The sequence below is a fragment of the Pantoea sp. Lu_F5_004 genome (assembly GCF_051136245.1).
GTDB classification, from domain to species: domain Bacteria; phylum Pseudomonadota; class Gammaproteobacteria; order Enterobacterales; family Enterobacteriaceae; genus Pantoea; species Pantoea agglomerans.
The window spans coordinates 855,764-1,086,449 of the sequence record NZ_CP194946.1 but is presented as its reverse complement, the minus strand read 5'-3'; the positions used below and the strand labels follow the sequence as shown (position 1 = coordinate 1,086,449).

General features: G+C 55.7%; 196 protein-coding genes, 9 tRNA genes, 3 rRNA genes, 1 other RNA gene, 4 pseudogenes and 1 other annotated feature (2 of these 214 cut by a window edge). Of the genes and pseudogenes, 79 read left to right on the top strand and 134 right to left on the bottom strand.

What is annotated here, in order from left to right; translation table 11 throughout:
* Both pbpC and ACR8BN_RS05145 read right to left on the bottom strand, forming a co-directional pair.
* Positions 1 to 1,738: pseudogene (gene pbpC / locus ACR8BN_RS05150) on the bottom strand (peptidoglycan glycosyltransferase PbpC); it reaches 601 nt to the left of the window's first position.
* Positions 1,739 to 6,634: an alpha-2-macroglobulin family protein gene (locus ACR8BN_RS05145; RefSeq protein WP_434747379.1), complete on the bottom strand. Its 4,896-nt coding sequence runs from the start codon at positions 6,632 to 6,634 to the stop codon at positions 1,739 to 1,741.
* A 146-nt stretch (positions 6,635 to 6,780) separates the two neighbouring features.
* Between ACR8BN_RS05145 and sseA the strand changes: the two genes are divergently transcribed.
* Entirely contained in the window at positions 6,781 to 7,623 is an 843-nt protein-coding gene (sseA, locus tag ACR8BN_RS05140) for a 3-mercaptopyruvate sulfurtransferase (protein WP_191939239.1), read from the top strand.
* Positions 7,624 to 7,663: 40 nt separating this feature from the next.
* Here sseA and sseB read toward each other — a convergent pair whose 3' ends face one another.
* The 5 genes from sseB to trmJ all read right to left on the bottom strand — a co-directional run bounded on the left by sseB (position 7,664) and on the right by trmJ (position 12,552).
* Entirely contained in the window at positions 7,664 to 8,428 is a 765-nt protein-coding gene (gene sseB / locus ACR8BN_RS05135; RefSeq protein WP_031592487.1) for an enhanced serine sensitivity protein SseB, read from the bottom strand.
* A gap of 46 nt (positions 8,429 to 8,474) precedes the next feature.
* Complete coding sequence (gene pepB / locus ACR8BN_RS05130; RefSeq protein WP_064703315.1) at positions 8,475 to 9,761, bottom strand: aminopeptidase PepB; 1,287 nt, start codon at positions 9,759 to 9,761, stop codon at positions 8,475 to 8,477.
* A 161-nt stretch (positions 9,762 to 9,922) separates the two neighbouring features.
* Entirely contained in the window at positions 9,923 to 11,083 is a 1,161-nt protein-coding gene (locus ACR8BN_RS05125) for an IscS subfamily cysteine desulfurase (RefSeq protein WP_031592489.1), read from the bottom strand.
* 88 nt (positions 11,084 to 11,171) lie between these two features.
* Positions 11,172 to 11,669 carry a Fe-S cluster assembly transcriptional regulator IscR gene (gene iscR / locus ACR8BN_RS05120; protein WP_010257591.1) on the bottom strand — a complete coding sequence of 166 codons (498 nt, stop codon included), beginning with the start codon at positions 11,667 to 11,669 and terminating at the stop codon, positions 11,172 to 11,174.
* 130 nt (positions 11,670 to 11,799) lie between these two features.
* Positions 11,800 to 12,552, bottom strand: a complete 753-nt coding sequence (trmJ, locus tag ACR8BN_RS05115; protein ID WP_069025284.1) for a tRNA (cytosine(32)/uridine(32)-2'-O)-methyltransferase TrmJ — start codon at positions 12,550 to 12,552, stop codon at positions 11,800 to 11,802.
* Positions 12,553 to 12,684: 132 nt separating this feature from the next.
* On the opposite strand from trmJ, the gene suhB reads away from it, so the two are divergent.
* On the top strand, positions 12,685 to 13,488 hold the full coding sequence (gene suhB, locus ACR8BN_RS05110; RefSeq protein WP_008926709.1) for an inositol-1-monophosphatase: 804 nt from the start codon (positions 12,685 to 12,687) through the stop codon (positions 13,486 to 13,488).
* A gap of 63 nt (positions 13,489 to 13,551) precedes the next feature.
* On the opposite strand, the gene ACR8BN_RS05105 is transcribed toward suhB, so the two are convergent.
* The 3 genes from ACR8BN_RS05105 to ACR8BN_RS05095 form a co-directional block, all read right to left on the bottom strand.
* Positions 13,552 to 14,565: a TIGR04086 family membrane protein gene (locus ACR8BN_RS05105; RefSeq protein ID WP_115757905.1), complete on the bottom strand. Its 1,014-nt coding sequence runs from the start codon at positions 14,563 to 14,565 to the stop codon at positions 13,552 to 13,554.
* Between the two features lie 204 nt (positions 14,566 to 14,769).
* Positions 14,770 to 15,750, bottom strand: a complete 981-nt coding sequence (locus tag ACR8BN_RS05100; protein ID WP_434747378.1) for a nickel/cobalt transporter — start codon at positions 15,748 to 15,750, stop codon at positions 14,770 to 14,772.
* Positions 15,741 to 16,367: a DUF1007 family protein gene (locus tag ACR8BN_RS05095; RefSeq protein WP_045139748.1), complete on the bottom strand. Its 627-nt coding sequence runs from the start codon at positions 16,365 to 16,367 to the stop codon at positions 15,741 to 15,743. The genes ACR8BN_RS05100 and ACR8BN_RS05095 overlap by 10 nt, the downstream gene beginning before the upstream one ends.
* Positions 16,368 to 16,522: 155 nt before the next feature.
* On the opposite strand from ACR8BN_RS05095, the gene csiE reads away from it, so the two are divergent.
* Entirely contained in the window at positions 16,523 to 17,791 is a 1,269-nt protein-coding gene (gene csiE / locus ACR8BN_RS05090) for a stationary phase inducible protein CsiE (protein WP_031592496.1), read from the top strand.
* On the opposite strand, the gene ACR8BN_RS05085 is transcribed toward csiE, so the two are convergent.
* Both ACR8BN_RS05085 and glyA read right to left on the bottom strand, forming a co-directional pair.
* Positions 17,773 to 18,921 carry a 3-phenylpropionate MFS transporter gene (locus tag ACR8BN_RS05085; protein WP_031592498.1) on the bottom strand — a complete coding sequence of 383 codons (1,149 nt, stop codon included), beginning with the start codon at positions 18,919 to 18,921 and terminating at the stop codon, positions 17,773 to 17,775. The genes csiE and ACR8BN_RS05085 overlap by 19 nt on opposite strands.
* Positions 18,922 to 19,363: 442 nt before the next feature.
* Complete coding sequence (glyA, locus tag ACR8BN_RS05080) at positions 19,364 to 20,617, bottom strand: serine hydroxymethyltransferase (protein ID WP_010257616.1); 1,254 nt, start codon at positions 20,615 to 20,617, stop codon at positions 19,364 to 19,366.
* A gap of 327 nt (positions 20,618 to 20,944) precedes the next feature.
* Between glyA and hmpA the strand changes: the two genes are divergently transcribed.
* The gene (gene hmpA, locus ACR8BN_RS05075) at positions 20,945 to 22,129 is read left to right on the top strand and encodes an NO-inducible flavohemoprotein (protein WP_115757902.1); all 1,185 of its coding nucleotides are present in this window, start codon (positions 20,945 to 20,947) and stop codon (positions 22,127 to 22,129) included.
* A gap of 55 nt (positions 22,130 to 22,184) precedes the next feature.
* On the opposite strand, the gene glnB is transcribed toward hmpA, so the two are convergent.
* The 5 genes from glnB to purL form a co-directional block, all read right to left on the bottom strand.
* A complete protein-coding gene (gene glnB, locus ACR8BN_RS05070) occupies positions 22,185 to 22,523 on the bottom strand; it encodes a nitrogen regulatory protein P-II (RefSeq protein ID WP_003848647.1) in 339 nt (112 codons plus the stop codon).
* Between the two features lie 184 nt (positions 22,524 to 22,707).
* Positions 22,708 to 24,042, bottom strand: a complete 1,335-nt coding sequence (gene glrR, locus ACR8BN_RS05065) for a two-component system response regulator GlrR (RefSeq protein ID WP_010257627.1) — start codon at positions 24,040 to 24,042, stop codon at positions 22,708 to 22,710.
* Positions 24,042 to 24,710 (bottom strand): two-component system QseEF-associated lipoprotein QseG, encoded by a 669-nt coding sequence (gene qseG / locus ACR8BN_RS05060; RefSeq protein WP_069025289.1) that lies wholly within the window; start codon positions 24,708 to 24,710, stop codon positions 24,042 to 24,044. The genes glrR and qseG overlap by 1 nt, the downstream gene beginning before the upstream one ends.
* Positions 24,711 to 24,713: 3 nt before the next feature.
* Positions 24,714 to 26,141, bottom strand: a complete 1,428-nt coding sequence (locus ACR8BN_RS05055; protein ID WP_039389644.1) for a sensor histidine kinase — start codon at positions 26,139 to 26,141, stop codon at positions 24,714 to 24,716.
* 578 nt (positions 26,142 to 26,719) lie between these two features.
* Positions 26,720 to 30,607, bottom strand: a complete 3,888-nt coding sequence (purL, locus tag ACR8BN_RS05050; protein ID WP_115757900.1) for a phosphoribosylformylglycinamidine synthase — start codon at positions 30,605 to 30,607, stop codon at positions 26,720 to 26,722.
* A 267-nt stretch (positions 30,608 to 30,874) separates the two neighbouring features.
* Between purL and mltF the strand changes: the two genes are divergently transcribed.
* Entirely contained in the window at positions 30,875 to 32,341 is a 1,467-nt protein-coding gene (gene mltF / locus ACR8BN_RS05045) for a membrane-bound lytic murein transglycosylase MltF (RefSeq protein ID WP_033758659.1), read from the top strand.
* Here mltF and tadA read toward each other — a convergent pair.
* Positions 32,338 to 32,829, bottom strand: coding sequence for a tRNA adenosine(34) deaminase TadA (gene tadA / locus ACR8BN_RS05040; RefSeq protein ID WP_434747377.1), 492 nt, complete (start codon positions 32,827 to 32,829; stop codon positions 32,338 to 32,340). The genes mltF and tadA overlap by 4 nt on opposite strands.
* Before the next feature lie 63 nt (positions 32,830 to 32,892).
* Entirely contained in the window at positions 32,893 to 33,531 is a 639-nt protein-coding gene (yfhb, locus tag ACR8BN_RS05035) for a phosphatidylglycerophosphatase C (protein ID WP_010257641.1), read from the bottom strand.
* Positions 33,532 to 33,685: 154 nt separating this feature from the next.
* On the opposite strand from yfhb, the gene ACR8BN_RS05030 reads away from it, so the two are divergent.
* Together ACR8BN_RS05030 and ACR8BN_RS05025 are read left to right on the top strand one after the other, a co-directional pair.
* The gene (locus ACR8BN_RS05030) at positions 33,686 to 34,525 is read left to right on the top strand and encodes a MurR/RpiR family transcriptional regulator (protein ID WP_010257643.1); all 840 of its coding nucleotides are present in this window, start codon (positions 33,686 to 33,688) and stop codon (positions 34,523 to 34,525) included.
* Between the two features lie 55 nt (positions 34,526 to 34,580).
* Complete coding sequence (locus tag ACR8BN_RS05025) at positions 34,581 to 34,829, top strand: YfhL family 4Fe-4S dicluster ferredoxin (RefSeq protein WP_187500644.1); 249 nt, start codon at positions 34,581 to 34,583, stop codon at positions 34,827 to 34,829.
* On the opposite strand, the gene acpS is transcribed toward ACR8BN_RS05025, so the two are convergent.
* From acpS to rpoE, 11 genes are all read right to left on the bottom strand, one after another.
* Positions 34,826 to 35,206: a holo-ACP synthase gene (gene acpS / locus ACR8BN_RS05020; protein WP_010257645.1), complete on the bottom strand. Its 381-nt coding sequence runs from the start codon at positions 35,204 to 35,206 to the stop codon at positions 34,826 to 34,828. The genes ACR8BN_RS05025 and acpS overlap by 4 nt on opposite strands.
* A complete protein-coding gene (pdxJ, locus tag ACR8BN_RS05015; RefSeq protein ID WP_010257647.1) occupies positions 35,206 to 35,937 on the bottom strand; it encodes a pyridoxine 5'-phosphate synthase in 732 nt (243 codons plus the stop codon). The genes acpS and pdxJ overlap by 1 nt, the downstream gene beginning before the upstream one ends.
* Positions 35,938 to 36,009: 72 nt before the next feature.
* Positions 36,010 to 36,738, bottom strand: a complete 729-nt coding sequence (recO, locus tag ACR8BN_RS05010; protein ID WP_010257651.1) for a DNA repair protein RecO — start codon at positions 36,736 to 36,738, stop codon at positions 36,010 to 36,012.
* Positions 36,739 to 36,742: 4 nt separating this feature from the next.
* Complete coding sequence (gene era, locus ACR8BN_RS05005; protein ID WP_434747376.1) at positions 36,743 to 37,648, bottom strand: GTPase Era; 906 nt, start codon at positions 37,646 to 37,648, stop codon at positions 36,743 to 36,745.
* A gap of 142 nt (positions 37,649 to 37,790) precedes the next feature.
* On the bottom strand, positions 37,791 to 38,471 hold the full coding sequence (gene rnc / locus ACR8BN_RS05000; RefSeq protein ID WP_010257656.1) for a ribonuclease III: 681 nt from the start codon (positions 38,469 to 38,471) through the stop codon (positions 37,791 to 37,793).
* A gap of 131 nt (positions 38,472 to 38,602) precedes the next feature.
* The gene (gene lepB / locus ACR8BN_RS04995; RefSeq protein WP_010257658.1) at positions 38,603 to 39,577 is read right to left on the bottom strand and encodes a signal peptidase I; all 975 of its coding nucleotides are present in this window, start codon (positions 39,575 to 39,577) and stop codon (positions 38,603 to 38,605) included.
* Between the two features lie 9 nt (positions 39,578 to 39,586).
* The gene (lepA, locus tag ACR8BN_RS04990; RefSeq protein ID WP_010257661.1) at positions 39,587 to 41,386 is read right to left on the bottom strand and encodes a translation elongation factor 4; all 1,800 of its coding nucleotides are present in this window, start codon (positions 41,384 to 41,386) and stop codon (positions 39,587 to 39,589) included.
* Between the two features lie 218 nt (positions 41,387 to 41,604).
* Positions 41,605 to 42,069: a SoxR-reducing system protein RseC gene (gene rseC, locus ACR8BN_RS04985; protein WP_010257664.1), complete on the bottom strand. Its 465-nt coding sequence runs from the start codon at positions 42,067 to 42,069 to the stop codon at positions 41,605 to 41,607.
* Entirely contained in the window at positions 42,066 to 43,022 is a 957-nt protein-coding gene (gene rseB, locus ACR8BN_RS04980) for a sigma-E factor regulatory protein RseB (protein WP_010257666.1), read from the bottom strand. Before rseB ends, rseC begins: the two co-directional genes overlap by 4 nt.
* On the bottom strand, positions 43,022 to 43,675 hold the full coding sequence (gene rseA / locus ACR8BN_RS04975; protein WP_010257667.1) for an anti-sigma-E factor RseA: 654 nt from the start codon (positions 43,673 to 43,675) through the stop codon (positions 43,022 to 43,024). The genes rseB and rseA overlap by 1 nt, the downstream gene beginning before the upstream one ends.
* 27 nt (positions 43,676 to 43,702) lie before the next feature.
* Positions 43,703 to 44,281 carry an RNA polymerase sigma factor RpoE gene (rpoE, locus tag ACR8BN_RS04970; protein WP_010257669.1) on the bottom strand — a complete coding sequence of 193 codons (579 nt, stop codon included), beginning with the start codon at positions 44,279 to 44,281 and terminating at the stop codon, positions 43,703 to 43,705.
* 415 nt (positions 44,282 to 44,696) lie between these two features.
* Here rpoE and nadB point away from each other — a divergent pair, with 415 nt between their 5' ends.
* A complete protein-coding gene (gene nadB, locus ACR8BN_RS04965) occupies positions 44,697 to 46,316 on the top strand; it encodes an L-aspartate oxidase (RefSeq protein WP_010671303.1) in 1,620 nt (539 codons plus the stop codon).
* Here the strand turns inward: nadB and trmN are convergent.
* Positions 46,301 to 47,050: a tRNA(1)(Val) (adenine(37)-N(6))-methyltransferase TrmN gene (gene trmN / locus ACR8BN_RS04960; RefSeq protein WP_083069256.1), complete on the bottom strand. Its 750-nt coding sequence runs from the start codon at positions 47,048 to 47,050 to the stop codon at positions 46,301 to 46,303. The two genes, nadB and trmN, sit on opposite strands and share 16 nt — an antisense overlap.
* 165 nt (positions 47,051 to 47,215) lie before the next feature.
* Between trmN and srmB the strand changes: the two genes are divergently transcribed.
* A complete protein-coding gene (srmB, locus tag ACR8BN_RS04955) occupies positions 47,216 to 48,544 on the top strand; it encodes an ATP-dependent RNA helicase SrmB (protein WP_010257676.1) in 1,329 nt (442 codons plus the stop codon).
* Positions 48,545 to 48,761: 217 nt separating this feature from the next.
* Here the strand turns inward: srmB and grcA are convergent, their stop codons facing one another.
* Positions 48,762 to 49,145 carry an autonomous glycyl radical cofactor GrcA gene (grcA, locus tag ACR8BN_RS04950; protein WP_010672180.1) on the bottom strand — a complete coding sequence of 128 codons (384 nt, stop codon included), beginning with the start codon at positions 49,143 to 49,145 and terminating at the stop codon, positions 48,762 to 48,764.
* Between the two features lie 242 nt (positions 49,146 to 49,387).
* Here grcA and ung point away from each other — a divergent pair, with 242 nt between their 5' ends.
* The gene (gene ung, locus ACR8BN_RS04945; RefSeq protein WP_039389654.1) at positions 49,388 to 50,068 is read left to right on the top strand and encodes a uracil-DNA glycosylase; all 681 of its coding nucleotides are present in this window, start codon (positions 49,388 to 49,390) and stop codon (positions 50,066 to 50,068) included.
* 59 nt (positions 50,069 to 50,127) lie between these two features.
* Here ung and grpE read toward each other — a convergent pair whose 3' ends face one another.
* Positions 50,128 to 50,709 (bottom strand): nucleotide exchange factor GrpE, encoded by a 582-nt coding sequence (gene grpE / locus ACR8BN_RS04940; protein WP_010257683.1) that lies wholly within the window; start codon positions 50,707 to 50,709, stop codon positions 50,128 to 50,130.
* 122 nt (positions 50,710 to 50,831) lie between these two features.
* Here grpE and nadK point away from each other — a divergent pair, with 122 nt between their 5' ends.
* The 3 genes from nadK to bamE all read left to right on the top strand — a co-directional run bounded on the left by nadK (position 50,832) and on the right by bamE (position 53,990).
* Positions 50,832 to 51,710 (top strand): NAD(+) kinase, encoded by an 879-nt coding sequence (gene nadK, locus ACR8BN_RS04935; protein ID WP_010257685.1) that lies wholly within the window; start codon positions 50,832 to 50,834, stop codon positions 51,708 to 51,710.
* Between the two features lie 84 nt (positions 51,711 to 51,794).
* Entirely contained in the window at positions 51,795 to 53,456 is a 1,662-nt protein-coding gene (gene recN, locus ACR8BN_RS04930; RefSeq protein WP_061901195.1) for a DNA repair protein RecN, read from the top strand.
* A 186-nt stretch (positions 53,457 to 53,642) separates the two neighbouring features.
* Positions 53,643 to 53,990, top strand: a complete 348-nt coding sequence (gene bamE / locus ACR8BN_RS04925) for an outer membrane protein assembly factor BamE (RefSeq protein WP_031594148.1) — start codon at positions 53,643 to 53,645, stop codon at positions 53,988 to 53,990.
* Between the two features lie 94 nt (positions 53,991 to 54,084).
* Here bamE and ACR8BN_RS04920 read toward each other — a convergent pair whose 3' ends face one another.
* Both ACR8BN_RS04920 and ACR8BN_RS04915 read right to left on the bottom strand, forming a co-directional pair.
* A complete protein-coding gene (locus tag ACR8BN_RS04920; RefSeq protein ID WP_039389659.1) occupies positions 54,085 to 54,378 on the bottom strand; it encodes an RnfH family protein in 294 nt (97 codons plus the stop codon).
* Positions 54,371 to 54,805: a type II toxin-antitoxin system RatA family toxin gene (locus tag ACR8BN_RS04915; RefSeq protein ID WP_010257692.1), complete on the bottom strand. Its 435-nt coding sequence runs from the start codon at positions 54,803 to 54,805 to the stop codon at positions 54,371 to 54,373. The genes ACR8BN_RS04920 and ACR8BN_RS04915 overlap by 8 nt, the downstream gene beginning before the upstream one ends.
* A 158-nt stretch (positions 54,806 to 54,963) precedes the next feature.
* Between ACR8BN_RS04915 and smpB the strand changes: the two genes are divergently transcribed.
* From smpB to oxlT, 6 genes and pseudogenes are all read left to right on the top strand, one after another.
* Positions 54,964 to 55,446: an SsrA-binding protein SmpB gene (gene smpB / locus ACR8BN_RS04910; protein ID WP_010257694.1), complete on the top strand. Its 483-nt coding sequence runs from the start codon at positions 54,964 to 54,966 to the stop codon at positions 55,444 to 55,446.
* Positions 55,447 to 55,489: 43 nt separating this feature from the next.
* Positions 55,490 to 55,851, top strand: a transfer-messenger RNA (tmRNA) gene (gene ssrA, locus ACR8BN_RS04905).
* A 141-nt stretch (positions 55,852 to 55,992) separates the two neighbouring features.
* Positions 55,993 to 56,634 (top strand): annotated as a pseudogene (locus tag ACR8BN_RS04900) (primase-like DNA-binding domain-containing protein); the annotation flags it as partial.
* A 232-nt stretch (positions 56,635 to 56,866) separates the two neighbouring features.
* Positions 56,867 to 57,589, top strand: a complete 723-nt coding sequence (locus tag ACR8BN_RS04895; protein WP_039389663.1) for a hypothetical protein — start codon at positions 56,867 to 56,869, stop codon at positions 57,587 to 57,589.
* Between the two features lie 2 nt (positions 57,590 to 57,591).
* Entirely contained in the window at positions 57,592 to 58,053 is a 462-nt protein-coding gene (locus ACR8BN_RS04890) for a hypothetical protein (RefSeq protein WP_434747375.1), read from the top strand.
* Between the two features lie 382 nt (positions 58,054 to 58,435).
* Positions 58,436 to 59,710 carry an oxalate/formate MFS antiporter gene (gene oxlT / locus ACR8BN_RS04885; protein WP_031594138.1) on the top strand — a complete coding sequence of 425 codons (1,275 nt, stop codon included), beginning with the start codon at positions 58,436 to 58,438 and terminating at the stop codon, positions 59,708 to 59,710.
* A gap of 134 nt (positions 59,711 to 59,844) precedes the next feature.
* Here oxlT and ACR8BN_RS04880 read toward each other — a convergent pair.
* Positions 59,845 to 60,006, bottom strand: a pseudogene (locus ACR8BN_RS04880) (hypothetical protein); the annotation flags it as partial.
* A gap of 285 nt (positions 60,007 to 60,291) precedes the next feature.
* On the opposite strand from ACR8BN_RS04880, the gene ACR8BN_RS04875 reads away from it, so the two are divergent.
* From ACR8BN_RS04875 to ACR8BN_RS04845, 7 genes are all read left to right on the top strand, one after another.
* The gene (locus ACR8BN_RS04875) at positions 60,292 to 61,728 is read left to right on the top strand and encodes a circularly permuted type 2 ATP-grasp protein (RefSeq protein ID WP_045139728.1); all 1,437 of its coding nucleotides are present in this window, start codon (positions 60,292 to 60,294) and stop codon (positions 61,726 to 61,728) included.
* Positions 61,722 to 62,648, top strand: coding sequence for an alpha-E domain-containing protein (locus ACR8BN_RS04870; RefSeq protein ID WP_031594064.1), 927 nt, complete (start codon positions 61,722 to 61,724; stop codon positions 62,646 to 62,648). The genes ACR8BN_RS04875 and ACR8BN_RS04870 overlap by 7 nt, the downstream gene beginning before the upstream one ends.
* Complete coding sequence (locus ACR8BN_RS04865; RefSeq protein WP_031594063.1) at positions 62,645 to 63,427, top strand: transglutaminase family protein; 783 nt, start codon at positions 62,645 to 62,647, stop codon at positions 63,425 to 63,427. Before ACR8BN_RS04870 ends, ACR8BN_RS04865 begins: the two co-directional genes overlap by 4 nt.
* Before the next feature lie 79 nt (positions 63,428 to 63,506).
* Positions 63,507 to 64,235, top strand: coding sequence for a peptidase (locus tag ACR8BN_RS04860; protein ID WP_434747374.1), 729 nt, complete (start codon positions 63,507 to 63,509; stop codon positions 64,233 to 64,235).
* 121 nt (positions 64,236 to 64,356) lie between these two features.
* Positions 64,357 to 64,602 (top strand): YmjA family protein, encoded by a 246-nt coding sequence (locus ACR8BN_RS04855; protein WP_010672163.1) that lies wholly within the window; start codon positions 64,357 to 64,359, stop codon positions 64,600 to 64,602.
* A 336-nt stretch (positions 64,603 to 64,938) separates the two neighbouring features.
* Positions 64,939 to 65,427, top strand: coding sequence for a cold-shock protein (locus ACR8BN_RS04850; protein WP_010257735.1), 489 nt, complete (start codon positions 64,939 to 64,941; stop codon positions 65,425 to 65,427).
* A 326-nt stretch (positions 65,428 to 65,753) separates the two neighbouring features.
* A complete protein-coding gene (locus ACR8BN_RS04845) occupies positions 65,754 to 66,608 on the top strand; it encodes a PA4780 family RIO1-like protein kinase (protein WP_010257738.1) in 855 nt (284 codons plus the stop codon).
* Between the two features lie 66 nt (positions 66,609 to 66,674).
* Here the strand turns inward: ACR8BN_RS04845 and mgtU are convergent, their stop codons facing one another.
* Together mgtU and mgtA are read right to left on the bottom strand one after the other, a co-directional pair.
* Positions 66,675 to 66,761, bottom strand: coding sequence for a magnesium transporter protection protein MgtU (gene mgtU, locus ACR8BN_RS04840; RefSeq protein ID WP_369334668.1), 87 nt, complete (start codon positions 66,759 to 66,761; stop codon positions 66,675 to 66,677).
* Between the two features lie 10 nt (positions 66,762 to 66,771).
* Entirely contained in the window at positions 66,772 to 69,474 is a 2,703-nt protein-coding gene (mgtA, locus tag ACR8BN_RS04835) for a magnesium-translocating P-type ATPase (protein ID WP_434747373.1), read from the bottom strand.
* A gap of 658 nt (positions 69,475 to 70,132) precedes the next feature.
* Here mgtA and ACR8BN_RS04830 point away from each other — a divergent pair.
* From ACR8BN_RS04830 to speG, 6 genes are all read left to right on the top strand, one after another.
* Positions 70,133 to 71,701: an ABC transporter substrate-binding protein gene (locus ACR8BN_RS04830; RefSeq protein WP_434747372.1), complete on the top strand. Its 1,569-nt coding sequence runs from the start codon at positions 70,133 to 70,135 to the stop codon at positions 71,699 to 71,701.
* A complete protein-coding gene (locus tag ACR8BN_RS04825; RefSeq protein ID WP_434747371.1) occupies positions 71,701 to 72,753 on the top strand; it encodes an ABC transporter permease in 1,053 nt (350 codons plus the stop codon). The genes ACR8BN_RS04830 and ACR8BN_RS04825 overlap by 1 nt, the downstream gene beginning before the upstream one ends.
* Positions 72,750 to 73,607 (top strand): ABC transporter permease, encoded by an 858-nt coding sequence (locus tag ACR8BN_RS04820; protein ID WP_010257750.1) that lies wholly within the window; start codon positions 72,750 to 72,752, stop codon positions 73,605 to 73,607. The genes ACR8BN_RS04825 and ACR8BN_RS04820 overlap by 4 nt, the downstream gene beginning before the upstream one ends.
* Positions 73,597 to 74,427 carry an ABC transporter ATP-binding protein gene (locus ACR8BN_RS04815; RefSeq protein WP_031594057.1) on the top strand — a complete coding sequence of 277 codons (831 nt, stop codon included), beginning with the start codon at positions 73,597 to 73,599 and terminating at the stop codon, positions 74,425 to 74,427. The genes ACR8BN_RS04820 and ACR8BN_RS04815 overlap by 11 nt, the downstream gene beginning before the upstream one ends.
* Positions 74,420 to 75,097, top strand: coding sequence for an ABC transporter ATP-binding protein (locus ACR8BN_RS04810; protein ID WP_010257754.1), 678 nt, complete (start codon positions 74,420 to 74,422; stop codon positions 75,095 to 75,097). Before ACR8BN_RS04815 ends, ACR8BN_RS04810 begins: the two co-directional genes overlap by 8 nt.
* Before the next feature lie 261 nt (positions 75,098 to 75,358).
* Complete coding sequence (speG, locus tag ACR8BN_RS04805) at positions 75,359 to 75,904, top strand: spermidine N1-acetyltransferase (protein ID WP_434747370.1); 546 nt, start codon at positions 75,359 to 75,361, stop codon at positions 75,902 to 75,904.
* On the opposite strand, the gene ACR8BN_RS04800 is transcribed toward speG, so the two are convergent.
* The 4 genes from ACR8BN_RS04800 to ACR8BN_RS04785 form a co-directional block, all read right to left on the bottom strand.
* Positions 75,905 to 76,324, bottom strand: coding sequence for a hypothetical protein (locus ACR8BN_RS04800; protein ID WP_010257757.1), 420 nt, complete (start codon positions 76,322 to 76,324; stop codon positions 75,905 to 75,907).
* Positions 76,325 to 76,409: 85 nt separating this feature from the next.
* Positions 76,410 to 77,345: a homocysteine S-methyltransferase gene (gene mmuM / locus ACR8BN_RS04795; RefSeq protein ID WP_434747572.1), complete on the bottom strand. Its 936-nt coding sequence runs from the start codon at positions 77,343 to 77,345 to the stop codon at positions 76,410 to 76,412.
* A complete protein-coding gene (mmuP, locus tag ACR8BN_RS04790) occupies positions 77,335 to 78,744 on the bottom strand; it encodes an S-methylmethionine permease (RefSeq protein ID WP_052271638.1) in 1,410 nt (469 codons plus the stop codon). Before mmuP ends, mmuM begins: the two co-directional genes overlap by 11 nt.
* A 135-nt stretch (positions 78,745 to 78,879) precedes the next feature.
* On the bottom strand, positions 78,880 to 79,215 hold the full coding sequence (locus ACR8BN_RS04785; protein WP_003850360.1) for a DUF2002 family protein: 336 nt from the start codon (positions 79,213 to 79,215) through the stop codon (positions 78,880 to 78,882).
* 153 nt (positions 79,216 to 79,368) lie between these two features.
* Here ACR8BN_RS04785 and ACR8BN_RS04780 point away from each other — a divergent pair, with 153 nt between their 5' ends.
* The 12 genes from ACR8BN_RS04780 to emrB all read left to right on the top strand — a co-directional run bounded on the left by ACR8BN_RS04780 (position 79,369) and on the right by emrB (position 92,680).
* Positions 79,369 to 79,686, top strand: a complete 318-nt coding sequence (locus ACR8BN_RS04780) for a DUF883 family protein (RefSeq protein WP_010257764.1) — start codon at positions 79,369 to 79,371, stop codon at positions 79,684 to 79,686.
* Positions 79,687 to 79,989: 303 nt separating this feature from the next.
* Positions 79,990 to 80,232 carry a glutaredoxin-like protein NrdH gene (nrdH, locus tag ACR8BN_RS04775; RefSeq protein WP_010257769.1) on the top strand — a complete coding sequence of 81 codons (243 nt, stop codon included), beginning with the start codon at positions 79,990 to 79,992 and terminating at the stop codon, positions 80,230 to 80,232.
* A 4-nt stretch (positions 80,233 to 80,236) separates the two neighbouring features.
* Positions 80,237 to 80,650 (top strand): class Ib ribonucleoside-diphosphate reductase assembly flavoprotein NrdI, encoded by a 414-nt coding sequence (nrdI, locus tag ACR8BN_RS04770; protein WP_010257771.1) that lies wholly within the window; start codon positions 80,237 to 80,239, stop codon positions 80,648 to 80,650.
* Positions 80,620 to 82,758: a class 1b ribonucleoside-diphosphate reductase subunit alpha gene (gene nrdE, locus ACR8BN_RS04765; RefSeq protein ID WP_074399952.1), complete on the top strand. Its 2,139-nt coding sequence runs from the start codon at positions 80,620 to 80,622 to the stop codon at positions 82,756 to 82,758. The genes nrdI and nrdE overlap by 31 nt, the downstream gene beginning before the upstream one ends.
* An 8-nt stretch (positions 82,759 to 82,766) precedes the next feature.
* Complete coding sequence (nrdF, locus tag ACR8BN_RS04760) at positions 82,767 to 83,726, top strand: class 1b ribonucleoside-diphosphate reductase subunit beta (RefSeq protein WP_010257777.1); 960 nt, start codon at positions 82,767 to 82,769, stop codon at positions 83,724 to 83,726.
* Between the two features lie 501 nt (positions 83,727 to 84,227).
* The gene (gene proV / locus ACR8BN_RS04755) at positions 84,228 to 85,424 is read left to right on the top strand and encodes a glycine betaine/L-proline ABC transporter ATP-binding protein ProV (RefSeq protein WP_109651063.1); all 1,197 of its coding nucleotides are present in this window, start codon (positions 84,228 to 84,230) and stop codon (positions 85,422 to 85,424) included.
* Positions 85,421 to 86,512 (top strand): glycine betaine/L-proline ABC transporter permease ProW, encoded by a 1,092-nt coding sequence (proW, locus tag ACR8BN_RS04750; protein WP_022624068.1) that lies wholly within the window; start codon positions 85,421 to 85,423, stop codon positions 86,510 to 86,512. Before proV ends, proW begins: the two co-directional genes overlap by 4 nt.
* A 61-nt stretch (positions 86,513 to 86,573) precedes the next feature.
* Positions 86,574 to 87,572 carry a glycine betaine/L-proline ABC transporter substrate-binding protein ProX gene (proX, locus tag ACR8BN_RS04745; protein ID WP_010257785.1) on the top strand — a complete coding sequence of 333 codons (999 nt, stop codon included), beginning with the start codon at positions 86,574 to 86,576 and terminating at the stop codon, positions 87,570 to 87,572.
* A 212-nt stretch (positions 87,573 to 87,784) separates the two neighbouring features.
* On the top strand, positions 87,785 to 88,972 hold the full coding sequence (locus tag ACR8BN_RS04740; protein ID WP_434747369.1) for an MFS transporter: 1,188 nt from the start codon (positions 87,785 to 87,787) through the stop codon (positions 88,970 to 88,972).
* A 302-nt stretch (positions 88,973 to 89,274) separates the two neighbouring features.
* Complete coding sequence (mprA, locus tag ACR8BN_RS04735; RefSeq protein ID WP_003850381.1) at positions 89,275 to 89,805, top strand: transcriptional repressor MprA; 531 nt, start codon at positions 89,275 to 89,277, stop codon at positions 89,803 to 89,805.
* A gap of 150 nt (positions 89,806 to 89,955) precedes the next feature.
* Complete coding sequence (emrA, locus tag ACR8BN_RS04730; protein ID WP_010257791.1) at positions 89,956 to 91,128, top strand: multidrug efflux MFS transporter periplasmic adaptor subunit EmrA; 1,173 nt, start codon at positions 89,956 to 89,958, stop codon at positions 91,126 to 91,128.
* Between the two features lie 16 nt (positions 91,129 to 91,144).
* A complete protein-coding gene (gene emrB / locus ACR8BN_RS04725; protein ID WP_010257793.1) occupies positions 91,145 to 92,680 on the top strand; it encodes a multidrug efflux MFS transporter permease subunit EmrB in 1,536 nt (511 codons plus the stop codon).
* 36 nt (positions 92,681 to 92,716) lie between these two features.
* Here the strand turns inward: emrB and ACR8BN_RS04720 are convergent, their stop codons facing one another.
* Positions 92,717 to 93,898, bottom strand: a complete 1,182-nt coding sequence (locus tag ACR8BN_RS04720; RefSeq protein ID WP_109651065.1) for a tRNA/rRNA methyltransferase — start codon at positions 93,896 to 93,898, stop codon at positions 92,717 to 92,719.
* 159 nt (positions 93,899 to 94,057) lie between these two features.
* On the opposite strand from ACR8BN_RS04720, the gene trxC reads away from it, so the two are divergent.
* The 5 genes and pseudogenes from trxC to ACR8BN_RS04695 all read left to right on the top strand — a co-directional run bounded on the left by trxC (position 94,058) and on the right by ACR8BN_RS04695 (position 99,838).
* Entirely contained in the window at positions 94,058 to 94,477 is a 420-nt protein-coding gene (trxC, locus tag ACR8BN_RS04715) for a thioredoxin TrxC (RefSeq protein ID WP_010257800.1), read from the top strand.
* Positions 94,478 to 94,558: 81 nt separating this feature from the next.
* Complete coding sequence (locus tag ACR8BN_RS04710; protein ID WP_031594478.1) at positions 94,559 to 95,236, top strand: tRNA-uridine aminocarboxypropyltransferase; 678 nt, start codon at positions 94,559 to 94,561, stop codon at positions 95,234 to 95,236.
* A gap of 138 nt (positions 95,237 to 95,374) precedes the next feature.
* A complete protein-coding gene (locus ACR8BN_RS04705) occupies positions 95,375 to 98,032 on the top strand; it encodes a bifunctional acetate--CoA ligase family protein/GNAT family N-acetyltransferase (protein ID WP_109651067.1) in 2,658 nt (885 codons plus the stop codon).
* Between the two features lie 117 nt (positions 98,033 to 98,149).
* On the top strand, positions 98,150 to 99,505 hold the full coding sequence (gene pssA, locus ACR8BN_RS04700; RefSeq protein WP_031594660.1) for a CDP-diacylglycerol--serine O-phosphatidyltransferase: 1,356 nt from the start codon (positions 98,150 to 98,152) through the stop codon (positions 99,503 to 99,505).
* Positions 99,506 to 99,579: 74 nt separating this feature from the next.
* A pseudogene (locus tag ACR8BN_RS04695) lies at positions 99,580 to 99,838 on the top strand (YfiM family protein).
* A gap of 9 nt (positions 99,839 to 99,847) precedes the next feature.
* On the opposite strand, the gene ACR8BN_RS04690 reads toward ACR8BN_RS04695, so the two are convergent.
* From ACR8BN_RS04690 to rluD, 9 genes are all read right to left on the bottom strand, one after another.
* On the bottom strand, positions 99,848 to 101,137 hold the full coding sequence (locus tag ACR8BN_RS04690; RefSeq protein WP_031594658.1) for an MFS family transporter: 1,290 nt from the start codon (positions 101,135 to 101,137) through the stop codon (positions 99,848 to 99,850).
* A gap of 277 nt (positions 101,138 to 101,414) precedes the next feature.
* Positions 101,415 to 101,530, bottom strand: a 5S ribosomal RNA gene (rrf, locus tag ACR8BN_RS04685).
* Positions 101,531 to 101,621: 91 nt separating this feature from the next.
* Positions 101,622 to 104,530: ribosomal RNA gene (locus ACR8BN_RS04680) — 23S ribosomal RNA — on the bottom strand.
* Positions 104,531 to 104,739: 209 nt separating this feature from the next.
* A tRNA-Ala gene (locus tag ACR8BN_RS04675) sits at positions 104,740 to 104,815 on the bottom strand.
* 146 nt (positions 104,816 to 104,961) lie between these two features.
* A tRNA-Ile gene (locus ACR8BN_RS04670) sits at positions 104,962 to 105,038 on the bottom strand.
* 73 nt (positions 105,039 to 105,111) lie between these two features.
* Positions 105,112 to 106,653: ribosomal RNA gene (locus tag ACR8BN_RS04665) — 16S ribosomal RNA — on the bottom strand.
* Together the 16S, 23S and 5S rRNA genes with 2 tRNA genes alongside form the textbook arrangement of a ribosomal RNA operon.
* 471 nt (positions 106,654 to 107,124) lie before the next feature.
* Positions 107,125 to 109,710, bottom strand: a complete 2,586-nt coding sequence (clpB, locus tag ACR8BN_RS04660) for an ATP-dependent chaperone ClpB (protein WP_186289770.1) — start codon at positions 109,708 to 109,710, stop codon at positions 107,125 to 107,127.
* A 113-nt stretch (positions 109,711 to 109,823) separates the two neighbouring features.
* Positions 109,824 to 110,552 (bottom strand): purine nucleoside phosphorylase YfiH, encoded by a 729-nt coding sequence (yfiH, locus tag ACR8BN_RS04655; RefSeq protein WP_434747368.1) that lies wholly within the window; start codon positions 110,550 to 110,552, stop codon positions 109,824 to 109,826.
* Positions 110,552 to 111,529 carry a 23S rRNA pseudouridine(1911/1915/1917) synthase RluD gene (gene rluD, locus ACR8BN_RS04650; protein WP_010248442.1) on the bottom strand — a complete coding sequence of 326 codons (978 nt, stop codon included), beginning with the start codon at positions 111,527 to 111,529 and terminating at the stop codon, positions 110,552 to 110,554. Before rluD ends, yfiH begins: the two co-directional genes overlap by 1 nt.
* Positions 111,530 to 111,658: 129 nt before the next feature.
* Between rluD and bamD the strand changes: the two genes are divergently transcribed.
* The 4 genes from bamD to pheA all read left to right on the top strand — a co-directional run bounded on the left by bamD (position 111,659) and on the right by pheA (position 114,418).
* Positions 111,659 to 112,390: an outer membrane protein assembly factor BamD gene (gene bamD, locus ACR8BN_RS04645; protein ID WP_010248444.1), complete on the top strand. Its 732-nt coding sequence runs from the start codon at positions 111,659 to 111,661 to the stop codon at positions 112,388 to 112,390.
* A gap of 280 nt (positions 112,391 to 112,670) precedes the next feature.
* Positions 112,671 to 113,006 (top strand): ribosome-associated translation inhibitor RaiA, encoded by a 336-nt coding sequence (raiA, locus tag ACR8BN_RS04640; protein ID WP_003849030.1) that lies wholly within the window; start codon positions 112,671 to 112,673, stop codon positions 113,004 to 113,006.
* A 101-nt stretch (positions 113,007 to 113,107) separates the two neighbouring features.
* Positions 113,108 to 113,232 (top strand) — a sequence feature (Phe leader region).
* Positions 113,109 to 113,156 (top strand): pheA operon leader peptide PheL, encoded by a 48-nt coding sequence (gene pheL, locus ACR8BN_RS04635; RefSeq protein ID WP_193555295.1) that lies wholly within the window; start codon positions 113,109 to 113,111, stop codon positions 113,154 to 113,156. Its footprint overlaps the feature before it by 48 nt.
* A 22-nt stretch (positions 113,233 to 113,254) precedes the next feature.
* Positions 113,255 to 114,418: a bifunctional chorismate mutase/prephenate dehydratase gene (gene pheA / locus ACR8BN_RS04630; RefSeq protein WP_434747367.1), complete on the top strand. Its 1,164-nt coding sequence runs from the start codon at positions 113,255 to 113,257 to the stop codon at positions 114,416 to 114,418.
* Positions 114,419 to 114,473: 55 nt separating this feature from the next.
* Here pheA and tyrA read toward each other — a convergent pair whose 3' ends face one another.
* Together tyrA and ACR8BN_RS04620 are read right to left on the bottom strand one after the other, a co-directional pair.
* A complete protein-coding gene (gene tyrA, locus ACR8BN_RS04625) occupies positions 114,474 to 115,595 on the bottom strand; it encodes a bifunctional chorismate mutase/prephenate dehydrogenase (RefSeq protein ID WP_010248465.1) in 1,122 nt (373 codons plus the stop codon).
* Between the two features lie 5 nt (positions 115,596 to 115,600).
* Complete coding sequence (locus tag ACR8BN_RS04620; protein ID WP_010672116.1) at positions 115,601 to 116,680, bottom strand: 3-deoxy-7-phosphoheptulonate synthase; 1,080 nt, start codon at positions 116,678 to 116,680, stop codon at positions 115,601 to 115,603.
* A gap of 289 nt (positions 116,681 to 116,969) precedes the next feature.
* Between ACR8BN_RS04620 and ACR8BN_RS04615 the strand changes: the two genes are divergently transcribed.
* A complete protein-coding gene (locus ACR8BN_RS04615; RefSeq protein WP_207092110.1) occupies positions 116,970 to 117,506 on the top strand; it encodes a GNAT family N-acetyltransferase in 537 nt (178 codons plus the stop codon).
* A gap of 97 nt (positions 117,507 to 117,603) precedes the next feature.
* Here ACR8BN_RS04615 and rplS read toward each other — a convergent pair whose 3' ends face one another.
* The 5 genes from rplS to ffh form a co-directional block, all read right to left on the bottom strand.
* Positions 117,604 to 117,951, bottom strand: a complete 348-nt coding sequence (gene rplS / locus ACR8BN_RS04610) for a 50S ribosomal protein L19 (RefSeq protein WP_003849035.1) — start codon at positions 117,949 to 117,951, stop codon at positions 117,604 to 117,606.
* A gap of 44 nt (positions 117,952 to 117,995) precedes the next feature.
* Positions 117,996 to 118,760 carry a tRNA (guanosine(37)-N1)-methyltransferase TrmD gene (trmD, locus tag ACR8BN_RS04605; RefSeq protein ID WP_109652270.1) on the bottom strand — a complete coding sequence of 255 codons (765 nt, stop codon included), beginning with the start codon at positions 118,758 to 118,760 and terminating at the stop codon, positions 117,996 to 117,998.
* A gap of 35 nt (positions 118,761 to 118,795) precedes the next feature.
* On the bottom strand, positions 118,796 to 119,344 hold the full coding sequence (rimM, locus tag ACR8BN_RS04600) for a ribosome maturation factor RimM (RefSeq protein ID WP_010248480.1): 549 nt from the start codon (positions 119,342 to 119,344) through the stop codon (positions 118,796 to 118,798).
* Between the two features lie 18 nt (positions 119,345 to 119,362).
* Entirely contained in the window at positions 119,363 to 119,611 is a 249-nt protein-coding gene (rpsP, locus tag ACR8BN_RS04595) for a 30S ribosomal protein S16 (RefSeq protein ID WP_003849041.1), read from the bottom strand.
* Between the two features lie 142 nt (positions 119,612 to 119,753).
* A complete protein-coding gene (gene ffh / locus ACR8BN_RS04590) occupies positions 119,754 to 121,115 on the bottom strand; it encodes a signal recognition particle protein (protein WP_010248486.1) in 1,362 nt (453 codons plus the stop codon).
* 165 nt (positions 121,116 to 121,280) lie between these two features.
* Here ffh and ACR8BN_RS04585 point away from each other — a divergent pair, with 165 nt between their 5' ends.
* Both ACR8BN_RS04585 and ACR8BN_RS04580 read left to right on the top strand, forming a co-directional pair.
* Positions 121,281 to 122,081 carry a cytochrome C assembly family protein gene (locus ACR8BN_RS04585; RefSeq protein WP_031594172.1) on the top strand — a complete coding sequence of 267 codons (801 nt, stop codon included), beginning with the start codon at positions 121,281 to 121,283 and terminating at the stop codon, positions 122,079 to 122,081.
* A 15-nt stretch (positions 122,082 to 122,096) separates the two neighbouring features.
* Positions 122,097 to 123,383, top strand: coding sequence for an HlyC/CorC family transporter (locus ACR8BN_RS04580; protein WP_031594173.1), 1,287 nt, complete (start codon positions 122,097 to 122,099; stop codon positions 123,381 to 123,383).
* Between the two features lie 61 nt (positions 123,384 to 123,444).
* On the opposite strand, the gene luxS is transcribed toward ACR8BN_RS04580, so the two are convergent.
* The 14 genes from luxS to tam form a co-directional block, all read right to left on the bottom strand.
* Entirely contained in the window at positions 123,445 to 123,960 is a 516-nt protein-coding gene (gene luxS, locus ACR8BN_RS04575) for an S-ribosylhomocysteine lyase (protein ID WP_434747366.1), read from the bottom strand.
* Positions 123,961 to 124,110: 150 nt separating this feature from the next.
* Complete coding sequence (gshA, locus tag ACR8BN_RS04570; RefSeq protein WP_031594175.1) at positions 124,111 to 125,718, bottom strand: glutamate--cysteine ligase; 1,608 nt, start codon at positions 125,716 to 125,718, stop codon at positions 124,111 to 124,113.
* Positions 125,719 to 125,749: 31 nt separating this feature from the next.
* Positions 125,750 to 126,178, bottom strand: coding sequence for a YqaA family protein (locus ACR8BN_RS04565; protein ID WP_010248498.1), 429 nt, complete (start codon positions 126,176 to 126,178; stop codon positions 125,750 to 125,752).
* Complete coding sequence (gene yqaB, locus ACR8BN_RS04560) at positions 126,175 to 126,741, bottom strand: fructose-1-phosphate/6-phosphogluconate phosphatase (RefSeq protein ID WP_031594176.1); 567 nt, start codon at positions 126,739 to 126,741, stop codon at positions 126,175 to 126,177. Before yqaB ends, ACR8BN_RS04565 begins: the two co-directional genes overlap by 4 nt.
* A gap of 597 nt (positions 126,742 to 127,338) precedes the next feature.
* A tRNA-Arg gene (locus ACR8BN_RS04555) sits at positions 127,339 to 127,415 on the bottom strand.
* Positions 127,416 to 127,625: 210 nt separating this feature from the next.
* Positions 127,626 to 127,702, bottom strand: a tRNA-Arg gene (locus tag ACR8BN_RS04550).
* Between the two features lie 217 nt (positions 127,703 to 127,919).
* A tRNA-Arg gene (locus tag ACR8BN_RS04545) sits at positions 127,920 to 127,996 on the bottom strand.
* Positions 127,997 to 128,004: 8 nt separating this feature from the next.
* Positions 128,005 to 128,097: transfer RNA gene (locus ACR8BN_RS04540), tRNA-Ser, on the bottom strand.
* A gap of 283 nt (positions 128,098 to 128,380) precedes the next feature.
* Positions 128,381 to 128,566 (bottom strand): carbon storage regulator CsrA, encoded by a 186-nt coding sequence (gene csrA, locus ACR8BN_RS04535; RefSeq protein WP_008927091.1) that lies wholly within the window; start codon positions 128,564 to 128,566, stop codon positions 128,381 to 128,383.
* Positions 128,567 to 128,816: 250 nt separating this feature from the next.
* Positions 128,817 to 131,444, bottom strand: a complete 2,628-nt coding sequence (alaS, locus tag ACR8BN_RS04530) for an alanine--tRNA ligase (RefSeq protein WP_115387249.1) — start codon at positions 131,442 to 131,444, stop codon at positions 128,817 to 128,819.
* A gap of 133 nt (positions 131,445 to 131,577) precedes the next feature.
* Positions 131,578 to 132,096, bottom strand: coding sequence for a regulatory protein RecX (locus ACR8BN_RS04525; RefSeq protein WP_081325911.1), 519 nt, complete (start codon positions 132,094 to 132,096; stop codon positions 131,578 to 131,580).
* Positions 132,097 to 132,219: 123 nt separating this feature from the next.
* A complete protein-coding gene (recA, locus tag ACR8BN_RS04520) occupies positions 132,220 to 133,287 on the bottom strand; it encodes a recombinase RecA (RefSeq protein ID WP_010248510.1) in 1,068 nt (355 codons plus the stop codon).
* 95 nt (positions 133,288 to 133,382) lie between these two features.
* Positions 133,383 to 133,877: a nicotinamide-nucleotide amidase gene (gene pncC, locus ACR8BN_RS04515; RefSeq protein ID WP_010672121.1), complete on the bottom strand. Its 495-nt coding sequence runs from the start codon at positions 133,875 to 133,877 to the stop codon at positions 133,383 to 133,385.
* Between the two features lie 105 nt (positions 133,878 to 133,982).
* Entirely contained in the window at positions 133,983 to 134,759 is a 777-nt protein-coding gene (tam, locus tag ACR8BN_RS04510; protein WP_434747571.1) for a trans-aconitate 2-methyltransferase, read from the bottom strand.
* A 167-nt stretch (positions 134,760 to 134,926) separates the two neighbouring features.
* Here tam and ACR8BN_RS04505 point away from each other — a divergent pair, with 167 nt between their 5' ends.
* Positions 134,927 to 135,814, top strand: a complete 888-nt coding sequence (locus tag ACR8BN_RS04505) for a dihydrodipicolinate synthase family protein (RefSeq protein WP_069025317.1) — start codon at positions 134,927 to 134,929, stop codon at positions 135,812 to 135,814.
* 34 nt (positions 135,815 to 135,848) lie between these two features.
* On the opposite strand, the gene ACR8BN_RS04500 is transcribed toward ACR8BN_RS04505, so the two are convergent.
* The 7 genes from ACR8BN_RS04500 to ACR8BN_RS04470 all read right to left on the bottom strand — a co-directional run bounded on the left by ACR8BN_RS04500 (position 135,849) and on the right by ACR8BN_RS04470 (position 145,692).
* Positions 135,849 to 136,184, bottom strand: a complete 336-nt coding sequence (locus ACR8BN_RS04500; RefSeq protein ID WP_010248517.1) for a zinc ribbon domain-containing protein YjdM — start codon at positions 136,182 to 136,184, stop codon at positions 135,849 to 135,851.
* Positions 136,185 to 136,264: 80 nt separating this feature from the next.
* The gene (gene mltB, locus ACR8BN_RS04495) at positions 136,265 to 137,347 is read right to left on the bottom strand and encodes a lytic murein transglycosylase B (RefSeq protein WP_434747365.1); all 1,083 of its coding nucleotides are present in this window, start codon (positions 137,345 to 137,347) and stop codon (positions 136,265 to 136,267) included.
* 150 nt (positions 137,348 to 137,497) lie between these two features.
* Positions 137,498 to 138,175 carry a respiratory nitrate reductase subunit gamma gene (gene narI, locus ACR8BN_RS04490; protein ID WP_010248521.1) on the bottom strand — a complete coding sequence of 226 codons (678 nt, stop codon included), beginning with the start codon at positions 138,173 to 138,175 and terminating at the stop codon, positions 137,498 to 137,500.
* Positions 138,172 to 138,900, bottom strand: coding sequence for a nitrate reductase molybdenum cofactor assembly chaperone (gene narJ / locus ACR8BN_RS04485; RefSeq protein ID WP_010672124.1), 729 nt, complete (start codon positions 138,898 to 138,900; stop codon positions 138,172 to 138,174). Before narJ ends, narI begins: the two co-directional genes overlap by 4 nt.
* Positions 138,897 to 140,441: a nitrate reductase subunit beta gene (gene narH, locus ACR8BN_RS04480; protein ID WP_109652253.1), complete on the bottom strand. Its 1,545-nt coding sequence runs from the start codon at positions 140,439 to 140,441 to the stop codon at positions 138,897 to 138,899. Before narH ends, narJ begins: the two co-directional genes overlap by 4 nt.
* Positions 140,438 to 144,199 (bottom strand): nitrate reductase subunit alpha, encoded by a 3,762-nt coding sequence (locus tag ACR8BN_RS04475; protein ID WP_434747364.1) that lies wholly within the window; start codon positions 144,197 to 144,199, stop codon positions 140,438 to 140,440. The genes narH and ACR8BN_RS04475 overlap by 4 nt, the downstream gene beginning before the upstream one ends.
* 101 nt (positions 144,200 to 144,300) lie before the next feature.
* On the bottom strand, positions 144,301 to 145,692 hold the full coding sequence (locus tag ACR8BN_RS04470) for a NarK family nitrate/nitrite MFS transporter (RefSeq protein WP_434747363.1): 1,392 nt from the start codon (positions 145,690 to 145,692) through the stop codon (positions 144,301 to 144,303).
* A 361-nt stretch (positions 145,693 to 146,053) separates the two neighbouring features.
* Here ACR8BN_RS04470 and narL point away from each other — a divergent pair, with 361 nt between their 5' ends.
* Complete coding sequence (gene narL, locus ACR8BN_RS04465) at positions 146,054 to 146,656, top strand: two-component system response regulator NarL (protein WP_434747570.1); 603 nt, start codon at positions 146,054 to 146,056, stop codon at positions 146,654 to 146,656.
* Positions 146,657 to 146,963: 307 nt separating this feature from the next.
* On the top strand, positions 146,964 to 149,525 hold the full coding sequence (mutS, locus tag ACR8BN_RS04460) for a DNA mismatch repair protein MutS (protein ID WP_064703507.1): 2,562 nt from the start codon (positions 146,964 to 146,966) through the stop codon (positions 149,523 to 149,525).
* Positions 149,526 to 149,655: 130 nt separating this feature from the next.
* On the opposite strand, the gene rpoS is transcribed toward mutS, so the two are convergent.
* The 13 genes from rpoS to cysG all read right to left on the bottom strand — a co-directional run bounded on the left by rpoS (position 149,656) and on the right by cysG (position 161,028).
* Entirely contained in the window at positions 149,656 to 150,648 is a 993-nt protein-coding gene (gene rpoS / locus ACR8BN_RS04455) for an RNA polymerase sigma factor RpoS (protein ID WP_003849090.1), read from the bottom strand.
* A gap of 57 nt (positions 150,649 to 150,705) precedes the next feature.
* Positions 150,706 to 151,806 (bottom strand): murein hydrolase activator NlpD, encoded by a 1,101-nt coding sequence (gene nlpD, locus ACR8BN_RS04450; protein WP_031593985.1) that lies wholly within the window; start codon positions 151,804 to 151,806, stop codon positions 150,706 to 150,708.
* Between the two features lie 162 nt (positions 151,807 to 151,968).
* Complete coding sequence (locus tag ACR8BN_RS04445) at positions 151,969 to 152,595, bottom strand: protein-L-isoaspartate(D-aspartate) O-methyltransferase (RefSeq protein WP_010248537.1); 627 nt, start codon at positions 152,593 to 152,595, stop codon at positions 151,969 to 151,971.
* Positions 152,589 to 153,350 carry a 5'/3'-nucleotidase SurE gene (gene surE / locus ACR8BN_RS04440; protein ID WP_003849099.1) on the bottom strand — a complete coding sequence of 254 codons (762 nt, stop codon included), beginning with the start codon at positions 153,348 to 153,350 and terminating at the stop codon, positions 152,589 to 152,591. Before surE ends, ACR8BN_RS04445 begins: the two co-directional genes overlap by 7 nt.
* Positions 153,351 to 153,541: 191 nt before the next feature.
* Positions 153,542 to 154,582 carry a tRNA pseudouridine(13) synthase TruD gene (gene truD, locus ACR8BN_RS04435; RefSeq protein WP_424998215.1) on the bottom strand — a complete coding sequence of 347 codons (1,041 nt, stop codon included), beginning with the start codon at positions 154,580 to 154,582 and terminating at the stop codon, positions 153,542 to 153,544.
* The gene (gene ispF, locus ACR8BN_RS04430) at positions 154,579 to 155,061 is read right to left on the bottom strand and encodes a 2-C-methyl-D-erythritol 2,4-cyclodiphosphate synthase (RefSeq protein ID WP_083070217.1); all 483 of its coding nucleotides are present in this window, start codon (positions 155,059 to 155,061) and stop codon (positions 154,579 to 154,581) included. Before ispF ends, truD begins: the two co-directional genes overlap by 4 nt.
* The gene (gene ispD / locus ACR8BN_RS04425) at positions 155,061 to 155,777 is read right to left on the bottom strand and encodes a 2-C-methyl-D-erythritol 4-phosphate cytidylyltransferase (RefSeq protein ID WP_010248543.1); all 717 of its coding nucleotides are present in this window, start codon (positions 155,775 to 155,777) and stop codon (positions 155,061 to 155,063) included. The genes ispF and ispD overlap by 1 nt, the downstream gene beginning before the upstream one ends.
* Before the next feature lie 3 nt (positions 155,778 to 155,780).
* Positions 155,781 to 156,098 (bottom strand): cell division protein FtsB, encoded by a 318-nt coding sequence (gene ftsB, locus ACR8BN_RS04420; RefSeq protein WP_013358867.1) that lies wholly within the window; start codon positions 156,096 to 156,098, stop codon positions 155,781 to 155,783.
* A gap of 177 nt (positions 156,099 to 156,275) precedes the next feature.
* On the bottom strand, positions 156,276 to 156,596 hold the full coding sequence (locus tag ACR8BN_RS04415; protein WP_434747362.1) for a DUF3561 family protein: 321 nt from the start codon (positions 156,594 to 156,596) through the stop codon (positions 156,276 to 156,278).
* Positions 156,597 to 156,650: 54 nt separating this feature from the next.
* Positions 156,651 to 157,256: an adenylyl-sulfate kinase gene (gene cysC, locus ACR8BN_RS04410; protein ID WP_083069949.1), complete on the bottom strand. Its 606-nt coding sequence runs from the start codon at positions 157,254 to 157,256 to the stop codon at positions 156,651 to 156,653.
* Positions 157,256 to 158,683 (bottom strand): sulfate adenylyltransferase subunit CysN, encoded by a 1,428-nt coding sequence (gene cysN, locus ACR8BN_RS04405; protein ID WP_031593990.1) that lies wholly within the window; start codon positions 158,681 to 158,683, stop codon positions 157,256 to 157,258. The genes cysC and cysN overlap by 1 nt, the downstream gene beginning before the upstream one ends.
* A gap of 11 nt (positions 158,684 to 158,694) precedes the next feature.
* Positions 158,695 to 159,603, bottom strand: coding sequence for a sulfate adenylyltransferase subunit CysD (gene cysD / locus ACR8BN_RS04400; RefSeq protein ID WP_010248554.1), 909 nt, complete (start codon positions 159,601 to 159,603; stop codon positions 158,695 to 158,697).
* A 9-nt stretch (positions 159,604 to 159,612) separates the two neighbouring features.
* Positions 159,613 to 161,028 carry a siroheme synthase CysG gene (gene cysG / locus ACR8BN_RS04395; protein ID WP_069025321.1) on the bottom strand — a complete coding sequence of 472 codons (1,416 nt, stop codon included), beginning with the start codon at positions 161,026 to 161,028 and terminating at the stop codon, positions 159,613 to 159,615.
* A gap of 363 nt (positions 161,029 to 161,391) precedes the next feature.
* Between cysG and ACR8BN_RS04390 the strand changes: the two genes are divergently transcribed.
* Complete coding sequence (locus ACR8BN_RS04390; RefSeq protein WP_031593992.1) at positions 161,392 to 162,405, top strand: aminopeptidase; 1,014 nt, start codon at positions 161,392 to 161,394, stop codon at positions 162,403 to 162,405.
* Positions 162,406 to 162,414: 9 nt separating this feature from the next.
* The gene (locus ACR8BN_RS04385; RefSeq protein WP_010248560.1) at positions 162,415 to 162,699 is read left to right on the top strand and encodes a YciI family protein; all 285 of its coding nucleotides are present in this window, start codon (positions 162,415 to 162,417) and stop codon (positions 162,697 to 162,699) included.
* A gap of 60 nt (positions 162,700 to 162,759) precedes the next feature.
* Here ACR8BN_RS04385 and ACR8BN_RS04380 read toward each other — a convergent pair whose 3' ends face one another.
* From ACR8BN_RS04380 to cysJ, 3 genes are read right to left on the bottom strand one after another with little or no spacing between them, the layout of a single operon-like run.
* Positions 162,760 to 163,494: a phosphoadenylyl-sulfate reductase gene (locus ACR8BN_RS04380; protein WP_083069955.1), complete on the bottom strand. Its 735-nt coding sequence runs from the start codon at positions 163,492 to 163,494 to the stop codon at positions 162,760 to 162,762.
* Positions 163,491 to 165,212 carry an assimilatory sulfite reductase (NADPH) hemoprotein subunit gene (gene cysI / locus ACR8BN_RS04375; protein ID WP_031593993.1) on the bottom strand — a complete coding sequence of 574 codons (1,722 nt, stop codon included), beginning with the start codon at positions 165,210 to 165,212 and terminating at the stop codon, positions 163,491 to 163,493. The genes ACR8BN_RS04380 and cysI overlap by 4 nt, the downstream gene beginning before the upstream one ends.
* Positions 165,212 to 167,023, bottom strand: a complete 1,812-nt coding sequence (gene cysJ, locus ACR8BN_RS04370; protein ID WP_425029135.1) for an NADPH-dependent assimilatory sulfite reductase flavoprotein subunit — start codon at positions 167,021 to 167,023, stop codon at positions 165,212 to 165,214. Before cysJ ends, cysI begins: the two co-directional genes overlap by 1 nt.
* Before the next feature lie 299 nt (positions 167,024 to 167,322).
* Here cysJ and queD point away from each other — a divergent pair, with 299 nt between their 5' ends.
* Complete coding sequence (gene queD / locus ACR8BN_RS04365; RefSeq protein WP_010248568.1) at positions 167,323 to 167,682, top strand: 6-carboxytetrahydropterin synthase QueD; 360 nt, start codon at positions 167,323 to 167,325, stop codon at positions 167,680 to 167,682.
* Between the two features lie 107 nt (positions 167,683 to 167,789).
* On the opposite strand, the gene queE is transcribed toward queD, so the two are convergent.
* Positions 167,790 to 168,461, bottom strand: coding sequence for a 7-carboxy-7-deazaguanine synthase QueE (queE, locus tag ACR8BN_RS04360; RefSeq protein WP_033758767.1), 672 nt, complete (start codon positions 168,459 to 168,461; stop codon positions 167,790 to 167,792).
* A gap of 546 nt (positions 168,462 to 169,007) precedes the next feature.
* Between queE and ACR8BN_RS04355 the strand changes: the two genes are divergently transcribed.
* Complete coding sequence (locus ACR8BN_RS04355; RefSeq protein WP_434747361.1) at positions 169,008 to 170,168, top strand: IS30 family transposase; 1,161 nt, start codon at positions 169,008 to 169,010, stop codon at positions 170,166 to 170,168.
* 119 nt (positions 170,169 to 170,287) lie between these two features.
* On the opposite strand, the gene ACR8BN_RS04350 is transcribed toward ACR8BN_RS04355, so the two are convergent.
* Entirely contained in the window at positions 170,288 to 170,740 is a 453-nt protein-coding gene (locus ACR8BN_RS04350; protein WP_434747360.1) for a hypothetical protein, read from the bottom strand.
* On the bottom strand, positions 170,737 to 171,441 hold the full coding sequence (locus tag ACR8BN_RS04345) for a hypothetical protein (protein ID WP_434747359.1): 705 nt from the start codon (positions 171,439 to 171,441) through the stop codon (positions 170,737 to 170,739). The genes ACR8BN_RS04350 and ACR8BN_RS04345 overlap by 4 nt, the downstream gene beginning before the upstream one ends.
* Before the next feature lie 167 nt (positions 171,442 to 171,608).
* On the opposite strand from ACR8BN_RS04345, the gene ACR8BN_RS04340 reads away from it, so the two are divergent.
* A complete protein-coding gene (locus ACR8BN_RS04340; protein WP_430019142.1) occupies positions 171,609 to 171,809 on the top strand; it encodes a Rop family plasmid primer RNA-binding protein in 201 nt (66 codons plus the stop codon).
* A 116-nt stretch (positions 171,810 to 171,925) separates the two neighbouring features.
* Here ACR8BN_RS04340 and eno read toward each other — a convergent pair whose 3' ends face one another.
* From eno to rlmD, 5 genes are all read right to left on the bottom strand, one after another.
* The gene (gene eno / locus ACR8BN_RS04335; protein ID WP_010248571.1) at positions 171,926 to 173,221 is read right to left on the bottom strand and encodes a phosphopyruvate hydratase; all 1,296 of its coding nucleotides are present in this window, start codon (positions 173,219 to 173,221) and stop codon (positions 171,926 to 171,928) included.
* 76 nt (positions 173,222 to 173,297) lie between these two features.
* The gene (gene pyrG, locus ACR8BN_RS04330; protein WP_010248572.1) at positions 173,298 to 174,935 is read right to left on the bottom strand and encodes a glutamine hydrolyzing CTP synthase; all 1,638 of its coding nucleotides are present in this window, start codon (positions 174,933 to 174,935) and stop codon (positions 173,298 to 173,300) included.
* Between the two features lie 229 nt (positions 174,936 to 175,164).
* Entirely contained in the window at positions 175,165 to 175,953 is a 789-nt protein-coding gene (gene mazG, locus ACR8BN_RS04325; protein WP_064703516.1) for a nucleoside triphosphate pyrophosphohydrolase, read from the bottom strand.
* A gap of 158 nt (positions 175,954 to 176,111) precedes the next feature.
* On the bottom strand, positions 176,112 to 178,343 hold the full coding sequence (gene relA, locus ACR8BN_RS04320; RefSeq protein WP_010248576.1) for a GTP diphosphokinase: 2,232 nt from the start codon (positions 178,341 to 178,343) through the stop codon (positions 176,112 to 176,114).
* A 29-nt stretch (positions 178,344 to 178,372) separates the two neighbouring features.
* Positions 178,373 to 179,689: a 23S rRNA (uracil(1939)-C(5))-methyltransferase RlmD gene (rlmD, locus tag ACR8BN_RS04315; protein WP_039389342.1), complete on the bottom strand. Its 1,317-nt coding sequence runs from the start codon at positions 179,687 to 179,689 to the stop codon at positions 178,373 to 178,375.
* A 93-nt stretch (positions 179,690 to 179,782) separates the two neighbouring features.
* Between rlmD and barA the strand changes: the two genes are divergently transcribed.
* On the top strand, positions 179,783 to 182,512 hold the full coding sequence (gene barA / locus ACR8BN_RS04310) for a two-component sensor histidine kinase BarA (protein WP_031594086.1): 2,730 nt from the start codon (positions 179,783 to 179,785) through the stop codon (positions 182,510 to 182,512).
* 54 nt (positions 182,513 to 182,566) lie between these two features.
* Here the strand turns inward: barA and ACR8BN_RS04305 are convergent, their stop codons facing one another.
* The 6 genes from ACR8BN_RS04305 to ACR8BN_RS04280 form a co-directional block, all read right to left on the bottom strand.
* Positions 182,567 to 183,706, bottom strand: coding sequence for a glycerate kinase (locus ACR8BN_RS04305; RefSeq protein ID WP_031594087.1), 1,140 nt, complete (start codon positions 183,704 to 183,706; stop codon positions 182,567 to 182,569).
* A 75-nt stretch (positions 183,707 to 183,781) separates the two neighbouring features.
* Entirely contained in the window at positions 183,782 to 184,666 is an 885-nt protein-coding gene (gene garR / locus ACR8BN_RS04300) for a 2-hydroxy-3-oxopropionate reductase (RefSeq protein ID WP_010248583.1), read from the bottom strand.
* A gap of 19 nt (positions 184,667 to 184,685) precedes the next feature.
* The gene (gene garL, locus ACR8BN_RS04295) at positions 184,686 to 185,456 is read right to left on the bottom strand and encodes a 2-dehydro-3-deoxyglucarate aldolase (RefSeq protein ID WP_033769945.1); all 771 of its coding nucleotides are present in this window, start codon (positions 185,454 to 185,456) and stop codon (positions 184,686 to 184,688) included.
* A 45-nt stretch (positions 185,457 to 185,501) separates the two neighbouring features.
* The gene (gene gudD / locus ACR8BN_RS04290; RefSeq protein ID WP_010248587.1) at positions 185,502 to 186,833 is read right to left on the bottom strand and encodes a glucarate dehydratase; all 1,332 of its coding nucleotides are present in this window, start codon (positions 186,831 to 186,833) and stop codon (positions 185,502 to 185,504) included.
* 10 nt (positions 186,834 to 186,843) lie between these two features.
* Entirely contained in the window at positions 186,844 to 188,190 is a 1,347-nt protein-coding gene (locus ACR8BN_RS04285; protein ID WP_010248589.1) for an enolase C-terminal domain-like protein, read from the bottom strand.
* Positions 188,187 to 189,548, bottom strand: coding sequence for an MFS transporter (locus ACR8BN_RS04280; protein WP_031594089.1), 1,362 nt, complete (start codon positions 189,546 to 189,548; stop codon positions 188,187 to 188,189). Before ACR8BN_RS04280 ends, ACR8BN_RS04285 begins: the two co-directional genes overlap by 4 nt.
* 574 nt (positions 189,549 to 190,122) lie before the next feature.
* Between ACR8BN_RS04280 and garD the strand changes: the two genes are divergently transcribed.
* A complete protein-coding gene (gene garD, locus ACR8BN_RS04275; RefSeq protein WP_033769943.1) occupies positions 190,123 to 191,682 on the top strand; it encodes a galactarate dehydratase in 1,560 nt (519 codons plus the stop codon).
* A 78-nt stretch (positions 191,683 to 191,760) separates the two neighbouring features.
* Here the strand turns inward: garD and ACR8BN_RS04270 are convergent, their stop codons facing one another.
* From ACR8BN_RS04270 to syd, 4 genes are all read right to left on the bottom strand, one after another.
* On the bottom strand, positions 191,761 to 192,207 hold the full coding sequence (locus ACR8BN_RS04270; RefSeq protein WP_010248594.1) for a flavodoxin: 447 nt from the start codon (positions 192,205 to 192,207) through the stop codon (positions 191,761 to 191,763).
* Between the two features lie 12 nt (positions 192,208 to 192,219).
* The gene (gene truC, locus ACR8BN_RS04265) at positions 192,220 to 192,999 is read right to left on the bottom strand and encodes a tRNA pseudouridine(65) synthase TruC (RefSeq protein ID WP_033772508.1); all 780 of its coding nucleotides are present in this window, start codon (positions 192,997 to 192,999) and stop codon (positions 192,220 to 192,222) included.
* Positions 192,999 to 193,328, bottom strand: coding sequence for a YqcC family protein (locus ACR8BN_RS04260; protein WP_434747358.1), 330 nt, complete (start codon positions 193,326 to 193,328; stop codon positions 192,999 to 193,001). The genes truC and ACR8BN_RS04260 overlap by 1 nt, the downstream gene beginning before the upstream one ends.
* A 587-nt stretch (positions 193,329 to 193,915) precedes the next feature.
* Positions 193,916 to 194,464, bottom strand: coding sequence for a SecY-interacting protein (gene syd, locus ACR8BN_RS04255; protein WP_434747357.1), 549 nt, complete (start codon positions 194,462 to 194,464; stop codon positions 193,916 to 193,918).
* A 62-nt stretch (positions 194,465 to 194,526) separates the two neighbouring features.
* Between syd and queF the strand changes: the two genes are divergently transcribed.
* The 3 genes from queF to xni all read left to right on the top strand — a co-directional run bounded on the left by queF (position 194,527) and on the right by xni (position 197,696).
* Positions 194,527 to 195,372, top strand: coding sequence for an NADPH-dependent 7-cyano-7-deazaguanine reductase QueF (queF, locus tag ACR8BN_RS04250; RefSeq protein ID WP_109652221.1), 846 nt, complete (start codon positions 194,527 to 194,529; stop codon positions 195,370 to 195,372).
* Between the two features lie 169 nt (positions 195,373 to 195,541).
* On the top strand, positions 195,542 to 196,906 hold the full coding sequence (gene ppnN / locus ACR8BN_RS04245; protein WP_010672144.1) for a nucleotide 5'-monophosphate nucleosidase PpnN: 1,365 nt from the start codon (positions 195,542 to 195,544) through the stop codon (positions 196,904 to 196,906).
* A 34-nt stretch (positions 196,907 to 196,940) separates the two neighbouring features.
* Positions 196,941 to 197,696 carry a flap endonuclease Xni gene (gene xni, locus ACR8BN_RS04240; protein ID WP_163637613.1) on the top strand — a complete coding sequence of 252 codons (756 nt, stop codon included), beginning with the start codon at positions 196,941 to 196,943 and terminating at the stop codon, positions 197,694 to 197,696.
* A gap of 24 nt (positions 197,697 to 197,720) precedes the next feature.
* Here xni and rlmM read toward each other — a convergent pair whose 3' ends face one another.
* From rlmM to ACR8BN_RS04220, 4 genes are all read right to left on the bottom strand, one after another.
* The gene (gene rlmM, locus ACR8BN_RS04235; RefSeq protein WP_010248609.1) at positions 197,721 to 198,821 is read right to left on the bottom strand and encodes a 23S rRNA (cytidine(2498)-2'-O)-methyltransferase RlmM; all 1,101 of its coding nucleotides are present in this window, start codon (positions 198,819 to 198,821) and stop codon (positions 197,721 to 197,723) included.
* Positions 198,814 to 199,209: a DUF423 domain-containing protein gene (locus ACR8BN_RS04230; protein ID WP_010248611.1), complete on the bottom strand. Its 396-nt coding sequence runs from the start codon at positions 199,207 to 199,209 to the stop codon at positions 198,814 to 198,816. The genes rlmM and ACR8BN_RS04230 overlap by 8 nt, the downstream gene beginning before the upstream one ends.
* Before the next feature lie 50 nt (positions 199,210 to 199,259).
* Positions 199,260 to 200,177, bottom strand: a complete 918-nt coding sequence (locus ACR8BN_RS04225; protein WP_003854641.1) for a transcriptional regulator GcvA — start codon at positions 200,175 to 200,177, stop codon at positions 199,260 to 199,262.
* Positions 200,178 to 200,510: 333 nt separating this feature from the next.
* The gene (locus ACR8BN_RS04220) at positions 200,511 to 200,735 is read right to left on the bottom strand and encodes a YgdI/YgdR family lipoprotein (RefSeq protein WP_010248613.1); all 225 of its coding nucleotides are present in this window, start codon (positions 200,733 to 200,735) and stop codon (positions 200,511 to 200,513) included.
* Between the two features lie 209 nt (positions 200,736 to 200,944).
* Between ACR8BN_RS04220 and csdA the strand changes: the two genes are divergently transcribed.
* Positions 200,945 to 202,153 (top strand): cysteine desulfurase CsdA, encoded by a 1,209-nt coding sequence (csdA, locus tag ACR8BN_RS04215; protein ID WP_434747356.1) that lies wholly within the window; start codon positions 200,945 to 200,947, stop codon positions 202,151 to 202,153.
* A gap of 2 nt (positions 202,154 to 202,155) precedes the next feature.
* Positions 202,156 to 202,611 (top strand): cysteine desulfurase sulfur acceptor subunit CsdE, encoded by a 456-nt coding sequence (gene csdE, locus ACR8BN_RS04210; RefSeq protein ID WP_064703526.1) that lies wholly within the window; start codon positions 202,156 to 202,158, stop codon positions 202,609 to 202,611.
* Here the strand turns inward: csdE and tcdA are convergent.
* Positions 202,590 to 203,402 carry a tRNA cyclic N6-threonylcarbamoyladenosine(37) synthase TcdA gene (gene tcdA / locus ACR8BN_RS04205; RefSeq protein ID WP_137230502.1) on the bottom strand — a complete coding sequence of 271 codons (813 nt, stop codon included), beginning with the start codon at positions 203,400 to 203,402 and terminating at the stop codon, positions 202,590 to 202,592. The genes csdE and tcdA overlap by 22 nt on opposite strands.
* 48 nt (positions 203,403 to 203,450) lie before the next feature.
* Positions 203,451 to 204,599, bottom strand: coding sequence for a murein transglycosylase A (gene mltA / locus ACR8BN_RS04200; protein ID WP_039389319.1), 1,149 nt, complete (start codon positions 204,597 to 204,599; stop codon positions 203,451 to 203,453).
* A 203-nt stretch (positions 204,600 to 204,802) separates the two neighbouring features.
* On the opposite strand from mltA, the gene ACR8BN_RS04195 reads away from it, so the two are divergent.
* The 3 genes from ACR8BN_RS04195 to ACR8BN_RS04185 all read left to right on the top strand — a co-directional run bounded on the left by ACR8BN_RS04195 (position 204,803) and on the right by ACR8BN_RS04185 (position 205,152).
* A tRNA-Met gene (locus tag ACR8BN_RS04195) sits at positions 204,803 to 204,879 on the top strand.
* Positions 204,880 to 204,944: 65 nt separating this feature from the next.
* Positions 204,945 to 205,021 (top strand) — tRNA-Met (locus ACR8BN_RS04190).
* A 54-nt stretch (positions 205,022 to 205,075) separates the two neighbouring features.
* A tRNA-Met gene (locus tag ACR8BN_RS04185) sits at positions 205,076 to 205,152 on the top strand.
* Between the two features lie 110 nt (positions 205,153 to 205,262).
* Here the strand turns inward: ACR8BN_RS04185 and amiC are convergent.
* Positions 205,263 to 206,507, bottom strand: a complete 1,245-nt coding sequence (amiC, locus tag ACR8BN_RS04180; RefSeq protein WP_010248623.1) for an N-acetylmuramoyl-L-alanine amidase AmiC — start codon at positions 206,505 to 206,507, stop codon at positions 205,263 to 205,265.
* A gap of 232 nt (positions 206,508 to 206,739) precedes the next feature.
* Between amiC and argA the strand changes: the two genes are divergently transcribed.
* Positions 206,740 to 208,068 carry an amino-acid N-acetyltransferase gene (argA, locus tag ACR8BN_RS04175; RefSeq protein ID WP_010248624.1) on the top strand — a complete coding sequence of 443 codons (1,329 nt, stop codon included), beginning with the start codon at positions 206,740 to 206,742 and terminating at the stop codon, positions 208,066 to 208,068.
* A 46-nt stretch (positions 208,069 to 208,114) separates the two neighbouring features.
* On the opposite strand, the gene recD is transcribed toward argA, so the two are convergent.
* The 12 genes from recD to rppH all read right to left on the bottom strand — a co-directional run bounded on the left by recD (position 208,115) and on the right by rppH (position 226,745).
* Positions 208,115 to 209,956, bottom strand: coding sequence for an exodeoxyribonuclease V subunit alpha (recD, locus tag ACR8BN_RS04170; protein WP_434747355.1), 1,842 nt, complete (start codon positions 209,954 to 209,956; stop codon positions 208,115 to 208,117).
* Positions 209,953 to 213,492 (bottom strand): exodeoxyribonuclease V subunit beta, encoded by a 3,540-nt coding sequence (gene recB / locus ACR8BN_RS04165; RefSeq protein ID WP_434747354.1) that lies wholly within the window; start codon positions 213,490 to 213,492, stop codon positions 209,953 to 209,955. Before recB ends, recD begins: the two co-directional genes overlap by 4 nt.
* On the bottom strand, positions 213,489 to 216,380 hold the full coding sequence (gene ptrA, locus ACR8BN_RS04160) for a pitrilysin (protein ID WP_434747353.1): 2,892 nt from the start codon (positions 216,378 to 216,380) through the stop codon (positions 213,489 to 213,491). The genes recB and ptrA overlap by 4 nt, the downstream gene beginning before the upstream one ends.
* Before the next feature lie 108 nt (positions 216,381 to 216,488).
* Entirely contained in the window at positions 216,489 to 219,866 is a 3,378-nt protein-coding gene (gene recC, locus ACR8BN_RS04155; protein ID WP_434747352.1) for an exodeoxyribonuclease V subunit gamma, read from the bottom strand.
* Positions 219,867 to 219,967: 101 nt separating this feature from the next.
* Positions 219,968 to 220,228, bottom strand: coding sequence for a prepilin-type N-terminal cleavage/methylation domain-containing protein (locus ACR8BN_RS04150; protein ID WP_022623816.1), 261 nt, complete (start codon positions 220,226 to 220,228; stop codon positions 219,968 to 219,970).
* Positions 220,229 to 220,253: 25 nt separating this feature from the next.
* A complete protein-coding gene (locus ACR8BN_RS04145) occupies positions 220,254 to 220,658 on the bottom strand; it encodes a DUF2509 family protein (protein ID WP_033758709.1) in 405 nt (134 codons plus the stop codon).
* Positions 220,655 to 221,182 (bottom strand): prepilin peptidase-dependent protein, encoded by a 528-nt coding sequence (locus ACR8BN_RS04140; protein WP_434747351.1) that lies wholly within the window; start codon positions 221,180 to 221,182, stop codon positions 220,655 to 220,657. Before ACR8BN_RS04140 ends, ACR8BN_RS04145 begins: the two co-directional genes overlap by 4 nt.
* The gene (locus tag ACR8BN_RS04135; RefSeq protein WP_143789777.1) at positions 221,179 to 221,649 is read right to left on the bottom strand and encodes a prepilin-type N-terminal cleavage/methylation domain-containing protein; all 471 of its coding nucleotides are present in this window, start codon (positions 221,647 to 221,649) and stop codon (positions 221,179 to 221,181) included. The genes ACR8BN_RS04140 and ACR8BN_RS04135 overlap by 4 nt, the downstream gene beginning before the upstream one ends.
* 186 nt (positions 221,650 to 221,835) lie before the next feature.
* Entirely contained in the window at positions 221,836 to 222,630 is a 795-nt protein-coding gene (gene thyA, locus ACR8BN_RS04130) for a thymidylate synthase (RefSeq protein ID WP_010248642.1), read from the bottom strand.
* Positions 222,627 to 223,508 carry a prolipoprotein diacylglyceryl transferase gene (gene lgt / locus ACR8BN_RS04125; protein ID WP_010671040.1) on the bottom strand — a complete coding sequence of 294 codons (882 nt, stop codon included), beginning with the start codon at positions 223,506 to 223,508 and terminating at the stop codon, positions 222,627 to 222,629. Before lgt ends, thyA begins: the two co-directional genes overlap by 4 nt.
* Positions 223,509 to 223,958: 450 nt before the next feature.
* On the bottom strand, positions 223,959 to 226,205 hold the full coding sequence (gene ptsP / locus ACR8BN_RS04120) for a phosphoenolpyruvate--protein phosphotransferase (RefSeq protein WP_010248647.1): 2,247 nt from the start codon (positions 226,203 to 226,205) through the stop codon (positions 223,959 to 223,961).
* A 12-nt stretch (positions 226,206 to 226,217) separates the two neighbouring features.
* Entirely contained in the window at positions 226,218 to 226,745 is a 528-nt protein-coding gene (gene rppH / locus ACR8BN_RS04115; protein WP_009087042.1) for an RNA pyrophosphohydrolase, read from the bottom strand.
* A 684-nt stretch (positions 226,746 to 227,429) separates the two neighbouring features.
* Here rppH and mutH point away from each other — a divergent pair.
* The 4 genes from mutH to ACR8BN_RS04095 all read left to right on the top strand — a co-directional run bounded on the left by mutH (position 227,430) and on the right by ACR8BN_RS04095 (position 230,435).
* Positions 227,430 to 228,107, top strand: a complete 678-nt coding sequence (gene mutH / locus ACR8BN_RS04110) for a DNA mismatch repair endonuclease MutH (RefSeq protein ID WP_434747350.1) — start codon at positions 227,430 to 227,432, stop codon at positions 228,105 to 228,107.
* A 99-nt stretch (positions 228,108 to 228,206) separates the two neighbouring features.
* Complete coding sequence (locus tag ACR8BN_RS04105) at positions 228,207 to 228,917, top strand: TerC family protein (RefSeq protein WP_010248654.1); 711 nt, start codon at positions 228,207 to 228,209, stop codon at positions 228,915 to 228,917.
* 118 nt (positions 228,918 to 229,035) lie between these two features.
* Positions 229,036 to 229,254: a YgdI/YgdR family lipoprotein gene (locus ACR8BN_RS04100; protein ID WP_003853956.1), complete on the top strand. Its 219-nt coding sequence runs from the start codon at positions 229,036 to 229,038 to the stop codon at positions 229,252 to 229,254.
* Between the two features lie 140 nt (positions 229,255 to 229,394).
* Positions 229,395 to 230,435 (top strand): NADP(H)-dependent aldo-keto reductase, encoded by a 1,041-nt coding sequence (locus tag ACR8BN_RS04095; protein WP_010248659.1) that lies wholly within the window; start codon positions 229,395 to 229,397, stop codon positions 230,433 to 230,435.
* Positions 230,436 to 230,475: 40 nt separating this feature from the next.
* On the opposite strand, the gene ACR8BN_RS04090 is transcribed toward ACR8BN_RS04095, so the two are convergent.
* Positions 230,476 to 230,686 carry the end of a GNAT family N-acetyltransferase gene (locus tag ACR8BN_RS04090; RefSeq protein ID WP_109652195.1) on the bottom strand. Its footprint extends 242 nt past the window's final position, so 211 of the gene's 453 nt are visible here — the last part of the coding sequence; the start codon falls outside the window, past its right edge — the gene reads right to left on this strand; its stop codon occupies positions 230,476 to 230,478.

Here is a 230,686-nt window from a genome sequence, read left to right as displayed (position 1 = left end):
TCGCCCGGAACGTCACGTCTGCCGAGGCGACTCATCAGCAGGCTGTTGATCTGATTCATGACGGGCACGGCAGAGGCAAAACCAAACTGCCCGGCAACCGGCGTGGCATCCGGTCTTCCGACCCAGACGCCAATCAGATAACGGGGATTGATCCCCACCGACCAGGCGTCGCGGTAGCCATAACTGGTGCCGGTTTTCCAGGCCAGTGGCACCACATCGGGTACGCTGCCATTGCCCGCGGGCTGCGCTTCCCCGGCCAGGATACGCCGGATGATCCACGCCGACTCAGGCGAAAGCAGCGGCCGCTGCTGTAAGGGTTGATCGGGCATCCAGCGCAGCTGGCCGGCGTTGCCGTGGCGGGCAAAGGCGCTGTAGGCTGCCACGATCTCATCCATGCGCGCTCCGGTGCCGCCGAGAATCAGGGAAAGATTAGGTTCAGCGCCGGGGGGAAAACGTAAGTTGAGACCGACATTGCGCAGGCGCGCTGCAACGTTTTTCGGTCCCAGCGCCTCCAGAAGCTGCACCGCAGGCAGATTCAGCGACCGCACCAGCGCGTCACTGGCGCTGACCGGCCCGAGAAATCCGGTATCGAAGTTGCCTGGCCGGTAATCACCAAAGCGACGCGGCACATCCTGCAGCAGTGATTCAGCATGAATCAGCCCCTCATCCAGCGCCATCCCGTAAATAAAGGGTTTTAACACCGAGCCTGGCGAACGCACGCTGGCGATCATATCCACATGGCCAAAACGGCTGTCATCGGTAAAGTCAGCCGAGCCGACGTAGCCGCGAACCGCCATGGTGGTGTGATCCACCACCAGCATCGCCAGCGAGGTGCGTGGAGGAAGCTGATTTTTAACATTCAGCGCCAGGCTTTCCAGTTCGCGCTGCAGTGAGGGGTCAAGCGTAGAGACAATCTTATCGCTGTGGCTGATCGACAGCAGCCGCCGGGCCAGTAGCGGCGCCATCTGTGGCATCTGGCGCGGCGGCAGCCACACCGGCTCCTGACGGATTTCCGCCACTTGTTCAGCGGACCAGATGCGGTATTCCGCCAGCCGATCCAGCACTTTGTTGCGTGCGGCTTCTGCCCGCTCCGGCCAGCGATCGGGCCGCAGACGGCTGGGTGCCTGCGGCAAAACGGCCAGCAGCGCCGCCTCGCCCGACGTCAGCTGTGACGGGGCTTTTCCCAGCCAGCTCCAGCTTGCCGCGCCCACCCCTTCCAGCGTGCCGCCAAAGGGCGCACGGTTAAGGTAGAGCGTCAGGATGTCACGTTTGGAAAGATGCCACTCCAGCTGCAGCGCACGCCACGCCTGAATTATCTTGCCGCGTAGCGTCCGGGGTTGCGGGTCGATAAGGCGTGCCACCTGCATGGTCAGCGTGCTGCCTCCGGAAATGACGCTCTGATGGCGCAGATCCTGCCAGGCGGCGCGCAGCAGAGCCAGGGGATTGATGCCGGGGTGATACCAGAACCAGCGATCTTCATAGGTCAGCAGCGCCTGCAGATAGGCCGGAGCCACCTCCTCTGGCGTGACCGGATAGCGCCAGATCCCCTTGCTGTCTGCAAAGCGCCACAATGGTGTACCGTCGCTGGCAACAACCACCCGCGCAGGCTGAACCTGTTTAAGCGGCAGCGGGAAAAGCCGATCCAGCCCCCATATCGCCAGCCACAGCGCCAGAAAAAAAGCGGCAGCGCGAGCCACCACTTTTTGATGCTGCTGACGTTTACCACGCGTCGCGTCACTTACTGAATATGCAGCTGCGACGGCGTGCTGCCGGTGGCGCGCCACTCCGGCACATACATCGACTCGACCTGCGGTGGTGGCATCAGATAGCGACCCGGTGTGACCGCCCGCGCCAGGTAGACCAGCGTCGCGGGACGATAAGTATCTACCGCCAGTGCCGCCACAAAGCGATCGTCACGGAACTCAATGTGTCTGATGTCAGCCTGCTGCATGTCACCCATGCTCTCCTTCAGCGCATCCGCACTGTCGCCGAGGCTGGCGCTGCTGTCAGCCAGGTTCTGGTTTTCCAGCTCCAGACCGGCAGGCAGCAGATCCACCACCAGCGCATCGGTGATGCTGCGCTTCGACGAAACGGTCAGACGCACCACCAGCAACTCGCCGCTGCGCAGATTGCTGAGATCGGCGGCTTTGCCATCCAGCGTAAAGTATTCACGTTTTATCCCGAGCACATTGCTCTCCGGCTGTGGCGCGGCCAGCGGATAACCGGTGACATCCAGACGACCATACAGCGGCGCACTGCCCGGATTACTGACGGCTAAGCCCTGCAACAGTCGTTCAGCCCCCAGCCCTTTATTCAGTGGCGCATCGCCCTGCAGAGGCTGTGCATTGCCCGACAGCTGCGCCTGCCAGCTTCCGCCCTGCGCACGCTGCAGCGTATGCGCCGCTAAATAGAGCGCGTTATTCTCCTGAGTCGAGAACCAGCGCTTGCCGTTGACCTCTTTTGACAGCGACAGCAGCAGACTATTCTGCAAATCAGGCTGCAGCTTATTCTCTGCTAACAGGGCTATCATCATCCCCTGATCGCGCACCGTGCTGCCATAGTCGCCATACCACTCTTTATCTGAACGCGTCAGACTGGCACCCTGCATGATCGCAAGCGATGCGCGCTGCCCGTCACCCATCAGCTTCAGCGCCACGCCAAGCTGCATCAGCGCCAGGCCGGAGCGGGCCTTCTCACGCTTTTCATACAAGGCGCGCAGCGCACCCAGCGGCGCACGCTGCTGGCGCGCCAGCACCAGTCCAGCGTAAGCCTGTACGCTGAACTGCAACGCGGCGTTGTTATCACTGCCGCCGCCGCTGATCTGCGCGGGATCCTGCAGATAGCGCAGCAGCCGTGCGTTAGCGCGCTCAACTACATTATCCGGCAGCGCATAGCCCGCCTCGCTGGCGCGAAGCAGGAAATCGGTCACGTAAGGCGTCAGCCAGAACTCCTCCTCACTCTGTTTGTCCCACAGCCCGAAGCCACCGTTGGCCCGCTGCATGCCCGCCAGACGGGCAATGCCGGTGTCGACGGCGGTCCGGCGCGCCTCATCACTGCTGGTTTTTATCCCCATCGCGGTCAGCTCAGCATGGCTGGTGTAGAGCGACGGCCAGAGGCCGCTGGTGGTCTGTTCCAGACAGCCGTAGGGATAGGCATAAAGCGCACTGATATAGCTGGCGATATTGAGCGGCGGACGATTGCTCAGCGTCAGCTGTCCACTCAGGGTCTGAGCATCCAGCCCGGTAAACGCGGCTGCCGCGACCTGCCAGGGCTGATCGGGATTGATGACGGCATCGAAATTCAGCGTCCGGGCCGGATAAGGTGGCCTGACGCCGATTTTCCACTGCTGTTTGCTGGGCTTAACCTGCTCGCCCGGCAGGTTCAGACCGGAAATCTGCACGGCGACCTCGCCATCACCAAAGCCGGTTTTCGCCGTGACCGGAATCTGAAGTGTGGTACGTGCGCCTTTGGCCAGCGTCACGCTCTGGCTGGCAGCCCCGGCCAGATCCACTAAGCCACTGCTGCTCAGATCCACGTTCAGGGTTTGCGGCAGATCGGTCAGGTTAGTGAGATCCAGCGCCAGTGAGGCTGTATCGCCGCTGGCAAGGAAGCGCGGGGTGGCCAGTTCGCTGATCAGCGGCGCCGCAACCACCAGTTTGCGCTCTGCCGCGCCGAAGCTGTCATCGCTCCAGGCCTGGGTCATCAGCCGCAGCTCACCGTTAAAGACCGGGATCGGCAGCGTAATCGACCCGTTGCCCTCTTTATCCAGTGTTACCGCCTGTAACTGCTGCGCCACGATATTGACGTGCGTCACTGGCTTTTTGCCGCCGCGCGTCATCGATTCATCCTCGCCATCACCACCAAAACGCAGCGCCGCGAGCCGGCCACCGCCTTCGATCAGCTGGCCAAAGACGTCGTACTGATCGACGTTGTAGCGTTTACGGCCAAAGAAAGCCTGCCACGGATCGGGGGTTTTATAATCCGTCACGCTCAGAACGCCGCTGTCCACGGCTGACAGCAGTACATTCACTTTTTCAGGCAGCGGGCCGCCGTCACGACTGGCGTGAACTTTTACCGTCAGGCGTTGCTCAGGACGGATTTTATCGGGCGCATCCAGCGTCAGATTTAAGCGGCGCGCCTCCGTCGCCATCGGCAGATGCAACAGCCCCACCGCGCGTTTTGGCGTTGCGCCACTGACCTTATCGCCGTCACGCACCACGATGGCGCTGAAGTAGAGATCGTGACGCTGCCAGCTCTCAGCAACAGGGACATCCACCGTTGTGCCGCCCTTTGGTACGGTCAGTGGCTGCCACCAGAGCGTGCCGCTGCTCGACTCCACCATCAGGTAACCTTTACCGGCCGCCGGTGACTCAACCTGCAGATGCACGGTATCGCCCGGCTGGTAAGCGGCTTTGTCCAGCTTCAGTCTGACCTGATCCGGGCGCAATGCACCCGTGCCGTTGGTGTTATCCTGCCAGTCATAACCCGCCTGGAACCGCACGCTGCTGACGATCTTCTCGCCCGCCTGCACTTCGAGCCGGTAGTGGCCCCACTCGACCGGGAAGCTGACTTTGGTGCTGCCATCAGCCGGGACAGAGATGGCGCGTTCATCTTCCTGCAGATCCTTGTCGCTATACTGCGACTGCCAGCCTTCGCTGTCAGAGAAGCTCCAGTAGTAATCATGACGTTCACGGATCAGGCGAACATCCAGCTTCTCTGCCGCCAGTTTTTTGCCCTGACTGTTGGCATAGACAATGTCGAATTCGGCCAGGCTCTGTTCCGGCACGGTCGGCTCATCGTGATAGCTGTCACTGCGGTAGTCATAAACCGCCTTGTTACCAAACAGCGGCCGGATACCCGGCAGCGCTTCAGCGGGCCAGATGGCCTGGGTGGCACGACGGGTGACCGGACGTCCGCCGGTCTCCAGCAGGCTGGCCTGCAGGATCAGATTGAGCGGGGAGTGGAGCTGATCCCACTGATTTTCTACCGTGAGTTGTGCTTTGCCGCTGGCGTCGAGCTTGAGATCCACCTCATCCAGCGTGCGCTTTAACCCCTCTTCTGTGATGTCACCAAACTGGTAGCCTGGCAGTGCAGTCACCGCCTCGCGTGCCGGTCGCAGATAGAGTTGACCCTGTAGCGTGTTACCTGCTGCCGGGGCGCCATAGAGATAGCGCCCCTCAATACCGAACTCAACACTGGCATCAGCGGCCTGCGGCTGAGGGTCGTTTTTCAGGGTTAACGCCATACGCTCCGGCAGAAAATCTTCGACGTGAAACTTCCACTCGCGCTTGAGGTTATCGCCGGTATTCAGTCGCAACATCCAGTCGCCGGTCATGGCCGACGCGGGCAGCGCCAGTCGCTGCTGGTAGAATCCTGCTTCAGGCTGCCAGACAAAAGTCCGCATCACCTGGCCATCGGGCTGCACCAGCTCCGCTTTGATCGGCTGCGCGGGCAAGGGGTGTCCGTCGGCATCGCGAAGCAGCGCATTGACGATGACCGTTTCGCCGGGACGATAGATATCGCGCGGACCAAAAACAAACAGCTGTTTGTCATAGCCTTGCGGCCCGGCGACCGGGAATTCAGCGAGATCCAGCGCCGGACGCGCCAGGTCGATCATTGAGGTCTGTTCTCCCTGAATTGCCAGCAGGAGCTTGCCTTTTTCATCCGCCTTGAGGCTCAGATGACCGGTGCTGTCACTGGTTCCGCTTTGCAGCACCTGCCCCTTCTCATCCAGTAACCTGACGCTGACCCCGGAAAGCGGCTGACCGTCTGCCAGACTCTGGGCGAACAGTTCGAACCGGGTCGGGAAGCGATGCAGTGACAGACCAATATCGCTCAGGGTGAAAAGCGTGGCGGGCTGGCTATAGCGATAAGTACCGGCCTGCTTCATTACCGCCAGATAGACGCCCGGCTGCTGAAGTGCGGTAATGTCACGCATCGGCAGTTGCAGTTTTTCACGCGTGTTACGCGCCGGGTTGAGCTCAAAGCGTCCGCTATAGACCAGCTGGCTGCTTTTCAGCAGCTCCTGCGACTGCCAGCTCGAGAGGTTGTTGCCGTAATTCCACTGCGAGAGAAATTCCGCCAGCCCGGCATTCTTTATCCGGAAGAAATCGACATCGACCTGGTCAACATTCAGCGCCAGCACCGGCAGTCCCTGAGTGATACGCAGCGGCAGCAGTGAACCGCGACTGGCAAAGCCCACCATCGGCTGGATATCACGGGTGGTGATTTTCTGACTGTAATCGGCGGCAAGCGTCTCACCGCTGGCCGCGCGCAGTCCCGCATCCACCGTGACGGTGAAGTGACGCGACGGCTCGGGATGGCGGAAGCGCAACGTTTTACGGTTAGCAGAAAGCTCCCAGCCGCCATCCACCCGGCCCTGTTTATCGTCGGTCAGCCTGACTTTTTGCGCGATATCCTGTTTATCATCAAGCGGCTGACTGAAGGTTAAGACCAGCGCAGCGGCATTATCGAACTGCAGTTCCGAGAGATCGATAATCGTCAGCGGTTTGCTGATCTGGACGGTTGCGGGTGCTTCTGCCGCCCGGAGAGGCAAAACAGGTAACAGGGTCGCTGACAGCAGCGAGCCACCGATCAGCATGCTGAGCAGCAGCCGGGTATTGCGTTTCTTCATGGTAGTTCCTTCACCGGGACGCAGGGAGTGTCGTTTGATTACGCCGCGCAATTTCATATCAATGCTCGCATTTAATCAACGCTTCTCTTGAGATGGTGCGCACATTCCCTGACACTGGTATGACAGATTGCTGAGATGAGGTTGTTATGACGACGCCACTGTTTGTGTCCGCCGACTGGTTACAAGAGCACTACAACGATGAGCGGCTTCAGGTGCTGGATGCACGGTTGTTGCCAACCGGTATGGAAGCGGTTCGCGATATCCAGGCCGAATATCTGGCGGGTCACTTACCCGACGCCCCTTACTTCGATATTGAAGCGCTTTCCGATCACACCAGCCCTTACCCCCATATGCTGCCCCGCGCCGAAAGTTTTGCCGTCGCGATGCGTGAACTGGGTGTCAGCAGTGATAAGCACCTGGTGGTGTATGACGAGGGTAATCTCTTTTCTGCGCCACGCGCCTGGTGGATGCTGAAAACCTTTGGTGTGGCTCAGGTGTCGATTCTGGCCGGGGGCTTGCAGGGCTGGAAAGAAGCCGGTTTTGCGCTGGCAACCGGCGAAGTGAATCTGCCGGAAGGTGAGTTTGAGGCCCACGCAGATGAAAGCCGGGTGAAGCGCCTGACGGACGTACTGCTGATCAGCCATGAAGGCGGCGCACAGATTATTGATGCGCGTCCGGCCAATCGCTTTAACGCCGAAGTGGATGAGCCGCGTCCCGGATTGCATCGCGGGCATATTCCCAACAGCCTGAACGTGCCGTGGAACAGCCTGGTTGAACAGGGAAAACTCAAGCCGGAGGCGGAACTTCAGACGCTGTTTGCCGATGCGGGCGTCGATATCACCCAACCGGTGGTCGCCAGCTGTGGCTCAGGCGTGACGGCAGTGGTGGTGATTCTGGCGCTGACGGCGCTGGGCGCACGGGATGTCACGCTGTATGACGGCTCCTGGGGCGAATGGGGCAGTCGCGACGACTTACCTATCGCGAAATAAAAAACAGGCGGCCCATGAGCCGCCTGTTTACTTTTTTGTCTCAGATAATCCGCTCACTGCCCCTGAAGTCGCGCAGGAAACTGCCCCAGCGACGCTCATAGAATGGCGTGATGTGGGCGGTAAAGAAGTGGCTGATGCCGCGATCGTTCAGCGTCACCTCACAGATATCAACCGGCGCGTCGTCCGGCAGCGTATCGGTTGCCACGCTACCTGCCGCCTGAATGATCGTCTCAATGTTGCTGTCCGCTTCAATGCCAATCAGCAGATTGGGCGCTTCGTCAGCCCGCTCACGGATACTGGCGATAAACGCGCGACGCACCTGCTTATGCTTAGTAAAGAGCTGAGTCAGTGAGTCGATCATCTGCGCAGGGGGTTCAGCCACCTCAGACAGCAAGAGTGACTGTCCGCCTTCCAGCACGGTTTGCTGACTTAGCGCACTGCCCTCTTCAGCCAGCAGATGGGTGATCTCGGCCGCAGTAAACTCTTTACCGGAAGGCAGTTTGGGATTGAGAAACAGCGTCTCGCCACGTGTAATCTCAAACAGCGTCCGTACCGGCAGACGCAGCCAGGACTGCTCACCGCTCACCGCTTCACTCATCGCCTCTTCTGACGTGAAAAAAGGAATGATGCTGCTGCCATCCTCTTTTTCCCAGTGCTGCAGATCAACGGGCGTGCTGGCATCAAGCTGTTGCGTGGTGCTTTCACCTGGCACCCACGCATCAGCTTCCAGCAGCAGCTGAAAAAATTCGGGCCGATGGGCAGGCTCAGTGGCCGCCAGCTTCAGCACCTCTTCAAGACGGTTCATAGTTTTCCTTTGAACAGCGGCGGCATCAGCCACCGCTGAGATCGGCTTATTTCAGTAACAGATTGGCGAGGGTACGCACGCCAAGACCTGTTGCACCCGCCGCCCACTGGTCAACTGCGCCTTTGCGATAGGTCGCGGAGCAGTCGATATGCAGCCAGCCCTGCTGATAGTTACTGACGAAGTGTGACAGGAACGCTGCCGCGCTGCTGGCACCCGCCGCATGTGACGGGCTGGCGATGTTATTAAGATCGGCGAAGTTAGACGGCAGATGGCTGCGATGGAATTCGGCCAGCGGCAGACGCCAGAAAGGTTCGTTCTCACTCACCGCGCTGCCCATCAGCGACTGTGCCATCACATCATCAAAGGTAAACAGCGCATGGTAATCGTTGCCCAGCGCCGTCTTAGCCGCACCGGTCAGCGTCGCAGCATCGATGATCATCGTCGGGTTCTGCTCGCTGGCGTCGATTAAACCGTCGGCCAGGACCAGACGCCCTTCCGCATCGGTGTTCATCACTTCCACCGATTTACCGTTGCGATAGCGAATGATGTCGCCCAGTTTAAAGGCGTTGCTGCTGACCATGTTATCGGCACAGCAGAGGTAGAGTTTCACGCGCTTGTTAAGACCGCGCGAAATCGCCATGGCCAGCGCGCCGGTGACGGTCGCCGCGCCGCCCATGTCAGATTTCATTGAGTCCATGAAGCTGCTCTGCTTCAGGCTGTAGCCACCGGTATCAAAGGTGATGCCTTTACCGACCAGACAGGCGTAGACCGGGGCATTGTCGTCGCCGGTCGGGTTGTAATCGAGCGCCAGAAATACCGGCGGACGATTTGAACCGCGTCCAACGGTGTGCAGGCCCATATACCCCTGTACCCGCAGATCGTCGCCTTTGGTGATGCGATAGCTGACGGCGCTGCCGCCCACTTCACTGATCAGATCGACTGCATTGTGCGCCAGCTGTTCCGGCCCCAGATCTTCCGCAGGCAGGTTAATAACGTTGCGCACCCAGTCGATAATTTTCAGACGGCGATCAAACTCCGCCTGCTCATGTTCGCCCAGCGCCGGCCACTCAACCTGACGCTGGCCTTTCGGACCACGGAAGCCCTGCCAGAATGCCCAGCACTGCTCAAGGTGCCAGCCTTCGCCGGTCAGCGCCACATGGCGTATCCCCTGGCTGTCGATTTTGTGAGCCGCACGCTGAATGCTATTCAGCGCATCCGCGCCGGTCAGATGCAGTGTCATGCCGCTGTCGTTGCTGCTGAGAATCGCTTTTTCGCCCCAGCGCGCATCGGCGGGCTGGCTGCTAAGCGTAATATTCATGGGTTGTGTGGTCATCGAAAAGCTCCATAATCGTTATCTGTTTCATCCAGCCTGATTGTTATAACGGCTTTAATAAGATGTTAAATATAATTCGCAGAGAGACCTGATAACAGATTCCGTCAGGTGTTGCCAGCGAAGTGCAAATATAGGCGCAATTTCCGGACTATGACCGGGTGTCAGGATTTCATTAAGGCCCGCAGACGGGTCACTGATTTCTGCACCAGGGCAATGGCGTAGTCGATCTCTTCCTCGGTTGTGAAGCGTCCCAGCGAGAAGCGCAGCGAACTGTGCGCCAGCTCTTCACTCAGGCCCAGCGCCCGCAATACATAGGAAGGCTCCAGGCTGGCGGAGGTGCAGGCCGAGCCGGAAGAGAGCGCCAGATCTTTCAGCGCCATGATCAGTGATTCACCCTCAACGTCAGCAAAACTGAGGTTAAGAATGTTCGGTGCGCTCTGATGCAGATCGCCATTGAGGGTGACGTCGGGCAGTGTGCTGATGCCCTGCCACAGACGATCGCGCAGAGTCTGCAGCCGCGCCATCTCGGTTTCGCGCTCTTCTGCTGCGATACGATACGCCTCGCCCATGCCGACAATCTGATGCACCGGCAATGTCCCGGATCGCATACCGCGCTCATGTCCGCCGCCGTGGATCTGCGCAGCAATCTGCACACGCGGTTTACGCCGGACATAGAGTGCGCCGATGCCTTTCGGGCCATAGAGTTTGTGGGCAGAAAAGGACATCAAATCGACCGGTAACTGGCTGAGATCGATAGGCAGCTTGCCGACGCTCTGGGTCGCATCCACATGAAACAGAATCTCACGTTCGCGGCAGAGTTCGCCAAAGGCGGCGATATCCTGAATCACCCCGGTTTCATTATTAACGTGCATCAGGGTGACTAAAATCGTGTCGTCGCGCAGCGCCGCACGCAGCTGGTCAGGCGAGATAATGCCGTTAGCCGCCGGGGTGAGATAAGTGACAGCAAAGCCTTCACGCTCAAGCTGCTGGCAGCTATCAAGCACCGCTTTGTGTTCTGTCTGGCTGGTGATGATATGTTTGCCGCGCGCCTGATGGGCGTGAGCTGCGCCTTTAATCGCGAGGTTATCGGATTCAGTGGCGCCTGAGGTAAAGATGATTTCACGCGGATCGGCATTGACCAGCTCGGCGATCTGATTACGCGCAACATCAACCGCTTCTTCAGACTGCCAGCCAAAACGGTGCGATCGCGAGGCCGGATTACCGAACGTGCCATCCAGCGTCAGAAACTGCATCATTTTGCTGGCCACACGCGGATCGGCCGGCGTGGTGGCGGCGTAATCCAGGTAAATCGGTAATTTCATTGCGCTACAGCTCCGTATAAAAAATCATACGTCTTTATAGCAGATTCGGCCCTGACCGCGTTAGCAGTAAGGGCCGCAACAGCGGGGATTACGAGGCGCGTTGGTTGACGTTAATTTCCTGCGTGCGCGGGCTCTGGAAGCGACGATTATCAATCGCATTCTGACGATCGGCTACATCCAGGATCTCCTGATTATTCACCAGCTCAGCCAGTGTAATATTGTTCAGGAAGTCACTGATGCGCACGCTCAGATCGCGCCACAGCACATGAGTCAGGCAACGCTCGCCGCCCTGGCAGCCTTCTTTACCCTGGCATTTGGTGGCATCAACAGACTCATCAACGGCGGTGATCACTTCACCGACAGAGATGGTATTAGACGCTTTGCCCAACAGATAACCGCCGCCCGGACCACGTACGCTGGAAACCAGCTCATTTTTACGCAATCGGGAGAATAACTGCTCCAGATAGGAGAGCGAAATGCCCTGACGCTCTGAAATATCAGCCAGCGGGACCGGGCCTTCATGGGAGTGAAGGGCAACGTCCAGCATTGCAGTAACGGCATAACGTCCTTTGGATGTCAGTCTCATAGCGTACGACCTCAATAGCGTCCGGTTATCGGAGGATTAGCAACAGATGCTCTGAAGTCTGCCATTCCCGAGTAAATTGGTCAACTATTTAACCTGGTAAATTAGTCAGGTATTTAACCTGGTAATTTACTCAACTATTATCTGCTTGTTTTTTATCGTTTTTTCGCTTTTCAAACGACGAAAGCATGCCGCGCAGGATGTTCAGCTCATCGCGTTCCGGGCGGGCGCGGGTGTAAAGACGGCGCAGTTTGCTCATCACCTGGCCAGGACTGGCTTCACGGATAAAGCCGCTGTTCAGCATCATCTGTTCCATATGCTGATAGAAACGCTCCAGGTCATCCACCAGTGGATAAGGTGACTCTTCATACTGCGGCGGCGGGCTGGCCTGCTCCTGCGCCTGTAACCATGCCATGCGCACTTCATAGGCGATAATCTGTACGGCCATCGCCAGGTTCAGCGAGCTATATTCCGGGTTTGCCTGAATCGCGACGTGGTAGTGGCACTTCTGCAACTCGTCATTGGTCAGGCCGACACGTTCGCGACCAAATACCAGCGCAACCGGTGCCTGCTGGCCCTCTTCCACGCTTTTCACGCCACATTCGCGCGCATCCAGCATCGGCCAGGGCAGCGAGCGGGAGCGTGCGCTGGTGCCGACCACCAGACTGCATCCGGCAATGGCCTCATCCAGAGAGTCGACAATTTTTGCGTCGCCGATAACGTCGCTGGCACCGGCCGCGAGTGAGATAGCCTGTGAGTCAGGCTTGACCAGTGGGTTAACCAGATAGAGGTTGGTTAAGCCCATGGTTTTCATGGCGCGCGCAACGGAGCCCATGTTACCGGTGTGAGAAGTCTCGACCAGCACGATACGAATATTTTGCAACATGATTAGGGATACTCAGAAACGGGTCAGTAAAATCAGTAGAGAGAATATTAACATAAAGCAGGACATTTACCGAACACGCTGCTATACTCCGCGCCGTTTTCCCCGTTCTTTAACATCCAGCGAGAGATACCGATGCATCCAATGCTCAACATTGCCGTGCGCGCAGCGCGCAAGGCCGGAAATTTAATTGCCAAATATTATGAAACCCCGGACGCCGTCGAAGCCAGCCAGAAAGGCAGCAACGACTTCGTAACTAATGTTGACCGCGAAGCAGAACGCCTGATTATCGAAATTATTCGTAAATCTTACCCGAAACATACCATCATCACCGAAGAAAGCGGTGAACTGGCGGGCGAAGATCAGGATGTTCAATGGGTTATCGATCCGCTGGATGGCACCTCAAACTTCATCAAACGTTTACCCCACTTTGCTGTTTCTATCGCTGTGCGCATTAAAGGCCGCACCGAAGTCGCCGTCGTTTACGATCCAATGCGCAATGAACTCTTCACCTCTTCACGCGGTCAGGGCGCTCAGCTGAATGGCTATCGTCTGCGTGGCAGCACGGCACGCGATCTGGATGGCACCGTTCTGGCGACCGGCTTCCCGTTCAAAATGAAGCAGCACGCGCCGGCTTACATGAATATCATGACCAAACTCTTTACCCAGTGTGCTGACTTCCGCCGCACCGGTTCTGCTGCGCTGGATCTGGCCTATGTGGCTGCCGGTCGCGTAGATGGCTATTTTGAGATTGGCCTGAAGCCGTGGGATTTTGCGGCGGGTGAACTGCTGGTCCGTGAAGCGGGCGGTCTGGTGACTGATTTCACCGGCAACCACGGCTATCTGCTGTCAGGTAACCTGGTCGCGGGTAACCCACGTGTGGTGAAATCGATGCTGTCGAACATGCGTGATGAGCTGAGCGAAGCGTTAAAGCGCTAAGTCTCAGTACAGAAAAAGGCGGCTTCTCAGCCGCCTTTTTTATTGCCTGTTACTCAGTGATGATTAACGACGTTCGTGTGACAGCACCTGATGAGGCTGAGTACGACGACCTACCATACCCATCACGCCTGCCAGCACGGCTTCGATGATCAGCAGAATCAGGGCATACCAGCTCGCTTTCGCGGTCGCAGCAGCGGCTTTTTCACCGGCTTCACGCGCTTTCTGTTCAGCCTGCTGTTTCAGTTCCTGATATTTCTGAACCGCCTGCTGATAGCTCTGTTCAGTTTTGGCCACGATCTGATCCACTTCCTGATCGCTTTTGCCGGTGCGCGCTTTGATAATATTTTTCAGCGCATCACGATCGGCTGCCTGCAGGGTATCGGAATGACGATCCATCACCCCTTTTAACCAGTTAGCCAGATCAGTATCCGCTGTCTGTGGATGGTTTGCGGTGTTGTTAGCCTGATTTTCAGCATTCTGCGCTTCTTTATTTGCATCCTGCTTTAAGTTCTCTGGCTGTAATTCCGGTTTCCCGGTCTGGCGTAAAGTCGTTTCCAGTTCGTTCTGCAGGTTATCTAAATTAATATTACTCTCCTGCAGTTTGTCTTTTGCCATTTGGGTAACGGATGGCGCAGCGGCGGAAATACCACTACCCAGCGCCTGGAAGCCTGAGCCCACAATATTCATCGCGCCGCCTAATACACTGGTCGCCAGCGCAATAGCCAGGTAAATAGTGAAAATTGTGCTAAGGCCAAACATCAGTAAACCGTGCAGTGCGCCTTCGCGCTGAGCCAGTCGGCCTGCAACATAACTACCTGCAGCCATCGCGACCAGCATTTCAATGGCAGTCCAGACCAGCGCACCTGTGCCCAGGCCGTCGAGTGGATTCTGTTCTTTCATCGGATCAATGGTTGTTGCACCAATGGCGGTTCCCAGCAGCGTCAGAATAATGTGAACGATCAACGCACAAATGACACCGGCAAACACGGCGCTCCAGGAAATACGTTTTAACGGCAATCCAGCAGGCCCGGTCGCCAGCGTTTCGGTGTAGCCATTATTAATACGGGTATCAGCCATGAAATATACTCCTCGCAATAAACAGAAAGCGGTCTTGATCTTTTATCATCCCGACGGCGGATTGCCGTTTTGGTATTATCAGCGTAGACAGGGAATAGTCATTTCACCACTAAACCAGCCAGAGAAAAAAATAAAGAGATGAATTCAGAGATAATTAACGAAGAGAAGAGCGCAGCGGCAAATTTATTTCCGCTGCGCTTTTATTCAGAAAGGTCGAATTCCGCCACCCAGCGTCATCTGCGCTGACTGCCATAGCGCGATACCCGCTACGATTAAAATCAGGCTGCCGGTTAAGGCCAGTGCGGGGATCAGCAGTCGCGTTATGCCTGCGGCAACACCAGGCTGAGCCAGCCGTTGCGCCACTGTGCGCGCCTGCTGAACCAGCAGGCCAATCGCCGAAATGGTCAGTGCCGTGCCCAGCGCCATCACCGCAGCAGAGATAACCCCCCAGCCATAGACACCAATCACCTTGGCAAACAGCAGCATCATAATCGCGCCGGAACAGGGACGTAATCCCATCGACACCACCACCAGCAGCTGGGTTTTCACGCTGAGATTGCCGCTCATCTGCTGCGGTGTCGGAAGATGCGCGTGTCCGCATCCGCACTGATCATCATGCTGATGGTGAGGTTTGAAGGCGTGAAATACCGGGGCCGGACGTGGACGCAATGTCCGCCACAGCGAACGCAGCGCCCGATAACCGATCATCACGCCCAGCCCGATCACCAGCAGATAACTGCCCTTCTCCAGCCAGAAACTGCTGAGATGCAGCTGTCGCGATGACGTTTTCAGCAGCACCAGCATCACCGTCACCAGGACAATCGCCACCGAACCCTGCAGCAGTGAGGCGAGCAGCGTCAGCCTGATACTGGTTTTCACTCTGGTGGGATGGGTCGCCAGAAAAGTCGCGATCACCACTTTGCCATGGCCCGGTCCCAGCGCGTGCAGTACGCCATACAGCAGGCTGAATATCACCAGCGAAATGCCTGCCTGGTGGGGCTGCTCCGCTACCTGCTGTAGCAGCTGAGTCATCTGCCGATGCAGATCTTTCTGCCACAGTACGCTCTGCATCAGAATCTGCGACCAGTAGAGCCAGACCAGCAACGCGCTGCTCAACAGCACGCCCGCCATCAGCCACAGCGGCCAGAGGCGGGAAGCCCTTAACGGAGTGGAGATTACTGACATGTCAGTATCACCGTCTGGGCAAACTGGCGGCCTAAATCCATCTCCTCTGCAGGCGCGTCGGCTTTATCCAGCGACAGCGCATACTGCTTCAGCGAATCATTAGGCTTTGGCGTGTTCAGCGCGAACTTGCAGCGCGCCTGCAGCGCCGGCGGCAGCGTTAATGCACCGGGATTGTCATAGAACATATCGACGAAATAGGTGGGATCAAAAGTCAGGATCTCAAAGCGCTGCCCGGTCAGCTTCGGGGGTTCCGCCAGCGGCAGAATAAATTCCAGCACCGCTTTATGGCCGTTACGTGACAGGTTGTATTCGGTTGGCAGATTCAAAAACTTTACCCGCTGTTGGTTGTGCCAGATTTCAGAAAAGTAGTGCTGGCCCAGCACGTTCGCCATCACGCCTGCCGCCAGCTTCTTCCACACCACGCTGCCTGGTTTCGCCTCGCCCGCGTCATAAAGCAGATCGGCGGAGGTAATTTCATCCATGGTCCAGGTCATCTTCAATCCCGTAAAGGTGTCATCCTGCGCCACCAGTTCGGTTTTCATATCGATGAAGCTGTGAGGATGGGCCATTACAGCCGGACTTAAGACCATCAAGAGGGCAAAGAGTGTGCGTTTCATAATGTTATAAAGTAACGTTCCCGATGAAAAGAATCTATAAGTAACAAAATTTTGTGACCCGCCTTAAACCTCCGGCAAATAAACCGCGTAAACCGCGCAGGCACTGACGGGGTTGACTATTCTTAGCTCAAAATAGCCTGCTGGAAATCTGATTGATGAGTTCTGCTACCCCTTTGGCACCACTCTTCACCCGCTCACAGCGTCAGTGCCATCTTTTATTGCTGCTGTTTCTGCCGACACCCGTGCTCACGCTTGAAAAAGTCTGCCAGCTGAATGGTGTCGATCCAGCTGTTGCCCGACAGGATATCGCGGATGTGGGCCTTGAGATACAGCGATATCACCAGCTGGAATTGCATCAGATGGTGGATGGCAGCTTTCGTCTTCATGGCAGAGAGTTGGATCGGCGCCTCTGTCTGCTGCACAACCTGCGACGCAGTTTGCGTTTATCGCAGGATTTCGTCTGCGAGCATTTTGCAGCCCCCCTGCGTCAGCGCCTGAAGGTAATGAAGATTGAGAAAGCGCTCTGGGATGAGACCAATTTACAGGCGCTGATCCAGCACTGTAGCCTGCGTCTGAAGCGCGATTTCAGCGAACGCGACCGGCTTTTTCTGCAGATTTTCATGAAGTATGGATTGTGCCAGCGCCAGCCGGTGCTGTTCAGTGAGGCGCAGTGTCACTGGCTGCAGCAGAAGGCTGAGCGGCAGGCCGCCGAGGATGTAATTCACCACTGGCGAAAACGCTGCCACCTTGCGCCGCCCGTCAGTGAAACCGACTTCTGGACACTGCTGTTCAGCCAGATACATACGCCTGTCGTGGATGCGATTGCCCATCCTGCTGAGCAGCAGTTAATGGCTGCGACCCAGCAGTTGATCAATGACTTTGAACGGTGTGCCGACATCACTTTTGCTGATCGCGACGAGCTGCTTAACCAGCTCTATCCTCATCTGGCACAGGCGCTGGATCGCACCCACTTCACTATCGGCATCGACAACAGCGTGGCGCTGGATGTCAGCCGCCTCTATCCTCGCCTGTTGCGCACCACTCAGCAGGCGCTGCAGGCGTTTGAGCAGCAATATGGGATTGCGTTCAGCCCGGAAGAGGTGAGCTTAATCACCGTTATTTTTGGTGCCTGGCTCATGCAGGAGAATGCGCTGCAGGAGAAGCAGGTGCTGATTCTGACGGGTGACGATACCGATCTGGAGCAGGATGTGGAACAGCAGATCAGGGAGATCACGCTGCTGCCGATCAATATTACCTATCAGGACGTGAAGCAGTTTCAGCGGGATGGCGCACCGCGGGATGTGGACATCATCATTTCGCCCTACCCCACCTCGCTGCCACTCTTCTCTCCGCCGCTGGTGCATGCGGAGCTGCCGCTGACGTTACACCACCAGCAGCGGATTCGTTATTTACTGGAGTCGTAGCCGGGACGCAGAAATAGCGCGGGCAGTGCCACCAGAGCCATCACCCAGAACAGATGCCCCTGCAGATGAGCGAACAGCACGCCGCAGATCATGGTCATTATCGCAATGCCACCCCCCATCGCCAGCGCGGAATAGAGCGACTGCAGGCGGATCACTTCCGCTCCCTGACGCGCCGCGATAAAGCGCATCGCCGCCAGATGACAGACGGTGAAGCTGCCACAGTGAAGGATTTGCGCCACAATCAGCAGCGGCAGCGCGGTAGTGGCCCCCATCAGGCTCCAGCGGATCAACGCACAAATGCCCGAAAGCAGCAGCAGATCGCGCGCGCTCCAGCGGCGGAACAACCGGTTGCTCAGAGCAAACACGACGATCTCGGCCACCACGCCCAGCGACCAGAGATAACCCACCGTGGAGGCCGAATAGCCACTCTCCTGCCACCAGATAGCACTGAAGCCGTAATAGGCGGCGTGCGCACCCTGCAGCAGTGTTACGCAGAGCATAAATCGCCATACCGCATTCTCACGCAGCAATTCACGCCACACCTGCCAGCCGCCGCCCGCCGCGCCCTGCCGTTCATTACCCTGTGGCTGGGTGGCGGGGGTCAGCATCATGCCTGCCAGCATAGAGATGACACCGACGGAGAGCAGCAGCAAAATGGCGTTTGAAGAGTAAGCACTGACCAGCACGCCGGTTAACGCCGAGCTGATCACAAAGGCCAGCGAACCCCACAGCCTGACCGGCCCATACGCCAGCCCAATCTGCTGTGTCCAGGTAGCAGCCAGCGCATCGCTGAGCGGGACCAGCGGCGAGAAAAAGAGGTTAAAGCCGATCATGACCGTCAGCAGCCACATCCACTGCTCACCCACCCAGAAACCGGCGGCGAACAGGCAGGTCATCAGCGCCAGCAGGCGCAGCGCCGTAATCAGTCGGGCGGGATTTTTGACCTGAGAGGCGATAAGCAGACTGCCGACAAAGCGTGCCACCATGCCACAGCCGAGCAGGAGGCCAATCTTTTCAGCATCAAGACCGGTGCCTTTCAGCCACACGCCCCAGAATGGCAGATAGATGCCGTAACAGAAGAAGTAAGTGAAGTAGCCCAATCCGAGCCATCTGGCGGAGCCGATTGCCATATTCCCTCCAGCAAGAGTGCTGCCTGGCAGCATGAGTGGGCGCTACTCTGGCAGAGCGCCGCAGGACAGGCAATAAAAAAGGATGGCTGATGCCATCCTTTCAGAACACTAACCAATCCAAATCAGAGCGCCTCTTGCCGCTACATCTGAATTTCACGCGCAGGAAACACGGTCAGAGGAGGAAAGCGTCCCGCGCCATGGACAAAAACGCCGGGAGCGTTTTTGAACAACGCAACGCGTTGGCCCGGTTACGGGCGCACCTCAGGGATGAGGTGCGTAATCGCGCGGGCCGAGCGGCCAGGGATTGGCTTTAGCGACTTTCCGATCTGACCGCGTTTCCTGAGCAACTCCGGTATCACAGCTAACACGCACTCGTTTTTTAACAATAAAAAAAGGATGGCTGATGCCATCCTTTGTATGCTGTCTCACAACAGGTTAACGATTAAGCGTAGACCGGCAGACGGCTGCAGATTTCCAGCACTTTCTTTTTGGTGCGCTCAATGGTCGCTTCGTCATTGACGTTATCCAGCACATCCGCAATCCAGCCAGCCAGCTCACGCACGTCTGCTTCGTTGAAGCCACGACGGGTAACAGCTGGTGTACCGATACGGATACCGGAAGTCACAAACGGGCTTTTCGGATCGTTAGGCACGCTGTTTTTGTTAACCGTGATGTTGGCACGGCCCAGCGCCGCATCCGCTTCTTTACCGGTCAGGTTTTTGCTCACCAGATCGATCAGGAACAGATGGTTATACGTGCCGCCAGAAACGATGTCATAGCCACGCTCAATCAGCACCTCAACCATCGCTTTGGCATTTTTTGCCACCTGCTGCTGGTAGGTTTTGAATTCCGGCTCCATAGCCTCTTTGAACGCGACCGCTTTACCAGCGATAACGTGCATCAGAGGGCCACCCTGACCGCCAGGGAAGACGGCAGAGTTCAGTTTCTTATAGAAATCTTCGTCGCCGTTTTTCGCCAGAATGATACCACCGCGCGGACCCGCCAGCGTTTTGTGGGTGGTAGAGGTCACGATGTGCGCATGTGGGATCGGACTTGGATAAACGTCTGCAGCAATCAGGCCGGCAACGTGTGCCATGTCCACAAACAGCCATGCACCTACGCTATCCGCGATTTCGCGCATTTTCGCCCAGTCGCAAACGCCGGAGTAAGCTGAGAATCCGCCAACGATCATTTTTGGCTTGTGGGTTTTCGCCAGTTCAGCCAGTTCGTCGTAGTCAATTTTACCGGTCTCATCGATACCGTAAGCCACGACGTTATAGAGTTTGCCCGACAGGTTAACCGGTGAGCCGTGAGTCAGGTGCCCACCGTGCGCCAGGTTCATCCCCAGAATAGTATCGCCCGGCTGCAGCAGCGCGGTGTAAACCGCGAAGTTAGCCTGTGAACCTGAGTGTGGCTGTACGTTAGCGTAATCGGCGCCAAACAGTTCTTTTGCGCGATCGATCGCCAGCTGCTCAACGATATCAACGTACTCACAGCCGCCGTAGTAGCGTTTGCCCGGATACCCTTCAGCGTATTTATTGGTGAGCTGAGAACCCTGTGCCTGCATAACACGCGGGCTGGTGTAGTTTTCAGAAGCAATCAGTTCAATGTGCTCTTCCTGACGCACTGTCTCCTGCTCCATCGCCTGCCACAACTCGGCATCGTAATCGGCAATGTTCATATCACGCTTTAACATCCGGATCTCCTGACTCAGCTAACTTTCTGACGGTATTTACCCCCCTTCAGGGGCGAAGGCCCACAGTGTAAACCGTTTTAACAGGTGAAGGTAGGGTGAACCTCCTCTTTTTACGCAAACGATTGGCTGGCTACTGGCAGGGCTTTTTTACACCTTTTCACCCTGTTCAGACGCCACGATTTTTCTTCAGGATGTGACGGCGGTTTCTCAGGATGCACCTAAAAGTTGCCACTCTGACAACCGGGAAATTTATCGGGTTATTTACACAACAGGCGAGACGGCTATAAGATGCATTTAAAATACAACTTTAAATGAGAGGCCGTTTTTATGCTTGATGCACACACTATCGCCACGGTTAAATCGACCCTGCCTGCCATCGCCGCCTGTGGTCCTGCGCTTACCGCACACTTCTATGACCGCATGCTGTCGCACCATCCGGAACTCAAAAATGTTTTCAATATGAACAACCAGCGCAATGGCGATCAGCGTGAAGCGCTGTTCAATGCCATTTGTGCCTATGGCGCGAATCTGGAGAACCTGGCCGTGCTGCTGCCCGCAGTGGAAAAGATTGCGCAGAAACATACCAGCCTGAACATTCAGCCTGCGCAATACGCCATCGTCGGTGAAAATCTGCTGGCAACCATTAAAGAGCTGCTGAATCCGGGTGAAGAGGCGCTGGCAGCCTGGGGCCGGGCCTATGGCGTACTGGCGGATGTGTTCATTAATCGCGAAGAGGAGATTTATCAGGCGACGGAGCAGCAAACCGGTGGCTGGCGCGGCACCCGTGCGTTTCGCATCAGTGCTATTGAGCAACAGAGCGAGGTGATTAAAAGCTTTACCTTCAGTCCGGCAGATGGCGGCCCGGTGGTGGCCTTTAAACCGGGTCAGTATCTGACGGTGCATCTGCAGCCCGCCAGTTTCGAACATCACCAGATTCGTCAGTACTCGCTTACTCACCTCAGTAATGGCAAAGATTATCGGATTGCGGTGAAACGTGAAGCGCAGGGCACCGTCTCCGGCTGGCTGCATCAGAATGGCAAAGTGGGTGATGAGCTGATGCTGGCCGCACCGCATGGCGACTTCTTCCTTGAGGTCGATGCTGCAACCCCGGTGGCGCTGATTTCCGCGGGGGTGGGTCAGACGCCGATGCTGGCCATGCTGCATGCCCTGGCGGCCCGTCAGCACCGCGCGCCGGTCAGCTGGCTGCACGCAGCAGAGAACGGCAAACAGCATGCATTTGGCCCGGAAGTGATAGCCACGGGCGCGCAGCTCACCGATTTCGTCAGTCAGGTCTGGTATCGCGATCCCGCCGCTGAAGATGCCGGTCGCTATGACGCGCAGGGTCTGATGGATATCACCGCGATCTCCGCACGTCTCGCCTCACCCGACACCCACTTCTACCTCTGCGGTCCACTGCCCTTTATGCAGCATGTGGTGGCACAACTGCGCGATGCCAGCGTGGAAGACACACGCATTCATTACGAACTCTTTGGCCCCCATAAAGGGATGTAATTGAGCAATAAAAAAAGCCCGCAGCGCGGGCTTTTTTATGCGGATAAAAAGACAATCAGATCGCCTCTTCATCCTCTTCGCCAGTACGGATGCGCACCACGCGCGCCACGTCGAAGACAAAGATTTTACCGTCACCGATTTTGCCGGTCTGCGCAGTGCGCATAATGGTCTCGACGCAGGTATCAACGATATCGTCGCCCACCACCATCTCGATTTTCACTTTAGGCAAAAAGTCGACCATATACTCTGCGCCGCGGTAAAGCTCGGTGTGCCCTTTCTGGCGGCCAAAACCTTTTACTTCACTCACGGTCATCCCGGTGATGCCGACTTCCGCTAAGGCTTCACGGACATCATCGAGTTTGAATGGTTTGATAATCGCATCAATCTTTTTCATGTCAGACCCTTTTTCACTCCCTCCATGGTCAGAGGGTTTATCAAGTATAAATGTTGCTGGCGCTGTCGGGCGGTAATATCCGGGATTATTCAGGTTGCCGCAAGCGCTGCCAGATTATGCTGACCGCACCCATTCTGATTCGGGCCTGAGCAGGCAACCTGCCGGTGTCACGCCGCAGCCTCCGCTACTCTTTGAAATCACTGGCATCCAGCTCATGACGAGACAGCAGCTTATAGAACTCCGTGCGGTTGCGTCCAGCCAGACGTGCGGCATTGGTCACATTGCCTTTAGTCATCTGCAACAGCTTACGCAGATAGTTCAGCTCAAACTGATTGCGCGCCTCAGCAAAGGTCGGCAAAGCGCTGTTCTCACCGCTCAGCGCCTGCTCCACCAGCGCATCGCTGATTACCGGCGATGAGCTCAGCGCCACACACTGCTCAATCACGTTAACCAGCTGGCGCACATTGCCCGGCCAGCTGGCCGCCATCAACCGCTTCATCGCATCAACGGAAAAACTGCGGATCTGCGGTTTATGCCGTTCCGCCGCCTGACGCAGCAGATGATTAGCCAGCAGCGGAATATCTTCAGTGCGCTGATGCAGCGCCGGAATCTTCAGGTTCACAACATTAAGACGATAGAAGAGATCCTCACGAAACTCCTTTTTCTCCATCGCCTTGGGCAAATCGCGATGCGTGGCTGAAATAATGCGCACGTCGATCTCAATATCATGATCGCTGCCCAGCGGCCTGACCTTACGCTCCTGCAACACCCGCAGCAACTTAACCTGTAGCGGTTGCGGCATATCGCCAATCTCATCCAGGAACAGCGTGCCACCACCTGCAGTTTTAAACAGGCCGTCACGGGCACTGACTGCGCCGGTAAAGGCCCCTTTGGCATGCCCGAACAGCTCTGACTCCAGTAGCTGCTCCGGCAGTGCGCCACAGTTAATGGCGACAAAGGGCTTACCGTTTCGCGGGCTGGCGGCGTGAATCGCCTGAGCCAGCATCTCTTTACCGGTACCGCTCTGCCCGTTAATCAGCACGCTGACATCCGACTGCGCCACCATGTGCGCCTGCTCCAGCAGCCGCAACATCAGCGGGCTGCGGGTGACGATCGCTTCACGCCAGCGGTCATCGCTGACTGGCGCCTGCTGAGCCAGTGCTTCATCAATCGCTTTGTAGAGCGCATCTTTATCCACCGGCTTGGTCAGGAAGCTGAAGACGCCCTGCTGCGTGGCGGAAACCGCGTCCGGGATTGAGCCGTGCGCCGTCAGGATAATTACTGGCAGACCGGTGTGGCGTTTCTGGATCTCGCCAAACAGCGCCAGACCATCCATCTCATCCATTCGCAGGTCGCTGATCACCAGCTCGATCTTCTCTTTCTGCAACAGACGCAACGCTTCGGGGCCGCTGGCCGCGGTGGTGACCTGATAACCTTCGCTGCGAAGACGCATGCCCAGCAGCTTCAGCAGGCTGGGATCGTCATCCACCAGCAGCAGTTTTGCCGCTTGTCTGACCATTATTGCTCCTCATCCTGCGGCAACGCAGTGCCGTGGCCGCTGTCAGAAACATCCGGGGCTTTCCGCGATGAAAGCTGGCGCTCAATATCAGTAAGCCGCTCCAGCTTATGCTGCGTGTCGCTGAGCTGCTGCTGCTGTTTAACCATCTGCTGACGTATCGCCTCCAGCTGGGTATCGCTGCTCTGTTGCAGATGGACATAACGGGTACGCGCTTCACTCAGGTCGAGCTGCGCGGCCTGATTACTGCGCCACAACTGGAGCAGCGGACGCACAGACTGCGGGAAATCGCTGCTGTAGCGATCCAGGGTTTCAACATAGCGACGACGCTCCACTGGCGTCACGTTGCCGTTCGACATCAGCACGCCCTGCTTGAAAGCGCGCGACCAGCTTTCAACCGGCCAGCGGTGGGCTTCGGCTCGGGCCTCGGCGGGGGAAAGGCGTTCAGCGCAATCGATCGCCCGCATCCAGTAGAGGGGATTACTCAGTGCCGCACTATTCTCTATCGTCCACAGGTCACTGCAGCGGGTCGCCAGGTAATCAGCCACTCTGATCTCGGGTTCCGCCACCTGATGGCCTGACGGCAGGGATGAGGTGGCCGGGGAGGTCGTACATCCGCTGAGCAGCAGCGTGGTCAGTGTGCTCAACAGCAAAGCGGGTAAATATTTCATCAGTCAGACATTCCCGGCGGTGGTGTTCAGTTCAATTCGAAAACAGACGTCAGCCTGCTCGCAGGAGACCAGCGTCAGGTCGCCATGCATACGGCGCAGGCAATCTTTGGCAATACTCAATCCCAGCCCGCTGCCTTTTACCGGCCCTTTGCGCTGCTGGCTACCCTGGAAAAAAGGTTCGAAAATCATTGCCTGTTCTTCCGGCGGGATCGGCGTACCGCTGTTCGCGACATCAATCCAGACCCGATCGCCCTGCTGCTGACTGCGCAGCCAGATGGTACCGGATTCGCTGCCGTAGTTCACGGCGTTCGAATAGAGATTATCGATGACCCGCATCAGTAACATCGGTTCGGCAAGGCAGTGACTGACCGCCAGATCGACAACCGTCTGCATGAGTTTGGCGCGCGCCGAGAGTGCGTGTGCATTCACCACCCCCGCCACAATTTCCGCCACGCTGACCGGTTCCAGCTGGATCGGGCCATCTGCCAGTTTACGGTTGTAATCAAGCAGCTGTTCAATCAGCCGCTGCAGATGACGGCTGCTGCCGTCGAGGATAGTGACCACCTCTTTTTGATCGGCGTTCAGCGACCCGGCTACCTCGTCCGCCAGCAGTTCGGTGCCTTCACGCAGGCTGGCCAGCGGCGTTTTCAGTTCGTGAGAAAGATGGCGCAGGAATTCATGGCGCTGCGATTCCAGCCACTGAAGCCGTTCGCTGAGCCAGACGATGCGCTGTCCCAGCGAGCGTAACTCGCGCGGGCCGCGAAATGTCACACTGTTACCCAGTTCCCGGCCTTCGCCAAGCCGGTTGATCATCCGCTCAATACGCTTGACCGGCCCGATAATCATGCCGGTAAACAGCGTCATCAACGCCAGACTGATGATAAACAGAATCAGCGCCTGCCAGCCAAAAAACTGGCCGCGATCGGCAATTTCGCGCTGCAGCTGAAGGCCGCGCGAAAACACCACTTCGCGCGTGTCCTGCACCATCTGCGCATTGGTGGCAGAAAAACGATCCAGCGCCTCTGCGGCAGGCGTAACCGGATTACCGTTATCGCACTTTAACGGTGTCAGCAGCGGCAACGTCGCCTGTAAAGTCTGGAATGCGGGCAGCTCGGGCAGGCTGGCGCTGTGCGAACTCAGCATCTGGCTGTAGCGGGTGTGCTGGGTCTGATAAAGGCGCGCCAGAGAGGCATCATCCAGCACGCAGTACTGGCGATAGCTGCGCTCCAGCTCCACCGCCGTTCGCGCCATCGCCTCACTTCTGCGAACGTCGGTGAAGGTATTGCGGTTGGTATCCGCTGCCTGTTCGCTTAATGCAGAGAGACTTTCCCACGCCTGCCAGGCCAGCACCAGCAACGGCAGCAGCACCAGTACAAACGCCATCAGCACCAGCTGACGCAGAGAACGGGGAAATAAACGCCATTTTTTCACGCAGCCGCTTCCTTAAGATTTGCTGTCTGGATGCTAACGGACTCTGTCAGCGGAAGAAAGGTGTCAGCGGAAGAAAGGGGAACAAAAGAAAACGGCAGGCTCAATGGCCTGCCGCTGGCACGACGCGTGATGCATCGCGTAAAAATGGGTGGAGCCTTACTCAACGTTACGTCCGGTGTTTGATAACGCAAGCGATTATCGGTCAGTTGGACGGCAGGCTCCGTTTGGTGCGTCATTCGGGCTTTATGAGCTCTTCTCCGCTAAGCGGGGCAATCATAAACAGGTGAATGAGCAGCTGCATGAGTATAGCAAGTTCCATGCCAGAAAATAAATCATTATATTTTTCAGCAGATTGAATAAGCTTACCGGACAACTGTTGCGCAAAATCTGATTACAGTAAGTGAAAACTGTCTCCGCAGAGCGACATGAAATCGCGCCTGATGGGTGCTCATTAAAAATCAACGAGATAGATGTCGCCATAAAGAGACAGTGCGAGATGCTCATTGTCGCCATTTGCCAACAGAGCCACAAAAAAAACAGGAGGCACACTGGCCTCCTGCTCTTTTCAGCGGATTAAATTAACCCAGCTGTTTACGCGCATTGCGGAATATACGCATCCACGGGCTATCTTCGCCCCACTCTGCCGGATGCCAGGAGTTGCTGACGGTGCGGAACACCCGCTCCGGATGCGGCATCATGATAGTGACGCGACCACTTTCATTGGTCACGGCAGTGATGCCGTTTGGTGAGCCATTCGGGTTAGCCGGATAGGTTTCTGTTACCTTGCCGAAGTTATCGACAAAGCGCAGTGCAACCAGCCCTTTCGACTCCAGCGCCGCCAGATGTGAAGCATCACGCACTTCAACAAAGCCTTCACCGTGCGAAACGGCGATAGGCATATGCGAACCGGCCATGCCGTCCAGCAACAGCGAGGGACTGGCGGCCACTTCTACCAGACTGAAGCGCGCTTCAAAGCGCTCAGACTGGTTACGCACAAAGCGTGGCCAGAGATCGCTGCCTGGGATCAGTTCACGCAGATTAGACATCATCTGGCAACCGTTGCAGACGCCCAGCGCCAGGGTTTGCGGACGGTGGAAGAAGGTTTCGAACTCGTCACGCACGCGCGGGTTGAACAGAATCGATTTCGCCCAGCCTTCACCGGCACCCAGCACATCGCCGTAAGAGAAGCCGCCACAGGCGACCAGCGCCTGGAACTCTTCCAGACCGCGACGTCCGGCCAGCAGATCGCTCATGTGAACGTCAATGGCGGTGAAGCCTGCCCGATCAAAGGCGGCTGCCATCTCTACATGGGAGTTCACGCCCTGCTCACGCAGCACCGCGACCCTTGGACGTGCGCCAGTGGCGATCATCGGGGCAGCAACATCTTCCTGCGGATTAAAGGTCAGATTAACGTTTAGGCCAGGATCGCTGTCGTTTTTCTTCGCTTCATGTTCCTGATCGGCACATGCCGGGTTGTCGCGCAGACGCTGCATCTGCCAGGTGGTTTCCGCCCACCAGGTTCGCAACGTGTTGCGGCTTTCACTGTAGACCGCGCTGTCACCAGAACGGATCACAAAGCGATCGCCCGGCTGCGCGCTGCCCAGCAGATGTGTCGAGCCGGCAAGACCTTGATCCGCCAGGATCTGCTCAACCACGGCGCGATCGGCGGCGTTGATCTGAATCACCGCACCCAGCTCTTCGGTAAACAGGGCGGCCAGCGCATCGTTACCCAGCGAGGCGATGTCAACGTCAACACCGCAGTGACCGGCAAAGGCCATCTCGGCCAGCGTCACCAGCAGACCACCGTCGGAGCGATCGTGATAAGCCAGCAGTTTCTGCTCAGCCACCAGCGCCTGGATGGCATTGAAGAAGCCCGCCAGCTGAGCGGCATCGCGCACGTCGGCAGGTTTGTCGCCAAGCTGACGATAAACCTGTGACAGCGCCGTTGCGCCCAGCGTATTCGCGCCGTTGCCCAGATCGATCAGCAGCAGCAGGTTATCCTGATCGGCCTGCAGTTGTGGCGTGACGGTGCGACGGACATCTTCGACGCGGGCAAAAGCGGTAATCACCAGCGACAGCGGTGAGGTCATTTCGCGCTGTTCGCTGCCTTCCTGCCAGCGTGTTTTCATCGACATCGAATCTTTACCGACCGGGATGGTGATCCCCAGCGCCGGACAAAGCTCCTCGCCGACCGCTTTCACCGCCGCATATAAACCGGCATCTTCACCCGGATGACCGGCTGCGGACATCCAGTTTGCGGAAAGCTTCACACGCTTCAGCGAACCAATATGGGTAGCCGCCAGGTTGGTCAGGGCTTCACCGACCGCCAGACGACCCGACGCTGCGAAATCCAGCAGCGCAACCGGTGAACGTTCGCCCAGTGCAAACGCTTCGCCGTGGTAGCTGTCGAGGCTGGCGGTAGTCACCGCACAGTTGGCAACCGGGATCTGCCACGGTCCCACCATCTGGTCGCGCGCCACCATGCCGGTCACGCTGCGGTCACCGATGGTGATCAGGAAGGTTTTTTCCGCCACGGCAGGCAGATGCAGCACGCGGTTCACCGCATCGACCAGCGTAATGCCGTCACGCTGCAGGGCAGTGCCCTGCGTCTGCTGCGTCACCACATCCCGCGTCATCTTCGGCGTTTTGCCCAGCAGGACATCAAGTGGCATATCGATCGGTTTATTACCGAAATGACTATCTTCCAGGCTCAGGTGCAGCTCTTCGGTGGCTTCACCAATGACCGCGAACGGTGCGCGTTCGCGCTGACAAATCGCCTCAAACTGCGCCAGCTGATCGGGTGCCACTGCCATCACATAACGTTCCTGTGATTCGTTACACCAGACCTCCAGCGGACTCATGCCTGGCTCATCACTCAGGATGTCACGCAGGTTAAACCGGCCGCCACGACCGCCATCGCTGACCAGCTCCGGCATCGCATTGGAGAGGCCGCCAGCGCCCACGTCGTGGATAAACAGAATCGGGTTCTCTTCGCCCAGCTGCCAGCAGCGGTCAATCACTTCCTGACAACGGCGTTCCATTTCCGGGTTATCACGCTGTACCGAGGCAAAGTCGAGATCGGCGTCAGACTGGCCCGAGGCCATCGATGACGCCGCGCCGCCGCCCAGGCCGATGTTCATTGCCGGACCGCCCAGCACCACCAGCTTCGCGCCTACGGTGATTTCACCTTTCTGCACGTGATCGGCACGGATATTCCCGATGCCGCCCGCCAGCATAATCGGCTTATGGTAGCCACGCAGCTCAGTGCCGTTGTGGCTGGTGACCTGCTCTTCATAGGTACGGAAGTAACCATTCAGAGCCGGACGACCAAATTCATTGTTAAATGCAGCGCCGCCCAGCGGGCCATCGGTCATAATTTCCAGCGCACTGACGATGCGGTCCGGTTTGCCGAAGTCCTCTTCCCACGGCTGTTCAAAGCCTGGGATACGCAGGTTCGATACGGAGAAACCGACAAGGCCCGCTTTTGGCTTAGAACCCCTTCCGGTTGCGCCTTCATCACGGATTTCACCACCGGAACCGGTCGCAGCACCAGGCCACGGCGAGATGGCCGTTGGGTGGTTATGGGTTTCCACCTTCATCAGGATGTGTGCGGCTTCCTGATGCCAGCGGTATTCGCTCTCTCCGGCGTCAGCAAAGAAGCGGCCAACCTCTGAGCCTTCCATCACGGCGGCGTTATCTTTGTAAGCAGAGAGCACGTAGTCCGGCGTCTGCTCCATGGTGTTTTTGATCATCTTAAACAGCGACTTTGGCTGTTTCTCGCCGTCGATAATCCAGTCGGCGTTGAAGATCTTGTGACGACAGTGCTCAGAGTTCGCCTGCGCAAACATATAGAGTTCAATGTCGTTGGGATTGCGGCCCAGTGCGGTAAACGCCGCCACCAGGTAGTCGATTTCATCGTCGGCCAGCGCCAGACCCAGGGAGATATTCGCCTGAACCAGCGCCTGACGGCCCTCACCCAGCAGATCGACACTTTTCACCGGCTGTGGCGTGTGATGCGCGAACAGCTGTTCAGCCTGCGCCAGATCGCCGAAGACCGTTTCCATCATCCGATCGTGCAGCAGTGTGCCCAGCGTTTGCCACTGCGCTTCCGTCAGTTGCGGGGCCTGTACATAAAAGGCCAGGCCGCGCTCCAGACGACGTACCTGCGGCAGGCCGCAGTTGTGGGCAATGTCAGTGGCTTTGGATGACCAGGGCGAAATGGTGCCGGGACGAGGCGTCACCAGCAGCAGACGACCCTGTGGGGCATGTTCAGCGAGAGAGGGACCATATTTCAGCAGGCGCTGCAGACGGCTCTGTTCGTCAGCGCTTAAGGGCGTGCTGACATCAGCAAAATGGATGTACTCAGCGTAAATATCACTCACCGGCAGATGAGCGTCCTGAAAGCGGGTCAGCAGTTTGTTTACACGAAATGCCGACAGGGCGGGCGAACCACGCAGAATTTCCATTAATAAATCTCTCGTCAGGGCGCCGGGCGACGCTTCATTGGGCGCAACAGGGAAAACGGGGCGTATTATAGAGAAAGCGACCTCGCGACGAAACCGTTTGCGCACAATTTTTGGCGACCCGGATTTGCCTGAATTTTGCGCAAAAGCTGCTATAAAAGTTGCTCAGCGTGATTTTGTTGCGCAAAATGCCCCTCGCTCTGGGAGTTCAAAGAAGACAAATACTGCCTTTAAAAGACAGAGGCCTTAGAGCCAGCGAGAGATAACTATTTGAAACGCCTAAAATTTAATTATCTGTTTATCGGTCTGGTTGCCGTGCTGTTAGCGTTAGCGCTATGGCCATCCATTCCCTGGTATGGGGGTGGGCAGGACCAGATTTCACAGATTAAATCACGGGGAGTACTGCGTGTCAGTACCATCAATTCCCCGTTGACTTACTACACAGTGAACCAATCTCCGGCCGGTATGGATTATGAGCTGGCAAAACGCTTCGCCGATTATCTGGGCGTCAAACTCAAGGTGACAGTACGTCCCAACCTGAGCGATCTGTTTGACGATTTAGATGATGGCAAAGCCGATTTGCTGGCCGCGGGTCTGAACTACAACAGCGAACGCCTGACCCGCTATCAGACCGGGCCAGGCTACTACAACGTTTCGCAGCAGCTGGTCTATCGCGTGGATAAGCCGCGCCCTAAAAACCTCGGTGACTTAAAGGGGCGGCTGACTGTTGCATCAGGATCGGCGTATCTGTCAACGCTGAAGAGCGCGCGGTCAAACCAGTACCCCGATCTGGACTGGGCGATCTCCACCGATCAAAGTCCTAAAGCCCTGCTGGAAGCGGTGGCAGACGGCAAGCTCGACTATACGATTGGTGACTCCGTGACCATCGCTCTGTTGCAGCGCATCTATCCGCAGCTGGCGGTGGCGTTTGATGTCACTGATGAAGAGCCGGTCACCTGGTATGTGAGGCACAGCGATGACGACAGCCTGAATGCCGCGATGCTCGACTTCTTTAACGGTATGGGTGAAGAAGGGGCGATGGCGCGGCTGGAGGAGAAATATCTCGGCCACGTCGGCACCTTTGATTATGTCGATACCCGCACTTTCCTGCGCGCCATCGACAACACGCTGCCTGACATCAAACCGCTGTTTGAGAAGTACGCCACCAGCATTGACTGGCGACTGCTGGCGGCGATCTCCTATCAGGAGTCGCACTGGAACCCGCAGGCCACCTCCCCTACCGGCGTGCGCGGCATGATGATGCTGACCCGTAACACCGCTGAGAGCCTGGATGTGGGCGACCGGACCGATCCCGAACAGAGCATTCGCGGCGGCAGTCAGTATCTGCAGGATATGATGGCGAAGGTGCCGCAGACCATCCCGGAAGATGAGCGCATCTGGTTTGCGCTGGCGGCCTATAACATGGGCTATGCCCATATGCTGGATGTCCGTAAACTCACTGCCCGCCAGGGGGGTAATCCGGATAGCTGGGCGGATGTGAAGCTGCGTCTGCCCATGCTGAGCCAGAAGCGTTACTACACTCAGACAGCTTATGGCTATGCCCGTGGGCATGAAGCCTATAACTATGTGGAGAACATCCGCAAATATCAGTTAAGCCTGGTGGGTTATCTGCAGGAGCAGGAAAAACGCCTGGCGCAGCAGGCTGAAGCACAACAAGCACAGGCCGAACTGGCCAAAGGCTATCCGGCGGTCGAACCAAAGATCGCCATGAATTAATTCTGGCGTTGCGCCTGCCGCAGCGCTTTTTTCTGCTCGCGACGCATACGGAAGAAGTCGCTCAGCATAGCGGCACACTCTTCAGCCAGCACGCCGCTCTGTAATTCAACCTGATGATTCATGCCGGGGTGCCCCAGCACATCGAGCAGCGATCCTGCCGCTCCACTTTTGATATCGTGCGCACCGTAGACCAGCCGGCTGATGCGGCTGTGAACCATGGCGCCGGCGCACATCACGCACGGCTCCAGCGTCACGTAGAGCGTGGTGTCCAGCAGACGATAATTTTCCAGTACTTTACCGCCCTGCCGCAACGCCATAATCTCCGCATGCGCCGTCGGATCGTGCTGGCCGATGGGCCGGTTCCAGCCTTCACCGATCACCCGGTCATTCTGAACCAGCACCGCACCCACCGGCACTTCGTCCTGCTCCCAGGCCCGGCGCGCCAGGTCAAGCGCATGGCGCATCCAGTATTCATCTTGTTGTTTCATGCTGACCACTCCGGGCGACAGAAAAGCGGCGCATTATAGCGGTCTCACCGATCCTTTAGAAACTTATTCCAGCTGTTGCAGCTCACCTGCGGGTGTTACGCGCCAGCGATGCTGACAGAAAAACAGCAGCGGGTTGTCCTGTTTGCTGTCGCTATAGCCGCTGTAGAGCTGTAGCGGCGTGCCGATTTTCTCTTCCAGCTGTGCCACTTTCTCATGGCCGAGGCAGCGCATTGCCAGTACCCGCCCGCCCCAGCCGCGCTGCATCTGACTGGCAATCAGCTTCACGCGTGGCAGAAACGCGGAGTCGTAATAGACCTGCTCCACCAGAGACTGTGGCGATCCGGTGATAAGCCAGACGTCAGCATCATCACTGCCGAGGTAATCGGTCAGGCGCTGCTGAACCACCGGAAAGGCTTTAACGCGCAGGCGGAACCACTGCGCAAATTCGGCTTCGAGTTGCAGCAGCGTCCGCTCAGAACGGCCAAAAGTAATAGACCAGAGCAGCAGGCTCATGGGCCAGCGTGCCGCACGGCCTTTAAACAGCAAGCCGATACCCACTACCGGCAATAACGGCACCACCAGCAGCAGATTAAGCGGTCGGCGACGCAGCAGATAGCGCATAAAAGTGCCGAACATGTCCTGCTGGTGCAAAGTGCCATCCAGGTCAAAAAATACGACGCGACGTTGTGTTCCCCTGGTCAAACAACTCTCCTTCAGGCTGATTCTGGAATGATAAAGAGTAGTGTAGCCATCATCAGGCGCTACGGCGATGACTGTCATTTTTAATTCCGATGACTACAATGCCTGATGAATAGTTTATTCTTCACAGATTATCCCTGAATTACGAGGATTGGGCATGAGTTCATTGCTGCGCATTCGCCAGCTTTATCCACGTCTGGCATTGAACGAGCGTCGGCTGGCTGATTTTCTACTGTCGCAACCCGATCGGGCGCGCCACCTGAGTTCGCAAAAGCTGGCGGAAGAGTCTGGCGTCAGCCAGTCGAGCGTGGTGAAGTTTGCTCAGAAACTGGGATACAAAGGTTTTCCGGCGCTTAAGCTGGCTCTGAGTGAGTCACTGGCGGACAAAGATGCCATTACCGTGCATAACCATATCCTCAGCGACGATCCCCTTAAAATGGTGGGTGAGAAGCTGCTGACGGAGAAACTCTCGGCGATCCGCGCCACGCTGGATATCAACAGCGAAGAGAAACTCAACGATGTGTTACAGCTGCTGAAAAATGCCCGGCGTATTTTACTGGTGGGCATCGGCGCTTCGGGTCTGGTGGCGAAGGACTTCTCCTGGAAGCTGATGAAGATTGGCATCAATGCGGTGGCGGAGCAGGATATGCACGCCCTGCTGGCCAGCGTGCAGGCGATGGGGCCAGGCGATGTGCTGCTCGCCATCTCTTACACCGGTGAACGGCGGGAGATCAATCTGGCCGCGCAGGAGGCGGTTCAGGTAGGCGCCGATGTGGTGGCCTTTACCGGCTTTACGCCGAATACGCTGCAACAGAGCGCCAGTTACTGTCTCTATACGGTGGCGGAGGAGCAGAGTACCCGCAGCGCGGCCATCTCCTCGACCACGGCGCAACTGGCCCTGACCGATCTGCTGTTTATGGCGCTGGTGCAAAACGATCCGGAACGCGCGTCCAGTCATATTCGCCACAGCGAAGCGCTGGTGAAAAAGCTGGTCTGATCAGCGGCAGCGCGTATAATACCCGCGCTTTTTCTGTTGTTATCAGGTGGGTAAAATGGCGCTGTTGATTACGGCCAGATGCATTAACTGCGATATGTGTGAACCGGAGTGCCCGAACCAGGCCATTTCACTGGGCGTTGCGATCTATGAGATTGATGTCAGCCGCTGCACGGAATGCGTCGGGCATTATGAGACGCCAACCTGTCAGCAGGTATGCCCCATCGACAACACCATCATCATTGACCCACAGCACACCGAATCACGCGATGCGCTGTGGGAGAAGTTCGTGCTGCTGCACGGCTAGCTTTCAATGATCACCGTGGCGCAGGCGTAGTGACGCTCATCGGCCAGCGTCACGTGAACGTGTTTAACGCCCAGCCTCTCTGCCACTTCAGCGGCATGCTGAAAGAAGCGTAATCCCGGTTTTCCCAGCGCATCGTTGTAAACTTCAAACTGATTAAACGCCAGACCACCGCGAATACCGGTGCCAAAGGCTTTTGCCGCCGCCTCTTTTACCGCAAAGCGTTTAGAGAGAAAGCGCACCGGCTGCTTGTGCGCCTGATATTGCTGCCATTCGGCTTCGCTCAGCACCCGCCGTGCCAGCCGGTCGCCGGAGCGTTCAATCACCCCGGCGATACGTTCAATCTCAACGATGTCCGTACCCAGTCCCAGAATAGCCATCAGCGACGGGCTTCACGCAGCAGTTGCTTCATCTCTTTGACCGCATCCGGCAGGCCACTCATCACCGCACGACCAATAATCGCATGGCCGATATTCAGCTCATGCATTTCCGGCAGCGCCGCAATCGGCAGCACGTTGTGATAGGTCAGACCGTGACCGGCATTGACCTTCAGTCCCAGGCTGGCGGCAAAGGTCGCGGCGTGGCGGATACGCGCCAGCTCAGCGTCACGCGCCAGTCCCTCTGGTGCTTCGGCGTAGGCGCCGGTATGGATTTCGATGTAAGGCGCGCCGCTGGCCACGGCCGCTTCAATCTGACGGTGATCGGCATCGATAAACAGCGAAACCAGAATGCCTGCGTCACTCAGCAGTCGTACGGCCGCGTTCATCTTCTCCTGCTGCCCCGCCACATCCAGCCCGCCTTCAGTGGTCACTTCCTGACGCTTTTCCGGCACCAGACAGCAGAAATGGGGCTGGATATCACAGGCGATGCCGATCATCTCATCGGTGACCGCCATCTCCAGATTCATACGCGTCTGGATAGTGTCACGCAGGATACGCACGTCGCGATCAGTGATGTGACGGCGATCTTCGCGCAGGTGCACGGTAATACCGTCTGCGCCCGCCTGCTCGGCGATAAACGCCGCCTGCACCGGATCGGGATAGTTTGTCCCACGGGCGTTACGCACCGTAGCAATGTGATCGATATTGACGCCTAACAGCAACTCAGCCATGACCATCCTCACTTCTTTTTCATCGTGATGTTGAGTGTACCGCGCAAAGTTAAACAGGCGGTACGACCCGCGCTATTCTTCTGCCTGTTCAGGCTTTTTCTTCGGGATAAACTGGCGGAACAGCTCCTGACTCTTCAGCGGCTTGCCACCAAGATAGGGCTTCAGGGCGATGCGGGTAAACCGCTTCGCGGCGCGCAGAGTGTCGGCATCGGGAAACTCTCGCTCGCACAGGGCGCGCAATTCGCGGCCGGTAAAGCTGCGCTGATTGACCACCAGGCTGGCAATAAAGCCGCGCTCTTCGCGGTAGCTGTACGTCATGTTGTCGCTGACCGGCTCGCCGCTGCCGGCGCAGTGCAGGAAATCGACGCCATAACCCAGGTGACCGAGCAGCGCCAGTTCAAAACGCCGCAGTGCCGGTTCGGGCTTGCCGTGCGTTGAGGCTAATGCCTGAAGGCAGTTGAGATAGTCGAAGAAGAGTTCTGAGAAGGGGAATTCCTGCTGCAATACGCGAGAGACCAGCTCATTGACGTAGAGACCGCAGTAGAGCGTGATGCCGCTGAGCGGTAAGGCCAGCGACACCGCTTCGGCATTGCGCAGGGTTTTGACTTCCCCGCGCCCGCTCCAGCGAACCAGCAGCGGGGTAAAAGGCTGTAACGCCCCCTTCAGCTGCGAGCGCCGCGAACGTGCGCCCTTGGCCAGAACCCGCACCCGCCCTTCGCTTTCGCTGAACAGGTCGAGCAGCAGACTGGTTTCGCTGAAGGGGCGACTATGCAGCACAAAGGCGCGTTGCCAGCCTTCCATTGAATCAGAGATCGTCTGTATAACCCAGGCTGCGCAGCGCACGTTCGTCATCTGCCCAGCCGGATTTCACTTTCACCCACAGTTCTAGATGCACTTTCGCTTCGAACATCTCTTCCATGTCTCGGCGCGCTTCTGTTCCGATGACTTTGATTTTGGCGCCTTTGTTGCCAATCACCATCTTCTTCTGCCCTTCGCGCTCAACCAGAATCAGACCGTGAATGTCGTAACCGCCACGTTCGTTGGTCACGAAGCGCTCGATCTCAACCGTAACGGAGTAAGGCAGTTCAGCCCCCAGGAAGCGCATCAGTTTTTCACGGATAATCTCTGACGCCATGAAACGCTGTGAGCGGTCGGTGATGTAATCTTCCGGGAAGTGATGATCGGCCTGCGGCAGATGCTTGCGGGTAATCGCCGCAATGGTATCGACGTTTTTGCCGCTCTCAGCAGAAATAGGCACGATATCGAGGAAGTTCATCTGCTGGCTCAGGAACTGCAGATGCGGCAGCAGAATGCTTTTATCCTGGATGTTATCGACCTTATTGATCGCCAGCACCACCGGCACTTTATTGTCGCGCAGTTTGCCCAACACCATCTCATCATCGGGCGTCCAGCGGGTGCCTTCAACCACGAAGATCACCAGTTCTACGTCGCCAATAGAGCTGCTGGCTGCGCGGTTCATCAGACGGTTAATGGCGCGCTTCTCTTCCATGTGCAGACCGGGAGTATCGACGTAGATCGCCTGATATTCGCCTTCGGTATGAATGCCCATGATGCGGTGGCGCGTGGTTTGCGGCTTACGCGAGGTGATCGACACCTTCTGCCCCAGCAACTGGTTCAGTAAGGTGGATTTACCGACGTTTGGTCGGCCAACAATCGCGACAAAGCCGCAATAAGTAACGTTTTCGCTCATTCGAGTCCTGAATTGTTCAGCGCCTGATGCGGCGCCGAAAGAGTGCTATTTGAGTCATGTGTCATTCAGCGTCTTCTGACGCCGGGATAGAGTGTCGGGTTAATGGTTCAGTGCCGGTTTCGGCACTGTCACCCCGACAGATCTATTCAAGACCTAATTTTATCAGTGCCTGTTCAGCCGCTGCCTGCTCAGCTTTACGACGGCTGGAGCCGACGCCGACAACCGGCTCGGCCATGCCACTCACCTGACAGTGAATGGTGAATTCCTGATCGTGGGCTTCGCCACGTACCTGTACTACCAGATAACTTGGCAGCGGCAGATGACGTCCCTGCAGATACTCCTGCAGGCGCGTTTTCGGATCTTTTTGTTTGTCGCCAGGACTGATTTCGTCGAGGCGGGTCTGATACCAGTCGAGGATCAGCTGCTCTACCCGCTCAATACTGCTGTCGAGGAAGATACCGCCAATCAGCGCTTCCACCGTATCCGCCAGGATCGATTCACGACGGAAACCGCCGCTTTTCAGCTCACCGGGTCCCAGGCGCAGGCACTCGCCAAGATCAAATTCGCGAGCCATTTCAGCCAGCGTGTTGCCCCGCACCAGCGTGGCGCGCATGCGGCTCATGTCACCTTCATCAACCCGCGGGAAGCGGTGATAAAGGGCATTAGCAATCACATAGCTAAGAATAGAATCGCCAAGAAATTCCAGGCGTTCGTTGTGCTTACTGCTGGCGCTGCGGTGAGTCAGGGCCTGCTGTAACAGTTCCGAATGAGTAAAAGTGTAGCCCAGTTTGCGCTGAAGCTTGTTAATCAGGATGGGGTTCATGCGATTCCAGTTCTTTGTTGCGTCTGTGACTCTGCATACCAAACGGGGCTGGTAATCCAACACGTTCCGTTTGGTGTGCAGTGGCCTCCCTGAGGAGGCCACCCGATTTGCCTGTTAATCAGACAATAATGTTAGTGGATACCACCGATGCGACTGAATCGCACGCCGGTTGGCCACTGGCCTTCTTGTTTCTCAAAGCTCATCCAGATAGCGACCGCTTTACCGACCAGATTACGCTCCGGGACAAAGCCCCAGTAGCGGCTGTCGGCGCTGTTATCACGGTTGTCGCCCATCATGAAGTATTGCCCTTTCGGCACGACCCAGCTCGCCTGCGGCTGACCCGGCTGCTGATAATACATGCCTGCCTGACTCTGCGCTTCGTTTACCAGCAGAATGTCATGCGTCACGTTACCGATTGTCTCTTTGCGGGTTCCCAGGCGCAAACCACCGCGCAGGGTATCGCCCTGCGGCACCTGATAAAAACCGTTGCCGGTTTCGTTGCCATCAAAGCCGCTAAAGGTCTGAACAAAGTTGCTTGGCTCAACGTCGGTGTAAGTTACCGCTAACGCTGTGTCACAGGCTTTATCATCGGAGCAGGTCGGTTTCACCGTCAGCGTTTTGCTGTAAGGATCATAAATGACTTTGTCGCCCGGCAGGCCGATAACGCGCTTAATGTAATCCAGGCTCGGATCTTTCGGGTATTTAAATACCGCGATATCGCCGCGCTTCGGCTGACCGGTTGGGATCAGCGTCGTCTGGGTGATCGGATCCTTGATGCCGTAAGCAAACTTCTCCACCAGGATAAAGTCACCAATCAACAGCGTCGGCATCATCGAGCCAGAGGGAATCTGGAATGGTTCGTAGATAAACGAACGCACGATGAAAACCACGGCCAGCACCGGGAACACGGATGCGGTCGTTTCAACCCAGCCTGGCTTTGCAGCGACCTTCGCCAGCGTTTTGCTGTCGAGCGCGTTACCGGTCTGTGCCTGAGCCTCAGCCTGTTTCGCGCGACGCGCGGGTGCCCATTTAAAACGATCAATTACCCATACGATGCCAGTAATCAGCGTCGCTATCGCCAGAATCAGGGCGAACATATTAGCCATTGGAAATCCTTATTTGCTGTCCTTACCGACATGCAGAATGGCGAGGAACGCTTCCTGTGGCAGCTCAACGTTACCAACCTGCTTCATTCGCTTCTTACCATCTTTCTGCTTCTGCAACAGTTTCTTCTTACGGCTGACGTCACCGCCATAACACTTGGCGAGAACGTTTTTACGCAGCTGTTTCACCGTTGAACGCGCGATAATGTGGTTGCCGATGGCAGCCTGAATCGCAATATCAAACTGCTGACGCGGGATGAGCTCTTTCATTTTCTCAACCAGATCGCGTCCGCGATAAGGCGCGTTGTCACGGTGGGTAATCAGTGCCAGCGCATCCACACGCTCAGAGTTAATCAGTACGTCAACGCGTACCATGTCTGAAGGCTGGAACCGTTTAAAGTTGTAATCCAGCGAGGCATAACCGCGCGAGGTTGATTTCAGACGGTCAAAGAAGTCGAGTACCACTTCAGCCATCGGAATTTCGTAAGTCAGTGCCACCTGATTGCCGTGGTAAACCATGTTGGTCTGCACGCCACGCTTCTCAATACAGAGCGTGATAACGTTGCCCAGATATTCCTGCGGCAGCAGCATGTGACATTCGGCAATCGGTTCACGCAGCTCTTCGATATTGTTCAGTGCCGGCAGCTTGGATGGGCTGTCGACATGAACGATTTCGCCGCTGGTCGTCACGACTTCATACACCACCGTCGGTGCGGTAGTGATCAGATCGAGATCGTATTCGCGCTCCAGACGCTCCTGGATGATCTCCATGTGCAGCAGACCGAGGAAGCCGCAGCGGAAACCAAAGCCCAGCGCCGTTGAGCTTTCTGGCTCATAGAACAGCGAGGCGTCGTTCAGGCTCAGCTTACCGAGCGCATCACGGAACGCTTCATAGTCGTCAGAGCTGATAGGGAACAGACCGGCGTAAACCTGTGGCTTCACTTTTTTAAAGCCTGGCAGCGCTTTGTCAGCCGGGTTACGTGCGGTAGTCAGCGTATCGCCCACTGGTGCGCCGAGGATATCTTTAATGGCGCAGACCAGCCAGCCTACTTCGCCGCAGTTCAGCTCATTACGATCAACCCGTTTCGGGGTGAAGATACCCAGCCGGTCAGCGTTATAAACCTGGCCGGTGCTCAGGACTTTGATCTTGTCGCCTTTGCGCATGGTGCCGTTTTTCACGCGCACCAGGGAAACAACACCCAGGTAGTTATCGAACCAGGAGTCGATAATCAGTGCCTGCAGCGGCGCTTCCGGATCGCCTTCTGGCGGCGGAATGTCGCGCACTAAGCGTTCCAGCACTTCCGGAACGCCGACGCCGGTTTTGGCTGAGCAGCGCACCGCGTCAGTTGCATCAATGCCGACGATATCTTCAATTTCCTGCGCGGCGCGATCGGGATCGGCAGCGGGCAGGTCAATTTTGTTCAGAACCGGCACCACTTCCAGATCCATCTCCATCGCGGTGTAGCAGTTCGCCAGTGTCTGCGCTTCAACACCCTGACCGGCATCCACCACCAGCAGCGCGCCTTCGCAGGCGGCCAGTGAGCGGGAAACTTCATAGGAGAAGTCTACATGTCCTGGGGTATCGATGAAATTGAGCTGGTAAGTTTGGCCGTCTTTCGCGTGGTAATCGAGTGTGACGCTCTGTGCTTTGATGGTGATGCCACGCTCGCGCTCCAGATCCATAGAGTCAAGAACCTGCGCAGCCATTTCACGAGCGGTGAGGCCGCCACAAATCTGAATCAGGCGGTCAGAGAGCGTAGATTTGCCATGGTCGATATGAGCGATGATGGAGAAATTTCTTATGTGCTTCATTTATTGGGATATCTTCGCTTAAAATTCAGTTGAAAACCTGAGCACAGACACATTCAGGAAGATCGCTCTTTACCCACAATCCTGTCAGCCTCATTAATGACGACGCATATTACACTGTTAACGCCGCGCATAAAAGAATGGAACGTGGTGGAAGCGAAACAGATATCTGCGCGAGGCAGAACAGACAAAGGCCGCGGGATGCGCGGCCTGGACGTGCGTTACGCTTCGCTTTCAACACGCAGCGCATCGGGAGGCAAGGCGATGTTCAGAATGACCGGCTGAAAGGCTTCCCGATCGCCGAATTTCATTGAAACGCCTTTGGCGACAATAAAACCCCCGATGCCGCCCAGCAGCGCACCGCAGGCGGCGGCCAGATCGCTGCTGAACAGCGCCTGAAACAGCCCGGAAACCAGGAACAGGCCAAACAGCGGCGTCATGTAGACCAGCAGCGCTGAACCCAGCAGGCTGCTCTCTTTGATACCAAGTTCAATCCGCTGCCCCGGCTGCAGCGGCTTGCTGCTGGCGATTTGCATCACGTGGGCATTCTTCGGACCGAGCTTATTCAGCATATGGCTGCCACAGCCTTTACGCGCCTGGCAGCTGTTGCAGGAGGTTTTTGCTTCGGTGTGCAGCGTGGCGATGCCATCCTGCCATGCCACCACGGTGGCCCATTCTCTCATCATTTTTGTGACCCCAGGTCGATGCTGTCCGCAATACGTTTTGCGGTCGAGGGCGGTAATTCGCCGATCACCGCTATTTCGTTATTATTGCGTACAACGGTCTGTACCGTACGACGCCCAGTGCGCAATGTCTGCGTTGTGCTGGTTTTATCGGCCGGCGTCACGTTGATAGCGAAACTAAACAGGCCATCGCTGTAGAGCTTCGATTCCATATTTTTATTCAGACCGGGTAGCGTGCGGCGATTCTGCGACACCAGCGACATACCGGCAGGTATCCAGCCTGGCTGCCAGGTGAGCGTGACCGCATCCCCTTTCGGCACCGAAAGCGACGGAGGCAGATTGGCTTTCTCCAGCCCCTGCATCAGATTACGCACCCCTTCGTCCACCGCAAAACTGATGACGCGGAACTGCTCCAGCGTTTCGCCATCACGATCGAGCAGGTCGATGCGCAGCGGCAGCTTGGTGTCCACATCCAGCCAGACCACATAGCTGTAACGGGTGCCATCGCGTGACACGATGCGCAACACATCACACATCTGATCGGCAATGCGCGAGCGGCCTACGGTAATAAAATCATAGGCTGTGGCGAGCTTGGTGAAGTCAGCAAAAATCACCGACGGCAAAGCATCGATAATGTGATTGCCGGGGAGCGAAAAGGGATCGAGGCCGGGTTCGAAGTAACTGATATCGTTGCCACGCTGGATCACTTCCCGACGTGGCCCATCCATCTGCAACAGCTGCGCGAATATCCGGTTATCGATTACAGCATGACGATAACGCAGCGATTCGATGCCGATGCGGGAGACGTTGATATAGGCGAATTCGTAGTTGAGGTTCTGACTTGCCTGCTCCATCTGCTGCAATAGCGCCCCGGACGCAGAAGGTTGCGCCGGGGCGGCAGATGACCACAACAGGCTGCCTGTCAGCAGGCTAACAGCATACCAAAGCGGCTTCATTACTGCTGTTGCTGTCCTAATGATTGATTTCCGGGAACATCAACCTGCGCCTGTTTTGGCGCAGTGGTTTCAAACTGCAGCTGGTCAGCGTGCAGGCGACGTTGCAGTTCGTAATCCTGCAGCATGGCATTCACGCGACGACGCTGGTCCTGAACCTGCTGGTTAGAACTGTTGGTGTCAAATGCATCAGACGGTACGCCCAGGCTCACCGGAGACGCTTTGCCCATCATCGGCATCGTATTGAACACCGGAGAGTCAGAGGTCTGCGTGGCGCTGCCCTCTGGCTGGTTATAGTGCTGAACGCCTACGATCACGGCCAGTGAAACACAGGCAGCGACACCGACCTGGGTCAGTTGCGCAGCCCACGGGCGCGCTTTTTTCCAGAACGGCATTTTTTCCCAGCGGGAAGGTTCTGGCTGAGCTTCAGGGATCAGCGTTGTAACCGTACGCAACGGTTCTTTTTCGATGGCAGCAGCGACGCGCGCAGAAATATCAAAATGCAGGACATCGCCCACATCACCGCGCATGGTATCGCGAATGAGATGATAGCTTGCCCAGCTTTTCTGTAATTCTGCGTCCTTAGACAAGGCGGAAAACAGCTCGTTATCTAAGGTCTCACCATCCATTAAAGCGGAAAGTTTTTCTTTCTGCATGCCTATGTACCCTTCCAGTAGCCGTTATCACTGACGTTGGATAAGCGGTTGAACTTTGTTATCAATGGCCTCTCGCGCACGAAAGATACGTGATCGAACAGTGCCTACCGGGCAATCCATAATGACGGCGATCTCTTCATAACTCAGACCGTCCAGTTCCCTGAGGGTGATTGCCATACGCAAGTCCTCGGGTAGCGCCTCGATGGTACGAAAGACAATTTGTTTCAATTCTTCTGACAACATTAAGTTCTCAGGGTTCGAAATTTCTTTTAATGCACCCGCACTTTCGAAATTTTCTGCGTCAATAGCATCCACATCGCTGGATGGCGGACGACGCCCCTGAGCAACCAGGTAATTTTTCGCTGTATTTACCGCAATGCGGTACAGCCAGGTATAAAACGCGCTATCACCCCGGAATGAATCCAGTGCGCGATACGCTTTAATAAACGATTCCTGTACTACATCAGGTACGTCGCCCGAGGGAACATAGCGTGAAACCAGGCTCGCCACTTTATGCTGGTAACGAATCACCAGTAAGTTGAAAGCTTTTTGATCTCCCTTCTGTACGCGCTCGACAAGGACCTGGTCCGTCAACTGCTCGCTCATCCGAGGTAATGTCTCCCCAAATTTTTCATACGCATAAAAGTAACTGCCAGCACATCTCATGGTTCTGAGCAAGCATGCGCTTAGAGTTGTGATGTGGTGCGAAGTTCACTTCTCGCCCTGATATTTACCGCTCCGATGGACATTACACAGGTTCTTCGTTTTCGTTCAGTGTAAGGAGCGTAAATCGCAGGCAGAGTAACCTATGACAACAGCTTTTTCATCATTAAATCCTTTAGGTTTAATAAGTTTGCTATAAAAAACCGCGCCAAAAGCAGTCCGGTTTTAACTCACTGATATTAAGTAACTTTGGGAAATCATCAGACAAAAACCTGCGCCAGATGTTTAAAATACTTCACAGCAACCCCCATTGCGCTTATGCTCAGCCCTATTCTTGTTTAGTAAATTAAACATTATGATGAATGCGAACCCGGATTATCAGTGTGATGTACTCATTGTGGGCAGCGGTGCTGCTGGCCTGTCGCTGGCGTTACGGCTGGCAAAACAGTACCAGGTGACAGTTCTCAGTAAAGCGCAGGTCAATGAGGGGTCAACCCTTTACGCCCAGGGCGGTATTGCTGCGGTATTTGATGAGACTGACAGCATCGAGTCACACATCGAAGATACGCTGATTGCCGGAGCAGGATTATGCGACCGTGAAGCCGTCTCGTTTATCGCCAGTAATGCCCGGCATTGCGTGCAGTGGCTGATCGACAACGGTGTCGCCTTTGATCTCGATCCGCAGGCGGCCGGCGACATGCGTTATCACCTGACGCGGGAAGGCGGCCACAGTCATCGCCGTATCCTGCACAGCGCTGACGCCACCGGCCATGCGGTTGAAACGACGCTGGTAAGCCAGGCGTTGAGCCATCCCAACATCCGGATTCTGGAACGCACCAACGCGGTCGATCTGATTCTTTCAGATAAAATCGGCCTGCCAGGCCCACGCCGTGTAGTAGGCGCGTGGATCTGGAACCGCAATCGCGAACAGGTGGAAACCTGTCGGGCACGGGCCGTGGTGGTTGCAACCGGTGGTGCCGCCAAGGTCTATCAATATACGACTAACCCCGACATCGCCTCCGGTGACGGCATCGCGATGGCCTGGCGTGCCGGCTGCCGGGTTGCCAATCTGGAATTTAACCAGTTCCACCCGACCTGCCTGTTTCATCCGCAGGCGCAGAATTTCCTGTTAACCGAAGCGTTACGCGGAGAAGGTGCCTGGCTGTTGCGTCCCGATGGCAGCCGTTTCATGCCCGATTTCGATGAGCGTGCCGAACTCGCCCCGCGCGATATCGTCGCCCGGGCCATCGATCATGAGATGAAGCGACTGGGCGTTGACTGTATGTATCTGGATATCAGCCACCAGCCTGAGGAGTTTGTCCGCGCGCACTTCCCGATGATCTATGAGAAGTTGCTGACCTTTGGCTTTGACCTCACCAAAGAACCCATCCCGATTGTACCTGCCGCGCACTACACCTGTGGCGGCGTGGTCGTTGATCAGCACGGCCAGACCGACGTCAGTGGCCTCTATGCCATCGGTGAGGTGAGTTATACCGGCCTGCATGGCGCTAACCGCATGGCATCCAATTCGCTGCTGGAGTGTCTGGTTTATGGCTGGTCCGCCGCAGAGGAGCTGATTCGCACCCTGCCCGCCATCGAAGCCGTTACTGCGCTACCCGCATGGGATGAAAGCCAGGTCGATGACGCCGATGAGCGCGTGGTGATCCAGCATAACTGGCACGAGCTGCGGTTATTCATGTGGGATTACATGGGAATCGTCCGCACGACCCGGCGGCTGGAGCGGGCGCTGCGTCGCATCAACCTGCTTCAGCAGGAGATCGATGAATATTATCGTCATTTCCGCCTCTCCAATAACCTGCTGGAGCTACGGAATCTGGTGCAGGTCGCTGACCTGATGGTGCGCTGTGCGCTGGAGCGAAAAGAGAGTCGCGGCCTGCACTATATCCGCGACTACCCGGATTTACTGCCCGAGGCGCGGCCAACCATCCTGACGCCGCCGGACTACATAAAAAGGTAGAACTCCCGCGTCAGGCTACACCACTCATCAGAATAGCGGGTGTCCGGCGTGCGGATAGCAAGGCGCTCCAGCAGGTTTTCCCCGGCCTGCGGCGACAGCCCCAGCAGGACGCGGTGCGGCGGACGATGGGCATATTCCGCCACGTCCAGCCGGAAACGCAGGTGCCAGCCATCCGCCTGCGCCAGGGCGATGAATTCCTGGCCGGTCGCGGTGGGCAGCACCACGCAGAACATCCCCTCTTCTTCAATCAGTAATGCAGCACTGCGCAACAGTGTCTGATGATCGAGCGAGGCCGTGGCACGGGCGCTGTCCCGTGCCGCGGTAGAACAGGCCACGCCAGGTGCAAAATAAGGCGGATTGCTGACGATTAGCGAGTAACGTTTATCGCACTCTTCAGCCCAGTCGGCGATATCACGCTGATGTACCTGAATACGTTCAGGCCACGGCGACTGCTGCACATTCTCCTGCGCCTGAAGCGCGGCTTGCGGTTCTAGCTCAACCGCATCGATGTTGACCGGCGACGGCGTACGCTGCGCCAACATCAGCGCGATAAGCCCGCTGCCGCTGCCAATATCCAGAATACGTTTTACCCCGGCAACCGGCGCCCAGGCCCCAAGCAGAATGGCATCGGTGCCCACTTTCATCGCACAGCGATCGTGCGCGACAAAAAATTGTTTAAAGGTAAAACCGTTCTTGTTTAACTGTGGCCGTTCACGCGGCTTATCCTGCATCATTCGTCACTACCATCGTTTTTTTCCTGCCGTACGGCAGCGCATGAGTGTAACGTGACAACAGAGGGAATTCACGCGGCAGACAACCCCAGGCGCAGCCGAAACGGATTAACAGATGAAGATTCAGTCTGATCTGTCTATAATCAGCGCCCCAAACTGAGGTAGACCATGACAGTAACCACATTTTCCGAACTCGAACTCGACGAAAGCCTGCTACAAGCGTTGCAGGAAAAAGGCTTTACGCGCCCAACAGTGATCCAGGCTGCTGCAATTCCGCCCGCGCTGGAGGGCCGTGACGTTCTGGGTTCGGCACCTACAGGGACCGGGAAAACCGCCGCGTATCTGTTACCGGCGTTGCAGCACCTCCTTGATTTTCCGCGTAAGAAATCTGGCCCGCCACGCATCCTGATTGTGACCCCGACCCGCGAACTGGCGATGCAGGTCGCCGATCATGCGCGTGAGCTGGCGAAACATACCCATCTGGACATCGCCACCATCACTGGCGGCGTGGCCTATATGAACCATGCCGAAGTGTTCAGCGAAAACCAGGACATCGTGGTAGCCACCACCGGCCGTCTGCTGCAGTACATCAAAGAAGAGAACTTTGACTGCCGCGCAGTAGAAACCCTGGTGCTGGATGAAGCGGACCGCATGCTCGATATGGGCTTTGCCCAGGATATCGAAACCATCGCGGCTGAAACGCGCTGGCGCAAGCAAACCCTGCTGTTCTCCGCCACGCTGGAAGGCGACAATATCCGTGACTTCGCCGAGCGTCTGCTGAACGATCCGGTTGAGCTGGAAGCGGACCCAAGCCGCCGTGAGCGCAAAAAGATCCAGCAGTGGTATTACCGCGCTGACGATCTGCAGCATAAAACCAAATTACTGATCCATCTGCTGAAACAGCCGGATGTGACGCGCAGCATCGTCTTCGTGCGTAAGCGTGAACGTCTGCATGAGCTGGTGAGCTGGCTGCACGAAGCGGGGATTCGTAGCAGCTATCTTGAAGGCGAAATGGTGCAGGCGAAGCGTAACGAAGCGATTAAACGTCTGAGTGAAGGCCGCGTTAACGTGCTGGTTGCGACGGATATCGCCGCGCGCGGTATTGACGTTGAAGATGTCAGTCACGTCTTCAACTATGACATGACGCGCACCGCCGATACCTATCTGCACCGCATCGGGCGTACCGGTCGTGCGGGCCGTAAAGGCATCGCCATCTCACTGGTTGAAGCGCACGATTTCGTGCTGCTGGGCAAAATCACCCGCTATGTGAACGAGCCGATCAAAGCGCGCGTGATTGATGAGCTGCGTCCTGAGACGCGGGCGCCAAGTGCTAAAACGACCGGCAAACCGTCGAAAAAGGTTCTGGCGAAGCGTGCAGAGCAGAAAGCCAGTGAAACAGAAAAACCGCGTGTGAAAAAACGCCATCGTGATGCCAAAAATGTCGGCAAACGCCGTAAGGCAAGCGGCAGTACGCCAGCTAACGAGAATGCGGAATAAATCATCGCAGCCATAAAAAAATCGCCTCACAGGAGGCGATTTTTTTTATCTGATAATCAGTAACAGCCCTTTCACAAACTTTTGGCTGCCAGAGCGATTTCTTCATGACACTGGCATCAGCGTGCCGGGCAGTTAATTGTTTATCTTATTCATAATATTAATAAAAATTGCTGTGTGCGCTTTGCGCTAATTTTCAGCAACCGATAACTCAGGCTGCTCAAAGACTTTCAGTAAAGGTACGGGTAATCACGTCGCGCTGCTGCTCAGGCGTCAGTGAGTTAAAACGCACGGCATAGCCTGAAACACGGATAGTCAGCTGCGGATAGTTTTCAGGATGTTTAACTGCATCTTCCAGCGTTTCGCGACGCAGAACGTTGACGTTCAGATGCTGTCCACCTTCAACACGTACCTGAGGTTTGATTTCAACCGGCACTTCACGGTAAGCGAATTCGCCCAGCTCGCTGATGGCGACAACCTGATCTTCTTCGTAGCCCGCTTTTGCACACAGGCAACGCGCTTCGGCTTTCTCTTCGTCCAGCAGCCAGAAGGAGTTCAGTAGTTGTGAATTGTTTGATTGAGTGATCTGGATACCAGTGATCATGATTGCGTCTCCCGGGTAATACGTGGATAAATCAAATTTGAGGCCCCGGTATATCACCTTTGATTTCGGACAGTTTTGACCTGTATCAATATTAATCAGGCATTCCGGCCGCTTTTAAGCTAACCCGTTGATCTCAATACCCCTGCCACCTAAACTTAATTTGTATTATTCAAATTATTTTTGCCTTCAGGTCAGCGGCAGGAACCGCTAAGCTTATGGCACTAACGTTAAGGGAGTTAAACATGGCTGAAAAGCTGACCTGGCACGACGTGCTGGCTGAAGAGAAAGAGAAACCCTATTTTATCGAGACGCTGAAGCAGGTCGCCGATCAACGCGCCGCAGGTGTCACGGTTTATCCGCCGCAGAAAGATGTGTTCAACGCCTTTCGCCTGACGGAGCTGGGCGACGTCAACGTCGTGATACTCGGTCAGGATCCCTATCACGGGCCTCATCAGGCACACGGCCTGGCCTTCTCGGTACTGCCCGGCGTCCAGGTGCCGCCATCTCTGCAGAATATCTACAAAGAGCTGGTGCAGGATATTCCAGGCTTTCAGAAGCCTAATCATGGCTTTCTTGAGAGCTGGGCAAAACAGGGCGTGATGTTGCTGAACACCGTGTTGACGGTTGAGGCGGGCAAAGCGCATTCTCATGCGCGATTTGGCTGGGAGACCTTTACGGATAATGTGATTGCGGCGATTAACCAGCACTGTGAAGGGGTGATTTTTCTGCTGTGGGGTTCACATGCCCAGAAGAAAGGCAGCATTATCGATCGCCAGCGCCATCACGTGTTGCAGGCACCGCATCCCTCGCCGCTCTCCGCGCACCGTGGCTTTTTCGGCTGCAAACACTTTTCAACAACCAATGAGCTGCTGAGCGCTGCCGGTAAAAAGCCGGTGGACTGGACGCCGGTTTTACCTGACTGACGCCAGAAAGCACACGGCCGCGTCAGTGCGCGGCCGTGTAACGGGATTCAGGCGTTGAATCAGCTTTTAGCTTTGGAAACCGCAACCATCGCCGGGCGCAGCAGGCGACCATTCAGCGTATAGCCACGCTGCATGACCAGCATGACATGGTTAGGCTCAAACTCTTCAGACTCCATCATCGACATCGCCTGATGCACTTCCGGGTTAAACGGCACGCCGGTTTCGCCGACCACTTCAACACCGAATTTACGCACGGCGCCCAGCAGGCCTTTCAGGGTCAGTTCAATCCCTTCAATCATCGAAGCCAGCTGTGGGTCCTCTTTGTTCGCCACTTCCAGCGCACGTTCGAGGCTGTCGATCACCGGCAGCAGTTCGTTGGCAAACTTCTCAAGCGCAAATTTGTGCGCCTTCTCAACGTCCATCTCGGCACGACGACGAATGTTCTCAATCTCTGCCTGCGCACGCAGCTGGGCATCGCGCACACCGGTCTGTGACTGCGCTAATTCAGCTTCGAGCTGAGCAATACGCTCATCACGCGGATCCACCTCTGCCGCTGTCTCCGCTTCCTGAGGTTGCTGCTGATCCTGCTGAATTTCGTCTGAGACTTGCTCGTTTGGGGTGTTCTGTTCTTTACTACTCATGAATTTCTCCGCGTTTTGCACATTCATTTCGCTGGTTGGCTTATTATGGGGATTGGTATGACGGATTCAAGGGAACCTATCACATTGCCTTACCGTTTTGGCTTATAAGGAACACCGACCAGATGAACAAACACTTTAACTGCATTGGTATTGTGGGTCATCCGCGCCATCCCACCGCGTTAACCACGCATGAGATGCTCTGGCGCTGGCTGACAGCCAAAGGTTATCAAGTGATCGTTGAGAAGCAAATTGCGCAGGAGCTGTCGCTTCACGACGTACAGACGGGCACGCTGGCGGAGATTGGTCAGCAGGCTGATTTAGCGGTCGTGGTGGGCGGTGATGGCAATATGCTGGGCGCAGCGCGAGTGCTGGCGCGCTACGACATTAAAGTGATTGGGATTAACCGCGGTAATCTCGGCTTTCTTACCGACCTTGACCCGGACAATGCGCAGCAGCAGCTGGATGAGGTGCTGCAGGGCAACTATTTCGTCGAGAGCCGCTTTCTGCTGGAAGCGCAGGTGTGCAAATCTGACTGCTCGCCGCGCATTGGCTCCGCTATCAACGAAGTGGTGCTGCATCCCGGCAAAGTCGCGCACATGATCGAATTTGAAGTCTATATCGATGAAGTGTTCGCCTTCTCCCAGCGATCGGATGGGCTGATTATCTCAACCCCCACCGGCTCGACCGCCTATTCACTCTCTGCGGGCGGCCCGATTCTGACGCCGTCACTAGAAGCGATTGTGCTGGTGCCGATGTTCCCGCATACGCTGTCAGCGCGGCCATTGGTGATCAACAGCAGCAGTACCATCCGTTTGCGCTTTTCATCGCGCCGCAGCGACCTGGAAATCAGCTGTGACAGCCAGATTGCACTGCCGATTCAGGAAGGCGAAGATGTACTGATACGACGCAGCGCCAATCACCTGAACCTGATTCACCCCAAAAACTACAGCTATTTCAATACGCTGAGTTCAAAACTGGGCTGGTCAAAAAAATTGTTCTGAAATGCGGCCTCCCCTCTTTACTGGATAAAAAACCAGTTTATACTGTATGAAAAACCATATGTGTTTATTCATACAGGTGAACCTATGCTGGCCCAACTGACCATCAGTAATTTCGCTATCGTTCGTGAGCTCGACATTGATTTTCAACGCGGCATGACAGCAATCACTGGTGAGACCGGTGCCGGTAAGTCTATCGCGATTGATGCGCTGGGGTTATGTCTGGGTGGTCGTGCTGATGCCGACATGGTGCGTCAGGGCGCCAGCCGGGCCGACCTCTGCGCCCGCTTCCAGCTTAAGTCCTCCCCTTCTGCTCAGCGCTGGCTGATTGATAATCATCTGGACGATGGCAATGAATGTCTGCTGCGCCGGGTTATCAGCGCTGACGGACGTTCCCGCGGCTTTATCAATGGCACGGCGGTGCCGCTCTCTCAGCTGCGCGATCTTGGCCAGTTACTGATTCAGATCCACGGCCAGCATGCCCATCAGCTTCTGCTCAAACCAGACCACCAGAAACATCTGCTGGATGCCTATGCCGGTCACGACGATCTGCTGCAGCAAATGCGCGCCAGCTATCAGACCTGGCATCAGAGCTGCCGCACCCTGGCACTGCATCAGCAGCAGGCGCAGGAGCGCGAATCCCGCCGCGAGCTGTTGCAGTATCAGCTGAAAGAGCTGAACGACTTCGCTCCGCAGCAGGGTGAATATGAGCAGATCGACGAAGAGTATAAGCGTCTGGCCAACAGCGGACAGCTGCTGTCGACCAGCCAGCAGGCACTGCAACTGTTAGCTGACAGCGATGATAATAATCTCAACAGCCTGCTCTATAGCGCGCGTGAGATGATTTCAGAACTGACCTCGCTGGATGAGAAGCTGAACGGTGTACATAACCTGCTGGAAGAGGCGGCGATTCAGCTGAGCGAAGCCAGCGATGAGCTGCGCCACTACTGCGACAGCCTCGATCTGGATCCTAACCGCCTGTATGAACTGGAACAGCGTATTTCGCGCCAGATCGCCTTAGCCCGTAAACATCATGTCACCCCTGAAGGGCTACCTGAACTGCATCAGCAACTGCTGGCAGAAGCGGAACTGCTGTCTCAGCATGAGAGCGATCAGGAGAGCCTGCAATTACTGGTGGGTGAACACTATCAGGCCGCGCTGCAAAGCGCAGAGCAGCTGCACCAGCAGCGCAGCCACTATGCAGATGAGTTGCAGCTGCTGATTACCCAGAGTATGCATCTGCTCTCGATGCCGCATGGTCAGTTTAAAATCGCGCTGACCTTTAACCCGGATCAGCTGACCGCAGACGGTGCGAGCCGCGTTGATTTCCAGGTGACGACTAACCCAGGTCAGCCACTACAGCCACTGGGCAAAGTTGCTTCGGGCGGTGAACTGTCACGTATCGCCCTGGCGATTCAGGTCATCACCGCGAAGAAAATGGAAACGCCAGCGATGATTTTCGATGAAGTGGATGTCGGGATCAGCGGCCCGACCGCCGCTGTGGTCGGTAAACTGTTGCGTCAGCTGGGCGAATCGACTCAGGTGATGTGCGTAACCCACCTGCCGCAGGTTGCCGGTTGTGGTCATCAGCATTTTTATGTCAGCAAAGAGACTGATGGTGCGATGACCGAGACCCATATGCAGCCGCTGGACAAGCGTGCACGTCTGCAGGAACTGGCGCGGCTGCTGGGTGGCAGCGAGGTCACACGCAACACCCTGGCCAACGCAAAAGAACTTTTAGCCGCATAACAGCGCACTTTTTTAACCGGCTGGGGTCATAAGCTTGCTCTGTAGAGGTTTCCAATAGCGAAAAGGTTTATTATCATCGGCACTTATGTCGCCAAAGTAATAAAGCCTGCCGCAGGCAGAGTTCAGATTTTGATGGCAAGAAAACCGCCTGTAAAAGGCGTTTGGCCCCGGAAAAGGAATGTATAGATGCGCTGTAAAACGCTGACTGCCGCGGCAGTAGTAATGTTGATGATGACCGCCGGATGTTCCACCTTAGAGCGCGTGGTCTATCGTCCTGATATCAACCAGGGTAACTATCTGGTAGCCAACGACGTAGCCAAGATCCATACCGGTATGACACAGCAACAGGTGGCTTACACGCTCGGTACGCCGATGATGAAAGACCCATTTGGCAGCAACGTATGGTATTACGTTTTCCGTCAGGAGCCAGGTCATGAGCGCGTGAAGCAGCAGACGCTGACGCTGAACTTTGATGGTAACGGTGTTCTGACTAACATCGACAATAAGCAGAACCTGGTCAGCAACAGCGACTGATTGAACGTGAGACCGTTTAAACGGCAGACAGCAAAAAGGCGCACTGAGCGCCTTTTTTATGCCCGCTATCCACTGAGCCTGACAGGATAGCGGCTTATTTTTTGCTTTCTGCCGCCCGCTCTGCGCGCTGACGGCGCAGCTCTTTGGGATCGGCAATCAGCGGACGATAGATCTCAATACGATCGCCTTCATTAACCTCATCACCCAGCTTCACTGGCCGACTGTAGATGCCGACTTTGTTACTGCTGAGGTCAATCTCCCGACGCAGTTCCAGTAGCCCTGACTTGTGGATGGCCTGCTCTACCGTGCTGCCCTGCTCCACTTTCACGTAAAGCTGATACTGTTTTTCAGGTAAGGCGTAGACCACCTCAACGGAGATCTCAGGCACTGTAGACCTCTTTGGCACGCTGAGTGAAAGCCTGCACCATGCTGTTGGCAAGCTCTTTGAAGATACGTCCAAAGGCCATCTCTACCAGCATGTTGGTGAATTCAAACTCCAGGCTTAATTCAACCTTGCAGGCGTCATCGCCCAGCGAGACGAACTTCCAGCCGCCGGTCAGCTTGCGGAACGGTCCATCAACCAGTTGCATATGGATGCTCTGGTTATCTGTCAGGGTATTGCGGGTGGTAAATGTCTTGCTGATGCCCGCTTTCGACACATCCACGGACGCAGTCATCTGATTATCTGACGCATCCAACACGCGGCTTCCGGTGCAACCCGGCAGGAATTGCGGATAGGCATCCACATCATTTACAAGTTTGTACATCTGCCCGGCACTAAACGGGACCAGCGCCGAACGACTAATCTGAGCCATAATGGTTCCTGTTCATCACGAAACCGCTGAATAATAGCATTTTCAGCGATTAAACAAAAATGTCCCCGAGTGAGGGTGTGCTAGAATATCCCGTTTCCTGCCGCCCCGCTGGACTGGGGATGCGATAACCGACTAAGTGATGTAAAATACGCCGCACTATGACAAAGAAAAAAGCACACAAACCCGGTTCTGCCACTGTTGCCATGAACAAACGCGCCCGTCACGAGTACTTCATTGAAGAGGAGTACGAAGCGGGATTGTCGTTACAAGGATGGGAAGTTAAGTCACTTCGTGCTGGTAAAGCCAACATCAGCGACAGCTATATTCTGCTGCGCGATGGCGAAGCCTTTCTGTTCGGTTCAACCTTTCAACCCTTAGCCGTTGCCTCCAGTCACGTGGTCTGTGACCCGACGCGCAGCCGTAAGCTGCTGCTGAAGCAACGTGAACTCGACTCCCTGTATGGCCGCGTCAACCGCGAAGGCTACACCATCGTGGCGCTGTCGCTGTACTGGAAGAACGCCTGGTGCAAACTGAAGATTGGTGTTGCACGCGGTAAGAAAGAGCACGACAAGCGCGATGATATCAAAGACCGCGAATGGCAATTAGACAAAGCACGTATCATGAAGAATTCAAAGCGTTAAGCACTGGATTTTGAGTTGTTTTGTTGTTAGTATTTGAAGTTCTGGGGCTGATTCTGGACTCGACGGGATTGTGAAGCCTTAGGAGCATGCCGAGGGGCGGTTTGCCTCGTAAAAAGCCGCAAAAAAATAGTCGCAAACGACGAAAACTACGCACTAGCAGCTTAATAACCTGCTTAGAGCCTTCTCTCCCTAGCTTCCGCTCTTAAGACGGGGATCAAGAGAAGTCAAACCCAAAAGAGATCGCGTGGATGCCTTGCCTGGGGTTGAAGCGTTAAATCCAATCAGGCTAGTCTGTTAGTGGCGTGTCTGTTCGCAGCTAACCGGCGAATGTAAAAACTGACTAAGCATGTAGTGCCGACGGTGTAGTAATTTCGGACGCGGGTTCAACTCCCGCCAGCTCCACCAAAATTCTTTCGCGGCGATACCAGAATTGTCCGCTGAAGTCCTGAAAGCCCGCATGGCGCAAGCCCTGCGGGCTTTTTTGTGTTTGTGATTAGCCGAAGTCATCCAAACCAATTCGGTAATTTTGTAGCAGTGACGGTGCGCATCAAAGCCATTAACGGCGGCGATACTTTGTCCGTAGATCCGAAGTACTGCGACGCCTACTCAACGCACATTCCGGCGGTAAACAACAACCCGATGCGCTTCACCGACCGCAGCGGGGGCGTATCACGCCGCCGGGTGATCCTGCACTTCCCGGAAATCATCCCGGCAGACGAGCGCGACCCGCAGCTGAAGGAAAAAATCAGCGGTGAGCTGGCCGTTATCGTGCGCCAGCTGATACAGCAGTTCAGCCAGCCACAGGATGCAAGGGCGTTGCTTCAGTCGCAGCAGAACTCTGACGAGGCGATGCGCATCAAGCGCGATGCGGATCCGATGGTGGACTTCTGCAGCTTCCTGATCACGATGCCGGAGCCAAACGCGCTTTATATGGAGAACGCCAGCATCAGGCCGCTTCAGCCCAGGCGTTACCTTTATCACGCCTGTCTGGCCTTTATGGAAGGCAACGGATACAAGAATCCGCTCAGCATGAAGATGTTCGGCCTGTCGCTGGAAAGCATTATGCGGGAGTACGGACAGCACTACATGAAGCGGCGGACAAAGCTGGGGATACAGACCAACCTTTACCTGGCGGAAGAAAGCAGCACCGACTGGCTGCCGAAGTGCGACGATCCGGCAGCAGCCTGACTACCCGAACCGGCGAAAGCCGGTTTTTTTACGCTCATGCTTCATCGCGGATGAAGGATATCCGTTATACCACACCCACCAATAACAATTTAAGCTATTGTTTATTAATGCAAAAACTCAAAGATGAATAGTGTGAAAGATTTTCTATAAAATCATTTTTAACAGGATGATTTGATTTTTGATCCCCAGCTTGTTTTGGTACAGTCAGGCAAATGCGGGAAATGGAGTAAAAATGGACACTTCTTTTTTGAACTCAATGGATAGTCGCGGACGCGAGCGATTTGAAGAAGCTGTTAATGCGCTTCAGGGGGATGTTTCAGCGGCAGCGGCCCGGCTTTCAGTAGATCCTCGTTTACGTCTTGAATATTCAAAGCGCATTAAAGAAATGGCTGAAGACCTCAGATCACGGGCTAATCTCGGCCTCATCACATGGGAACAGGCTGCACGTGAGGCCCACGAAACTCGAAACCTGATAATGGATATGGTCCGATCGAGAAGTACTCCGCTGGGCCGTGCAATGGCAGAGCAGATGAAATCATCTGGCAAAACGCTGAATGAGTTAGTAGCAAAAAAAGCAACTTCACTTTTCGGTCCCACGGCCAATTTTAATACCCTTTCTGAAACGCAAAAAAATCAGGTTTATGCCAGCATTGTTGAATCAGCTGGTAAATCCAACCCGCAAGTTAATCTGAGGATGATGCGGCTTTCCCGCGCAGGAAAAGGACTAATAGTACTTTCTATTGCCATCTCCTTTTATGAAATCTATACAGCTGAGAACAAGGTTTCAGAAATGGGGAGACAGCTGGCTATTAACGGTGCGGGCATTGCGGGAGGAGCTGCTGGCGGAGCGATGGCTGGGTTAATGTGCGGTCCGGGTGCGCCAGTCTGCGTTGTCCTCGGTGGATTTGTGGGAGGCGCAGTCGCTGCGTGGGAGATGGGACGTATATGGAGATAAGTATGCAGCCGGTTAATACAGTGGCTTTGATTGAAAACAGTCCGGCGACTGAATTTAAACAAGCGAAGTCAGAAGTGATTGTTGCAGGGAAAACAACCGGTGTTATTGTTTCCGGCCATGTACTGGAGGCGGCAGTTCAGGTTGATAATGACCGCTACCTTATTTTCACCACGGATGATGTAATTTATGAAGAATTTCTTACGGTAACGCTGATTAGTCTCAATGATGGCGTTCTTGAATCTTTGCAGTTAGATAATGAATATTCCTCCGGTTTTTTTGAAAAGCTCAGTACAAGCCGTGAAAGCGTTCACTTTCACTTTATTGATGATGCAGTCTGGACGATAAAGGTTGCCGATTCACCGCGTTTACGTCTTCCCTTCTTTTCAGATCCACGCGGTGTTAAGCGAACATCAGGCTTAAAAACTTATATGACAATCATGGCAGAACCATCATCGAAGTCCTGAGAGCCCGTAAGGTGAAAGCCTTACGGGCTTTTTTGTACCCCCAATCCGAGAATTTCAGGCACCTGGTCAACTTTTCGACAAACGTCATTAGTGCATCATCCCGGAAATCAAAATGTACCGGATTGCTTTTCGGGCCATCACCCCTCTTCCCACGCACCATCTCAGCGCACTGTTTTTTGCAGCCCATAACATTTACTCCCCCCACCATTCCATTACCAGTTGAATTTAATGCCTTTTTTAAACTGGCACACATCCTGCTTCCTGCTTGTGGCTTCACGTATACATCTGCGTGTCAGGATGAAGGTTTCGGGGATGGAGCATTAGCAGGTAATGCGACAAAAAAGTGGTTAAGCAGAGCAAAGCGTAATTTTGGAGACAGACAATGGCCTCGATGAGCGAACCGGTGGTAATAGCGAAACACAGCAAGTGGGTACAGCTTCTGCTTGGATTACTTTGCATGGCGTCAATTTCCAGTCCGCAGTACGTCTGGACGCTGTTAACCAAACCTATGATTGCTAAACTCGGCGTCGGGCTGGCGGAACTACAGGTAACGTTCTCGCTGCTGATTATTCTGCAGACATTTTTCTCACCCTTCCAGGGTCGACTGGTAGAGCGTTTTGGTCCACGTCTGCTGATCTCTATCGGTACACTAATGGCAGGTTTTAGCTGGGTAATCGCCGCCCGGGTCAATAGCCTGACTTCACTGTATCTGGTCTATGGCTGCCTTGGCGGACTGGGTACGGGTATTGTTTATATCGGCGTGGTGGGACTGGTAATGAAGTGGTTTCCACAGCAGCGCGGTTTTGCCGCCGGAACTGTGGCCGCGGGCTACGGCATGGGGGCAATTTTTACCACCTTCCCGATTTCCATTTCTCTTAACAGCTACGGGCTGGAACAGACAATGACCATATTTGGCCTGCTCTTTGCCGCCGTGGGTCTTCTCGCCAGTCAAAGCCTGAGACTGCCTGAAACCAGCATGACGATGTCGGTCAGCAAAATACCGTCGCCTGTGCCGGACCAGCGCCAGTTCAGGTCCGGGGAAATGCTGCGCCAGCCACTGTTCTGGCTGATGTTCATCATGATGACCATGATGTCGACATCGGGACTGATGGTGACCTCGCAGATGGCGATTTTTGCCGAAGACTTCGGCATCAGCAAGGCGGTAATTTTCGGTATGGCCGCGCTGCCCCTGGCGCTGACTATCGACCGTTTCACTAACGGTTTAACACGCCCACTGTTTGGTTTTATTTCTGACCGCTACGGCCGCGAAAATACTATGTTTGTTGCCTTCGCGCTGGAAGGTGTTGCGATGACGCTGTGGCTTGCCTGCCGCGAAGATCCGTTGCTATTCGTACTGCTTTCAGGCGTAGTGTTCTTTGGCTGGGGTGAAATCTTCTCGCTGTTCCCATCCACACTGACCGACACCTTTGGCAGTGAAAATGCTTCAGCGAACTATGGTTGGTTGTATATTTCACAGGGTATCGGCGCAATCTTTGGCGGTCCGCTGGCGGCACTGATGTATCAGCACACCCATAACTGGCACCTGGTCTTTGGCTGCGCTATTACCTTCGACTTTATCACCGCCGGTCTGGCGTTATGGGTGCTCAAGCCCTGGCGTACGCGATTCTTGCACGCGCAAAATAATCTTTCACACTGATTATCGGGTAGTGAACAAAGCTCGTAAAACAGCTTCCCCACTTCGTGCAGTGCCAGTGAAAATATCCCGTCAGTCAGATTGCGGACACAGAAAACAGCCGGGACCTCAACCGTCCCGGCCAGAACATTACGCCAGAAACTATAATCAACCGCAGCGAAATATCTGCTGCCATGTTCGTTATAGCTATAGTCGCCACGGTTGAGATTTTTATCGGTCAGATTCAAAACCCCTGCGCGGATCTTTACCGTTTTACTCACCTTATACGACCCGCCTGTATTCCAGATGGAGTATCCGCCCAGCGCATCGGAGTCGTATAAGGACGACATTATCCCGCGCACCACTTCGATACGTTTGATCGATTCCGCGGGGATTCAGCTCAGATCGGAATCGTTATGGCGAAGGTGGTTTTTTGTCCACCACGGCACATTTAGCGCCATATTAAGACACTCCCGCGCTGGGCCTGCACCAAAAAAGGGCTTTGGACGTTGCAACACTACGTCTTTGCACCGTTTCGCTTCTTCAGATGCTGGCACACTTTATGCTTGGGTAGATTGACAGCCTTTAACGTCTGCGAGGTGACGATGCTGAATATCAATCTCTCCGCTTCACCCTTTTTTGATGAGATGCTTCTGGCTGAAGGTGAGCACCGTGACCACTACGCCGCCTACTGGCAATGGCTGCAACAGGCTGACCACCTGGCTATACAGCGCAAGCGGGAAGAAGCCGCCCTCCTGTTTCACCGGGTAGGTATTACCTTCAATGTCTACGATGACGATAATGGTGCTGAGCGGTTGATCCCGTTCGACAGCGTGCCACGTATTATACCGGCCGCCGAATGGGCCATGCTCGATGCCGGCATTCGCCAGCGTGTGCAGGCACTCAATGCCTTCCTCTACGATATCTACCATGAACAACATATTCTGAAGGCGGGAATCATTCCGGCAGAACAGGTTCTGGCTAACGAACAGTATCAACCCTGTATGCAAGGCGTTGATCTCCACCGTGATATCTATGCGCATATTGTTGGCGTAGATATGGTGCGCAACAGTGATGGCGAATATTACGTCCTGGAAGATAATCTGCGTACCCCCTCCGGCGTCTCCTATATGCTGGAGAACCGTAAAATGATGATGCGGCTCTATCCGGAACTCTTTGCGCAGCAACGCATTGCTCCCGTAGAACGCTATCCATCGCATCTTTTACAAACGCTTCGCGAAAGCTCACCGATTAACGATCCCACCGTGGTGGTATTGACCCCAGGCCGCTTTAACAGCGCTTACTTCGAACACAGCTTCCTGGCCCAGCAGATGGGCGTTGAACTGGTTGAAAGCGCCGATCTGTTCGTTAAGGATGGCATGCTGTTCATGCGCACGACTGCCGGGCCATGCAGAATACATGTGATCTATCGTCGGGTTGATGACGCCTTCCTCGATCCGCTGGCATTCCGCCCGGACTCCATGCTCGGCGTACCGGGACTGCTGTCGGTTTACCGGGCTGGCAATGTCGTCCTGGCCAATGCCATCGGCACTGGCGTGGCTGATGACAAATCTATCTACCCCTACGTACCGGATATGGTGCGCTTTTATCTGCAGGAAGAACCGATCCTCAACAACGTGCCAACCTGGCAGTGCAGACATAAAAATGAGCTGTCGTATGTGCTGGCCAACCTCGAAAAAATGGTCGTGAAAGAGGTTCACGGTGCTGGCGGTTACGGCATGTTGATTGGACCCGCCGCGAACAAAGCTGAACTCGCCCACTTCCGTGACCTGTTGCTGGCTCGTCCGCAGAATTATATCGCGCAAAACACGCTGGCGTTGTCCACCTGTCCCACTTTTGTCAACGACGGACTGGCACCACGTCATATCGACCTCCGACCCTTTGCGCTGAGTGGTGCGGAGATTCGACTGGTGCCCGGCGGCCTTACCCGCGTCGCGTTGACGGAAGGTTCGTTGGTCGTCAATTCGTCACAGGGCGGCGGAACCAAGGACACCTGGGTACTGGAGGATGATATATGCTGAGCCGGACAGCCAGTGAACTCTATTGGATGGCCCGCTATCTGGAGCGGGCAGAAAATATCGCCAGGGTACTGGACGTCACCAACAAGCTGTCGATGATGCCAATCCGCAACGGGGGTAATCATGATCTGCTGGTACCGCTCAACCTGACCAGCACCAGCGAGCTGTATGCTGAGACCAACCCGACACTGACGATGCCCAATCTGGTCAGTTTTTTCGCCCTGGATAGCCGGAATTACAGCAGCATTTTTAGTTGTCTGCAGATGGGCTGGAACAACGCGCATGCGGTACGTGGCAGTCTGTCATCCGAAGTCTGGGAATGTATCAATGCCACCTGGATCGCGATGAAATCGATACGCCGTCAGGGCATAGGCTCAGACGGTGCCGATGCCTTCTTTGACTGGGTGAAAGAGCGATCTCATCTGTTCCGTGGTGCCATGTTCGGTACCCTGCTCCGCAGCGACGCGATGCACTTTATTCGTCTCGGGACGCTGCTGGAACGGGCTGATGGCACCGCCCGTCTGCTGGAGGTGAAAAACAGGCTGATGGATATTGATGACGATCCGGTGCGCGAATATTACCGCATGGACACACTGCTGCAGGCGGTAAGCGCGCGCGAAGCCTACCATAGTATTTATAAGCAGCCGCTGAGCCGGGAGACCATCGCCGAACTGATGATCCTGCGCAACGAGCTGCCGCGTTCGTTGCTGGCGTGTATCAACGATATGGTTCAGCAACTGGAGCTGATAGGTGGCCGTGCAAACCAGCCACGCCGCCTGGCGCACATCCTGCACGCCGAGCTGCGCTTTAGTTCCATGAAAGACCTCAGCAGAATCGGGCTGAACAACTGGCTGGAAGCCTTTCTCGCCCAGTTAAACGAGATCGCCGAAAGTATTCATCACACTTATCTGGAGGCGCAATGAAACTTAGCATTGAGCACAACACGCATTATCGCTACGACCAGGCGGTGCAACGGAGTATCCAGTACCTGCGGCTGACGCCTCAGGAATCGCCTCATCAACGCATACTATCCTGGGAACTGACCTTACCGGATAAGGCGGTTTGCACCACTGATGCCTTCGGCAACATCATGCATGTGCTGACACTCGATGAACCGCATGAGTCCATTACCATTCAGGCACATGGCGTGGTGGAGATTGAACACGGCATTGAAGATCAGGCGCAGGGGCATTTGTCACCGCTAGTTTTCCTGCGCCACAGTCCGCTGACCCAGCCCGATACGGCGATTCAGGCTTTTGCCCTGCGCTATTATCAACCCCAGGCGATTCTGACCACCCTGGAAAATCTGATGGGAGACCTGCTGCTCAGGATGCCTTACACCCCTGGCTCTACCCTTGTGACCGACAGTGCCGCTGAGGCTTTCGCCGCCGGTAGCGGAGTGTGCCAGGATCATACTCATGTCTTTCTGAGCTGCTGCCGTAGCCTGAATATACCGGCACGCTACGTCAGCGGTTACCTGCACAGCAAAGATTCTGCACATGTCGCGACCCATGCCTGGGCCGAAGTCTGGGTGGAAGACCGCTGGCACTGCTTTGACATTACCAACAATACCCGTATACCTGATCAACATCTTAAGCTTGCTGTGGGTATTGATTACCTGGATGCCTGTCCGGTGCGCGGTTTACGCATTGGCGGTGGATACGAAGATATGTGCGCGATTGCCGCCGTACAAATGATGTAGATTGACCTGTAGCGACTTGCTGATAGTGAAAACTTCATGCACGCTGATGGCGTGCACATTTTTTTGAGGGGAGTGTGGTATGACCTATTGTGTGGCCATGCGCCTGTCATCCGGGCTGGTCTTTGCATCCGATTCACGTACCAATGCAGGGGTGGATCACATTTCCACCTTCCGTAAACTGCATGTATTTCATCAGGACGGCGATCGTACGCTGGTGCTTCAGACTGCCGGGAATCTGGCGACCACTCAAAGCATTATCAGTCTGCTGCGACACCGCAGCAGGAATGCCGATTGTCCCAATCTGCTGAATGCCTCCAGCCTTTACGAGGCCGCTTCACTGGTAGGAGAGACGGTTCGTGAGGTGATCCAGCGTGACAGTGAGGCACAACAGAATGGCAGTACGACAGACTTCAGTTGCAACCTGCTGCTCGGCGGTCAAATCAACGGGGATGATATTGGTCTGTTCCATATTTACCCACAGGGTAATTTCATCGAAGCAACTCGCGATACGCCCTATTTTCAGATTGGTGAAAGCAAGTACGGCAAACCGATTATTGACCGGGTGCTGCACTACGGCATGTCTCTGGAGCAAGCGATGCAATGCGCGCTGATTTCACTGGATTCGACCCTGCGCAGTAATCTGTCAGTTGGCCTGCCGCTCGACGTCATGATCTACCCTTGTGATAGCTTCAGCGATGCCCGGCAATACCGCATTACCGAAGACCATCCCTACTTCACGACTATCCGTAAAGGCTGGGGAGAAGGCTTAGTCAGCACCTTCAAACAGCTACCACCGCTGGTTCTGTAGTCAGACTCGTGTGCCCTGTTCCCCTTTACAGCCCCAACCCAAACACGAAATAATACCCCTCTACGCCGGGCCACAACGCCCTGCCAACGCTTAACCCCAAACTCAACTCTGCGGACACCCTATGAATAACGAAATCTCTCTCAAATACTATGATGTCGCAGATGAGTACGCGACGGAGTCCGCTAAGCCGGTGAGCGAGGCTGAACGTACCCCGCTGGCGCACTACTTCCAGCTGCTGATCACCCGTCTGATGAACAACGAAGAGATCAGTGAAGAGTCGCAGCAGGATATGGCGCGTGAAGCGGGTATCGATGAGCAGCGAATTGATGAAATTGCCGAGTTTCTGAACCGCTGGGGCAACGAGTAACAGACGCTCACCGGCAGACGAGCTTTGCGCAGTTCGCCGGTTAATCTGCCTGACTCAGTACCGCATTCGCCCGCCGGTATTCCCGTAACAACGCACAATGCTGACAGCCACGTGTCTCACGTGGCTGATGTCCGTTACCTGCTCTACCAACCCATCACTTCGTCTTTATCTGCCGCTACACACTCCATCGCTCTCGCCTTAACCAGCCACAAAGTCCTCTTCCGCCCCACATCCTCTGGCGCACCTGAAAATTATCATCCAGACTTATATAGTCTGCGCAGGCATTGTGTTTTACACTGCGCGCTGTAAAAAACTGAGTAGATTAAGCAGGCAAAAATGGCGATGAACGGAACGATCACAACCTGGTTTGAAGATAAAGGTTTTGGCTTTATCAAAGATGAAAACGGTGATAACCGCTATTTTCATGTGATTAAGGTCGCCAATCCTGATCTGATCAAGAAAGATGCGGCGGTGACGTTTGAACCCACCACCAACAATAAGGGCTTATCCGCCTATGCGGTGAAGGTCGCGCCAACAAGCAAATACATCTATATCGCAGGCGAGCGGCTCAAGATCACCTCGATTAAGTCTTATCTGGTCTACAACGAAGAAGTCCCGGTCGATGCCGGTGTCGATAAAGAGAACGCGGTGTTGTCAGTGGGACTACTGCTGAATAATATCCGGCCGAAAACTGACCCGAACGCCAATGAGATGCGCTCGCTGAAAAAGCTGGCGGTCACCACCTTCCAGGGTACGACACTGATCTTCTCTGAAGATGAGATCGACATTGAAAGCACAGTTAAAGTGCTTAAAGGCCTGAAGTAATCCCGCAGGCGGGCCGAAATTCTGTTGGCAGGATTTCGGCCTTCAGCCTCCTGCCAGCCTGCTATTCAGTCACATTTCTCTGACACCAAATCCCCGCCCACAGGGCTGATACATGACAAAGCGTTCCTCTGGCGGATAAAACCGTCCTGCTCTCCCCTCTAATCCATTGTTTATGATAAAACAAAGGTCAAAAGCGCAGCTCATCAAGGTTCATCCCCACAAAGCGACTTTCCAGGGTAGAATTAGAAACTTTGTTCAGTCATTGCCAATGTTTTCCATCATCGCAAAGTGATACGAAAAGCGGGTGAAATAAGGTATAAAGCCGCATGAAAATCCCAAACAGAATCCAGCCCCTGGTCGATGACGGCCTGATTGACGATGTCCTGCAGCGGCTGAAAAGCGGCAAAGAAGCAGACGTCTATACCGTGCTATGCGGCGGCAAGGTGCAGTGCGCCAAAGTCTATAAAGAAGCGACCCAGCGTAGCTTCAAGCAGGCCGTGCAGTATCAGGAAGGTCGTAAAACCCGTAACAGCCGTAACGCCCGCGCCATGCAGAAAGGCACAAAGTTCGGCCGTAAGCAGCAGGAAGAGTCCTGGCAGACCGCCGAAGTAGATGCCCTGTTCCGCCTGGCGAACGCCGGTGTTCGCGTGCCACAGCCTTATCTCTGCATCGACGGTGTGTTATTGATGGAGCTGGTGACCGATGCCAATGGCTCGGTCGCGCCACGTCTCAGCGATGTCTCTCTGTCTGAAGAGCAGGCGGTCACGGATTTCCACACCATGATCCGCAACATCGTCCGCATGCTCTGTGCCGGTATCGTTCACGGTGACTTATCCGAGTTCAACGTACTGCTGGATGACCAGGGCCCGGTGATTATCGACCTGCCACAGGCGGTCGATGCGGCGGCCAATAACCATGCCGAGTCAATGTTTGAACGTGACGTAGACAACATCACCTCCTACTACGGTCAGTTCGCTCCGCAGCTGCTGAAGACGCGCTACGCCAAAGAGATCTGGCTGCTCTATGAAGATGGCAAGCTCACCCCGGAAACGCCGCTTACCGGGAAGTTTGTGGAAGAGGAACGCGTAGTCGATATGGATTCTCTGATGGATGAGATCATCACGGCAGAAGATGAATATTACGAGCGCCAGCGCGCCAGCCGTGAGCGCGACGAAGAGTAACTGCATCAATAAAAAAGGCAGCGAGTCACCTCGCTGCCTCTCACTTACCGCACTATCACAACGCCATCACCGCACGATGACCGTCAGCGCAATCAGAGTTAAGCCGATGATCATCACGCCGACAAAGACCTTATCGAGCCTACCTTTTTTCATCTTCTCCTCCCTAGAACCACTGACCAAAACGACGGATGTAGAAACGCTTCATGCCCTGTGCCACCAGGCAGTAGCTGAACAGCGTCAGCACCAGCCACGGGAAATATTGCCATGGCAGTGGCACCAGACCGACCATCGCACCCAGCGGGGAGAACGGGATCAGGATGCCCAGCGCCATCACCGCCAGCGTGGTCAGCATCACCGGTAAGGTGGCGCGGCTCTGAATAAACGGAATCTTCCGGGTACGCAGCATATGCACTACCAGCGTCTGTGACAGCAGCCCCTCGATAAACCAGCCTGACTGGAACAGCGACTGCACGCCTGCATGGTTAGCGCCGAAAACAAACCACATCAGCGCAAAGGTGGTGACGTCAAAAATTGACGAGGTCGGGCCCATCCACAGCATGAAACGCTTGATGTTGCCGGCATCCCATTTACGCGGCTTATTCAGAAACTCACGGTCAACCTTGTCCCACGGCAGCGCCAGCTGGGAAGCGTCATACATCAGGTTCTGAATCAGCAGATGAATCGACAGCATCGGCAGAAACGGAATAAAGGCACTGGCCACCAGCAGCGAGAAAACGTTGCCGAAGTTGGAGCTGGCGGTCATGTTGAGATACTTGATGATGTTGCCAAAGGTCTCGCGTCCTTTGAGTACACCCTCATTCAGCACCTGTAAATCCTTCTCCAGCAGGATGATGTCCGATGAGGCTTTCGCCACATCCGCCGCGCTGTCCACGGAAATCCCGGTGTCGGCTGCCCGCAGCGCAGGCGCGTCGTTAATGCCATCGCCCAGGAACCCGACGGTGTGACCGTTCTGCTGCATCAGCCGCACCAGACGGGATTTTTGCAGCGGCGTCAGCTGAGCAAACAGGGTGCAGCGCTCTGCTTCCTGAGCCAGCTCATCATCGTTCATCGCCTCAATCTGATCGCCGGTCAGCATCGCCGGATCGGTCAGCCCGACATCGGCACAGACCCGCAGCGTCACCAGCGGATTGTCACCGGTCAGCACTTTCACCGTCACACCGCTGTCACGCAGGGCTTTAATCGCCTTACCCGCGCTGGCTTTAGGCGGATCGCGGAAGGTCAGCATTCCCTGGATAATCAGATCGCGCTCATCACTGTCGCTGAGCGGCGCGTGCAGCTCGCCATCACGGGTTGCCACCAGCAGCACGCGATAACCCTGCTGATGATAGTGTTCGGTCTGCGCCAGCAGCGCCGCACGATGTGCCGCATCCAGTGCGACCACCGTGTCGCCCTGCCGCACGGCAATGCTGACGGCCAGCATCTCTTCCACTGCGCCTTTACAGATCAGTTGTGAACGATGCTGAGTCAGATCCTCCACCAGCACCGACACCCGACGGCGGGTAAAATCAAACGGCAGCTCATCGATCAGCTGGAACTGGCTGCGCTGAGACTGTGAAATGACCTTGTCGCCCGCGCAGAGTAAGGCGCGATCCATCAGGTTTTTCGCGCCACTCTGGCTGCCGCTGTTGAGCCATGCCAGCAGCAGCACCTGTGCATCTTCGTTGCCTCGCGCGTCCAGATGATGCGCCAGCAGGATGGTGTCCTGGGTCAGCGTGCCGGTTTTATCAGTGCAGAGCACATCCATCGCGCCGAGGTTCTGAATGGCGTTGAGCTTTTTAACGATCACTTTTCGACGTGACATCGCAATCGCGCCCTTAGCCAGGTTGGCGCTGACAATCATCGGCAGCATTTCCGGGGTCAGCCCGACCGCAACGGCCAGTGCAAACAGCGTGGCATCCATCCAGTCGCCTTTGGTGAAGCCGTTAATCAGCAGCACCACCGGGACCATCACCAGCATAAAGCGGATCAGCAGCTTGCTGACGCTGTTCACCCCGCGGTCAAAGGCGGTCTGCGGACGGCTTCCGGTCAGCGATGAGGCCAGGGAGCCGAACCAGGTTTCACCGCCCGTCGCTACCACGACTGCGCTGGCTGTGCCGCTGGCCACGCTGGTGCCCATCAGGCAGATATTCGGTGATGCCAGCCGCTCCTGGGCGGTCTGACCTTCGGCATCGATACCCGCATCGCTGCTCTGTTTCTCAACCGGCAGCGACTCGCCGGTCAGTACTGCTTCACTGATAAACAGATTACGTGAACTCAGCAGACGGACATCGGCAGGCACCTGATCGCCGGTGCTGAGCAGAATGATATCGCCCGGCACCAGTTCACTCATATCCACATCCTGGCGCTGTGCGGTTTCGCTGCCCGGCTCACGCCGCAGCACGGTGACCTGGCTGCGCACCAGTGACTTCAGTGCCTGCGCCGCTCGGTTGGTGCGAAACTCCTGCCAGAAACGCAGCAGCCCGCTCAGCATCACCATGGTGAAGATGATGATGACGCCGGAGAGATCGGTCTCCTGACCGGCGCGCAGCGGCAGAATATAGTCGGTAAACAGGCTCACCAGCGCCAGGACCAGTAATACGTAGATAAACGGGTTATTAAATGCCATCAGCAGCTGAATCAGCGCAGGTGGCGCTTTCTCATGCGCCACTTCATTACGGCCATACAAAGCCAGTCGTTTCGCCGCTTCAGCCTGGGTCAGGCCCTGACGCTGACTGCGCAGGTTCGCCAGCGTCATATCAATGTGCTGGTCTGCCTGCTGCGCCACGGCAAACATTTTTTTACTTTTTTTATCATTACGGTTGCCGGATGAAGTGATCGCAACCTGTTCCAGTTTCATGTCGCTCATTTCGACATCTCCCTGATTTAAAGCAATAGTTGTCCTGCACGGGAAATAACGTGCATGGATAAAACCTGGCGTGGCCGGGTTATTTAATGGGGTGACTTTCAGAAACAGTCAGGTTATTCCGCCGGCGCGCTAAATAATGACGCGCGCAGGGTTACCTGACACCGGTTATACGCGGCGTTTTAAAAGTCTGATATCAGCGATTGGGCGCAGCCTGGGCTACGCCAGACGGGGCGGAGGAAAAAGAGCGAATATAAACAGCAGCATAACGCGCACTCCTGGTGATAGCAGGATTAAAAATAAGGAGCGCGATCGTTAATTAAAGCGGGGATCGCTGCTCGCCGGTTGGCAAGCAGCAGAGGAAACTCAGCTTGCCAGAATAAAGGTTAATCTCGGGTGACTGTCCAACTGAATTCTCCTGAAGTTATCTGCCGCCATTATAAAGAGAGGCCGGCTTCGGTAAAGCAATAACGTATTGAATAACGGTTTCGTTGAGGTTTTGTTTCTGCTTAGGTTGCCGCTTCGGTAACAGCGAGGCGATCTTCTTATAACCGCCAGGTAATGCTTATAACCTTTTGGCATATGATTAGCCCATATTCGACTATTCTTCGCATCGGCCCTTTCGTAAACTCGCGTAACTTTTCAGAGGCAAGGAAATTTCATGAAAACTATAATTCCATCATTGCTGGCGCTGACGCTGGCTGCCGCCTTCACAGCCCAGGCCGCAACACCAAAAGATACGCTGGTGATTGCACAATCAACTGACGACGCCGACAGCTTCGACCCGGCCAAAGGGTTTGAACTGACCAGCGTTCAGGCTTTTACGAACATCTATCAGCGCCTGGTACAGTCTGACCCGCAGAATCCGGTGGATCTGAAACCCACACTGGCCACCTCGTGGCAGCCCGGCAGCGACAACCGCAGCCTGACCTTTGAACTGCGCAAAGATGCGAAATTCTCTACCGGCAACCCGCTGCGTCCGGAAGATGTGATCTTCTCGCTGGGCCGCGTGGTGAAACTGAACCTCGATCCCTCTTTCATCCTGACGCAGCTCGGCTGGAACAAAGATAACGTCGATGGCTTCCTGAAGAAAGTCGACGACAATCATGTGCAGATCAGCTGGACCGCCAACGTCAGCCCGACCTACGTCCTGAGTCTGCTCTCTGCTCCGGTTTCATCGATCATTGATGAAAAAACCGCAATGGCAAACCAGAAGAACGGCGATTTCGGTAACGCCTGGCTGGCCACCCACTCGGCGGGCAGCGGCCCGTATCAGATCCGCAAAGTGGTGATGCATCAGGTGGTGCTGCTCAGCGCTAACCCGACCTCACCAGCGGGCGCGCCAAAAATGAAGAACATCCTGATCAAAAACGTGCCTGAACCGGCTGCGCGTCGTCTGCTGCTGGAACAGGGTGATGCCGATATCGCCCGTAACCTGGGTGCCGATCAGATTGCTGCGCTGAACGGCAAACCGGGCGTGAAGACGGAAGCGATTCCCATGGCGTCGCTCTACTACATCCAGTTCAACATCGGCGCGAACGAGACGATGAAGAACCCCGCCTTCTGGGAAGCGGCACGCTACCTGTGGGATTACAAAGGCATCGCCAGTGAGCTGCTGAAAGGCCAGTTCGACGTGCATCAGAGCTTCCTGCCTAAGGGCTTCCTGGGCGCGATCAACGACACGCCATACAGCTACGATCCGGAAAAAGCCAAAGCGATTCTGAAGAAAGCGGGCCTGAACAACGTCACCTTCAAGCTCTCCACCAGCAACCAGCCGCCTTATCTGGATATCGCACAGGCGCTGCAGGGCAGCTTCGCCAAAGCGGGTGTGAAAGTGGAAGTGGTGCCAAGTCTGAGTTCCGAAGTGTCGACCAACGTGAAAGCGCATAAATATGAAGCGACGCTGAACGCCTGGGGCTCCGACTATTTCGATCCCAACACCAATGCCGCCTCGTTTGCTTACAATCCGGAAGATGGCAGCAAAACCATCGCCTTCCGTTCAGACTGGCACATTCCTGAGCTGAACAAGCAGGTGATTGCGGCGACCGCCGAGAGCGATCCGAAGAAACGTGTGGCGCTGTATGAAGCGATGCAGCGTGAAGTGATGAAGAACTCACCGTATGTGATTGGGATGCAGGCGAAGAACCTGATCGCCCTGCGCGACAACCTGAAAGGCTATGTGCAGGGCATTAACCCTGACATGGTGTATTACTCGCAGGTCACTAAGTAATGAGACAGTCTGTTTCTTCAGCCGGGTTCGCCCGGCTTTTTTGGCAGCGTGGCGGGCGCCTGATCGGTAGCGTATTGTCGCTGCTGGTCACGCTGCTTGGCCTGCTCGCCTTTACCTTTATGCTGTCGCATCTCTCGCCGATCGATCCGGTGCAGCAGATCGCCGGCGATCACGCCAGTGAAGCGACCTATGAGCAGGTGCGTCATGATCTGGGTCTTGACCAGCCGGTGCTGATGCAGTTCTGGCGCTACGTCGAACATCTGGCGCAGGGCGATTTTGGTGTCTCCCGCCTCACCAATCAGTCGGTGAGCGGTGACCTGATGACCACCTTCCCCGCCACCATTGAGCTGGCGACCTGCGCGATGATCTTCGCGGTGGTGTTCGGTGTGACGCTGGCGCTGCTGGCTGCCTGGAAACCGGGAAGCTGGATCGATAACCTCGCCCGCTTTGTCTCGCTGCTGGGCTACTCGGTGCCGGTGTTCTGGCTCGGCCTGCTGGGCCTGCTGCTCTTCTATGCGGTGCTGCACTGGTCCGCCGGACCGGGACGGCTGGATGATATCTGGGTTTATACCCTGGAGCCGAAGACCGGCTTTGTGCTGATCGACAGCTGGCTGTCGGGTGAACCAGAGATGTTCCGCAATGCGATTGCGCACCTCTGGCTGCCGGTGGTTATCCTCGGCCTGCTGGCGATGGCGGGCATTACCCGCCTGCTGCGTGCTGCGCTGCTGGAAGAGAGCAGCAAAGAGTATGTGGTGCTGGCGCGTGCTAAAGGCGCGGGTCGGGTGCGCATCCTGCTGCGCCATATCTTCCCCAACGTGCTGGGCACGCTGGTCACGGTGATCGCCCTCTCTTACGCCACGCTGCTGGAAGGCTCGGTGCTGACCGAAACCGTCTTCGCCTGGCCAGGTGTGGGTCGCTATATGACCAATGCGCTGTTCTCCGGCGATGTGCCGGCGATTCTGGGCTCAACCCTGTTAATCGGCAGCTGCTTTATCCTGATTAACACCCTGGCGGATGTTTTAACCTGGTTAACCGATCCGAGAACCCGATGACGCAACAACTCTCTGAACTCGAAACGCTGCGACCACGCCGTCGCCGTCAACGCGTTACCTCGTTAACCGTTGGGCTGACGCTGGTGGCGATTCTTATCCTGATGGCACTGCTGGCGCCGCTGATTGCGCCGTTCGATCCGAACGTGCAGACCATGTCGAGCCGTCTGCTGGCGCCGTCAGCACAGCACTGGTTCGGCACCGACGGCTTTGGTCGCGATCTGCTGTCGCGCGTAATTTACGGCGCGCGTCCGACCCTGCTGCTGGTGTCGCTGATTCTGGTGCTGACCATTCCGGCCGGGCTACTGATCGGCATCACCGCCGGTTACGTGGGCGGCTGGACCGAACGCCTGCTGATGCGCATTACCGATATCTTCCTGTCGCTGCCCAACCTGGTGATCGCGCTGGCGCTGGTGGCGATTCTCGGCCCTGGCCTGATGAACGGCGCGCTGGCGCTGGCGCTGACCAGCTGGCCGCCGTTTGCCCGTCAGGCACGCGCTGAAACCCTGGCACTGCGCCGCAGCGACTACCTTGCCGCCGCGCGGATGCAGGGGATTACGGGCTTTCGCCTGATGTTCGGTCATATTCTGCCGCTCTGCATGCCGACGGCAGTAGTCCGCGCCGCACTGAGCCTGGGCGGGATTATCCTGGCCGCTGCCGGACTCGGTTTCCTCGGTATGGGCGTTCAGCCGCCGACGGCGGAATGGGGTTCGATGGTGGCCGAAGGCAGTAAAGTCATTTTTGATCAGTGGTGGGTTGCTGCTGCACCGGGCGCGGCGATTCTGTTTGCCAGCCTGGCCTTTAACCTGACAGGCGATGGCCTGCGCGACCGACTGGATACCCGTCATGCAAAATAATCTGCTCCATGCCGAGGGGCTGACCATTCGCAGCGACGATGCGCTGCTGGTCGATAACATCAGTTTTTCCGTAGGCCGCGAGCGTGTGGCGCTGGTCGGTGAGTCCGGTTCCGGCAAGTCACTGACCGCCCGCAGCCTGATGGGCTTACTCTCGCCTGCGCTGCATCTGCAGGCCAGCCAGCTTCAGGTGGCCGGTGAGAATGCGCTGACGCTGAGTGAGCGTCACTGGAACCAGCTGCGCGGTAACCGCGTGGCGATGGTGATGCAGGACCCGAAGTATGCGCTTAACCCGACGCGCACCATTGGCTGGCAGGTGGAAGAGCCGCTGATCCTGCATCGCCGCCTGAGCCGTGCCGAGCGTAAAGAGAAAGTGTGTGAAATGCTGGATGCGGTCGGCCTGCCCGATCCGCGTCGTCTGATGCAGCAGTATCCGCATCAGCTCTCTGGCGGCATGGGCCAGCGCGTGATGCTGGCGATCGCCCTGATTACCGATCCGGACTTCCTGATCGCCGATGAACCGACCTCCGCGCTGGATCATGCCATGCGCGATCAGGTGCTGGCGCTGATCCGAGGTCTGGTGGAGGCGCGCAACATGGGTCTGCTGCTGATAAGCCATGATTTGCAGCAGGTTTCAGAACATTGCGAGCGGGTGATGGTGATGTATAAAGGCCGGTTGCTGGATACGCTGCCCGCCGCCGATCTGCCTCACGCTACCCATCCCTATACCCGCACGCTGTGGGCCTGCCGTCCGGGCAAAGCGACCCACGGACAGACATTACCGGTGCTGGATCGCGCTGCGCTGGAGGCGAATGATGATTAAGCTGCAGGATCTAAGCGTCGCCCACAAACAGGGTTACGAGCTGCGCACCGTGGTGCATGAGGTTAACCTTGAGGTTAACGCTGGCGAGTGTTTTGGTCTGGTGGGTCCGTCAGGCTGCGGCAAGTCGTCGCTGCTGTGGGTGCTGGCAGGTCTGAACCCACACTGGCAGGGTCAGATGCAGCTTGCCGGTCACGAGGTTCAGCCGGGTAAAGCCTTCACCGGCGCGCTGCGTCAGGAAGTGCAGATGGTGTTTCAGGATCCCTATGCCTCGCTGCATCCGCGTCACCGGCTGCGTCGCACGCTGGCCGAGCCGCTGAAGCTGCTGAAACGCGACAATATCAACGATCGTATCGATCAGGGCTTCCGTCACGTCGGGCTCGATCCCGCCCTGGCGGATCGCTATCCGCATCAGCTCTCCGGCGGTCAGCGTCAGCGCGTCGCCATCGTGCGCGCCCTGCTGCTGCAGCCGAAGATCCTGCTGCTGGATGAGCCGACGTCGGCGCTGGATATGTCAGTGCAGGCGGAGATCCTCAATCTGCTCAACGATCTGAAACAGCAGGATGGCCTGACCATGGTGCTGGTGAGCCACGATCCCGACGTGATCGATCACATGTGCGATCGCGCCGTGCACATGTCACAGGGTCGCATCATCGAACAGATCTCTGCCTGAAATCAGGCCGGACGGCGTTCACCTGCCGTCCGGCGCTGCTGCATCCGCCGCGCCTTCCCGTAACATCCCCTTCTTCCACCTTCAGCCTCATCCTCTCTATTGCCAGAATGGCGCGCTGTTCTCTTCCTCTGAGTCATTAGATTGCCACGCGACGCTGTAAACCTTTACAGACTGAAGCAGGCAGCGAATGCGACAGCGCAAAACGCAGCGGCTGGCTGATGCGGTATACTCGCGACCATTATTTCATGAGAGGAAAAGGTAATGACGGTAAAACTGCGTCCGCTGGAGCGGGAAGATCTGCACTTTGTCCATCAGCTGGATAACAACGCCAGCGTGATGCGTTACTGGTTTGAGGAGCCGTATGAGGCGTTTGTGGAGCTGTCCGATCTCTACAACAAGCACATTCACGATCAGACCGAACGTCGCTTTGTGGTCGAGCACAGCGGGCAGAAAGCGGGATTAGTGGAACTGGTGGAAATCAACCATGTGCACCGGCGCGCCGAGTTTCAGATCATTATCGATCCGGCCCATCAGGGCAAAGGACTGGCAACCCAGGCGGCGAAAATGGCGATGGATTATGGCTTTTCGGTGCTGAATCTTTACAAGCTCTACCTGATTGTCGATCAGGAGAACGAAAAAGCGATCCACATCTACACCAAGCTCGGCTTCGAGATCGAAGGCGTGCTTAAACATGAGTTTTTCATCAACGGGGAGTACCGCAACACCATCCGCATGTGCATTTTCCAGCATCAGTATCTGGAACGCCATAAAACGCCAGGCGGAATGGTGAAGCCGACCGCGCAGTAATCAGCCGCGCGCGCCAACCGGGTTCATAAAGGGACGCGGGTGTTCAGGCTTAAGGTCGTACATGCCGCCATAGAAGGGATCGACCAGCAGCCAGCCGGGGAATCCACCCAGCGGGATATTACCCAGCAGATACCACAGGTTAGCGCGTGCCTCGATAGGCACCGTGACCGGCACGTAGCCCGGGCTTTCCAGCATCAGCAGGTAGTGCTTTTTGCCGAAGTAGCGGCCGGTAGATTTTTCCAGTTCAACGGTCTGCGGCGTGAAACCCTGCGCAACCGCATAGCCACGCTCATCCTGCACGGTAAAGCGCGCGCCCTGCGGCAAGGAGTCGATGCGCACCAGTTGGGTTTCATTGCCGACAATGGTGGCACAGCCGCTAAGCAGCAGCGCGGCGGCCAGGGCCAGAATTCGCTGTTTCATGAAGGGGTCCACAGAGTGATCAGTGATCAGAGTGTAGACCGCCCTCTCCGCCTCAATCGGGCTATCATCGCCCGATTCAGCCAGCTTATTGCGGTTGACAAGCGCGGGCGATAGCTGCGATGTCGTTGGGTGAGGTGCGACAGCAGCCGCCAATCAGCTTCGCGCCCGCCTGCTGCCACTCTGCCAGTTTGTCATGCAACGTGCAGCCTGATGGCGCTGAGTGCCAGGTTTTGCTGCTGGCATCATACTGCTCGCCAGAGTTGGGATAGACCACCAGCGGCTTGTCGGTCAGCTTCTGCAACTGCTGCAGCGCAGGCGTCACGCTCTCAAGTGCCACGCAGTTGGTTCCCAGAGCCACCACCTGCGGCTGCTGATTCAGCCAGCTCACGACGTCTGACAGCGGCGTGCCGTCGCTGATGTGTCCGGCGTCACGCAGGGTAAACGAGAACCAGGCGCGGCCTTCAGGAAATTCAGCCAGCAGCTTCACCAGCGCCTGCGCTTCGGCAAACGAAGGCAGGGTTTCGCAGGCCAGCAGATCGGCACCCGCCGCCAGCAGCGCCTGCACGCGTGGGCGGTGAAACGCCATCATCTCCGCTTCCGGCAACGCATAGTCGCCGCGATATTCCGAACCATCCGCCAAAAAAGCGCCATAGGGACCGACCGATCCCGCTACCAGCAGCGTTTTTGCGTCGGGCCGGACCGCCAGATAATCCTGACGGGCGCGTCGCGCCAGTTCGACACTCTGCGCGATCAACGCCAGCGACTCCGCCTCATCAAGGCCACGTGTGGCAAAGCCCTGCGGCGTCGCCTGGTAGCTGGCGGTAATGGCACAGCGCGCGCCGGCGACAAAATAGTCGTAGTGCACCTGATAGATCAGCTCAGGATTTTCCATCAGCACTTTAGCTGACCATAACGCATCGGCCAGATGACAGCCGCGGGCTTCCAGCTCGGTGGCCAGGGCACCATCCAGAATCAGCAGTGGCGACTCCGTTAAAGCCTGCGCGACAGGGTTATGCGACATCATTGGCCTCCTCAGGCTTCGGGGATGATTTGTGGGTCAGATGGTAAGCGGCATAGCAGAACAGCACAAACGGGATGCCACACCACAGTGCGATACGCTGAGTCGGATCAAACGCCAGACCGACACAGGCCAGCAGGCAGAGCAGGAAACCCAGCACCGGCGTCAGCGGATAGAGCGGCGCACGGTAGGCCAGATCGGCCAGCGATTTGCCCTGCTGAAGATGACGACGACGGAAAACAAAATGCGAAGCGCAGATGCTGAGCCAGACGGCTACCACCGCAAAGCCGGAGATGGCCGACAGCGCCACAAACACCGTGTCTGGCGCGACCACGCTGGAGACCAGCGCCAGCAAACCACCCACCATGCTGACGGTGATCGCCAGCATCGGCACGCCGCGCTTGTTCACCCGGGCAAAGGCGCGCGGCAGCGTATTTTCATTGGCCAGCGACCAGAGCATCCGCCCGGAGGCATAGAGTCCGGAGTTGGCCGCAGACAGGATAGCGGTCAGGATCACAAAGTTAATAATATCAGCCGCCCACGGGATGCCGATCTTTTCGAAGACCAGCACGAACGGGCTTTTCACGATACCCGCCTGATCCATAGGAATCAGCGCCGCCAGCACAAATACCGTGCCGATGAAGAAGATAATCAGCCGGGCCACGGTAGTACGGATCGCCAGCGGCAGCACTTTCTCCGGCTGCTGGGTTTCACCGGCCGCAATACCGATCAGCTCGGTGCCGGAAAAGGCGAAGTTGACTGCCACCATGGTCATCAGAATCGGCAGAACGCCGTTGGGCAGCCAGCCGTGCGCCGTCAGGTTGCTCAGGCCCGGTGCGGGCGTGCCATCCTTCATCGGGATAAAGCCGAACATCGCCGCGCCCCCTAGCACGATAAAGGCGACGATCGTCACCACCTTAATCAGCGAGAACCAGAACTCCCCTTCGGCGAAGAAGCGGGTTGAGATGACGTTCAGCAGATAGATGGCACAGCAGAAGACCAGGCACCAGATCCACACCGGGATCTGCGGGAACCAGTACTGCATACAGAAGCCCGCCGCCGTCAGGCTGGAGCCGAGCGCCACGGTCCAGGTCAGCCAGTAGAGCCAGGCCACGGTATAGCCGGTTGCCGGGCTGAGATAGCGTGCGGCATAGACGTGGAACGCGCCGGTTTCCGGCATCGCCACCGAGAGTTCGCCCAGACAGACCATCACCAGCCAGACCACCAGCGCGCCAATCAGATAGGCGAGCAGCGTACCCGCCGCCCCGGTGGTTGAAATGATATAGCCGGTATTAAAAAACAGGCCGGTGCCGATTACACCGCCCAGCGATAACATCACCAGATGGCGCACTTTCATGGTGCGTTTGAATTGTTCCTGCGAGGGAGTTGGCTGTTCGCTCATCACTTTTATCCGTATGGACGTCTAAACATCTATAAGGAACAGTTTTATACGCGTCACAGCCGGTAATTGCAACGGCAGGGAAACAGGGAGGAGGTAAAGGCGGTTCAGTGCCCCGTCGCGGCGGGGCCTGATGCGTTAGCCGAAAACGCTTTGAATATAACGTTCCAGCGCCATGCGGGAACTAAATCCGTGCGGGATGCCGTAGTGTTCCTGTGAATCACCCGCCAGGTAGAGAGGGAATTGGGTGTAGTGATCGCAGGTCTTCATTTCTGAAGCAGGTTCAGCGAACGGCTGGCTCTTCTCTTTCAGTGTCGGGTGAATGACGAGTGCCATGCGCCCCATGCGCGCTTCGCGATTCACATAAACATAGTTCTCTCCACGGCGATAACCATAGGCCCGTGGGGTAATTTCATCGACTTCGAAACCCGCTTTTTCCAGTACGCGCGCTACCTCATCTGGTCGTAAATACATGCTCGATCCTCTCCTCTTTCAAAAGCTTCGCAACCTTACAACAGCATGACAGAGTGGGCATTCGGAATTTTCCCTAAAGAACACTCCCGCGTCTCGTTTATCTCAAGGTCGTCTACACTAGTATTACGTTTTTAAATCAAAGGGAGCTAAAAAATGTTTAATCGCACTGTAAAAAACGATGACATTGATATTAATCAGGATGTTAACGAACTGGCCGATTCACTGGAAGCGCTGCTGAAATCTTACGGCAGTGACGCCAAAGACGAAGTCGATTCTGCACGCAGTCAGGCAGAAAAGCTGCTGAAACAGACCCGCTCCAGACTGAACGGCGGCAGCAACCGTGTTTCACAGGTTGCGCGTGATGCCAGTGCGCAGGTTGACACCTATGTCCATGACAAGCCATGGCACGGTGTTGGTATCGGTGCCGCTTTCGGTATCGTAGTGGGTGTGCTGCTGGCTTCACGCCGCTAAGCTAAGCTCCAGAAAATCCCCTGAGCCCTGCCCTGTGCGGGGCTTTTTTATGCCCTTTTTCTGGCTGGTGACATTTACAAAAAATTTTTCCTGGCTGCAGGGCGCATCCCTGCTGGCTTTGCCGCTGTTGCGCAAATGCAAATCATAAAACCCTATATCTGGTGGGCTTGACCCATAAAAACACTACATCTAGTATTTACCTCATCAGCACGACACCAGATGTCCGGCAGAATGAGGCCCGCAACCTGCTCCTCCTGCTCTGTTTCCTGACATCAGAACCGCATATAGAGGGAAATACGAATCATGCGCATTATTATTTACACTAAAGATAACTGTGTCCAGTGCACGGCAACCAAAAATGCGATGGACCGTCAGGGTCTCGCCTATCAGCTTATCAATCTCGACAGCCAGCCCGAGGCGATCGACAACCTGAAATCACTGGGTTACCGCCAGGTACCGGTTGTGATGGCAGATAACGATCACTGGAGCGGTTTCCGCCCGGATAAAATCGCCACTCTGCGCACGCTTTCTGCTGTCGGGGGGTAAACACATGTTCCCGCTGGTCTATTTTTCCAGCCAGTCGGAAAACACCCACCGGTTTGTGACGCGCCTCGGCCTGCCCGCCCGGCGCATCCCGCTTGATGCCCGGCAACAACTGCATATCGACCAGCCCTATATTCTGGTCGTGCCCAGCTATGGCGGTGGCAGCAGTCGCGGTGCGGTGCCCGGTCAGGTGATTCAGTTTCTTAATGATGAGGCGAACCGACGCGGTATTCGTGGCGTGATCGCAGCGGGCAACCGTAACTTCGGTGCCGGTTACTGCCTGGCGGGCAGCATCATTGCAAATAAATGTCAGGTTCCCTGCCTCTACCGCTTCGAGCTGATGGGAACGCCTGACGATATCGCGAAAGTTAAAGCGGGAGTAACCCAATTTTGGCAACAACAGACACCCTCAACGGCGTGACGCTCGATTATCACGCCCTTAATGCCATGCTCAATCTCTACGACGCCGAGGGCCGCATCCAGTTCGACAAGGATCGCGAAGCGACACGTCAGTTTTATCTGCAGCATGTGCAACCCAATACCGTCCCCTTCAATAGCTGCGCTGAGCGTTTACGCTATCTGGTGGCAGAGAGCTATTACGAAGCGGAAGTGCTGAACCAGTACGATTTTTCGTTCCTGCTTGCGCTGCATGAGGTGGCGGAAAATTGGGGATTTGAGTTCAAAACCTTTCTCGGTGCCTGGAAGTACTACACCAGCTATACCCTGAAGACCTTCGACGGCAAACGCTACCTGGAAACCTTCGAACAGCGCGCCTGCATGGTGGCGCTGACGCTGGCTCAGGGCGATGAAAAGCTTGCGCGGGCCCTGCTGGAGGAGATCCTCAGCGGCCGTTTTCAGCCCGCTACACCAACCTTCCTGAACTGCGGCAAACAGCAACGCGGTGAGCTGGTCTCCTGCTTCCTGCTGCGCATCGAAGACAATATGGAGTCGATTGGTCGCGCCGTGAATTCGGCACTGCAGCTCTCAAAGCGCGGCGGCGGCGTCGCCTTTTTGCTGTCAAACCTGCGTGAGTCCGGTGCGCCAATCAAACGTATTGAAAATCAGTCGTCGGGCGTTATCCCGGTGATGAAAATGCTGGAGGATGCCTTCTCTTATGCGAATCAGCTCGGCGCGCGTCAGGGCGCTGGCGCGGTGTGGCTCAATGCACACCATCCCGATATTTTCCGCTTCCTTGATACCAAGCGCGAAAACGCCGATGAGAAGATCCGCATCAAAACCCTGTCGCTGGGCGTGGTGATCCCCGATATCACTTTCCAGCTGGCAAAAGAGAACAAACCGATGGCGCTGTTCTCGCCTTACGACGTTGAACGGATCTACGGCCAGGCCTTTGGCGATATCAGCATCAGCGAGAAATATGAGGAGATGCTGGCCGACGACCGCATCCGTAAAACCTATATTCAGCCACGCGACTTCTTCCAGACGCTGGCCGAGATTCAGTTTGAGTCGGGCTATCCCTACATCATGTATGAGGACAGCGTGAACCGCAGCAACCCGATTGCCGGTCGCATCAATATGAGCAACCTCTGCTCTGAGATCCTGCAGGTGAACAGCGCCAGCGAGTACAATGACGATCTCAGCTATCGCCGGATCGGTAAAGATATCTCCTGTAATCTCGGCTCACTGAACATTGCGCACGCCATGGATTCACGCGATCTGGCGCGCACCGTGGATGTGGCGATCCGCGCCCTGACCTCGGTGTCGATGATGAGCGAAATTGGCTCGGTGCCCTCGGTCGCCGAAGGCAATCGCCGTTCGCACGCCATTGGTCTGGGTCAGATGAACCTGCACGGCTATCTGGCGCGGGAAGGCATCGCCTATGGTTCACCGGAAGCGCTGGATTTCACTAATCTCTACTTCTACTGCATCACCTATTATGCGCTGCGCACCTCTAATCAGCTGGCACAGGAGCGTCAGCAGACCTTCGACGGCTTTGCGGATTCGCAGTACGCCAGCGGCGTCTACTTCGATAAGTATCTGCAGCGCGAATGGCTGCCGCGCACGGAACGGGTAGCGACGCTGTTTGCCGACGCCGGACTGACGCTGCCGACACAGGCGGACTGGCAGGCGCTGCGCGACGCGGTGATGCAGCACGGGCTGTTTAATCAGAACCTGCAGGCGATCCCGCCAACCGGTTCAATCTCCTACATCAACCATGCCACCTCCAGCATCCATCCGATTGTCTCCCCAATCGAGATCCGCAAAGAGGGCAAAACCGGCCGCGTCTACTATCCCGCGCCGTTTATGACCAATGAGAATCTCCATCTCTATCAGGATGCGTATCAGATTGGGCCGGAAGCGATTATTGATACCTACGCAGAAGCGACTCAGCATGTTGATCAGGGCCTGTCGCTGACGCTGTTCTTCCGCGATGATGTCTCGACCCGTGACATCAACAAAGCGCAGATTTACGCGTGGAAAAAAGGCATCAAGACGCTCTATTACATTCGACTGCGCCAGATGGCGCTTCAGGGCACGGAGGTTCAGGGCTGCGTCTCATGCTCCCTGTGATGAAAACGATGAAACTAAAACAGATTCAGGCAATTAACTGGAACCGCATTCAGGATGACAAAGATCTTGAGGTGTGGAATCGCCTCACCAGCAACTTCTGGCTGCCGGAGAAAGTGCCGCTCTCCAACGATCTGCCCGGCTGGCAGACGCTGGATAAACAGCAGCAGCAGCTGACCATCCGGGTGTTCACCGGTCTGACGCTGCTCGACACCATCCAGAACGTGATCGGTGCGCCGGGGCTGATGGAAGATGCCATTACCCCGCACGAAGAGGCGGTGCTGTCGAATATCAGCTTTATGGAAGCGGTGCATGCCCGCTCCTACAGTTCGATCTTCTCAACTCTGTGTAACACCCAGGATGTGGATGCCGCTTATCAGTGGAGCGAAGAGAATGCGCCGCTGCAGAACAAGGCGCGCATCATTCTGGAACACTACCAGGCCGATGATCCGCTGAAGAAGAAGATCGCCAGCGTTTTCCTGGAGTCGTTTTTGTTCTATTCCGGCTTCTGGCTGCCGATGTACTGGTCGAGCCGTGGCAAGCTGACCAACACCGCTGACCTGATTCGCCTGATTATTCGCGATGAGGCGGTACACGGTTACTACATCGGTTACAAATATCAGCAGGCGCTGGCTGCCGCTGACGATCTGCGCCGCGAAGAGCTGCAGCAGTTCGCCTATGATCTGCTGCTGGCGCTGTATGAGAACGAAGTGGCTTATACCGAGGCGCTCTATGCCGATGTCGGCTGGGTAGAGGAGGTGAAAACCTTCCTGCACTACAACGCCAACAAAGCGTTGATGAATCTGGGCTACGAGGCGCTGTTCCCGGCGGAGCTGACAGCGGTGAATCCGGCTATTCTGTCGGCTCTGTCGCCCAACGCCGACGAAAACCACGACTTCTTCTCCGGTTCAGGCTCCTCTTATGTGATGGGAAAAGCGGTCGAAACCGAAGACGAAGACTGGAATTTCTGAGGGTTACCGGGTGCTGTTTTTTCAGCATCCGGTTTTCACTGGCAGTGCCGCGCCAGCCGCGCCACCCCGACTAATCATAAGAAAAAATTATCACTGCAACACAGCCTGACTATTTCACCGTTTATTGATTTTCACCCACCCCGCATTTCCTTTTTTTACGCCCGATTATTCCACTCAATATGATCGTTTCAGGCGTGATTATTTCCCTGCATCGGACTCCATTATTTCCGTAATATTTCACCCTGGTGACGCTTGTTTTTCTCCCTTTCACACGGCAAATCGGCTGAAATGCCAATAAAGCCCCAATAATTTCACAAAAAATTAATCCGCGCTTATCCCTTGTGAGCACTGAAGATAATCGGCATCTGAATGTCCCGCGGCCGGTCAATATCCCACTTCAGGGTTGTCAGATAACGTCAGTGTGCTACGGTATGGCCTGCTTAAATTTCAGCGGGAACGACAGGATAATATTAGATATTTCAACCAGGATTTAATGACTGCATGGCTATTAAGCTCGAAGTAAAAAATCTCTATAAAATATTTGGCGACAATCCGGAACGCGCGTTTAAATATATTGAAAAGGGTGCGACCAAAGATGTCATTCTTGAGAAGACCGGGCTCTCCCTTGGCGTAAAGAACGCCAGTCTGGCCATTGAAGAAGGCGAGATATTCGTCATCATGGGATTATCCGGCTCAGGAAAATCGACCATGGTTCGCCTTCTCAATCGTCTGATAGAGCCGACGCGCGGCCAGGTGATTATTGACGGTGTCGATATTGCCAAAATATCAGCCAGCGAACTGCGTGAAGTGCGCAGAAATAAAATCAGTATGGTATTCCAGTCATTTGCTTTGATGCCGCACATGAATGTATTAAATAATACGGCATTTGGCATGGAATTAGCGGGCGTCGCACTGGCTGAACGCCAGGAAAAAGCACTGGAAGCGTTACGTCAGGTCGGGCTGGAGAATTATGCGCACGCTTACCCGGATGAACTTTCCGGAGGGATGCGACAGCGCGTCGGATTAGCCCGCGCCCTGGCCATCAATCCCGACATCTTATTAATGGATGAGGCCTTCTCCGCACTGGATCCGTTGATTCGTACTGAAATGCAGGATGAGCTGGTTAATTTACAAGCCAGGCATCAGCGCACCATCGTCTTTATTTCCCACGATCTTGATGAAGCGATGCGTATTGGCGACCGTATTGCCATTATGCAGGGCGGCGAAGTGATACAGGTTGGTACGCCGGATGAAATCCTGAATAACCCAGCCAATGACTATGTCCGCACCTTTTTCCGTGGCGTCGATATCAGCCACGTATTCAGCGCCAAAGATATCGCCCGTCGTAGCGCGGGAGCATTGATCCGCAAAGCGCCAGGTTTCGGCCCGCGCTCCGCCATTAAGCTGCTGCAGGATGAAGACCGTGACTACGGCTACGTGCTGGAGAAACAGAAGTTTCTTGGCGTGGTCTCCACCGACTCGCTGAAAGCCGCGCTGGCAGCAGGTCTGGGACTCGATAGCGCCCTCCTCGACTCGCCAGCCGCGGTGCCCGCCGATACCTCACTGAGCGATCTGCTCTCGCACGTCGCTCAGGCGCCCTGTGCGGTGCCAGTGGTCGGTGAGGAGAATCAGTATGTCGGTATCATTTCCAAAAGCACGCTATTGCGCGCGTTAGATCGTGAAGGAGCCCAGCCATGAGTCAGGAAACCACCAATCCGTGGGATAGCGGCACCGCCGCCAGCAGTCAGGCTGCGCCCACCAGCAGCGGCGGTGCCGATGCCTGGGGCACGCCCGATGGCAGCGCGACACCCGATGCAGCCAGCAGCAGTGACTGGCTCAACAGCGCCCCTGCGCCCGCGCCGGAACATTTCAATATCATGGATCCGTTCCACAAGACCTGGATCCCGCTTGATCACTGGGTGACCACCGGTATCGACTGGGTGGTCAACCATTTCCGCCCGCTGTTTCAGGGTATCCGGGTACCGGTTGACTATATTCTCAGCGCCTTTCAGCAGCTGTTGCTGGGGATGCCCGCGCCGGTAGCGATTCTGGTGTTTGCACTTATCGCCTGGCAGATCGCGACGCCCGCCATGGGCATCGCCACGCTGGTATCGCTGATCGTGATTGGTGCAATTGGCGCCTGGTCACAGGCGATGGTCACGCTGGCGCTGGTGCTTACCGCGCTGATGTTCTGCATTCTCATCGGCCTGCCGCTGGGGATCTGGCTGGCCCGCAGTGAACGGGCTGCGCGTATCGTACGTCCCTTGCTGGATGCGATGCAGACGACACCCGCCTTTGTCTATCTGGTGCCGATTGTAATGCTGTTTGGTATCGGTAACGTGCCAGGCGTGGTGGTCACGATTATCTTCGCCCTGCCACCGATTGTGCGTCTGACTATTCTCGGCATTAAGCAGGTGCCCGCCGATCTGATCGAAGCGAGCGAATCCTTTGGTGCCAGTCCGCGTCAACTGCTATTCAAAGTGCAGTTGCCGCTGGCGATGCCCACCATTATGGCGGGTGTCAATCAGACCCTGATGCTGGCGCTGTCGATGGTGGTGATCGCATCGATGATCGCCGTGGGCGGACTCGGTCAGATGGTCCTGCGCGGTATTGGCCGTCTCGATATGGGGCTGGCTACGGTGGGTGGCGTAGGGATTGTGATCCTTGCCATTATCCTTGACCGCCTGACCCAATCTTTTGGTCGCGATAGCCGCAGCCGCGGTAATCGCCACTGGTATCACACCGGCCCGCTGGGCCTGATCTTCTCTCCTTCGCGTAAAAAATAATCTGTCGGGCGGTGCCTGCGCGCCGCCCATCCTGACGCGACATCTGAAATAAGGAATGACTATGCGCAACAGAGCCTCTCTGCTCGCCGCCGTGGTAACCACGCTGGCCGTTTCACACGTCTCCGCTGCCGATCTGCCGGGCAAAGGTATTACGGTACAACCCATACAGAGCACTATCGCTGAAGAGACTTTTCAGACCCTGATTGTCAGCCGCGCGCTGGAAAAACTCGGCTATCAGGTCAGCAAGCCGAGTGAAGTGGATTACAACGTTGGCTACACCTCTATCGCCGCCGGCGACGCCACCTTTACCGCGGTGAACTGGCAGCCGCTGCATGACGACATGTACAAAGCCGCCGGTGGCGATCAGAAGCTCTATCGTCAGGGAACTTACGTTACCGGTGCTGCCCAGGGTTATCTGATTGATAAGAAGACCGCCGAGAAATATCACATCACCAATATCGAACAGCTGAAAGATCCTAAGATCGCCAGCCTGTTTGACGCCAACGGCGATGGCAAAGCGGATATGACCGGCTGTACGCCAGGCTGGGGCTGTGAAGCGGTGATTAATCATCAGAACAGCGCCTTTGGTCTCAGTGATACCGTGACCGCCAATATGGGTAACTATTCGGCGATGGTGGCGGATACGCTGGCGCGCTACAAACAGGGTAAACCGATCCTTTATTACACCTGGACGCCCTACTGGCTGAGCGATGTGCTGAAGCCGGGCCGCGATGTGGTCTGGCTGCAGGTGCCGTTCTCTTCGCTGCCTGGCGAACAGAAGGATGTGGATACTAAGCTGCCAAACGGCGCGAACTACGGTTTCCCGGTTAACACCATGCACATCGTCGCCAACAAAGCCTGGGCGGCGAAAAACCCGGCGGCTGCCCGTCTGTTTGCGGTAATGAAGCTGCCCATTACCGATATCAATGCTGAAAACTCAGCAATGCATGCCGGACAAAACTCAGAAGAGGCGATTAACCGTCATGTGGATGGCTGGATTAAGGCGCATCAGGCTGAGTTCGATAAATGGATCAGCGAGGCGCAGGCCGCCGCGCAATAACCTGAAAACATTTCCGCCCCAGGGCGGTTGATAAAAGTGCTGGCTCAGTGAGCATACGCTTCTAGTCAGGCAGTTATCTGAGGGCAGAAATTTTTCTGCCCTTTTTTTATGCCTGCGATCCCGACTGGTATGGCCTGTTAATAAACATGCGTGTGAAATAGTTTTTTGAGTTACTATTAACCTCAAATGATTATTAGCGACCGATGCTGTTTATGAATGCGACTCGCCAGGGTCTGACGCCTGCTTTAGTAATACTGATGTCAGTAGCAACCGGCCTCTGCGTAGCCAGTAATTACTACGTTCAGCCACTACTGAATACCATCGCCCAACAGTTTGATCTCTCTGTCAGCCTCGCCGGATTTATTGTCACCACGGCGCAGCTGGGCTACGCCTGCGGTCTGCTGCTGCTGGTGCCGCTTGGCGATCGGTTTGAACGACGCAGCCTGATTGTCACGATGATCCTGCTGGCTGCTGCGGGCATGGTGATTATCGCCCTTTCGCACTCCTTTCTCTTTTTACTGCTGGGCACGGTGATGACCGGCCTGTTCTCGGTCGCCGCACAAATCCTGGTACCGCTGGCCGCCACGCTGGCAGAGCCGGAGCGGCGCGGCAAAATCGTGGGGACGGTAATGAGCGGTTTGCTGCTGGGGATTCTGCTGGCGCGCACCGTGGCAGGCGGCCTGGCGCAGCTTGGCGGCTGGCGTACCGTTTACTGGACTGCCAGCCTGCTGATGGTGGTGATGGCCCTGGCGCTGTGGCGATCGCTGCCACGCGTGAAACAGTCCGTGCCCATGCGCTATCCGCAGCTGCTGGCCTCCATCTTTCGCCTGTATGCCGGTAATCGGGTGCTCCGCACCCGCGCCTGGACCGGCTGCCTCTCCTTTGCCAATTTCAGCCTGCTGTGGACCTCAATGGCCTTTCTGCTCGCCGGGGCGCCTTATCATTTTTCAGAGGGCGAGATTGGCTTGCTGGGGCTGGTCGGTGCCGCGGGTGCGCTGGCCGCACGTCAGGCGGGCGCGCTGGCTGACAAGGGTAAAGCGAAGCTGACCACCCGACTGGGCCTGCTGCTTATGCTGCTGTCGTGGGCCGCCATTGCGTGGGGCGCGGAGCAGCTTGCGCCGCTGATCGTCGGCATCCTGTTGCTGGATCTGGCGGTACAGGCCGTCCATATCACTAATCAAAGCGTGATCTACGCGCAGATGCCGGAGGCGCGGAACCGTCTTAATGCAGGTTACATGACCAGCTACTTTATGGGTGGCGCGGCCGGCTCACTGCTCTCCGCGACCGCTTACCATCTTTGGGGCTGGTATGGCGTCTGTGTCGCTGGCGCGCTGCTGACTGTGGTTAATCTGCTGATTTGGGCGGCCGGATCGCGCTTTGAGCCGGAAAAAATCAACTGAAGCCTGGCCGGACAGCGCATTGCGTCTGGTCACAAATGGTTAGGTTTGTTATGGTTAGTAGCAAACCTATTCACTTCAGTTATTTTTCCCCGCGATATTATTAAATTTGCCCCCTTTTTGATTACGTTCCGGCACAGCGGCTGCCGCCGGACGTACGGGTTTTTGACCCAGGGCCAGGGAATGGCCTGGAACGCCTTTGATGGTGAATAGTGATTCTGTCAGCGATCACCTGCCAAAAAGTGACTACGCTTATCCTGTCACCATAGTTATTATACAAGTTGCAATTAGTGAGGTTTTTTTTAATGGAAAGTTCGTTTACTCCCATTGAGCAGATGCTAAACATCCGTGCCAATCGCCATAAGGATTTTCCGTTGCAGGAAATTATTCTGACGCGTCTCTGTATGCATATGCAGGGTAAACTGCTGGACAACCGCAATAAGATGCTGAAAGCACAGGGTATTAATGAAACCCTGTTTATGGCGTTGATTACGCTGGATGCACAGGAAAACCATAGTATTCAGCCCTCTGAGCTCAGCTCTGCCCTCGGCTCTTCACGCACCAATGCCACGCGCATTGCTGATGAGCTGGAAAAGCGCGGCTGGATTGAGCGTCGCGAAAGCGATCACGACCGTCGCTGCCTGCATCTGCATCTGACCGATAAAGGGATGGAGTTCCTGCGTCAGCTGCTGCCACCTCAGCATCAGAGCCTGCAGTACCTCTGGTCATCGCTCTCCGTCGATGAGAAGTCGCAGCTGGAAGGCATCACCCGTAAGCTACTTAATCGTCTTGATAAAATGGATGAAGATCAGCTGATCGCCTCGCTTTCCCGCTAATAGCAATAAGTGCGACACAATCACCTGTCGGAACCGTTATTTTAATTTCCTTTTTTATCTGGCCAGCGCTCAGTCGCTGGCTTTTTCGACTCGGGCGCTGGCGAAAAGGGATTTCTGTCCCCCGACTAAATGGAAAACGTGGAGAAAGACATGAGTGCAACGGCAGAAGCACAAAGCCCGCAACCGTCAGCCAACAAAAAGAAGAAGCGTAAAAGTGTGCTCATCGTGCTGGCGCTGATCTTTGTGCTGATTGGTATTGCCTGGGGAGTTTACTGGTTCCTGGTCCTGCGCCATTTTCAGGAAACGGATGATGCCTACGTTGCGGGTAACCAGGTGCAGGTGATGGCACAGGTCTCCGGTAGCGTGAATAAAGTCTGGTTTGAAGATACCGATTTCGTCAAAAAAGGCGATGTGCTGGTTTCACTGGATAAGACGGATGCGGAGCAGGCGTTTGAAAAAGCGCAGACGGCACTCGCCACCAGCGTGCGTCAGACGCATCAGCTGATGATTAATGGCAAACAGTATCAGGCCAGCATTACATTGCAACAGACCGCTCTGGCGCAGGCACAGGCTGACCTGAAACGCCGTGAGCCGTTAGGTGCGGCTAATCTGATTGGCCGTGAAGAGCTGCAGCACGCCCGCGATGCCGTCGCGACGGCCAAAGCACAACTGGACGTGGCGATTCAGCAATACAATGCGAATCAGGCGATGATCCTCAACACCTCACTGGAAAATCAGCCTGCCGTGCAACAGAGTGCGGCTGAGTTGCGTGACGCCTGGCTGGCGCTGCAGCGCACCGAAATCCGTAGCCCGATGGATGGTTTTGTCTCCCGTCGCAGCGTACAGGTCGGTTCGCAAATCTCCACCAGCACCCCGCTGCTTGCCGTCGTGCCTGCAACGAATCTGTGGGTCGATGCCAACTTTAAAGAGACTCAGCTGGCTGGCGTTCGTATTGGTCAGCCTGTCACCGTGGTTGCCGACATCTATGGTGACGAAGTGGTTTATCAGGGCAAAGTTGCAGGACTGGATATGGGCACCGGCAGCGCCTTCTCACTGCTGCCGGCACAGAATGCCACCGGTAACTGGATCAAAGTGGTTCAGCGCCTGCCGGTTCGTATCGAACTGAATCAGGAAGATATCGCCAGACATCCGCTGCGTATTGGCCTCTCAACGCTGGTTAAAATCGATACCACCAGCAAAGAGGGCAGCGCGCTGGCCACCAGCGCCCGTCAGCAAGCCGCTTACAGCAGCAACGCACTGGCGATTGACCTTGCGCCGGTCAATCAGCTGATCACCGATATCGTCCGCGCCAACGCCGGATGATGACGCGGAGGCTGTAATGGCACAAAAACCGCTTGAAGGAATGCCGCTGGTCCTGATGACCATTGCGTTGTCGCTGGCGACGTTCATGCAGGTTCTGGACTCGACCATCGCCAACGTGGCTATCCCCACGATTGCCGGTAATCTGGGAGCGTCGAACTCCCAGGGAACCTGGGTGATCACCTCGTTTGGTGTGGCCAATGCGATCTCGATCCCGCTGACCGGCTGGCTGGCAAAACGCATCGGTGAAGTGAAGCTCTTTACCTGGTCGACCATTCTGTTTGCTATCGCCTCCTGGGCGTGCGGCATGTCAGACAGCCTGGAGATGCTGATCTTCTTCCGCGTCATTCAGGGGATCGTCGCGGGTCCACTGATCCCGCTGTCGCAAAGTCTGCTGCTCAACAACTATCCGCCCGCCAAGCGTAGTGTTGCGCTGTCGCTGTGGGCGATGACGGTGATCGTCGCACCGATCTGTGGCCCGATACTGGGCGGCTGGATCAGCGATAACTACCACTGGGGCTGGATCTTCTTTATCAACGTGCCCATTGGTGTGGCGGTGGTGATACTGACGCTGCAAACCCTGCGTGGCCGGGAAACCAAAACCGAAATTCGGCGGATCGATATGGTCGGGCTGGTGCTGCTGGTGGTGGGGATCGGCTGTTTGCAGGTGATGCTGGATCGCGGAAAGGAGCTCGACTGGTTTAACTCGTCCGAGATCATCGTGCTCGGGGTAGTGGCCGTGATTGCGCTGTCAGTTCTGCTGGTGTGGGAGCTGACGGACGATCACCCGATCATTGACCTGTCGCTGTTTAAGTCGCGCAACTTCACCATTGGCTGCCTGTCGATCAGTCTGGCTTATATGCTCTACTTCGGCTCGATTGTTCTGTTGCCGCAGCTGCTGCAGGAGGTCTACGGCTACACCGCAACCTGGGCCGGTCTGGCGTCTGCGCCGGTGGGCATTTTGCCGGTGATCCTGTCGCCGATCATCGGACGCTTTGCCCATAAGCTCGACATGCGTCGGCTGGTCACGTTCAGCTTCATTATGTATGCCGTCTGCTTCTACTGGCGCGCGTATACGTTTGAACCGGGAATGGACTTTGGTGCCTCAGCCTGGCCGCAGTTTATTCAGGGCTTTGCCGTGGCCTGCTTCTTTATGCCGCTGACCACCATTACGCTGTCGGGATTGCCGCCGGAGCGCATGGCCGCTGCTTCCAGCCTGTCGAACTTTATGCGTACCTTTGCAGGCTCGGTGGGAACGTCGATTACCACCACTATGTGGAGTAACCGCGAGTCGATGCATCATAGCTACCTGACGGAGTCGATTACCCCGTACAACGTCAATTCGCAGCAGATGTATAGCCAGCTGGAGAGCATGGGGATGACGCAGCAGCAGGCGTCGGCCTGGATCGCGCAGCAGATTACTAACCAGGGACTGATTATTTCAGCGAATGAAATTTTCTGGGCGTCGGCGGGGGTCTTTTTGATTCTGCTGGTGCTGATCTGGTTTGCCCGTCCGCCGTTTAGCGCAGGCGGCGGTGGTGGTGGTGCGCACTGATGTGACAAAGCAAAACGGGCCTTTCGGCCCGTTTTTTTATGCGTTCTGACGCCACCATTCGGCGAGCAGTACGCCGGTTGCGACCGAGACGTTGAGGCTTTCTACGTTGCCAGTGCCGCCAATCGACAGGCTCATGTCACCCTGTTTGAACGCGGTATCAGAAAGACCTTCACGCTCCTGCCCTAACACCAGCACCATTTTCTCCGGCAGCTGAGCCTGCGCCAGCGGCGTGCCCTGATGGCTGGAGGTGGTGACGATGGTGTAACCCGCTTTACGGAACGCTTCCAGACCTTCACTGAAGGTTGCGCCGCTGATGGCCTGCACATGCTCAGCACCACCTTCTGCGGTACGTACCGCTGCGCCGGACTCCAGCAGTGAGGCGTCGTTCACCAGCAAACCTTTTACGCCGAAGTGCGCGCAGCTGCGCATAATCGCGCCGAGGTTATGCGGGTTGCTGACATCTTCCAGTGCCAGTACGCAATCTTTGGAATTCGCCTGGCTCAGCCATTCAGAAACCGCCATACCCATGCGCTTTTTGATCAGGAAGCAGACGCCACCGTGATGCTCAGTGCCTGACGCTTTGGTAATCTCAGCATCTTCCACGACGTGATAGGCTTTGCGGTTAGCCGCCAGCCAGCGCAGCGCTTCGCGGAAACGCGGTGTCACTTCCTGCACGAACCAGGCGCGAACAATCGCTTCAGGACGGCTCTGGAACAGCGCCTGACAGGCGTTCTCACCATAGACGCGCGTCTCTTCGTTACGCTGACGACGAATCTGCTCGGGATCGACGAAGCTCTTGCCGCTGATGCCGCCGTGATCCGGCTTATCGCTTTCGGTTGCCGGACGATCTGCTGATGGCGCGCGAGACACGGTGCGCCATGGGGAATCGCTGCTGCCATAGGCGCCGCGATTATCATCGCCACGCTCGTTGCGGCGGCCTGCGCCATCGTCTGAACGGCGTGGAGCGCCACGTCCGCCTTCATCACGACGCGGTGAACTGCTGCGACCGGTGTCATCGCTGCGACGGCCAGCGGAGCGACCACCTTCCTGACTGCGTTCAGTACGGGGGCCTGACGAACGACGATTATCATCCGAACGGGCAGCAGCGTGACCACCTTTGCCTGTACGAGGATTAGGCGCGCGCGCGCTTTTATCGTCCTCGCCACGCACGTACATCACCTTAACCTTACCGCTCTTGCCTTTAAATTCGTCGTTCATGTCTTCCTCCTGCATTGAGAGCGCGCAGATTACCTGATGTGCTGGCGCTTAGCTATCAACTATTGAACCTATAGAGCAATCCAGATTGAGAGCGAATCCGTCCCCTTTCATAATGAACAATATTTACCAGACTGACACTTTTCAACATCAGAGGTTCCTATGAATACGGTATGCGCTTCCTGTCAGGCAACCAATCGCGTTCCTGAAGAACGCCTTGCCGACGTGGCGAAATGTGGTCGCTGTGGAAATGCGTTATTTGATGGCGAAGTGGTGAATGCCACCAGCGCTAACTTTGACAAATATCTGCAGGATGATCTGCCGGTGGTGATCGATTTCTGGGCGCCCTGGTGCGGACCCTGTGTCAATTTTGCGCCGGTGTTTAAAGATGTCGCCAGTGAACGCAGTGGTAAAGTCCGCTTTATTAAAGTTAACACCGAAGCGGAACCGGCCCTGAGTGCCCGTTTCAACATTCGCAGCATTCCGACCATCATGCTGTTTAAGAACGGCGAGCGGGTCGACATGCTGAATGGCGCGATGCCCAAAGCGCCTTTCAATGAATGGCTGGATGAGTCACTTTAATCTTCAGAGGCCAGCCTGGCTGGCCTTTTCCTTTTCGCCTGCGCTTCGATTACACTGACGTTTTTCCTGCCCTGAATACTCATGTCTGATAATGCTGTTTTGCGCTTGCGCACCCAACGCCTGGCACGATCCACCCGTCCTTTCCTCGCGCGCGGGAATCGGGTCATTCGCTGTCAGGGTTGCCTGCTGCCAGAGGTCAACTGTCTCTGCAGTCAGATCGTGCCGCAGTCCGCTCGTAGCCGCTTCTGCCTGGTGATGTTTGATACCGAGCCGATGAAGCCGAGTAACACCGGTCGGCTGATTGCCGATATTCTGCCGGATACTCAGGCTTTTGGCTGGTCACGCACCGAGCCGGATCCGCTGCTGCTGGCGGCGGTGCGCAATCCTGATTATCAGCCGCTGGTGGTTTTCCCGGCCGCCTATGCCGACCCCGGTCGCGAAGTGCTGACAACGCCGCCCGCCAGTGGCAAACCGCCGCTGTTTATTATGCTGGATGGCACCTGGACCGAAGCCCGCAAAATGTTCCGTAAAAGCCCCTGGCTCGACGCCCTGCCGGTGATGTCGCTGGATGTCAGCACCCCGTCACGCTATACGCTGCGTGAAGCTCACGGCGCAGGTCAGCACTGCACTGCTGAAGTGGCCGCGGCGCTGCTGGCGCAGGCGGGCGATCGTCTGGCGGCTGAGGCGTTATCTCACCATTTTGATCAGTTCCGCGCGGCCTATCTGGCAGGAAAACCGCACCACGCCGGACAGGTTTAATCGCCCGGTCACCTTCCGGCGGGAGCGTCCCTGCGGTGACAGAGATTAAAATCGGGATGCGCAGCCTGCGATCTGCCCGGAAGCACTGCCAGCAAAAAGCGTTTACAATCACGCAAATCCCGAACTCTGGAGAGCGAGATGAGCCAACGCGGACTGGAAGCGCTGTTACGACCTAAATCAATTGCGGTAATTGGTGCCTCGGTCACGCCAGGGCGCGCCGGATACTTTATGATGCGTAACCTGCTGGCAGGCGGTTTTAGCGGACCGGTGTTGCCGGTGACGCCAAAATATAAAGCGGTCAGCGGCGTACTGGCCTGGCCCACCATCGACAGCTTACCTTTTGCGCCAGACCTGGCAGTGATCTGCACCCACTCAAAACGTAACCTCGAACTGCTGCAACAGCTCGGTGAAAAAGGCTGCAAGGCCTGCATTATTCTCTCTGCGCCCGCCAGCCAGTCGGCCGAACTCAAAGCCTGCGCCAGCCAGTGGCAGATACGTCTGCTGGGACCGAACAGTCTTGGCCTGCTGGCACCCTGGCAGGGATTGAATGCCAGCTTCTCGCCGGTGCCGATAGAGAAAGGCCGTATCGCATTTATCTCTCAGTCCGCCGCCGTATCCAACACCATTCTCGACTGGGCGCAGCAGCGTAATCTCGGTTTCTCCTGGTTTATCGCGCTGGGTGACAGTCTGGATACCGATGTCGATGATCTGCTCGACTTCCTGGCTCGCGACGGTAAAACCAGCGCTATCCTGCTCTATCTGGAGCACCTCAGCGATGCGCGTCGTTTTGTTTCCGCCTCCCGCAGCGCCTCCCGTAATAAACCGATTCTGGTGATCAAGAGTGGTCGCAGCCGGGAAGCACAGGCGCTGCTGGGCACCCACAGCGGTCTGGACGCCGCCTGGGATGCAGCCATTCAGCGTGCCGGGTTACTGCGGGTGCAGGATACTCATGAGCTCTTCTCCGCCGTTGAGTCGCTGAGTCATATGCGGCCGCTGCGTGGCGACAGGCTGATGATCATCAGTAATGGTGCCGCCCCCGCCGCGCTGGCGCTGGATGAGCTCTATGCCCGCAATGGGAAACTGGCACAGCTCAGCGAGCAGACGATTCAGCAGCTCGAGGCGCTGTTGCCCGCTGGCGCAGGCCGCGGCAACCCGCTGGATTTAAAAGATGACGCCACAGCGGAACGTTATGCCGCCTGCACAGAGATCCTGCTCGACAGCCATGAACTTGACGCGTTGATGATTATTCATGCGCCAAGCGCGGTCGCGCCCGCGACTGAAACGGCCGGACATCTGATCGACACCATCGCCCGTCACCCACGCGGTAAGCTGGTGACGCTGCTGACCAACTGGAGTGGCGAGTTCTCTTCGCAAGCCGCGCGCCGAGCCTTTACGCAGGCGGGGATACCGACCTGGCGCACGCCAGAGGGAACAGTGACCGCCTTTATGCATCAGGTTGAGTACCGCCGTAACCAGAAGCAGCTGCGCGAAACCCCTGCCCTGCCCGCCACCCTGAACCTGGATAGCGCTCATGCACACCAGCTGCTGTCACAGGCGCTGGAGCGCGGTGTTACCGCGCTGGATACCCACGAAGTGCAGCCGGTGTTGCAGGCTTACGGCCTGGCCACGCTGCCGACCTGGATCGCCAGCGACAGTAAGGCGGCAGTGGCGATTGCCGATCAGATTGGCTATCCGGTGGCGCTAAAACTGCGTTCACCCGATATCGCGCATAAATCGGAGGTGCAGGGCGTGATGCTCTACCTGCGTAATGCCAGCGAAGTGGAGCATGCCGCTGAGGCTATTTTTGATCGGGTAAAACAGACGTTGCCGCAGGCACGTATCGAAGGGCTACTGGTTCAGAGCATGGCGAGTCGTGCAGGCGCACAGGAGCTGCGGGTCGTGGTCGAACAGGATGCCCTGTTTGGCCCGATCATTATGCTGGGGGAAGGCGGCGTTGAATGGCAGGCCGATAAACAGGCTGCCGTTGCCCTTCCCCCGCTGAATATGACGCTGGCACGCTATCTGGTGATTCAGGCGATCAAGAGTGGAAAGATCCGCAGCCGCAGCGCACTGAATCCGCTGGATATCCCCGGTTTAAGCCAGCTGCTGGTGCAGGTCTCTAACCTGGTGGTGGATTGCCCGGAGATCCAGCGACTGGATATTCATCCGCTGCTGGCGGCGGGCAATGATTTTACCCTGCTGGATGTCACCCTGACGCTGGCTCCGTTCCACGGCGATAACGAAGCACGGCTGGCAATACGTCCTTATCCTCAGCATCTGGAAGAGCAGGTGGAGTTAAAGGATGGGCAATTCTGCCTGTTCCGGCCCATTCTGCCAGAGGATGAACCCCTGCTGCGCGAGTTCATCAGTCAGGTCACTAAAGAAGATCTCTACTACCGCTACTTCAGTGAAATCAGTGAGTTTACTCATGATGATCTCGCCAACATGACCCAGATCGATTATGACCGCGAGATGGCAATTGTGGCGGTACGTCAGCATCATGGACGACCCGAGATCATCGGCGTCACCCGCGCTATCTCTGATGCAGATAACATTGATGCGGAGTTTTCGGTGCTGGTCCGTTCCGACCTGAAAGGCTTAGGCATGGGCCGTCGCCTGCTGGAAAAGATGATCCGCTACACCCGGCATCACGGCTTGCAACAATTGAACGGTATCACCATGCCCCATAACCGAGGCATGATTACGCTGGCACGAAAGCTCAATTTTCATGTTGATATTCAACTGGATGACGGGATTGTCAGCCTGAAATTGTCTTTACAGAATGAGATCAACTAACCTTGTAGAGAAAGGTAAAAAACGTTCGAATCGGCGAAGTTGATGTTATTATTTGTGGTTATAACCCTGATTTGATGGCAAAAGGCCATGCAATGAACAGAGAAGAAGTGCACTGTGATGTTGTCTAAATTTAAACGTAACAAACACCAACAACACCTCGCACAGCTGCCGAAACTGTCACAATCCGTTGCGGATGTGTCGACACTTTACTCGCCTGCCGAATTTCGCCAGACGTTGCTGGAGAAAATTGCGGCAGCGCAGACTCGCATCTGTATTGTTGCGCTCTATCTGGAAAATGATGATGCCGGACGTGCCGTCATGGATGCGCTTTATAGTGCGAAGCAGGCGCGGCCGGAGCTGGATATCTCGATTCTGGTTGACTGGCACCGTGCACAGCGTGGCCGAATTGGCGCAGCGCGAGGCGTAACCAATGCCGACTGGTATTGCGAAATGGCGACACGTTATCCGGATATCGCCATCCCGGTTTATGGTATCCCGGTCAATACCCGTGAAGCGCTGGGCGTGCTCCACCTTAAAGGGTTCATTATTGATGACATGCTGCTCTACAGCGGTGCCAGCATCAATGATGTCTACCTGCATCAGCATGATAAGTATCGCTATGACCGTTATCAGGTTATCCGTAATTCCCAGCTGACCAATACTATGTATGACTGGATTACGCTCAATCTGAAGTCAGCGGAAGCGGTAAACCGACTCGATTTTGCTGAGCGTCCCTCAAGTCCTGAAATTAAAAACGAGACACGCCAGTTCCGTCAGGATTTGCGCGGCTTCAATTATCAGTTTGAAGGCAATGCTGGCAACGATGAACTGACGGTCACGCCGCTGGTCGGTCTGGGTAAGCATAGCCTGCTCAATAAAACCATTTTCCACCTGATGCCCTGTGCGGAACAGAAGCTGATCATCTGTACCCCCTACTTCAACATGCCTGCCTTGCTGGTACGTAATATCATTCATCTTCTGCGTCAGGGAAAACAGGTTGAGATCATCGTCGGTGATAAAACGGCCAATGACTTCTATATTGCGCCCGATCAGCCGTTCAAAATCATCGGTGCGCTGCCTTACCTGTATGAAATCAATCTGCGTCGTTTTATGAGTCGTTTGCACTACTACGTTACGACCGATCAGCTGGTCGTGAGACTATGGAAGGATGGCGAGAACAGTTATCACCTTAAAGGAATGTGGGTTGATGACGAATGGCAGCTGATTACCGGTAATAACCTCAATCCACGTGCCTGGCGGCTCGATCTGGAAAATGCAGTGTTGATCCACGATCCTCATCAGGAGTTAGCGGCTCAGCGTGAGAAGGAACTGACGTTAATCCGGCAGAACACAACGGTAGTGACGCATTTCCGTGAGCTTGAGAGTATTGCTGATTACCCGGCCAAGGTGCGCAAACTGATTCGCCGTCTGCGCCGGATACGTATCGATCGCCTGATCAGCCGGATTCTTTAATCACTGCGGCCAATAAAGCATCTGCTATGTGAAGTGTGCTGCTTGCTGTGTTGTTGTGTAGCGGATGCGCCCATATGGCGGAAGATCAGTGGACCGGACGAGATAAAGCGGAGCATTTTGTCGCCTCTGCAGTTCTGGCCGCTGCCGGTAGTGAATATGGGCAGCGTCAGCACCATTCTGACCTGCAAAGCCAGACTGCTTTCATTAACGCCTGGGGCGGGAAAAGAGTGGTATGACAGCCGCCCGAATAGCAGCGGCTGGAGCTGGAAAGATTTCGCCTGGGATGCCGCCGGTGCTGCCAGCGGCATTGCCCTGTGGAATCTGAGTCAGTAGCTTTCTCTGTTAAAGCTTAATCCCCTTACCGCGCTTGTGCAGCAACAGCGACACCAGAAATGCCACTGCGCCCATCGCTGAAACATACCAGAAGAAAGTCGTCTCAATCCCCTGCTGCTTCATCAGCAACGCAACATACTCTGCCGACCCACCGAAGATCGCATTCGCTACTGCGTAAGATAGCCCTACACCCAGTGCGCGCACCTGTGGCGGAAACATTTCTGCTTTAAGAATGCCACTGATGGCGGTGTAGAAGCTGGTAATCAGCAGCGCCAGCATGATCAACAGGAAAGCCACACCGGGACTTTGCACGTTTTGCAACAGCGTCAGAATGGGGACCGTACAGATGGCCGCGCCCGCGCCAAAAATCATCATTGAGGTGCGACGACCGATTTTATCTGACAGGGCACCGATAATCGGCTGAATCAGCATAAAGACCAGCAGCGCACCGGTCATCAGGCCGCTGGCGGTTTTAGGATCCATACCTGACGTATTAACCAGATACTTCTGCATGTAGGTAGTGAAGGTGTAAAAACTCAGGGAGCCGCCTGCGGTGAAACCCAGCACCATCAGGAAGGGACGAGTATGATTACGCAGTAACCCGATTACGCTACCCGCATCGCGATGTTCGCGGCTCGTCTTATCTGAGGTTTCTTCCAGTGAGCGTCGTAACCATAATGCGACAACGGCGAGCAGTGCGCCGAGGAAGAACGGAATACGCCAGCCCCAGCTTCGCAGCTCTGCATCCGTCAGCAGAAATTGGAGTACCACGACGGTGAGCACTGCCGCTAACTGGCCACCAATCAGCGTGACATACTGGAATGAGGCGTAGAATCCTTTGCGTCCTTCCAGAGCCACTTCGCTCATGTAGGTTGCGCTGGTCCCATATTCTCCGCCCACCGATAATCCCTGAAACATACGCGCCAGCAGCAGAATGACGGGCGCAGCAACACCAATTGTTTCATAACCGGGTAAGCAGGCGATCACCAGCGAACCAAAACACATCATGCAGACCGAAACCAGCATCGAATTTTTTCGGCCATGTTTATCGCCGATATAGCCGAACAGCCAGCCGCCAATCGGACGCATTAAAAATCCTGCCGCAAAAACACCCGCTGTCTGTAACAACTGAGTTGTGGTATCGCCCTGTGGAAAGAAAATGTGGGCAAAATAGAGTGAGAAGAAGGAGTAAACGTAGAAGTCGAACCACTCAACCAGGTTACCCGATGACGCGCCGACGATAGCCCAGATACGTTTCTTTGTATCATCCGTCTGAGTTTTATTATTTGTGGGTGCCATGCCTTACCTCTGTTCCTTGCTGATCAACAGCGTTTAAAGGAGTGAGTAAAGCATTTAAGTCTACTGAAGGTAAAGGCGGCGTAATCCGAGATTATTATTGTGAGCCATGTCGCTAATTATCGAAAAATCAGCGGGTTGCTGGTCATTCAGAAGTGAATAATGGGGAGTTAAGGGTGACATACCGCATGCCCGCAGGTCACATTTTCAGCCTAATGTGGCAAAGTGCGGACGTAAAAAAGCCCCGCACTACTGTGCGGGGCTTCTTCACTTGTTTAATGCCTGGCAGTTCCCTACTCTCGCATGGGGAGACCCCACACTACCATCGGCGCTACGGCGTTTCACTTCTGAGTTCGGCATGGGGTCAGGTGGGACCACCGCGCTAAAGCCGCCAGGCAAATTCTGTCTCCGCGCCGCCCGTAAGGCCGCGCAGATATATCCGGTTCAGGCTGAAAATCGTGTCTCTCAAAAACGCCTCTGGCGTTGTAAGGTTAAGCCTCACGGGTCATTAGTACCGGTTAGCTCAACGCATCGCTGCGCTTACACACCCGGCCTATCAACGTCGTAGTCTTCAACGTCCCTTCAGGACTCTCAAGGAGTCAGGGAGAACTCATCTCGGGGCAAGTTTCGTGCTTAGATGCTTTCAGCACTTATCTTTTCCGCACTTAGCTACCGGGCAATGCCATTGGCATGACAACCCGAACACCAGTGGTGCGTTCACTCCGGTCCTCTCGTACTAGGAGCAACCCCCCTCAATTCTCCAGCGCCCACGGCAGATAGGGACCGAACTGTCTCACGACGTTCTAAACCCAGCTCGCGTACCACTTTAAACGGCGAACAGCCGTACCCTTGGGACCTACTTCAGCCCCAGGATGTGATGAGCCGACATCGAGGTGCCAAACACCGCCGTCGATATGAACTCTTGGGCGGTATCAGCCTGTTATCCCCGGAGTACCTTTTATCCGTTGAGCGATGGCCCTTCCATTCAGAACCACCGGATCACTATGACCTGCTTTCGCACCTGCTCGAGCCGTCACTCTCGCAGTCAAGCCAGCTTATGCCATTGCACTAACCTCACGATGTCCGACCGTGATTAGCTGACCTTCGTGCTCCTCCGTTACTCTTTAGGAGGAGACCGCCCCAGTCAAACTACCCACCAGACACTGTCCGCAGCCCGGGTAACGGGCCTACGTTAGAACATCAAACATTAAAGGGTGGTATTTCAAGGTTGGCTCCACGCGAACTGGCGTCCGCGCTTCAAAGCCTCCCACCTATCCTACACATCAAGGCTCAATGTTCAGTGTCAAGCTGTAGTAAAGGTTCACGGGGTCTTTCCGTCTTGCCGCGGGTACACTGCATCTTCACAGCGAGTTCAATTTCACTGAGTCTCGGGTGGAGACAGCCTGGCCATCATTACGCCATTCGTGCAGGTCGGAACTTACCCGACAAGGAATTTCGCTACCTTAGGACCGTTATAGTTACGGCCGCCGTTTACCGGGGCTTCGATCAAGAGCTTCTCCTTACGGATAACCCCATCAATTAACCTTCCGGCACCGGGCAGGCGTCACACCGTATACGTCCACTTTCGTGTTTGCACAGTGCTGTGTTTTTAATAAACAGTTGCAGCCAGCTGGTATCTTCGACTGGCTTCGGCTCGGGGAGCAAGTCCCTCCACCTACGCGCCAGCGTGCCTTCTCCCGAAGTTACGGCACCATTTTGCCTAGTTCCTTCACCCGAGTTCTCTCAAGCGCCTTGGTATTCTCTACCTGACCACCTGTGTCGGTTTGGGGTACGATTCTGTGTTACCTGATGCTTAGAGGCTTTTCCTGGAAGCTGGGCATTTATCACTTCAGCACCGTAGTGCCTCGTCGTCACGCCTCAGCGTTAACAAGCGTCCGGATTTACCTGGACACTCCGCCTACACGCTTAAACCGGGACAACCGTCGCCCGGCTGATATAGCCTTCTCCGTCCCCCCTTCGCAGTAACACCGAGTACAGGAATATTAACCTGTTTCCCATCGACTACGCCTTTCGGCCTCGCCTTAGGGGTCGACTCACCCTGCTCCGATTAACGTTGAACAGGAACCCTTGGTCTTCCGGCGAGCGGGCTTTTCACCCGCTTTATCGTTACTTATGTCAGCATTCGCACTTCTGATACCTCCAGCATGCCTCACAGCACACCTTCGACGGCTTACAGAACGCTCCCCTACCCAACAACGCATAAGCGTCGCTGCCGCAGCTTCGGTGCATGGTTTAGCCCCGTTACATCTTCCGCGCAGGCCGACTCGACCAGTGAGCTATTACGCTTTCTTTAAATGATGGCTGCTTCTAAGCCAACATCCTGGCTGTCTGTGCCTTCCCACATCGTTTCCCACTTAACCATGACTTTGGGACCTTAGCTGGCGGTCTGGGTTGTTTCCCTCTTCACGACGGACGTTAGCACCCGCCGTGTGTCTCCCGTGATAACATTCTTCGGTATTCGCAGTTTGCATCGGGTTGGTAAGCCGGGATGGCCCCCTAGCCGAAACAGTGCTCTACCCCCGAAGATGAGTTCACGAGGCGCTACCTAAATAGCTTTCGGGGAGAACCAGCTATCTCCCGGTTTGATTGGCCTTTCACCCCCAGCCACAGGTCATCCGCTAATTTTTCAACATTAGTCGGTTCGGTCCTCCAGTTAGTGTTACCCAACCTTCAACCTGCCCATGGCTAGATCACCGGGTTTCGGGTCTATACCCTGCAACTTAACGCCCAGTTAAGACTCGGTTTCCCTGCGGCTCCCCTATACGGTTAACCTTGCTACAGAATATAAGTCGCTGACCCATTATACAAAAGGTACGCAGTCACCCCCATAAAGAGGGCTCCCACTGCTTGTACGTACACGGTTTCAGGTTCTGTTTCACTCCCCTCGCCGGGGTTCTTTTCGCCTTTCCCTCACGGTACTGGTTCACTATCGGTCAGTCAGGAGTATTTAGCCTTGGAGGATGGTCCCCCCATATTCAGACAGGATACCACGTGTCCCGCCTTACTCATCGAGCTCACAGCATGTGTGTTTTTGTGTACGGGAGTATCACCCTGTACCCTGCGACTTTCCAGACGCTTCCACTAACACACAAGCTGATTCAGGCTCTGGGCTGCTCCCCGTTCGCTCGCCGCTACTGGGGGAATCTCGGTTGATTTCTTTTCCTCGGGGTACTTAGATGTTTCAGTTCCCCCGGTTCGCCTTGCAGCACTATGTATTCATGCTGCAATGATGCACAGAGTGCACCGGGTTTCCCCATTCGGACATCGACGGCTGTAGCGGTTCATATCACCTTACCGTCGCTTTACGCAGATTAGCACGTCCTTCATCGCCTCTGACTGCCTGGGCATCCACCGTGTACGCTTAGTCGCTTAACCTCACAACCCACAGGCGTTTTTCAACGCTGCGAATTGCAAGCATTTGAGAGACTCGAACGCATCGCTGAGTCATTCCTTATTACGGAGGAATGACGCGCTGCGTCGTTTCAATTTTCAGCTTGTTCCGGATTGTTAAAGAGCATAATACGTCGCAGCACACCGTCGCCGGTATGCTCTGAGGTATTTCAGAAAAAAACAGATAAACGGTATGGTGGAGCTAAGCGGGATCGAACCGCTGACCTCCTGCGTGCAAGGCAGGCGCTCTCCCAGCTGAGCTATAGCCCCATACAGTTACTGCAGAGACCACTACTACCACTCAACCGAGTTACATTCTTCAGGAGAAGGATGCAATTTCTTTTCAGGCAAGGCATGCGGAAGGGACGTTTACTCAGGTAAACGACCGCGCGCATAACGCAGCATGAGAAGAAATTTGGTAGGCCTGAGTGGACTTGAACCACCGACCTCACCCTTATCAGGGGTGCGCTCTAACCACCTGAGCTACAAGCCTGTAGAGGTTTTTTCTGCTCGTTACTTTTTATCAGACAATCTGTGTGGACACTGCGCGGGAAGGTATCTTCAGGTAAGGAGGTGATCCAACCGCAGGTTCCCCTACGGTTACCTTGTTACGACTTCACCCCAGTCATGAATCACAAAGTGGTAAGCGCCCTCCCGAAGGTTAAGCTACCTACTTCTTTTGCAACCCACTCCCATGGTGTGACGGGCGGTGTGTACAAGGCCCGGGAACGTATTCACCGTGGCATTCTGATCCACGATTACTAGCGATTCCGACTTCACGGAGTCGAGTTGCAGACTCCGATCCGGACTACGACGCACTTTGTGAGGTCCGCTTGCTCTCGCGAGGTCGCTTCTCTTTGTATGCGCCATTGTAGCACGTGTGTAGCCCTACTCGTAAGGGCCATGATGACTTGACGTCATCCCCACCTTCCTCCGGTTTATCACCGGCAGTCTCCTTTGAGTTCCCGACCGAATCGCTGGCAACAAAGGATAAGGGTTGCGCTCGTTGCGGGACTTAACCCAACATTTCACAACACGAGCTGACGACAGCCATGCAGCACCTGTCTCACGGTTCCCGAAGGCACTAAGGCATCTCTGCCAAATTCCGTGGATGTCAAGAGTAGGTAAGGTTCTTCGCGTTGCATCGAATTAAACCACATGCTCCACCGCTTGTGCGGGCCCCCGTCAATTCATTTGAGTTTTAACCTTGCGGCCGTACTCCCCAGGCGGTCGACTTAACGCGTTAGCTCCGGAAGCCACTCCTCAAGGGAACAACCTCCAAGTCGACATCGTTTACGGCGTGGACTACCAGGGTATCTAATCCTGTTTGCTCCCCACGCTTTCGCACCTGAGCGTCAGTCTTTGTCCAGGGGGCCGCCTTCGCCACCGGTATTCCTCCAGATCTCTACGCATTTCACCGCTACACCTGGAATTCTACCCCCCTCTACAAGACTCAAGCCTGCCAGTTTCAAATGCAGTTCCCAGGTTAAGCCCGGGGATTTCACATCTGACTTAACAGACCGCCTGCGTGCGCTTTACGCCCAGTAATTCCGATTAACGCTTGCACCCTCCGTATTACCGCGGCTGCTGGCACGGAGTTAGCCGGTGCTTCTTCTGCGGGTAACGTCAATCGACAGGGTTATTAACCTCATCGCCTTCCTCCCCGCTGAAAGTACTTTACAACCCGAAGGCCTTCTTCATACACGCGGCATGGCTGCATCAGGCTTGCGCCCATTGTGCAATATTCCCCACTGCTGCCTCCCGTAGGAGTCTGGACCGTGTCTCAGTTCCAGTGTGGCTGGTCATCCTCTCAGACCAGCTAGGGATCGTCGCCTAGGTGGGCCATTACCCCGCCTACTAGCTAATCCCATCTGGGTTCATCCGATAGTGAGAGGCCCGAAGGTCCCCCTCTTTGGTCTTGCGACGTTATGCGGTATTAGCCACCGTTTCCAGTGGTTATCCCCCTCTATCGGGCAGATCCCCAGACATTACTCACCCGTCCGCCACTCGTCACCCAAGGAGCAAGCTCCTCTGTGCTACCGTCCGACTTGCATGTGTTAGGCCTGCCGCCAGCGTTCAATCTGAGCCATGATCAAACTCTTCAATTTAAGTTTGATTTGCTTAAACAAGTTAAGCGGTGCTCATCTGTAAAACGTCATAATGAATTTCATTATGTGTTCACTCGTGAGGCTTGATATTTTTTTACGTCCGGAGACGCTGATATCAATCCTGCGAGTGCCCACACAGATTGTCTGATAAATTGTTAAAGAGCAGTGCGAACAGTGCGTTAGCGTCCTGTCGCGAGGTGGCGTATATTACGCTTTCCTCCTGCAGAGTCAACCTCTATTTCAGAAGTTTTTCTCCGGCGGCGCAGTCTCCTGTGCCTCCTGACCCGTTTTCCGTTTCCGGTTTGCCGTGTCAGTGGAGGCGCATTATAGGGAACGGCTCAGATAGCGCAAGTGCAAATTGAGACTTTTTTACTGACCGTTCATTTCGCACTCAAAAGGAGTATTAAATAAGCAAAAACCCCTCAAAAGGGCAAAAAAAACGGGCCAGAGGCCCGTTTTTCATTCCACACCTTACTGATGTGCAGTAATGATGTTGTTCTCCACATCCATTTCGATGGTTTTGCCTGGCACCAGCGAACCGGCAAGGATCTGCTGAGCCAGCGGGTTCTCGATCTGCTGCTGTATCGCACGTTTCAGCGGACGTGCACCGTAGACCGGATCATACCCGTTCTCCGCCAGCAGTTTGATCGCATCATCAGAGATGTGCAGCTGATAACCCCGTTCATCCAGACGTTTGTACAGCCGCTGCAGCTGAATCTGCGCAATGGACGCAATATGTTTCTCAGCCAGCGGATGGAACACCACCACCTCATCAATACGGTTGACGAACTCAGGACGGAAATGCTGTCCGACCACACCCATCACGATATCTTTCATTTCCGGGTAACTGAGATTGCCGAACCGCTCCTGGATTAAATCTGATCCCAGGTTAGAGGTCATAATCACCACGCTGTTACGGAAATCCACCGTCCGGCCCTGCCCATCCGTCAGACGCCCATCATCCAGCACCTGCAGCAGAATGTTGAAGACATCAGGATGCGCTTTCTCTACTTCATCCAGCAGGATGACCGAATAAGGCCGACGGCGCACAGCTTCGGTCAGATAACCGCCCTCTTCATAGCCGACGTAGCCCGGAGGTGCACCCACCAGCCGTGATACTGAGTGTTTTTCCATAAATTCAGACATGTCGATACGAACCATCGCATCGTCACTGTCGAACAGGAAATTAGCCAGCGCTTTACACAACTCCGTCTTACCGACCCCGGTTGGCCCCAGGAACAGGAAGGAACCGATAGGCCGGTTTGGATCAGAAAGGCCTGCGCGACTACGGCGAATAGCATTTGATACCGCCTCAACCGCTTCATCCTGTCCGATGACCCGGCCATGTAAGTCCTGCTCCATGCGCAGTAACTTATCGCGCTCACCTTCCATCATTCGTGCGACCGGAATACCGGTCCAGCGTGCCAGCACATCGGCAATCTCCACATCGGTTACCCGGTTACGCAGTAACTTCATGGTCTTGCCTTCCGCCTGAGTCGCTGCGGCTAACTGTTTTTCCAGTGCCGGAATTTTACCGTACTGCAGCTCTGACATCTGAGCGAGGTCACCCTGGCGACGTGCCTGCTCTAAATTCAGACGCGCCTGCTCAAGTTCCGCTTTAACGTTCTGCGTGCCGGACAGCGAGGCTTTCTCTGTCTTCCACTCATCTTCCAGCTCGGCATATTCGCGCTCTTTCTGGTTGAGCTCGGTTTCCAGCATCTCAAGACGCTTGATGCTGGCATCGTCCGCCTCTTTCTTCAGCGCCTGCTGCTCCAGCTTCAGCTGAATGATACGGCGCTCCAGGCGATCCAGTGACTCCGGCTTCGAGTCCATCTGCATACGAATGCTGGAGGCTGCCTCATCGATCAGGTCAATCGCTTTATCCGGCAGCTGCCGGTCAGCAATATAACGATGAGACAGGGTCGCCGCCGCGACAATCGCCGGGTCAGTGATCTGCACATGGTGATGCAGTTCATAACGCTCTTTCAGACCACGCAGAATGGCGATGGTATCTTCCACACTTGGCTCAGCCACAAAGACTTTCTGGAAACGACGCTCCAGCGCGGCATCTTTTTCAATGTACTGGCGATACTCATCAAGCGTAGTGGCACCCACACAGTGCAGTTCACCACGCGCCAGCGCAGGTTTAAGCATATTGCCGGCGTCCATCGCACCGTCCGCTTTACCGGCTCCCACCATGGTGTGCAGCTCGTCGATAAACAGAATGACGTTGCCTTCCTGTTTCGACAGGTCACTCAGTACGCCTTTCAGACGCTCTTCGAATTCACCGCGATATTTCGCCCCGGCCACCAGCGCACCCATATCCAGTGCCAGTACCCGACGTCCTTTCAGACCCTCAGGCACTTCACCATTGATGATGCGCTGCGCCAGCCCTTCGACAATCGCGGTTTTACCTACGCCAGGTTCACCAATCAGTACCGGGTTATTTTTGGTACGGCGCTGCAGAACCTGGATGGTGCGGCGAATCTCTTCGTCACGACCGATGACCGGGTCGAGTTTGCCCTTCTCTGCCCGCTCGGTCAGGTCGATAGTGTATTTTTTTAAAGCCTGGCGCTGATCTTCAGCCCCCTGATCGTTCACGTTGTCTCCTCCCCGCATCTGTTCAATCGCACTGGTGATTTTTTCACGCGTTGCGCCCGCTGCTTTAAGCAGATCGGCCAGTGAGCCCCGTGATTCCAGCGCGGCCAGAACAAATAATTCGGATGAAATAAAGTTATCGTTGCGCTTCTGCGCCAGCTTGTCGCACAGGTTTAATACCCGGACGAGGTCAGATGAGGGTTGTACATCGCCTTCGCTGCCCTCAACTTGTGGCAGGCGATCAATAGCCTGCTCAACCTGAGCGCGAAATGGCGTAACGTCGACACCGGCCGAAGTCAGTAAAGGTGAAACCGATCCGCCTTCCTGTTTGAGCAATGCGCTCATCAGATGCAGAGGTTCAATGAATTGATTGTCGTGTCCCAGAGCGAGGGACTGCGCGTCGGCGAGAGCCAGTTGAAATTTGTTAGTAAGACGATCCAGACGCATAATTCCTCCCATTACAGGTCAAAATGCTACTGGAGATTAAATGAGGTCATCCCTCAAAATTTCAAGGTTAATGACCTGAGATTTGAGTAAAAAATACGCTAACTGGACCGTCTTATGGCGTAAGGTTATAACAGCCAGATCAAAGTTGCCATACGCCCGGTGATCCCATCGCGGCGGAAAGAGAAGAAATCGTCGCGCTGCGTAAAGGTACAACGGTTGCTTGCGCTGACTGAATTCACGCCCGCTGCCTGCAGTCGCATCCGCGCCAGCAGGCCGATGTCGGCGTAAAAGCGGTCACCTGATGGACGGAAAGCCTGCACAGCCCGGGGATCCTGAGCCATAAAGGCCTGACGCACTTCGGCACCGACCTCAAACGCATCAGGTCCGATTGCCGGTCCAAGCCAGGCATGAATCTGATCAGGTGGCGAACGAAACTGCGCCAGCGTATTTTCCAGTACACCCGCACAAAGTCCGCGCCAGCCTGCATGTGCCGCCGCCACTTCCGTGCCATCCTGCGAACAGAACAGGACCGGAAGACAGTCAGCGGTCATGATGGCGCAGACGACGCCGGGCTGATCGGTAATACAGGCATCAGCACGTAATGGCGTACTTCCCCCTGCAGCCAGACGCACAACCTCAGTGCCATGAACCTGATCCAGCCACTGCGGCATAGCAGGCAAAGCCGCCTCTTCCATCAGCAACTGCCGGTTACCCGCCACCGCATCCGGATTATCCCCCACATGCCCGCCAAGATTCAGTGCATCCCAGGGCGATGTGCTGATGCCGCCCTGTCGCTGCGTCGAGCAGGCCCGAACGCGTGACGGAGCGGGCCATTGAGGAGTAATCAGATTCATCACCAATTCAACTGGTCTTTAAATTCTTCAGTGTCTGCTTTTAACGCCGCGATTAGATCAACCATGTCCTGCGGAAGCGCAGCATGGAATTCCATTTCAATACCGCTGATAGGGTGATAGAGGCGCAACATCGTGGCGTGCAGTGCCTGACGATCGAAACCGCGCAGCGTAGTAATAAATGCCTCTGACGCGCCTTTTGGCGGACGCGGACGGCCACCGTAAAGCGGATCGCCCACCAGCGGATGGCTGATGTGAGACATATGCACACGGATCTGGTGAGTACGACCGGTTTCCAGACGCAGGCGCAGGCGGGTATGGGCCCGGAAGTGCTCCATGATGCGGTAATGAGTGACCGCCGGTTTACCCATTGGGTGTACCGCCATGTGGGTGCGTTTAGTTGAGTGACGGCTGATAGGCTGCTCAACGGTGCCGCCCGCAGTCATATTGCCAATCGCAACCGCTTCATATTCACGGGTGATTTCGCGACGCTGCAGCGAGTCCACCAGATGCGTCTGAGCCGGAACGGTTTTCGCGACCACCATTAAACCGGTAGTGTCTTTATCCAGGCGGTGTACGATGCCCGCGCGCGGCACATCCATAATCGCCGGATAGTGATGAAGTAAGGCGTTTAATACCGTGCCATCCGGATTACCGGCGCCAGGGTGAACCACGAAGTCGCGTGGTTTGTTGATGACAATAATGTCTTCATCTTCATAAACGATGTCGAGTGGCAGATTCTGCGGTTCCCAGCGCTGCGCCTCCTCGATCTCAGCGTCAATCGCGACCAGCTCGCCGCCCAGCACTTTTTCTTTGGGTGTATCGACCATGACGCCGTTTACAGTAACGCGACGATCGAGGATCCACTCTTTTATGCGAGAACGTGAATAATCAGGGAACAATTCCGCCAAAGTCTGATCTAAGCGTTGTCCGAGTTGTGATTCGGATACCGTTGCGGTGAGTTGAACTTGTTGTGCCATATACAGCTTCTTCGTTAACGTTGGGTTTTCACGGCGATGCCGTTTAATATAATGTGCTATCGTACCTGGTCATTACCGGGAGCTATACGGACAGCTTCCGCCATAACATTTGAGGATAATCACTTCGTCATGACGCGTATGAAACATCTGGTGGCTGCTGCCACACTGAGCCTGGCACTTGTTGGTTGTTCCGGCTCAAATGACGCGGTACCGGACAGCCCGCCTTCTGAAATCTATGCTACAGCGCAGCAAAAGCTGCAGGACGGTAACTTTAAAGCTGCGATTAAGCAACTGGAAGCGCTGGATAATCGTTATCCGTTCGGTCCTTATTCGCAGCAGGTGCAGCTGGATTTAATCTACGCGTACTATAAAAATGCCGATCTGCCCCTGGCGCAGGCTGCCATTGCTCGCTTTATGCGTCTGAACCCCACGCATCCGAACATTGACTATGTCATCTATATGAAAGGTCTGACGGACATGGCACTGGATGACTCCGCGCTGCAGGGCTTCTTTGGTATTGATCGTTCTGACCGCGATCCGACGCACGCTCGTGATGCTTTCCGCGACTTCTCTCAGCTGCTGCGGAGTTACCCGAACAGCCAGTATGCGGCTGATGCTCAGAAACGCCTGGTCTATCTGAAAGACCGTCTGGCTAAATATGAGCTGTCAGTGGCGCAATTCTATACTAAGCGTGAGGCTTATGTCGCGGTTGTTAACCGTGTCGAAGGTATGATGCGCGATTATCCGGATACGCAGGCAACACACGATGCCCTGCCGCTGATGGAGAATGCTTACCGCAATCTGCAGTTGAACGCTGAAGCCGATAAAGTGGCGAAAATCATTGCAGCTAACAAAAGCTGATAGTCAGACAGATTTCCAGCCATAAAAAAAGCAGCCTCCAGGGCTGCTTTTTTTTGCTCACAGAACAGTCAGATTTGGATCTGATCTCAGCGAGCTAACTCATCAAGCATGCCGTGTTAATCGTTTCGCTTCAAGCCATTTCGGCCAGTTTCTCTGCCTTTCTCACAGAATGTTGTGACTGACAAAAAGTGACATTTTTTCGTGATCGAAATCCCACATTGAACGCTTTTTCGCGCTATGCTGAGAAGACCAAGACGGAAATGACAGAGAGGTAAGAACGATGATTCTGAACATTACCAGCAAACAAATGGACATCACTCCGGCAATCCGAAGCCATGTCGAAGACCGTCTCGCCAAGCTCGAAAAATGGCAAACCGACCTGATTAATCCGCATATTGTCCTTTCCAAAGAGCCCAAAGAATTCGTGGCTGACGCCACTATTAACACACCTAACGGGACTCTGGTGGCCAGCGCCAAGCACGATGATATGTATACCGCTATCAACGATTTGATTGCCAAGCTCGAGCGTCAGCTGAATAAAGTTCAGCACAAGTCTGAAGCACGCCGCGCCAGTGCCAGCGTGAAAGACATCATTCCCGCCGACGAAGAGTCCTGATTTTCTTAACGCTGTTTCTTAACGCGCCTGCGGGCGCGTTTTTTATTGACAGCTTTTAAGCAGTACGGTTACTCTCAGGTCACTCTCTTTTCGGACATTACAATGAAACCTGATCTGTTTTTCTTCGCTTTCTTTTTTACCTTCCCCTGAACGGGAGGCCATTCGTCGTGTGAAAATGAAAGCGAAGACGAACACCAAAGCCTCCCAACCGGGAGGCTTTTTTTTTGGATAGCATACAGGTGAGCCCTATGAATCCCGATAATCCATTGCTGGCGCTACGCGATAAAATCAGCGCCGTGGATAAAAAACTTCTGACGCTGCTGGCCGAGCGTCGTTTGCTGGCAGTGGAAGTTGCACAAGCGAAACTGGCGACGCATCGCCCGATTCGGGATGTGGAGCGCGAACGCGCGCTACTGGAAAATCTTATCGTACTGGGTAAGGCACACAACCTGGATGCGCACTACATCACCCGTCTGTTCCAGCTGGTAATTGAAGATTCCGTGCTGACTCAGCAAGCGCTGCTGCAAAAAAACCTCAACCATCCCCATGCGCATGCCGCCCGTATCGCCTTCCTGGGCCCGAAAGGCTCTTATTCGCATCTTGCAGCACGTAACTACGCGTCGCGCCATTTCGATAGGATGGTGGAGTGTGGCTGCCTGAAGTTTCACGACATCATCAAACAGGTCGAAAATGGCGTAGCTGATTACGCCGTGATGCCGATTGAGAATACCAGTTCAGGCTCTATCAACGATGTCTACGATCTGCTGCAACAGACCAGCCTCTCAATCGTGGGCGAGCTGACATTGCCTATCGACCACTGCGTGCTGGTGAATGGCCCCACCGATCTTCAGCAGATTGAGACGGTTTACAGCCATCCTCAACCGTTCCAGCAGTGCAGCCAGTTTATTAATCGTTTCCCGCACTGGAAAATCGAATATACCGAGAGTACCGCGGCAGCGATGGAGAAAGTGGCTGCGCTCAACTCACCTAAGGTGGCGGCGCTGGGCAGTGAAGCCGGTGGCGAACTCTATCAGTTGCAGGTGCTGGAACGTAATCTGGCGAATCAGCAGCAGAACCACACCCGCTTTATCGTGCTGGCCCGCAAAGCAATCGAGGTTTCTGACCAGGTGCCAGCGAAAACCACGCTGATTATGGCAACCGGCCAGCAGGCGGGTGCGCTGGTCGACGCGCTGCTGGTACTGCGTCAGCACAACCTGATTATGAGCAAGCTGGAGTCCCGCCCGATTAATGGCAATCCGTGGGAAGAGATGTTTTACATTGATGTTCAGGGCAACCTGCAATCGGAGCGGATGCAGCAGGCGCTGCAGGAATTACAGACCATGACCCGCTCTCTGAAGGTACTGGGCTGTTACCCCAGCGAAAATGTGGTGCCCGCTGAACCTGGCGAATAAAAGAAGAAAAAAGGCATCCAACTGGATGCCTTTTTCATTGATGGATGGCTGTCATTTATGGGCGGCTGTCATTGGCCGATCGCAGCAGGCTTCGGCTTTCGACCAGGAAACGTTTTGCGTGATCGCCAAACCACTGTTCAACCCGGTTAAAGCTGGCGATAAACGCCTGCTTATCGCCCTGCTCCAGCAGTGCAATCGCTTCACCAAATCGCTGGTAATAGCGTTTTATCAGCGCCAGATTACTCTCTGAAGACATGATGATATCCGCATAGAGCTGCGGATCCTGAGCGAACAACCGCCCCACCATCGCCAGTTCCAGCCGGTAAATTGGCGACGAGAGCGCCAGCAGCTGATCCAGATTGACGTTCTCTTCGGCTAAATGCAGACCATAAGCGAAGGTAGCAAAGTGACGCAGCGCCTGAATGAATGCCATATTCTGGTCATGCTCAACAGCGCTGATACGATGCAGACGCGCACCCCAGACCTGAATCTGCTCCAGGAACCACTGATACGCTTCCGGTTGTCGTCCATCACACCAGACCACCACCTGTTTTGCCAGGCTGCCGCTGTCCGGGCCAAACATCGGATGCAGACCCAGCACAGGCCCGTTATGGGCAGCCAGCATCGCCTGCAGAGGCCGGTTTTTGACCGACGCCAGATCGACCAGAATACAATCTTCCGGCAGTGGTGGCAGTTGGGCAATCACCTGCTCGGTCAGGTGAATCGGCACGCTAATGATCACCATTCCGGCATCGCTGAGCAGAGTCTCAGCCTGAGGCCAGTCCTCTTTATCCAGCGTTTTAACCGTATAGCCTGATAGCCCGAGCATTTTTTCAAACAGCCGGCCCATCTGGCCTTTACCACCGACAATGACCACCGGGCGCAGTTCAGGACAGAGGGTTTTAAAACCTTTGTCATTCTCGCTGGTATAGGATTCCCGCATCACGCGACGCAGCACATCCTCAATCAGATCCGGTGGTACGCCGAGCGCTTCGGCCTCTTTGCGACGCGAAGCCAGCATCGACGCCTCACGCTCAGGCACATAGATAGGCAGGCCGTAACGGCTCTTCACCTCACCTACCTCGGCCACCAGTTCCAGTCGCTTAGCCAGCAGGTCAAGCAGCGCTTTATCTACACTGTCAATTTGATCGCGTAACGCGGTCAGTTCAGCCACCATTGCTCTTACACCTCTTGTGACAGACGCGCCGACAGCACTCCCTGCAGATCCTGATGCATTTCACGCAGCAACGTTTCGGTCACTTCCCAGTTGATGCATGCATCGGTTACGGAAACGCCATACTTCATTTCGCTTCGTGGCTGCTCAGAAGACTGGTTACCTTCATTGATATGGCTTTCCAGCATCAAACCAATGATTGAACGGTTCCCGTCTTTGATCTGCGCAATAGCGGATTCCGCTACGCCAGGCTGACGGCTGTAGTCTTTGTTCGAATTACCATGGCTGCAATCTATCATTAAGGCTGGACGCAGTCCCGCCTTGAGCATCTCTTTTTCACACTGCGCGACATCTTCAGGACCGTAGTTCGGCGCTTTGCCGCCACGCAGGATCACGTGACCATCCGGATTGCCCTGAGTCTGCAGCAGGCAGACCTGACCTGCCTGATTAATCCCGACAAAACGGTGTGGCATTGCGGCTGCACGCATGGCGTTGATTGCCGTTCCCAGACTGCCATCGGTGCCATTTTTAAAGCCTACCGGCATCGACAGGCCCGAGGCCATTTCACGGTGCGTCTGCGATTCAGTGGTACGGGCGCCAATGGCAGACCAGCTGAACAGGTCGCCCAGATATTGCGGGCTATTAGGATCCAGCGCTTCAGTGGCCAGAGGCAAACCCATTTCAACCAGGTTCACCAGCAACTGGCGCGCAATGTGCAGACCCGCTTCCATATCAAACGAGTTATCCATGAAAGGATCGTTGATTAGCCCTTTCCAGCCGACGGTGGTACGAGGTTTTTCAAAATAGACGCGCATCACGATAAACAGCTGATCTTTCAGCTGTTCGGAAAGGGTTTGCAGACGACGAGCATAGTCCAGTGCCACTTCGGTATCGTGAATTGAGCAGGGTCCGCACACTACCAGCAGACGCGGATCGCGGCCGGCAATAATGTCAGAGATGGTCTGGCGCGACGCCGCGACCTGATCCTGCTGTTCAGTGGTCAGTGGAAACTTCGCTTTCAGCTCTTCAGGCGTGATTAATACCTGTTCACCGGCGATATGCACATTGTTCAGCGCGTCTTTTTGCATGATGGCGATCCTTTGGCTCGTATTGGCAGTCATGGACTCCTCACTGAGGAATGCAAATACTGTATCACAGACAATACATAGCGCAATATTATATGTACACCTTTATTACCACGGATCAAGCAAGGCACGAAATACACTTAAAATAACCAATAAAATCATATAAATAATTAAAACCTTGCCCACAAAAAACCAAACCCAACTGTAAAAATAAGCTTACATATAAGGTTATTGCGTTTCTGCTACCCACATGCAGAATAAAAAAAATCATTCTGTTCGCGCTGAGAGAGTTATGCACCCATCACCACAAAATATTTATCTGCGACCTTTTGAGCTCAGCGACGTATCTGCGTTTACCACTGCGGTTAATGCCTCTCTGGACAGCCTTATCCCGTGGATGGTCTGGGCGCATCACGATTATCAGCCGCATGAAGCAGAAAGCTGGATCCGCTTTACCCACTGGCAACGGATGAAGGAGGAAGCGGAAGAGTTTGCCATCGTTGATCAGCATGACCAGCTGCTGGGGGGCGCAGGAATACGCTTTGCCCGTCATCCGGGTGACACCAGCGCAATTGGCTACTGGGTTCGCAGTGATGCCCAGCGTCAGGGGATAGCCAGCCGCGCGGTGGCCGCGTTGCTGCCGCTGGGGTTTTCACGCCCAGAGACCCGGGTGATTGAGATTCTGGCGGCTGAGGATAACCTGGCCAGTCGGGGCGTGGCTGAGAAGTGCGGTGGTCAGTTCATTGGCTGTCGCTATGGTCTGATCGTATTAGAGAAGGGGCCGGTTAATACCGCGATTTATCATTTTCAGCGGCCGGACGACGGTTAACTGTAGGCAGCAAGGCTGGCAGTGACATAAAAAAAGGGGCTGGCAGATGCCAACCCCTTGTTTGCTATTAACTTTTAGATGTCGCGTTAGCGATACCTTAGTTAAGACGCTCTTTAATACGAGCAGACTTACCAGTACGCTCACGCAGGTAGTACAGTTTGGCTTTACGCACAGCGCCACGACGTTTAACAGCGATGCTGTCAATTACAGGTGAATGAGTCTGGAATACACGCTCAACGCCTTCGCCGTTAGAAATTTTGCGAACAGTGAATGCAGAGTGCAGACCGCGGTTACGGATAGCGATAACCACGCCCTCGAATGCCTGCAGACGTTTTTTAGAACCTTCAACGACCCATACTTTCACTTCCACGGAATCACCCGGGCGGAAGGAAGGTACGTCCTGTTTCATCTGCTCTTGTTCAATTTGCTTGATAATGTTGCTCATAATTAAATCTCATATCCTGGGTAAACTGATAGTCGGGGAAGAGCTTACTCTTCCACATCATCGTTTTGTTGCTGCTGAGATTCCTGCTGGAACTCATTCAGCAACCTTGCTTGCTCTTCAGTCAGAGCCAGGTTTTCCAGAAGTTCAGGTCTTCTCAGCCAGGTACGGCCTAGCGACTGCTTCAGACGCCAGCGGCGAATATCAGCATGGTTGCCTGACAGTAATACTGCCGGGACCTCCACGCCGTCTAACACTTCAGGTCGGGTATAGTGCGGACAATCCAGCAAACCTTCCGAGAACGAATCCTCATCGGCTGACGCCTGCTTGCCGAGCACGCCAGGAATAAACCGGGCGACTGCGTCAATCATCGTCATCGCTGGCAGTTCCCCGCCGCTGAGAACGTAATCACCGATTGACCATTCTTCATCAATTTCGGTCTGGATTACGCGCTCATCAATCCCTTCATAACGGCCACAGACCAGAATTAACTTGTCCCGTGCCGCCAGTTCGCAAACGCCCTGTTGGTCCAGTTTGCGACCCTGAGGTGAAAGATATATCACCCTGGCCCCATCACCTGCCGCTGCTTTCGCTGCGGAGATGGCATCCCGTAAGGGTTGTACCATCATCAGCATTCCCGGTCCGCCGCCGTAAGGACGATCATCCACGGTACGGTGCCGGTCGTGCGTGAAGTCACGAGGACTCCAGCTCTGAATGCTGAGCAGACCGTTTTTTACAGCCCGGCCAGTTACCCCGTAATCGGTAATAGCGCGAAACATTTCTGGAAACAGGCTAATAACACCAATCCACATTGTATTCGCCGTTACGTTACCGTTCGATTCGGAGATCAAAAACCAGGATCCCAATCTACCTCAATAATGCCAGTAGAGAGATCGACTTTCCTGATAACCTGTTCATCAAGAAACGGAATTAACCGCTCCTGAGCACCGAATGCATCCTTCAGGTTTGCCTTAACGACGAGAACGTCGTTCGAGCCGGTTTCCATCATATCGATGACTTTACCCATCTCGTAGCCTTCGAGGTTAACCACCTGGCAGCCCATAAGGTCTTTCCAGTAGTAGTCGCCCTCTTCCAGCGATGGCAACTGCGTCGAGTCAACCTGAATTTCGCAATTGGTTAACTGAGCCGCCGCATCCCGATCTTCAATGCCTTTGACTTTGATGATCAGGTCCTGATTGTGGTGCTTCCAACCGTCCAGTTCGACCTGCTGCCATTTACCGGCGCGCTGGATGAACCAGGGTTGGTAGTTGAAGATGCTTTCAGCGTCTTCAGTGGAGGAAAACACTTTGAGCCAGCCGCGAATACCGTAGGCGGCTCCCATCTTACCCAATACAATCGGGTTAACAGGAGGCTGTGCGGCAATTTGTCTGCTCATGCTCACCACCGTGACAGATTAAGCTGCTTTCTTAGCTTCTTTGACCAGCGCGTTAACGCGATCAGAAAGCGTTGCGCCCTGGCCAACCCAGTGCTCGATACGATCCAGATCAAGACGCAGACCTTCAGCCTGACCAGATGCGATCGGGTTGAAGAAACCAACGCGCTCGATAAAACGACCGTTGCGTGCATTGCGGCTGTCAGTGACGACGACCTGATAGAACGGACGCTTTTTAGCGCCGTGACGTGCCAAACGAATTGTTACCATAACATCCTCTTCAGTTAATAAAACACCCGGCCCCCATCGAGGAACGGGGTCCGGGTGCTGTATAAAAAGCCCGAAAATTTTACTCATTTTGGCGAAAAAAGCAACCTAAACCGTGCCATTTCGGGCTTTTTTGTGGAACGCTTTAGCGGCCAGGAAAACCTGGCGGCATCATACCCTTCATGCCGCGCATCATTTTCGCCATACCGCCCTTCTTCATTTTCTTCATCATACGCTGCATGTCGTCAAACTGCTTCAATAAGCGGTTAACGTCCTGCACCTGCATACCGGAGCCGGTCGCAATGCGACGCTTGCGTGAGCCTTTGATGATCTCTGGTTTCTCACGCTCTTTGCGTGTCATCGAGTTGATGATCGCTTCCATGCGCACCAGCACTTTGTCATCCATCTGTGACTTCACATTGTCAGGCAACTGTCCCATACCGGGCAGTTTGCCCATCAGGCTGGCCATGCCGCCCATGTTGCGCATCTGCTTCAGCTGCTCAAGGAAGTCGTTGAGATCAAAACCGTCGCCGGTTTTCAGCTTCTTAGCCAGTTTCTCAGCCTGATCGCGGTCAACCTTGCTTTCGATATCTTCGATCAGTGACAGCACGTCACCCATGCCGAGGATACGCGAAGCAATACGCTCCGGATAGAACGGCTCAAGTGCATCGGTTTTTTCACCGACACCCATAAATTTAATCGGCTTACCGGTGATATGACGAATCGACAGCGCCGCACCGCCTCGTGCATCACCATCGACTTTGGTCAGGATAACACCGGTCAGCGGTAGCGCTTCATTAAAAGCTTTAGCCGTGTTTGCCGCATCCTGACCGGTCATGGCATCGACCACAAACAGCGTTTCTACCGGATTGATCGCGGCATGAACCTGTTTGATTTCGTCCATCATCGCTTCGTCAACGTGCAGACGACCGGCGGTATCCACCAGCAGTACATCGTAAAACTTCAGGCGAGCTTCACGCAGCGCATTGTTAACGATATCAACCGGCTTCTGACTGAGATCGGACGGGCAGAAATCCACACCCACCTGCTGTGCCAGCGTTTCCAGCTGTTTGATTGCCGCTGGACGATAGACGTCGGCAGAAACCACTAACACTTTCTTTTTGTGCTTCTCGCGCAGGAATTTACCCAGCTTAGCGACGCTGGTTGTTTTACCGGCACCCTGCAGACCCGCCATCAGCACCACGGCTGGCGGCTGAGCAGCCAGGTCGAGAGCATTGTTCTCTGCACCCATCGCCGTAACCAGCTCGTTACGAACGATTTTGATAAATTCCTGACCTGGAGTCAGACTTTTATTCACATCATGGCCGACCGCGCTCTCTTTCACACGGTTGATGAAGTCACGCACCACCGGCAGCGCAACGTCAGCCTCAAGCAGTGCCATGCGCACTTCACGCAGGGTCTCTTTGATGTTCTCTTCAGTCAGCCTTCCGCGGCCGCTGATGTTTCGCAGGGTTTGCGACAAACGATCGGTTAAATTATCAAACATGGTCTCTCACTAAAAAAAGATCGCGAGGCGCCTGATCGGCAGAATGCGGCGGATTATAACACGAAGCCTCAGCGATCTCTGCAATTGCCCCTCAGATCGTTTGGAGCCTGCTTCGGCTGGCGCTATACTGCCTTTTTCCTTATCTGACTGAACCTGAAAGGATCTATGTTCGTTTTCGCGATAGTGGCGCTATTCGCCTACTCCTTAAGTCTTGCCCTGATCATTCCCAGCCTGTTGAAACGTAACGGCGGCTGGCGGCGAATGGCGATGCTCTCTGCCTGTGTGGCGCTGGTGACACACGCGGTGGCCTTGCAGCAACGCATATTTGCTGTTGATAGCGGACAGAATTTAAGCCTGCTCAACATAGGCTCGCTGGTCAGCCTGTTGATTTGCGCCATCATGACCATTGTGGCGTCACGCAACCGTGGCTGGCTGCTGCTGCCGATTGTTTACAGCTTCGCGCTGATCAATCTGGCCTTCGCCACTTTTGTGCCCAATGCGTTCATCACCCATCTGGAAACCACGCCAGGCATGATGATCCATATCGGTCTGTCGCTGTTCGCTTATGCGACGCTGATTATTGCCGCACTCTATGCACTGCAGCTGGCGTGGATCGATTATCAGTTAAAAAACAAGCGCCTGGCATTCACACAGGATATGCCGCCGCTGCTGACCATCGAACGTAAGATGTTTCACATCACCCAGGTGGGCGTCGTGCTGTTGACGCTGGTGCTCTGCACCGGGCTGTTTTATATGCAGGATCTCTTCAGCGAAGAAAACGTCGATAAAGCGGTACTCTCTATCATCGCGTGGTTTGTTTATATCGTTTTGCTCTGGGGGCACTATCATGAAGGCTGGCGTGGTCGCCGCGTCGTCTGGTTTAACTGCAGCGGTGCGGTGCTGTTAACCATGGCTTACTTCGGCAGTCGCATCCTGCAGCATCTGCTTGTCCCCACCTCTCGTTAAAAAGGAAGTTCTGCGTTGGAGAATGTTTCAACCACCACGCTGATTATTACGCTGATCATCATGGTGCTGGTTTCGGCTTATTTTTCTGGCTCCGAAACCGGCATGATGACCCTCAATCGCTATAAGTTGCGCCATCAGGCTAAAAATGGTCACCGTGCTGCCCGTCGCGTCGAAAAATTGCTGCGTCGCCCTGACCGGTTGATCAGTCTGGTGCTGATCGGTAATAACCTGGTCAACATTCTTGCCTCTGCCCTCAGCACCATCGTCGGGATGCGCCTCTACGGCGATGCCGGCGTCGCAATAGCCACCGGTGTACTGACCTTCGTGGTGCTGGTGTTTGCCGAAGTATTACCGAAAACCATAGCGGCGCTCTATCCGGAAAAGGTCGCCTATCCCAGTAGTTTTCTGCTGGGTCCGTTGCAGTACGTCATGCTACCCCTGGTCTGGTTACTGAATACCATTACCCGGCTGCTGATGCGGCTGGCAGGCATTCGCACCGATGGCTCGGTTAACTCCGCGCTGAGTAAAGAAGAGCTGCGCACCATCGTTTATGAATCGCGTAATCTGATATCACGTCGTAATCAGGACATGCTTTTATCGGTGCTCGACCTGGAGAAAGTCAGTGTTGACGACATCATGGTTCCGCGTAATGAGATCGTCGGTATTAACATCAACGATGACTGGAAGTCAGTCGTTCGCCAGTTAAGCCACTCGCCACACGGCCGCATTGTGCTGTTCCGGGACTCGCTGGATGACTGCGTCGGCATGCTGCGGGTGCGCGAAGCCTGGCGTATGATGACGGAGAAAAAAGAGTTCACCAAAGAGATGCTGCTGCGCGCCGCCGATGAGATCTACTACATTCCGGAAGGAACGCCGCTGAACACCCAACTGGTAAAGTTTCAGCGCAACAAAGAGAAAGCGGGCGTGGTGGTGGATGAATATGGCGACATCAAAGGGCTGGTAACGATAGAGGACATTCTGGAGGAGATTGTCGGTGACTTCACCACCTCCATGTCACCGTCACTGGCAGAAGAAGTGATGCCGCAGAATGATGGATCCGTACTAATTGAAGGCAGCGCCAGTGTGCGTGAAATTAACAAGGCGTTTAACTGGCAGCTGCCAGAGCAGGAAGCCCGAACCATTAATGGCATGCTGCTGGAAGCGCTGGAAGAGATCCCTGTCATCGCCACACGTGTTCAGATCGGTCACTACAACATCGATATTCTGGATGTGCAGGACAATATGATTAAACAGGTGCGTATCACGCCAAAGACGCCACTGAAAAAATCGGTAGGGTCCTGAAGCGATAAAAAAACGCCGCAATCGACATGATGCGGCGTTTTTTTTAGCAGCAAAGCCCTGACTAGATGTGCATTTCTTTCAGCTTTTCAGCAGGCAGTTTCAGATCTTCGTTGCGGTTAACGCCGATATCATGCGCCAGCACATTGCGGGCGATCTGCTGCGCTTCATCCAGTGAGTGCAGCTTGTAGCTACCACACTGGTATTCATTCAGCTCAGGGATCTGGTTCTGATCTTTCACTTTCAGAACATCTTCCATCGCCCCTTTCCACGCTTTGGCAACGCGCTGCTCGTCTGGTGTACCAATCAGGCTCATGTAGAAGCCGGTGCGGCAACCCATTGGCGAGATATCGACGATTTCCACACCGTCACCATTCAGGTGATCACGCATGAATCCGGCAAAGAGATGCTCCAGCGTATGAATGCCACGCTCAGTGAGAATATCAATGTTCGGGCGGCAAAAACGCAGGTCAAAAACGGTAATCGTATCGCCATGCGGAGTCTTCATGGTTTTCGCCACGCGAACTGCCGGTGCGCCCATGATGGTGTGATCAACGGTAAAACTGTCCAGTAGTGGCATACGTCACCTCCTGTTCTGAGAATTTTTTTTAAAACGATGAAACTTTTCTGTTCGCCCAACGTCTGAATATATGAAAGACGCGCATTTGTTATCATCATCCCTGACAACAGAGATGTTAATTTGGCCACATTGATGTGGCCTTTTTCTTTTCTACCCTTCCCGGCTCGCCAGATACGCTTCAAAATCCAGCTTATCATTCGCTTCCAGCTGCTGCTGTGCAGCAACAGACGCCTGCGCCTGACGCGTGAAATCTTCTTCTGTCAGCACTTCCAGCGGCTCTTCGCAGAGCAGATGGCGATACTGTTCAGCCAGCGCCACGCCGGTTCCGGTTACACCATTGTCCTTCATTGCCTGAAGGATGCGCGCCGAGTAGGTTAGCTCAGGATCGTCGAACGATGCTACCAGTTGATCGCAAACCTGCTGATATTCCGTGCTGTCCTGATTATGACTGTCTAACACTTCAGCAACCCGACGCAGATCGGCAAACAGGGTTTTGCCCACTTCAACCAGCGAATGTTCCGCTTCTCCGCAGCCTACGGCAATTTTCTGGTCCGGTTTACGCCCTTCCAGCACAACCCGATTCCAGTTTATACGGGTGCATTGCAACTCATCTGCACTCATTTCCGGCGCATCGGCCAGGGTACACCAGATCAGGAACAGGTCGAGGAAGCGAACCTGATTCTCATCTACGCCGATCGCAGAGAACGGATTGATATCCAGCGAGCGCACTTCAATGTACTCAATACCACCACGCAGCAGCGCATCAGAAGGCGCTTCACCCGAGCGTGTCACACGCTTAGGCCGGATTGGCGCATAGAGCTCGTTTTCAATCTGCAGCACGTTGGTGTTGAGCTGCAGCCAGTTACCGTCGGCATCTTTAGTGCCCATCGCTGCATACTCTTCTGACGGCGTCTTGATCGCTTTCTTCAGCGCAGTGACATAGCCTTCCAGCGAGTTAAACGTGATGCCCAGAGAGCTCTGCGATTTATTGGTGTAGCCTAAATCGCTCAGACGCAGCGAGGTAGCGTACGGCAGCCACATCGTGTCTTTGTCGTTGGTTTCGAACGGCAGCGCGCTCTCACGGCCCTGCAGGAAGCTGGAGCTGATAGCAGGCGATGCGCCAAACAGATAGGGGATCACCCAGCCGAAGCGATAATAGTTGCGGATCAGCCGCAGATAGCCCGCCGAGATCGTCTCTTTTCCGCTTTCCTTATCTTTCACGTCAGCCCACTCCTGCCAGAATGAGAGTGGCAGTGAGAAGTTATAGTGAATGCCGGAGATGGTCTGCATCAACGCGCCGTAGCGGTTTTTCAGCCCTTCGCGGTAGAGCGTCTTCATCCGACCGATATTGGACGTGCCATATTGCGCCAGCTCAATATTGTCCGCATCGTCAATCACGCACGGCATACTAAATGGCCACATGCGTTCATCACCCAGTTCACGGGCAACGTGACGATGAATATCGCGCAGGAATGCCAGCATATGATCAATGCTGTGATCCACTGGCGTAATAAATTCCAGCAACGTTTCGGCAAAGTCAGTGGTGATCCAGTCATGTTTCAGCGCCGACCCCAGAGATTCCGGGTGGCCGCTTTTTGCCAGCTCGCCATTTGCCTGTACACGCAGCGTTTCACGCTCGATGCCACGGCCAATACCTTTAAGGGCATTGGGATGCGCTTCCAGCCAGGAGAGCGCTTTAGATACGTCCGGGATCACATTACCCCCCCGCTGTGATAATAATTTATTTTTGTTCAGCATAATGTTAACCGTAGCCTCGAATCTGTGCGAATCAATGCCACCATTGCATACCCTGTAATGTGGCAGTCGCGATAACGATATAACGCAGTGTTTTGCCGACAGCGAGAAACAGCATCGCAGGTAGCCAGGCGAAACGTAACCAGCCTGCCAGAACGCAGAGCAGATCACCTATCACTGGCAGCCAGCTGAATAACAGTGCTGCAGGTCCCAGTCGGTGCAACCACGTCATTGCTGTGTCATGCCATCGCCCCTGACGCTTTAACGGCAGCAAGCGACCAATAAGAATGTTGGTTAAGCCGCCCAAGGTGTTTCCCAGTGATGCGGCCAAAAGCAACCCGTAAACTGATGTCTTTTTTGCTATCAATAGTGCTATCAGCAGTGCTTCAGAACTTCCCGGCAGGAGCGTTGCACTTAAAAAGCTGCTGCCGAACATCGAGGCATAGGTAAGAACGTCACTCACAGTAAGCGGACATCCACCACAGCCATACCTGCTGCCTTCGCTGCCTGAATACCAAAGTCCGCATCCTCAAACACCACACAACGTGCCGGCGTCACACCCATCAGCTCAGCGCAGCGTAAGAAGGTTTCAGGCTCAGGTTTATGACGCTGTACGTCGTCAGCACCGACGACGGCCGAAAAGAGCTCACGTACGCCCAGCTGCGTCAGTAACGCCTCTGCCATGCTGTGTTCGCTTCCGGTACCGACTGCCATCGGACGCCGCCCGTGATACGCTTTCACCACCTCCATTAAAGGCAGTGGCTTCACGTTTTCCAGCAGCATCGCTTTCACGGCAGCGGTTTTTTCTGCGGCAAGAAGATGAGGGTCGAGTGACGACTGATTGGATTCAATGATGAACTGCGACAGCCGCCAGGTTGGTGCGCCATTGAAGTCGATAATACGTGCTTCATCCAGCGTTAATCCATAACGCGTCAGTACCTGGCGCCACGCTTTTCGATGTGTCGGCTCAGTATCAAGAATCGTGCCGTCCATATCGAAAATCAGGGCGTCATATTGATCGTACATTGTCACTCCGGACATTCATCAAATGAGACATTACTTTAGCCTAATGTGGACAGGTTGTCGCCAGGGGGGATGAACAGCAAATGCTTTGAAAGCATTAACAATTTTTGTTTTCAGATAAAGGTGATCGTGCACGACCAGCGATAAACGTACGAAATTCCAGCGTTTTTTTAACATTCTTCTGGCAGACAAGCGGCAGCGGACGGGCATGGGGAGCAAAACAGAAGACGTTGATGCGGGAAACAGGCGTTTCGGATCGCTTAAGTCAGGATGATGAATCAATGGGGCAGATTAAACAGGAAAAGCGTGCGTGTGAAGCCAGAGAGAAACTGCAGAGGTTTTTTCAGGATACTCACTCAGCGTTTGCTGTACGGGCGGTTACGGAAGTAACGCTATGGTGTTTATTGAGGTCTTAGCGATCATCGCGCCATGATACTTTGAGGGATTTTGAAACTAAAAAAGAAGATGGTGCATCCAGGAGGATGACTCAGCTTGCGCTTCGCCCTGCGGGCCGTTGCAGATGCAACGTTATCCCTCTTCGTGCGGCCGGAACGCTTATTGCGTCATGTCACACTGAGGAACTGCCAGCATTCGAGAAGATGGTGCATCCAGGAGGATTCGAACCTCCGACCGCTCGGTTCGTAGCCGAGTACTCTATCCAGCTGAGCTATGGATGCATTGGGGTCTATCTTTTGGGGGTCACACTTTTTTATGGACTTTCAGAAACCAACCTGAGGATGTTACGAAGAATGGTGCATCCAGGAGGATTACTCAGCTTGCGCTTCGCCCTGCGGGCCGTTGCTGATGCAACGTTATCCTCCTTAGTGCGGCCTGAACGATAATTACGTCATGACACACTGAGGCACTGTCCATATTCGGGAAGAATATGGTGCATCCAGGAGGATTCGAACCTCCGACCGCTCGGTTCGTAGCCGAGTACTCTATCCAGCTGAGCTATGGATGCATAAATCAAATTCTTGTACAACGCAGGGTGCTAACTACTCACCATGAAAGGAATTGCTAATTCGCTTTGTTTCTTTTTTTCGATGGTGCATCCAGGAGGATTACTCAGCTTGCGCTTCGCCCTGCGGGCCGTTGCTGATGCAACGTTATCCTCCTTAGTGCGGCCTGTACGCTAATGCGTCATGTCACACCGAGGCACTTCTCCATATTCGAAAATATGGTGCATCCAGGAGGATTCGAACCTCCGACCGCTCGGTTCGTAGCCGAGTACTCTATCCAGCTGAGCTATGGATGCATCGAAAATGGCGGTGAGGGAGGGATTCGAACCCTCGATACAGCTTTTGACCGTATACTCCCTTAGCAGGGGAGCGCCTTCAGCCTCTCGGCCACCTCACCTTACGCTTTCTTTCGAACTGTGCGTCTGAACGTTGTTTCTGCTCATCGGCACTGCGTGGCGCACATATTACTTTCCCGGACTTTTAAGTCAAACAATTTTTCCGAAACTTTGTTTGATTGAGCAAATCACACACAATTGGGACAAAATGGCGACAAAAAGAGTGAATTATCAACAATGAAAGCTGATGACGTTAACAAAACAGTGGAGGAACAGGTAGAAAGAAAAGGCAGGATTTTTACAGAAAGCGGTAGCGCCTCGCACGAGTGCGAGACGCTGAATCCGTTAAACGCTGGTTTGTTGCGTTTTTTCAGCCTGGATGCGTTGATAGATCTCTTCGCGATGCACAGACACTTCTTTCGGCGCGTTAACACCGATACGAACCTGGTTACCCTTAACACCCAGCACCGTTACAGTTACCTCATCACCGATCATGAGGGTTTCACCAACTCGACGAGTTAGAATAAGCATTCTTTGCTCCTTGAAAGATTAAAAGAGTCGGGCTTGTACAGGCTCCCGGCATTATCCATCATTTAACGCTGCACAATGTGTATGAGAAATACACCAATGCACATCGATGCGCCAATACATTCTGCTGATAGTTAGTTTAGCCGAAATACACTACATCAACCTGACTTTGTCATTTGCTGCTTTAGCATCGTATTAAAAAGCGCCGGAACAACCGTTCTGACGCTTTTTACGATGCCTTGTTTTAATTCACTTACAGACGGCTGCTGACCCAGTCCTCAACCCCTGCTAATGCGCCTTTCAGAGCACCCGCATCGTTACCACCAGCTTGTGCCATATCAGGACGGCCACCGCCCTTCCCGCCAACCTGCTGAGCCAGACCGGCAATCAACTCACCCGCTTTAACACGGTCAGTCAGATCTTTGGTCACACCCGCAATCAGCGACACCTTACCTTCAGTAACCGTTGCCAGCACAATAATTGCCGACCCCAGCTGATTCTTAAGATCATCAACCATGGTACGCAACATTTTAGGTTCAACATTGTTGAGCTCACTGACCAGCAGTTTCACTCCCTTAATGTCGATAGCATTGCTGCTCAGTGAAGCGCTCTCCTGCGCGGCTTGCTGATCGCGCAGTTGCTGTAACTCTTTCTCCAGAGCCCGTACATGATCGACCAGACCACGCACTTTCTCATTCAGGTTGCTGCTGTTCGCTTTGACCAGCTGCGCAAGATCCTGCAGCTGGCTGCTCTGCGCATTGACCTGCGCCAGCGCGCCTTCACCCGTAATCGCTTCGATACGACGAATACCGGCTGCGGTGCCTGACTCCGCCTGAATACGGAACAGCCCGATGTCACCCGTGCGCGCAGCATGAGTACCGCCACACAGCTCAACAGAGAAATCACCCATGGTCAGAACGCGCACGCGCTGATCGTATTTCTCGCCAAACAGTGCCATTGCCCCTTTAGACTTCGCCGCATCCAGATCCATCACTTCGGTTTCAACCGGCAGGTTGCGACGAATTTGCGCATTGACGATATCTTCGACCTGACGAATCTCCTGAGGTTTCATCGCTTCGAAATGCGAGAAATCGAAACGCAGGTACTTGTCGTTAACCAGCGAGCCTTTCTGCGCCACATGCTCACCTAAAACCTGACGCAAGGCGGCATGCAGTAAGTGGGTAGCAGAGTGGTTAAGACGGATGCGCGCACGGCGTGCTGCATCAACCTGCGCCTCAAGGCGATCACCGATACGCAACTGCCCTGCGGTCAGCTTACCGACATGACCGATTGCCTGACCATATTTTTGTGTATCCTGGACGCTAAATTCAGCATTCTTCCCTTTCAACAGACCGGTATCGCCTACCTGGCCACCCGATTCGCCATAGAATGGCGTTTCATCCAGCACGACCACGGCATCCTGACCCGCGGTCACTTCATCAACCGCCTCGCCTGCAACATAGAGCGCTTTCACCGTGGCAGCTAAATCGAGCTGGTCGTAGCCTTTGAAGGATGAGGCGGCATCAATACGAATAACGTTGCTGTAGTCAGCACCGAAGCCACTCGCTTCACGTGCGCGCTGACGCTGCTGCTCCATCGCCCGCTCAAAGCCGGCTTCGTCGATCTTCAGATTGCGTTCGCGACAGACGTCAGCCGTTAAATCAGCCGGGAAACCAAAGGTATCGTAGAGACGGAAGACGATTTCGCCATCCAGCGTGTCGCCCTGCAGTTTTTCCAGTTCTTCGTCCAGCAGCGCCAGTCCGCGCTCCAGGGTTCTGGCAAACTGATCTTCTTCGCTTTTCAGCACCTGCTCAACCTGAGCCTGCTGGCGCTGTAACTCTTCGCCTGCGGCACCCATGACCTCAACCAGTGGCGCAACCAGCTTATAGAAGAAGGCCTCTTTGGCGCCCAGCATGTTGCCATGACGTACGGCACGACGAATGATACGACGCAGCACGTAGCCACGGTTCTCATTAGACGGGATGACGCCATCGGCAATCAGGAAAGCACAGGAGCGAATGTGGTCGGCAATGACACGCAGCGATTTGTTACTGAGGTCAGTGGCACCGGTAACCTGTGCCACGGCCTCAATCAGTTTCTGGAACAGGTCGATTTCATAGTTGGAGTTGACGTGTTGCAGAACGGCAGAAATACGCTCAAGGCCCATTCCGGTATCAACCGACGGTTTTGGCAGTGGCAGCATGGTGCCATCAGCCTGACGGTTGAACTGCATAAAGACGATGTTCCAGATCTCAATGTAACGGTCACCATCTTCTTCCGGGCTGCCCGGCGGGCCACCCCAGATGTGATCGCCGTGATCGTAGAAAATCTCGCTGCACGGACCACAAGGACCGGTATCGCCCATCTGCCAGAAGTTATCTGACGCATACGCGCTGCCCTTGTTGTCGCCGATGCGAATAATGCGTTCACGTGGCACACCGATTTCATTCGCCCAGATATCAAAGGCCTCATCGTCGGTTTCATAGATCGTCACCCACAGACGCTCTTTTGGCAGGCTGAACCACTGCTCGCTCGTCAGCAGTTCCCAGGCAAAACCAATCGCCTCTCTCTTGAAATAGTCACCAAAGCTAAAGTTACCCAGCATTTCAAAGAAGGTGTGGTGACGTGCGGTGTAACCGACGTTTTCAAGATCGTTGTGTTTGCCGCCTGCGCGTACGCAGCGCTGTGACGTGGTCGCACGTGTGTAGTCACGTTTGTCCTGACCGAGGAACACATCTTTAAACTGGTTCATCCCGGCGTTAGTAAACAACAACGTTGGATCGTTATTCGGTACGAGGGAGCTGCTGGTTACAACCTCATGTCCCTTGCTATGAAAAAAGTCGAGAAACGCTTGACGGATCTCAGCAGTGCTCTTGCTCATATATATCCTGGAATCACGCTAACGAACGTTCCCTCTGATCGGCGCGACCACATTCTGGTGGTGCCTGATTAGCGGAACAAAAAGTGGGAATAAGATAAATTTTCTTCAGTGGGAAGTAAAATTACATCGGCTTTTAGTCATCAAAATTTCTGAAAATGGACTGGATATCTTCGCTCATAAAACCCTTTGACTGCAGATAGCGTAGTACTTTCGCTTTCTCTTTCCACTCTGTGGGCAGCGGGTGTCCGAATTTCCGTTCAGCCAGCTGAGCCGCACACGCCGCCCAGTCTACCTCTGTCTCTTCCATTGCAAGATCAATGGCTTCACGGTTGATGCCTTTCTGGGCCAGTTCAAGGCGCACGCGCTGCGATCCAAAGCCCTTACGGCTCCGGCTCTGAATAAATCGTTCTGTGAAACGCTCGTCGTTTAACCAGCCGCTTTCCTGACACCAGTTAAGAACCTGTTCCAGCAACGCTTCAGTAACAATTTCGGGCTCTTTTTTCTGCGCCCACGCAGCACGCTGCGCTGATTGTTGCAGTTTACGCGCTAACTCTGCACGGCTGTGATCGCGCTGACCCAGAATACGCATCGCACGGTCAAGCAGACGGGAGTAAGAGACGACATTAGGTTGGGGCTGAGAGGGTTCAGTCATACTGCGCACCTTGTACAAACAGAGGGAGATTATGGCGACAGAACAGGACAGAGGGAAGGCAAGAAAGGCAATAGAGGGGGATAAAAACTACGGGAGAGGCTTTCGCCCCTCCCGCATCAGAGATTAGAAGTCTTCGTTCGCTTCGGCCGCGTCTTCTTTCTCAGCAGCCTTGTCGGCTGCTGCGAGTTTTTCATCCGCGCCGTTGAGCAACATCTCACGTAACTTCAGATCAATCTCGTTTGCCACAGCAGCATTCTCTTTCAGGAAGTTGCCGGCATTCGATTTACCCTGACCAATCTTGTCGCCATTGTAGCTGTACCATGCACCCGCTTTTTCAATCAGCTTGTGCTTCACGCCCAGGTCGACCAGCTCACCAAAGGTATTAATACCTTCGCCGTACATGATCTGGAACTCAGCCTGTTTGAATGGCGCGGCGATTTTGTTTTTCACCACTTTAACGCGGGTCTCACTGCCGACCACGTTATCGCCCTCTTTGATTGCACCGATACGGCGGATATCAAGACGGACAGAGGCGTAGAACTTCAGCGCGTTACCACCAGTGGTGGTTTCCGGGTTACCAAACATCACACCAATTTTCATTCGAATCTGGTTGATGAAAATCAGCAGGGTATTGGACTGCTTCAGGTTACCGGCCAGTTTACGCATCGCCTGGCTCATCATACGTGCCGCGAGGCCCATGTGTGAGTCACCGATTTCACCTTCGATTTCCGCTTTAGGCGTCAGCGCCGCGACGGAGTCGACGATGATCACGTCAACGGCACCAGAGCGCGCCAGCGCATCACAGATTTCCAGCGCCTGCTCACCAGTGTCTGGCTGAGAGCAGAGCAGGTTATCAATGTCTACGCCCAGTTTCTTGGCGTAAACCGGATCAAGCGCATGCTCGGCATCGATAAAGGCACAGGTTTTACCTTTACGCTGTGCAGATGCGATAACCTGCAGAGTCAGCGTGGTTTTACCTGAAGACTCAGGTCCGTAGATCTCAACGATGCGGCCCATTGGCAGACCGCCTGCGCCTAATGCGATATCCAGCGACAGCGAGCCGGTAGAGATAGTTTCCACATCCATTGAGCGGTCTTCACCCAAGCGCATGATGGAGCCTTTACCAAATTGCTTCTCAATCTGGCCAAGCGCGGCAGCTAAAGCCTTCTGTTTGTTTTCATCAATCGCCATTTCAACTCCTAATCAAGCCGGGTAAACACGCACTCAGGGTGCCTGTACTCTTTCTGTTGCCGACAATTATACTGTATAGTCATACAGTATCAAGTTTAATTTGTCAGAAATTCGCCATACAGTTTCTGCAGGGCCCATGCCACCGACTGGCGGCGTACGGCATCACGATCGCCGCTAAAATGCTGCTGAAAAGTCAATACGTTATCCTGCGGCCCGGCAAAGCCAAACCACACCGTGCCCACCGGTTTTTCTTCACTGCCGCCATCCGGACCGGCAATACCGCTGACGGAGATCGCGTAGTCAGCATGGGCCGCCCTGCGGGCACCCAGCGCCATCTCCCGCACCACCACATCACTTACCGCACCATACTGCAACAGCGAAGCAGCCTGAACACTGACCATCTGCTGTTTGGCCTGATTACTGTAGGTCACAAAACCCCGCTCGAACCAGGCGGAGCTGCCGCTGATATCGGTAAAGACTTTGGCAATCCATCCCCCCGTGCAGGATTCCGCACAGGTTACGGTGGCATTGCGCTGCTTCAGCTTCTCACCTATCTGCGCACTAAGCGCCTGCAATTGCTGATCATCCATTGCGATTCTCCCTTTGGCTGTGGGTTGAAGGTGGTGCAGAAAAACCGCTTTTTCAAGGTCACTCACCATTATTACGCTGTTTTTGCGGCCAGCATTCCACTGCGCTTACCGATTTTTCACCGCAACCATAAAAAGACGCGGGAAGGCGAGCAACACCTGACCATCGGCCTGAGCCGGATAAGCCGCGAGCAGACGCTTGTGATAATCGGTCAGAAACGCCGTCTGTTCGGTCTCATCCAGCGTTGCCAGGAAAGGCCGTAAACCGGTCGCCTGCAGCCAGCTGATAATCGCCTGCGCATCGGCCATCACGTGATAATAGGTGGTACGCCAGATATCCACCTCACAGCCTGCCTGCGTCAGCAAATCGTAATACTCGCCCGTGGAAAGCAGCTGTGTACGTTCAGCGGCACCGACATTGATGCGTGAACGCCAGCGATCCGTTGCCGCCACCTCGCGCATCAACCGGTGCGACGGCTCATTGAGGTTATCAGGCATCTGGATCGCCAGCACGCCACCGGGCGCCAGCTGGCTGACCAGATGGGGAAACAGCGTTGCGTGATTAGCCAGCCATTGCAGAGAGGCGTTGGCGTAGACCACCTGCTGCGGCACATCCGCCTGCCAGTTGCGGATGTCCGCCTGGATAAAACGACAGTGCGGCAGGCGTTCAGCGGCCTGAGTTAACATCGTGGCGGAACTGTCCAGCCCGGTAATCTGCGCCAGTGGCCAGGCATCGGCGAGCAGCTCGGTGCTGTTACCGGGCCCGCATCCCAGATCGGTCACCTGCTCAACCTGTTCCAGGCTGAGGCGCGCCAGAAGTTCGCGGGCTGGACGGGTTCTTTCCGCTTCAAACTTACGGTACAGCACAGGATCCCACTCTTTCATCATGACCTCTCGCTCAGTTATCAGATGCATCCGCTTACTGAGACGGATGAAAGAGGAAAAAGTGCGACCCGTTGCTCATTTTTGAATCATGCGCTGGCAGAGACCGGCCGGAGTCATTAAGTTAAAACACTGTTTCATTTTTTTAACATCCGTTTCAGGAGTCATCTATGAGTGAAGAATCGCCCTTTGCCGGTGTCTGGTGCCCTTCAGTCACCCCGTTCAATGCGCAGGGTGCGGTCGATATTGATGCGCTCGGGCGACATTTCTCCCGCCTCAATGACTCCGGTATCGATACCATACTGGTGATGGGCAGCATTGGCGAGTTCGCCTCACTGACGCAGCAGGAACGCTTACAACTGATTCAGGAAGCCAGACCCTTGTCATCGCTGAAGATGGTGGCGAACGTCTCGGCAACCTGCATTCCTGACATGCTGGAGCTGGCTGAAGCCGCCTGGAAAAATGACTTTGACGCGGTGATGGTGCTGCCGCCCTACTATTACGGCCAGACGCAAAACCAGCTGATGCACTACTTCGAAGCACTGGACGCGCAACTGGGTGGTAAATGGTTTGCCTACAACTTTCCGGCACGCACCGGCTGCGATCTGACGCCCGCGCTGATTGCCGCCCTGGCTGCAAAGCTGCCCAACTTCGCCGGCATTAAAGATACGGTGGATTGCCTGTCGCATAACCGGATGATGATTGAAGAGACCCGCAAGGTGCGTAGCGATTTTGCCGTACTGTCGGGGTATGACGAGTACCTGCTCCCGAACCTGCTGGCGGGCGGAGCCGGCGTAATTTCAGGACTGAATAATATTGTGCCGGAGTACTTTGCGCAGATGATGAAGGCGTGGCGAAGTGGCAATCTGCCGGAGCTGACGCGCCTGCAGCAACAGATCGGCCGTTTGATGGCGATTTACAGTATCGGAGATGATTTCGTGACGACGATTAAAACGGCCGTGGCACGGCGCTATGACTCGATGAGCAGCGGCTCACGAAACTACGGTGGCACGCTGAATGCGGAACAGTGTGCCGCAATTGATAAGCTGTTCAGCTAAGCAGGAAAGCGGGCGCATCTCTGCGCCCCCGATCTCAGTTCTTTTTCACAAACTCAGATTTTAATTTCATCGGGCCAAAACCGTCGATTTTACAATCGATGTTGTGGTCCCCTTCAACCAGACGAATGCTTTTCACTTTAGTGCCGATCTTCAGCGATGAAGAACTGCCCTTCACTTTGAGATCTTTGATCACCGTGACGCTGTCGCCATCTGCCAGCAGATTGCCGTTGGCATCACGCACTTCCAGTGTTGCGTTGCTGCTGTCACCTTCTCCCTCGGTCCAGATGTGACCGCAGGAGGGGCAGTTAAGGTTATCGCCATCTTGCCAGGTGTAATCGGCATGACAAGCCGGGCAGGCAGGTAAAGACATAATGACTCCAGAAATATCAGTGGCTGTGTGGCCTGAAAAAGGGCGCCATCATATAACCTTACAGTTAACAAGGACAGCCTTTATAACAGGCCGCCCTGACGTGCCTTGCTCACCGCCTCACCCAACTGCCACACCGCCATCGCATAATGGGTACTGTGGTTGTAGCGGGTAATAACATAGAAATTGGGTAAGCCGTACCAGTACTGGTAGCTGGTGCCCAAATCCAGGCGTAGCAGGCTGACCTGATCGTTACCGTCCAGCGAGCCCTGTGGTGACAATCCTGACGCCGCCAGCATGCTCACGCTGTAACGGGTTTTGAAGCCATCTTCCAGCATCGGTGCCTGACCGCTGGCCGGTACCGCCACGTTTTCGCCGCTGCGCCAGCCATGCTTCTGAAAATAGTGCGCCACGCTGCCGATAGCATCCTCCGGATCCCACAGGTTTGCATGACCGTCGCCGTTGAAATCAACCGCATAATCATTGTAAGAGGAGGGCATAAACTGACCATAGCCCATCGCCCCGGCAAAGGAGCCTTTCAGCGCCAGCGGGTCATCCTGCTCTTTGCGCGACATCAACAGAAAGGTTTCCAGCTCGCTGCTGAAGTACTCTGCGCGGCGCGGATAATTAAAGGATAAGGTCGCAAGCGCATCCAGAATCCGCGTTTTCCCCATCACGCGACCCCAGCGGGTTTCCACGCCAATGATGCCCACAATAATTTCTGGCGGCACGCCATAAACCTGCTGTGCGCGTTGCAGGACATCCTGATACTGATTCCAGAACGCCACCCCATTTTGCACGTTATCGGGCGTAATGAACTTATTGCGATAGCGGATCCAGGCGCCATTAGGGCCTGGCGCTGGCGTATAGCTTGGTGCCTGACGGTCCATCAGTCGCAGCACATAATCCAGTCGTTTGGCCTGACCGATGATGTTGTGCAGTTGCTGACGGTCAAAGTCATGCTTCTCCACCATCTTATCGATAAATTGCTCTGCTGCCGGGTTACCGGCAAAGTCGCCAAACATCGCCTGTCCGCTGTGCGACGGCTGCAGTAAAAAACCGCCCTGTGGCGCAGCCAGCATCTTCTGCTGGGACGGGACTTCAGGTTTGCTGCTGCAGGAGGCCAGAAGCGGGATGAACGCAAGGAAGGCTAGCTTGAGACGCATCGGTTATCCATAAACGAGGGGGTAATTTCAGATGCGGTAATAGTAGACGTTCAGCGCAATGACATACAGGGCAAAATCTTAAAAAAACGTCAAGGCAGCCGTGGGCTAAAATGGCTGCGGGGCTCTCTCTCTCCCGCAGCCATCATGCGCTTAGCGGCGATTTCTCACCAGCTGATAACGACGGGTCAGATACTCAACCGGCGCGCTCCAGATATGCACCAGGCGGCAGAACGGGAACAGCAGGAACAGCGTCATTCCCAGCACCATGTGCACGCGGTAGATAAACGCCACGCCGTCGAGATGCTGCGAAGCGCCACCGTGGAAGGTCACCACCGCCTGCGCCCAGCCCACCAGCTTCATCATTTCACTGCCGTCCATGTGCTGGGCGGAGAAGGGAATGGTCAGCAGGCCCAGCGTCGCCTGCGCCACCAGCAGGGTCATGATCAGAATATCACCGACGCTACTGGTCGCCCGCACCCGTGGATTGGTCAGACGGCGCTTCAGCAGCAGTCCACCGCCCAGCAGGGTCATCGCCCCGAACAGGCCACCAGCGATCATCGCCAGTTTCTGCTTCACGTCGATCGGCAGGAAGGATTCATACATCCAGTGTGGCGTCAGCATCCCGACGATGTGACCGAAGAAAATACCGATGATGCCGATGTGGAACAGGTTGGAAGCGAGACGCATCCCTTTTTTGTCCAGCATCTGACTGGAACCGGCACGCCAGCTGTACTGCCCGTAGTCATAACGCAGCCAGCTTCCCACCAGGAAGACCGTTCCGGCGAGATAGGGGTAAATATCGAAGAAGAAAGTGTTAATAAAATTCATGCTGATTCTCCTGTGGTACGCGCCGTCGCCGCGGCGATGTCCAGATACTGCGGCGCGACCGCATCGGCGAAGCGACGCTGATGCATCGCCTGCTGCGCCGAGGCGCAGCCCTGTTCGCCGAGAAATTTAATCTGCTCCTCCTCCCAGACAGCATCCAGTGCTGCCGGCGTATCGTCGCGCGCTTCCTGCGCCACCTGTGGCTTGAGGGCCGCAGGATCAACCGCGCTACCGGACAGCGTCAGTAACACTGTGAAGAGATCGGCGTAGGGGCTCTGACGCTCTTCAAGCCGCGCCGCCAGCAAGGCCAGGATAGGCACGATGTCGTCCAGTCCCTGACGCGCGGCCTCATCGCTTTTACAGGCGAGATACTCCAGGTAGAGCGGCAGGAAATCGGGCAGCTCTTTGCTGTCCAGCTCCAGACCATCGGCACGATACTGTTCCAGCAGATCAACCATCGCCTGACCGCGATCGCGTGACTCACCGTGCACGTGTTCAAACAGCAGCAGCGAGGTGGCGCGGCCACGATCAAACAGTTCGCAGTAGTCAGCCTGCACGTCGAGCAGTGGCCGGGCACAGAGCTGATTGATAAACCGCACCAGCCGTGCGCTCTGCTGCAGGTTGAGTTCACTGGCGTCATCCAGCGCCGCGATCAGGTCGGAAGAGTGGGTGAACAGCGCCTCGTCCGGGTAGTCCAGCAGCCGCGAAAGAATCCGTAACGTCATCATGAGGCATCCTCCGGACGAATGGTTTTCTTACTGACGTCGATGGCATCAATACGGCGGCTGTTGAACAGGTTGAATTTGCTGTCACTGCCGTGACAGCCATCGCCAAAGCTAAAACCGCAGCCTTTGCTTTCCGGGAAGGCTTCACGCGCCAGTTCGCGATGGCTGGATGGCACCACAAAGCGATCTTCATAGTTCGCGATCGCCAGATAGCGGTACATCTCCTGCGCCTGCGCTTCGGTCAGGCCGACCTGTTCCAGCGCCCGGATATCATGCTCACCGTCCACGCTTTCTGCGCGTTTGTAATGACGCATCGCCAGCATCCGCTTCAGTGCCAGCAGCACCGGTGCGGTGTCGCCTGCGGTCAGCAGGTTCGCCAGATACTCAACCGGAATGCGCAGGCTCTCCACATCCGGCAGCACGCCGGTGTGCGCCAGCGCCCCGCCATCCACCGCCGACTGAATCGGTGACAGTGGTGGCACATACCAGACCATCGGGAGCGTGCGATATTCAGGGTGAAGTGGCAGCGCCAGCTTCCACTCCATCGCCATTTTATAGACCGGTGAACGCTGTGCTGCGTCGATCACGCTCTGCGCAACGCCATCTTTCAGCGCCTGGGCAATCACCACCGGATCGTTGGGATCAAGGAAGATGTCCAGCTGGCTCTGATAGAGATCTTTCTCGTTTTCCGCTGCGGCCGCCTGTTCAATGCGGTCAGCGTCATAGAGCAACACGCCGAGATAGCGGATACGGCCGACACAGGTTTCTGAACAGACGGTGGGCTGACCCGCTTCAATGCGCGGATAACAGAAAATACATTTTTCTGATTTGCCGCTTTTCCAGTTGAAGTAGATCTTCTTGTACGGACAGCCGGTGAGGCACATCCGCCAGCCGCGACATTTATCCTGGTCGATCAGCACAATGCCATCTTCGCCGCGCTTGTAGATCGCGCCGCTTGGGCAGGTCGCCACACACGCCGGGTTGAGGCAGTGCTCACACAGGCGCGGCAGGTACATCATGAAGGTGTGCTCAAACTGACCGTAAATCTCCTTCTGGATGTTATCGAAGTTCTTATCCTGCGAACGTTTGGCAAACTCGCCGCCGAGAATCTCTTCCCAGTTCGGGCCGTTTTCGATCTTTTTCATCCGCTGACCGGTGATCAGCGAGCGCGGACGCGCAATCGGCTGATGCTTACCGGCGGGCGCATTGTGCAGATGCTGATAATCAAAATCGAACGGTTCATAGTAATCATCCAGCGCGGGCACATCCGGGTTGGCGAAGATCTTCGACAGCAGACCGATGCGACTGCCCATGCGCGGCTCCAGCTTACCGTTGATCTTACGGATCCAGCCGCCCTTCCACTTCTGCTGATCTTCCCAGGCGTGCGGATAGCCAACGCCCGGTTTACTTTCGACGTTGTTAAACCAGGCGTACTCCATGCCCTCGCGGCTGGTCCAGACGTTTTTACAGGTCACCGAGCAGGTGTGGCAGCCGATACATTTGTCGAGGTTCAGCACCATGCCGACCTGTGAACGAATTTTCATGGTTTTACCTCCTGCTGGCTGCCCTGGCAGGCATCGTTGCCTTCCCCATCTAACCAGTTAACGTTGTTCATTTTTCTCACTACCACGAACTCATCGCGGTTCGAGCCGACGGTGCCGTAGTAGTTAAAGCCCCAGGAGAGCTGCGCATAACCGCCGATCATATGGGTCGGTTTCGGGCAGGTACGCGTCACCGAGTTATGGATCCCGCCGCGCTGGCTGGTGATCTCCGAGCCAGGGATATTCACGATGCGTTCCTGCGCGTGGTACATCATGGTCATACCCGCCGGGATACGCTGGCTCACTACTGCACGTGCGGTCAGCGCACCGTTGGCGTTGAACGCCTCGATCCAGTCGTTATCCACAATACCTAGCTCACGGGCGTCATCTTCACTCATCCAGACAATCGGTCCGCCGCGCGACAGTGTCAGCATCAGCAGGTTGTCGCTGTAGGTGGAGTGAATGCCCCACTTCTGGTGTGGCGTCAGGAAGTTCAGCGCCTTCTCCGGGTTACCGTTGGGTTTGCTGTTCAGCAACGGTTTCGCCGCACGGGTATCGATTGGCGGACGATAGACCATCAGGCTCTCGCCAAAGGCGCGCATCCACTCATGATCCTGATAGAGCTGCTGACGGCCGCTCAGGGTTCGCCACGGGATCAGCTCATGAACGTTGGTGTAGCAGGCGTTGTAAGAGACATGTTCATCTTCCAGACCTGACCAGGTCGGGCTGGAGATAATTTTGCGCGGCTGCGCCTGGATATCGCGGAAGCGGATCTTCTCATCTTCTTTATTGAGCGCCAGGTGGGTGTGGTCACGCCCGGTAATTACGCCCAGCGCCTGCCAGGCTTTCACCGCCACCTGACCATTGGTCTCCGGTGCCAGCGCCAGGATCACTTCTGCCGCATCAATCGCCGTGTCGATATTCGGCCGTCCCGCTGCCGGGCCATCCGCTTTGACGTAGTTCAGCTGCTTGAGGAAATCGACCTCTTTGCTGGTGTTCCAGCTGATACCTTTGCCGCCGTTACCCAGAGTCTCCAGCAACGGTCCCAGCGAGGTAAAGCGCTCCCAGGTCGCCGGATAGTCACGCTCCACCACCACAATGTGTGGCGCGGTTTTACCCGGAATCAGGTCGCATTCGCCTTTTTTCCAGTCTTTCGCCTCAAAAGGCTGCGCCAGTTCCGCGGGCGAGTCATGCAACACCGGCAGAGTAACGACGTCCGTTTCAACGCCTAAATGACCCGGGCAGAGATCGGAGAAGGCTTTGGCGATGCCTTTGTAGATCTCCCAGTCACTTTTTGAGTCCCAGGCAGGATCGACGGCCGCCGAGAGCGGATGAATAAACGGATGCATATCCGAGGTATTCATATCGTCCTTTTCATACCAGGTCGCCGTTGGCAGCACGACATCGGAGTAGAGACAGGTGCTCGACATGCGGAAGTCGAGTGTGACCACCAGATCCAGTTTGCCTTCGGCGCCCTGATCCAGCCACTCCACCTCTTCCGGCTTCACGCGGCCCTGCTGGCCTAAATCTTTACCCTGAATGCCGTTTTCCGTGCCCAGCAGATACTTCAGCATGTACTCATGCCCTTTACCGGATGAGCCGAGCAGGTTGGAGCGCCAGACAAACAGGTTACGCGGGAAGTTCTGCGGATCGTCCGGCTGTTCAGCGGCAAACCGCATGGTGCCCTGCTTCAGGCTTTCCACGGTGTAATCCAGCGGCGACTGACCGGCGGCTTTCGCCTGCGCCGCGATGTGCAGTGGGTTGACGTTAAGCTGCGGCGCTGAAGGCAGCCAGCCCATACGTTCGGAACGGACGTTAAGGTCGATCAGGCTGCCGCTGTAGCGACTTTTATCCGCCAGCGGGGAGAGCAATTCGCTGGTGGCCAGGGTTTCATAGCGCCACTGACTGGAGTGGTTGTAGAAGAAGGAGGTGCTGTTCATCTGACGTGGCGGACGCTGCCAGTCCAGGCCGAAGGCCAGCGGGGTCCAGCCGGTCTGCGGACGGAGTTTCTCCTGGCCGACATAGTGCGCCCAGCCACCGCCGCTCTGACCGACGCAGCCGCAGAAAATCAGCATGTTCATCAGGCCACGATAGTTCATGTCCATGTGATACCAGTGGTTCATACCGGCACCGACGATGATCATCGAACGACCGCGGGTTTTCTCGGCGTTTTCGGCAAATTCACGGGCAATGCGAATGATGTTCTGACGGGAGACACCCGTAATCTGCTCCGCCCAGGCCGGGCTGTACGCTTTGATGTCGTCGTAGGTTTGCGCGCAGTTGGCATCATCCAGACCGCGATCCAGACCATAATTCGCCAGCGTCAGATCGTAGACGCTGGTAACCAGCGCTTCACTGCCATCCGCCAGTTGCAGGCGTTTCACCGGCAGCTTGTGCAGCAGGATTTCGTCCAGCGCAACGCTGTTGAAATGCTCGCTGGTAATACCACCGAAGTAAGGGAAACCGACCTCGACCACCTCATCGTGGCTGCCGAGCAGGCTGAGCTGCAGTTCAACTTCCTGATGTGATGCCCCATCACGCTGCTCGAGGTTCCATTTGCCTTTTTCGCCCCAGCGGAAGCCGATAGATCCCTGCGGCGCGGTCAGCTCCCCGGTCGCCTCGTTGATCGCGACGGTTTTCCACTCAGGGTTATTCTCCTGACCCAGCCCATCCACCAGATCGCTGGCACGCAGCTGACGGCCGGCTGCGTAAAAACCGCCCTCACGGGGTTCCAGCAGCACCAGCATCGGCATATCGGTGTAACGGCGCACGTAGTCGCGGAAATAGCCAACTTCGCGATCAAGATGAAACTCTTTCAGCATCACGTGGCCCATCGCCAGCGCCATCGCGCTGTCGGTGCCCTGCTTCGGACTCAGCCACTGGTCACACAGCTTCGCGACTTCAGCATAGTCCGGCGTGATCGCCACGGTTTTCGTCCCTTTATAGCGGACTTCCGTAAAGAAGTGCGCATCCGGGGTACGGGTCTGCGGCACGTTAGAGCCCCAGGCAATAATGTAGGAGGAGTTGTACCAGTCAGCCGATTCCGGCACGTCGGTCTGCTCGCCCCAGGTCATCGGTGAGGCCGGCGGCAGATCGCAGTACCAGTCGTAGAAGCTCAGACAGGTGCCGCCAATCAGTGACAGGTAACGTGCGCCCGCAGCGTAAGAGACCATCGACATTGCCGGAATCGGTGAGAATCCCATAATGCGGTCAGGGCCGTAGGTCTTCGCGGTGCAGATGTTCGCGGCGGCGATCATCTCGTTGACTTCCTGCCAGCTGGAGCGGACAAAGCCGCCGCGTCCACGCGCCTGTTTGTAGCTTCTGGCCTTTTCAGGATTACTGATGATGGATGCCCAGGCGTCCACCGGATCGCTGTGCTGCGCTTTCGCGTCGCGCCAGAGCTGAATCAGCTTCTTGCGCATTAACGGATATTTCAGGCGGTTAGCGCTGTAGAGATACCACGAGTAGCTGGCACCGCGTGGGCAGCCACGCGGCTCATGGTTTGGCAGATCGGGACGGGTACGCGGATAGTCGGTCTGCTGGGTCTCCCAGGTGACCAGTCCATTTTTGACGTAGATTTTCCAGCTGCATGAGCCGGTACAGTTAACACCGTGCGTGGAGCGCACGATTTTATCGTGCTGCCAGCGACTGCGATAGCCATCTTCCCAGTCGCGGTTGCTGTTTAACGTCTGGCCATGCTGGCCGGAAAAGGGCTCGGCCAGCTGTTTGAAATAGCGAAACCGATCAAGAAACTTGCTCATCCGGAATACTCCTGAAGGCTTAATGTGACATTGCTGACTCTGCATCTGTCCCGACACAGAAAGTGAAATTGTGCCGGTGCGCCACACCGGCTTTGTCGTTATCAGGCGCGTGCTTTTCGGCCGTAAACCAGCCAGGTCACCGCGATGCAGCAGAGATAAAAGACCAGGAAGATTTTCATCGCGCCGGCGGGTGAACCGGTCATGGCGAGCGACAGGCCAAAAGTCTGCGGAATAAAGAAACCGCCCAGCGCGCCAATGGCGGAGATAAAGCCGAGCGCAGCAGAGGTTTCTGTTGCCGCTTCGCGCTGTGCCAGCGCATCGTCGCCGCCCTCAGCTTTGATACGTTCCAGCGTCAGCTTACGGAAGATCACCGCAATCATCTGGTAGGTGGAGCCGCTGCCCAGACCGGACGTCAGGAACAGGCCCATAAACACGGCGAAGAAGGCAACGAACGAGCCATCATGTCCGGCACCCGGCAGGGTGAGGAACAGCAGCGCAGCAAACAGCGCCATCAGCACGTAGTTGACAAGCGTGACGCGGGTACCGCCGAAGCGGTCAGAAATGATGCCGCCTGCTGAACGGGCCAGCGCGCCAATAAAGGGGCCGAAAAAGGCGTAATGCATGATCACGACATCAGGAAATTGCGTCTTCGTCAGCATGGCAAAACCGGCAGAGAAACCGATAAATGAGCCAAAGGTGGCCAGATAGAGCAGCGCCATAACCCACAGGTGTGGACGTTTCAGCACCGGCAACTGCTCACGCAGCGAGGATTTCGCCGCCGCCAGGTCGTTCATGCCGAACCAGGCCGCCAGTGTGCCGATCGCCAGGAACGGCACCCAGATCCAGGCGGCATTTTCCAGCCAGATGCTGTCGCCGGTAACGGTGGTCTGACCCACATCGGCAAAACCAAAAAGGGCACAGGAGATCGCCAGCGGGGCGACAAACTGCATCACGCTGACGCCAAGGTTACCGAGGCCGCCGTTGATGCCCAGCGCACCGCCCTGACGGGCTTTGGGAAAGAAGAAGCTGATATTGCCCATGCTCGACGCGAAGTTAGCGCCACCAAAACCGCACAGCAGGGAAATCACCATAAAAGTGGTGAATGAGGTCTGGCTGTCCTGTACGGCAAAGCCGAGCCACAGGCAGGGGATAATCAGGATGCCGGTGCTGAAGGCGGTCCAGCGGCGTCCCCCAAAGATGGGAATAACAAAAGAGTAAGGCACACGCAGCAACGCGCCAGAAACCGACGGCAGCGCGGTCAGTAAAAAGAGCTGCTCAGTGCTGAAGGTAAAGCCAACTTTATTCAGGTTAACCGCAACGGTGCTGAACAGCATCCAGACGCAGAAGCCCAGCAGCAGGCAGAAGACAGAAATCCACAGGTTACGGCTGGCGATACGTTTACCACGCGCCTGCCAGAACGCGTCGTTTTCCGGTTGCCAGTCCTGAATTAACGCGCCGCGCGTCGGGGTTTGCAAAGAGGTGGATTGGGTCATAAATCTCTCATCAGCAGAATAATAATTGTGCGTATCCTGCGCATCCGGCGTGGTGTCGGGCTTGATACAAATCAACGGCAATGCAGGTTACAGAGGCACGCCGCCCTCTCTTCACCCCGGTTAAGTAGTTGACTGAATTGAGATAATCCTTATAAATCATAAGGTTTAAACACGGCCGCCCATGCCTTCTGTAAAAGGGTGTCCGACTGGAAATAAAGGAGTAGTCCATTGGGGGTATATAGCGACCCCGCTTCACCGGTAAGATAGGCTCTTCGCCCGCTCAGGGCTGGCGTATGTAACAGGAACAGGAGCCATTGTGACGGCAGAGAAATTTACGCTTTTATTGATCGACGACCATCCCATGCTGCGCAACGGCCTGAAGCAGCTGATTGCGCTGGATGAAAGGCTACAGGTGGTTGCCGAAGCGGGTAATGGTATTGATGGCCTGGCGCTGGCGCAGCAGCATGATCCCGACCTGATCCTGCTTGATCTTAATATGCCAGGTCTGAACGGACTGGATACCCTGACCCAGCTGCGTGAGATAGCTCTTTCTGGCCGGGTGGTGGTGTTCAGCGTTTCAGATAATGAAGAGGATGTGGTCAGCGCGCTGAAGCGCGGCGCTGATGGTTATCTGCTGAAAGATATGGAACCGGAAGCCTTACTGAAAGCGCTGCATCAGGCTGCTGCCGGCCAGATCGTGCTGAGCGAGGCGTTAACCCCGATTCTGGTCGCCCGGTTGCGTGAAGCGCAGCCTGCTCAGACGCGCGACATCAATCAGCTGACCCGGCGCGAACGCGATATTCTGCAACTGATCAGCGATGGGATGACCAATAAAGCGATTGCCCGCAAACTGGACATCAGTGAAAGCACGGTCAAGGTCCACGTTAAATATCTGCTGAAGAAGATGAACCTTAAATCCCGGCTTGAAGCCGCCGTCTGGGCGCTGCAGAACGGGCTGCACTGACCCTTCTCCCTTCCCAGATGTGGCGCAGTACCCTCCTGCCGGCCGTAAACTGCCGCAAAAATCGCGTGCCGCCTCGCAGCCCCGCATCAGCGTCATGAGAACAGGCACTTTTTTGTCGCCAGCCGCCGCCACATTTGACAGGATGCCTGTCAGGTTACACCCGGTCAGGATCGCGGCTGTGCATCACGCTGGCATATGCCCTGCCCTATTCGTTATCATCTGATTATCCTGCGCGCCTGGAATCCCTTTCGGTTTCATGGGCGTTGACCGCCAGAAATTCACCGCATTAAAGATGAGCTAAAACCTTATGCAAGAGCCAACCGAAAAGGACTTTCCTTCCCATACGCCGATGATGCAGCAGTACCTGCGCCTCAAGGCGGAGCATCCTGACATTCTGCTGTTTTACCGTATGGGTGACTTCTACGAGCTGTTTTATGACGATGCAAAACGTGCCTCGCAGCTGCTGGAGATTTCACTCACCAAGCGCGGTGCGTCAGCGGGCGAGCCGATTCCGATGGCGGGTGTGCCCTATCATGCGGTTGAAGGTTACCTGGCTAAACTGGTGCAGCTGGGCGAATCCGTTGCCATCTGCGAGCAGATAGGCGATCCGGCGCTGAGCAAAGGCCCGGTCGAACGCAAAGTAGTGCGCATCGTCACGCCGGGTACCATCAGTGATGAGGCGCTGTTGCAGGAGCGGCACGACAATCTGCTGGCGGCGATTGTGCAAAGCCCGCGCGGTTTTGGCTACGCCACGCTGGATATCAGCTCAGGCCGTTTTCGCCTCAGCGAACCTGCCGATGCTGAAACCATGGCGGCAGAGCTGCAGCGCACCAATCCGGCGGAGCTGCTCTACCCCGAAGATTTTCAGGCGATGTCGCTGATCGATCAGCGACGCGGCCTGCGACGCCGTCCGCTGTGGGAGTTTGAGATCGACACCGCACGCCAGCAGCTGAACCTGCAGTTCGGCACCCGCGATCTTAATGGCTTCGGCGTGGAGAATGCGCACCTCGGACTGAGCGCGGCGGGCTGCCTGCTGCAGTATGCCAAAGATACCCAGCGTACGACGCTGCCTCACATCCGCTCGCTGAGCATGGAGCGGCAGCAGGACAGTATCATCATGGATGCGGCCACCCGCCGTAATCTGGAAATCACCCAGAACCTGGCAGGCGGCACCGACAACACCTTAGCGGCGGTGCTGGATAAAACGGTCACCCCGATGGGTAGCCGGATGCTGAAACGCTGGCTGCATATGCCGCTGCGCGATGCGCGCATCATTAACCAGCGTCAGGAGTCGATTGCTGAGCTGCAAAATCTCAGCGACGTGCTGCAACCGGTGCTGCGTCAGGTCGGCGATCTGGAGCGAATCCTGGCTCGCCTGGCCCTGCGCACCGCACGTCCGCGCGATCTGGCTCGCATGCGTCATGCGTTTCAGCAACTGCCGGAACTTAACCAGCTGCTGGCCGATGTTGAGGCACCGCAGTTGCAGAAGCTGCGCACGCAGATGGGCGAGTTCACCGCGTTGCGTGAGCTGCTGGAGCAGGCGGTGATTGAGTCACCGCCGGTGCTGATCCGTGACGGCGGAGTGATTGCGCCCGGCTACAACGCGGAACTGGATGAGTGGCGCGCACTGGCAGATGGCGCAACCGACTATCTTGACCGGCTGGAGATCCGCGAACGCGAGAAGCTGGGACTGGATACCCTGAAGGTCGGCTTTAACGGCGTGCATGGTTATTACATTCAGGTGAGCCGCGGACAGAGCCATCAGGTACCGATGCACTATGTCCGTCGTCAGACCCTGAAAAATGCTGAACGCTATATCATTCCGGAGCTGAAAGAGTACGAAGACAAAGTACTCACCTCCAAAGGTAAAGCGCTGTCGCTGGAAAAAAGCCTGTATGAGGCGCTGTTCGATCAGTTGCTGCCGCATCTTGAAGCGCTGCAGCTGAGTGCCGCCGCGCTGGCAGAGCTGGATGTGTTAAGCAACCTGGCAGAACGTGCCTGGTCCCTGAACTATTGCCGCCCGGTATTGCAGGATAAAGCCGGGATTAAAATCAGCGGCGGACGTCATCCGGTGGTGGAACAGGTTCTGAAAGAGCCGTTTATTGCCAACCCACTGTCACTGGCACCCCAGCGCAGAATGCTGATTATTACCGGCCCCAACATGGGCGGTAAAAGTACCTATATGCGCCAGGCGGCACTGATTGCGCTGATGGCATGGATTGGCAGTTTTGTTCCTGCCGATGAGACGCTGATTGGCCCGCTGGATCGCATCTTTACCCGTGTCGGTGCCGCTGACGATCTCGCCTCCGGGCGCTCGACCTTTATGGTTGAGATGACCGAAACCGCTAACATCCTGCACAACGCCACCGAAAACAGCCTGGTGCTGATGGATGAGATTGGCCGTGGAACATCCACCTACGACGGTTTATCGCTGGCCTGGGCCTGCGCCGAAAACCTGGCGAACCGCATCAAGGCGATGACGCTGTTTGCCACCCATTACTTCGAGCTGACAACACTGCCGGAAAAAATGGAAGGCGTGGTCAACGTCCATCTGGATGCCGTTGAGCATGGCGACACGATCGCCTTTATGCACAGCGTCCAGGAGGGTGCGGCAAGTAAGAGCTATGGTCTGGCGGTGGCGGCGCTGGCCGGGGTGCCCAAAGAGGTAATTAAGCGGGCACGCAATAAGCTGAAGGAACTTGAGACCGTTTCAAACCACTCCGCGTCATCGACGGTCGATGGCTCTCAGCTGCCGCTGCTGGTTGAAGAGACCTCGCCTGCGGTGGAGGCGCTTGAGGCGCTGGATCCCGATACGCTGACACCGCGTCAGGCGCTCGACTGGATTTATCGTCTTAAATCGCTCCTCTGATAGTCAACCGCACCGCGTTAATGCGCGGTGCGATGCTTACTCGCCCGCAAATCACTTTTCTGCAGACATAAAAAAAGCGATGGTTTTCACCATCGCTTTTCGCATTCAAACTCAGATTTACTGTTAACGATTATTCACGAAACAGTGCTTCAATGCTGAGGCCCTGCGCCTGCAGGATTTCACGCAGACGGCGTAAACCTTCAACCTGAATCTGGCGTACACGCTCGCGGGTTAAGCCGATTTCACGACCCACATCCTCAAGTGTTGCCGCTTCATAGCCCAACAGGCCGAAACGACGTGCCAGCACTTCACGCTGCTTGGCGTTCAGTTCGAACAGCCATTTAACGATGCTTTGTTTCATATCATCGTCCTGCGTGGTGTCTTCCGGGCCGTTGTCTTTCTCATCGGCCAGAATATCCAGCAGCGCTTTTTCAGAATCACCGCCTAATGGCGTATCAACCGAGGTAATGCGTTCGTTGAGACGTAACATGCGGCTTACGTCATCAACTGGTTTATCAAGCTGCTCTGCGATCTCTTCCGCACTCGGCTCATGGTCGAGCTTGTGGGAAAGTTCACGCGCAGTACGCAGATAAACATTCAGTTCTTTCACAATGTGAATCGGCAGACGGATGGTACGGGTTTGATTCATGATCGCCCGTTCAATAGTCTGACGAATCCACCAGGTGGCGTACGTTGAGAAACGGAACCCGCGCTCCGGGTCAAATTTCTCTACGGCGCGAATCAGGCCGAGGTTACCTTCTTCAATCAGGTCCAGCAGAGCTAAACCACGATTGCTGTAACGACGAGCGATTTTCACCACCAGGCGTAAGTTACTTTCGATCATACGGCGACGGGAAGGGATATCACCCCGCAATGCACGGCGAGCGAAGAAGACTTCTTCCTCTGCCGTTAACAACGGAGAATAGCCAATCTCCCCGAGATAGAGCTGCGTCGCATCTAACACACGTTGCGTCGCACCCTGTGATAGCAACTCTTCTTCCGCTACGTCGCTATCACTGGCTTCATTTTCAACGAGTGCCTTCTCGTCAAAAATTTCAGCTCCGTTCTCATCGAATTCCGCGTTCTCATGTAACTCGTTTACTTTCAGCGTATTCTGGCTCATAAGCGGCTCCTACCCGTGATTCCAGGGCAGAACATAAACCTGTTTTGTTCTGCCGGATTATCGCTGCGGTAAATAACGCAACGGGTTTACGGATTTCCCCTTGTAACGAATTTCAAAGTGTAATCTGACTGAACTGGTTCCGGTGCTACCCATGGTAGCGATCTTTTGCCCCGCCTTAACTTCCTGTTGTTCCCGGACCAGCATTGTATCGTTGTGGGCGTAGGCACTCAGGTAATCATCGTTGTGTTTAATGATGATTAAATTACCGTAACCCCGGAGTGCGTTACCTGCGTAAACCACTCGTCCTGAAGCAGTGGCGACCACAGATTGTCCGCGCGTCCCGGCGATATCGATACCTTTATTGCCACCTTCGGCGGCAGAGAAGTTATCGATGATCTTCCCGTCAGTCGGCCAGCGCCAGCTTCCGACCGGCGTTGAACTGTTGGTTGTACTGCTAACCGTTGGGGGTGCGGTAACGACTGGAGCTGTTGTCGTTGCAACATTTGCTCCATTCGAAGGCAACATTTTGCTGCCACCCGAATTACCTGAATCATCAGAATACGTAATAACAGGTTGCTGTGCAACAGCAGGCGATTTAATTTGTGGCGCCGCCGGAACGCCGCCCTGCGTTGCATCAGCAACGGTAATGGGATTGCCGCCGGTAATCGGCTGACCCGACCCATTGCCAATCTGCAGAGTCTGGCCGACATTCAGGCCATATGGCGCAGGAACATTGTTGCGCTGGGCTAAATCACGGAAATCGTTGCCGGTAATCCAGGCAATGTAAAACAATGTGTCGCCACGCTTAACGGTATAAGTTTCGCCGGAGTAGCTACCTTTAGGAATGTTCTGATAACTGCGATTGTAAACAATCCGGCCATTTTGTGTCTCAACATTGCTGTTGGTACTAATCATTCCACCATTAGCGGGGGCAGATGCTGAATTTTTGCTTAACATTTGTCCCTGGGCTGGCGTGGCAGGAACGCCGCCTGAACTCGTGTCTGCTCCAGACTGGTTAGCGTTCATGCCACCATTATCGCCAACGCGACTGATGGGTGCCTGTGAGTTGTCGCTGGAGCTACAGCCTGCCAGCCAAAAACCTACCAGTGAAAGCGCCGCCAGACGGCGTAACTGAAAAAGTGTGCTTCCCGTGCTCATTAATCCCCCGTGATGGCAACTCTGATCTATCTGTTTCACTGTATCTGCCAGCAGGATACTCTGCGCGGCGCGATAAAATCTGCGTTTTCGATGAATAAACTGGATAGTAACAACATCAGGTACGTGGTGCTATGAAACAGTTGTGAAGAAATACGAAGAGGGTCAGGCCAGATCGCCCTGCACCAGCGGGACAAAACGCACTGGTTCGATGGTCTCTTCCATCACCTCTTCGCCCTGACGACGCAGGCGCTTCAGTACCTGCTGATCTTCACCAACCGGCAGCACCATGATGCCGCCTTCTGCCAGTTGTGCTATCAGCGCAATCGGAATTTCAGGCGGTGCTGCCGTGACGATGATGGCATCGAAGGGGCCACGTGAAGGCCAGCCCTGCCAGCCATCACCATGACGGGTTGAGACATTATGCAGATCCAGCTGTTTCAGGCGGCGCTTGGCCTGCCACTGCAGCCCTTTGATGCGTTCCACTGAATAAACATGGTCCACCAGATGGGCAAGAATCGCCGTCTGATAACCTGAACCCGTACCAATCTCCAGCACACGCGAATGCGGATTAAGCCCGAGCAGCGCGGTCATCCGCGCGACCATGTAGGGCTGTGATATCGTCTGACCGGAGCCGATGGGCAAGGCAACATTGTCCCAGGCTTTATGCTCGAACGCTTCGTCGATAAAACGTTCGCGCGGCACCTCACTGATGGCTTTCAGCAGGTTTTCATCATCGATGCCCTGCTGACGCAGTTGTGACAGCAACGTCTCAATACGCCGATTCACCATGCCAGGTTCACCTCAGCTTTAGCCAGCCAGTCACTGAGCACGTTCTGCGCGCTGTGCGCCGTTAAATCGACATGCAGTGCCGTGACAGAGACGTAGCCCTGATCCACGGCGGCGAAGTCTGTATCCGGGCCCGCATCCAGTTTTTCGCCTGGCGGACCAATCCAGTAGAGTGTATTGCCACGCGGATCCTGCTGCGCAATCACCTGATCCGCCGGATGGCGGCTGCCACAGCGCGTCACGCGGATGCCTTTGAGTTCAGACAGCGGCAGATCGGGAACGTTAATATTGAGAATGCGGCCAGTGCGCAGCGGTTCATGCGTCAGCGCCCTGAGGAGCGCGCAGGTCACGGCCGCCGCGGTGGCGTAGTGCTGATGGCCATTGAGCGAAACCGCGATAGCCGGTAAGCCAAGATGTCGCCCTTCCATCGCCGCCGCCACCGTACCGGAGTAGATCACGTCATCGCCCAGATTAGGGCCGGCATTGATGCCCGACACCACGATGTCGGGACGCGGCTGCATCAGCGCATTCACCCCCAGATAGACGCAGTCGGTCGGCGTCCCCATCTGGACGGCGATATCGCCGTTTTCATGGGTGAAGGTGCGCAGAGGCGTTTCCAGCGTTAATGAGTTCGAGGCACCGCTTCGGTTACGATCGGGGGCAACAACCTGCACGTCAGCAATCTGCCGCAGGGCTTTCGCCAGAGTCTGAATGCCTGGCGCATGAATGCCGTCATCGTTACTGAGCAATATCCGCATTTCGTTCTGACCTTTTTTTATTCGACTGGTCGCCGTGACGGAACCTGTTTTAACGGCATGGCAACAGGTGAGGAATAGACGGCGATTTTTGCATTCTAGCGAGGCGCGCAAGGAAGTGGTAGGCGTAAATCACACGACGGTGGGGGTTTGCCGCAACATTACCCACACTGCGGGTCAGGTTGCGGCGAAGATTACTCATCAATCTGATCGGGCGAGTCCGCGTGGGTCAGCAGCTCCCGGACCACGCTGGTGGCAAAGCTGCCCGCTGGCAGCCAGAATGCCAGTTCCAGGGTGACATCATCCCACCAGCTCCACTGCATATCGCGCGGCACCACCAGCATGGCGCGGCGTGCAGCATCGACCTTCTCACGTTCAATCAGTCCCAGCAGCAGCGTCTCATCAGCCAGCGCCTGCTGTTCAAAGGCCAGCGCGTCAGCCTGCGGGCCAGGCTCGCCCCGTCCCGGCAGCGGCGCGGTGATGCGCAGCTCATGCTGATCAACCCGGCGCTGTGACTCTGCCAGTTCATCAGGCTGCGCGACAAACCAGCTGCCTCGTCCGGTCAGCTGCAACGCATCGCCGTTGAGCACCTGAGTCAGTCCACCCTGCTGTTGCAGACGCGCACTGGTCACCTGATTAAACAGCGCACTGCGCGCGGCAGAGAGCATCAGGCTGCGCTTGTTGCGGTCACGAATAACGATCTCATTACGCGCCCACTTTTCTGCCATCACCAGGTTATTGCCGCCGCGACCAAAACGCTGTTCACCAAAATAGTTCGGCACGCCTGCATCGCGAATCTGCGCCAGACGCGTTTCAACCGCATCACGATCACTAATCTGGCGGATGATCAGCCGGAACGCATTCCCCGCCAGTGCGCCGATGCGCAGCTTACGTTTGTGGCGCACCACCTGCAGAATTTCGACCCCTTCCAGCTCAAAACCGCGCAGATCGGGCATCGCATTACCCGGCAGGCGAAAACAGAGAGTCTGTTCCGTCACCGCATGGCGATCTTTCATTCCGGCATAACTCATGTCGCGCTGATGAATACCGAGATACTTCGCCAGTGCCTCCGCCACAAAGCGGGTATTGGCCCCCACTTTACGGATGCGCACCAGCAGGTGCTCACCTTCACCATCCGCGCCATAACCGAGATCTTCAACCACCACGAAATCTTCCGGATTGGCTTTGATCACGCCGGAGGCCACGGGTGTACCGTGCAGGTAATTCAGCATCATTGGCTGTCAGCTTTCAGGACTAACGCCACCGCTTCACAGGCGATGCCTTCGCCGCGCCCGGTAAAGCCCAGCTTCTCGGTGGTGGTCGCTTTGACGTTGACCGCATCCATATGGCAGCCCAGATCTTCTGCAATATTGATCCGCATCTGTGGCACGTGCGGCAGCATTTTCGGTGCCTGAGCAATAATCGTGACGTCGACATTACCGATGCGATAGCCTTTGGCTTCGATACGGCGCCAGGCCTCACGCAGCAGGCCGCGGCTGTCCGCCCCTTTAAAGGCCGGATCGGTGTCAGGAAATAGCTTGCCGATATCGCCCATCGCTACTGAGCCCAGCAGCGCGTCAGTCAGCGCATGCAGCGCCACATCGCCATCGGAATGGGCGATAAAACCCTGCTCAAACGGGATCCGCACACCGCCAATCACTAACGGACCCTCTCCGCCAAAGGCGTGAACGTCAAAACCGTGACCGATACGCATCATGCGCTCTCCTTTAATTGAATCTGACTCAGATAAAAAGCCGCCAGCGCCAGATCTTCTGGCCGGGTGACTTTGATGTTATCACTGCGTCCGCTGACTAACAGCGGGTGGTAGCCGCAATACTCCAGCGCCGAAGCTTCATCGGTGATGGTTGCGCCTTCTGCCAGCGCCCGCGTCAGGCAGGCGGTGAGCAGCGCATGAGGGAAAAATTGCGGCGTTAAGGCGTGCCAGAGATCGTCGCGCTCTACGGTATGCGCCACCGCGGCTTTACCCGGCTCGCCCCGTTTCATGGTGTCACGAACTGGCGCGGCCAGAATCCCGCCAACGTGGCTCTGTTCACGCACGTTGAGCAGTTGCTGGAGATCGTCGGGATGCAGACAGGGACGCGCGGCGTCATGGACCAGCACCCAGGCGGAACCCTGTGCGGCCTGCAATCCGGCCAGCACCGATTCGGCGCGGGTCTCTCCGCCTGTCACCCTGAGCACGCGCGGATCGCGTGCCAGCGGCAGTGAAGCGAAGTGCTGGTCATCAGGACTGAGGGCGACAATCACCTGTTTGATAGCGGGATGGGAAAACAGACGAGCAATGCTGTGTTCCAGAAGGGTGTGCTGACCAATCGTCAGATACTGCTTCGGACAGGTTGCCTGCATGCGGCTGCCGATCCCGGCAGCGGGCACTACGGCAATCACATCCGCAAGGGAGGCCAGAGTGTTCATGTTTTATCGTTGTTGGTTTTGCGCAGCTTGTTGCGCGTTGCGTTTGTTCTGGTCAGGCACCAGACGATAGAAAGTCTCACCGGGCTTAATCATGCCCAGTTCATTGCGTGCACGCTCCTCGATCGCTTCCGAGCCGCCATTGAGATCGTCAATTTCGGCAAACAGCTGATCGTTTCGCGATTTCAGTTTGGCATTGTTTGCCTGTTGCACCGCGACATCATCATTGACGCGCGTATAGTCATGGATGCCATTTTTCCCCAGCCACAATGAATATTGCAGCCAGCCAAGCAGCACCAATAACAGTAACGTCAGTTTTCCCATCCCGCCCCCTAAAAACGGCCCAATCATCCCATAACTTTGCACAGGACTCCACACCAGCGGAGAAAATGGCGCGCTTTGCTGCGCGTCTGCGCAAAATATGAATCAGTACCGATTCAGACGGGAAAAGATTTGTAACCTGCCGATGCGTTTGCACATCAGCGCGGGCGCACTGACGGCTTACCAGCCAGAGAGAAAAGAGAACATTAACCAGAAGAGCGTGACTACCAGGAACACCGTGGCGAGCGCGGCCCACAGCCACTGTCCACTCAGCAGCGTATTCAGCGCGATACCCGTGACCACCGCAACCGGCAGCAGCGCCAGAAAGAATGGCCAGGTATAAAGAAAGAAGAACAGCGTGTTAGAGCCGAACAGCAGGAAAGGGATCGCCAGCGCGCACCAGTAAGCGAGAAAACCGATAACGCCGCCCGGCAGCAATGAGCGCGGCTCATCCGGGGAGGAGTCATCTTTTCGGGCGAGCATTGGGGTAATGTTCTGCATAGGCATCCTGTTGGCGCGAGGGCGGCAAATCAGAAACGATTTGCCGCTATCTCTTCAGGACCTGATGATATCGCGGTCACGCAGCAGGTCTAACAATTGGGCGGTCAGTTTTGTAACCAATTGTTCGCCGTCCAGCTGGATTTCCGGGCTATCGGGCGCCTCATAGACGCTGTCGATACCGGTAAAATTACGCAGTTCACCGGCGCGCGCTTTGCGGTACAACCCTTTCGGGTCACGCGCTTCACACACGGCTAACGGTGTATCGACAAAAACTTCGATAAACTGTCCCGGCTCCAGCAGATCGCGCACCATCTGACGCTCGGCGCGATGCGGCGAAATAAAGGCAGTGAGCACCACGAGTCCGGCATCCACCATCAGTTTCGCCACTTCACCGACGCGACGGATATTCTCTTTACGGTCATCATCGCTGAAACCGAGGTCACGACAGAGGCCGTGACGCACATTGTCACCATCCAGCAGATAGGTGCTGACGCCGATACGGTGCAGCGCCTGCTCCAGCGCACCGGCAACGGTGGATTTCCCCGATCCCGAAAGCCCGGTGAACCACAGCACCACGCCCTGATGGCCATGCTGCTGTTCGCGTGAGGCGCGTGTCACCGGATGATCATGCCACACCACGTTATCGTCGTGCTGAGCCATTACTGACCGCCCAGCAGGTCGCGCGCATTCCAGTGAGGGAAGTGGCGGCGCACCAGCGCATTCAGTTCCAGCTCAAACGCGCTGAACTCACCGGTATTAACCGGGGCATCATGGTTTGGCTGATGGATCATACCGGCACCCACGGTGACGTTGCTCAGGCGATCGATAAAGATCATGCCGCCGGTCACCGGGTTCTGCTGATAGCTGTCGAGCACCATCGGTTCGTCAAAGGTGATCTCAATGCGACCAATACCGTTCAGCGGCAGCGTATCGACCTGACGCGTCTCCAGCGAGTTGATCTCGACCTGATGCAGCACCTTCTCTACCCGGCCACGGGTTTTCTTACCGGCGATTTTCAGGTCATAACTCTGACCGGCCTGCAGCGGCTGTTCTGCCATCCAGACCACGTCAACGCTGGCAGACTGAACCGCTGCCAGATCTTCACTGGCATCCACCAGCAGATCGCCACGGCTGATATCAATCTCATCCTGCAGCACCAGGGTAATCGCTTCGCCTGCACCCGCTTCCTGCAGATCGCCATCGAAGGTCACAATGCGGGCAATGGCCGACTCCACGCCAGAAGGCAGCACTTTAACGCGCTGGCCTACCTGCACGCTGCCCGACGCCAGGGTGCCGGCATAGCCACGGAAATCGAGGTTCGGACGGTTGACATACTGCACCGGGAAACGCATCGGCTGATGATCGACGACGCGCTTCAGCTCCACGGTCTCCAGCACATCCAGCAGCGTCGGGCCGCTATACCACGGCATGGTCTGACTGGCAGAAGCGACGTTATCCCCTTCCAGCGCCGACATCGGCACAAAGCGGATATCGAGGTCTTCCGGCAGCTGGGCAGCAAAGTCGAGGTAATCCTGTTTGATCTGCTCGAAGCGCTCCTGGTTGTACTCCACCAGATCCATTTTATTGATCGCCACCACCAGGTGTTTGATCCCCAGCAGCGTCGAGATAAAGCTGTGGCGGCGGGTCTGATCCAGTACGCCTTTACGCGCATCGATCAGCAGGATCGCCAGATCGCAGGTTGACGCGCCGGTCGCCATGTTACGGGTGTACTGCTCATGTCCCGGCGTGTCGGCGATAATAAATTTACGCTTTTCGGTCGAGAAGTAGCGGTAGGCCACATCAATGGTAATGCCCTGCTCACGCTCAGCCTGCAGACCATCCACCAGCAGCGCCAGATCGAGCTTCTCGCCCTGGGTGCCGTGACGTTTGCTGTCGTTGTGCAGCGATGAGAGCTGATCTTCATAGATCTGACGGGTGTCGTGTAGCAGACGTCCAATCAGGGTACTTTTTCCGTCGTCAACGCTGCCGCAGGTCAGAAAACGCAGCAGGCTCTTGTGTTGTTGCGTGGTCAGCCAGGCTTCAACGCCGCCCTGGTCGGCAATCTGTTGTGCAATTACGGTATTCATCTGGCGTCTCCTTAGAAATAACCCTGACGTTTTTTCAGTTCCATCGAACCGGACTGATCGCGATCGATCATGCGGCCCTGACGCTCGCTGGTGGTGGAAACCAGCATCTCTTCGATGATCTCCGGCAGCGTCTGCGCTTCAGACTCTACCGCGCCGGTCAGCGGCCAGCAGCCGAGCGTACGGAAACGGACCATCCGTTCGGTGATCTCTTCACCCGGCTGCAGGTTGATGCGATCGTCATCGATCATCATCAGCATGCCATCACGCTCCAGCACCGGACGCGGTGCGGCGAGATAGAGCGGCACAATCTCGATGTTTTCCAGGAAGATGTACTGCCAGATATCCAGTTCGGTCCAGTTCGACAGCGGGAAGACGCGGATGCTTTCACCCTTGTTGATCTGACCGTTGTAGTTGTGCCACAGCTCAGGGCGCTGGTTTTTCGGATCCCAGCGATGGAAGCGGTCACGGAATGAGTAGATACGCTCTTTGGCACGTGACTTCTCTTCATCACGACGTGCGCCGCCAAAGGCCGCATCAAAACCATATTTGTTCAGCGCCTGCTTCAGCCCTTCGGTTTTCATGATGTCAGTGTGTTTGGCACTGCCGTGAACAAAGGGGTTGATGCCCATCGCCACGCCTTCCGGGTTGCGGTGAACCAGCAACTCTGCGCCCATCGCTTTCACGGTGCGGTCGCGAAATTCGTACATTTCACGGAATTTCCAGCCGGTATCCACATGCAGCAACGGGAAGGGCAGCGTGCCTGGGTAGAAGGCTTTACGCGCCAGATGTAGCATGACCGAGGAGTCTTTGCCGATGGAGTACATCATCACCGGATTGCTGAACTCCGCCGCCACTTCGCGAATGATGTGGATACTCTCCGCCTCCAGCTGACGCAGATGAGTGAGTCGTTTTTGGTCCATGATTTTCCCTCAAGCCAGATTGACAACGGCGGACTCGCGAGCCCCCTGCTGTGCTGAATGTTTAAACCAGGCGAGTTGCCCGTGCAGATTTACCACCTCTCCGATCACCAGCAGCGCCGGAGTGGGTGCCGAGGCGGCCAGCGCCTCAAGTTGTTCTAAGGTACCGGTCAGCACCTGTTGATCCGGACGGGTGCCGCGACTGATCACCGCCACCGGCGTTGATGGCGCGCGACCGTGCTGAATCAGCGCCTCGCTGATGGCAGCGGCTTTAACGGTTCCCATGTAGATCGCCAGCGTCTGACGCGCACGCGCCAGCGATGGCCAGTCAATGTCATCCCCATCGGGACGGCAGTGACCGGTAATAAACATCACGCTCTGCGCGTAGTCGCGGTGGGTCAGCGGAATACCGGCATAGGCTGTCGCTCCGGCTGCCGCGGTGACGCCCGGCACCACCTGGAACGGCACACCCGCCTGACGAGCCGCCTGCAGCTCTTCGCCGCCGCGGCCAAAGATAAAGGGATCGCCGCCCTTGAGGCGCACGACGCGCTTGCCTTTCAGCGCCAGTGAAACCAGCATCTGATTGATCTCTTCCTGCGGCAACGTGTGGGCGCTGGCCCGTTTGCCGACGCAGATGCGATCGGCATCGCGGCGCACCAGATCCAGCACCTCTTCGCTGACCAGATGGTCGTAGAGCACCACATCGGCTAACTGCATCACCTGCAGGCCACGCAGCGTCAGCAGGCCGCTGTCGCCCGGCCCGGCACCCACCAGAAAGATCTCGCCCTGACGGGTCGGCTCTTCCTGCAGCTCACGGTCCAGCGTGCGTTTCGCCTCTTCGACGTTACCGGCAGACATCTCACTGGCGAACCGGCCGTCGAAAGCGCGTTCCCAGAAGCGCCGACGGTCAGACATGCGGCTGAAGCGCTGTTTGACTTTATCGCGCCAGAGTCCGGCCACTTCAGCCATCTGACCCAGACTGGCAGGCAGCAGCGTTTCGATTTTTTCACGCAGCATGCGTGCCAGCACCGGTGCGGTGCCGCTGGAGGAGATCGCCACCACCAGCGGTGAGCGGTCAACAATCGAGGGGAAGATAAAGGTGCATTTTGGCTGGTCATCCACCACGTTAACCAGCTTATGCCGCGCGTTGGCGGCTTCAAACACCTGGCTGTTGAGATGGTTGTCGTCGGTCGCGGCAATCACCAGGAAAACGCCATCCAGCTGGGCCGGGTCAAATTCGGTCGCCAGCCACTCCAGCTCCTGCTTATCCAGCAGTGCCTGCAGTTCAGGGCAGAGTTCACGAGATGCGATCAGAACGCGCGCGCGTGCACGGCGCAGCAGTTCAATTTTTCGCGCCGCAATATCTCCCCCGCCGACAACCAGAACCGGGCGGCCAGAAAGATCGGCAAAAAGAGGCAAATAGTCCACGTTAACCCTGATGTTTTAACTTTGTATTAACGCGACTATACGTCGCTGGGTTTATCCAGATGAAATTACGAATTGGAATGAGTAGTTACCGAATGGAATAACGACGCCGCAAAGCACAGAACAATTTGGTCTTAACAGATGAAATATAATGGCTTTTTCGTGAACAGGCTCACATATTGAAAGCCACACCTGCGGCAGCAAAAGCAGATAAGTGCCAGCGATAATGGTCCGTTACGCCTTTCGGTAGTGACAGCGCCCGATTCCACTAACAAAGTCACGGGACAAAAAGGATATAATGCGCGCGGCATGGCTGGCCCTGGCCCCCATGCGGAACGGCTCCCGAATAATGAAAAAGGATGCACTATGTTTTATTCCCTCCGCTTGAGGGTAGCGACAATTTTATTTGGCGCACTCATCTCCCCGCTGGCTCTGGCCACTCCACCTGGTCAGTTTGCCGAACAGCAGGTCCGGCATATCGCCACCTTGTTTCCTGGCCGGATGAGCGGCAGCCCGGCTGAGCTGATGGCAGCCGACTACCTGCAACAGCAATTTACCGCGCTGGGTTATAAGACCAATACCCGCCAGTTCAGGACCGGCTATAAGTGGCAGGAAGAGGACGGCACGCAGCGCTGGCATAAGCTCACGGCAACCTCGGTGATTGCCGCGCGTGCCGGCAGCGTGCCGCAGGAGATTCTGATCGTGGCACATCTGGATACCTGGACGCCGCAAAATAGCAGCCAAGCTCAGCACAATCTGGGCGGCTTACGCCTGCAGGGCGTCGATGATAATGCATCGGGTCTTGGCGTGATGCTGGAGCTGGCGCAGCAGCTGAGCCACAAACCGCTGCACTACGGCATACGCTTTGTGGCGCTGAGCGCCGGAGAGGCAGATCTGCACGGCATGGATGATTATGTTGAGCGGATGAGCACGCGTGAGAAGAAAAATACCCTGCTGGTCATCGATCTGAATAGCCTGATCACCGGCGATCATCTCTATTTTAACAGCGGCATGAATACGCCCCGGGCGGTGCGCAAGCAGACCAGCGAACGAGCCCTGTTGCTGGCACGTCAGCAGGGCATTCCCGCCGCCAGTCATCAGCTGAACCGTAAAGACTTTGACGCTCTTAATGCCTTCGACAAGGCGGGCTTTCCGCTGCTGGATGTGACCGCCAGCAACTGGACGCTGGGTAATAAAGATGGTGCGCTGCAGCGTCATCGCAGTCCCCACTTTCCTGATGGCGTTACCCGCCATCAGACTGATCTTGATAATCTGAGCTATCTCGACCGCTGGCTGCCGGGGCAGATAACCTTGCGAACCCGCGACAGCGTTCGCGTGCTGCTGCCGCTGCTCAGTGAACTGACCAATCCCAAAGTGTAAGGATCTGATATGTACGTGGTCTTTCTGAATTACGTTCGTCCGGTAGAAGAGGTTGAAGCGCTGCTGGCAGCCCATATCGAATGGCTGGATCGCTATTTTGACGCGGGCTTTTTTATTGCAGCGGGACGTAAAGATCCGCGCACGGGCGGCATGTTGCTGGTCAGGGAAATGGAGCGAGAAGAGCTGGATGCAATTTTAGCGGAAGATCCGTTTGTCACGGTGGCAGAGTATGAGGTGACGAAAGTGAATGTGACCCGTGCAGCAGAGGCGTTTGCCGGATTAAAAGGCGCTTAGCTTTCCGCCTGACTGCAGCGAAAAACTTCTCTCCCTGTGTTGGGGGAGAGAAGTCCTGCGTCAGCCTTCGTGCAGACCACACTCGCGCTTGAGACCGAAGAAGCGCGTCTCTTCTTCTGCCATACCCGGTTCCCACTTGCGGGTGGTATGGGTATCGCCCACGGAAAGATAGCCTTCATCCCACAGTGGATGGTACTTCAGCTTATGCTGTTCCAGATACTGATGAATCTGGCGGTTATCCCAGTCGATAATCGGCAGCAGCTTAAAGACGCCACGCTGGACGCCCAGCACCGGCAGATTAGCCCGACTGCCCGACTGGTCGCGGCGCAATCCGGCAAACCAGGTCTGCGCGCCCAGGGTTTCAATGGCGCGATTCATCGGCTCAACTTTGTTGATCTCGTTATATTTCTCAATCCCCTCGACGCCCTGCTCCCACAGTTTGCCGTAGCGCGCTTCCTGCCAGGCCGGTGAGGTTTCGGCGCGGAACACTTTAAGGTTGAGATTGAGCTGGTCCGCCAGCTCATCAATAAAACGATAGGTCTCCGGGAACAGATAGCCGGTGTCAGTCAGGATCACCGGAATATCGGGCTGCAGACGCGTCACCAGATGCAGCGACACCGCGGCCTGAATACCGAAACTGGAGGAGAGCACATAGGCACCCGGCAAATTCTCCAGCGCCCAGCTGACCCGCTCTTCCGCTGATGACTTCTCCAGCTGCGCATTGGTCGCGGCCAGCGCCATAGCACGCTGGACTTTGGACATCTCATTCAGTGCTGCGAGGCCGGGGTGACTCATTTTGCTTCCTCCCAAAAATCGCGTGCCGGGTCCAGCACCGGCGCAACAATGCCCGCGCGGATGGTGAAGTCACCAAAGCCTTCCGCGGCCTGGCGCTCAGTGGCCCAGCGTCCCACCAGCTCATCAATGGTGGCGAGAATTTCGCTTTCGTTAATGTTTTCACGGTACATGCGGGGAATACGCGTTCCGCTGCGGTTTCCACCCAGATGCAGGTTGTAGCGACCTGGCGCTTTACCCACCAGACCCAGCTCAGCCAGCATGGCACGGCCACAGCCGTTGGGACAACCGGTAACGCGTAACACTATGTGCTCATCACCAACGCCATGCGCATGCATGATCCCTTCCACTTTGGTCACGAAGGCAGGCAGGAAGCGCTCGGCTTCTGCCATCGCCAGCGGACAGGTCGGGAACGCCACGCAGGCCATCGAGTTTTCGCGCTGTGCCGTAACGCGATCCATCAGACCATGTTCGCGCGCGATCGCTTCAATCTGCGCTTTTTCGCTTTCCGGCACGCCCGCCACAATCAGGTTCTGGTTAGCGGTCAGGCGGAAATCGCCCTGATGAATTTTTGCAATTTCAGCGATGCCGCTTTTCAGCGGTCGGCCCGGATAGTCGAGCAGGCGACCATTTTCGATAAACAGCGTCAGGTGCCATTTGTTGTCGATGCCTTTAATCCAGCCAATACGATCGCCACGGGTGGTGAACTCATAAGGACGGATCGGCTCAAACGTCACACCGGCACGTTTTTCAACTTCGGCTTTAAAGGTCTCGACACCAACGCGTTCCAGGGTGTACTTGGTTTTGGCGTTTTTACGGTCGGTACGGTTGCCCCAGTCGCGCTGCGTCGTGACCACCGCCTCGGCGACGTCGAGGATCTTCTCCACCGGGAAATAGCCAAACTCGCTGGCGGTGCGCGCATAGGTCGCTTTGTTACCGTGCTCAATCGACAGCCCGCCACCGACCAGCAGGTTAAAGCCCACCAGCTTGCCGTGCTCGGCGACAGCGACAAAGTTCAGATCGTTGGCGTGCAGATCCACGTCGTTATGCGGCGGGATCACTACGGTGGTTTTGAATTTACGCGGCAGATACGTTTCACCGAGGATCGGCTCTTCGTCGGTGGTGGCGACTTTTTCTTTATCCCACCAGATCTCTGCATAGGCACGGGTGCGTGGCAGCAGATGCTCAGAGAGTTTCTTCGCCCACTCATACGCTTCCTGATGCAGCTCCGACTCAACCGGGTTCGAGGTACAGAGCACGTTACGGTTGACGTCGTTGGCGGTCGCCAGCGCATCCAGCCCCACCTCATGCAGCATCTGATGCGTCGGCTTGACGTTCTTCTTCAGAATGCCGTGAAACTGGAAGGTCTGACGGTTAGTCAGACGGATGCTGCCATAGATGGTTTTATCGGTGGCAAATTTGTCGATGGCCAGCCACTGAGTCGGCGTAATGATGCCGCCCGGCAAGCGGCAACGCAGCATCATGGCGTGGCGCGGCTCCAGCTTCTGCTCAGCACGTTCGGCACGAATATCGCGATCGTCCTGCTGGTACATGCCGTGAAAACGGATCAGCAGGAAGTTATCGCCGGTAAAACCGCCGGTCAGACCCTCTTCCAGATCTTCTTTAATGGTGCCGCGCAGATAGTTGCTCTGCTTCTTCAGACGCTCAGCGTCTGCTAATTTGCCTTCTACAACCAGCGGTCCAGGGTGTTTATCGCTCATTAGTAAACGTCTCGCTGATAACGGCGCTCAATGCGCAGCTCACTTAAAAATTCGTCGGCCGTTTCACGATCCATTCCGCCGTGTTCGACCACCACATCCAGCAATGCCTGCTCGACGTCTTTTGCCATACGATTCGCATCGCCACAGACATAAAGATGCGCGCCCTCTTCAATCCAGCGCCACACTTCGGCCCCTTTCGCGCGGATCTTATCCTGTACGTAAATCTTCTCTGCCTGATCGCGCGACCAGGCGAGGTCGATATGAGTCAGCAGACCATCCTTCACATATTTCTGCCACTCCACCTGATAGAGGAAATCGTCGGTGAAGTGCGGATTACCAAAGAATAGCCAGTTTTTGCCGCCGGCACCGTCGTTGTCGCGCTGCTGCATAAAGGCGCGGAACGGCGCGATGCCGGTGCCCGGGCCAATCATGATCACCGGCGCATCCGGATTAGCCGGCAAGCGGAAATTGTCATTGTGCTCGATGAAGACCCGGACTTCGCCCTCTTCTTCAATGCGATCGGCCAGCCAGGTCGATGCACCGCCACCACGCTGGCGACCTTCAATATCAAAGCGAACGGCACCGACGGTGATATGCACTTCGGTATCGGTTTCAGCCTGCGAAGAGGCGATAGAGTAGAGTCGCGGCGTCAGCGGTCGCAGCAGTCCGGTCAGCTGTTCAGCGCTGAGTTCGGACGGTGCCAGGCGCACCATATCCACAATCGGATAGTGCTGCGCATAGTGCTGCAGCCTGGCTTTATCATCCACCAGTGAGAGCAACTCCGCGTTGCGTGACAGCTGGGCATACTGCGCCACGATCTGCGCGGTGTTAACCGTCAACTCGAAATGCTTCTGCAACGCCTCCGCCAGCGGCAGGGTTTTCCCCTGAACCTCTACCGGCTCATCGCCTTTCAGCCAGACCAGCTCCAGCAGTTCGCTGACCAGCGCCGCGTCGTTCTCATACCAGATGCCCAGCGCATCGCCAGGCTGGTAGCGCAGACCGGAATCGCCCAGATCGATTTCGATATGGCGCACATCTTTATCTGAGTCCCGTCCGGTAATTTTCTGATTCACCGCAAGACTCGCGCTGAGCGGCGACTCTTTAGTATAGGGGCTGGTGGTGACTTCGTTGACGCTGCCGGCTGCTGTCGCCGCAGCCTGCGCCGGGGATTCAGTGGGAACGCGCTGTTTGAGGATCTCAGTCAGCGCAGTGCGCCAGGCGGCGGCCTGTTCCGCATATTCAACATCTGCATCAACGCGATCCAGCAGACGCTCGCCGCCCAGCTCCGCCAGTCGGCTGTCAAAATCTTTACCCGCCTGACTGAAGAATTCATAAGAGGTGTCGCCCAGGCCAAACACCGCGAAGGCGGCACCCTCCATTTTCGGTGCCTTTTTCGACATCAGGAATTTATGCAGCGCCACCGCCTCTTCCGGCGGTTCGCCTTCGCCCTGCGTGGAGGTTACAACCACCAGCATTTTTTCCTGGCCAATCTGTTTGAACTTGTAATCACCGGCATTCACCAGGTTTACGTTCAGCTTTGCGGCCAGCAGGTCATCACGCAACTGCTCAGCCAGACGACGTGCGTTGCCGGTCTGGGAGGCGGAAAGCAGCGTAATGGCGGGCGCTTCGGCCGGAGCCGGAGCAGATGCAGTGCTGGCGACGGCGCTACCCGGGGTCTGTTCCACCCTGCCCCAGAAATAGCCTGACAGCCACGCCAGTTGAGTCGGGGAATAATCTGTCGTCGCCGCCTGTAAGCGAGCGAGTTGTTCCGGGGAGAGCGGAAGCATTGAACCAGGTGCCTGAGTCGTCATCGCGTTAAAAATTCCAGTATCAGAAGTCCGGACCGTAAAATGGCGGAAGAGTGCGTAGGTTACCGGTCCGTATATTAACGATTAAATACACCTTCGACATATCAAATAACCAAAATGACTAAATGGTTTTCCAGGTAGGAATAATCGTTAAAAGTGGTAAGCAAAGCGGTGATATATCAGTTAATTAGCTGGACGCCACTGTATAAACGCGCAGGAAAAGGTTCGGTTTGTGCGGGGCGGGTGCGAAAAAAGCGGTAATCAGGTAGAATTCAGCGGTTTTTTAATGTCTGAGAACCACTATGTCTACCACCTTGTTTAAAGAGTTCCAGTTCGAAGCCGCGCATCATTTACCGAATGTGCCGGCCGGACACAAATGTGGCCGTCTGCACGGTCATTCGTTCCTGGTTCGTCTGGAGATTACCGGCGAAGTGGATGCGCATACCGGCTGGGTTATGGATTTTGCTGAGCTGAAAGCGGCGTTTAAGCCGGTCTACAATCGGCTGGACCACTACTATCTGAATGATATTCCCGGCCTGGAAAATCCCACCAGCGAAGTGCTGGCGAAATGGATCTGGGATCAGATGAAGCCGCAATTGCCGCTGCTAAGCGCGGTGATGATCAAAGAAACCTGCACCGCAGGCTGCGTTTACCGCGGCTAACCCTGTCGGATCGAACTCTTCGATCCGACGCGGCTTCTCTCCATCCCGCCTCTGACGCTCAACGCTTCCCTGTGGTTAACGGCTCAATGCGTGCCGCTTTATCAGGATCAGGCGATATTGAGATATTTATGGGTCTGCATCGACAGACGCCAGTTACGGGCAATGCAGGTCTCAATACAGAGCCGGGTTGCATCATCTTTGCGGCTGATCGGCTGCAGGGCGATGATACGCGCTTTGGTGTCATCAATGCCTGCCAGCAGCAGATCCAGCGCTTCCACATCACGCTCGCGCGCTACCGGATGCTTGATTTCATCGGCCCGGCTCAGCGCCTGGGGCAGAACATCGTAGCCGCCGCGCATATTGACCTTCGGCGAGACGGTCACCCAGGTCCGTTCGGAACAGTGGATCTCGTGGGTTCCGCTGGTCTCAATCTGGCACTGGAAACCGTGCTGCTCCAGCGCAGTGGTTAACGGACGCAGATCGTAAATCGCAGGTTCACCGCCGGTGATCACCACATGACGCGCCGTCCAGCCCTGCTGCGCAATGGCACTCACCAGGGTCGCCGCGTCGGCATCACCCCAGGCGTCGCTTTCCACCGTCTTGATCAAAATATCGCCCAGCGACGTTTCCCGATCTGTCCGCTTTTCCCAGGTGTGTTTGGTATCGCACCAGCTACAGCCCACCGGGCATCCCTGCAAACGAATGAAAATGGCAGGCACGCCGGTGTAATAACCTTCGCCCTGCAGTGTCTGGAACATTTCGTTAATCGGGTATTGCATTACGGACTCGCTTGAAAAAAACAGGGCGCTGATTATGCCAGCGTGTGGCGCACAACAACAGCTGCGCGACGCGAAAAAAATCTGACAGGACTTAAATATCCCCACAGTTTTCGATGGGTCGCTCCATCATGCATTCTCATGTTCCTGCTTTACGGTTGCCGGTGTCAATCCGCTGATATTTCATACCATGTTTGACACTCGGTTCCGCTTAGGCAGTTCGCTCCAGGCTGGATTTTATGCACGAACTCCCCGTTTAGTCCGACTACCACGCCGTTCAGGTAACTGTTCTCCTGAGTCCCCCCCTGAAAGTCACAACGAATCGCCAGTAACGGTAGCCATTGGTAAATGGGAAATTAGCGAGATGTGACTAAACTCGTATAGGTTTATATAAATATAAACGACTACCTGAAGATATCAGCCTTTAAAGGCTGAACTAGCCATACATATTTGGTGAATGTTGCCGCTAAAGTCCAGTTACTGTCCGGTTTCGAATGTGAGTTCAACGGGTCGATGCAACGCTATCCTTAATCAAGGGGGGACGTTGCCATGAAACGAAGAACTCGAATTAACTACACGCCAGAACAGAAAGCGATTATCTGGGACAGATATAGGCAAGGGGATTCCCTGCATGATATCGCCAGAATGTTCGACAGATACCATTCCTCGATCATGCCCACTATCCATCAGACTGGTGGATACCGTCCCCCTGTCCGAAAGCGGCACCGGTTAGCGCTTTCGCTTGATGAAAGAGAGGAGATATCCAGAGGGCTGGTAGCAAAACGTAGCATCAGGGACATCGCTGACAAATTATTAAGAGCCCCCTCAACGATTAGCCGCGAGATCAATAGGCACGGAGGTGCAAAACAATACCGTGCAGCAAAAGCGGATACGGCTGCGTGGGAACGTGCTCTGAGACCAAAACCTTGCAAGCTAATTGAAAGCCCCACATTGTGTAAAATCATTGCAGAGAAGATGCATCAGGACTGGTCGCCGGAACAAATCGCCGGTTGGCTAAAACGCTGTTATCCGGATGATCAGGAAATGCATGTGTCACACGAAACGATTTATAAAACGCTTTTTATACAAACCCGGGGAGCATTAAAAAAAGAACTGCAGCAATGCCTCAGAAGCGGAAGAGCAGTGCGTAGATCCAGAACGTCATCGCTTAAAGGGAAAGGATTAGGTTCAATTCCGGATGCGATACCCATCAGCAAAAGACCACCTGATGTTGCAGACAGAGCCATACCCGGCCACTGGGAAAGTGACCTGATCCAGGGCTCGAAAAACTCCTATATCGTCACCCTCGCAGAACGCCACTCCCGCTTTGTTATGCTGGCCAAAATCAGTGACAACAAGACCATAACCGTTATATCTGCACTCATCAAACAAGCCCGGGAATTACCCGTTGAGCTTTATAAAACATTAACATGGGATCGCGGTGCTGAAATGACCAACCACACCCGATTTACTGTGGCCACAGACATTCAGGTTTATTTCTGTGATCCCCAATCTCCCTGGCAACGTGGCTCAAATGAAAATACGAACAGATTGCTCAGACAATATTTTCCAAAAGGAACTGACTTATCGGTTCATAGCCAGCAAAGGCTAAACAGTGTTGCCAGACAGCTCAACGAGAGGCCGAGAAAAACGCTAGACTATGAATCACCCGCAGACCGGTTCAATCAGTGTGTTGCATCCATCGGTTGAACTCACAAAGAGTTCCAGCTCTATAAACTCGAACTAACCCGCCTTTCGGCAGTTTTTTCGTTTCTGAGCAAGAAATTACGCCCAGATAAAAAAGGATCTTTGAAAGATCCTTTTTAAATTCATTGGAATTCATCATATGGCGTCCCAAATTTTCGATATATCTGCACGAAAACCTCGTCTGGAGACTGAAATTTTACTAGCGATATTACGTCATTATCTGGGTCATTATGTTTTTTCCAGCACTCAGCCTCAACATCACAAGAATTTTGAGGTTCATACCCTTTATTTTTCAGATAGTTTCTGATTTCTTCACTATCTGTCACGTTATAAAAATGCACAGTAAATACATGAGCATCAGGACCGGTAATATTACTAAAATCAAATTGATACTTATCTGAAATTCTTGGCATTTCCTTTAGCAGACCTGGCGTATAGAATTCATATTCCATCCAATCTTTTTCAGTGTAAGTTGCTGACCCAGAGAAGAATAATTTTAAAAAAAACCAACCAGTAACCAGAAAAAAACCTAAAACAAAAACGCCAGATACTTTGACGATTATGCGTTTATTCATAATCCCATCCTGCCATTATCGAATCCCATAACTACAAACGTTTTGTCATGCCGGGGAAGTATTACATTCCCGGACAGAAAATCGTTGTAGGGGACAACTGTCCGCATGAACGGCGGTAATACCCCTTTGCGGGGACGTGAGTTCGGAAATGTTTCCGGGTCGGGGAACAGCAGAGGCTGAAAGGTATCGTTTTTCCAGCTGCCAATTTTACCGTAGTAATCCCATCGTTTCAGGGCTTCTTCTTTACTTACAGGGCGAAGCATCCCGAAAGGGTTCTGAACCGACACCGCCCGGTAAAAACCCAGCAAATCTGAAACCAGATCCTCACCGCTGAAGCCACTGTCAGTGGCCAAATTATTGGGAAATGAACTCTGAAAAGCTTCAAACTTTCGCGCCATACTCATCATCATAGCCAGCGCAATGCTCTTCTGCTCCCAGTAAGGCCGTCCGCACCGAATACGCCAGGTCATCATCTTACCCGACCGTAGCACGCCAAAGGGTGACGTCATCCCCTGTGAATAGCTTACGTCATAAAACTCCTGTCTTGATGATTCTCCCTTCCTCATCAGCTCCAGAAGCATACGAATATCTGTCCCCTGTGCATGCCCGAGATCTACCCAACCAAGCACTTCTGTGTAAATTAATCCTCCTTTTTGACTACTGACATATCGCCCATCAATAATTTCTGCTCGCTTACTCATCCTGAATAACCTTTCCATAAGTTTGTTATTTCGGCTATCAAAGTACCATAATATCCGGTTACAGCACCGCCTCAGGCGCCCAGAGCGCGCTCCTGTGGCCCATTCGTTAAATCCGATTCTTAAACGCCCCTGGTTCACGTCGGTGAATTTTACGCAGGCGCATTATTATGCATCAGAATGACTGGCTGACCTTATCGCACGAAATTTACAACGTAAGAGGGAAAACATGGATGAAAAAACAGGAACCCACCGCGCTGAGCATGGCGAAATTTATCCGGGGGCAAACCCTGCTACTTTTAGAAAAGCTCGACGCACCGGACCTCAATGACGAAGCGGCAGACTATGAAGAGCTGCACGAACAGGCATAAGTGCGGCATCAAAAGCTGAGGGGACGGCGCTCAAATCAGAATGGGCGAAAAGCCCCGCACAAGGCGGGGCTTCAGGGGCCGATGATGTCACTTAGCGCGACATCAACGCACAGTCATTACTGACCTTTAACTTCTTTCAGACCGTTGAATGGCGCTTTAGAACCCAGCGCTTCTTCGATACGGATCAGCTGGTTGTACTTAGCAACACGGTCAGAACGGCTCATTGAACCGGTTTTGATCTGGCCCGCTGCAGTACCTACCGCCAGGTCAGCGATGGTCGCATCTTCGGTTTCGCCTGAACGGTGAGAGATCACGGCAGTGTAGCCCGCGTCTTTCGCCATTTTGATCGCAGCCAGAGTTTCGGTCAGAGAACCGATCTGGTTGAATTTGATCAGAATGGAGTTAGCGATACCTTTATCGATACCTTCTTTCAGGATTTTGGTGTTGGTAACGAACAGGTCATCACCCACCAGCTGGATTTTGTCGCCCAGTACTTTGGTCTGGTAAGCGAAGCCGTCCCAGTCAGATTCGTCCAGGCCATCTTCGATAGAAACGATCGGATACTGTTTAGTCAGATCTTCCAGGAAGTGGGTGAACTCTTCAGAGGTAAACGATTTGCCACCTTCACCGGCCAGAACGTATTTGCCATCTTTGTAGAACTCAGATGCCGCACAGTCCATCGCCAGGGTGATATCTTTGCCCAGCTCGTAGCCTGCTGCTTTTACCGCTTCAGCGATAACAGCCAGCGCTTCGGCGTTGGAACCCAGGTTAGGCGCGTAGCCGCCTTCGTCACCCACAGCAGTGCTCATGCCTTTGCTTTTCAGCACTTTTGCCAGGCTGTGGAACACTTCAGAACCCATACGGATGGCTTCTTTCAGGTTCGGAGCGCCAACCGGCTGGATCATGAATTCCTGGATATCGACGTTGTTGTCGGCATGTTCGCCGCCGTTGATGATGTTCATCATTGGCAGTGGCATAGAGTATTTGCCTGGGGTGCCGTTCAGTTCAGCGATGTGCTCATACAGCGGCTGACCTTTAGAGGCTGCAGCAGCTTTAGCGGCTGCCAGTGAAACAGCCAGAATGGCGTTAGCACCGAAGTTAGATTTGTTCTCAGTACCGTCCAGGTCGATCATGATCTTATCGATGTTCGCCTGATCTTTCGCGTCTTTGCCTTTTACCGCTTCAGCAATCGGACCGTTTACTGCAGCAACGGCTTTGGTTACGCCTTTGCCCAGATAACGTGATTTGTCACCGTCACGCAGTTCCAGCGCTTCGCGTGAACCGGTAGAGGCACCTGATGGCGCAGCTGCCAGGCCTACGAAACCGCCTTCCAGATGCACTTCAGCTTCAACAGTCGGGTTACCACGTGAGTCGATAATTTCGCGACCGATGACTTTTACGATTTTGGACATTACGATTTTCCTCAGTACAAGTTAGTCAATCCTAAGACAAGCAACGCGCGAAAAGTTCGCGCGCTGCCTGTGAAACTTACTTCGCTAAACGCTTCTGATGCTCATGTGCGGCTTTAACAAAGCCGGCAAACAACGGATGGCCGTCGCGTGGGGTCGAGGTAAACTCAGGATGGAACTGGCAGGCCACAAACCACGGATGGTTCGGGATCTCGATAATCTCAACCAGTTGATCATCACCAGAGCGACCTGCTACGCGCAGACCGGCTGCTTCAATCTGCTTTAACAGCATATTGTTCACTTCATAGCGGTGGCGATGGCGCTCAACGATAGTGTCAGAGCCGTAGAGCTGGCGAACCTGGCTGCCCGGCGTTAACTGACACTGCTGGCTGCCCAGACGCATGGTGCCGCCCAGATCGCTCTGCTCGCTGCGGACTTCGACGTTGCCATCTTCGTCACGCCATTCGGTGATTAATGCCACCACCGGATATTTACAGTCTGGCACAAATTCCGTGGAGTTGGCGCCCGGCATCCCGGCGACATTGCGGGCGAACTCCATCAGCGCAACCTGCATGCCCAGGCAGATGCCCAGGTACGGCACGTTGTTTTCACGTGCATACTGCGCGGTCATCAGCTTGCCTTCCACGCCACGGTAACCGAAGCCACCCGGGATCAGAATCGCATCCAGATCTTTCAGTAATTCGACACCGCGTGATTCAACATCCTGCGAATCGATCAGTTTGATGTTCACGGTGACGCGATTTTTCAGGCCGCCATGTTTCAGCGCTTCGATTACCGACTTGTAGGCATCCGGCAATTCCACATACTTGCCCACCATACCGATGGTGACTTCACCACCCGGATTGGCTTCTTCGTAGATCACCTGCTCCCATTCGGCCAGGTTGGCTTCCGGTGCATTCAGGTTGAAGCGCTTGCAGATATAGTCATCCAGGCCCTGCGATTTCAGCATGCCAGGAATCTTGTAGATGGAATCAACGTCTTTCAGCGAGATAACCGCTTTTTCAGGGACGTTACAGAACAGGGCGATTTTAGCGCGTTCGTTGGCCGGTACGGCACGGTCAGAACGGCAAATCAGCACGTCTGGCTGAATACCAATCGACAGCAGCTCTTTCACCGAGTGCTGGGTCGGTTTGGTTTTCACTTCACCGGCAGCCGCCATATACGGCACCAGCGTCAGGTGCATATACATGGTGTGTTCGCGGCCCACATCAACGGCCATCTGACGAATCGCTTCCAGGAACGGCAGTGATTCGATATCACCGACCGTGCCGCCGATTTCGACCAGTACCACATCATGACCTTCACCGCCTTCAATAATGCGTTCTTTGATGGCGTTGGTGATGTGCGGAATAACCTGAATGGTTGCGCCCAGATAGTCGCCACGGCGCTCTTTGCGCAGGACTTCTGAGTAGATACGGCCAGTGGTGAAGTTGTTACGACGCGACATTTTGGTACGGATGAAGCGCTCGTAGTGACCCAAATCCAGATCGGTTTCAGCGCCGTCATCAGTGACGAAAACTTCACCGTGCTGCGTCGGGCTCATGGTGCCTGGATCCACGTTGATATACGGGTCCAGCTTCATGATGGTCACGTTCAGACCACGGGCTTCGAGAATGGCTGCGAGGGAGGCTGCGGCAATGCCTTTACCCAGAGAGGAAACGACCCCGCCGGTCACAAAAATATAATTCGTTGTCATGCTGAACCTGAGAGTTTAGGTTTAAAGACGGTGGAATAACCAGGACGGGAAAACAGTATACTGGAAACCGCTATCAGCCACAATTGATGAATCACCGCCATCCTCCAACGCATTGCTGCGGCTAACATAGCCGATAGCCGCCAATGAAATGTTGACGTGCGTCACAAAGTTGCCGCCAGGCTGAATCGAGTAAGCGAAAGCGGTGACTTTATGCACAACGCTGGAATAATCAGCGCTTCTCGCCCCGTTTCACCTGCTGCCAGGCGGCTTCCATCTGCTCCAGCGTGGCACCCGGCATACTTAACCCCTGTGCAGCGATGATCGCTTCGACTTCGCGGAAGCGGCGCTCAAACTTGTCGTTGGCCTTTTGCAGCGCGGTTTCCGCTTTGCTGCCCAGATGGCGCGACAGGTTAACCGTGGCGAACAGCAGGTCGCCAATCTCCTCTTCCAGCTTCTCACCATCCACCACACTCTGCTGCGCCTCGTGCATCACTTCATCAATCTCTTCATGCACTTTAGCCACCACCGGTCCCAGCGTGGTCCAGTCGAATCCGACATTGTGACAACGCTTCTGAATCTTGTGGGCGCGCATCAGTGCGGGCAGAGCCTTAGGGATATCATCCAGCGCCGAATGCTGGGCTTTGTCAGCCCGCTCAGCGGTTTTTATCGCTTCCCAGTTTTTCAGCACTTCGCTGCTGGTTTCTGCTGTGGCATCGCCAAAAATGTGTGGATGGCGGCGCTCCAGCTTGTCGCTGATTGCGTGGCAGATATCCTCAAAATTAAAGCGATCCTGTTCGCTGGCCATCTGCGCATAGAACACCACCTGGAACAGCAGATCGCCCAGCTCACCGCGCAGATCGTCAAAATCTTCGCGCTGGATAGCGTCCAGCACTTCGTAGGTCTCTTCCAGCGTATAGGGCGCGATGGTGGCGAAGGTCTGTTCACGATCCCAAGGACAGCCATTCTGTGGATCGCGCAGGGTTTTCATTATGCCAAGCAGGCGCTCAATAGCGTTCATTCAGGAGGATCCTTGATTAGTGAGATGACAGGCAACGGGCGAAGAGGCAAAGCGTACAACACGGCCGGACGCCGTGAATAGCGTCCGGCCGTGTCTGGTGGTGCAGAAAACGCCTGCGCAACCTCCTGCTGCCGGTTGCCTCAGTGCCTGCCTGAATATCAGTGCAGGCGACGGGCGTCAATGATATCAGAGACCTGGTTCAGACGCGCCAGGACACGTCCCAGTACCTGATGGTTGTAGATCTCGATATCCATGTCGATGGTCGCCAGCTGTTTTTTGGTGTCGCTGCGGCTTGAGACGCCCAGGACATTCACTTTCTCGTTGGCGAGAATGGTGGTGATGTCGCGCAGTAAGCCGCTGCGATCGTTGGCGGTCACGCGCACCACCAGCGAGTAGCCACTGGAGTAGCTTTCGCCCCACACCGCGTCGACGATACGTTCCGGCGCATGCGAAATGAGTTCAGCCAGCTGGTCGCAGTCGGCGCGGTGAATAGAGATGCCGCGCCCCTGGGTGATGAAGCCGACAATATCATCCCCCGGAATCGGCTGGCAGCAGCGGGCAATGTGGTGCATCAGGTTGCCCACGCCTTCCACGACGACGCGTCCGCTCTCTTTGCGTGAAGAGGGAGTGTACGATTTCTGGGTCAGCTGACGCAGCGCTTCGCGATCTTCCTCTTCGGCACTCGGCTTGTTGAGCTTCGCCTGCAGGAAGTTAACCATCTGGTTAAGACGAATATCGCCGCCGCCAATCGCCGCCAGCAGCTCTTCAAGCGAGGTCACGTTATAGCGCGGCAGCAGCAGTTTTTCGGCTTCACGCAGGCTGATATCGAGCTGATTCAGTTCGTTATCCAGAATCTGCCGTCCGGCGATAATATTCTTGTCGCGATCCTGCTTGCGGAACCAGTTGTGGATCTTCGAACGTCCACGGTTGGTGGTGATATAGCCCAGATTCGGATTGAGCCAGTCGCGGCTCGGGTTCGGCTGCTTCTGGGTGATCACTTCAACCTGATCGCCCATCTGCAGCTGGTAGGTGAACGGCACGATGCGGCCACCGATTTTCGCGCCGATGCAGCGGTGACCGATGTCGCTGTGAATATGATAGGCAAAGTCGAGCGGCGTCGATCCAGCGGGCAGATCCACCACGTCGCCTTTCGGGGTAAAGACGTAGACCCGGTCATCGAACACCTGGCTGCGGACCTCTTCCAGCAGCTCGCCGGAGTCCGCCATCTCTTCCTGCCAGCTGATGAGCTTACGCAGCCAGGCGATCCGCTCTTCATGACCGGCCGCGCCACGCGCGCTGCTGGAAGTTGGCCCCTCTTTATATTTCCAGTGCGCCGCCACGCCCAGCTCAGCATCTTCATGCATCTGGCGGGTACGGATCTGGATTTCCACCGTTTTGCCCTGCGGCCCTAACACCACCGTATGAATCGACTGGTAGCCGTTGGGTTTGGGGTTAGCGACGTAGTCATCAAACTCGCTGGGCAGATGGCGATAGAGCGTATGCACCGTACCCAGCGCACCGTAGCAATCCTGCAGGCGATCGGCGACGATGCGCACCGCCCGCACGTCAAACAGCTCATCAAAGGCCAGCGATTTTTTCTGCATCTTGCGCCAGATGCTGTAGATATGTTTCGGACGGCCATAGACTTCAGCGCGCACGCCCTCTTTGACCATCTCTTTGCGCAGATTACTGACGAAGTTTTCGATGTACTGCTCACGGTCAATACGCCGCTCGTGCAGTAATTTAGCGATGCGCTTATATTCGTCGGGATGCAGGTAGCGGAAGCAGTAATCTTCCAGCTCCCATTTGAGCTGACCAATACCGAGACGGTTGGCCAGTGGCGCATAGATATTGGTGCTCTCTTTGGCGGCCAGTACCCGCTCATCTTCCGGCGCATCTTTCATTTCGCGCAGGTTCATGATGCGTTCAGCCAGCTTCAGCACTACGCAGCGGAAATCTTCCACCATCGCCAGCAGCATGCGGCGAACGTTATCCACCTGTTCAGAGGCCATGGAGTCGTTGTGGATCGCTTTCAGCTGGCGGATGGCGTCCATATCGCGCACGCCGTGTACCAGCGAAACAATGCCTTTGCCGACGGCGGTTTCCAGCTCCTCTTCACTCACCACTTCATCGTTAGCCAGCGGGAAAATCAGCGCCGCACACAGGCTTTCGATATCCATGCTGAGCATTGAGAGGATTTCAACCATCTCAATACCGCGCCACAGCAGCAGCGACTGATCAGGATGGCCCTGCGTCTGCGCTTCGCAGTAGCGCCAGGTCTCGGCCACACGTTGACATGATTGCGGGTTGGCAATACCGAGACTGGCGATCCACTGGTCGAGGGCGAAATCCCCCTCAGTATTTAAATGCGCACTTCTGACCGCAACCATAACCTCTCCTGCACAACGACATACATCGCTTATGTTTTTCTGAACAGCACCATGGATTCGAGATGACGGGTATGTGGGAACATATCCAGCATCGCGACCCTTTCCAATTGGTAGCCTGCCGACAGCAATGTCTGGCTGTCGCGGGCGAGTGTGGTGGGATTACACGAAACATAGACCACGCGATCTGGTGCAAGTTTAACCACATGCGCCATTACGCCCGCAGCCCCGGCGCGTGCCGGATCGAGTAATACCTTGTTAAATCCCTGTGCCGCCCACGGCTGGCGCGACACTTCTTCTTCCAGATTATGCTGAAAGAAACTGACATTTTTAAGATTATTCAAATCAGCATTATACGCTGCCTGCCGCACTAATGCTGCAATCCCCTCCACACCAACCACATTATGTACGAAGATTCCTATAGGAAGTGTGAAGTTTCCCATGCCGCAAAACAGATCCAGCACCCGGTCTTCCGGCTGCAGATCAAGCCAGGCAATTGCCTTCGCGACCATCTGCTGATTAACACTGTCGTTAACCTGAATAAAATCCTGTGGGCTGAAGGTTAGCTTAAGCTGGTGAGATTGATAAAACGGCGTCGACTTACTTAACGCACTCAATTCTTCCTCGCCCGCATCCAGGAACAGCATCAGCTCATGCTTATGCGAAAACTGTTCCAGTTTTTCACGGTCATCCGCATGCAGCGCATCAAGATGGCGCAGAATCATCAGCGGCCCGTTGTCTGCCAGCACCAGCTCCACATGCCCGAGACGCCTGACGGCGCGTAAGTCACTGAGACACTGGTGCAATGGAACCAGTAAAGCCTCAAGTTCGGGCACTAAAATGGGGCATTGCTGAATATCGACCAGATCGTTGCTGGCTTCCTGACGGAACCCCATCTGCAACCGCTGCGCCTTATTTTGCCATTGCAGCCCCAGACGGGCGCGACGACGATAGCCCCAGGGCTGACCGGCGATCACCTCATCCACCGCCACATCTTGTGCGGCGACCTGGCGCAGCATCCGGCTCAGCGCCTGGGCTTTGCTCTGCTGTTGCAGCGCCACATCGGCATGCTGCTGCTGGCAGCCGCCGCAGCGTTCATAATGTGGGCAGCGCGGCGTGACGCGCGCCGGACTGCGGCTAATCAGTCGAGTCACTTTCGCCCGGGCAAATTGACGTTTATCCTCTGTCAGCATGACCTCCGCCTGTTCCCCAGGCAGGGCACCGGCGACAAAAAGGGTTTTGCCCTTGTGACGCGCCACACCTTGTCCGAACGGATCGAGCGCCTCAATGGTGACGGTGATCCGTTGTTGCGTCGTCACGCGCTGTTTTGCAACGTAAAATTGCGCCATAGTGTTATTAATTCTCTTTATCGAAAACGACCTGCATTGTTTTGTCGACAGCATGCACAGGGACGTTAATGCCGGAGTAGCCAGGCGACTATTATGACCAAATACAGCCTGCGGGCGCGAATGATGATTTTAATTCTGGCACCCACGCTGATGGTTGGCCTGCTGCTCAGCTCATTTTTTGTGGTACACCGCTACAATGAACTGCAGCGCCAGGTTATCGATGCCGGAGCCAATATCATTGAACCGCTGGCGATCTCCAGCGAATACAGCATGACCTGGCACAATCGTGACGCCATGCGTGAACTGGTCAGCCTGCTGCACCGCCGCCATTCCGGCATCGTCCGGGCGATCTCGGTATTTGATAATCACAACCAGCTCTACGTCACCTCCAATCACAAGCAGAACCTCAGCCTGCTGCAACAGGATGATATCCGCGCCCTGCCCGACGATGTCTCAATGGAGCGTCACGGCAACGTATTGATTCTGCGCACACCGATCACCACCGAGCGTTACGATGTGGATGAATTGCCGGACGAAGATGCCAAGCCGTCGGGCAATCCGCTGGGCTACGTGGCGATAGAACTGGATCTGCAGTCGGTGCGCCTGCAGCAGTACAAAGAGGTGTTTGTCGCCACGCTGATGCTGCTCTTCTGCCTCTGCCTGGCCATGCTGTTTGCCTATCGTCTGATGCGTGATGTCACCGGCCCGATCCGCAATATGGTCACCACCGTTGACCGCATCCGTCGCGGCCAGCTCGACAGCCGCGTTGAGGGATACATGCTGGGTGAGCTCAGCATTCTGAAAAACGGGATTAATGCGATGGCGATGTCGCTGACCGCCTATCACGAAGAGATGCAGCACAATATCGATCAGGCGACCTACGATCTGCGAGAGACGCTGGAACAGCTGGAGATTCAGAACGTTGAGCTGGATCTGGCGAAGAAACGCGCCCAGGAAGCGGCGCGCATTAAGTCTGAGTTTCTGGCCAATATGTCGCATGAGCTGCGGACGCCGCTTAATGGCGTGCTGGGCTTTACCCGGCAGATGCTGAAAACCCAGCTGCGCACCACCCAGCGCGACTATATGCAGACCATTGAACGTTCAGCCAATAACCTGCTCAGTATTATCAATGACGTGCTCGATTTCTCGAAGCTGGAAGCGGGCAAGCTGATGCTGGAGGCGATCCCCTTCCCGCTGCGTGCCACACTGGATGAAACGCTGGTGCTGCTGGCCCCGTCGGCGCATGACAAAGGGCTGGAGCTGACGGTGGTGTGTGACAGCAGCGTGCCGGACAACGTGATTGGCGATGCGCTGCGCCTGCAACAGATTCTGATTAACCTGATCGGCAACGCCATCAAGTTTACCGAGAAAGGGTATATCGGCCTGCGCGTCGGACAGCGGGTGATCACACAGACGCGCGTCGAGCTGGAGATTCAGGTTGAAGATAGCGGCATCGGCATCTCTGAGCAGCAACAGACACAGCTGTTCCAGGCGTTCCGTCAGGCTGACGCCAGCATTTCACGCCGTCATGGGGGGACCGGGCTGGGGCTGGTGATCACCCAGAAACTGGTGCGGGAGATGGGCGGCGAAATCACCTTCAGCAGTCAGCCGGACAAGGGCTCCACCTTTGTGATTCGCGTGCAGCTGGATCTCAATCCCAATGCGCCCGGCATGCCACGCGTGCTGGATGCGCTGTCACATGCGCGCATTGCCTATGTGGAAGCGGATGCTAACGTTGCCAGCGCAGCACTGGAGATGTTGAGCGCCACACCATTGCAGATCGATTACAGCGAAACGCTGGAGGGTTTAAAAGCGTCTCACTATCCGCTGCTGCTGATGGCGATGCCGGTCGACATCAGTCAGCCCGAGCTACTCAATGAACGCATGATTAATGCGCTGCTGGATCGGGCTGACAACGTGCTGATGGCGCTCCCCAGCCCGATGATGTTGCTGGCAGATGAGCTGAAGGTACGCGGCATCGACGGTTGCATCGCTAAACCGATCTCCCTGACGCGACTCCTGCCGATGTTACTGGATATGCATACCCGTCAGATCAGCGAACTGCCGCTTTCACCCCGGCTGCCGCTGACGGTGATGGCGGTGGATGATAACCCCGCCAACCTCAAGCTGATTGGCGCGCTGCTGGAGGAGCAGGTGCAGAACATCCTGCTGTGCAGCAGCGCCGAACACGCCATCCGTGAAGCACGTCAGCAATCGCTGGATGTGATTCTGATGGATATTCAGATGCCGGACATCGATGGCATTCGCGCCAGCGAAATTATTCGCAGCATGCCGCATCATGCCAGTACACCGATTGTGGCGGTCACCGCCCATGCGATTGATGGCGAACGTGAACAATTGATCAAGGCGGGCATGAATGACTATCTTGCCAAACCGATTGATGAGAGCAAGTTAAGACAGTTGCTGGCGCGCTATACGCCACCACCGGTGGTCACCGTGCCGGAACTGCTGCCAATATTACCTACCCTGGACTGGCAACTGGCGCTGCGACAGGCGGCGAACAAAGCCGATCTGGCGCGCGATCTGCTGCGAATGCTGCTGGAATTTTTGCCGGAAGTGCATGCGAAGATGGCGCAGTTTATGTCGACCAATGAGGTCAACGCCCTGCGTGAGATTATTCACAAGCTGCACGGCAGTGCCAGCTACAGCGGCGTGCCGCGCATGAAGCAACTCTGCCATCAGCTGGAAAGAGAGCTGCTGGAGGCCAGCGATATCGCTGCGCTGGAGCCGGAACTGCTGGAGCTGCAGGATGAGATGGAGAACGTCGCCCGAGAAGCCCGACAGCTGTTAGGGATTGGGTAAGGCTATTGGTTAGCTGAACCCGGCCCATGTTGAGTGGCCGGGTAATGCTGGGAGTTAGTTAAACCCGGCCAGCTTTAACGTGGCTGCCACATTACGCGCCGTCATCTCAACATTCTTTCCGGCACTGGCGAGTGCCTCATCCAGGGTACAGATGCTGTAGAGCACGCTGAATACCGCATCGATCCCGTGCTGATGCACCACGCCGACATCGGCCGTCAGGCTTCCGGCGATGCCAATCACCGGCTTATTAAAGCGCTTTGCCACGCTGGCGACGCCGATCGGCACCTTGCCATTAATACTCTGGCTGTCGATACGCCCTTCACCGGTAATCACCAGGTCAGCATCTTTTACCTGTTCAGCCAGCCCCAGCGCCTCAGTAACAATCTCAATGCCGCGCCGCAGCTCCGCATGACAGAAGGCGTGCAGCGCCGCCCCCATACCGCCCGCTGCGCCGCCGCCCGGAATATGCAGCACATCAATATCGAGATCGCGGTGAATTATCGCGGCGTAATGGGCCAGCGCCTGATCGAGCTGCTGCACCAGCGCCGGTGTCGCCCCTTTCTGCGGGCCGAAAATGGCCGATGCACCCTCTTTGCCCGTCAGCGGATTGGTGACGTCACAGGCCACTTCAATGCGGCACTGATGAATGCGGGCGTCCAGCGCGTCAATATCAATGCTGGCAAGATCGGCGAGTGCACCGCCACCGTGACCGATCTCGCAGCCCTGGGCGTCCAGCAGCCGGGCGCCCAGCGCCTGCATCATGCCGGCTCCGCCATCATTGGTGGCGCTGCCGCCGATACCAATGATGATATGGCCGACCCCCTTATCCAGCGCATGTCTGATCAACTCGCCGGTGCCAAATGAGGTCGTTATCAGCGGGTCACGCTGCGATGCAGGTACCCGCTCCAGTCCACTGGCCGCGGCCATTTCGATATAGGCGGTGGACTCATCACCGGACAGGCCATAGAAGGCGCTGACCTGTGTTCCCAGCGGCCCCGTAACCTTCAGCCTGACGATTTTTCCCTTCGTCGCCGCCACCATCGCTTCTACCGTTCCTTCTCCGCCGTCGGCGACCGGTATTTTCACGTAATGCGCATCGGGAAAGATGTCACGGAAACCCGCTTCAATCGCCGATGCCACATCCAGGGCGGATAAACTCTCTTTATATGAATCCGGTGCGATTACGATTTTCATAGGCAATCCGAGCGCAGTTGAGTAATTGAAACGGCTCTGAACCAGTCCGGTTTCCGCAGAGACCGACACCGGGTTTTAGCGGGCGATTTCAACCTTCGCTAACTTCTCATAATAGCAGGCCAGCGCGCTGTGGTCGGCGCTACCCTGTCCGTCGTTACGCAGCGCCTGCATCATCTCCATCACCGCCGCCGTCAGCGGCAGATGCGCGCCGATGCTGTGCGAGGTATCCAGCGCGTTCGCCAGATCTTTGATATGCAGGTCAATACGGAAGCCGGGTTTGAAGTTGCGATCCATCACCATGGGTGCTTTGGCATCCAGTACCGTACTGCCCGCCAGGCCGCCACGAATCGCCTGATAGACCAGATCCGGATTCACACCCGCTTTGGTCGCCAGTGATAACGCTTCGGACATCGCCGCAATATTCAGCGCCACAATCACCTGATTGGCCAGCTTAGTCACGTTACCCGCACCGATGTCGCCGGTATGCACCACCGATCCCGCCATTGATTTCATGATGTCGTAGCAGGTATCGAACACCGCTTTATCACCGCCAACCATCACAGAGAGCGTGCCTTCAATTGCTTTGGGTTCACCGCCACTGACCGGCGCATCCAGCATTTTGATCCCTTTTTCTGCCAGCGCATCATGGACTTCACGGCTCGCCAGCGGCGCAATGGAGCTCATGTCGATGACCACCAGGCCTGGCTTCGCCCCTTCGATAATGCCATTTTTACCCAGACAGACTTCGATGACCTGCGGCGAGTTGGGCACCATGGTAATCACCACATCGCACTGCTCAGCCACCTCTTTTGGCGATTTCGCCACGGTCGCGCCCAGTTCAGTCAGTTCCGCTTCGTTGTCAGCGTTATGATCGCGCACCACCAGCGAATAACCGGCTTTCACCAGATTTTTACTCATTGGTTTGCCCATAATACCCAGGCCGATAAATCCAATTTTCATTGCGTTTCCCCTTAATTGATTAGCGCTTAAATTTGTCGCATAACGCCTGAGAGGCGTTGCGGAACATACCGACATCACTGCCGACGGCGACAAAAGTGGCACCCCACTCCAGATAACGACGCGCGTCCGCTTCCACCGGTGCCAGAATGCCGCTCGGCTTACCGGCGGCTTTGGCGCGTTCAAAAATGTGTTTAATCACTTTCAGCACTTCAGGATGGGCGGGCTGACCGAGATAGCCCAGCGCAGCAGAGAGATCGCCCGGCCCGACAAAAATACCGTCGACACCGTCAACCGCCGCGATGGCGTCAATGTTGTCGACCGCCTGCTGGGTTTCGATCTGCACCAGCACCGTGACGTTGTCATTGATGGTGCTGTTGTAATCCGGCAGGGTGCCGTACATGTTGCTGCGGTGCGAAACCGAGACACCGCGAATGCCGGCTGGCGGATAGCGCGTTGATGCGACGGCACGCACTGCTTCCTCTTCGGTCTCGACAAATGGCACCAGGAAGTTGTTAAAACCGATATCCAGCAGACGCTTAATGATCACCGGCTCGTTGCAGGGCGGACGCACCACGGGTGCACTGTGGCTGCCTTTAAGCGCCATCAACTGCGGCACAAACGTGGTGATATCGTTGGGCGCGTGTTCGCCATCCAGGACCAGCCAGTCAAAACCGGCCAGCCCTAAAATCTCGGTAGAAATCGGGCTGGCAAGCGCACACCAGCTGCCGATCAGGGTTTCACCCGCTAACAAACGACGACGAAATCCATTTGGCCAGGCTGCATTACTCATGGTTAAACTCCTGTGACGATGGCTCCCCGTGGGGAGCCGAAAAGGTTAACGTACCAGGCAGGGACGTTTGTTGTCGTAGGTCCATCCCGGCACTAAAAATTGCATCGCTTCGGCATCGTCACGCGCGCCCAGCCCCTGCTTCTGATAGAGCGCGTTGGCCTGCATCACCTGATCCATATCCAGCTCGACGCCGAGACCGGGCTTCTGCGGTACCTGCACCATGCCGCCTTTGATCTGGAATGGCTCTTTGGTCAGGCGCTGATTGCCCTCCTGCCAGATCCAGTGGGTATCAATGGCGGTGATCGCGCCCGGCGCGGCAGCGGCGACGTGGGTGAACATCGCCAGCGAAATATCGAAGTGGTTATTGGAGTGCGAGCCCCATGTCAGGCCGAAGTCGTGACACATCTGTGCTACCCGCACCGAACCCTGCATGGTCCAGAAGTGCGGATCCGCCAGCGGAATGTCCACCGACTGCAGCGACAGGGTATGGCCCATCTGACGCCAGTCGGTGGCGATCATATTGGTGGCGGTTGGCATGCCGGTGGCGCGGCGGAACTCCGCCATCACTTCACGGCCGGAGTAGCCCTGCTCCGCGCCACAGGGATCTTCTGCGTAGGCGAGCACATCTTTGAGCTGTTTGCCGAGCATGATCGCCTCGTTGAGCGACCAGGCCCCGTTGGGATCAAGGGTGATACGGGCTTCAGGAAAACGCTTAGCCAGCGCAGTAACCGCTTCGGCCTCTTCGCCGCCGCGCAGTACGCCGCCTTTGAGTTTGAAATCGTTGAAACCATATTTCTCATACGCCGCTTCCGCCAGCCGCACCACCGTCTCCGGGGTTAGCGCTTCTTCGTGGCGCAGGCGATACCAGTCGCACGGATCGCTCTCCTGGCTCTGGTAAGAGAGGGACGTTTTGCGGCGGTCGCCGATGTAGAACAGATAGCCGAGCATCTCAACGCGGTCGCGCTGTTGTCCGTCGCCCAGCAGCGAGGCCACATTAACTTCCAGATGCTGACCCAGCAGGTCGAGCAGCGCCGCTTCAATGCCGGTCACCACATGAATAGTGGTGCGCAGATCGAAGGTCTGGGTGCCGCGCCCGCTGGCATCGCGGTCGGCGAAGGTGCTGCGCACCAGGCTGAGAATGTTTTTGTATTCGCCCACGGTTTTGCCAATCACCAGCGACGCTGCGTCTTCCAGCGTCTGGCGGATTTTTTCGCCGCCCGGGATTTCGCCGACGCCGGTGTGTCCGGCATTATCTTTGATAATCACAATGTTGCGGGTAAAGAATGGCGAGTGAGCGCCGCTGAGGTTCAGCAGCATGCTGTCGTAGCCTGCGACCGGAATAACCTGCATGGCGGTGACTTTCGGTGTTGAACTCATCTCCTGCTCCTTATGCTGTTGCTCGGCCAAATGCCGGGCGTTTGCGATCAAATGTCCAGCCGGGGACCAGATATTGCATCGCCGTGGCGTCGTTACGTGCACCGGCGGGCAGTGACTGATAAAGCTGATTGGCTTTGTTTACCTGCTCCCAGTCGAGCTCAATGCCCAGACCCGGCGCATCCGGTACGGCAATTTTCCCATTGCGGATTTGCAGCGGATTTTTCGTCAGGCGCTGATCGCCCTCCTGCCAGATCCAGTGGGTATCAATCGCGGTAGGATTGCCTGGCGCCGCCGCACCCACATGGGTAAACATCGCCAGCGAAATATCGAAGTGGTTATTGGAGTGGCAGCCCCAGGTGAGGCCCCACTCATCGCAGAGCTGCGCGACCCGCACGGCACCGCTCAGCGTCCAGAAGTGAGGATCCGCCAGTGGAATATCGACCGCATTGAGCATCACCGCATGATTCATCTCGCGCCAGTTGGTGGCGATCATATTGGTGGCCACCGGTAAGCCGGTTGCGCGCCGGAACTCGGCCATCACTTCACGTCCCGAATAGCCCTGCTCCGCGCCGCACGGATCTTCAGCGTAGCTCAGCACATCCTGCATCCCTTTACACAGCGCTATCGCCTCGTCCAGCAGCCAGGCGCCGTTCGGATCGACCGTAATGCGGGCGTCGGGAAAGCGCTGCTTCAGCGCCGCCGCGGTGGCAATCTCCTGCTCGCCCGGCAACACGCCGCCTTTGAGCTTAAAATCTTTGAAGCCATATTTATCCGCAGCCGCCTCAGCCAGCCGTACCACGGCATCGCTGGTCAGCGCTTCCTGATGACGCAGGTGATACCAGTCGTGGCTGGCCTGCTCACCACTCAGATAGGGCAGATCGGTCTTGCGGCGGTCGCCGAGATAGAACAGATAGCCCAGCACCGTCACCTCATCACGCTGTTTACCTGGCCCCAGCAGTTCAGCCACCGGTACGCCCAGACACTGTCCCAGCAGATCGAGCAGCGCTGCTTCCAGCGCGGCTACCGCGTTGACCCGCAACTCAAAAGTCCAGGCACCGTTGCCAAAGGTAGTGAAGTCAGCCGACTGATTGCCTTTGTGCACCTGCTGCACCAGACGGTTCATTCGCGCAATCTGCTGGCCTTTCACCTGCGGAATCGCCTCTACCAGCGTCTGATAGATGGTGTCGCCGCCGGGGGCTTCACCGACGCCGGTGTGACCGGCGCTGTCGGTGAGAACCACAATATTGCGGGTAAAACAGGCGTTGTGCGCACCGCCAATATTGAGCAGCATGCTGTCATAACCGGCGACCGGGATAACCTGCATCTCAGTAATCACCGGCGAACTTTGCGTATTCATAATGCATCCTTACCGGGCCAGGTTTTCAGTTCGACACGTTTGATGTCGCCCGCGATCACCAGGAAGCTGAATGCGGCAACAAAGGCATGAATACCGACATAGATCAGCGCGCCTTCAAAAGAGCCGCTGGTGGCGATGATGTAACCGATGGCGATAGGCGTCACGATGCCAGAGAAGTTACCGAACATGTTGAACAGACCGCCGCTCAGGCCACTGATCTCTTTCGGCGCGGTATCTGCCATCACTGCCCAGCCCAGCGCACCGATGCCTTTACCAAAGAACGCCAGTGCCATGAAGAACACTACCACCCATTCGGTATCGGTGTAGTTACACATCACCATCGAAATAGAGAGCAGCATGCCGAGCACGATCGGCGTTTTACGCGCAATATTCAGGGAGCCGGTTTTACGCATCAGCCAGTCGGAGATCACCCCGCCCAGTACGCCGCCGAGGAAGCCGCACACCGCCGGAATCGAGGCAATAAAGCCCGCTTTGAGAATCGACATGCCGCGCGCCTGTACCAGATAGACCGGGAACCAGGTGATAAAAAAGTAGGTTAAGGCGTTAACACAGTACTGACCGAGGTAGATACCCAGCATCATGCGTGACGTCAGCAGCTGTTTGATCTGGAACCACTTCTCGTTCCAGCTCACTTTGCGGCTATCCTTTTTGACATCCATGTTGATCAGCGCACCGCCCTGCTCCATGTACTCCAGTTCGGCTTTATTCACGCCAGGGTGATCGGTGGGATCGTGGATCACTTTCAGCCAGATGAAACTGAGGATGATGCCCAGGCCGCCCATGAACCAGAACACGTGCGCCCAGCCCACGGAAGAGACCAGCCAGCCCATGATGGGCGCGAAGATGACGGTGGCGAAGTATTGAGCCGAGTTGAAGATCGCCACGGCCGTGCCACGCTCCTGCGCCGGAAACCAGGCCGCGACAATGCGGCTGTTGCCAGGGAAGGAGGGCGCTTCGGCCAGTCCCACCAGGAAACGCAGAATAAACAGCGACATGATAATGCCGAAGCCGCTGAACAGATCGACGAACCCTTGCAAAAAGGTAAAGAGCGACCAGGTAAAGATGCTCCAGAAATAGACGCGTTTTGAGCCGAAGCGGTCAAGCAGCCAGCCGCCCGGAATCTGACCAATAACATACGCCCATGAGAAGGCTGAGAAGATATAGCCGAGTCCGACCGAATCGAGGCCAATATCTTTTGACATCGCCGAACCGGCAATCGAAATGGTTGCGCGGTCACCGTAGTTGAATGAGGTGACGATAAATAACATCACCACAATCCAGTAACGGGCATTGGTGCGTTTCTGCACCGTTTCCGCGGTCTGGCTGAAACTATTCATGATGCACTCCTGAAATATAGCGTGAGCTACATTCGCTCTGACTGCATACACATCGCGTTGGGTATCAGAGAGAAGTTGGGTTAAACACGGCGATCTTTTTGTTTTGGCAAACTTTATTTATTCATCCGGCGTCTGGCAGCCGCGGCAGGTAATACGTCCAGGCAACCTCTTTCGGATGAATAATACGTCGTGACAGATAACCTGACTTTGGCTAACGGAACTCAGTATAAGAACAGCCTGTGGCGATCACATTGGCGCATCGCCCTGGAATAATCGCCGTATTGAAGTGATTGTCTGGCGGATGCACAAAATCCTGCGGTATAGCTCACGAAAGTGGCAAATACCCGTGCAAAATCCGCCCCGGATAACGCTTTCCCCCTCTGTTTGTGAGGGTCTTCACTTGCTTTTGGATAATCGACCCAAAACAGCGAGGTGAATTGCCTTAATGGTGGTCATTTGCACAATGCACGACCCGCCCCGCCTCCCTATACTGAAGCTGGCAAACAAGGGCGTGACAGGTCAGATTATTAAAGCGTGCCGCACAAGTACGGTACGACAGACAGGAAGGTGAGCGATGAACCCAAAAACAGATGAACAACCGCTCTATATCAAAGTCCATGAGCATGACAATGTGGCGATTGTGGTTAACAGCCTCGGCCTGCCAGCCGGTACGCAGTTTGCGGATGGCCTGACCCTCACAGAGCATGTGCCGCAGGGCCACAAAGTGGCGCTGAGCGCGATTAATCAGGGTGCAGAGATCGTGCGTTATGGCGAAGTCATTGGCTATGCATTGCGGGATATTGCCCAGGGCAGCTGGATTGATGAGTCACTGGTCGCGCTGCCGGAAGCCCCTCCGCTGGAGAGTCTGCCGTTAGCTACTCAGGTTCCACCTGATTTGCCGCCGCTGGAGGGCTATACCTTTGAAGGTTACCGCAATGCGGATGGCAGCGTAGGCACGCGTAACCTGCTCGGCATCACCACCAGCGTCCACTGCGTGGCCGGTGTGGTGGATCATGTCGTACAGATCATTGAACGGGAGTTACTGCCGCGCTATCCGAATGTGGATGGTGTGGTTGCCCTGAACCACCTTTATGGCTGTGGTGTGGCGATCAACGCACCCGCGGCGGTCGTGCCGATTCGCACCATTCATAACCTGGCGCTGAATGCGAATTTCGGTGGCGAAGTGATGATCGTCAGCCTCGGCTGTGAAAAGTTACAGCCAGAGCGTCTGCTGACTGGCACCCCCGACGTGCAGGCGATTTCGCTGGACGATCATGACATCGTGCGTCTGCAGGATGAAAAGCTGGTGGGCTTTGGCGCGATGGTCAATGAGATTCTGCAGGTGGCGGAGCGTCATCTCCAGCGGCTGAATCAGCGCCAGCGCGAAACCTGCTCCGCAGCAGAACTGATTGTCGGCATGCAGTGTGGTGGCAGCGATGCGTTTTCGGGCGTGACGGCAAATCCGGCAGTGGGCTTCGCCTCTGATCTGCTGGTGCGTTGCGGTGCCACCGTGATGTTCTCGGAAGTCACTGAAGTGCGTGATGCGATTCACCTGCTGACGCCGCGGGTGATTAATCAGGAAGTCGGTAAGCGCTTACTGGAGGAGATGGCCTGGTATGATAATTACCTCGACCAGGGCCAGACCGATCGCAGCGCTAACCCGTCGCCGGGCAATAAAAAAGGCGGGCTGGCGAACGTGGTGGAAAAAGCGCTTGGCTCGATCGCAAAATCGGGACGCAGCGCCATTGTTGAAGTGCTCTCGCCCGGCCAGCGGCCCACGCGACGCGGATTGATCTACGCGGCGACGCCAGCCAGCGATTTTGTCTGCGGTACGCAGCAGCTGGCATCCGGTATCACCCTGCAGGTGTTTACTACTGGTCGCGGTACGCCTTACGGTCTTGCCGCAATTCCGGTGATCAAGATGGCGACGCGTAATGCGCTGGCGGAGCGCTGGCACGATCTGATGGACATCAATGCCGGGACGATTGCTACCGGTGAAGAGAGTATTGAGCAGGTGGGCTGGCGACTGTTTGAATTGATTCTGGATATCGCCAGTGGCAGAAAGCAGACCTGGTCCGATCGCTGGGGCATTCGTAATCAGCTGGCGGTGTTTAACCCGGCGCCTGTCACCTGATATTGCACTCAACGGACGTCGTCGTGTGCGCAACACAGGCTTATCTCAGCTAAGGCAGAGATAAGCCTGGCGTGGCAATCAGAGCTGCGCGCCCCAGGCTTCAACCCACGGCGAGGTTACCGCCTCCGGTTCCGGATTTTCAGTGGCATCAACCAGTAACACCTCGCCGACCCGCTGAGCGCCCTGCTCCTGCAGCAGCGCGTCAAAGGTTTTACCCGCGCCACAGAAATGGTCATAGCTGCTGTCACCCAGCGCAATCACGCCATAGCGCAGCGCGGGCTGATGACCGAGCTGATCTTTAATCGCATGGAACAGACCTGAAATCGTGTCGGGAAAATCGCCATGCCCGGTAGTAGAAGTGACGATTAACGCCACGTCGCTGGCATAGTTTTGCCAGTCAGCCAGCGTCGGATCGTCAAACACCGTTACGCTGTGCCCCTGCTGCTGCAGAATGGGCTCTGCTTCTTCCGCGACCAGCAGCGCATTGCCATATACCGTACCTACAAAAATGCCAATCTTAGCCATCTGCTTTCTCCGTTATTCTGAAACGTTATCCTGTCCTGGCGCTGCGTCAAACTCAACCCGCGGCACCTCAGGAATGCGATCCTGCCAGCCAAACTGGTTCATCAGGTTCTGCCAGACGCCATCCAGTCCGGCGCGAAGCAACAACGGTTCACCGGTCACCGGATGAGTTAATGCCAGGCTGCTGGCGTGCAGCATCAGGCGGTTAGCGCCAAAATGTTCGGCAGCCCCCCGGTTCTGACGCAGATCGCCGTGCGCCGAATCGCCAATAATCGGATGACGCAGGTGTGACATATGACGACGCAGCTGATGCTTGCGACCGGTTTTAGGAGCCAGTTCAACCAGGCTATAACGCGAAGTGGGATAACGGCCAATGCCGACCGGCATCTCGACCGTTGCCAGTGACTGATAATCGGTGACCGCGGGCTGTGCGGTGCGCGCTTCCGTGGCGTGTTTATCGGCAATTTTATCCAGCTCTTCCACCAGCGGATAATCGAGCGTCCCGCTGCTCTCCAGCCAGCCGCGAACCACAGCGTGGTAGGTTTTCTGCATCTGGTGCTGTTCAAACTGCAGGGAAAGCAGACGTCCGACTTCACTGGAGAGCCCCATCAGCAGTACCCCTGACGTGGGCTTGTCGAGACGATGCGCCGTAAATACATGCTGCCCAATCTGATCACGAACGGTCTGCATCACAAACACCGTTTCATGGCGATCCAGCCAGCTGCGATGAACCAGCCAGCCGCTGGGCTTGTTGACGGCAACCAGCCACTCATCCTGATAGAGTATCTCCAGCATCAGTGGGCAGCATCCGTGATTAACGCATCAAGTTGACGCAGGGTCAGCAACAGCGGCGCAATACCCGGCTGGTCAGGCACCAGAGCCACCTCATAATAGGGGGCCACGGCAAAATTTTGTGGTAACGGATGTCGGGCCGCAAGCAGGGCATGCATCCGCGGGACTAACACCCACTGGAGCCACTGCAGCGGCTCCAGCGTATCCAGGCAAAAGGGTTCACGGCTCTCGAACGCCTCCTCGGCCGGCGGGGTACTCTGCCAGAGATGGTGCTCACGCATCACCGCTTCCAGTTGTTCCAGCCGTTGCGTAATTAGTTGTTCAGGCGTCATGCGCCACCTCCGCGAGCAGTCAAAAATGGGCGGCAAGCATATCACTAGTTGGCACAGGCACAAAAAAAGGGAGCACTGTATAAACAGTGCTCCCGGTTCGTTTGCAGCCATCCCGCCACGTTAATGCTCCCTGCTCTTCCATGACAACTTGTCCAGTGCGAACTCCTGTCGCGCATCGTCCTGATGTATCCTTAGCATCCTGGCCCACCACCTCTTCTGAGGGGGTTCTCATTCTCCATCCTGGAGGTGTCCCTTGCTCAATCCTGAGCTATCCTGTTTCGTCCTGAAACCTTCCGTGTGCCGTAAGCTCCGTTACGTTCCTGCCTCATGGCTTATCATCATCCTGACGATATCTTTTTCCTGAGCTTCCTGCAGTGCGAAACATTTTGACAGAACTCGTTACGCGCACAAGGTACTCACAGCAGAACTTTACGAAATGTGCGGCGTAAATTCAGATAAACGCCATTAAGTTGATGATTCACAATATTTTTACATCTCAGCCTTCCGGAAGGCTCACCTGTTATATAGCGATCTCTCACAGCACATGTAAGAGATGTCTCACAAGACCAGGGGCAAATCACTGCAACTCAGATGATAACCGGTTGTAATGACTTAAGAAATATCTCAAGCGTTTCCGCTAATTTCACACGCTGTTTACCGCCGGGCTGCTCCAGAATCACTTCGCCGCTGAGATTAGAAAGCGAGATGATCTCCTGTTCTGACTCGGTGGTAGCGATAAACAGCGTAGGCGACTGTTTAAGGCGGCGCTGCATCACCAGATGCCCGATCAGATTCTCCTGTAGCCGCAGGAAATCATCCTCACTCCAGACCTGTAAGAGTGTCAGCTGATTCTCACCAAACCTGGCCTGCATATCCCCGGCAAACTGCGTGGTATAGAAAGCCGTGATCTGCGGCTGGAGCTGGATGTCGATCGCCCGCTCAACCGCATCCAGCGTCTGTGGCAGAGTAAAAGGCTGCGGCTGCCAGAAGACCTGCTGATCGCGATCCTCCAGGGCACAGGGCGAAGGTACGCCAAAGAGATCGCTGCTGGCCGGCGCATGCCCGGCCTGCTGAAGCCAGTGCTGGCAGTATCGGGTGGTAAAGTCGCGCAACGCGGCGGCAGTTTGCTGCATCATTCATATTCTCACTTCTGATGGGTTACACTTAGCCACTTTGATTAATTTTGGTGGTAACCGCAATGACTACACACGAACAGGATCAGGCACTCAGCAACCTGACGCTGGGCAAACCCACAGCCTATCACGATCATTATGACAACAGCTTACTGCAGGCGGTGCCGCGCAGCCTGAATCGTGAACCCCTTGGCCTGTTTCCCGACAGCCTGCCCTTTACCGGCAGTGATATCTGGACCCTGTATGAACTCTCGTGGCTCAACAGCAAAGGTCTGCCACAGGTTGCCGTTGGCGAAGTGGTGCTCGATGCGCAGAGCCGCAACCTTATCGAGTCCAAAAGCTTTAAGCTCTACCTTAACAGTTTCAACCAGACTCGCTTTGCCGACTGGGGCGAGGTTCGTCAGACGCTGGAGCGGGACCTGAGTGCCTGTGCTGAAGGTGAAGCGCGGGTCGCGCTGTTCCGTCTCAATGAAGTGGAAGGTCAGCCCATCGGCCATTTTGAGGGATGTTGTATTGATGAGCAGGATATCGCAATAGAGGATTATCGCTTCAATGCTGACTATCTGGCCGATGCTGCGGGCAGCGAAATCGTTGAAGAGACGCTGGTCAGCCACCTGCTCAAGTCAAACTGTCTGATTACCAATCAGCCCGACTGGGGCTCCGTGATGATTCGTTATAAAGGCCCGCGTATCGACCGTGAAGCGCTGCTGCGCTATCTGGTCTCATTCCGCCAGCACAACGAATTTCACGAGCAGTGTGTCGAACGCATTTTTAATGATGTGATGCGTTTCTGTCATCCGGAAGCGCTGACGGTCTATGCACGCTACACCCGTCGTGGCGGGCTGGATATCAATCCATGGCGCACCAATGTGCCCTTCTCGCCCGGTTTTTCGCGGCTGGTCCGTCAGTAGTTTGCGAGACTTCTCGCAGGCTGCGTGCACTAAGCGCAGTTCCGCTTGAGCTGTGCGGGCCGACAAGGCTACTCTGGTGATGGCGGCTACCTGCGGGTTGCCGACCAGGGATTTTCGTCACTGCCGTTGCAGTGCCAACACGCACCCAGGCGGGTGTAAAGGAGTTCATTTGATTACCCATATCAGCCCTCTTGGCTCGATGGATCTGCTTTCACAGCTGGAAGTCGATATGCTCAAGCGCACAGCCAGCAGCGACCTCTACCAGCTGTTTCGCAACTGCTCTCTTGCCGTGCTTAACTCCGGCAGCCAGACTGACAGCAGCCAGGAGCTGCTCTCCCGCTTTGAAAATTTCGACATCAATGTGTTGCGCCGTGAGCGCGGTGTCAAACTGGAGCTGATCAATCCACCGGAAGAGGCGTTTGTGGATGGCCGCATCATCCGTTCACTGCAGGCTAACCTGTTTGCGGTGCTGCGTGACATCCTGTTTGTCAGCGGTCAGCTCAACATGCCGGGTCGGTTCACTGCGGCTGAAGAAAATGACTCCGCCACGATCACCAACACTGTGTTTTCCATTCTGCGTAACGCGCGGGCGCTGCACATCGGCGAGTATCCCAACACCGTGGTCTGCTGGGGCGGTCACTCGATCAACGCCGTTGAGTACCAGTATTGCCGCAATGTCGGAACTCAGCTTGGACTGCGTGAACTGAACATCTGTACCGGCTGCGGGCCGGGCGTGATGGAAGCGCCAATGAAAGGGGCCGCCGTAGGCCATGCTCAGCAGCGCTATCGTGACAGCCGCTTTATCGGCCTGACCGAACCCTCCATCATTGCGGCTGAACCGCCGAATCCGCTGGTGAATGAGTTGATCATCATGCCGGACATCGAAAAACGTCTGGAAGCTTTTGTGCGCATCGCCCATGGCATTATCATTTTCCCGGGCGGCGTAGGGACCGCAGAAGAGTTGCTCTATCTGCTGGGCATCCTGATGAATCCGCAGAACAGCGATCAGGTATTACCGCTGATCCTGACCGGGCCGGAAGAGAGCGCCGACTACTTCCGCGTGCTGGATGATTTCATCGTTAACACGCTGGGCGAACAGGCGCGTAAGCATTATCAGATCATCATCAACGATGCAGCCGAAGTGGCGCGTCTGATGAAGAAAGCGATGCCGCAGGTAAAAGAGAATCGTCGCGAAACCGGCGATGCTTACAGCTTTAACTGGTCGATTCGCATTGAACCCGATCTGCAGGTGCCGTTCCTGCCAACCCATGAAAACATGGCGAATCTCAATCTCTACACCAATCAGCCACCCGAAAAGCTGGCTGCTGACCTGCGCCGCGCCTTCTCAGGTATCGTAGCCGGTAACGTCAAAGAGATGGGCATCCGCGAAATCCGCGAGAAGGGACGCTACAAACTGCATGGCGACCCCGACATCATGCACCGCATGGATGAGCTGCTTCAGGGATTCGTTGCACAGCAACGCATGAAACTGCCAGGCACCGCCTACATTCCCTGCTACGAAATTATCAAATAAACCAGGAGGCAGCCCCCGGGCTGCCCATACTCTCATGGCTCTTCATCTTGTTATTGTTGACGCGTTGAATCTGATTCGCCGTCTGCATGCGGTACAGGGTTCACCCTGTGTCGAAGGCTGCATGGCTGCGCTGCGCCAGATACTGGGTCACGCCCATCCGACTCATGCGGTGGCGGTGTTTGATGGCGAAGCACGTCATCAGGGCTGGCGTCATCAGCTGCTACCCGATTACAAAAGCGGTCGCCCGCCGATGCCAGACGATTTACAGGCAGAGATGCCGGCGTTACAGGAGGCCTTTCGCGCCGCAGGCGTAAGCTGTTGGATAGCGGGCGAGGATGAAGCGGACGATTTAGCGGCGACGCTGGCGGTGAAAATGGCTCAGGCCGGACATCAGGCCACCATTGTTTCAACCGACAAAGGCTACTGTCAGCTGCTGGCACCCGAGATCCGCATCCGCGACTACTTCCAGAAACGCTGGCTTGATCTGCCTTTTATCGAGGCTGAATTTGGTGTGGCACCACAGCGGCTACCCGACTACTGGGGGTTGTGCGGCATCAGCAGCAGTAAAATTCCGGGCATCACCGGCATCGGTCCGAAAAGCGCGAAACAGCTGCTGACAGAGTTTCACACGCTTGAAGGGATCTATCAGCAACTGGATCAGGTGCCAGCCAGATGGCGGGAAAAGCTGGCTGAGGGTCAGCAGATGGCAGAGATCAGCCGTCAGGTCGCAACCCTGAAGCGGGATCTGGTATTGCAGGGCAATCTGAATACGCTGCGTTATACCGGCTGAGTGCCCCTGCACTCAGCCCGGCGATTAACGTTCGTCGCGACGACCACCGGCAGCCGCCCAGATTCGGCGCACATGTACCGTCACCTCTTCGCGGTCATGATAAAGCTGGCGGGCGCGAATCTGCACGTTAATGCCATTATCATCAAATCGTTCCTGCATCATGGCCAGATTCTGCGTCACTTCTTCATAGCGCTTTTTCATGGGCAACTTAAGGTTGAAGATCGCTTCACGGCACCAGCCGTTAACCAGCCAGTCGGTCATCAGGTTAGCCACGCGCACCGGCTTCTCCACCATGTCACACACCAGCCAGCTGATGTTGGTGCGTGGCGGACGGAATTTAAAGCCATCTGCTTTCTCGTGCATCACCTGGCCCGTATCCATCAGGCTCGGTGCCATCGGTCCGTTGTCCACCGCATACACCATCATGCTGCGCTGAACCAGCTGATAGGTCCAGCCGCCCGGACAGGCACCGAGATCCACGGCGTACATGCCGCTGGCTAAACGCTCATCCCACTCATCCGCAGGGATAAAGACGTGAAACGCCTCCTCCAGCTTAAGGGTGGAACGGCTTGGCGCATCGGAGGGGAACTTAAGGCGTGGAATACCCATGTAAAACGGCGAGCTGTTTTCCCGGATGGAGTAGCCGACGTAACAGGTGCCTGGCGCGATGAAAAACACATGCACGACCGGGCGTTTCGGGCTCTCATAATTCAACAGGATTTTGCTTTCACGCAGTGCCGAGCGCAGCGGCACGGTGAACTTGCGGCAGAACTTAGTCAGCTCTTTGGCTTCGTTGGTGTCTGGCACTTCAACACGCAGTTCACCACCCTTTTCCACTACGCCGGTCAGCATGCCGACAATCGGGGTAATACGATCTTCCTGCGGCAGGTCACGCAGCATTTCGCCGACGACCAGCATCTGACGGGCAAAAATCAGCTCGTCAAACGGCAACTCACGTGCCAGCCGCTCGGCATCTTCAAACTGATAGCACTCAAACAGCACGTAGCCGGAGTCATCTTTAACCCGTGGAAAGCCGTAGATTTCACGTTCAGCCGCTTTGGCGCTGATTTCCGCCGCACACTCTTTTTCAAAACCGGGACGACAATAGAGTAAAACTTTATTCATGGCGTTCTGCCTTTCGTTTAAGACGCAGCGCGCCAATCAACATCAATACCCAACCGGCGAGGAAACAGACCCCGCCCACGGGTGTGATAAAAACCCAAAACTTCAGATGTGACAGCGCCAGACAATAGAGGCTCCCACTAAACAGCACGGTGCCGAGCGCCATCAGCGCACTGCTCCAGTAAAACCAGATATTGGCGCGGCGTAACATCGCAGCCCCCAGCCCCATCACCGCTAAGGTGTGATAAGCCTGATATTCCAGCCCGGTATGAATCCAGGCCATTTCAGCCGCACCAAGCGACTGACTCAAAACGTGGGCACCAAATGCGCCAAAAGCCACCAGCAGAAATCCGCTGATAGCCGAAAAAACAAACATGGCACGACTGGACATTAACCGATCCTCAGAGTCCTTTTGCATCTGAATGCAAATAAATCAATATGTTATTGTTGATAGCGAAAGCGGAATTTTTCTTGTTCGGTTGCAGCTTTTTCCAGGATCCACTGTCGGAAGGCGGCTATTTTACCCAGTTCTGCCTGACTGTCATGACAAACCAGATAAAAAGCGTTTTTACTGACTAATACATCATTAAACGGGCAGATTAATCGCCCGGCTTCTATTTCGCTCTGCGCCATGACGTTATTCGCCAGCGCCACGCCCTGACCATGAATCGCCGCCTGCAACACCATGGCGCTGTGGCTGAAGATTGGCCCCTGCTGCACATTGATATGCTGCAGGCCCAGTTGCCGGATATAAGATTGCCAGTCCCGGCGGGAGGCATCATGCAGCAGAGTAAAACGCGACAGATCCATCGGCGTTTTCAGCGGATTATCCCCCGTCATCAGCGACGGTGAACAGACCGGCAGCAGATATTCGGCATAGAGTTTTTCAACCCGCAGGCCGGGCCAGTTACCCCGGCCGTAAAAAATAGCCACGTCGACATCGTCGGCCAGTTTCTCTTCGTCGCGGTCAACCGCCTGGATACGCACGTCGATTCCCGGATAAGCCATATTAAAGCTGGAGAGGCGGGGAACCAGCCACTGAATGGCAAAGCTCGGCAGTAAACTGACGGTCAGCGCCCCCTTGGCGCTGCGCGCCTGCAGTTTGCGGGTCGCTTCGTTGATTGCCGAGAAAATCTCTTTGATGTCGAGATAGTAGCTTTGTCCTTCTTCGGTCAGTAATAGCGAACGATTCCTCCGGCGAAATAGCTTTAACCCCAGAAAATCTTCCAGAGATTTAATCTGATGGCTTACAGCAGCCTGGGTGACAAACAGCTCTTCTGCGGCTTTGGTAAAGCTTAAATGGCGTGCAGCTGCATCAAAAACACGCAGTGCGTTGAGAGGAGGAAGGCGTTTCGACATGGTTTTCCGTATCCGGATCGGCAAAAAATACGCTGGCTTATACAAAGCGTTTACGTATTAGAATTTTTAATCCGAGGCATTATAATTTGTCCGTTGAGGAACCTCCAGCAAATACCTATAGTTGCCGCACTTCCTGAGCCGGAACGAAAAGTTTTTAGATTTGTGAGTGAGTTCGCAGATTTTCTGAAAGCTTTTGGCTTGTGGTCGTGATGTTGTGTTTGCAATTTTTGATCCGACGATTGCGGATCGAGCTCTTAATTCCTGTAGATTTACCCTGTCTGTCCATAGTGATTTTTAAATAGCACCGCAAATTGCGGTGCTTTTTTTTGCTGCTTAGTTGCCAGACTCTACCATCTCTTTGACATCAGAGCGGTTGATTTGCTGCTCGTTGCCATTCGCATCTTTATAGCTGATCATGCCGGTATCGTTATCGACTTTAGGCTTGCCGGCAGCCACAATGGTGCGACCATCATTGGTATGCATCACGTAATTGCTTGAACAGGCACTCAGGGTAAAAGCCAGGGTACACACGGCCAGTACTGCGGTTAATTTTTTCATCTGCTATCTCCTTGTAGATTGATTGCATCAAACCACCCGCGTTACGCTAACCAGAGGCAGCCGATAAGTGAGATCGACTAGTAAACGTCCGATCGTTATGCGGGTTTGGTTCAAACCTTGCAATATTCAGCATAACGCGCTTTCCCAGCTTTGCCAGACGCAGACCATTCTTTCAGTGTGGTCCTAATTTTTCTTATCATGGACCAGGCATGACCGCATTCAATCCCACCGCATTTCGCCAGCAGTTTCCCGCACTCGCCGACGCAGGCGTTTATCTCGACAGCGCAGCGACCACGCTGAAGCCGCAGGCCGTCATTGACAGCACGCAGCAGTTTTACAGCCTCAGCGCGGGTACAGTCCATCGCAGCCAGTTTGCCGCCGCCCAGGCCTTAACCCATCGCTATGAGCAGGCGCGCAACCAGGTTGCCCGCTGGCTTAACGCCGCTGACGATCGTGAGATTGTCTGGACGCGCGGCACCACCGAAGCGATAAACCTGGTGGCAAACAGCTGGCTGCGTCCGCGCTTACAGCCTGGTGATGAGATTGTGGTCAGCGAGGCAGAACACCACGCCAACCTGGTGCCCTGGCTGATGGCTGCGCAGGCGTGCGGAGCCCGCGTCGTAAAATGGCCGTTAGGCGCGGATCGCCTGCCGGATATCAGCCTGCTCCCCGCCCTGCTCAACAGCCGAACCCGCCTGTTGGCGGTCGGTCAGATGTCGAATGTCACCGGCGGGTGTCCCGCACTCGCTCAGGCGATCCCACTCGCTCACGCCACAGGCGCGAAAGTGATGGTCGATGGCGCACAGGGCGTGGTGCATTGCCCGCCTGACGTACAGGCGCTGGATATCGACTTTTACGCCTTTTCCGGCCATAAGATTTACGGCCCGATGGGCATTGGCGCGTTATATGGTAAAGCGGAACTGCTGGAGGCGATGGAGCCCTGGCAGGGCGGCGGTAAGATGATAACGGATGTCGATTTCAGCGGATTCACGCCGCAGCCGGTGCCGTGGCGTTTTGAGGCTGGCACCCCGAATGTGGCGGGCGTGGTGGGCCTGAGTGCAGCACTGAGCTGGCTGGCGCAGTACGATCTGCCCGAAGCGGAGCGCTGGAGTCAGCATCTTGCGACGCTGGCGGAAGAGCATCTGGCGGAATTACCCGGCTTCCGCAGCTTCCGCTGTTCAAATGCCAGCCTGCTGGCATTTGAATTCGCTGGCCTGCATCACAGCGATCTGGTGACACTGCTGGCTGAGCAGGGAATCGCCCTGCGCGCTGGCCAGCACTGCGCGCAGCCGTTGCTGGCGGCGCTGGGCGTCAGCGGCACGCTGCGGGCCTCTTTTGCACCCTATAATAATCTGCAGGATGTTGATGCGCTGGTGCGCGCCATGAAGAGCGCCATCTCGCTGTTATCGGAGTTTTGATTATGCATTCATCGCTGTTAGCGCCGCACCCGTTTGGCGAACAGATTACCGTTGCCAGTCTGAAAGAGAGCTTTGGCCGCTTTCATCAGTGGGAAGATCGTTATCGTCAGCTGATCCAGCTGAGCCGCCAGTTGCCTGACTTAGCCGGGGAATTGAAAACAGCGGAAATTGAACTGAGCGGTTGTGAAAATCGGGTCTGGCTGGGCAGCCAGTTATGCGAGGATGGCACGCTGCATTTCTATGGTGACAGTGAAGGACGTATTGTGCGCGGTCTGCTGGCCGTGCTGCTGACCGCCGTTGAGGGCCAGACGCCGCAACAGCTGCTGGCAATGGATCCCTTAAAACTATTTGATGAACTGGGCCTGCGCGCCCAGCTCAGTGCCTCCCGCAGCAGCGGCCTGCAGGCGCTGGCCGCCGCAGTGGAGCACGCCGCGCGTCAGGCGCTGACGGCGTCCTGACGGGCAGCTCGCGCCAGAAACTTCTTCAGCGCATGCGAGACGGCAACAAAGCCGAAGGTGGCGGTCACCATGGTGGCCGCGCCAAAGCCGGATGTGCAATCCATTCTCTTTGGCCCCTCCGCTGTGCTGCGTGAAGCACAGACGCTGCCATCAGCCTGCGGATAGACCAGCGCTTCGGTAGAAAAGACGCAGTCGATGCCAAGTTTGCCTTTGCTGTTTTTTACCACGCCCAGGCTTTTCAGTCGTTCGCGCAGCTTCGCCGCCAGCGGATCCTGGATAGTTTTCGCCAGGTCGGCGACCTGGATCTGAGTGGGATCGATCTGCCCACCCGCGCCACCGGTGGTGATCAGCGGGATCTTATTCCGGCGACACCAGGCGATCAGCGCCGCTTTCGGTCGCACGCTGTCGATAGCGTCGATCACATAGTCGAAACCGGCTGCCATCAGTTCGGCGGTGTTTTCTGGCGTAATAAAGTCATCAATGCAGATCACTTCGCAGTCAGGATTAATCGCATGCAGCCGTTCTGCCATCACGTCCGTTTTAGCTTTGCCGACGTTGCCCTGCAGCGCATGAAGCTGTCGGTTGGTGTTGGTAATACAGACATCATCCATATCAATCAGGGTGATTTTACCAATCCCGGTGCGCACCAGCGCTTCCGCCGCCCAGGATCCGACACCGCCAATACCGATGACGCAGAAGTGTGCGTCAGCAAAACGTTGCAGCGCATCCTGGCCATAGAGACGCGCCGTGCCGCCAAAGCGCTGATGCCAGGCGTCATTTAACACTTTCATAGTTGAACCTGTTACGTCGTGCGGGCCCGAAGGCCCGCAGAGAAGAAGTTAGTTAGCGCCGAGAAGCAGTGAACCATTATTACCGTTTTGCGGGCTGGAGAACAGCGGTTGTCCGGCACCCGGCGCGGCTTTGATTACCCAGACGCGTCCGTAGTGATTATAGAAGCCCGCCAGATGCGCGGCGTCCGGGCCGATACCCTGATAGATATCAAAGTGCTGGCCTTTAATCGCGCCACCCACGTCGAGTGCCACCATCAGGCGCATCTCATATTTGCCGTTGAATTTGCCCTTCTCATTTAACTGCGGCACTTCAGCCAGCAGTACGGTGCCCGCCGGAATAATTGAGCGGTCAGACGCAACGGAGGCTTTCGCCACCAGCGGAACTGCGCTGGCACCGCGCACCGGCGTAAATGGCTCAGCCTTAAAGAAGACGAATGATGGGTTGGTTTCCAGCAGTGTACGGACCTCCTGCGGTGAGTGCTCCTGCGCCCACTGACGAATCGCCTGCATCGACATATCTTCGCGCTTCACTTCACCGCGATCGATCAGCTCTTTGCCAATGCTGTGATAACCCCAGCCATTTTTACCGGCGTAACCAAAAAAGGTCATCGGGCGGCCATCACCAAAGTCGACATAACCACTGCCCTGCACATCCATCATGAAGTTATCAATCAGGGAATTGCTGTAGGCGATGATGTAGCGGTCATCGAGTCCGCCACTATAGATAGAGGCGCGGCTCGGTAATTTTTCTCCGCGTTTGCGCGGTGGCATGCGGTAGATAGGATACTGGAATTCACCCTGACGGGTGTAACGCGCTTCTACTACCGGCGTGTAGTAACCGGTGAACTGCACGTTACCGTAGTTATCCGTTCCCTCCATCTGCCAGGCGTTAAGCCCATACTGACGAAGCTGTCGGGTATCGGCACCCGCCATCAGCCAGCTCTCAATCGCGCTATAGGTGCCGTTCTGACGACTATACAGGGTGGATGAGGCGGACTGAATCTGACGAACCTGCTCGCCAAAGTCTCTGCCATTAACCGGCGCGCCTTTGGCATTGGGCTGATTCACCAGCGCCAGCGGTTGTTCCAGTTTGCCATCTTTATATTGCTGACCGCGATCGGTCGGTTTGGAGCTACAGGCCGCCAGCAGCGTAATTAACGCGCCAGTGAGTGCATACTTCACCCAATGTGATTTCATTATCTTCTCTTTTTATAACTGTTCGCCCCGCGACGATAGCAAAGCCCCCGACAGAATGAAATGCATCCGCTCAGACGTCACGCATATCAGTTTAATAATTAACCAGATGGTTGAATCCTTCAGCAACTGGCTGTTAATTTGGCTTTTATCTGCAAAAAGGGGTTGCATGAATTAGCGCGGAGAGTATAGTGCGCTTCCACGGACGCGGGGTGGAGCAGCCTGGTAGCTCGTCGGGCTCATAACCCGAAGGTCGTCGGTTCAAATCCGGCCCCCGCAACCAATACTTCTGCAGCAGTTTTACAGAAGTCACAATGTGAGAAGTAAAAGTAATAGAAGCAATACGGACGCGGGGTGGAGCAGCCTGGTAGCTCGTCGGGCTCATAACCCGAAGGTCGTCGGTTCAAATCCGGCCCCCGCAACCAATACTTCTGCAGTTGTTTTACAGAAGTCACAATGTGAAAAAAGTATGATACGGACGCGGGGTGGAGCAGCCTGGTAGCTCGTCGGGCTCATAACCCGAAGGTCGTCGGTTCAAATCCGGCCCCCGCAACCAATCATTTAAACACCTGAAAGGGTGTTTTTTTGTTTCTGACGTTCCCAAAAGCCGCTTCAGCCTCTTTCTGCCCTGAAAAGCGCGCGGATAGCCCGGCTACCCGCACTCCTTTACCGATGGGCCAGCGCCGCCCCACTCTCCACATACGCTTTGATGCCGTTCAGAATCGCCTCTGCCACCTGATGCTGGTAACGGGTCGTTCGCAACTTACGCTCCTCCTCCACATTACTGATAAACGCCGTCTCGACCAGAATTGACGGGATATCAGGGGCTTTAAGCACTGCGAATCCGGCCTGATCCACGGTGCGTTTGTGCAGATGGTTGATGCGCCCCATGCGATGCAGCACCTCTTTGCCGAATTTAAGGCTGTCATGAATCGTCTGGCGCTGCACCATGTCGAACATGGTGTGATCGAGATAGCGGTCGCCGCTTTTGCTGACGCCACCAATCAGGTCTGATTCATTCTGAGTCTGAGCCAGGAAACGGGCTGCCGCCGAAGTGGCACCGCTGGTTGATAAGGCAAACACTGAAGAGCCGCGTGCCGCGCGACTGGTAAAAGCATCCGCATGGATCGACACAAAGAGGTCGGCACGCTGTTTACGGGCTTTAGCAACTCTGACCCGCAGCGGAATAAAGACATCTTCATTACGCGTCATATAGGCTTTCATATTGGACTCTTTATCGATCAGCGCTTTGAGTCGCCGTCCAATCTTCAGCACAATATCTTTCTCGCGGGTCTTATATTTGCCGTGCGCGCCCGGATCTTCCCCGCCGTGACCGGGATCGATCATGATAATGATCGGACGATCGCGCCCCGCTTTGCCGGGTAAGGGCGCCTGCACCCCTTCATCTTTCTCCAGATCGCCCTGGTTATAATCTTTCAGCAAGGCCAGCAGTGGATCATCCTCAACCTGGTTCTGGCTCGGATAGAGATCGACCACCAGCCGGTGATTGATCCCGGCGACCGGCGAGAGATTAAAGATCTTCGGCGCGACGTTGCGCTTTAATTCCAGTACCACGCGCACCGTGTTGCTGTCGAACTGACCCACACGGGCATTTTTAATAAAGGGATCGTCGACCCGAACCTGCTTATCTACCCCTTTCAGAACCGGATTGAGATGCAGGCCCTGAATATCAATCACCAGGCGTTCGGGATTGCTCAGCGCAAACTGCTTGTACTTCAGCGCGACATTGGACTCCAGCGTCATCCGCGAGTAGGTCGATGAGGGCCAGATACGCACCGCCACAATGTGGTTCTTCGCCGCCAACCCTGTCCGGCTGACGCTTAACAGCAGTAAGGCGCCCGTCCCCTGTAAAAATCGTCTTCGTGAAAAATGGGAATTAACGTCTGACATGCCGCTCCAGCTGCTGTGTAATGTCTAAAAAAGCGCCAGTTACTAAAATGGCGGCGAAAACTTTATCCAATCCGCAGCATGATGTCACCCCGGAAACCTTAAATAATGCAGGCTGTTAGCGGCTTTGACACCCAGAAAAACGTAAATTTTCGTCAGGATTAAGACTTGCAAAACCGGGCGTAAAAGCATAAAAATACAAAAAATACGAATAAACATTCACTGAGGGTTGGCCGTGAAGGAACGTAGTACCGAACTGGTTCAGGGTTTTCGCCATACCGTTCCCTATATCAATGCCCACCGGGGTAAAACCTTTGTCATCATGCTGGGTGGCGAAGCGATTGAGCATGAGAACTTCTCTGGCATCGTTAATGATATCGGCCTGCTGCACAGCCTGGGCATTCGCCTGGTCGTGGTGTATGGCGCGCGCCCACAGATTGATGCCAGCCTGGCTCAGCAGCAGCTGGAGCCGGTTTATCATAAGTTTACCCGGGTCACCGACGCGCAATCGCTGGAGTTAGTGAAGCAGGCAGCCGGCCGGCTGCAGTTAGATATCACGGCCCGCCTCTCAATGAGTCTCAATAATACGCCGCTGCAGGGCGCGCATATCAACGTGGTCAGCGGCAACTTCATTATTTCACAGCCGCTGGGCGTGGATGATGGCGTGGATTACTGTCACAGCGGCCGTATCCGTCGTATTGATGAAGAGGCCATTCATCGTCAGCTGGATAACGATGCGATTGTGCTGATGGGCCCGGTTGCGGTTTCTGTTACCGGCGAAAGCTTTAACCTGACTTCGGAAGAAGTGGCTACCCAGCTGGCGATTAAACTCAAAGCGGAAAAAATGATCGGCTTCTGCTCTGAGCAGGGCGTGCTGAACAGCGAAGGTGAAATCATCTCCGAGCTCTTCCCGAATGATGCGCAGGCCCGTATCGACGAGATTGAAAAGGAAGGCGATTATCTTTCCGGGACTGTCCGCTTCCTGCGTGGTGCGGTGAAAGCCTGCCGCAGTGGTGTACGCCGCAGCCATTTAATCAGTTATCAGGAAGATGGTGCACTGTTGCAGGAGCTCTTCTCACGCGACGGTATCGGTACCCAGATCGTTATGGAGTCGGCAGAGCAGATCCGTCGCGCCAATATCAATGATATCGGCGGCATCCTCGAACTGATCCGTCCGCTGGAGCAGCAGGGTATTCTGGTGCGTCGCTCGCGCGAGCAGCTGGAAATGGAAATTGATAAGTTCACCATCATTCAGCGCGATAATCTGACCATCGCCTGTGCAGCACTCTATCCGTTTATGGATGAGAAGATTGGCGAAATGGCCTGTGTGGCGGTTCATCCTGACTATCGCAGCTCTTCACGCGGTGAGATGTTGCTGCAGCGCGTGGCACTTCAGGCACGCCAGATGGGGCTGGAAAAACTGTTTGTGTTAACCACCCGCAGCATCCACTGGTTCCAGGAACGCGGCTTTACGCCGGTAGATATTGAGTCGCTGCCCGAGAGTAAAAAAGAGATGTATAACTATCAGCGCCGTTCAAAAGTGTTGATGGCCGACCTTACCTGATTCAGTAAGGGACAGGCACCACCCGCGTGCCCTGTCCCCTCTCTTCTCAGCCAGTTTCCCCCAGTCGCTCCACCAGACCGCTGCGTCGCTGCGTTTGCAGCTGCACGGCACGCTGAAATATGCCGGGTTCGCTGTAGATGGTCAGTTGCCGCCGTGCACGTGTAATCGCGGTATAGACCAGTTCACGGGTCAGCACCGGCAGAAACTGCGTGGGCATCACCAGCGCGGTATGGTCAAACTCCGATCCCTGTGATTTGTGCACCGTCATCGCCCAGGCCGTTTCATGTGAGGGTAACCGGCTCGGCTGAATCGCCTTGATCGATCCATCTGGCAGCGGGAAAAAGACCTTCAGGTTGCCCTCTTCATCCCGCATCGTCATGCCGATATCGCCATTAAACAGGCCGAGCGCGCTGTCATTTCGGGTGATCATCACCGGACGCCCTTCATACCAGCGGCTGCCCATGCCAGGACGACGGATGCGCTGCAGCTGCATCAGTCGCTGCTCAATACGCTGGTTCAGACCCTGTACGCCAAATGGCCCGTCACGTAATGCACACAGCAGCTGATAACGGCCAAAAGCGGCAATCACCTCTGCGGGCGGCGCCTGCTGTCTGATGAGCTGCAGGAAGGGCTGATAACCCTGGGCTACATCATCCAGCATCGCCTGATACGCGTCAGCGCTGTTCAGCGGCTGGTAACTGATATCCTGATAAGCCGCAGCAAACACCGCCCTGACCTGCTCTGCATCGCCACGGTTGATCGCTTTTGCCAGCTGGCCGATGCCTGATGAGTCATCAAAACGATAACTCTTCTGCAACAGACAAATACTGTCACGGACTGCGGGTGCCTGCACATCGTCACTGCCCTGCAGTGTGCAGCCGGTCAGCAGACCGAGCTGTTCTGCCCGCGCCAGGCTGTAGCCGCTTTCGGTGCAGCGGCAGATGTCGCCCAGCACCGCACCGGCTTCAACCGAGGCCAGCTGATCGCGATCGCCCAGAAACACGACGCGGGCATGGGCAGGCAGCGCGGCGATCAGTTTTGCCATCATTGAGAGATCGACCATCGACGCTTCATCAACCACCAGCACATCAAGATGCAGTGGGTTACCGGCATGGTAGCGCAGCCGCTGGGTGTCGGGCTGTGCGCCCAGCAGGCGATGCAGCGTGGTGGCTTCGGCAGGAAAACGCCGGCGTTCTTCGTCGCTGACCGCCAGTTCCTGCAGTGCGCTGCCCAGTGACTCGGTCAGTCGCGCGGCGGCTTTGCCGGTCGGTGCCGCCAGCTGAATCCGCAGTGCACCGGGATTCAGACGAATCAGGGCAGCGAGGAGTTTCGCCACTGTGGTGGTTTTACCGGTACCCGGCCCGCCGGAAATAACCGAAGTCTTGCGGGTCAGCGCCACGGCCGCCGCAATTTTCTGCCAGTTCTCCGGCTGGTCGTCAAACAGGCTGTTCAGCACGTCGCCTGCAGCATGCATATCAAACGCGGTTTTCACTTCCTGCGCAGCGAAGAAGTCGGCGACCCGGCCTTCGCTTTGCCACAGCCGATGCAGATATAAACGCTGGTTGCTCAGCACCAGCGGCGTAACCAGGCTGCCATCACTGACAGCCGACCAGTCAGCAAAGCGTGCTGTCCAGTCTTCCGGCGCACCAGCGGCGTGCCAGATCGCCTGAGCCAGCGCAGGCTGGCGACCAGCGAACAGATTCGCTTCGCAGAGGTTGCTCAGCGGTAAACAGACGTGCCCCTCACCCGCGTCAGCGCTGACGCAGGCCGCAGCGAGCAGCAGCCCAGGCTGTGATTCCGGGGCTACCAGTTGGGCAAACTGTATATCCAGCGGCCGCAGGAGACGCTTCTCTACCGCCTGCAGCAGCAGACTCAGCATGTCACTCATAACATCTCCCCGGTTTCACCAAACAGTGCATCAATTTCTTCCACAAAGGCTTCGGCAGGTCGGGTGGTGAAAATGCCGTTGTCCGGCGAGCTGCCATCCATCCCGCGCAAAAACAGATAAAACACCCCACCAAAATGACGCTGATAGTCGTAGTCCGGCAAACGATGCTGCAGATAGCGATGCAGCGCCAGCGTATAGAGCTGATATTGCAAATCGTAGCGGTGGCCGATCATCGCCTGCGCCATCGCCTCTGGCGTGTAAGCGGCGTGGCTATCCCCCAGCCAGTTCGATTTGTAGTCGAGCAGATAATATTTTCCCTGCCAGCGGAAGACCAGATCGATAAAGCCCTTCAGCATGCCCCGCACCTGACGAAAATCCAGGGGGGCGGCCTGCTGAGAGAGGCTGTCGTGCCGGCGCAGCAGAGCGTCAAGATCCGCCGCGGTCAGCAGATTGTTGATTGGCAGATAGAACTCCATCTCGATCAGGCGTTCGCTGCTTTTTATCGCCGATAGCGTCAGCCCCTCAGCATTGAGCGGCGTATGCAAGACCCGGTCAATCCACTGTTCCAGAACCGGCAACCAGCTCAGCGGATAGCCATTATGCTGCAGCTGATCTTCCAGCCAGACGCTGTCCGGCGGTTCGGTAAAGTCGATCGACTCAAACAGACCGTGCAAAAACGTACCGGGTGCCGCTCCGCGCGGAAAGTGGTGGGGTGTCAATGCAGCCTCTTCACCCTTCTCTTCTTCGCCCGCTGCATCAATATCAAAGTTGGGCAGCGCATCCAGCAGCGGCGAGCTGTGATGCTGTTGCAGGCCTGAATAACTGGTTACCCGCCAGACGTCAGCCAGCGCGCGCGTAATGTCGCGGCTGCTTAAAACCTCATCGCCTTGCTGCGCATCCTGCCACATTTCTCCCGGCAGCAGCCCCTCTTCAACCAGCGCAATCCCTTCACCGGTTAACGCATTCAGTCGCTGACTGAGCTGCTGCGCATCCGCCGACTCGCCCTGCTGCACCAGGTAGCCCAGCGCGCTCTTGTGCAGATCGCTTTCGCCCTCTTTTTTGCGGGTGCCTTTGATCAGTGGAGCAATGCCGACGCTGCAGTGATAGACCGAACGGGTCAGCGCCACGTAGAGCAGACGCAGATCCTCCGCCAGGCGCTCCTCTTCGGCCAGCGCCAGACTTTGTGCATCTCCCTGCACATCCAGCAGTGCCGTGAACGTGTCGCGATCGTGATAAAGCGCGCTGGCCGCCTCGCGGAACCCGGCAGCAAATGGCAGCCAGACCAGCGGATATTGCAGTCCTTTCGATTTATGGATGGTAATGATCTGCACCAGATGGCGGTCGCTTTCCAGACGCAACTGCTGGCTGGAGGCCTGGCTGTTTGGCCGGGCTATCTGCTGCGCCAGGAAGCGCACCAGGGCGTGCGGACTCTCCAGCTGCACCGAAGCTTCCTGCAGCAGTTCGCCCAGATGCATCAGATCGGTCAGGCGACGTTCACCGTTCTCCGAGGCCAGCATATTCTCTGCCAGTTGCCGCTTGATCATCACATCACGCAGCATCGGTAACACGCCGCGCTGATGCCAGAGCTGCTGCCAGACGGCAAACTGCTCAACCAGCGCATCCCACTCGCGTTCATTCTGTGTCAGCGCGTCGAGCGTTGCTGCATCAATAGCAAAGATTGAGGTCGCCAGCGCGCTGCGCAGCAGACGTTCCTGCTCAGGTGCCTGTATCGCCTGCAGTAACCAGAGCAGTTCGCGCGCTTCCGGCGTGGTGTAGACACTGTCCCGGCTGGAGAGATAGACCGAAGGAATCGCCAGCGCATTCAGCGCGTCACGGATTAAACCGGCCTCATTGCGACTGCGCACCAGCACGGTGATATCGGAAGCCCGCACCGGCTGCAGCACCTCGCCTTTGCCCAGGCGGGCCCTCCCCTGCTGTCCGGCCACCAGCCAGCGGCTGATATCGGCCGCACACTGCTGTGCCATAAACTGCTGGTAATCGCTGTTACCGACGCCCTCGCCAGGCTGCAGCCAGAACCGTAACGCCGGTTGCTGCTGCTCGTCAAAAATCAGTTTCAGTGACTGATTGGGCGCAGCAGGCTTAACCGGCTGAAAGGGGATCGCCGAGAACAGAAAAGGCGAATCGAGCTGAGAAAAGAGGCGGTTGACGCTCCCGACCATCTCAGGTGATGAACGCCAGTTGGTATCGAGCGTGTAGTGAGCGCTGACTTCGTTTCTGGCCCGCAGATAGGTAAAAATATCCGCACCGCGAAACGCATAGATCGCCTGCTTGGGATCGCCGATCAGAAACAGTGCCTGTTCAGGCTGATTAATATAGAGGGTGCGGAAGATGCGGTACTGCTGCGGATCGGTATCCTGGAATTCATCAATCAGGGCCACCGGGTAACGCGCCCGGATGGTTTCTGCCAGCAAAACGCCGCCTGGCTGCTGCAACGCTTCATCCAGTTTACTGAGCAGATCGTCGAAGCCTAACAGCGCACGTAACCGTTTCTCGCGCTGCACCGTGGCGCGTACATCGGTCAGCGCCTGCGCAATGATGACATCCCGCAGCGACAGCGGTTCTGCCAGAAACTGATCGATTGCCTCAAACAGCGAATGACGCGGCGCTTCGCCCTTTTTAGTTTTCTCCTCCAGCACCTGCTGTCCAAAGCGCTCCAGCTCTTTGGGCAACTGATAATCCAGCGTGTCGCTGCTGGCCCACTGCGTGACGCGGGCGACCCAGTTGGGCAGATGTTTACTGCTGTAGCTGCGCCTATCAACGCCCGATGCAGTGATAATGCCCTCAACATCGGCGCTGAGCGCCTGCCACTGCTGCTTGATGGCCTCGATACGCGCCAGATTGCGGGCGTGCCGTGATGCCAGCGTTTCATCGGCTGCAGGCGGACGTTTCAGCCCCGGAGACTCCCCCTGTAGCCAGGGGCGCAGCGTGGCCAGCAGACTGTCCGGCCCGCTCCACTCTGCGGCGATGATCCGCGCCACATCCAGACTCAGTGGATAGCACTGACGACGCCAGAAATCGGCGGCCGACTGCTTCAGCAGCGCCTGCTCATCTTCAATCAACTCCTGCTCGAACAGCATGCCCGACTCAAAGGCATTAAGATTCAGCATCCGCTGACAGAAGCCGTGAATGGTGAAAATGGCGGCTTCATCCATCTGCCTCTCGGCAGCCAGCAGCTGCGCGGCGGCCTGACTCAGATCCGGCATCTGCTCCAGCAGTAACTGGTGCATCGGATTGCGGCTTTTGCCGCGGATACAAGCCAGACGTAGCTGATGAATATTCTCGCGGATGCGCCCGCGCAATTCGGCGGTCGCGGCCTCGGTAAAGGTCACGACTAAAATTTCTTCGACAGAGAGCGGCCGGCTGTAGGCGTTTTCACCGCCCAGCCCCAGCAGCAGGCGCAGATAGAGCAGACCAATGGTAAAGGTTTTTCCTGTGCCCGCTGACGCCTCAATCAGCCGCTCACCTTTGAGCGGCAGCGTTAAAGGATTCAGCGATACGGGAGGTAACTGCGTCATTGGATCTCACTCTTTACCGGCAGCGACTGCTGCAGTTGTGCCACTTCACTCCAGGTTTTCCAGCCAGGCTGACGGGCAAACTCAACTTTGCCATTGCCGGTGCCCGCAATCTGCGAGGTCATCACCATGCCCTTATGTTCGATCACAGCCTGCCGGAAAAAGTCTGCCAGGCTGGCCGGGGTTAACCGCTGAACCTGCTCTGTCATTTTTTGCCGGGTATCAAATTGATCATTCTGCCGATCAAAGTCGCGGCTGAAGCGATCCGCTTCCTCAAAGAGCGTCTGAGGACGCTGCTGCAAATCATTGATCATCGCCTGCTGATACTGGGCAAAGTCTGCCTGGCTCATACTGCGCAGACGTTTTTCCGCCTGCGGGTAGAAGGCCTGATAGCGCTGCAACAGCCAGCCCGGTTGCTTACTGTTACTTTGCAGCAGGAAGCCGATCCCCCACTGGCGACCCACTGGCATCTGGAAGGCAAACACCGCGTAGCCGAGTTGCTCTTTGGTCCGCAGCTGATTGTAGAACCACGGCTGCACAATCTGGCTCAGCATGGAGCTGTGCGCCATGCTCTGATATTCACTGTATCCCAGTGGAACATAGAGCGCGGCAAGGGCGGAGTCGGTGCTGCTGCCTTTTTGTTGCAGGTTGGCTTTCAGCGGTTTTTTAATCGAGACATACTGGCTGTGCCAGTCGCGGATCGCATGACTCTGCATCTGCTGTTTGAGCTCATGCCCCAGTTGCGTCACGCTGTCAGCACTGAGGTTGCCCACTACCAGCATCTCCGGGGTCGCGTCGCGGAACAGCGTATCGCGATAGTCAGTGACATCGTTAAGTGAGAGTGTGCTTACCAGCTTGCGGCGAGCCTCGCGCTGGGTATATGGCAGCTGCGACAGCAGTTGCATCGGCTGAATCGCCTGTTCAAACGCTTTGCCCTTTTCCGCCGCGTCCAGCCGCTCGAGATACCAGGATTTCGCCTGCTCCAGCTGCTGTTCTGTCGGCTGGAAAGTGGCATAACCTTCCACCAGTTTCTTCAGCAGGGTCGGCAGACGCTGAGTGAAGCCGTTGGCGCTGAACACCAGCCCTTCATCTTCACCCGTTGAGAAGCTGATACCGCCCACTGAAGCCTGTGAATTTAGCTCGTCCAGCGCCAGGCTGGAAAGGTAGTCATTCAGGCCAAACAGCACCTGCTGACGGGCATCACTGATGGTGTGCTTATTGCGTAACGCCAGGGTGATCGCCGCTTTTGGCTCGCTGGCGTAATAACGGCTCGGCATCCAGTAAATGCGCATACCGTCCTGGTTATCCAGTCTCACCGGATGCTGATACGTTTTGCCGTCTGACGGCAGCAGGGTAAAGTCGTCCGGGATATAGGGGTTCAGCACGGGCATCGCCAGCGTAATCTGGCTGGCGCGCTGCTGCCAGTCTGCAAAGGTTTGTGGGGTGATCTTCTCAACCTGATAAGGCGCATCCACAAAATAGGCTTTTTTGTTGTGCGGCTCCTGCGGGCTGATGTACCAGATACGCGCATGCTGCGGGGTCATCTCTTCCAGCCGGGCATTAATCGCGGCGGCATCGTACTGATCCGCCAGATAAGGTGCATCCAGCGTATGTTCAACCGGTACGCGCAGCATGGTGTCGGCCAGCCATTCAATGTAATCCATATCGCGGGTAATTGAGGGATAGCGGAAGTCGAGCGCCAGCACATGCGAAACTTCATCGAAATAGCGCTTATCATCCCCCTGCTGACGCAGAAGATTGATGTAGCTGAATATCGCCGCCACGACCTGATCGCGCTGCGCCAGCCCTTTATCAGTCAGTGACGCGGTAATCGCAAACACGCCGCTGTTACGCTCGGTCATTGGGTCAGCACCCGCATTCACCCCGTCGGCCAGTCCCTGTTTTTGCAGCCAGTCAGTCAGCGTGTTTTTGCTGCGGTTACTGATTAAATAGCTGATCAGCGTGTCGGTTTTACTGCGGAACCGATCGCTGTTGTTGGCAATGCGGAATTCAATTTTGAGCTGCTTGCGCGGCTGGGCCGGAACGTAATGAATGATGATGCCCTGCTGCGCATCGGTCACCACCGGCTCCGTAATCTCCGGCACGCTGGCGTCATGATTTTGCACGCGGCCAAAGGTTTTAGCCGCAATCGACGCCATCTCCGGCAGCGGTTTGTTGCTGTAGATCACCGCTTTCATCAGATTGGCGGAGTAATGCGTATGATAAAAGTCCTGCAGCGCCTGGTGCAGTTTGCTGCCTGGCTTATCTTTAAGGGTCTCAAGATTGCCGCCCGAGAAACGTGACGCCGGATGCGCCGGGTTCAGGGTTTCTGCGCCGACCTGGGCCATACGCAGGCCATCGCGCGAGCGCGCCATGGTCAGCTCGGCATTCACGGCGTGGCGCTCGCGGTCAGCGTTAACCGGATCCAGCAGCGGCTCAGCCACCGCATCCGCCAGGCGATCAACTGCCGGTTCCAGCGCGTCATTTTCCACTTCCAGATAAAAGGCGGTGCGGTAGGAGGCTGTGCTGGCGTTGTGGCTGCCGCCATGCTTTTTCAGGAATTCAGCCAGGTTGTCGGGCTGCGGGTAGTGCTTTGAACCCATCAGCACCATATGCTCAAGGTAGTGCGCCAGTCCTGCCTGCTGATCGGGATCGTCCAGCGATCCTATCGGCAGCGTCAGCGCCGCCAGCGATTTCGGTGCCACAGGATCGGAAACCAGTAATACCGTCATCCCATTATCAAGCCGGATAGCCTGATAGTGGCGGGGATCCTGTTCACTTTTGCGAATAGTGTCGTTAACCGGCTGCCAGCCTGATGATGCCTGCGCCGGCGCTGTGCAAGCCACCAGGCTTAACATTAGCGCCGCTATCCAGCGTGCGTGTACCCGCATGTAAACCCCTCTCGTTTCCCGATAAACCGCCAATGTCGGACGCGGCGGCTCAAAGCAGAGCAAAATTTCTGTGTAATGAGTCAGTCAGCAAAAACGCCTTCTGATCGGCTATTCATCATCCTGATGTGCAGCCAGCACCGGTAAATACCAGCGCTGTGCCGCCTCAGTTATCTGCTGTAGTTGTGGCTCATCCAGCACCCGGCAAAGACGTTGCAGATAGGGATCGCTGCCTTCACCCTCAAGCTGATAGTTGCCTGACCAGGCCGTCAGCAGGCGATTACGCGCCTTAAGCTGGGTTGCCTCATCAGTCAGTAACTGCTGACTTTTTTTGTCGTAGCTGGCGGTCAGCCATGCGCCGCCACTTTTATTAAGCAGCATCAGCGGCTGACGCATACCCGCGAGATACCCCGTGACATACTCATTCAGCACAGCAATCGCCTCTGCCTGCGACACGGCAAGGAAGCACCAGCGGCTCTGCTGCCGGCCAAACATCCGGCTGCTGCCGGTGCCGCCCAGCGCGCAGTAGACCAGATGTTCCAGCCAGAGTAGCAGTCCGTCGTTCATGTTGAGTACGCCAGGCCGCCAGCGCAGCAATCCATCACTCTGAACCTGCGTCAGCCACCCGGTTAAGCTGACCTGCTCCAGTTGCAGATTCACTTCCCAGCTCTCGCCGTCGCTGCGCTGGGTGACCACTTCTGCCGCTACTTCCTGCATCTCATCGCGCTGTGCCTGCCAGAACAGCTCACCAAATGCGCCATAAGGCAGATTACCGGCCGCACGATGGTGCGCATAGAGCCGCTGAGTATCCTCGCCTTCGACCAGCGCATTCAGCAACTGCGCGTTGATCTGATAACGCTCAAGGTTGTCGAGCGCAAACGGCTCGCTGTCGGGCAGTTCGTTCTCCTCCAGCCAGAAACTCACGCCAAGCCGCTGGTGGAACCAGGCCCGGACCGGATGTCGCCAGAAGCGCAGAAACGCCTCCAGCGTGAGCGCATCAATTAACGGCGCCTCCAGTGGCTGCACAAAATCGGGCTGGGGCTGCCCCGCGCCCCGCGCAGCAGGCAGCCACTCACGGGCGAAACTTTGCAGTCTGGCAGCAGGCTGGAAGTTTTCGGCGGCAAACGGCATCCGGCTGTGCAGGTGCTGCAGGTGCATCCGCACCCGTTCGGCACTCTCATCCAGCTCAAGATGGCCATCACCGTCCAGATAAAAACTCTGTCCAATGTAATCCAGCAGATCTGTGACCAGCACCGAGGGGTAGCGTTCCGTATTATCCTGAATCGCCCGGCCGATATAACTGATATAGAGCTGCTGCTGCGCCGAAATCATCGCCTCCAGGAAGAGATAGCGGTCATCATCGCGGCGACTGCGGTCGCCTTTGCGGGACTGCTGCTGCATCAGATCAAAACCTAACGGTGCTAAAGTTCGGGGATAGACGCCGTCGTTCATGCCCAGCAAACAGACCAGCTGAAAAGGAATGGAGCGCATCGGCATCAGGGTACAGAAGTTAATCTGCCCCGCCAGGAAACGCTGACTGATGCGCTGTTGATCAAGCCGGCTACGCAGATCATCGCGCAACAGCGCCACCGGAATCGCCTCTTCAAACCGCGCATCCATGCCATATTCAATCAATTGCTGCCACTGCTCTTCCACCAGCAGCAAGGCGGCCTCGGTTTCTGCATCGGGGCTGAAAAAGGCATTGAGCAGTTCCCGGCACATGGGCAGCCAGGCCGCCAGTGGCCGGGGTTCGGCAAGCAGCTGCCGCCAGTGATTAAGCCGGGAGAGCAGCTCGGCCAGATGTCCCGCCAGCTCCCCCACCAGACCACCCGACTCGTCATAAGGCAGAATTCCTTCCCAGTCACCGTTGTGGCTCTCCATCGCATAACCCAGCAGCATACGCTGCAGGCCAAAGCGCCAGGTGTGCTGGCCGGTGACCGGAAGTGACAGGGCTTCTACGCTGGCATCATCCAGCCCCCAACGTACCCCCGATTCGCTGACCCAGCGCCGCAGTAAACGCAGGCCACTTTCATCAATGGCAAAGTGGGAAGCGAGCGCCGGGACATCGAGCAGCGCCAGCACATCCTCCGAGACAAAACGGCTGTCTGGTAGTGCCAGCAGATGCAAAAACGCCACAATGGCCGGATGAGCCTGACTGGCACGGCGATCTGAAATCGCAAACGGCAGATAGCGATCGGCAGGTGCATTGGCGAACACCGCCTGAATAAAAGGGGCGTAGGCGTCGATATCCGCCACCATGACGATGATGTCACGTGCTTTCAGCGTCGGATCGGCCTCCATCATCGCCAGCAGATGATCCTGCAGCACTTCAACTTCGCGCTGGGCACTGTGGCAGACCTGCACCGCAATTGACCTATCTTCCGGATCCAGGCAGCGCTTCTGATCGCTGTGTGCCAGTTCCGCCGCATTCAGTCCGATGATGGCGTTATCCTGCAGATTGAGAAGATCGTGCTGCATACAGTGCAGCAGGTTGTCCGGCTCCACATCGACAAAAGCATCGATGTCGTCGTTTGACTCCATCTGACTCAGCAGAAACAGGTTGTCACGCCCCAGCTTGCCCCAGGAGGCGAGCAAAGGGTTGGTCAGTTGCTGTTCACCGGCATCGTTAAACAGCGCCGGTGCCTGCTCAGCATCCCGGAAGAGTCCGCGTGATTCATCAGCACCATGGCGTCGGCGCTGACGACTTTGTAGTTTCGCCAGAAAAGCATAATCCTGAATATCGCCCCAGTAATCGCGGCAGGGATTGGTGAACAGCAGATGAATGTCGATGTGACGTCCCAGCGCCTGCAACGCCTGCAGATAGACCGGCGGCAGCGCAGAGATGCCACAGATAAAGACCCGTTTGGGCAGATTTTCCGGCGTGCTTTTCGCCTGATCCAGCGTCTGGATAAATCGCGCATAGAGGTTGGCGCGGTGCCATTCAGGCTGGCGCAGGGCCTGGGTATAACTCACCAGATCGCGCCACAGGGCGGCCTGCCAGCGCTGCGCCTCGCCCAGCCCCTCAATGGTTTCGCCACGCTCCCAGCTGTTGAGCCAGTCGGCACGATAGACCAGATACTGGTCGAACAGATCGGCCACGCGGGAGCTGAGCTGAAACAGTTTACGCTTGTCTCCATCGTCATGGAGATAGTGGCGCAGAGAAGCAAACTCTTCGTGCTTCAGCATCTCCGGCAGCCGGTGCATCAGCTTCCAGCCCATGCTGGCCTTACTGAAAGCACTCTCTACCGGGATATCGGGCAGTACGCGGACGAACATCTCCCAGATAAAACTGGCGGGCAGCGGAAATTCGATATTAGCAGCAATACCAAAGGTTTGCGCCAGCTCCATCTGCAGCCACTGCGCCATACCCGGACTCTGCACCAGCACCATTTCTGAGGCGAAAGGATCATCAAGAGGGTCATGTTTAATCACCGCAGCCGCCAGAATCTTCAGCACATCAAGCTGATTTGAGTGATAAACGTGAAACATGAAAACTCCTGTGATAACTCAGAACGTGACTGCGGTATTGCGGCTCTGTCACTTTACCGCGTATCGCGGTTGAAACCCATCAAAAGGGCGACCGGGGAGAGTTAACATCGCAGCCGCGTCAGGGTGGCACGGCGCTGATAAGGCCCCGTCACGTCAGCCCGATCCAGGGTGCAACCTGAAGGGCCGCTCTGCTGTTGCAGTATTGAGGTCCAGCCGGGACTCTCATGTCCCATCAGTTGCTGCTCAGCCACCCGCCATGCCTCACGCTGATACCACTGCTGGCTGAATCCCAGTGCAAGGGCGCGATGATAGTGCAACAGCGTGCTGCTGCTTAATGCCATTAACAGCAGAGCAAACAACACTTCCGGCAGGCTGAATCCACCGCGCTTACTGGCAGGTGGCCGGGGGCGTGAGCGGGCAGTAATCGATCCAGCCGTGCGGCAACGCGGTAATCTGATTGCCCCGTAACCGCACCCACTGCCAGACCGCCATACCACTGCCGCTGGCCTCCCCTTTAAGCAGACCTTCATCCTTTTCACCTCGTTGTAAACAGCTGCGCCAGCCCTGGCGATCATCCTGCTGACAGCTGGCCGCCTCACTGGCTGACCAGCTCAGGGAGAAGCCCCATTGCAGCGCAGACTGCGCGCGCCAGAAATCCTGAATAAACTGCTGCTCATCCGCCAGCAGTCGCATTCCCTGCTCAGACATCTTACGGCTGGCATGCAGCGTAAAGCTGCCGATGACCATAATCATCAACACCATGCCCAGGGCGCTGCTGCCTCGCTGCTTCACAGGTTATCTGCCTCAACCCAGCTCTCCACCGTTTCAAGCCAGCGTCCGGCCCGTCCCTGCAGCACTAACCTGACCTGCGCGCCCTGCTGGCTGACGCTGAACTTCTCCAGCGTCATAAATGCGGGATCGGAGAGCCGCTCCCAGCCCGCTGACTGACACTGGTCAACACCTCGCTGCATCTCAAGCTGCTGTTGTCGCAGGCGATAACCGTAATAGTCACTCTCTGCATGGCTCACCCCTTCCCATTTTCCGTTACTGTTCTCATCCCAGCGCAGCAGCAGGCAATTCTCTCTGATTTGCAGCGCCCCTCTGCCACACTCGCCGTGACAATAACCGGCACGTCGCACCGCTTTTTCCAGCGTCGCCATCATCTGCTGTAACTCCTGACGCAGCTGCGCCCGCTGCAGCACGCCGGCGTTCTCTGCCAGCAGCAGCGGCAGAAAACGGCCAGCACTTAACATCACGACGGCGCTGATTGCCAGGGCGATCAGCATCTCCAGCAGGCTGAATCCGGCCATTTTCAACGGCACGTCTCCTCATCCGTCATGCAGAGGCGAATACGGGCTCTTGCCGAGATAATCAGCCGCATTCGTCCGGTGCTGTTACCCAACTCAATGCTGCCCGCCCGGGCCACATTACGTCGGCCATAGAAGCCCGGTTCACCCCGGATGTCATAGAGCGCAACGCCAGCGTGCGGCGCTACGAATTGCAGCCGTTTTCGGCTATCACAGCCTGCAACGGGGCGGCTTCCGGCACCGATGCACCAGGGATCGCCAGGCCGTGACCATAAAATCAGGTCGCTATTTTGCCGGTTGGCCTGGGCACGCAGCCGAAGCAGGAATCCCTGTAGTTGCTGAGCGCTGTCGCGCAGTTGCTGCCGCTGTTGCCAGCGCTGCCAGCCATGCAGCGCGGCAACGCTCAGCATGCCGGCAATCACCATCACCAGCAGCAGTTCCGGCAGGGTAAAACCGCGTAAGTGTGCTGTTTTCATGGTGTCAGAGTGCGGGTGATGAACAGATGAAACAAGGTGTGTTGTGGCAGGCTGGAAAGCACGTCGCAGAGGAGCTTCCCCAACAGCATCAATTGGCAGAAGCGTGCGAGCGTTGCCGCAGATTTACCGGTTGGCGGGCAAAAAAAAGCCCCGGCGAAGTGCCAGGGCGTTATCTTTTATCGCGAATCAGATGGCGACAGGGGCTTTGATCGCGGGATGCGGATCGTAGCCTTCAATCTCAAAATCTTCGAACTGATAGTCAAACAGTGACGCCGGTTTGCGTTTGATAACAAGTGATGGCAGCGGACGCGGTTCACGGGTCAGCTGCAGGCGCGCCTGCTCCAGATGGTTACTGTAGAGGTGGGTATCACCGCCGGTCCAGACGAAGTCACCCACCTGCAGATCGCACTGCTGCGCCACCATGTGTACCAGCAGCGCATAGCTGGCGATGTTAAACGGCAGGCCCAGGAAGATGTCGCACGAGCGCTGATAAAGCTGGCAGGAGAGTTTGCCGTCCGCCACGTAGAACTGGAAGAACGCGTGGCAAGGGGCCAGCGCCATCTCGCTCAGCTCGCCGACGTTCCAGGCAGAAACGATAATCCGGCGTGAGTCGGGATCGCGCTTCAGCTGCTCCATCACCTGGCTTAGCTGGTCAATCTCCTGGCCGCTGGCCGTTCCCCAGCTGCGCCACTGTTTACCATAAACCGGGCCGAGATCGCCATTCTCATCCGCCCACTCATCCCAGATGGAGACGTTGTTTTCTTTGAGATAACCGATGTTGGTATCGCCTTTCAGAAACCACAGCAGCTCATGAATAATCGAGCGGATATGACATTTCTTGGTGGTGACCAGCGGAAAACCATCCTGCAGATTGAAACGCATCTGGTGACCAAAAATTGAAAGCGTACCGGTGCCGGTACGGTCAGCTTTTGGCGTGCCTTCGTGCAGCACATGTTGCATTAAATCCAGATACTGTTTCATTTTTCCTCGCGAAATTGTGGCTGCGGGCGACGACGATACGCCCAGATCATCATAATAATACCGGCAATAATCATTGGCACAGAGAGGATCTGTCCCATACTGATTCCGCCTTCAAACAGGCCAAGCTGGGCATCCGGCTGGCGGAAGAACTCAACGATAATACGGAAGGCGCCATAGCCAATCAGGAACAGGCCTGAGACGCTGCCCATCGGGCGTGGCTTACGAATAAACAGATTCAGGATGATAAACAGCACTATCCCTTCCAGCGCCAGTTCATAGAGCTGCGAAGCATGACGCGGCAGCACGCCGTAGGTGTTGAGCAGCGCCTGGTATTGCGGATTGGTGGCAGCCAGCGCGACATCTTCGCTGCGGGAGCCAGGGAACAGCATGGCATAGCGGAAGCCCGGATCGACACGGCCCCAGAGCTCACCGTTAATGAAGTTGCCGAGACGACCGGCACCCAGACCGAACGGGATCAGCGGCGCAATGAAATCAGCCACCTGGAAGAAATTACGTCGGGTGCGGCGGGCAAAGACCAGCATGACGACAATCACCCCGATGAGGCCACCGTGGAACGACATGCCGCCATCCCAGACTTTGAACAGATAGAGTGGATTTTCCAGGAACAGCGGTAAGTTGTAGAACAGCACATAGCCGATGCGTCCACCCAGGAAGACCCCCAGGAAACCGGCATAAAGCAGGTTCTCCACTTCCTCTTTTTTCCAGCCGCTGCCCGGCTGATTGGCGCGGCGGACAGCCAGCCACATGGCGAAAACAAAGCCTACCAGATACATCAGACCGTACCAGTGAAGCGAAACCGGTCCAATCGAGAAGATCACCGGATCGAACTGCGGAAATGCAATATAGCCGTTATTCATCATTCACCGTCTATTTTTCAACCCTGAAAAGGGGCGTTGTCAGGCACATAAATTAAGGCTGCGCATCATAGCACAGCCGGTTTTGTGAATTGTCCCGCAAATGTAAACGCGGATAACGCCCAGAGTCTGACTCGTCAGGCGTACATTGTTGCAGTCAGTCTGGTCACGGACAGCGCGCAACAACCGGAGCGTACACATAGTACGTGAGGATTGTGAGCACTGCCCGGGGCCAGAATGGCAAATAAAATAGCCTGACCCGTCAGGCGTACATTGTTGCAGCCAGTCTGGTCACGGACAGCGCGCAACAACCGGAGCGTACACGTAGTACGTGAGGATTACTCGCTGTGCTCGCCCCTTCAGGGCCGCCCTGACGGGCGTTCAGGTTGCTAAACAGCCTGTGTGAGCACTGCCCGGGGCCAGAATGGCAAATAAAATAGCCTGAAGTGGCGCTTAGCGACCGCCGCGGATTAATCCACCCAGCCCTCGACGCTCCATAAAGGTCGAGACCAGATGACGAACCTCGGTGGCGGTATGAGCATTCATCCCCTGCTCACTGAGCTGCTGCGCCTCTTCGTGATCCAGATGGCGCAGCAGGTATTTCACCCGCGGTACGTTTTTGCCGTTCATGCTGAGATGGTGATATCCCAGCCCGACCAGCAGCGCCACGCACATTGGATCGCCAGCCATTTCACCACACAGGCACAGTTCCAGATTGGCCAGACGGGCTTCCTGCGCAATCGTATTTAGTGCGCGCAGCATCGCCGGATGCAGCGAGTCGTAGAGATTGGCCACGCGGGTGTTGTTGCGATCCACCGCCAGCAGATACTGGGTCAGATCGTTGGTGCCAACCGAGACAAAATCGACCCGTGACGCCAGATGCGGGATCATAAATAGCATCGACGGCACTTCAATCATGATGCCGATGCGCGGCGCGGGGATCGTATAGCCCAGCATCTCTTCGACTTCGCGTCCTGCGCGATCGATCAGCTTTTTCGCTTCGTCGATCTCATCGATATGGCTGATCATCGGCAGCAGAATACTGAGGTTGCCGGATGCGGCGTTAGCACGCAGCATCGCGCGCACCTGCACCAGGAAAATTTCCGGCTGGTCAAGCGTCAGGCGGATGCCGCGCCAGCCCAGACAGGGATTCTCTTCACTGATCGGCATGTAGGGTAGCTGTTTATCTGCCCCCACATCCAGGGTCCGCAGCGTCACAGGCTTGTTGTGAAACAGCTGTAACATGCCCTGATACTGTGCCACCTGCTCCTCTTCCGACGGGAAGCCGTTCTGCAGCATAAACGGGATTTCGGTGCGGTAGAGACCGATGCCATCCACCCAGTTGCCCAGCGTCTGCTCATGCTCCGGGCTTAATCCGGCATTCAGCATCACCTGCACGCGCTCGCCGCTTTTCAGCTCACCGGGCTGATCGACCACGCCCTCCGCCATTTTGCTCAGCGCATTCTCTTCGCTGATCAAACGCTGGTACTCCTGCACCAGCACCGGCTCGGGATCGATCAACAGCTCACCGCGATAACCGTCGACGATCAGCAAACGTTTGTTGAGCTGATGGGGCTGGATATCAGCGCCCATGACGGTCGGGATCCCCATCGCGCGGGTCAGAATCGCCGCATGGGAGTTGGCTGCGCCGTCACGCACCACCACGCCCGCCAGCCGCTCATGCGGCAGCTCAGCTAAGGTGGTGGCAGTCAGCTCATCGGCCACCAGCACAAAGCGTTCCGGCCAGGCATTGGTGCCGACCAGCGTATCGTCAAGGTGAAACAGCAGGCGCTGACCCAGCACCCGCAGATCGCCTGCACGTTCACGCAGGTAGGTGTCCGTCAGGCTGGCAAACTGTTCAGCAAACTTCTCGATGACCTGTTTCACTGCCCATTCGGCGACCGATCCGCGTTCGATCTCATCGAACAGATCTTTTTTCAGTCGGGCATCGGTTAACAGGTGAGAGTAAAGGTCGAAAATGGCCGCACTCTCTTTCTGAGCGCTGGCGCTGAAGCGTTTACTGAAGCGACGAAATTCACTGGTGGCTTCGCTCATGGCGAGCGACAGACGCTCACGTTCGCGATGAACATCCAGCGTTGAGGCAGCCGAAACCTGATCGAGCAGTGGCTGCGTCTCATCTACCCAGCCCGGTGCCACCGCCACGCCAGGCGCAGCTGCAATCGCGCGCACCCGCGTCTGCCGGAACTGACCAAACAGCTGGGCCATCTGCGACTGCGACAGCAATGCCGCCATCTGGGTGGCAAGGGTGACCAGAAACGACTCTTCGCTTTCATCAAACTGACGGTGCTCGCGCTGCTGCACCACCAGCACGCCAAGTAACTGGCGACGGCTGATAATCGGCACGCCGAGGAAGGAGCGGTAGCGCTCCTCTTTCACTGCGGGGATATATTTAAAGCTGGGATGACTCTGGGCGTCAGCAAGGTTAATCGGTTCGGCCAGACGGCCCACTAAACCGACGATCCCCTCGTCAAACGCCAGGGTCACGGTGCGGCCACGCGGTTTTTTAAGTCCGCGCGTCGCCATCAGGTAGTAGCAGTGACGATCGTGGTCGGCGAGGTAAACGGAACAGACTTCCGTATCCATCGCCAGACAGATCTCATTAACCAGGATGTCGAGTGCTTCATTGAGACGCGGCGCACTCGCCACTTTTTCTACAATTTCGCGCAACTGAGTGAGCATAAAGGGCGTGGCCTATCCTCTCTTACGTCGATGGGCAGGATTATTTCGCTGCCCCGCACTCTCCTGCATAGACATCACCACGCCAGCGAATTCCTTCATCACCCGACGATAAACGTCGCGCTTAAAGGAGACAACCTGACGCACCGGATACCAGAAACTGACCCAGCGCCAGCCATCGAACTCGGGCGTGCTGCTGTGCTGCACATTGATATCCGCGTCATTACACATTAACTGCAGAAGAAACCACTTTTGTTTCTGGCCGATACATACCGGCTTTGTGTCCCAACGCACCAAACGTTTTGGCAACTTGTAACGTAACCAGTTACGGGTAGAAGCAAGTATTCGAACATCTTTCCGGTGTAATCCGACCTCTTCGAACAGTTCGCGATACATCGCCTGTTCTGCGGTTTCACCGGGATTGATGCCTCCCTGAGGAAATTGCCAGGAGTGCTGTCCAAAGCGCCTGGCCCATAACACTTGTCCCTGCCGGTTACAGATTACGATACCAACATTCGGGCGGTAGCCATCATCATCGATCACCGGACTACCTCAAAGCAAAATTTGAATGAGCTGATTGTTTCACACTCCTTACAGGCGGTAAACCACTGGATTCACGGGGGGTTAAGCCATCAGCGTCGGGATAACTCACAGAAAATGGCAAAGTTATAAACAATGACCGTGAAAAAGATCGATCTTATTCACCTTTTCTGTGGATAGCTTTGTGCAGAACGCGGGAGTTATCTGAATAACCTTTTCCATGCGCGCTGGAGAGCCGAAAAAAGATAACAACACATACATATGATTTTTAATGATATTAAATCAAAAATCTTATCGATAAATCTTTCATAAACAGTGAATATTTTCATGGCAACTGACAATTGCTTAAAATATAAGCACACTGCTTTTTATCCACAGATAATCGCTCAGGGTTAGGCCAGAGCGGCGAAATAATGGCCAGATCGTGAAAAGTCAAGGCTGTAAATGGAACCAGTACCGCACTCAGTCGGTGGTTATCCCATTTTTCTGTGGATAACCGGGCTGGAGATCCTGTTCATTGTTGCGGGTAAGCTGGGATAACCCTGAAGCATTCAGGGCGGCGAGCATGCAATCCGCTAAAAAAAGCACGATCTATCATGTTATTATCGATCCCTGACGCGGATTATTTAAGTGAGAAACGTGACTCACCTGCTGTTGTACAAATTTTAATCATTGCGAGTGTTCACCATGAGTTACCAGCCAGGACCACCCGAAGATGAAGCCAGCCTGCTGGCACGCGCGCAGGATTTAGCCGGTTTGACCCTGGAAACCCTGGCCGCGCGCGCCGGTCTGCCCATGCCTGCGGATCTTAAACGCGACAAGGGCTGGGTCGGCATCCTGCTGGAGTGGCATCTTGGTGCCAGCGCAGGCAGCAAAGCGGAGCAGGACTTTGCCCATCTGGGTATCGAACTGAAAACTATCCCGATTGATGCGGAGGGTAAACCGCTGGAAACCACCTTTGTCTGCGTGGCACCTCTGACCGGCAACAGCGGCGTGACCTGGCTCACCAGCCATGTGCGCCACAAGCTGGCGCGGGTATTGTGGATCCCGGTTGAAGGCGGGCGTGAGATTCCGCTGCGGGAACGCCGTGTCGGCGCGCCGCTGTTATGGAGCCCCGATGCGGAAGAAGATGAGATGCTGCGGCAGGACTGGGAAGAGCTGATGGATATGATTGTGCTGGGTCGCGTAGAGCAGATTACCGCGCGACATGGTGCCTGGCTGCAAATCCGGCCCAAAGCCGCCAATAGCAAAGCGCTGACAGAAGGAATCGGCGATCAGGGCCAGCCAATCATGACGCTGCCGCGCGGTTTCTACCTGAAGAAAAGCTTCACCGGGCCCCTGCTGGCGCGTCATTTTCTCCTCTGAACGTCGCCACCCGCGTTGATGTGTCGCAATTTTGTGGGAGATCGGCGAGTTGAATGCGTATAATCGCCGTTTACTTTTCGTTTAGGATTAAATGTCGGTATGTTTGAGTGGATTTCCGATCCCAACGCCTGGCTGGCGCTGGGCACCCTGACCATCCTTGAGGTGGTGCTGGGTATTGATAACATCATTTTCCTGTCGCTGGTGGTCGCTAAACTGCCAAAACACCAGCAAGCCAGCGCGCGTCGCATTGGTCTGATGGGCGCGATGCTGATGCGTCTTGGCCTGCTGGCTTCTATCGCCTGGGTAGCCCGTCTGACTAATCCGCTCTTTACGCTGATGGATCATGCGTTCTCGGCGCGCGATCTGATTCTGCTGTTCGGCGGACTGTTCCTTCTGTGGAAATCGAGCATGGAGATCCATGAAACGATCGAAGGCAGCGAAGGCGAACACAACACCCGCGTCCATTCCTTCCTGGGTGCGATTGTGCAGATCATGATGCTCGACATTATTTTCAGCCTCGACTCGGTGATCACGGCCATCGGCCTCTCCGATCATCTGTTCATTATGATGGCGGCGGTGGTTATTGCCGTGCTGATGATGATGTTCGCTGCTCGCGCGATCGGTGAGTTTGTTGACCGCCATCCGTCAGTGAAAATGCTGGCTCTCTCTTTCCTGATTCTGGTCGGTTTCACCCTGATCCTGGAGAGTTTTGCGGTCCACGTACCAAAAGGTTACATTTATTTCGCTATGTTCTTCTCAATGGCGGTTGAGTGTCTTAACCTGATGCGCAGTAAGAAAAAGCACGCCTGATAAAGTCAAGGGCGAGCCTGCTCGCCCGGTTATTTTCAGATTTCTACGATTAACCCCGCCGGCAAAACCATTTATTACTACACTGTTTGCACTTGACCATTTGTGAGGATTTGGCGTGATGAAAGGGTTGGCAGGAGTAGCACTGGTGATGGTAACCGCCGCATTCTTAAGTGGATGCAGTTCTGATTATGTCATGGCGACCAAAGATGGCCGGATGATCATGACCGAAGGCAAGCCGAGCATCGATAAAGAGACCGGTCTGGTGGAGTACACAGACCAGACAGGTCATATGGTGCAGATTAACAGCGATGAGGTTTCGACGATCATTGAACGTTAAGTGCCCGATTTAATCGCCTGCCACCGATTCCCGGCTGGCAGGTGATTTCCCCGACTTTTCCCCCTTCCTTACCCGCCATTGCTCGCGCTATAGTCCCTGAGGACACAACATTCCATTCCATAAAGAAAAGGAAGCTGGCAATGCACTATCATCGTATTCCCCACAGCACGCTGGAAGTGAGTCAGCTGGGGTTGGGCACCATGACGTTTGGCGAACAGAACAGCGAAGCCGACGCCCATGCTCAACTGGATTTAGCTATCCGTTCCGGCATCAACTTTATTGATACTGCCGAGATGTATCCGGTGCCCCCGCGTCCGGAAACCCAGGGTCTGACCGAACAATATATTGGCAGCTGGCTTAAACAGCGCGGCAGCCGCGACAAAATCATTCTGGCCAGTAAAGTGGCCGGGCCTTCACGTGGCAATGATGCGTCGATTCGCCCGGATATGGCGCTGGACCGTAAAAACATCCGCGCAGCACTCGATGCCAGCCTGAAACGCCTGAATACTGACTACCTTGACCTCTACCAGCTGCACTGGCCACAGCGTCAGACCAACTATTTTGGCAAGCTCGGCTATCAGTACAGCGAAACCACTGCTCAGGTGACGCTGCTGGAGACGCTGGAAGCGCTGACCGAACAGGTGCGCGCCGGTAAGATCCGCTATATCGGGGTGTCGAACGAAACCGCGTGGGGCGTGATGCGCTATCTGCAGCTGGCGGAGAAGCATGAACTGCCGCGCATTATCAGCATTCAGAATCCTTACAGCCTGCTGAACCGCAGCTTTGAAGTAGGTCTGGCCGAAATCAGCCAGCATGAAGGCGTAGAGCTGCTGGCGTATTCCAGCCTAGCGTTTGGTACGCTGAGCGGTAAATACCTGAATGGCGCACAGCCTGCGGGTGCACGCAACACGTTGTTCAGCCGCTTTACCCGCTACAGCGGCGAGCAGTCACAAAAGGCGATTGCCGAATATGTAGCACTGGCTCAGCAGCATCAGATCGACCCGTCGCAGATGGCTCTCGCCTATGTGCGTCAGCAGCCGTTTGTGGCCAGCACGCTGCTGGGCGCCACCACGCCTGAACAGTTGCAGATCAATATCGACAGCTTCAATCTGACCTTAAATGCAGAGATCCTGGAAGGCATTGAGGCGATCCACCGTCGTTATACCTATCCGGCTCCCTGAGCGTTCTGTTGCCAGCTGCCGCGATGGCGGCTGGCATCTCTTACAGGTCGCGATAATAGAGTTTTACCGGCTTAGCGGGATACTCCAGCGCTTCGCCCTGTGGCAGCCAGCCATAACGTTCGTAGTAGCCCCCAAACGTTGACCATAGCCATAACCGTGGATAGCCCCGTGCCTGTGCATAGGCGATGACATGCTGCTGCAGCGCCTCACTGACACCTTTGCCGCGCACCGACTCATCAACATAGAGCGCC

Coding starts and splice junctions, on each gene's coding strand:
- glrR (WP_010257627.1), bottom strand. CDS start 24,042: ATGGTCAGACAAGCGGCAAAACTGCTGCTGGTGGATGACGATCCCAGC.
- recC (WP_434747352.1), bottom strand. CDS start 219,866: ATGTTTCACGTTTATCACTCAAATCAGCTTGATGTGCTGAAGATTCTG.
- ptsP (WP_010248647.1), bottom strand. CDS start 226,205: ATGCTCACTCAGTTGCGCGAAATTGTAGAAAAAGTGGCGAGTGCGCCG.
- garD (WP_033769943.1), top strand. CDS start 190,123: ATGAACCCAAAAACAGATGAACAACCGCTCTATATCAAAGTCCATGAG.
- mgtA (WP_434747373.1), bottom strand. CDS start 69,474: ATGAGCGACATGAAACTGGAACAGGTTGCGATCACTTCATCCGGCAAC.
- ACR8BN_RS04825 (WP_434747371.1), top strand. CDS start 71,701: ATGAGACAGTCTGTTTCTTCAGCCGGGTTCGCCCGGCTTTTTTGGCAG.
- ACR8BN_RS04845 (WP_010257738.1), top strand. CDS start 65,754: ATGAAAATCCCAAACAGAATCCAGCCCCTGGTCGATGACGGCCTGATT.
- sseB (WP_031592487.1), bottom strand. CDS start 8,428: ATGAACCGTCTTGAAGAGGTGCTGAAGCTGGCGGCCACTGAGCCTGCC.
- amiC (WP_010248623.1), bottom strand. CDS start 206,507: ATGTCAGACGTTAATTCCCATTTTTCACGAAGACGATTTTTACAGGGG.
- rseA (WP_010257667.1), bottom strand. CDS start 43,675: ATGCAGAAAGAAAAACTTTCCGCTTTAATGGATGGTGAGACCTTAGAT.
- recA (WP_010248510.1), bottom strand. CDS start 133,287: ATGGCGATTGATGAAAACAAACAGAAGGCTTTAGCTGCCGCGCTTGGC.
- ACR8BN_RS04850 (WP_010257735.1), top strand. CDS start 64,939: ATGGCGATGAACGGAACGATCACAACCTGGTTTGAAGATAAAGGTTTT.
- ACR8BN_RS04620 (WP_010672116.1), bottom strand. CDS start 116,680: ATGCAAAAAGACGCGCTGAACAATGTGCATATCGCCGGTGAACAGGTA.
- ACR8BN_RS04870 (WP_031594064.1), top strand. CDS start 61,722: ATGCTGAGCCGGACAGCCAGTGAACTCTATTGGATGGCCCGCTATCTG.
- rseC (WP_010257664.1), bottom strand. CDS start 42,069: ATGATGAGAGAATGGGCCACCGTGGTGGCATGGCAGGATGGCATCGCC.
- alaS (WP_115387249.1), bottom strand. CDS start 131,444: ATGAGCAAGAGCACTGCTGAGATCCGTCAAGCGTTTCTCGACTTTTTT.
- pdxJ (WP_010257647.1), bottom strand. CDS start 35,937: ATGGCTGAGTTGCTGTTAGGCGTCAATATCGATCACATTGCTACGGTG.
- bamD (WP_010248444.1), top strand. CDS start 111,659: ATGACGCGTATGAAACATCTGGTGGCTGCTGCCACACTGAGCCTGGCA.
- nadB (WP_010671303.1), top strand. CDS start 44,697: ATGAATGCGAACCCGGATTATCAGTGTGATGTACTCATTGTGGGCAGC.
- speG (WP_434747370.1), top strand. CDS start 75,359: ATGACGGTAAAACTGCGTCCGCTGGAGCGGGAAGATCTGCACTTTGTC.
- pyrG (WP_010248572.1), bottom strand. CDS start 174,935: ATGACAACGAATTATATTTTTGTGACCGGCGGGGTCGTTTCCTCTCTG.
- recD (WP_434747355.1), bottom strand. CDS start 209,956: ATGAGTGACATGCTGAGTCTGCTGCTGCAGGCGGTAGAGAAGCGTCTC.
- ACR8BN_RS04705 (WP_109651067.1), top strand. CDS start 95,375: ATGAGCCAACGCGGACTGGAAGCGCTGTTACGACCTAAATCAATTGCG.
- hmpA (WP_115757902.1), top strand. CDS start 20,945: ATGCTTGATGCACACACTATCGCCACGGTTAAATCGACCCTGCCTGCC.
- ACR8BN_RS04475 (WP_434747364.1), bottom strand. CDS start 144,199: ATGAGCAAGTTTCTTGATCGGTTTCGCTATTTCAAACAGCTGGCCGAG.
- ACR8BN_RS05145 (WP_434747379.1), bottom strand. CDS start 6,634: ATGAAGAAACGCAATACCCGGCTGCTGCTCAGCATGCTGATCGGTGGC.
- purL (WP_115757900.1), bottom strand. CDS start 30,607: ATGGAAATTCTGCGTGGTTCGCCCGCCCTGTCGGCATTTCGTGTAAAC.
- ACR8BN_RS05030 (WP_010257643.1), top strand. CDS start 33,686: ATGAGTTCATTGCTGCGCATTCGCCAGCTTTATCCACGTCTGGCATTG.
- oxlT (WP_031594138.1), top strand. CDS start 58,436: ATGGCCTCGATGAGCGAACCGGTGGTAATAGCGAAACACAGCAAGTGG.
- gudD (WP_010248587.1), bottom strand. CDS start 186,833: ATGAGTTCAACACCGAAAGTCACCGCCATGCAGGTTATTCCGGTCGCA.
- ACR8BN_RS04615 (WP_207092110.1), top strand. CDS start 116,970: ATGCACCCATCACCACAAAATATTTATCTGCGACCTTTTGAGCTCAGC.
- tyrA (WP_010248465.1), bottom strand. CDS start 115,595: ATGGTGGCTGAACTGACCGCGTTACGCGATCAAATTGACAGTGTAGAT.
- ACR8BN_RS04105 (WP_010248654.1), top strand. CDS start 228,207: ATGTTTGAGTGGATTTCCGATCCCAACGCCTGGCTGGCGCTGGGCACC.
- ACR8BN_RS04815 (WP_031594057.1), top strand. CDS start 73,597: ATGCAAAATAATCTGCTCCATGCCGAGGGGCTGACCATTCGCAGCGAC.
- raiA (WP_003849030.1), top strand. CDS start 112,671: ATGATTCTGAACATTACCAGCAAACAAATGGACATCACTCCGGCAATC.
- ACR8BN_RS04100 (WP_003853956.1), top strand. CDS start 229,036: ATGAAAGGGTTGGCAGGAGTAGCACTGGTGATGGTAACCGCCGCATTC.
- ACR8BN_RS04500 (WP_010248517.1), bottom strand. CDS start 136,184: ATGTCTTTACCTGCCTGCCCGGCTTGTCATGCCGATTACACCTGGCAA.
- ACR8BN_RS04225 (WP_003854641.1), bottom strand. CDS start 200,177: ATGTCGAAACGCCTTCCTCCTCTCAACGCACTGCGTGTTTTTGATGCA.
- ACR8BN_RS05105 (WP_115757905.1), bottom strand. CDS start 14,565: ATGGCTGATACCCGTATTAATAATGGCTACACCGAAACGCTGGCGACC.
- rlmD (WP_039389342.1), bottom strand. CDS start 179,689: ATGGCGCAATTTTACGTTGCAAAACAGCGCGTGACGACGCAACAACGG.
- trmJ (WP_069025284.1), bottom strand. CDS start 12,552: ATGTTGCAAAATATTCGTATCGTGCTGGTCGAGACTTCTCACACCGGT.
- emrA (WP_010257791.1), top strand. CDS start 89,956: ATGAGTGCAACGGCAGAAGCACAAAGCCCGCAACCGTCAGCCAACAAA.
- barA (WP_031594086.1), top strand. CDS start 179,783: ATGACCAAATACAGCCTGCGGGCGCGAATGATGATTTTAATTCTGGCA.
- mmuM (WP_434747572.1), bottom strand. CDS start 77,345: ATGTCGCATAACCCTGTCGCGCAGGCTTTAACGGAGTCGCCACTGCTG.
- recB (WP_434747354.1), bottom strand. CDS start 213,492: ATGACGCAGTTACCTCCCGTATCGCTGAATCCTTTAACGCTGCCGCTC.
- rseB (WP_010257666.1), bottom strand. CDS start 43,022: ATGAAGCCGCTTTGGTATGCTGTTAGCCTGCTGACAGGCAGCCTGTTG.
- ACR8BN_RS05085 (WP_031592498.1), bottom strand. CDS start 18,921: ATGGCAATCGGCTCCGCCAGATGGCTCGGATTGGGCTACTTCACTTAC.
- pheA (WP_434747367.1), top strand. CDS start 113,255: ATGAATCCCGATAATCCATTGCTGGCGCTACGCGATAAAATCAGCGCC.
- nrdH (WP_010257769.1), top strand. CDS start 79,990: ATGCGCATTATTATTTACACTAAAGATAACTGTGTCCAGTGCACGGCA.
- mltB (WP_434747365.1), bottom strand. CDS start 137,347: ATGCGTCTCAAGCTAGCCTTCCTTGCGTTCATCCCGCTTCTGGCCTCC.
- grpE (WP_010257683.1), bottom strand. CDS start 50,709: ATGAGTAGTAAAGAACAGAACACCCCAAACGAGCAAGTCTCAGACGAA.
- narH (WP_109652253.1), bottom strand. CDS start 140,441: ATGAAAATTCGTTCACAGGTCGGCATGGTGCTGAACCTCGACAAATGT.
- cysN (WP_031593990.1), bottom strand. CDS start 158,683: ATGAATACCGTAATTGCACAACAGATTGCCGACCAGGGCGGCGTTGAA.
- ACR8BN_RS04720 (WP_109651065.1), bottom strand. CDS start 93,898: ATGAACGACGAATTTAAAGGCAAGAGCGGTAAGGTTAAGGTGATGTAC.
- ACR8BN_RS04865 (WP_031594063.1), top strand. CDS start 62,645: ATGAAACTTAGCATTGAGCACAACACGCATTATCGCTACGACCAGGCG.
- qseG (WP_069025289.1), bottom strand. CDS start 24,710: ATGAAATATTTACCCGCTTTGCTGTTGAGCACACTGACCACGCTGCTG.
- ACR8BN_RS04810 (WP_010257754.1), top strand. CDS start 74,420: ATGATTAAGCTGCAGGATCTAAGCGTCGCCCACAAACAGGGTTACGAG.
- era (WP_434747376.1), bottom strand. CDS start 37,648: ATGAGCGAAAACGTTACTTATTGCGGCTTTGTCGCGATTGTTGGCCGA.
- trmN (WP_083069256.1), bottom strand. CDS start 47,050: ATGATGCAGGATAAGCCGCGTGAACGGCCACAGTTAAACAAGAACGGT.
- srmB (WP_010257676.1), top strand. CDS start 47,216: ATGACAGTAACCACATTTTCCGAACTCGAACTCGACGAAAGCCTGCTA.
- yfiH (WP_434747368.1), bottom strand. CDS start 110,552: ATGAATCTGATTACTCCTCAATGGCCCGCTCCGTCACGCGTTCGGGCC.
- ACR8BN_RS04380 (WP_083069955.1), bottom strand. CDS start 163,494: ATGAGTCACCCCGGCCTCGCAGCACTGAATGAGATGTCCAAAGTCCAG.
- nrdF (WP_010257777.1), top strand. CDS start 82,767: ATGAAACTAAAACAGATTCAGGCAATTAACTGGAACCGCATTCAGGAT.
- rlmM (WP_010248609.1), bottom strand. CDS start 198,821: ATGAATAAAGTTTTACTCTATTGTCGTCCCGGTTTTGAAAAAGAGTGT.
- ACR8BN_RS04585 (WP_031594172.1), top strand. CDS start 121,281: ATGTTCGTTTTCGCGATAGTGGCGCTATTCGCCTACTCCTTAAGTCTT.
- queF (WP_109652221.1), top strand. CDS start 194,527: ATGACTACACACGAACAGGATCAGGCACTCAGCAACCTGACGCTGGGC.
- rplS (WP_003849035.1), bottom strand. CDS start 117,951: ATGAGCAACATTATCAAGCAAATTGAACAAGAGCAGATGAAACAGGAC.
- ACR8BN_RS04470 (WP_434747363.1), bottom strand. CDS start 145,692: ATGACCCAATCCACCTCTTTGCAAACCCCGACGCGCGGCGCGTTAATT.
- recO (WP_010257651.1), bottom strand. CDS start 36,738: ATGGAAGGCTGGCAACGCGCCTTTGTGCTGCATAGTCGCCCCTTCAGC.
- truD (WP_424998215.1), bottom strand. CDS start 154,582: ATGATGCTGAATTACCTGCACGGTACACCCGTGGCCTCCGGCGTGATC.
- trmD (WP_109652270.1), bottom strand. CDS start 118,760: ATGTGGATTGGTGTTATTAGCCTGTTTCCAGAAATGTTTCGCGCTATT.
- queE (WP_033758767.1), bottom strand. CDS start 168,461: ATGCAATACCCGATTAACGAAATGTTCCAGACACTGCAGGGCGAAGGT.
- ACR8BN_RS04305 (WP_031594087.1), bottom strand. CDS start 183,706: ATGAAAATCGTAATCGCACCGGATTCATATAAAGAGAGTTTATCCGCC.
- ACR8BN_RS04740 (WP_434747369.1), top strand. CDS start 87,785: ATGAATGCGACTCGCCAGGGTCTGACGCCTGCTTTAGTAATACTGATG.
- ACR8BN_RS04820 (WP_010257750.1), top strand. CDS start 72,750: ATGACGCAACAACTCTCTGAACTCGAAACGCTGCGACCACGCCGTCGC.
- ACR8BN_RS04525 (WP_081325911.1), bottom strand. CDS start 132,096: ATGACTGAACCCTCTCAGCCCCAACCTAATGTCGTCTCTTACTCCCGT.
- ACR8BN_RS04780 (WP_010257764.1), top strand. CDS start 79,369: ATGTTTAATCGCACTGTAAAAAACGATGACATTGATATTAATCAGGAT.
- mutH (WP_434747350.1), top strand. CDS start 227,430: ATGAGTTACCAGCCAGGACCACCCGAAGATGAAGCCAGCCTGCTGGCA.
- emrB (WP_010257793.1), top strand. CDS start 91,145: ATGGCACAAAAACCGCTTGAAGGAATGCCGCTGGTCCTGATGACCATT.
- csdA (WP_434747356.1), top strand. CDS start 200,945: ATGACCGCATTCAATCCCACCGCATTTCGCCAGCAGTTTCCCGCACTC.
- sseA (WP_191939239.1), top strand. CDS start 6,781: ATGACGACGCCACTGTTTGTGTCCGCCGACTGGTTACAAGAGCACTAC.
- ACR8BN_RS04895 (WP_039389663.1), top strand. CDS start 56,867: ATGGACACTTCTTTTTTGAACTCAATGGATAGTCGCGGACGCGAGCGA.
- ispF (WP_083070217.1), bottom strand. CDS start 155,061: ATGCGTATCGGTCACGGTTTTGACGTTCACGCCTTTGGCGGAGAGGGT.
- ptrA (WP_434747353.1), bottom strand. CDS start 216,380: ATGCGGGTACACGCACGCTGGATAGCGGCGCTAATGTTAAGCCTGGTG.
- lepA (WP_010257661.1), bottom strand. CDS start 41,386: ATGAAGCACATAAGAAATTTCTCCATCATCGCTCATATCGACCATGGC.
- ACR8BN_RS04415 (WP_434747362.1), bottom strand. CDS start 156,596: ATGCAGAACATTACCCCAATGCTCGCCCGAAAAGATGACTCCTCCCCG.
- mutS (WP_064703507.1), top strand. CDS start 146,964: ATGCAAGAGCCAACCGAAAAGGACTTTCCTTCCCATACGCCGATGATG.
- ACR8BN_RS05100 (WP_434747378.1), bottom strand. CDS start 15,750: ATGTCAGTAATCTCCACTCCGTTAAGGGCTTCCCGCCTCTGGCCGCTG.
- csiE (WP_031592496.1), top strand. CDS start 16,523: ATGAGTTCTGCTACCCCTTTGGCACCACTCTTCACCCGCTCACAGCGT.
- csdE (WP_064703526.1), top strand. CDS start 202,156: ATGCATTCATCGCTGTTAGCGCCGCACCCGTTTGGCGAACAGATTACC.
- trxC (WP_010257800.1), top strand. CDS start 94,058: ATGAATACGGTATGCGCTTCCTGTCAGGCAACCAATCGCGTTCCTGAA.
- ftsB (WP_013358867.1), bottom strand. CDS start 156,098: ATGGGAAAACTGACGTTACTGTTATTGGTGCTGCTTGGCTGGCTGCAA.
- glyA (WP_010257616.1), bottom strand. CDS start 20,617: ATGTTAAAGCGTGATATGAACATTGCCGATTACGATGCCGAGTTGTGG.
- grcA (WP_010672180.1), bottom strand. CDS start 49,145: ATGATCACTGGTATCCAGATCACTCAATCAAACAATTCACAACTACTG.
- rpoE (WP_010257669.1), bottom strand. CDS start 44,281: ATGAGCGAGCAGTTGACGGACCAGGTCCTTGTCGAGCGCGTACAGAAG.
- cysJ (WP_425029135.1), bottom strand. CDS start 167,023: ATGACGACTCAGGCACCTGGTTCAATGCTTCCGCTCTCCCCGGAACAA.
- eno (WP_010248571.1), bottom strand. CDS start 173,221: ATGTCCAAAATCGTAAAAGTCATCGGTCGCGAAATTATCGACTCACGT.
- ACR8BN_RS04095 (WP_010248659.1), top strand. CDS start 229,395: ATGCACTATCATCGTATTCCCCACAGCACGCTGGAAGTGAGTCAGCTG.
- mgtU (WP_369334668.1), bottom strand. CDS start 66,761: ATGAAAAAAGGTAGGCTCGATAAGGTCTTTGTCGGCGTGATGATCATC.
- mprA (WP_003850381.1), top strand. CDS start 89,275: ATGGAAAGTTCGTTTACTCCCATTGAGCAGATGCTAAACATCCGTGCC.
- ACR8BN_RS04445 (WP_010248537.1), bottom strand. CDS start 152,595: ATGGTGAATCGGCGTATTGAGACGTTGCTGTCACAACTGCGTCAGCAG.
- rluD (WP_010248442.1), bottom strand. CDS start 111,529: ATGGCACAACAAGTTCAACTCACCGCAACGGTATCCGAATCACAACTC.
- proW (WP_022624068.1), top strand. CDS start 85,421: ATGAGTCAGGAAACCACCAATCCGTGGGATAGCGGCACCGCCGCCAGC.
- queD (WP_010248568.1), top strand. CDS start 167,323: ATGTCTACCACCTTGTTTAAAGAGTTCCAGTTCGAAGCCGCGCATCAT.
- ACR8BN_RS04285 (WP_010248589.1), bottom strand. CDS start 188,190: ATGAATACGCAAAGTTCGCCGGTGATTACTGAGATGCAGGTTATCCCG.
- ACR8BN_RS05025 (WP_187500644.1), top strand. CDS start 34,581: ATGGCGCTGTTGATTACGGCCAGATGCATTAACTGCGATATGTGTGAA.
- clpB (WP_186289770.1), bottom strand. CDS start 109,710: ATGGGAGGAATTATGCGTCTGGATCGTCTTACTAACAAATTTCAACTG.
- nadK (WP_010257685.1), top strand. CDS start 50,832: ATGAACAAACACTTTAACTGCATTGGTATTGTGGGTCATCCGCGCCAT.
- cysI (WP_031593993.1), bottom strand. CDS start 165,212: ATGAGCGATAAACACCCTGGACCGCTGGTTGTAGAAGGCAAATTAGCA.
- smpB (WP_010257694.1), top strand. CDS start 54,964: ATGACAAAGAAAAAAGCACACAAACCCGGTTCTGCCACTGTTGCCATG.
- ACR8BN_RS04270 (WP_010248594.1), bottom strand. CDS start 192,207: ATGGCTAAGATTGGCATTTTTGTAGGTACGGTATATGGCAATGCGCTG.
- ACR8BN_RS04385 (WP_010248560.1), top strand. CDS start 162,415: ATGTACGTGGTCTTTCTGAATTACGTTCGTCCGGTAGAAGAGGTTGAA.
- ACR8BN_RS04340 (WP_430019142.1), top strand. CDS start 171,609: ATGCATCAGAATGACTGGCTGACCTTATCGCACGAAATTTACAACGTA.
- ACR8BN_RS04800 (WP_010257757.1), bottom strand. CDS start 76,324: ATGAAACAGCGAATTCTGGCCCTGGCCGCCGCGCTGCTGCTTAGCGGC.
- nlpD (WP_031593985.1), bottom strand. CDS start 151,806: ATGAGCACGGGAAGCACACTTTTTCAGTTACGCCGTCTGGCGGCGCTT.
- pncC (WP_010672121.1), bottom strand. CDS start 133,877: ATGGATGATCAGCAATTGCAGGCGCTTAGTGCGCAGATAGGTGAGAAG.
- ACR8BN_RS04915 (WP_010257692.1), bottom strand. CDS start 54,805: ATGGCTCAGATTAGTCGTTCGGCGCTGGTCCCGTTTAGTGCCGGGCAG.
- ACR8BN_RS04785 (WP_003850360.1), bottom strand. CDS start 79,215: ATGTATTTACGACCAGATGAGGTAGCGCGCGTACTGGAAAAAGCGGGT.
- mltA (WP_039389319.1), bottom strand. CDS start 204,599: ATGAAATCACATTGGGTGAAGTATGCACTCACTGGCGCGTTAATTACG.
- narJ (WP_010672124.1), bottom strand. CDS start 138,900: ATGATGACGTTACGGATTCTTTCGCGGCTGCTGGACTACCCGGACGAG.
- pepB (WP_064703315.1), bottom strand. CDS start 9,761: ATGACCACACAACCCATGAATATTACGCTTAGCAGCCAGCCCGCCGAT.
- acpS (WP_010257645.1), bottom strand. CDS start 35,206: ATGGCTATTCTGGGACTGGGTACGGACATCGTTGAGATTGAACGTATC.
- syd (WP_434747357.1), bottom strand. CDS start 194,464: ATGATGCAGCAAACTGCCGCCGCGTTGCGCGACTTTACCACCCGATAC.
- ACR8BN_RS04355 (WP_434747361.1), top strand. CDS start 169,008: ATGAAACGAAGAACTCGAATTAACTACACGCCAGAACAGAAAGCGATT.
- rpoS (WP_003849090.1), bottom strand. CDS start 150,648: ATGAGCCAGAATACGCTGAAAGTAAACGAGTTACATGAGAACGCGGAA.
- bamE (WP_031594148.1), top strand. CDS start 53,643: ATGCGCTGTAAAACGCTGACTGCCGCGGCAGTAGTAATGTTGATGATG.
- mmuP (WP_052271638.1), bottom strand. CDS start 78,744: ATGAGCGAACAGCCAACTCCCTCGCAGGAACAATTCAAACGCACCATG.
- ACR8BN_RS04860 (WP_434747374.1), top strand. CDS start 63,507: ATGACCTATTGTGTGGCCATGCGCCTGTCATCCGGGCTGGTCTTTGCA.
- ACR8BN_RS04345 (WP_434747359.1), bottom strand. CDS start 171,441: ATGAGTAAGCGAGCAGAAATTATTGATGGGCGATATGTCAGTAGTCAA.
- relA (WP_010248576.1), bottom strand. CDS start 178,343: ATGGTTGCGGTCAGAAGTGCGCATTTAAATACTGAGGGGGATTTCGCC.
- ACR8BN_RS04350 (WP_434747360.1), bottom strand. CDS start 170,740: ATGAATAAACGCATAATCGTCAAAGTATCTGGCGTTTTTGTTTTAGGT.
- luxS (WP_434747366.1), bottom strand. CDS start 123,960: ATGCCACTACTGGACAGTTTTACCGTTGATCACACCATCATGGGCGCA.
- ACR8BN_RS05095 (WP_045139748.1), bottom strand. CDS start 16,367: ATGAAACGCACACTCTTTGCCCTCTTGATGGTCTTAAGTCCGGCTGTA.
- ispD (WP_010248543.1), bottom strand. CDS start 155,777: ATGAACACTCTGGCCTCCCTTGCGGATGTGATTGCCGTAGTGCCCGCT.
- cysC (WP_083069949.1), bottom strand. CDS start 157,256: ATGGCTCAGCACGACGATAACGTGGTGTGGCATGATCATCCGGTGACA.
- narL (WP_434747570.1), top strand. CDS start 146,054: ATGCTGCGCAACGGCCTGAAGCAGCTGATTGCGCTGGATGAAAGGCTA.
- ACR8BN_RS04260 (WP_434747358.1), bottom strand. CDS start 193,328: ATGACGCCTGAACAACTAATTACGCAACGGCTGGAACAACTGGAAGCG.
- iscR (WP_010257591.1), bottom strand. CDS start 11,669: ATGAGACTGACATCCAAAGGACGTTATGCCGTTACTGCAATGCTGGAC.
- ACR8BN_RS04875 (WP_045139728.1), top strand. CDS start 60,292: ATGCTGAATATCAATCTCTCCGCTTCACCCTTTTTTGATGAGATGCTT.
- ACR8BN_RS04280 (WP_031594089.1), bottom strand. CDS start 189,548: ATGAATAGTTTCAGCCAGACCGCGGAAACGGTGCAGAAACGCACCAAT.
- lgt (WP_010671040.1), bottom strand. CDS start 223,508: ATGAATAACGGCTATATTGCATTTCCGCAGTTCGATCCGGTGATCTTC.
- ACR8BN_RS04690 (WP_031594658.1), bottom strand. CDS start 101,137: ATGGCACCCACAAATAATAAAACTCAGACGGATGATACAAAGAAACGT.
- ffh (WP_010248486.1), bottom strand. CDS start 121,115: ATGTTTGATAATTTAACCGATCGTTTGTCGCAAACCCTGCGAAACATC.
- garL (WP_033769945.1), bottom strand. CDS start 185,456: ATGAGTAATGCAGCCTGGCCAAATGGATTTCGTCGTCGTTTGTTAGCG.
- cysD (WP_010248554.1), bottom strand. CDS start 159,603: ATGGACCAAAAACGACTCACTCATCTGCGTCAGCTGGAGGCGGAGAGT.
- thyA (WP_010248642.1), bottom strand. CDS start 222,630: ATGAAACAGTATCTGGATTTAATGCAACATGTGCTGCACGAAGGCACG.
- nrdI (WP_010257771.1), top strand. CDS start 80,237: ATGTTCCCGCTGGTCTATTTTTCCAGCCAGTCGGAAAACACCCACCGG.
- tadA (WP_434747377.1), bottom strand. CDS start 32,829: ATGAAACAACAAGATGAATACTGGATGCGCCATGCGCTTGACCTGGCG.
- rimM (WP_010248480.1), bottom strand. CDS start 119,344: ATGAGCAGACAAATTGCCGCACAGCCTCCTGTTAACCCGATTGTATTG.
- ACR8BN_RS04505 (WP_069025317.1), top strand. CDS start 134,927: ATGAGTGAAGAATCGCCCTTTGCCGGTGTCTGGTGCCCTTCAGTCACC.
- surE (WP_003849099.1), bottom strand. CDS start 153,350: ATGCGGATATTGCTCAGTAACGATGACGGCATTCATGCGCCAGGCATT.
- ACR8BN_RS04710 (WP_031594478.1), top strand. CDS start 94,559: ATGTCTGATAATGCTGTTTTGCGCTTGCGCACCCAACGCCTGGCACGA.
- ACR8BN_RS05125 (WP_031592489.1), bottom strand. CDS start 11,083: ATGAAATTACCGATTTACCTGGATTACGCCGCCACCACGCCGGCCGAT.
- recN (WP_061901195.1), top strand. CDS start 51,795: ATGCTGGCCCAACTGACCATCAGTAATTTCGCTATCGTTCGTGAGCTC.
- tcdA (WP_137230502.1), bottom strand. CDS start 203,402: ATGAAAGTGTTAAATGACGCCTGGCATCAGCGCTTTGGCGGCACGGCG.
- proV (WP_109651063.1), top strand. CDS start 84,228: ATGGCTATTAAGCTCGAAGTAAAAAATCTCTATAAAATATTTGGCGAC.
- ACR8BN_RS04135 (WP_143789777.1), bottom strand. CDS start 221,649: ATGAAAACAGCACACTTACGCGGTTTTACCCTGCCGGAACTGCTGCTG.
- gshA (WP_031594175.1), bottom strand. CDS start 125,718: ATGCTGAACAAAAATAAATTATTATCACAGCGGGGGGGTAATGTGATC.
- yqaB (WP_031594176.1), bottom strand. CDS start 126,741: ATGTACGATCAATATGACGCCCTGATTTTCGATATGGACGGCACGATT.
- rnc (WP_010257656.1), bottom strand. CDS start 38,471: ATGAACCCCATCCTGATTAACAAGCTTCAGCGCAAACTGGGCTACACT.
- mazG (WP_064703516.1), bottom strand. CDS start 175,953: ATGAACGCTATTGAGCGCCTGCTTGGCATAATGAAAACCCTGCGCGAT.
- glnB (WP_003848647.1), bottom strand. CDS start 22,523: ATGAAAAAGATTGATGCGATTATCAAACCATTCAAACTCGATGATGTC.
- ACR8BN_RS04220 (WP_010248613.1), bottom strand. CDS start 200,735: ATGAAAAAATTAACCGCAGTACTGGCCGTGTGTACCCTGGCTTTTACC.
- narI (WP_010248521.1), bottom strand. CDS start 138,175: ATGAATTTTATTAACACTTTCTTCTTCGATATTTACCCCTATCTCGCC.
- xni (WP_163637613.1), top strand. CDS start 196,941: ATGGCTCTTCATCTTGTTATTGTTGACGCGTTGAATCTGATTCGCCGT.
- ACR8BN_RS04230 (WP_010248611.1), bottom strand. CDS start 199,209: ATGTCCAGTCGTGCCATGTTTGTTTTTTCGGCTATCAGCGGATTTCTG.
- ACR8BN_RS04390 (WP_031593992.1), top strand. CDS start 161,392: ATGTTTTATTCCCTCCGCTTGAGGGTAGCGACAATTTTATTTGGCGCA.
- lepB (WP_010257658.1), bottom strand. CDS start 39,577: ATGGCTAATATGTTCGCCCTGATTCTGGCGATAGCGACGCTGATTACT.
- ung (WP_039389654.1), top strand. CDS start 49,388: ATGGCTGAAAAGCTGACCTGGCACGACGTGCTGGCTGAAGAGAAAGAG.
- tam (WP_434747571.1), bottom strand. CDS start 134,759: ATGAAAGAGTGGGATCCTGTGCTGTACCGTAAGTTTGAAGCGGAAAGA.
- ACR8BN_RS04830 (WP_434747372.1), top strand. CDS start 70,133: ATGAAAACTATAATTCCATCATTGCTGGCGCTGACGCTGGCTGCCGCC.
- suhB (WP_008926709.1), top strand. CDS start 12,685: ATGCATCCAATGCTCAACATTGCCGTGCGCGCAGCGCGCAAGGCCGGA.
- proX (WP_010257785.1), top strand. CDS start 86,574: ATGCGCAACAGAGCCTCTCTGCTCGCCGCCGTGGTAACCACGCTGGCC.
- csrA (WP_008927091.1), bottom strand. CDS start 128,566: ATGCTTATTCTAACTCGTCGAGTTGGTGAAACCCTCATGATCGGTGAT.
- ACR8BN_RS04855 (WP_010672163.1), top strand. CDS start 64,357: ATGAATAACGAAATCTCTCTCAAATACTATGATGTCGCAGATGAGTAC.
- rpsP (WP_003849041.1), bottom strand. CDS start 119,611: ATGGTAACAATTCGTTTGGCACGTCACGGCGCTAAAAAGCGTCCGTTC.
- ACR8BN_RS04890 (WP_434747375.1), top strand. CDS start 57,592: ATGCAGCCGGTTAATACAGTGGCTTTGATTGAAAACAGTCCGGCGACT.
- garR (WP_010248583.1), bottom strand. CDS start 184,666: ATGAAAATTGGATTTATCGGCCTGGGTATTATGGGCAAACCAATGAGT.
- truC (WP_033772508.1), bottom strand. CDS start 192,999: ATGCTGGAGATACTCTATCAGGATGAGTGGCTGGTTGCCGTCAACAAG.
- pssA (WP_031594660.1), top strand. CDS start 98,150: ATGTTGTCTAAATTTAAACGTAACAAACACCAACAACACCTCGCACAG.